This is a genomic window from Brevibacillus sp. Leaf182 (assembly GCF_001423865.2).
In the GTDB taxonomy this organism is placed as follows: Bacteria; Bacillota; Bacilli; order Brevibacillales; family Brevibacillaceae; genus Brevibacillus; species Brevibacillus brevis_C.
This window is the reverse complement of sequence record NZ_LMPN02000037.1, coordinates 115,344-346,029: the sequence shown is the minus strand read 5'-3', so window position 1 is coordinate 346,029 and position 230,686 is coordinate 115,344. Positions and strand designations below refer to the sequence as shown.

Below are 230,686 nucleotides of genomic sequence, written 5' to 3'. Positions count from 1 at the left end.
AGACAGCAATTGTTACAGGAGGCGGTACCGGGTTAGGGCGTTTCATGGCGCTGGCGTTGGCGGAAGCAGGTGCAAACATTGTAGTATGCTCGCGTCGTGTAGAGATTTGTGAGAACGTTGTAAAAGAAATCGAAGCTTTAGGAAAACAAGCATTTGCCATAGCATTAGATGTCACGGATCCTGAATCTGTCCGTAAAGGTGTGAAAAGGGCCATTGAGCATTTTGGAAAGATTGAAATTTTAACCAACAGTAGCGGGACGGTTTCAGAAGCGCCGGCGACCGAAATGACATTAAAACAATGGCAAGACATGATCAATACCAATGTTACCGGAACATTCTTGATGTGTCAGGCGGTAGGAAGCCATATGATCGACAACCAATACGGAAAAATCATTAATATTTCTTCTATTATTGGAGGTAAAGGTACGGACCCGGAAGTAGTAGACTCTGTAGGATATACAACCAGCAAGGGTGCAGTGATGACTCTAACGAAGGATCTTGCCGTCAAGTGGGGTCGCCATGGCGTAAATGTGAATTCCATTGCTCCTGGAATTTTCCAAACAGGAATGAATAATCCCGAAATTCCTGGAACACTTGTCCAAAAAGCTGGTGCTTTTCTTGCTACTCAAGTTCCAGCAAGAAGACTAGGCGAAGATAATGATTTAGTAGGAGCTGTTCTATACTTTGCTTCTGCAGCTTCTAATTATTGCACAGGACAAATACTGGCTGTTGATGGGGGACTTGGGGCTAAGTAAAAGGAAATATAAAGATAAGGAAAAGACAGTGTGAGCGATCATGTATCCTGTGATCGCTCGCTTTTCGATCAATCAGAGATCCATAACTTTTTTAATCTAGTATCTTGGGAGGAGCAAGAACGCCGTTCGGCAGCTTTGGTGGAAACTTAAAGGATGTCTCCGCTGTGGAGCTTGGATTGGCTACCTTGTGTATCGGCGGAGGTCAAGTGATTTCTATGATTATTGAATCGGTGTAACTTAGAGAACTATTACGTTCTCCTATGGTCACATGTTCTCACAATGGAAAGGAGGAGGTTGCAATGGTTTATGTTTGTAAGAAACATTTGATAGAAGGATTACGAACAATTCAAGTTCCACATGTCAACAAGGTTTCTTCCACAAAACTGTTTTGCCGATTTTGCGGCGATCCAGCGCACTATAAATTATTTACAAATAAATTTATATCCTATAAAAAACAACATATTATTTAAGTGCAGGACCATCCAAGCGATGTTTGATGTTGTCTCGTGGTAGGATGTGGTAAAACAAGAATGAACTCACCCGGAAGGATTTTGCCTGCGGTGAGTTTTTTCTTGAAAAAACTGTATCCGTTATTAGTATTTTAATGCATTGGATTGGGGAATAAGGGGCGGGCTTTTTTTGTTTGGTTAACCAGTTTTATAATCTTTTCAACGTATTGAAAAAGGAGTTCTCCTGAGTCGGTTGTAAAATTGTTGTGATTGCCATCGATAAGATGTTACAGGAGCTTTTGTCCAAACCGTTTTATGCGCATCAATTCATTGAGATATTACAGGCATAGTTTCAGTAAAGCTTCAGGTCCAATCCCATTACTGACAAAAATGCCATCTACGAATATATTAATCGACATGAGCAGCATTCCAAGTAAAGACGGCACTAAATAAGAAAAAACAATGACCTAACAGCTTTTTGTTCTAATAAAATCGACGCTTGCTCCATAAGTCGTCTCCCTCAGTGTTTATACATTGATTTTCTTCACCATGACTTTTTCACCGTTAATATCAATTTCTCCATTGAACTTGAATCCATATTTTTGATAAATACGAATGGCTTGGACATTGTCCTTAAATACACTTAAGTAAATTTTTTCACAGTTATACTGTTTGACAAGGTGTTGAATAAGGGCTTCCAATGATTGCTTACCTAAGCCATATCCTTGATAACGGTGGTCAATAAAGTAGCGATCTAACCAAACACGTTTATCTTCTATTTCATCTTCACCCGGGAATTCCCCGTACATCGCAAATCCAACTAATTCTTTGCCAGTATATAGCCCTACTGGTTGATAATAGCTACATGCTTTTGCATCTTGTAAACATTTTTGAGGTGTTTCGATAAATGAGGTTTGGTCCTTTTTGACACGTAATTGCAGGATTTCTTGAACATTTTCTGGCGTTATGTCACGAATAATGATATTCATGACTATCAAACCCTTTCGCTTAAATTTATAGTAAGAAATGTACACTATATAGTAACTATATAGTCAAGAGAGGGAGGTTTATATTGTCAGAGGCAACACACAAATATTTCACGACAGGGGAATTTGCGAGGCTATGTCGAGTCAATAAGCAAACATTGTTTTATTATGATGACATCGGGTTAATGTCACCAGATATTAAAAATGAGAAGGGCTATCGATTCTATTCGTATCGACAGTTTGAGTTATTTAACGTGATTGAACTATTAAAAGAGGTCGGGATGCCCTTAAAAGAAATAAAGCCCTTTTTGGAAAACAAAACACCTGAAAACTTTGTTAGCCTTTTAGAAGATAAAGCGTCTACAATTCAGCGCAAAATTCAAAACCTGCAGCAAATCCAACAAATGATCGAAACAAAGCTTAGCTTGACCAAGGAAGCCATCAAAACCGATTTTTCACGTATTCATATAGAAGAACTTTCGGAGGAAAAATTATTTTCCAGTGATGCCATTCTAGATTGTACGGACCGAGACTTTGTACGGGCTGTTTCTGATTTTATCGATGCGCTCCATACGCATCGGCTCGATACGGGTTATCCAATTGGAGCGATGGTTTCACGTAATCAACTATTGTCAGCAGATTACGAAAACTATTCGAATTTATATATGAAACAAACAGAAAATCATGAAGGGATAACTTACTATACAAAGCCAAAGGGGTTGTATGTGGTTGGCTATCATTTTGGAAAGAGTGAGAGGATTACTGCAACTTATGAGGAAATACTTGCATTTATAAAAGGCCACGAACTTCAAATCGGGGAATATTCGTATGAAGAATACGTACTAGATGCGGTAACCAAAAATACTAGCGAAGAGTATGTGACAAAAATAATGATAGAGGTTCGAAAATAACTTTTTTCGCGTATTGGGAAATGGTTTTGTCCCGATTGTTAAGAATCAACTCATGCGTCTGTTGAAATAGGACATAGAAGAATCAGATATTGTTGAAATGCGTCAGATCGATTAGAGTCTGGCGCTTTTTTATAGTGATGTAGCAAGATTGTTGAATTAAGTGGCAGCGTTTTGAACGAATTTCAATTATGATGTTTGTGGCAACGCTGCTGGTTGGGTTTCTTTCATATTTAACTGATAGAAATGAGGGATATAATGGACAAATGGGAGTGGATTTGGGGGAAGAATAGTATTGAAGATATCGATATACACTTACGTAATGCTGCGAGAAATTTGCACAAACTAGAAACCGTTGATGAAGCACTGCGGTTTCTATTAGAGTCATTTTGGGATGAGTTTGTCTGTGACTACGTTGCCATTATTCAAAAATCAGAGGATGTCTTGAGTATTCGAACAAGAAGAGGAGACTCACAGAGTTTTGAGAAGAAGTTTCCATTATCGTGTTCGTCTTGTTTGGAATGCTGTTTATCTAAACCACATTGTTCTATGGATGGTATCGAGGTATGGAAGAGTTGTGATCTGCTTAGAGAATTTGAGAATGAAGGTTTTGTTACCTGGTTTACCTTCCCAATTAAGGAAAGCGACTCGACCAATTTTGATGTCTGTGTTGTTGGGTATCGGGAGGCGGCTCCCTTGAATATCCAAGCGGACAAGTCCTTTGGTGAATATGGGAAAGATTTCGCAATCGTAATGGAAATGGTAAAAAACAAAGAGAAAGAAAAGCAGAAATTGAAGGCAGAACTGGAAGACAAAAATCGCTTGGAAAAACGAATGATTCATTATAAAGAATTAGTGACACAGGCTCTGGTAGGTGACGGTTACTTTGAGATTACCAAAACCTTCTCACATTTGATTGGAAAAACAGTTATTCTATTTGATCGTTTCCTGCATCCGATCTCCAGTTTTTTCATGGGAGAACGTAATGAGGAGCTAGAGGAAATCGTAAGACAACTAAATGTAAAAGCATGGGAAATTATGAATATACCTGATCGAGAGCAGTGGCTCCAATATGGGGAAGACAATCATCTTGGCATATGGAAGGTAGTTTGTGGCAGTGAGCTATTCGGGTATGTAGGTGTGAAAGCAAGTAAACAGGAATTCGATCTGGAAATGCGAATGACATTGAATTACGCTTTGGATGTATATGCGATTCAGATCAAAAAGCAAAAACTTGTGGCAGATGCAAAAGAACAGGTTAAGGACGGTTTTATCCATCAACTTTTCCTGGAAAAGATTGAAGATAAAGAAAAAATGATCGGATATGCCAATCTGTTTAATCTCAATCTGTTTGAACCTAATAGAATTGGTGTATTATCTATCGAATGTAATCATAGAGAAGCGGATTTACAATCAATTAAGCTCAAGATGACTTGGATATGGGAAAGAATCAGAACAGCATTACACCTTTTTGATCGAAATATTATCGTAACGCAAAAAGAGGAACGCTATGTTCTGATTGTTCCTGACCAAAAAGAAAAAGACAGCAACCTCTATTGGAAACTGATTCATAAACAAATTAGGGATGTTGTTTCACCAACTATACAAGGAATTGAAATTTTTTTAGGAATAAGTTCTAGGACACAGACCATAGAAGACTTCCACGTTTGTTATCGCCAAGCTCATCAAGCTTTGAAAATCGTAAGTAACTGTTTTTCAAACAAACGTATACAAAACTTTGACAATCTTGGTTCTCTTTCCATTTTATTTGATCTTAAAGAGAGTTTTGCGGCAAAATTGTTCATCAAGAAATATCTGGACCCGTTATTAAACTACGGAAATGAAAAGGGAAAAGACCTGTTTGATACATTGCGAGTATATTTAGCCATGAACGGGAATTTAAAAGAAACTGCAGAATATCTTTTTATCCATCGAAGTTCACTGAAGTATAGATTAGAAAAGATAACAGACTTATTACAGCTGGAGCTGAATGATTCGGAAGAGCGGTTTAATCTTATGTTAGCCTTTAAGCTGTACGATTTATTCGAACAAAGAAACCTCCACCATGGATGAAAAAGTATTCATTTTTCGTCTGCTATGAACATATTTCTCTACCTATTTTTTATATATCATTTTTCCTGAAGTGAATAGTAGACACGTCAGGAAAGGTGATTGTATGAAGCTAAAGAAGACGTTGAATGTTGCTCTTGCCTCTCTTTTAATGAGTACACTTTTCTCAGGATTTGCACAGGCCCAAACAAATGCAACGAACCCCATCAGTAAAAAGGCAGATGTCATATTGCAAAACGGTACCGTTTACACCGTTAATGCAAAGCGTGATTTTGCTGAAGCTATAGCGATCAGCGATGGGAAAATTGTATATGTTGGCACCAATCAAGGAGTAAAACCTTATCAAAACGCAAAGACCAAAGTGGTTGATCTTGGCGGAAAGATGGTTCTTCCTGGTTTTATTGATAGCCACTCTCATGTGACTGCAACCGTTGAAACAATCTTTTCAGTGAATCTGGTTGGAAAAAAATCGCGGAAGGATTATCTCCATACCATTAAAGAATTTGTTCAAAAGAACCCTAATCTTAAAGGTTTGAAGGGATTTGGCTGGGAAAACCCTGTCTTCCCCGGAAAGGGCCCGAAAAAAGAGGATCTTGATCAAATCGTAAAGGATATACCTGTTGTCTTAACCTCAGGAGACCATCACTCGGTGTGGGTGAACTCGAAAGCTCTTGAACTGGCGGGTATTACCAAGGATACAAAGAATCCAGAAGGGGGCGTAATTGAGCGAGACGATGTTACGGGGGAACCTACTGGTACTCTTCGTGAGACCGCTCAAAATTTGGTGATGGAGATTATTCCGGATTACTCTGAAGAAGAGTATAAGGAAGGGATTTTAGCGTATGAGCAGATGGCAGCAGAAAAAGGGATTACTTCTGTCCATCTTGCGCTAGCTGTTCCAGGTAGTAATGCCCTAAATGCATTAAAGGCTCTTGAAGCAGAAAACAAGCTTCATCTAAAATATCGTGTTTCATTGGCCACTGACCCTTCCAAGGGTCCGTCACAAGTAAAATCGTTGGTAGAAGAACGGGCGAAACTAAACGGACCCGATGTCCAGGTAAACTCGGTGAAGGTATTCATGGATGGTGTAATCGAGGGAGGGACAGCTGCGCTAATTGAACCATATATGGATAACCACAATGCCAAACCGCAATGGGACCCTCAAGTCTTTAAGGAGACAGCTGCTGCATTGGATAAAGCAGGTTTTGCCATGCACGTTCATTCTGTCGGAGATGCTGCCACAAAAGAAACCTTGGATGGTTTTGAGTACGCTGTAGAGAAGAATGGAAAAAGAGATTCCCGTCATCAGATGACTCATCTTCAAATCGTTCAGCCAAGTGATATTCTGCGCATGGAAAAATTAAATGTTGTGGCTGTTGCCAATCCATATTGGTTTATTAAATCACCAGGCTATTATGAAAACATTGAACTGCCTTATCTCGGAGAGGAACGGGCGAGTCGTGAGTATCCGATGAAGAGTCTCATTAATAACGGAGTGAAAGTGGCCTCTGCCAGTGACTATCCGATAACGTGGGAATTTGATCCATTATATGGAATACAAGTAGGTGTCACCAGAGAGGAGTTCGGAAATACCGATCCTAAGTTAGTGCTCGGACCTGAAGAAAGAGCATCGGTTGCTGATTTGATTGCTAGTTTCACGATTAACGGTGCCTATGCCAGCTTTTCAGATAAAATCACTGGTTCCATTGAACAAGGGAAGGAAGCAGACCTTGTTGTGATCGATAAGAATCTCTTTAAGATTCCTTCAACAGAAATTGGTAGTGCAAAAGTATTGTTGACGATGGAAGCAGGAGAAGAAACCTTCAGGGATGCCACGTTAAAATAATGAACTACCTGGGGCTGTCCTAAAAGGGTAACTCCGAATGACAAAATCCCAAAAACATCCCGTTTCACTTTCTAAGGTGGAACGGGATATTTATTTCCCTACCAAGCCACTGACTTAGAAATACCCCTTTTCAAGGAATTCCCCTTATAATCTACGGTTGAAACATAGTAGAAGTTGCCATTCGCTCCAATAGCGTTAATATCCACCTCGCCCTACTCGGAGCGGACGGTTTTTTACTGTATCCCTTACTGCTATTCGAAGCACATGTAATAAAAATGGCATTAGCCCGGTGTCTTTCAGTGATTCATCGAAAAACAAACTTTTTAGGGTATCTCATACGTCTTTCATTTGTAAGGCAAGCAAATGATAAATGGAGGATAAAAAAATGAAAAATCAACACGTAAAGAAACTTTCTTTTTTGGTACTCGCAGGTTTTATTTGTGCAGCAGGAGTGGGAAAACTCCAAGTTGCTTCTGCAGAACAGACAGTTCAAGCCAAAAAAGTGGAAATTGGTCAAAAATTTATAGCGCCCGAACTTAAACCAAAAGAAAATACGTATGTACTTGATTACAAAATAGCCGATGTGAACGGTGACTCTATTGAAGACAAAGTGATATTGGTTGGAACAAAAGAAATGATTGATGGAACATTAGATGCTTATGCAGACAATTTATCTATCGTAGTGCAAGATGGAAAAAACCAAGGGTACGTAAAATATGATTGGGTGTTCAAAGGGGAAGATGGATCATTACATGGGGAGTTAGGAAGAGAACCAAACCTAATTATTGGTGACTATACGGGTAACAAGGTGAACGATATTATTGTTACGGCTCCACAAGGAGGAAATGGTGGAAATGTGGATCATCTTGTCTTAGCTTTGGAAGAAAATAAACTGAAAATGGTATTTGCTGATAACCAAAGCACTGTAAAACAATAAAACAATTAGTTATATACTTTCCCAGTAAACTTACAATTATTTAACAAGAAACTCGATGTCCCTTTGAGGAAATCGAGTTTCTTATTCCATTGAAATATTTATAGTTCGTTTATCTACGTTACATTGGAGCATCATTTTTACTGTGAGGACGGTGTCAGGGACGCTGGTTTTTGCCATTATCGAAAAACAAACTTTTGGGTTAGCTCAGACGTCTTTTACATGTAAGGCAAGGAAATGATAAGCGCATATCAAGGGGAGAATCTTTGAATGGATAGAAAGTTAGAAAAATTACTTATCCGTTTTATTACGGAAAATAAACAAAATGTGTATCAATTAGCATTCAGTTATGTAAAGAATGCAGATAATGCACTGGATATTGTTCAGGACTCTATCCATAAGGCATTGTCATCTTCACAAACCTTAAAATCCGAGGGTTCGTTGAAAGCCTGGTTTTACAGAATTGTGGTGAATACATCTCTTGATTTCCTTAGAAAACAAAAGAGGATTCAACTAGTAGATGATAAGGTGTTGGAATTACACAGCCCCATAAGTGAAGATGCCTACCATGATATTGATTTAGAGAAGGCTTTGGAGGAACTACCCTGTGCCTATCGGACTGTAATTATACTTAGATATTTTGAAGATTTAAAAATTGAAGAAATTGCGGAAGTGATGAACGAAAACATTAGCACTATAAAAACTCGATTGTATCAAGCACTCCGCAAACTTCGAATTCAAATGAGCGATGAAATTTTACAGGAGGTAAAGTAATATGAGCGAACAACTGGATCAATTGAAAAAAAATTATAAGAATACGCCTATCCCCGATGAATTGGATTTCGTTGTGAAGAAAGCCCTCAAACAAAAAAAGAAAAATCAAGTAAAAATAATGAAGCCTCTCGTTGGGATTGCGGCTGCAGCTATTTTATTAATAACAGGGATTAATACTAGCCCCGCCTTTGCACATGCCCTATCGGAAGTTCCATTGGTTGGCTCGCTTGTCAAGGTGTTAACTTTTAGAGAATTTAATGTAGATGACGGACCTGCTAAAGCCGAAATAAAAGTACCAGCAATTACAAACATGAAAAATAAAACGTTAGAAGACACCCTAAATAAAAAATATTTGGAAGAAAATAAAGAGCTTTATAACGAAGTTAAGACTGAAATGGAGGAATTAAAGAAAAATGGCGGAGGTCATGTAGGTGTAAAAAGCGATTACGTAATCAAAACTGACAATGATCAAATCCTTGTCGTGGGCAGATATGTTGTAAATACGGTTGGTTCCTCCTCAACAACTTTTAAATACGACACAGTAGACAAGAAAAATCAACTTTTGATTACCTTGCCAAGTTTATTTAAAGATGATAGCTATATTAACCTAATCACTGAAAATATTAAAGAACAGATGAGACAGCAGATGAAGGCAGACCCCGAAAAGGAATATTGGGTAGAAGGTTCCATGAGTTTTGAAACGATTGCGAAAGATCAAAGCTTTTATATTAACAATGAAGGTAAACTTGTTATCTCCTTTAATAAATACGAAGCCGCACCCGGATTTATGGGCGTGTTGGAATTTGTCATACCAACCAATGTAATTGCCAATGCATTAGTAAGTAACGAATATATAAAATAAAAATCGAATTCGAGTAACAGGTGTCTGTCAAGCTTAGTGTGAAACCTATTCATTATTGTCATCGAAAGGGCAAAGTGCAGATGTATGGCATGAAACAATTCAAGCAGAACAAAATTAACAGGCTTGCGGCATCGAGCCGCATGACAAATGATCGATTTCCACCGTTCGATACACTCGTTGTAATAGAGAAGGAGGACGAACGGTATGCCTAAGCCGCTGAACGGCAATGGCCGCTATATGGCTGGACTTGACGGACTGAGGGCACTCGCTGTTTTTGCCGTCATCGTCTATCACCTCAATGTCGGCTGGGCTCCGGGAGGGTTACTAGGTGTCGGCGTGTTTTTCGTATTATCCGGGTACCTTATCACAGACATCCTCCTTGCACAATGGAAAAGAGACGGGAAGATTGATTGGAAAGACTTCTGGTTAAGACGGGGACGGCGGCTGATGCCCGCGCTGCTCGTCACAATTACGGTCGTCATGGTATGGATCACGTTACTCGATCGCTCCCAACTGACACAGCTTCGTGGTGAGGTCCTGTCGACACTGCTCTATGTCAACAACTGGTGGCGTATCTTTCAAGAGGTTTCATATTTTTCGAGCTTCGGTCCGTCTTCCCCGTTTGGTCATTTCTGGTCGCTCGCCGTGGAGGAGCAGTTCTACCTACTGTGGCCGCTGCTTCTTGTTATCAGTCTTCACTTCTCGCCGCGAAGATGGCGGCTTCTCGCGTTGACTCTCGCGCTCACGCTTGTTTCGGCGCTAGCGATGGCGTTGCTTTACGAGCCAGGCATTGACCCGAGCCGGGTTTACTACGGAACAGATACGAGAGCGTTCGCCCTGCTCATCGGCGCCGCGCTCGCCATGATATGGCCAAGCCGCAGTCTCTCCGTAAAAGCTGCGCCTCGAGCACGTTTACTTCTTGATTGCATCGGGGCGGCTGGTCTGGTCACGATTGTGGTTATGATCTGGCTAACCGATCCATACGACAGTTTTCTTTACCGAGGAGGATTTGTGCTACTGTCCGTCGCCACGGCCGCAGTGGTAGCGGTGCTCGCCCATCCGGTCAGCCGACTGGGAAAAGTGTTGGGGTGGAAACCGCTGCGGTGGCTTGGGGTTCGATCTTACGGCATTTATCTTTGGCATTATCCGGTTATCGTCCTGACAAGTCCTGTGGTTAACACTGGCGAGACCAGTATTGTACGCAGCATATTGCAGGTAATCGCGAGTGTTGTACTTGCCGCGCTATCGTGGCGGTTTATCGAGGAGCCGATTCGCAACGGCGGTTTGGTTAAACGGAAAATGCGGAAGAATCGGGTATCGATCGGTCGCAACATGGCTTCGGTGTATAAGCTACTCGTATTCATGCTTTTTCTAGTCAGTATAACTAGCTGTGCTTCTAACATGGCGACGAGCACAGTTTCACAAGGCGACGGCAACCTTCAAACGGATGGGACAGCGTCGCCGAACTCTCAGCAAGAATTCGCTGCAGCACTCGACAGCAAAGAACATTCGGGACATGATGGCTCATTGCCGCCGGACCATCCTGTCTGCCCTGACGACTATAGGAGGCCGGACCTCAAACTTATTTCGGAGCCAAACGACTCAAAACAGCCCGTTGAGACTCTGGAGCCGGATTCGGGTCAGAGAGTAACCGCGATCGGCGACTCGGTCATGCTCGACGTTGCTCCTTATCTGAAAAACCTTCTTCCTGGAATCACAATCAACGGCAAAGTGGGCCGACAGTTGTCTGAGGCGCAGGACGTAGTCGATCAACTCAAGACGAACGGCATGCTAGGCGACGTAGTCATTATCGAGCTTGGCACGAACGGACCATTCTCGGAGGAGACACTTGTTAATCTACTGAATTCGCTCAAAGACGTTCGGCAAATTGTACTTGTAAATACACGAGTGCCGCGTCCTTGGGAACAAGTCGTCAACTCAGCACTGGAGGAGGCAGCTAATCAGTTCTCTAATGTGACACTCGTCGACTGGTACGCGGCAAGCGCCAACAAGGATTCGTATTTCGCATGGGACGGCGTGCATCTTGTCGAGGAAGGCACCAAAGTATATGCTTCTCTGATCGAGGAAGCGATCAAACCGCAACAAAACGGCGATACCCAAAGCGGTACAACTGTAACCGTCCGTTAATGTGATGCCGAGACAAAAAGAAAGTCAGTTACATTTCCTATAAGCGGTACCGCTAACAAAGCGCGGATTTAGTACGCTAAGGAACTTCTTGATACGAAAATGCCGGTTTTTCCTACACTAAGGAGTCACGGGCTATTATCTTGTTAAGGGATCATCTTCCCACTCTTTTGAGTTGAAGTAGTATTAGACATTTCATACCGGCAGATGCCCCAATGCCGCGTTTTAAATGCCAACCAAAACGTTTTATTAAATAAAGTGTCACTTATCTGTAACTATCTTTATTATATCGCTTGTTTATAATACCCTCATAAACAACGACACACCTTATACGAAGAGAGAGGAAACCAACATGAATTTCAAAAAAATCATCGTCGGCACCATACTGACATCCGGCGTAGTGATCGGCATTTTACTCGCTGTTAACTATGACAAAGTAGAACACACAGAATCTCAAGAAAATGTAAGCTCTAAGCCGTCGACTTCCCCGAATGGGCATCACAAGGTGAACGAACCTACAGGTGCAGATAAAGATGAAATTCAGCCATCGGCCAAAGTAGAACACCCAGCACAGCATGTTGCACAGGAAAGCGGAAAAACTAACCTTTACGCTAACCCTCAAGCAAATTTCAGCTTTAAGCCTCCAACTTCTTGGAACGGAAATTATAAGGTTAACCAATACGCAGGTGTAGATGCAGACAAAATTCTGCCATCTGCCAAACATGTAGTGCAGTTCGATTATGCGACGAAGGATGGAAAAGGTTCTGAAACGCTTCTGATGATCTCCGTTTTTACGAAAACGGATTGGACTCGCCTCTCTAGCGAAGCAGGTCCACCTGTTGGGACATCCATTACAGAATCAAATGACATGGTGTATGTGTATACAACTCCACAGTCCAATCCGTTTGATTCCCAGTCAGAAGACGGCAAGCTGTTTGACCAACTATACGGTGATTTGAATATAAATGAATCTTTCGCACTTCTAAAATAAGACTGTTATTATTTGTTGTACTCTGAAAAGACATGAATTATAAAGAGGAACTCAAACAGGGGTAGTACCAGCGAAGCTGATACTACCCGCAAAGTAGATGTATATATATGTTATATAATCTCCGGTGTTTCCTCGTTCGAGAACATTACGAATAAAGAATGACATGCACTGCAAATATTTTCTTCTTCATTTATCGCTCCCTGACTCAAGAACGCTTTGGATGGCGTCCCGATTAGCCAACAATCACTTCAGATATTGACAGGGAAGCGTATTTCGCTAATTGAAGGATAGCGGTAAGATAGGTTGATCGTTGAAGGACAGACGAGGTATCCTCGTTTTGTCCTTTTTTAAAATATGTTTATCGTTTGTCGAATACCAAAATCGCTTGTTGAGAGGAGCGAGAAAATCTATGTCATTAGATACAAGTATGCCAAGAGCCTGTAAGGGCAAAACCGAACATCTCACATAATCGCTCGATAAAACCTTCGAAAAGCTTCCTTATATAAATTTCCTTGTGGATCGAAATCGATCAGCAGTACTTTTTTTCCTTCACTAGATAAGGCGTAAGCCAGGTGATAGGCGGTGTTTGTTTTTCCGGTTCCACGGTTCTGATTAGCGATGGTAATGACGGTTGAATTTGTCATGGTGATTACCCTCCCTGATGCCGAAGCTTCATTTCATGCCAAGGCTCAAAGCGATTCATTCCCAAAAGCTATACCGGTCCGAATCAGACATGACGAATTCCTACCTGAATTTGCAACCGGTGCTGACCCGCCCAATCAATTGGGAGTTGATTAGGCAGCAATACGATCAAATGATGAAGTATGCTACGGCATTGCGCCTTGGAACCGCTGAAACAAAGGCAATCCTGAAACGATTTACCCGCAATAATTTAAAGCATCTGACCTATCGAGCACTAGGAGAACTCGGAAAAGCAGTTTGCGATTACTTGCATTCAGAGGAGCTGCGCCGCGAGATCAATGAAGGCTTGAATGTCGTGGAAAATTGGAACTCGGCCAATAGCTTTATCTTTTACGGCAAAGGCGGAGAAATCTGCACTAACGGGCTAGAGGATCAAGAGCTGGCTGTATTGTCTCTTCACCTTCTGCAAAACTGGTTGGTGTATATCCATACCATTATGCTTCAAAGCATCCTATCCGACATGAGTGAACGCCTTCCGTTGGAAGAAGGTATTGTAGCGTAAGTGAAAGGCGAATATCCCCAAAACGTAAAGCGAAGGAGTTGGCCAAGTATCTCCGGGGAGAACGACCAGATTATGCCTATCTCAAAAGTCTGTTTCAGCATCTTCGAGCAGAACTGGAGGTGGAGGTTCCCAAAACAGCCAAGAAGCTCCCAAATGTACCTACAGAAGATGAGCTTAGGCGCTACTACGAAGTGGTTTGGCAAGCGAAGAATTTTCAAGACATGATGATCGTCAAGACTCTGCTATATACGGCGTTCGGATAAGCGAGCTGATCAATATAAAATTGTCCGATGTTGATTTCCACTACTGCCAAATCCAGATTAATAAAGGCAAGGGTAGCAAGGATCGCATTGTCCCTTTCCCCCATCTATTTAGTTACCTTATGGGTTGTAGAGGTCACTTTTTACGGACTGTCATACACCAAAATGAAGTACAAACTACATTTTCCAAGAAGTATTGAAGTGATTTATTGCAAAGGATATACTATTCTCAAAATTAAAACAAATTCGAATGATAAAGGAGCTTCAGGCATGGCACAACTCGTAAAAGAACGGATTCGGAAGCAGTATGGAAAGCTGACAGCAAGCCAAAAAATCATCTGTAAGATCGCGATAGAAAAGCCAAGCTTACTTGCGATCCATACCGCCAAAAAAATCGCGGAGTTTACGAATACCAGTGAAGCGACCGTCATTCGCTTTTGTTATGCATTGGGTTACTCCGGATACACAGAGCTTCAGGAAGAAATCAAAAAGTCTCTTTTAATAGGAGACCAAAGGAAGGGGCCGATCCAGAAATATCGAGACACCGAGGTTACGCTCGATCTGAGCAATTACGCGCATCAAGTGATGGAAAGTGATATTGCGTATCTCCAACAAGGCTTGCAGCAAATGGACTACACGTTGCTTCAAGAGGTGGTCAAAAGCATCGTGCAGGCAAATCGAATCGTAGTGGTAGGATTTCGTTGGTGCCATATTCCTGCAAAATGGCTGTTCTCAGCGTTGAATGCCATCAAAGGTAACACACATCTGTATACAGGAGCAGTGGATAACGCCGATTATTTTCTCACCGAACGAGATCAAGAATGGCTGGTCATTGCGATATCATTTCCTCGTCATCCCAGCGAAACGGTTGCAATGGTTCATTCAGCAAAAGAGCTGGGAGCGAAAATTTTGGCGATTACGGAAGGCGAGTTCTCCCCCATCAGCCAAGTCGCAGATCATCTACTGAAAATCACCACACCCCAACCCGTTGCCACTAGCGGTATGCCCACATTATTCTCCATGCTAAATGTCTTGATCAAAGGCGTCATGCTCCACGACGCGGAAAATGTCCAGAAACGATTGCAGCACTATGATGAAATCAGCTCGAAGCTATACTCGTTTGTCGGAGAGGATGAGGAAGACTTCTCGATCTTTTGAAAGCAGAAAAAAATGAGAAAAGGGAAAGGGGAATCCTACCAATGACCAAGCCGATTTGGTTCACAGCGACTGGCGACAGCTTCATTACACGCAATCTGCCATACAGGGACCAAGCTTTTCAAGAGGTATCCAGCTTGCTGCACCGTGCGGACGTACGCATTGCGAATCTGGAGACGACCGTACACGATCATGAGGGCTATCCCAGCGCGCAGAGCGGAGGCACGTGGGCGATGTCTCCACCTTCCGTTTTGCAAGTCATGAAAGATTACGGCTTTAACATGATTGGCTGGGCAAATAACCATACGCTCGATTATTTGTACGGGGGACTGGAAGCAACCGAGAGATATCTCAATGAGTATGGCTTCGTCCATGCTGGCGCAGGCAAAAATCTCGCTGAAGCGGGAGCGCCGCGTTATCTCGAATGCGAAGGGGCCAGGGTAGCCTTGATCGCTGCGACGTCGACTTTTCATCCATGGTGGGCTGCTGGTGATCAGCGTTCAGATAGTATTGGCAGACCAGGGATCAATCCGATGCGCTATGTCATGACGCACCACATTACGGAAGAAAAGCTCGCTGATTTGCAAGCCATTGCGGAGGCGACGGACATTAACGCCTTCAACAAGCTTCTCATCGAGGAAGGCTTCATGAACGATCCGGGTAAGGAGATCTTTCTTTTCGGAAATGCACGTTTCATGGTAAGCGACCATGAAGGGACGACTACTCAGCCGCATCCACGCGATCTGAACAGAATCGTCAAAACGATTGAGGAGGCAAACAGGCGGGCTGATTACGTTATCGTGAGTATTCACGCTCATGAGATGAAGGGGGAAGCGAAAGAGGTTGCGGCTGATTTTTTGCCTGTTTTTGCAAAAGCTTGCATCGATGCGGGCGCACATGCAGTCGTGGGACATGGCCCACATTTATTGCGAGGCATTGAAATCTACAACAATCGGCCGATCTTTTACAGCTTGGGGGATTTCGTTTTTCAGACAGAAGCTGTTACGAGTCAACCTGCTGATTTCTACGAGCACTACGGCCTCGACCACACTCATAATGTGGCAGATGCGCTGGAAGCGATGAGTGCCAATTACACACGCGGACTCTGTGTGCACAAAGAGGTGTGGGAGTCGGTTATTCCCTTGTGGAAAATGCAAGATGGTGAGCTGCTCGAACTGGAGCTGCATCCGATTGAATTAGGCTTTGATCTGCCAGTACATCGTATGGGGTGGCCGAAATTAAGCGGGGATACTTCGATACTGGAGGGGCTCAAGGCTTTAAGTGAACCATATGGCACAGTGATTGAGATCATGGATGGAATTGGGCGCGTGAGGCTTTCGAAATAGCGGTGAACAATGGCAGTCTATTTCCTACACAAATGGAGTGATTCACATGATGGCCAGAATCACAATGGTTATGTTATTTGTGCTATACATGATCAATTATGCGGATAAAACGATTGCGGGATATTCTGCCGTGCCGATTATGACCGAATTTTCATTGAACGAGAAGGAATGGGGACTTGTCGGAAGCAGCTTTTTCTGGCTTTTTTCCATCGCTGGGATTGTAGGCGCGGCATTATCGGACCGCATCGGGACGAAAAAAATGCTAGCGATCATGGCGCTGTCCTGGACAGTCATCCAATTTGGCGCTTATGCGATCGCGGGTTTGCCGATGCTTGTCGTTGCGCGGGTATTGCTTGGAATCGGTGAAGGGCCATTTTGGGCAACGGTTGTCAGCCATTTGAACAAATGGTTCCCTGAAGAAAAGCGTGGACTGGTTTATTCAACGGTGAACTTCGGTGCTTTCGTCGGTGCGGTTGCTTCCGCGCCGATGATTGTCGCGCTAATTGATAGCTATGGATGGCGATTTTCCTGGGCGTTTATGGGCGCACTCAGTCTGATATGGCTCTTGGTCTGGCTATGGATTGGAAAAGAAAAACCACTTGTCAGCGTCGCTCCTGCAAAAGTCGACGCTCCCACCTTGCCAAAAGCGAAATGGTCAGATATATCTAGTGTCTTGCTCTCATCCACGTTTCTATTCTGTTTTTTAATCTATTTTGCACAAATTTGGGGAACGACTTTTGCCTCCGTATGGGAGCCTGTCTATCTCGTCAAGGTTTTCCAGTTTACGAATCAGGAAATGGCCTATGCGATTGCTGGCACGGGACTTTTGGCTGGACTGATGACCATACTGATTTCTTCGATTGGTGATCGTTTCTTTAAAAAGCATCGCAGCTATCGTAAATCATATGTTCTGGTTGGCGGTGTATCAATTATTTTAGGGGGACTGTGCTTTTACGGTGTTACCCTTGTTCAATCTACGGCACTTGTCTTGATCCTCCTGTGCCTCGGAAAAGGATTTGCTTTTTCTGTAGGAACAGCCGCCTCTGTCATTGTCAGCAGCTTGTTGCCGGAACGCACGGGACTTTTGGTAGGCGTGTTGTCCAGCCTGGTTACATTGGCAGGGATCATCTCGCCGCTGGTAACGGGCTCTATCGTTCAATCAGCCGGAGATATTGGCACTGGTTTTGGCAACGCGATGATTGTCAACGGATTGCTCTTTATCATTTGCGGCGTGCTTTTCCTGCTCTTTGTGAAGCGCAATGAACAAGTCATTCAATCAGCACCGCCAATCACCCATGTTTCCTAAAAGTAATACTTTATAGGCTTGGTTATAGATGTTAAAATTTTCTGAAAAGGGGGTAGATGTGTGATGTATCATTTGAATGAAAGCCTCATGCAGAGCGCGAAACAGTTTTCGGATCGCCCAGCCTTCATCTTTATGGGAGAAACAACTACGTATGCACAATTCAATCAGCAGGTCGAACATCTCGCGGCAGGACTTGCCAGGCACGGGATTGGAAAAGGGGATGCTGTCGCCCTGCTCATGGATAATCGGCCCCATTTTGTTAGCGCTTACTATGCGATCCTCCGCGTAGGAGCAGTCGTTGTTCCTATGAACCCCATCTATACAGCGCGCGAAATTAGCTTCATTCTATCCAACAGTAAAGCAAAGGCTGCCATTGCCTTATCCGCGTTACAGCCGGTACTAACCCCGATGAAGGACCAAATAGAAGATTTACAGCTTCTCATCTACTCGGAATCCATTGAAAATGAAATAACGATCGATCAGCTTGTACAGGAAGGGCAAGAGTCAGAGACAGGGTACGCGGAGCCGGAACGAAACGAAGATGACCTCGCTGTAATCCTGTACACATCAGGTACGACTGGCCAGCCAAAAGGAGCGATGCTCTCCCACCGCAATATGGCTTCGAATGCGGAAGCGATGGGGATATTGTTCGAGCTGGTGCCAGAAGATCGCATGGTCGCGGTACTGCCGATGTTTCATGTCTTCTGCATGACGGTGTGCATGAATGGCCCGATTCGCACGGGAGCGGCCATTATTATTGTGCCGAAATTTCATCCGGCAGACGTCCTCCAAACGATTCGGGAGCAAAAGGCCACATGTTTTGCAGGTGTTCCGACTATGTACAATTATCTGCTACAGTTGCCGACTGCGACAAAAGAAGATTTCTCCTCCATCCGGATATACTGCTCGGGAGGTGCATCCATGCCCGTCGAGCTCCTGCACAAGTTCGAAGCGAAATACGATGCCAAGGTACTGGAGGGCTACGGATTGTCAGAGGCGGCTCCAGCTACAACGTTTAACCCATTGCACGGGACCAGAAAGCCAGGATCAGTTGGAGTCGATATCCCGCTCGTGAAAAACAAGGTCGTCGATCCCGAAGGAAACGAAGTCGCACGTGGAGAAGTGGGCGAGCTGGTTGTACATGGGCCAAACGTTATGATAGGGTACCTCGGGTTGCCAGATGATACGGCTGCGGCGCTTCGAGATGGTTGGCTGTATACGGGAGACATGGCTCGTATGGATGAAGAAGGATATGTGTACATCGTTGATCGGAAAAAAGACATGATTCTCGTTGATGGTTATAACGTGTACCCGCGTGAAGTAGAAGAAGTGCTTTACCAGCACCCTGCGATTATCGAGGCCGCTGTGATTGGAATTCCTGACGAGGTACATGGCGAAGCAGTCAAGGCATTTGTGGCATTGAAGGAAGTTGCGGTTTCTCAAGAGGATATCATGGCATTTTGTCGTGACAAGCTGGCGAAATACAAAGTTCCCCGTCAGGTCGAATTCGTAGCTGAGCTTCCTAAAAACAGTACGGGGAAAATCTTGCGTCGCTCATTGCGCACCTCGTAAACGATCGCATGATTAAATGAAACATGCCAACGGGTAAGGAAGCTGTACAACTTTCAGCTTGCTATGCAAACTCACTTATACAAAACAGATGCGAGAGACCAAGAATTCGCTTCGTGTCAGAACATGAAAAAGATCGCCACACACCTGGCCAAGCTGGCGTAGGGTGTGCGGAGATCTTTTTTTATTCTTTACAGACTAGTTTTCCATAGATTTATAAAACTTTCTTACAATTTTGCGATTACAATCAAACCGTTTACAGCCTCCCTTCGTTTCCTTTGATAGTACCGTGAAAAAACATGTGTGAAATGGAGGAAGAATGATGAAAAAGATCGTGTTCCTAGCAACTCTACTGCTCTTTGTCTTTACGTCTGCCGGAATGTCAGCCTATGCACAAATGGACGGTAAGTCGGCGTCCCAGGCGACATCAAATGCCAGTCAAAGTGATCAAGTCATCCGGGTATACGGACCAGGTGGACCACTTGGACCGATAAAGGAAGCTGCTGAACAATTTTCAGTTGAAACAGGAATGAAGGTAGAAGTAACAGCCGGACCAGAAGGCAATTGGATCGGCCAAGCTAAGCAAGATGCAGATATTATTTTCGGTGGCTCCGAGTATATGCTACAGGACTTCATCTTTAACCACCCCGAAATGATCGACACGAAATCACGTACGGAGCTTTACCCGCGTGCTGCAGGAATATTGGTGAGGAAAGGAAATCCTAAGAAGATTGAAAGCCTGGAGGATTTAACGAAAAAGGGAGTCAAAATAATCGATGTGAATGGGGCTGGCCAGCTTGGCCTGTGGGAAGACATGGCAGGCAGAAAAGGGCTGATCGAAGGCATTTCTCAAAATATTAACCTTTCTGTAAAGTCGAGTGCTGAAGCCATTGAACGATGGAAATCGAATTCCAGCCTGGACGCCTGGATTACCTATGAATCGTGGCATTACCGGCTCCAGGATGTGACTGACCTGGTCGAACTGCCCGAAGAAGAAAAGCTCTATCGAGGAACGCCAATCGTCCTGACGAAAATCTCTGATCAGAAAAAAGAGGCACAGCAATTTATTGATTATTTAAAAACAGAAAAATCTCACCAAATCTTTCAAAAATGGGGCTGGAAGTAAGGACGAGTCTTAATCTAAAAACGGGGAGGAACATACATGAAAAAAGCAGCTTTTATCCTTGCGATACTTTCGATTATTTTTGCTTTGGCTGCCTGCGGAAAAAGCACGGAGGTAAAAACAGAGACGGTTCAACCCGATCAAGCCTCGGCTGTCAGCCTCCAGCTTTTGCAGAATGAGAAAGCTGGAGGGTACCTGGCGGATCCACAGGGAAGGGCCCTGTATTACTTTAAAAAGGACGAAGCAGGAAAAAGCAATTGCAGCGGAGACTGCCTGGCAAACTGGCCGGCATTTACCCAGGAGGATTTCGCTGTCCCGGAAGGTTTTGACAAAAAGGATTTCGATACGATCACAAGAGAAGACAACGGGAAGAAGCAGGTTACGTACAAAGGATTTCCTCTCTATTATTTTGCAAAAGACCTGCAAAAAGGGGATGTAAACGGACAAGGAGTAAAAGATGTATGGTTTGTCATAAACAGCGAAACAGCATTTGAATAAGCCTGCCCAGGGAACGATCAATCGCGGTCGTTCTCATCTTTACTTTTAAAATAGTGTTATGGCAATATATTTTTATCCAAGAGCAGGGAGTGCCACATGAAAGAAAATTACGATGCGGAATTAATGCGATTGGTAAACGAAAAAAATGGTCACGCATTAGAGGAACTCTATGATCGATATATAAAGCTTGTTTACAGCTTTGTTATGAAGTTTTGCAATGGGAATGAGGATAAGACGAAAGAGATTATTCAGTTGGTCTTTTTGAGGCTATGGACAACAAACAGCTATTACGATCCTGCTCAAGGCAGCTTTGTAAATTGGCTTCTCACGATTACCCGCAATATTTGCATTGATTACCTCCGTAAAGAGAAGAGGCATACGCAACACCATCAAGAGGAACTTGAAGAGATCGCCGACCCTGCTAATACAGTCGAGCAACGAGTAAATACGAATGATATTGCGATGGCGAAAAACAAATTGCCAACGGCGCAAAGAAAATTAATCGATTTGCTTTATTGGAAAGGGTATTCTCTTTCAGAGATCGCCAAGCTGGAACAAGAGCCGCTCGGCACGATTAAAAGCAGACTTCACCAGGCTCTTAAAGGATTGAGGAAGCATTTGGAACTGGAGGATTTAAAATGAGAAGGGTTTGTGATCATTTAATTCCATATATAGCAAATGAGCTCAAGGAGAGCGAACACATGGCCTTTGCTGAACATTTAAAGAATTGTACAGAGTGTAAGAAAGAATATGAGGAATTATCCCAGGCCTGGCATGCTTTGTCGTTCGATTATACCGAAATCGAGGTGCCTGAATCGCTAAAAGGCGAGGTGCTGGGGTTTGTTTTTGAGCAAAAAAGGAAAAGCGGTACCGAAACATTCATGACTAAGTTGAGGAATCTTTTTATGACGCTCAAAAGCCAGTTCACTCCAGTTTCAACCGGTATCGTGTGCGTATTGTTGCTCGCGTTTATTGGCCTTGGAATCGCGAATGTACAGGTAAAAAATCGCCATGCCGAAAATATTCCCATTGAAATTTTAACGGCGATTCCCTTAAAAGCAGCCAAGCAAAGCCACCCGGGAACAAACGGCATGGCCTATATTGTCCAGCAGGGATCAGAGAAAAATTTGGTGGTGCAGGTTCACGAATTGCCCGGCGTCGAAGGTTCACAGGTTTACCAGGTTTGGCTGCTGAAAAACAGCAAGAGGGAAAATGGTGGCATATTCAAGCCCAACGAAAACGGATCTGGAATACTGACTTACCAGCTCGCCGAAGGGCAGACTTTTGATCAAATCGGCATCACTGTCGAACCGGACGCCAACAGCAGACAACCAAGGGGAGAAAAAATAGTTGGGTCATAGCTGGAACAGAAAAGGACAATATTGATCCGTTCAACCATTCCATTCAATGGTCGCGAAGGTTTATCGGTTTGAAAGTATAAGGGGAGCTGACCAAAAGTCATGTAATGATTAAGCCGGGTCGGACAATATCCCGATGGAGTGCGGTACACGTTCAAAGAGCTTGGATGGCGCTGAATTAACGGGCAGGATCATTCCATAAGACAACGGTAGTTACTGGAACTATGTGTTGGAAAACTATGGCATACATTATGAATGGATACTATCTGGTGGGGGTAGGATGGAATGGATAAAATTATGTTAACGGGTTCGTTCATTCAATAAAACAGCGGGAGTCTAGGACTTTATTTTCTGGTCCATGGCTACCGCTGTTTTGATTGAGAGGGTCAGTCTAATACTTATTTCAATCGAGCTGACCAATAATTGTCTCGCTATCTTACCATTAAAATGAAAAAGAAATATTTCTTGCACCTTCCATAATAACCCATTTGATTGTAAAATAAAGGAAAAATAAAAGGGTGATCCATTATGGGGGGACTGCTAGGGACATTGCAACAGTCGCTGCGGTCAGAAATCGAACAACATCGGCGAGCGCGCGGTTATACATTGAGCAAACTAGGGGATTTAACCGGTATTAATCCGGGGACACTGAGCGAGATTCTAAATGGGAATCCACCTCGGGCTATCACCATAAGTCAATTAGACGCGCTCGCTGTGGTGTTTGGCTACGAGCCTGGTTGGATGTATGAATTATATCCCGATGAATGTTTATATGAAGGGAAAATTTCGCGCCCCCGATTGATACCTTACTTGATTCGAAGCGCTGAGAATGGACGAAAGGATTGCATTGAAGCTGTTGCCTCCCAATTGTTGGAGAATCCCAAAAATATCTCCATCCTTTTTACTGTAGCTGAGCAATTATATGAGGATGGAAAACTGGGAAAGGCGGTGCCATTCTATGAGTACGTAATTGAGAACGAGAAAGATAGCTACTCTACCCAGTTTGTGATGAGTCACTACCGATTATTTCAGGCCATTCTCGGGACAAATGCTGATGATAATGAGAAGGCTGTTATTCGCTTTTCTCCATATCGAAAGCGATTACCAGAAACGGATCAATTAGACGCTTTATTAAATTTGGCGAAGGTTTGTTTCACTTTGCAAAAATGGAGTGAAGCAGGAACCTACGCAGATGAGCTACGAGAGCTTTCCAAAATTATCTACCAAGATATGCTGCCAAAACGCAGAAAAAATCGAGCGGCAGAGTTGATAAAAACAGAACGTCCGCTCGTCTACTACTACGGAATGGGTTATTTATATAAAGGACTAGTCCTTCAGATGCAAGGCGCTTATTCCCAATCCAAAGAATATGTACATGCATACGCCGATTTACATTGGTTTGAACTTCTTGACGATGACGGGATAGAAATCGTTGAGCGGTTTGCAGTCTTTGCGAAGGCGAATTTTTACACACTGGAAGTATTAATGGGGAATGAAGAAATCATTAAGGAATATACCGACTATCTAGCGGAGCAGCCTGTTGAAATACTTCCGGGTCTTGTTACGATTATGGAAGCTGCTAATAAATATCACTTTTGCGTGGATGAGGTTTTATTACGCCTCTCTGAAGATATTGCTAGATTCCATGAACGAACATTGTTGGTTAATATGGTTCAGCATCTCCAATATCGTTATCAGAAAGCAAAATATGATTTTACAAAGGGACGCATTGAAAGTGGACTCAATGAAACCCTGCACTGTTTCGTTCTATCGGATTTAATGAATCGACATTATGATGCTCTGCAATGTGTACAGTTGTTTGAAAAATATCGCCATCTTGCCTCGCCATCACAAATCCTCCAATATCAAGCCATTGTAATTGGAGAGAAGAAGGCTGAAGCTACATTTATAAACTAGTTGTATGACGATGTATCAACACTCACTAAAAAGATGATAAGTAGAGAGGATGAAAAAGAATGAAACATGTATTCCTAGCACTTCTTCTAACGTTTGGGTTTAGCAGTGGCATCGTTTACGAACCCCAAAAGTCTGACACATCACACGTAATTAATTATCAACATGGTGCAGATTTTTAGGAACAGTTAATAAGACACACAAAAAAACATCCTTTCGATAGGATGTTTTTTTCTATTCCATTTTTTCTTAGTTGGTAAATTCTTGCATATTCATTTATAGTTTTATTAATGTCATAATTTGTAAATGCCAGGAGGTGCTTAACATAAAAGCTCTCGCAAGTTCATTAGAAAGGGATGTCCCTGTGCACCTAGGAACATCCCCGAAAAAAGAATTAGAAGGTGCCCCGAAAAGCAAGTGCACGATCTGGGGCACGGGAATAGAAGCAAGTCGCCACCACTTGGATCTAGAAACAAGCATCGAGCAACTCCGACAACAAATGATTGAATTGGCAGGTAAACACGGTCTGACAAGTGACGTAGTTTTGGGGGTAAGCCAGCAATTGGACAAATATATTGTGATGGCGCAAAACAACCATAAAGCGGATAGCATCTGGTGAAGGATTCACTATCTGCCTACTAAAAATGACTACAAAAGAGGAACCCTTAGGAAAAATGGGTTCTTTTTTACTTTCATTTTTACCGCTGGGTGGATGCTGATTCCTGCAGAGGAACCACAGAAGGATGAAAAATCCAGTGTGGTGGTTCTTTTTTTCTCTCGTCTCTCATGCCATCATTATAGACGGGGGCGATGAAGGATGTTCCAGGATTTCAAGCTTGTTAGTGACCGTCCAGTCGCGATTCAAGTGAAAGAATACATCAAACGTTTAATAATCAAAGGCGCGCTTCAGGTAGATCAAAAGCTGCCCTCCACACGAGAAATGAGCAGTCTGCTAAAGGTGAGTCGCAATTCGGTGATTGCAGCCTATGAAGGCCTAGAGGATGACGGATTTGCGTATGCGATTCCCGGCAAAGGCAGCTATGTTACCGCTATGGTGGGCCATTTGGATGCGAATAAAGGCTCCGATTCCTGGCAGATCGACTGGAAGGCACGAATGAACGAATATGCTGTATCCGCTACAGAGCTGGATATGATGAAGCAGGGCATTCGCACCAAAAAAGGAACTATTTCGTTCACAAGCATTGCGCCGGATGAGCAGTTGTTTGATCTGGGGGATGTAAGGCGAGCCTTTATGGATCGGATGGCAATCGAAGGACAGGTACTGCTCAACTACGGTTATGCCAAAGGCTACAAGCCACTAATCGATTACTTGAAGCGTTATATGGAGAATAAGGGCGTCGATTTAAGCGGCAAGGATATGCTGATTACAAGCGGGTTTACGGAAGGTTTTGACATAGTACTGTCGGCACTGCGCCCTTCTGCTCGCCGTGGGGCAGCTATTTGTGAAAATCCGACCCATCATACAGCGATCAAGAATTTGAAGCTGCAAGGATTTGAGATTACCGGCATTCCGATGGAGAGTGATGGTATTGATGTGGAGCAGCTAGAGGCGGTATTGCAGAAGCAGACAAAGAGCTTCGATCTGGCTTATTTGACTCCTTCCTATCACAATCCGACAGGCATTGTCATGTCGCCAGCCAAGCGCAGTGCCGTTCTGAATTTACTGATGCGCTATCAGATTCCAGTGATCGAGGATGGGTTCAATGAGGAGCTACGCTACTCGGGGGCGCATGTTGCGCCATTAATCGCGACAGTAGGGCAAGGTAACGGAGTCATCTATATTGGTAGCTTCTCCAAGGTACTCTTCCCTGGATTGCGAGTGGGCTGGGTACTTGGAGACAAAGCCCTGATCGACAATCTGGAAAGCATTAAGCGTGCACGAACCATTCATACATCTACCATCGATCAATCGATACTCTATCAATATTTGCTGAATGGAAATTTTGATAAATATGTAAAAAAGGCCCGCATGGAATATAAGCGCAAATATGAACTGACGAAGGCTTGCTGTGAAGCACATCTCCCCGAGGTGCAGCTAACTGGCGACGGGGGCTTGCATTTGTTCCTTACCTTTCCGTCAGACGTAAATACACGCCAGCTACTAGAAGCTTGTACCGAACACGGAGTCATTTTTACACCGGGGGACAAATTTTTTATTCAAGAAGGAACGGGGACGAATACCTTGCGACTTGGTTTTTCACGAGTAACGGATGAAAATATCGAGCGGGGTATTCAGATCATCGGCAAACAGGCACGTCGCTTTCTTGAGACATAACGATTCCAAACTGCACAACCATTTGAAAAAAATGAGGTGTCATCATGAAGATAGGCGTCATTATGGGCGGAATTTCTTCGGAGCGTGAGGTTTCTCTGAAGACTGGTCAAGAGATGATCAATCATTTGGATCGCAGTCGCTATGAGGCAGTTCCCATTGTCGTTACGCAGCGAGCGGATTTAATCACGCAGGTTCAGCAGGCAGACATTGATTTCGCGCTGTTGGCGCTGCATGGCCAATATGGTGAGGATGGCACAGTGCAGGGAGCGCTGGAGACACTTGGTATTCCCTATACAGGAAGCGGCGTCCTAGCAAGCAGCCTATGCATGAATAAGCAACTGTCTAAGATGCTGCTGAAGACGGCGGGCATTCAAACGCCTGCAGGTCTGTACTGGAAGGACGTTTATGATCCCCAAGCGGTAGAGCAATTGGGTTACCCGGTGATCGTGAAGCCAAATTTGGGAGGTTCCAGCATCGGTGTCCAGCTCGTGCAAAATGAGAAAGAGCTGCTGACGGCTGTTCAGGAAGCCAGCCATTTGGATCAGGGGATCTTGATTGAGCCCTATTTAAAAGGGACGGAGCTAACCTGCGCGATTCTGGATGGCGAAGTACTACCGATTATCGGCATTCGCTCGGCGCATTCAGAGTGGTTCGACTACCGAGCAAAATATGAAGACGGCGGCGCGGAGGAGAATGTGATCGAGCTTCCACCGGTTATCCGGCAGCGTGTGCGCGAGGCGGCGCTCGCCAGCTACCAACTGCTACAGTGCAAGGTCTATGCAAGGGTGGATATGATTTTGTGTCAGGATATGCCTTACGTACTAGAAGTGAACACCTTACCGGGGATGACCGCCAACAGCCTGTTTCCAAAGAGTGCAGCCGCAGCAGGTATGACCTTTACACAGTTGCTGGACCGTATTATTGCGAGCTCGCTCCATGAGCGAAAACAGGAATGGGGGTAAATATGCTAGTGATCTAACGGAAGAGAAACCCTACATGTAGTGGGGTTTCTCTTTGTTTTCATTGACTCGAGTAGTGAATGACGACGGAACATTTTACGATATGATCTCCGTTGTTTCGATAAATGTGGGGCCTGTCTGCTTTAAAAATAAGAGTATCCTCAGGCTCAACGATATAAACTTGTTCATTGACAACAACCTCTAGCGTGCCTTCATTTACGAGAATGAATTCCTCAACCCCTGTTGAATGCGGTTCTGCTATATGTTCGCATCCTGGTTCAAGGGTTACCAAGAAGATCTCGAACTGTTGTTCTGGATTATAGGGAACCAGTGGATATACACGATACTGTCCGTTATTTTCAATAATCGGATTTACTTCCTTCTTTTTTACGATCGTAACATTCGGCTTGTACTGACTAACGAGTGAAGAAAAGGATAAACGCAACCCGCTCGCTATTTTCCAAAGGGTTGTGATAGTTGGAGCCGACTTGCCTCTTTCAATTTGTCCTAACATTGTTTTGCTGACTCCTGTTATTTCAGAAGTTTTATCCAAGCTCAAGTTTCTTTCTTTCCGAATACGTTTTATGTTCTCTCCAATATTTGTGTGAAATTCTTCCATAAAATGCCTCCATAGAGTTCGTGCGTTATCTTGTACGTATGTACGTTATACTTTACAATCAAGCTATATATGGTTTGAAGCAGACACTATATAGTCCAAAATATACGAAAAGAGGCGCTATGTCTATGGAGAACACGATTTTATCAGGCGTTCATCAAGCGATTGGTAACACTCCTATGGTTCATCTTTCTAGGCTAACCAAAAATCTCGATGGAAATATTTTTGCCAAACTGGAATATGTAAATCCCGGCTTTAGCAAAAAGGATAGAATCGCTTTGCAGATCATTGAAGAGGCTGAGAAGGCTGGAATACTAAAACCAAATGATACTGTGGTGGAATTAACGAGTGGCAATACAGGGACAGGGCTTGCGATTGTTTGCGGAGTCAAAGGATATCAATTCGTTGCTGTCATGTCAAAAGGAAATTCAATGGAAAGAGCGAGGATGATGAAAGCTCTCGGAGCAGAAGTTGTTTTAGTAGACCAAGCGCCTGGTTCTCCTGTCGGGCAAGTTTCTGGTGAAGACCTTGCGAAAGTGGAAGAAATGGCAAAGCAAATCACAAAAGAAAGAAATGCGTTCCGTGCAGACCAATTTCATCACATTGGCAATCTTCATGCTCATGAATTTCACACAGGGGAAGAAATTTGGAAACAAACCAATGGAAAAGTAGACGTTTTCCTTGATTTTGCCGGTTCTGGTGGCACTTTTGCAGGTTGTGCAAAAACGTTAAAAAAGTATAATCCCAACATTCGGTGTTATTTAGTTGAACCGTACACCGCACCGTTCTACTCTGGTAAAGCGGCTACTTACCTCAATCACAAAATCCAAGGTGGGGGATATTCCATGGATTTGCCTCTTTTGGATAAGAGCTTCGTTACAGACTACATCCATGTTACAGATGAAGAAGCGACACAAGTTGCTAGAGAACTAGCAAGAAAAGAGGGAATATTCGCAGGATTCTCTTCGGGAGCAAATGTTGCGGCTGCCTTACAGCTTTTGAAAGGGAAAGAAAAAGGGGCAAATATTGTGTTAACGATTAATGATTCAGGACTTAAATATCTCAGTACAGATCTCTATGAATAACTGCAATCTGTCCGATTATGTAAACGTTGTAATCTCTTTTATTCATAATGCCCCTTGAATCTCAAGCTACTTGAGGTTTTATAATTGATTAGGAGGTGTTGTAATGTGCACGGAAAGGCGAGTAACAGTTTAGACACCACACAAAAGTTCTCCATAGGACAAGTGGCGAAAATGACAGGATCTTCTGTACCCACTGTCCGTTATTATGACGAAATAGGCCTGCTTTCACCTTCTGAGATAACTCATGGAGGTCATCGTATGTATACGGCAGAGGAAATATGGCGGTTAAAACTGATCCTAACTCTTCGCTATTTAAACTTTGGAATTGATGAGATTAAAAGAATGTTAGCTGGGGATATCCCTGTTGATATGGCGATAGAATGGCAAATCGAAGCCTTGGACATCCAAATGCGTACGCTTGCCAGCATGAAGTCTATTTTGGAACAAACAAAGCAGAGTAAGGATGGCAATGATTCTCTGAGCTATATGCACGAGCTAATTGAATCAATTTCCGCAGATGCATTGGAACGAGAAAAGTTTATTTTAGAAAAAATGTTTTCGTCCGTTTTTCCTGAACAATTTCCGGTTGAATGGCGCGAAATTTTTTTACTAGGGATTAACGTATCTTCCTTGCTGGAAGGCAAGCTTTCGGCAGCGCAAACGGCTGCATTAGATGAGTTTGAGGAAATGTTTAATGATCCACAGATTGTCCGCGAGATGAAGCAGGATGTTATGTCCTTCTTGGAAGTAGTTCACCTGCCTAAAATCAGTGTGGAGATGTGGAGCGCCAGAATGCTTAAAAACCATAAACAGTTGTTGAAAGCTGCGGAGCAACATGCAACTCCAGACAGTCCTGTCGTACAGGCGAATATTCAAGAGTATGTCTTGCTGTTTGCCGATGTTGATGAACTCCCTGTCCCGCAGTCATTTTTCCGTCGATTTGCTGAAAGGTTGCTTTCAAACCAATCAGAAAATCTCGAACGCTTCAGAAGAATTTGTTCAATCCTGTACCCAGGTCTGCAAGCGTACATGAAAACAAATGAATTATTCTACCAAGGACTACAGTGGAAGCTTCAACAACTGGATAAAGAGTAAATGTACGCTTTGTTACAGCTTGCGAAGGAGGTGAAATCATCTGTCATCATCGGAAGCTCTTTCAAAAAGAAAAGGGTAGGAGGTGGTATGCTGACACATGAAGAAAAACAAGCGAAAAATGTACAGTGTCTTTTGGGCGGGATTTGTCACGCTATGTCTGCTCCTGGTGGTTGGTTGCAGCACGCAAACAACTGTGCCAGCCGAGCAACAGGAGAGTGCCAAACCAAAATCGGGCGGAACCATTACAGTAGCGTACCCTTATGAACCGGATACGTTAGATGCTCACTTGTCTGCTGGATCTGCTGGGGTCTATACCTGGTTGCTCGGTGGATCGCTGCTATATAAGGCTGCTGACTCAAACGAATACAAGCCCTCTCTGGCTAGTGACTATAAAATTTCTGAGGATGGCAAAACGTGGACCTTCACCATTCGTTCCGGGATTACCTTTCACGATGGAACACCGCTGACTGCCAAAAGTTTTAAGGAAACCTTCGATCGTGCTCTTAATCCGCAGACAAAAGCAAAAACAGCCGCTGAAGTAATGGCTCCAATAAAAAGTGTGAAAGCGTCAGACGATCAGACCCTCGTTCTGGAACTACACGAACCCAATGCTGCCTTCCTTGATTCGCTAGCGAATGATGTAACACAGCCGTTATCATTGAAAACAATTGAAAAGGCTGGGGAGGATTACGGCAGGAGTCCTGTGGGAGTAGGGCCGTGGAAGTTTGAGAGCTGGAATGCGGGCGAAGGTGTCACGTATGTTAGAAATGAAGCTTTTCAGTGGGGAGAACCATATTATGAAAATCAAGGTCCTCCAAGAGCTGACAAGCTTGTCATAAAAGCGATTGCTGACAGTCAACTCAGATTGTCAGCGCTAGAGAGTGGTGCTATCGATGTAGCAACGGAAATACCTGTGAAAGACGCGATCTATTATCGGAATAATCCGAAATATCAAGTGATAGAACGCTTACGTCCTGGATTGGGCTTATTGATGGAGATGAATTTGAAGAGACCACCGTTTCAAGATATTCAGGTGCGTAAAGCATTTCATATGCTCGTCAATAAAGAAGCTATTGTCCAGGCTGTTACGAAGGGAGAAGGCGAAGTAGCCCATACGCCATTATCTCCATCGACGCTAGGGTATGACAAATCCTTAGAAAAGTACGGGTACGCGTATAATGTGAACGAGGCCAAGAAATTGTTGGACGATGCTGGTTGGAAAGTAAATGGAAGTGGTGTGAGAGAAAAGGACGGAAAAACACTGAGTCTGAATTTACTCAGTACCGCAGATTTTGACAAAGAAGCCCAATTGCTCCAAGCCATGCTGGGAGAGGCGGGTATCAACATAATGATACAGAATCTAGAAATAGCAGGGTACATGCAGGAAGTCGTCAAAGGTAATTTTGATGTAACGTTGATATCGGGCGCCTATGATGATCCTGATATTTTATATTTTTATTTTCATTCCAGCGGTGCCTACAATCTGTCTGGTGTAAAAGATGACAAGCTGGACGCCCTCCTTTTGAAAGGGCGTACAACCATACAGACTAATGCCAGAAAGCAAGTGTATATGGATGTACAAAAGCAACTGATTGAGCAAGCGTATGTTGTCCCTCTCTATTATGAAAAGGCGTTTACTGTCATAAATTCTCGAGTAAAAGGAGTAAAGTGGACATCTGTCATGCCGACGTATAATGACAGCTGGATCGAGAACTAACTACATGTCAACAAAGGAGAGAAACGCATGCAAAATAACGAGTGGATTGATTCTTTTGAACAATATGCTCAAAACATGATAACAGAGGGTCAGGTTCCTGGTGTTTGTATGGGATTAGCAAAAGATGGTCAAATCTTCTATAGTAACGGATTTGGCTGCCGTGATGTGGAACGGCAGTTAGGAGTTACAATCGATACGGTATTTGGAATTGGCTCCATAACAAAATCCTTTACCTGTGTGGCGGTCATGCAATTACAAGAAGCGGGTAAGTTATCCGTGTATGACCCTGTTGTCAAATATTTGCCGGAATTTCGTCTGAAAAATCTTGATGTGGGGCAAATCACGATTCATCATTTTATGACGAATACGAGTGGAATTCCTCCCTTGCCAACGTTTTTTGCGAGTGTGATGCGAAGCTTGGAAGAAAATGAGGCAGAAGACCATCCATTACTGCAAAACCAGACAGATGATACGGTGCCAATCGATACGTACAAAGAGCTGATGCGTGTTATCGCTTCATTAGATGTAGAGCTTTTAGGGCCACCAGGTACAGAGTTCAGTTATTCTAATGATTGTTTTGCCTTGCTGGGAGCGATCATTGAACGCGTCAGCGGGAAGTCGTATGAGGCTTATGTCAAGGAGCATATCATAGACCCAATCGGGATGGAGCACACGAGCTTTTTTCTGGAAGAGCTGAATGGCTATGAGAATATTACAAAGCTGTATATCATGCGGGACAAAGGCGATCTCAAGGAAGTGGTCTCATCTCCGAATTGGTGGGATGCTCCCGCTTCCCGGGCGGCAGGATTTATAAAATCAACGGTGCGGGATATGTTGCGATATACGGACATGTTCTGCAAAGGTGGACTTACAGCAAGGGGAAATCGAATTCTGACACCGGAAAGTGTACAACAAATGATAACCCCTTACTTTCCGACTGACATGGCACCTGGTCAATTTTACGGGTACGGATTGGTAATCACTTCTGACTACTTTGGAAAAAAGTTAGTGGAACATAGTGGTGGGATTAAAGGGGTAACGGCTCAAATGTGCTTCTTTCCCGAAACAGGATTGGCCGGAGTGGCACTGTCCAATCTAGAAATGTCACCGGTTTTGGCTGTTATGTTGGGTGCGTTAAATAGTCTGGAAAACCGCCCTCCAAAATCCTCTCATCTGGTTAGCAAGATTGATTTCCTAGCAGAGGAAGCTATGAAACCATTCGTGGGGGATTATCACTCGAGCGAGTTTGGGACATTGCCGATCCGATTGGAAAATGGTCAACTGGTGCTCTCTTTTTTGGGAGAAAACTACGTAATGAGACCATTTGCTGAAGATCTCTTTGTAGTCCGGGCTTTTGGAACAGATTTCTCTGCACGGTTTATCAGATTGGGAAATAATGAAATTGTTCGAATGGCTTTTGCTGGAAGACAATTTACTATTCAAGATAAAAAAACGAGTGGGGGAAACGAAAAATGACCCAGCGAGCCAAGGTAAGTGATGCGAGATGCCGCCAGCTTGATGAGCTTTTTTCTACGATTGCCGAACAAAACAATTGGAGCGGCAACATCTTGATTTTGGAAGAGGGGAAACCTTTTTATCAAAATTCCTTAGGAATGGCCAATCTGGAGACGGCTGAGAGATTGTCACCGCATTCGGTATTTGAACTCGCATCGGTTTCCAAGGCGTTTACAGCAATGGGCATCATGATCTTGCAAGAGCAAGGCAAGCTCGACTATACGGATAAGGTTGACAACTTCTTTCCAGATTTCCCTTATGCTGATATTACTGTAGAAAATCTACTTGTGCACACATCCGGTTTGCCAGATTACATGGAATTGTTTTCGCAATCTTGGGACAAAAAACAAATAGCTACGAATCAAGACATACTCGAACAGCTAATCAAGCATCGACCCGACGCGTTGTTTCAACCCAATGAAAAGTATGAGTACAGTAATACTGGCTACGCTTTATTGGCTTCTATTGTAGAACACGTAGCTGATACACCATTTGCTGATTTCTTGCAGCAACACATTTTTCAACCACTAGGTATGCAGCACACGAAGGTGTACAACCGAAGATATTCTCCTGAGTTGACTCAGCATTACGCCTATGGATACGTGTATTCTCCTCAATCTGAAGCATTCGTGTTACCGGATGAATCAAGTGAGCATGATTTTGTCATTTATCTGGATGGCATTCAGGGAGACGGCGCGGTCAGTTCAACACTGGATGACTTGCGTATATGGGACAGAGCTCTTTACACGGAAAAGCTGGTCAAAAAAGAGACACTAGAGAGAGCGTTTTCCCCAGTGCAGCTCACTGACAACAGTCTATCTGATTATGGATATGGCTGGCGGCTGCGTGAAGATCAGGTGACAGGAAAAGTCGTGCATCACGGGGGAAGCTGGCCGGGGTATCGAAGCTGGATACGACGATACATTTATACCGATAAAACGATCATTTATCTCACTAACGTGGATCAGGAACGTGAGTGGACGGAAAAAGTAGTAGAGGCAGTCGAGAATATTTTATTCGAACAGCCGTATGTCATGCCGTAGCCATATAAAAAGAGGAGCCGCCATCTACGGTTCCTCTTTTTTCGTCCTACACAAGCATTTTTTTCACCAACTGTGTCCGGTTGCTGACATCCATCTTTTCAAAAATCAATGCTTTTTTACTGTGAGTTCGCTCAAATACAAGCGGGCAGCGATAGGGTGGCAAATTCGGCCATATCAAATCCCAAACTTTCATGGGCGGCTTTGAAAAAAGGAAATGGTGTGGGTGAACACAACAAAAATTGGGTTGGATGGTGGGTGCTTTGGGGAAAGTGACGGCTGTTCATTGGAAATAATAGGTAGGGGGATGAGGGGGTTGGAACAATAACCGCATTCGGTACGAAAGATCTCCTTTTGAATGGTACAATGTAAATATAAGTAGAAATGAATACTTTCGGAAGGATGATGGGCATGAGCGAATCTAATCAGGAGTATATCGTTATCTCCGGTGCGAGGGAAAACAATCTCAAGAACGTTTCCTTGCGCATTCCCAAGCGGAAGATTACGATCTTCACCGGTGTATCTGGATCGGGAAAGTCATCGATCGTCTTCGATACGATCGCCGCAGAATCCACGCGATTGCTGAATGAGAACTTTAGCATGTTCGTGCGCAATTTCCTGCCACGCTATCCGCAGCCGGATACGGACGCGATCGAGAACCTGAGCATGGCGGTTATCGTGGACCAGAAGCGGCTGGGCGGTGGTTCCCATTCCACAATGGGCACGATTACTGATATCTCTCCCATACTCCGTCTTCTCTTCTCCCGAGTGGGTCAGCCCTATGTTGGACAAGCGCATATGTTCTCATTTAACGATCCACAAGGTATGTGTCCCGAATGCAACGGGCTCGGTCGCAAATTAGGCGTCGACATCAACAAGGCTGTTGACATGTCCAAGTCGTTGAATGAAGGGGCAATCATGCTGCCGGACTATAAGGTAGAAAGCTGGGATTGGACGATCATCGTGCAGTCGGGTTCCTTCGATCCAGACAAGAAGCTGAACGATTATTCGGAAGAGGAACTGGAGCAGTTGCTCTATGGCAAGGCGAAGAAAGTGAAGATGGATTTTGCAGGGAAGGCAACGAATATTACAGTGGAAGGCGTCATTGAGAAGTTCACCAACAAATACATCAAGCAGGATGTAAAGACGAAGTCAGAACGTACACAAAAAGCTGTTGCGCCTTTCATCTCAGAGGGTCCCTGCCCAAGCTGCCGCGGAGCAAGACTTAGTCAAGCCGCACTTAACTGCAAGATCAATGGCCTCAACATTGCGGAGATGTCCTCCATGGAGGTCGGTCGGCTCATCCGCGTCATTCAGGAGATTGACGATTCGGTTGCCGCACCGATGGTCAAGTCGCTGACGGAGCGGTTACAACATCTGGTGGATATCGGACTGGACTACTTGACGCTGGACCGTGAGACGGATACCTTGTCAGGCGGTGAGTCGCAGCGCGTCAAGATGGTGAAGCACCTGAGCGGCAGTCTGGTGGATGTTACTTACATTTTTGATGAACCCAGCGTTGGCTTGCACCCCCGTGATGTACACCGGTTAAATGAATTGCTGCAGAAGCTGCGCGACAAAGGCAATACCGTCATTGTCGTTGAGCATGATCCTGATGTGATCAAGGTGGCAGATCATATCGTCGATGTCGGGCCTCACGCCGGCAGCCACGGCGGTACCATCGTGTATGAAGGCAGCTTCCAAGGCCTGCTGGAGTCTGGGACACTGACAGGCACCCACATGAAGCGGCCGGTCCAACTGAAGCAAGATTCCAGGAAGCCGTCCGGCAAACTGTCCATCGCGGATGCCACACTCCACAACCTGCGGAACGTGAGTGTAGATATTCCAACAGGAGTCCTGACCGTAGTTACGGGTGTCGCAGGCTCAGGCAAGAGTACGCTGATTAACGAAGTATTCCTCAGCAAACATCCGGATGCGATCGTCATCGACCAGTCGGCGGTAGGAGTGTCAACACGCTCGAATCCCGCGACCTACACAGGGATTATGGATGATGTGCGCAAGGCTTTTGCTTCCGTGAACAAGGTCAACCAAGGCTTGTTCAGCTTCAACTCCAAGGGGGCTTGCGAGAATTGCCAAGGTCTAGGTGTTGTGTATACAGACCTTGCATTCCTTGAAAGCGTCAAGCTGCCGTGCGAAGTTTGTGGAGGTAGACGGTTCAAGGAAGAGGTGCTCGCATACAAACTAAACGGCAAATCAATTGCAGAAGTGCTGGAGATGACTGTGGAGCACGCATTGGAATTTTTTGAGCAAAAAGAGGTTGTACGCAAGCTCCAGGCGATGAGTGATGTGGGTCTGAACTATATTACACTCGGCCAACCGCTCAGCACGCTCTCGGGCGGGGAATGCCAACGCATCAAGCTGGCAAGCGAGCTGCACAAGAAAGGGAGCATCTACGTGATGGACGAGCCGACGACTGGTCTACATATGTCAGATATCGGTCACCTTCTGGAGATCATGAACCGACTCGTGGATGCAGGCAATACAGTAATTGTCATCGAGCACAACCTCGATGTGATCAGCCAAGCGGATTGGATTATCGATATGGGACCGGATGGAGGCAGCAACGGCGGTCAGGTGGTCTTCGAGGGCACACCTCCGCAGATCATCCGTGCGGAGCAGTCGATCACGGGAAGATACTTGAAGTAAGGCAACATAACGAATTCAGATCTCCTCATGGGAAACCGGAGGAGATTTTTGTCATGTCCAAATTAATGTCAGAAAATAAAAAATAATCTTGACATTAAAACGGGTGATTAGTAAAGTGGTGATTACAAGCAACCTATCGATCGATCGATCGACAAAATCCAAAAACAGATGATGTAACCGCCACAAGTAACTGGACATGAGAGACTCTCGTTTCCTGCAATCATCAGTAGAAAGGAGCGCGCTTTTTTGACGAAAGAAAAAATATTTCAAGCAGCATTACGGCTATTCGCAAGAAAAGGTTTTGAAGCAACCAGCATACGTGATATCGCTCTAGAAGCAGAGGTAACCTCCTCCACCCTCTATCATTACATGAAAACCAAAGAGGATCTGCTCGTTGCCATCATGCAAGAAGGGTTACAGACCCTTCTTGGAAATGCAAAGGAAGTACTCGCTGAGCTTGAAGCGCCCGAACAGCAATTGGCAGTGTTTGTACAGCTTCATGTTACCAGCCATGCCATTGACAAGCTAACAGCGCTAGTAGTAGATACCGAGTTCCGTGCGCTCACAGGAAATACTCGCGTAGAAATTGCCAGGTTGCGCAGTGAATATGAGCTGCTCTTGCAGCGTATTTTAACGGGCGGATTAGAGGGGGGAGTATTTACGATAGAAAATACCAAGCTTGCCGTCCTGGCTTTACTTCAAATGTGCACGGGTGTCGCCCATTGGTACTCGCCGGATGGCCCAAATTCTTTGGAAGAAATCAGCTTGAATTTTTCCGATATGGCGCTTGCGCTCGTTCAGGCCAAGCGAAACGGTCAGCAACTGACTGTCTCTGATTTGGATCTGCCCAAACCCGCTCGTTTTTTTATGAAACCATGGCTGGGGGCTGCTGCGCATGAACATTCTTGATGCCCGTGTCCGCTTGCCACAGCAGTTCCGTGAGGCACGCATAGGTGAAATGCGAGATGAGTACGTCGCTCAATATGATGCGGTATTACAAGTAAGATCGACTATCGCGAAAACGCTCGACGATTTGATTCAAGAAATGAAAGAATCAGGAGTAGACCACGCCATTATGCATGCAGAATACGAATTCGGCGAGGATGGGGATATGCTGAATGAAGCATTGGCAAAAGTCATATCCGCTCACACCGAGCTCTTCTCAGGATTCGGTACGATTTCAATGGAGCATTTCAGACCGATGCGCGCTGTCCAACAAGTGAGCCGCATCAGAGAGTTGGGCTTTCTGGGAGTAAACATCCAGCCTGCATTTTTTGAGATGCCGATTGATGATCGCAAATTATATCCCGTCTACGCAAAGGCTGCCGAGTTAGGCTTGGCAGTTGCCATTCATACGGGAATTAATTATTCGATGATTCATCCCATCCGAAATGAACACCCACTGTTGCTGGATCAGGTCGCCTGTGATTTCCCAGAATTAACCTTGATCGCGTGTCATGGGGGGTGGCCCTGGGTGCCTGAAATGGTTGCCGTATTGCGCAAGCACCCCAATGTTCTGATGGATTTGGGAGGGCTTTCTCCAAGGTATTTGGGGGTGCAAGGAGCAGGGTGGGAGATGATGTACAGGTTAGCAAACAACCTCTTGCAAGATCAAATCCTCTTTGCAACAGACTGGCCTGTATTTCCTTTGAAACGCGCGATTGCAGAATGGAAGGAATTAAGCATAAAGCCCGAGGTGCTAGAGAAGGTGCTCGGTTCGAATGCAAAAGCATTGTTTTCCAAAATAAAGGCGGAGGTAAAAAAGAATGACAACACGTAAGGCGGTGGTAGAGTGTGAGATCCATCAAGAGATAGGCTGGATTCATCTGAATCGCCCCGAGCGGTTAAATGCAGTGATTCCACAATTGGTAGAGGAGCTGTATGGATCGCTCGATAAGCTGGAACGGGAAGGAGTAAGGGCAGCAATACTGGCTGGCCGCGGGAATGCTTTTTGTGCAGGACATGATTTGCGTCATGAAGAAAAGCCTGCAAATGAGGCTGAGCTCCGCCTTAATATACAGAAAATTCAGGATATAACACGGAAGATCCAGCGTGTTCCTTTCCCGGTGATCGCTGCGGTCCATGGCTATGCTCTAGGAGCAGGGTGTGAGTTTGCGCTCGGATGCGATTTGATCATCGCCGCTCAAGATGCCGAATTCGGCTTTCCGGAAGTGAGTGTGGGACTTAGTGTTACCGGAGGAATCTCGCATATCCTTCCCATCGCGATCGGACTGGTCAGGGCGAAAGAATTGCTGTTCTCGGGCGAAAGGTTCGGTGCATCGCAAGCACTGCAGCTAGGACTCATCAACAAGGTAGTGGATCATAAAGTGTTAGCTGAAGAAGCTGAGAAGTGGGCGAAGCGGTTAGCGGAGCTCCCGCAAGTAGCGCTTGCAAAAGCCAAATTTGCGCTAAATCGCGGGGCACAATGCGATCTGGAGGCAGCTTTTGAATTGGAGATCGAGCATGCGCTGGCAACCGTGCAAACGATCGAATCCAAGCAGGCGGCTGAAGGGTTCCGAAAAAAAGGATCGGTATAGAGAAGGAGGGCTGAAACCATTTGGACCTGCAAGAAATCAAGTCTTTGACGGCACGGGCGGCCAAACGATGGGGAGAAAAAATCGGGCTTGTTTTTGATGAATGGAATGAACAACTGTCATTTAAGCAGATAGAAGACCGTTCCAACCAGATTGCCAACATGCTCCAGGTGCTGGGCGTAGGCTATGGGGATCGGGTAGCCGTCATGCTGAGGAACCAACCGGAATTCCCGCTTACCTGGCTGGCGTTGGCAAAACTGGGCGCGACTATCGTGCCGATCAATGTAAATTACAAAGAGTACGATGCACAGTATATCCTCCACCACTCCGAAGCAATCGTTATCGTAACTTCACAGGAGTTTATATCCCTGCTACAGAAGATCAGACCTTCCTTACAAACCCTCAAAACAATCCTATCAGTAGACCAATCAGACGATCCCAATATTGTCGATTTCAGAACGATGTGTGAAACAGCGCCCACGACTCCAACAGCGCTTCCCGTTTTTCCTGAAACTTTAGTCAACATCCAATATACATCCGGCACGACAGGCTTACCCAAGGGGTGTATGCTTTCCCATGAATATTGGCTCACCATAGCCAAAAAGATGGTCGAGCAGCATCCCCATTTGACCAATTCCGATGTACTGTTAACGGCGCAGCCCTTTTACTATATGGACCCACAATGGAATTTGCTGGGTACGATCGCCGTGGGGGCAAAGCTTGTGGTTCTCGATCGATTTCATCCCTCTACATTTTGGCAGAAGGTACGGCAATATGGCGTTACCTTTTTCTACTGCCTGGGGATCATGCCCACGCTAATGGTCAAAGCACCACGCTCGCCATTAGACAGGGAAAATAACGTACGTACCATCCTTTGCTCGGCCATTCCCCCGCATCTGCACCGCGAGTTGGAAGAGCGATGGGGAGCGCCATGGTATGAGGTTTTTGGCATGACAGAGACAGGTGGAGATATTTCGGTAAAACCACACGATCATGACCGATTACTCGGAACAGGCTGCATCGGAAAACCGGATAAAGACCGGACCGTCCGCATTGTTGATATTCACAACCGCCCCGTTTCGAGAGGCGAGGTTGGCGAGCTCCTCCTGCGGGGCTTGGGGATGATGGATGGCTACTATAAAGATCCTGATGCGACTTGCACTGCCTTTCAAGGCGGCTGGTTCCACACCGGAGATTTGGTGCGAATGGATGAAGACGGATATATCTATTATGTTGGCAGAAAAAAGGAGATGATTCGCCGGAGCGGGGAAAATATTTCGGCTGCTGAGGTTGAGGAAGTCATGAAAATGCATCCGGCCGTGCAATATGCTGCCTGCCTTCCGGTGAAAGACGAAATACGCGGAGAAGAAATCAAGGCATACGTGGTAGTGAAAGCGGGCCAAACGGTGCCTCCTCAAGAATTGATCTCTTATTGCACCGAGCATCTTGCTTACTATAAGGTTCCACGATATTGGGAATACCGCAGTGAATTGCCTCGTACCCCATCTGAGCGTATAGCCAAGCATGTACTGGCGAACGAAAAAGGAGATCTTCGCATCGGTTCCTATGACCGCATTGATGATAGGTGGAGATAACATGCAAATGGAGAGGAAGATATGGATGAATAGTTGGGTAAAAGTACTGAAAGAACTGACAGAGGCTTCCGGAGTTCCCGGACAAGAACAGGAAGTGCGAGAAATAATGCACACATGCTTGGAACCGCTTACAGAAGAAGTGTTCACAGATAATCTGGGAAGCATAATCGGGCGGAAAACAGGCCTAGCCAATGGACCCAAAATCATGATGATGGGCCATATGGATGAAGTGGGGTTCATGGTAACGCGTGTCATGAAGGATGGATTCATCGCCTTCCAGCCGCTTGGTGGCTGGTGGTCGCAGGTGATGCTGGCACAGCGCGTGAAAATTAAAACAGGCAAAGGGGATATTGTCGGCGTAATCGGGTCAAAACCGCCGCATCTGCTGTCTTCGGAAGAACGAAAGAAAGTGGTTGAGATCGAGCGGATGTTCATCGATATCGGAGCATCCAGTGCAGAACAGGCAAAGGAGCTGGGAATTCGCCCAGGTGATCCGATTGTGCCGATCTGTCCTTTCACGGTGATGGCGAATGACAAGATGTATATGGCAAAAGCGCTCGATAATCGCGGTGGTTGCCTGACAGCCATTGAAGTAATGAAACAGTTGCAAGAAACGGATCACCCCAACATCGTATTCAGCGGCGCTACTGCACAGGAAGAAGTGGGATGCCGCGGCGCATTCACGAGCACGTATATGGTGCAGCCAGATCTATTCATTGCATTGGAGACGGGGATAACGTTTGACACGCCGGGAAGCGCCGAAGCTCCTAATTTGCCTGATATCAAGTGCGGTGGCGGACCTACGATTGGTCTATTCGACGGCTCACTCGTGCCCAATCGGAAATTGCGGGATCTGTTATTTGATACGGCTGAAGAGGAAGGCATCCCGTATCAATATGCTGCTATTGAGGGTGCGGGTACGGACGCAGGAGCTGCTCATATGGTTGGCAAAGGGGCTCCATCCATCGTCATTGCAATCCCTGCGCGTTACATTCACAGTCACGCTTCGATTCTCCATCATGATGATGTGGAAAATACGGTGAAATTGCTGACGGCTCTCGTCAAAAAGCTGGATCAAAAAACGGTTGATTGGCTCAGATCGTAGGAGGCAAGGAAATATCCCATACAAGGGAGAGTGGTTTCATTCATGGGGATAAGAAAGCGGGAACCCGCCACGTTTGTGAGCATTGTCCTTTTCTGTTTCGTACTTTTGGCAAGCGTGGCCGGCTGCGGGACGCTTGCTACGAAACCAGATACTGATGACGGAAAAAACGATGCCAATCTATCTGAGAAAAAGGGCGGAACGATTACCGTTGCGATCGGCAGTGAGCCAGATACACTGGATGTCCACAAATCGACAGCGTTAAGCACGGAGGGGGTCGCACTCAATCTAGGAGGGGCTCTCCTTTACAGAGATCCCCAAACAAATGAGGTCAAGCCCCATCTGGCCGAATCGTACTCCCTTTCGGAAGATGGGAAGACCTGGACATTTCGCATTCGCCAAGGCGTTACCTTTCATGATGGGACTCTGCTTACTTCCCAGGCGTACAAGCGAACGTTTGAGCGAGCCATGTCTCCGGAAATCGCTCCGAAAGGCGTGGGGATGGTTCTTGGCATCATCAAATCGATCAAAACACCAGATGATCAGACCCTTATTTTGGAATTGAATGAACCGTCTGCCACTCTCCTCACCTATTTCACTTCCGCGAGCTGGATGCAGCCGCTCTCGGTGGACGCGGTACAAAAGTTTGGGGATCAATACGGAAGGAATCCGGTCGGCGTCGGTCCATGGAAGATGGAGAGCTGGAAATCTGGAGACTCTATCACGCTGATTCAAAATGATGCGTATCGCTGGGCTACGCCCTTCTTTAAAAATCAAGGACCACCGAGGCCGGACAAATTAGTTCTGAAATTGATTCGAAACCCGCAAACGGCTGTCGCTGCTTTGGAAAGCGGAACCATCGACATCGCTGATCTGCCTGCGAAAGACGCGAAGAAATTCAAGAACAACAATCGTTTTACGGTACTTGAGCAAACAAAGCGCGGCTTGGGGCTGTTTGTCGAGCTGAACTTGAATAACGAGATTTTACAAGATAAAAACGTGCGCAAAGCGTTGCAAATGGCTATAAAGAAAGAGGCTATCGTGCAGTCGCATCTGCAAGGTGAAGGAATTGTTGCAGATGGTCCGTTACCAGCAAATTTGTTCGGATACGATCAATCCATTGCCCAATATGCATACAAATACAACCCCGACGAAGCGGTGAAGCTCCTGGAAGAAGCCGGATGGAAACTGAATGCACAAGGGATAAGGGAGAAAGCAGGAAAACCGCTTCATCTCGAATTATTGAGTATGGAAGTATGGTCTCAACCTGCCCAGTTGATGCAAGGAATGTTCAAAGCGATTGGGGTAGACGTGAAAATCATTACGTTGGAAGGTAGCGCAGTCGACGAATTAACTGCTGCTGGCACATTTGGCTTGGCGCTGGATGGATACGTCGCTGATGACCCTGATATCTTGTTTCCGTTCATGCATTCCACTCAGATCGGTGGGATGAATCGTTCAGCCATCCATGACAAAACGATCGATTCCTTGCTGGAAAAGGGACAGGTGACGATGAAGAGCGATGATCGAGCAAAAATCTATGAAGATCTTCAGAAGCGCGCTGTGGAAGAAGCGTTTTGGATTCCTATTTACACGGAAAAACGGTTTGTCGTGGTAAACAACCGTGTTCAGGGGCTGATGCTTGATCCATCCGGATTGAAATTGTATCAGGACGTGTGGGTTAAGTAAGCGTGGAAACCAAAAACAAGGAGAACAGGTCATGAACAATCAGGAATGGATCGTGAGTTATGAGGAGTTTGTCCGAGAAACAATGTTGGGAAGCGAGGTGCCTGGAGCTGCAATTGGAGTGGCCAAAGACGGACAGCTCGTTTATGCCAAAGGCTTCGGCTATCGTGATGCCGAGCAAGGTCAGGTAGTGACAGTTGATACTTTGTTCGGAATCGCTTCGATTACGAAATCGTTCACCGCTATTGCAATCATGCAGCTACAGGAAGCGGGAAAACTGACGGTTGTCGATCCTGTTTCCCGCTTTTTGCCAGAGTTTCATGTAAAAACGGGAAGTGGAACGCAAGCAATCACCATTCACAACTTTCTAACCCATTCCTCCGGTTTGCCGCCATTATCTTGCGTCGATGAAGCACTCAAGCATGGGATAAACACCTATGAGGAATTGATGACCTATATGGCACAACTGGAATTTACTTTATTGGGCGCGCCAGGTACGGAGTTCAGTTATTCCAATGATTGCTATACGCTACTGGGAGCAATCGTTGAGCGGGCAAGCGGCAAGCCATATTCGACGTATGTGAAGGAGCATATTCTCCAACCAGCGGGAATGCAGCATAGTTGCTTTTCTTTGGTGGAGTTGCAGGAGTACGAGGATAGGACACCGCTATTTGAGACACCGCCGTTTCATTCATCCGGTGGATTAAAATCAACGCTCACCGACATGATGAGATACACCGAGCTGTTTCGAACGAAAGGTTTGATTGGGAAGGAACGGATTCTTCGCACGGAAAGTGTGCAGCAGATGACCACCCCTTATTTCCGATGCGAACATAACCAATATTACGGGTATGGTATAGCGATTACACCCAATTTCTACGGTGCTGTGATGCTGGGCCATAGCGGCAGAGAGAAAGGGATCCAAGCCTACATGAGCATCATTCCCGAGAACGGATTGGCTGCTGTGGCGCTCACCAATCTCAGCGGTTCGCCGGCTACCGCATTGGCACATGGCACGTTTCACTGTATCGAGAATCGTCCTTTGAAATCAACGCATGTCACGTATAAGGAATATGACCTCCCGACAGATCGTCTGCTTGAATATGCGGGCGAGTACGGCTCTTTGGAAGGGATTCAACTTCAGGTAAGCGTGGATGCTGGCACGTTGATCGTAACGGTCGATCATTCGGACTCATTCTCTTTAAAAGCGATCGACGAAGACGTTTTTCTCGCAAATGTTGAAGGGTCGGATCAAACCGTACGTTTTATACGAGACGGAAGTCAAACGGTCATTCGCTTGATGGGCTCCTATCGCCAAATTCCCAAGCGAGTTTAGCGATACGCATTCTGGAAGAGAGGAGGGAGCGAATCATGAAACAGTATTTGTTGAATCGAATGCTATCAGGAGTGATTGTCCTCCTCGGCATTTCCATCTTTTCGTTTGCGCTCGTTCATTTTATTCCGGGAGATCCGGTACGGATCATGTTAGGGGAAAAGGCTACAAAAGTACAAGTGGAACAGTTACGTGAACAAATGGGGCTAAATCAGCCCCTACCTCATCAGTACCTGACCTACATGGAAAGAGTCATCCAAGGAGATTTCGGGACTTCCTTACAAACAGAAAGACCTGTCATCGTGGAAATCATGGAACGGTTTCCGGCAACGGCCAAGCTAGCCTTCGCTGGGATTGGCATCGCGGTCGTGATTGGCTTAACGATGGGAATTATCGCTGCGAAATACAAAAATACGCTCTTGGACTTTATGCTGATGGCGGCAGCCTCGATCGGATTATCGCTGCCGAGCTTCTGGCTGGGGTTAATCGTCATCATGTTATTTTCCGTTCAATTAGGCTGGTTTCCAATCGCGGGTGGTACAGGATGGAAGGATCTTGTTTTGCCTGCTTGTACCTTGGGCGTTTTGTCTTCCGCGATGATCAGCCGACTGACGCGTTCAGGTATGGTCGAAGTGCTTTCCCATGATTACATTCGAACGGCACGGGCCAAGGGATTGAGGGAGTCGATCATCCTATTCCGACACGCCTTGTGCAATGTCATGATTCCTGTTGTTACGGTGGTAGGCTTGCAAATCGCGACTCTGCTGGGCGGGGCGGTTATCATCGAACAAGTCTTCAACTGGCCTGGGATCGGCACATTGGCTATCCGTGCGATTTCATCCCGTGATTTTCCAATGATTCAGGGCATTGTGTTGCTTATGGGCTTCGTCTATGTCGTGGTAAATATGTTGGTCGACCTCCTCTATGGTTTGATTGATCCGCGTGTCGACCTCATTACGGAAAAGGAGGGGCGGTAACTTGAATGAGGGGAGCAAAATCGTCGCAGATGGGGCGATGCATGCCAAATTCCCGATTTTTCCTAAGCTTGCCTTTTGGGGAAAAATCAAGAAACAGCGAGCAGCAAAACTAAGCTTGATAGTGCTTTTACTCATTTCTGTGATCGGAATCGTCGGACCTTGGATTGCTCCTTATGACCCTACTGAAAGTAACTACGAAGCCTTTTTGCAAGGCCCGTCTGCCAAGCATGTTCTCGGAACGGATGCGATCGGCCGCGATTTGTTTTCCCGTATTTTATACGGAACACGCGTTACGCTTGTGGTTGCTGTCATGGCGGTCGGCATCACAGTAGCGGCAGGAACGGTGATTGGTGTTATCAGTGCGTATGTGGGAGGATTCATTGATCACCTGCTCATGCGGATGATGGATATTTTGCTCGCCTTGCCGGGGATCATTTTGGCCTTGGCCATTGTCGCGGCGCTTGGACCGAGTCAAACCAATGCGATGATCGCAATCGGCATTTCTTCGATTCCGAGCTTTGCGCGTCTGATCAGGGCAGCGACGCTCGTCATCATGTCGTCTGGATATGTGGAAGCCAGCAGATCGATCGGGACGCCGAGCTGGTGGATCATTCTCTTCCAGGTTCTCCCGAATATTACGAATGTATTGTTCGTTTACATGACATTGTTCGTCGGGGGTGCGATTCTCGATACGGCTGCATTGGGCTTTATCGGCTTGGGCGCGCAGCCGCCGACTCCCGAGTGGGGGACCATGTTGAATGAAGGAAAAGATTATTTGTCCGATGCCTGGTGGCTTGCGACATACCCGGGATTGGCCATCACCATTGTCGTGTTGGCAGTAAACCGGCTGGGAGATGCCTTGCGTGATATTTTTGATCCTCGTACGCAAAAGTAAATGGGCAATAAGAGGATTGGAGAGGGGACTCCATTTATGGACAATGTACTGGAAGTGACAAGGCTGACAACCCGGTTCTCGAAAGAGTCGGGTACGATTACCGTTGTTGATGAGCTTGATTTATATGTGAAAAAAGGGGAGACACTGGGAATTGTCGGAGAGTCGGGGTGTGGCAAGAGCGTCACTTCGCTCTCGCTCATGCGACTGTTGGACAATAATGCCACTTTGACTGGAAGCATTCGGTTCAACGGGAAAGAAGTACTTGCGCTGAGTGAAGCCGAGATGCGCAGTCTCAGAGGCAAGGAAATGGCAATGATTTTTCAGGAACCGATGCATTCGTTAAATCCGGTGTTGACGATCGGCCGACAAATCAGTGAGGTACTGCACGAGCATGAGGGTGAAAGCAAAGCGGCAGTAAAGCAACGGGTACTGGATTTGCTTTCCGTGGTGGGCATCTCCCGAGCGGAAGAGATTTACAGGGATTACCCGCACCGTTTGTCAGGAGGAATGAGGCAGCGGGTGATGATTGCCATGGCTATTGCATGCAATCCGTCATTACTGATCGCTGATGAACCAACGACCGCATTGGATGTGACCATTCAAGCGCAAATCTTGAATCTGATCAAAAAAATCAGAAGGGATATCGGCATGTCAGTGATCATGATTACGCATGATTTAGGGGTGATTGCTGAAGTGTGCGACCGCGTCATGGTGATGTATGCGGGACAAGCGATTGAAACAGCGGACGTACGGTCGTTGCTGCGCAATCCGAAGCACCCGTACACCGTAGGTTTGCTCCAATCGACACCAAGGCAACGCACAAAGAGACTACACAGTATAAAAGGCAGTGTGCCGACACCGGAAAACAAACCCAAAGGATGCCGGTTTGCTCCGCGATGCGATAGAGTGATGGCGATATGTTGGGAGCAGAATCCTGAGCTCCGTCCAGTGGATCAGTATTCTTCTTGTCGATGCTGGTTATTTACCCAAGACAAGAGGCATGTACAGGAAAGCTCGGTGGTAGGTGGATGACGACTCCTATCCTGGAAGTGAAAGGGCTCCGCAAGCTGTTTCGCATGAGAAAAGGGTGGCTTCAACAACCGCATTATGTTCATGCTCTAAACGGGATTGATGTGAGCGTCTATGAAGGAGAAACGCTGGGGATTGTCGGGGAGTCAGGCTGCGGAAAGTCTACATTGGGAAAATGTATTCTGCGTTTGCTGGAACCGGTCCAAGGCGAAATTCGTTTCCAAGGTAATAAAATAGGAAAAATGAACAAAAAAGAAATGCGTGCAGTAAGGCGAAATATGCAAATGGTTTTTCAAAATCCATTTGAAACATTAAACCCGAAACTAACGATCGGGCACATCTTGACGGAGCCGCTGATTTCGCACGGTATTCCCAGAGAGCAGCGACAAGCGCTCCTGGAAGAAACGATTGAGATTGTCGGCATGAGCAAGCAGCATCTATCTCGCTATCCTCACGAATTTTCCGGAGGGCAAAGACAACGAATTGGCATCGCCCGCGCCCTGATTCTTCGGCCAAAGCTGATTATCGCAGATGAGCCTGTCTCCGCACTGGATGTGTCGATTCAATCGCAAATCCTTAATTTGCTGCAGGATTTGCAAGAAGAATTTTCCTTGACCTATGTCTTCATTTCGCATGATTTGAGCGTAGTAGAGCACATTGCCGATAAAGTGGCGGTCATGTATTTAGGTGAAATCATCGAGTATGCTGAGAAAGAGAAGCTGTTTGGACGACCACTGCATCCCTATACACAAGCGTTGCTTTCAGCCAAGCCCATTACCGATCCTGACGATACGCGAGAGAAAATTGTGTTGTCGGGAGATCTCCCGTCTGCGTCTAATCCGCCGAAGGGATGTAAATTCCATCCTCGCTGCCGTTCCAGCATGGAAATATGCAAAGTCGAGTTGCCAAAGCTGTGTGAAATAGAAGGGCAATCGGTCGCTTGTCATCTCTATCAATCATTTCCCGCAATCGATCCTTCTTAAAGCAAGGTGACAGCTCCCCAGTCCATCCTGTGGAGCAGTCGCTTGTTTTGCACGGTACATCGGATAAAAAGGGGGAGCGAAATGTTTGATCGTGGGGTCCCGTTTAAAAAAATGAATGGCTGCGGCAACGACTTTATTGTAGTAGACAATCGCGATGGTCTGTTGAACGAGGTTACGCTTTCAGCCTTTGTCCAAAATGTATGCAGGCGAGGCACTTCAATCGGTGCGGATGGGTTCATGCTTCTGGAGAACTCCAGCATCGCCGATTTTAAGATGAGGTATTTTAACGCAGATGGCAGTGAAGGAGAAATGTGTGGAAACGGTGCAAGGTGCATGTCGCGCTTTGCTTACCACATCGGAGCAGCCAAGACGAAGATGAGTTTCGAAACGATGGCCGGCATCTATCAGGCAGAGCTCAATGAGAACGGCGTGAAAGTCAAATTCCCCGACGTTCAATTACAAGCGCTGAAGCTGAATCAACCATATGAGTGGGACGGACCGAGCGGCGTCTACCACTACGGTGTTGTCGGAGTTCCCCACACGGTCTGGTTTGTCAAAAATGTTTTCGCAATAGCGGACGACCAGCTTAGAGAATGGGGACGAATGATCAGAAATGATCAGCAGCAGTTTCCCAATGGTACGAATGTAAATTTTGTGGAACTGATTGATAGACAAACGCTTCGCATCAGAACCTATGAGCGCGGAGTAGAGGCAGAGACCTACGCGTGTGGTTCCGGATCGACTGCAGCAGCAATCATTGCCGGTATTTTAGGACATGTCGACACCTCTGTGAACCTGCTTACTCGAGGGGGACCACTTAAAATTTCTTACCATCTCACAGATGATGCTGCCGAATCCGTTTACTTGGAAGGCAACTCAAAGCTGGTAGCAGAAGGACATTTGTTGCCCGATGCATGGACATGACATCCATGCGAAACAGTCTATCATGGGAAGATACTTGAAGTAATCCATCCAATCCACTTTCGTTGCAGGGAACACAATGATGAAATAGCCTCACGTCATAAGACAGCTCGCCCATTGGTATCGATCGCCAATGAAGTGAGCTGTTTTTATACGACGAATAAGACACAAGTTGACATATTTAAAGGTCTAGAATAGTGGTAAATCAACGAAAGGAGTAACCACTCATGACACGAAAAATCATATTAGATTTAGCTGTTACGTTAGATGGGTTTATTGAAGGGAAAAATGGAGAAGTTGATTGGTGCATAATGGACGCTGAAATGGGGTTTGTTCAATTCTTACATCAAATCGACACGATTCTTTATGGAAGAAAAAGTTATGATTTATGGGGGCAGTATACGCCGGAAATTGAACATTCTGATTCGGAAAAAGAGATTTGGGGATTGGTCCATAGTAAAGAAAAATATGTGTTTTCCAAGACGAAAAAAGGGACTGACAATAAAGCAACATTCATTAACGATCATATTCTTGAAGAAGTAAATCTACTAAAGAACAAGCCTGGCAAAGACATCTGGCTATATGGTGGAGCCAGTCTTATTACAACCTTTATCAATTTAGGGCTTGTCGATGAATTTCGATTATCTGTTCACCCTGTTATTTTGGGAGAAGGAAAACCGTTGTTTATAGATATAAAACAGAGGTTGAATTTGAGTTTGGTAAATACAAAAACGTTCTCCTCTGGCGTTGTGCAACTCATCTATCATTTGAATAGGAACTCATATACTGGATAGAAATTCCAATCAAAACAGCGGTGAGTTTAAGACTGCATTTTCAGGTCTTGAGTCGCCGCTGTTTTATTTTTCAGAGTCAGTCCAAAACCAATTTTTATGAGGCTGGAGATTACATTATCCATTTCATTGCTTTACAGTTATATAACCAAATGGTAATATAATAACCAATAAAAGTAAATTTGAATACTCGGAGGGATTGTATGGACGGAAAGATTATACAGATGGATGGACGCCGTGTCGTTAGCTTCGAGCGTTATTTGAATCATCCGGTAGAAAAAGTATGGAGAGCGATCACAAGCCCAGAGCAAATTGCCAAATGGTTAACTGTGCATGCTGAGTTGGATTTGAATGTGGACGGCAAACTTGCATTTCGGTGGGAGAATGGAGATCTCGTACATGGCAATTTCACCAAAGTTGATCCCCCGTACGAGTTGGAGTACACATGGCTAGAGCAAACATCGGGACACTCCATAGTGCGATGGAGTCTAAAGGAAGAGGGGGAAGGGTGCCTTCTACATCTCACACACACATTTAACGGACCCGCTATTGTTACCGATTTTTTGGCGGGCTGGCATGTGCATCTTGATGTACTGGATATCGTCCTTCATGAACAGTTTCGTCAGTTTCCTTGGGAACGCGTAAAGGAAATACGCGAGAAATATGCTTTTAATTCTAACTAAAGTTGAAAGAGCTGCGCTGTTGGTTGGGGTGAAGCATTGACTTTACTGGAATATTACTTGGAGCATGGGCTTACTTATGGCGTTGTCCCACGGCATGATTTGGAGATACCGATGACAGAGCAGTACGCAAAACGAACGGACAACTTCACGAAATTACAACAATAAAAGCAGGGATTACAATGAAAACCATGAATATATTTGAAGTTTTGGCTGAGCCGCACAGACGGACTATGCTTGATTTACTACGTATTCGCGAGCGTTCGGTTGGGGAGCTTGTAGACAAGTGCCAATTAAGTCAACCGGGTGTTTCCAAACATCTGAGAATCATGCGGGAAGCTGGTTTGGTTACGATGCGATCGGTTGCGCAAAAAAGCATCTATTCGATACGGCCGGAACCTCTCCAAGAAGTCGATCAATGGCTGGAGTCATATCGTCACTTCTGGTCGAGCAAGCTAGATGAGCTTGAGACATTTCTTGACCACGCAGAAGAATAAATAAGCGTAGACAGTTTGAAACCTTGAATAGCCCACTCCTCCTGTTACGGAGAGCATAGTGGGCTATTTGTGCAGTCCGTCCGTTTGATCTGGAAGCCTGAAGACAACTGACTGTATAACATGTTGCTAGGTCTGGTCTGTATACCGCGGACAACCGAGTTCAACCGTTCAATATGGCGTACGGATTGAAGAATAGACGGGGATCGTGGTAGAATTTGTCACGAGATTGCCTCTTACTTGAATAAGTTTGACTAACTGTACTGGAGTTGAGATAAAACCATGAAAACGGAAATCATGAATAGATTCATCTCTTACGCGCAAGTTGATACACAATCCGATGAGAACAGCGAAACGTGCCCCTCAACACCAGGGCAGCTCGTACTTGCCCAAATGCTCGTAGACGAGCTGAAAGCGATAGGTATGCAGGAAGTTACAATGGATGCAAACGGTTATGTCATGGCAACCCTACCGTCCAATACAGACCAAGAAATTCCAACAATCGGGTTTCTTGCTCATATGGATACGGCCACCGATTTTACCGGCGCTGGCGTGAAGCCGCAAGTCATTGAAAATTATAACGGACAAGACATTGTCTTGAATGAAGCGCTGAATATTGTCCTTTCACCGCGCGAGTTTCCAGAGCTGGCTGGCTACAAAGGCCACACCTTAATCACGACAGACGGTACCACATTACTTGGCGCTGATGATAAAGCCGGTATTGCCGAAATCATGACCGCTATGTCTTATCTGATTCGCCATCCAGAACTGAAGCACGGGAAAATAAGAGTGGCTTTTACCCCGGATGAAGAAATCGGCAGAGGCCCAGAAAAGTTTGATGTGTCCGCCTTCGATGCAGTATATGCCTATACGATGGATGGTGGGCCTCTTGGCGGGATCGAGTACGAGAGCTTTAATGCTGCATCAGCCATCATTACTTGCAGAGGGAAGAACGTTCACCCTGGCTCGGCCAAAGGTAAAATGGTCAACGCTTCAAAAATTGCCATGGAGCTGCATGGAAAGCTGCCGGTTAATGAAACTCCTGAGGAGACAGAAGGCTACGAAGGCTTTTATCATCTGTCTTCCATTCATGGAGACGTCGAGCAAACGCAGCTTCGTTATTTGATCCGGGATCACGATCGTAATCGGTTCCAGGAGAGAAAGTCCGAATTGGCTCGTATCGTAGAAGAATTACAGAAAAAATACGGAGAACAGCGAATTGAGCTCGAAATCAAAGACGAATACTTCAACATGCGGGAAAAAATTGAGCCTGTAATGGAAGTAGTGGACATCGCTACACAAGCACTCGAAAACCTCGGAATCGTACCGATGATTCAACCGATTCGCGGTGGCACGGATGGCTCACAGCTATCATACATGGGGTTGCCAACACCGAATATTTTCACAGGCGGGGAAAACTACCACGGGCGGTTCGAGTATGTCTCCGTTGATAACATGCTGCACGCTGTGAACACCATTATCGAAATCGTTAAGCTGTATGAGCAAAGATCCAGATGACGGGGTATCCTTATGAAAACTTGGTTTACTATCAAAGGGCGGATGTCGAGTAGAGACGATTCGCCCTTTGTCATGAGTTATTTCAATTTCTTCACCATGTAACTCCATTTTTTCTCTTTGAATAATATATGTGAGAGGAAGCTGCTTTCTCGCAATTGCGTATGGAACGATAATCGCTGATAAAGCTGCTCTGCCCGGGGGTTTTTGCCTGCGACATACAAGCTTAACTTGTCTAGACTTGGCTGTGTTTGTGCGAAATTCTGCGCCCACTGCAATAGCAGGTTTCCAATTCCTTTGCCTTGATGATCCGGATGGACAACAACGTCTGTAATATAACATTCTCCAGCCTCTGGTTTATGGTCTAAGAAAGATAATCCGATGAACATTTTCAGGAGATTCCATTTTCCAAAACGATGGAAGTTCTTCCATGCAGGAAATGTTGGCACGCTAGTAGATTCGGTCTTCCACTTGATAGATATCGTCCCGATAACTTCTCCCTCTTGTAGCGCAACCATTCGTTGACTCGCTGGATCTGAAGGAACATGATCAAATAACTTTTCGAAAAAGAGGGCAAGATCGCCATCATTGAGCTTCGTAAGGGTTTGGAATTTCCCACGAAACCCGTGAACAAGAAGCTGACCAATCTGTTGATTATACATAGAATGCATAGGTTCTATCGTAATTGGTGAAACAGTCACGAGCGGCTTCCCCTTTCGGAATGGGTAGTCGGTTCGATCAAAGCTTGTAGTTCATAGTGCAGTTGGCCTTGACTAAATAGGGATAAGTAGGATCTTTCAATGAGGATCAAGGGTCCCTGTATAACATGAGACTGGGCTGCGGCATAGGCGTAAAACTGTTCAATCACTTGTTCAAGCTCATCCTCTTCATGGACTAGCCTTTGGGTAGACAGATAGTTGCCGCTGGGTATTGAAAAATCGCCAGGCGCTTCTGTTTCCGTGTATAACGTAAGGGTACTGGAACCATCGTCGATAAAATGAATGTCCGATTCGAACAAGTTCGGGACAGACTTGGCCTGTTCAGCCAACAGTTTGGCGTTTAGCGTCATTTGGGAACTCATTTCTATCCACCGGGACAAATAAGTGGTTTCGCGCCACTTTATTTGGTAGGGATTCGTGAGAGATTGAAAATTCTTTTGTTCATGCAAAACCTTTGTTATGAATTGCTGAAGCTCTTGAAGGCGAAGGATCTCTGCATGTATTTCTCTCAAAGAACGATTGAGTAGCTGCCCGTATTGATCAGCAGAATAGGAAGTCATGCATTCTTTAATCGACTGGACAGGCACTCCCAATTTGCGAAGCAACAGAATATGGGCTAGCTGGTAAACTTGATCCATGCTATACATTCGATACTGATTGTTATCTAAGTAAGCAGGTAGAAGAACCCCTTTCTCTTCAAAATAACGAATCTGATGAACAGACACATTCATAAGCATAGCTAATTCGCTAATGGTGATTTCACTCTTCATAAACGTTACTCCCTTGGGATGAGGTAGAATATCTTAACCATACACCTTAGGTCAGACCTAAGGTCAAGAGGTACGTTCAAAGAAAGGCTCTTTTGTTAATGCTCTCGATACCATGTGATATTGACACATCCTTGTCTTTGGAGATATTGTAGATATAATAAATCTATAATGGATTTTAATGACAGGAGGATGGTGAACATGGGGAATATTTGGAATGAGCGCTTTCATTCGGAAGAATATTATTATGGGGAAGAACCTAACGTTTTTATTCAACAACAAGCTTTTCGGTTAGAACAAGGTCAAAAAGTGATCGCGTTTGCAGAGGGTGAAGGCCGAAATGCAGTTTTTTTAGCAAAAAGAAATCTTGAAGTGACAGCCATTGACTATGCGGAGAGCGGCTTGCAAAAAACGAAAAAACTGGCTCGGAAGCATTCCGTTGACGTACAAACCCAAAAAATTGACCTTTTGGAAGAGGATGTGCCAAGCGAAGAATATGATGCCGCGATTATGGTATATGGACATTTTCATAAAAATGCTCAGACGATGGTTCTGAATAAAATGAAAAAGGCAATAAAGCCAAAAGGAATTCTCATGCTTGAGGTATTCTCGGAGGAACAATTAAAGTATGGTACGGGTGGCCCCCAGGAACTTGACATGCTTTATGATCCAAAAGAAATTCTTGCTTGGTGCAAAGGTCATGAGGTGATCCATTTCTTCTATGGTGAACAAGAGCGTGTGGCAGGAAAGGCGCACACCGGATTAGCCCATGTCATTCAACTTGTCGTAAGAAAATGATGGGTATCTGCCCCAATTGACAGCCTTCACAATCAGAGGCAGTTCAGGACTTTATTTTCTCGTCCGTACTGCCTCTGCTGAAGTGAAAAATGTACGGTTAATAATTCATCCATTAATCTTTCTATTATCTTCGATTCATCCTTATAAATGATAAACATGAAATACATCAAGCCTGTTAACGAAAACAACAGAAAATGGCGGGAAGCCTCTTCTTCCATAAAAATCGTTGCTTCAAGGGAAAGGGTATTCGGTTTAACCAGCGAAGAAGAGACGCCCTTTTTTGATACCGAGAGTAGCGCGTTCTCCGTTTTGCTCTACGACAAATGTTTTGCCAGCCTCATTTCCGGAGTTGGATGCCTTCATAACTTTCGTGATGATAGTTTGACCATTCAGGCGGCAGCAAAGATAAATTATCACCCCCTTTAAAGAGTGGATATATCTAGAATGAACTCTCTTGAAAGTCCATTCAAGGTACCATCTATTTACACGATCTGCCTTAATCATTTCATTACTTGACCTTAGGTCTGACCTAAGGTGTACAGTTGGAGATATTCACTTTGAAAACTTTTCAAGAGGAGAAGGATAGATGAAAAAGAAAATAATGATTTCCATGATGATCATCGTCCTGCTATTTGGCGGAGCAGGACTATACATATTGGAGCAAAACAGCTTTGATATGGTTGAGCAAGCTGTAGAAATCCAGACATCGGAAGGCAAATTGACCGGTACGTTCGTACTGCCTAAAAACTACACGAACAAATTGGGCTTAGTCTTGTTTATACATGGTGATGGACCTATTGATGCCACGCATGATGATGGCTATAAGCCGCTATGGGAGCGGTTAGCCTCACTTGGTTACGCCTCCTTGTCCCTAAATAAGAGAGGAATGAACGGTTCCGAGGGCAATTGGTTACACCAGAGTATAGATGACCGCGTGGAAGAAGCGCGTCAGGCTATTGCTTGGGCAAAAGAGCAGCCGATGATTGACGAGAAACAGATTGGGGTTTGGGGAGCAAGCCAGGCAGGATGGGTCATTCCAAAGCTCGCCAAGAAGGAACCGCTTGCATTCAGCCTTCTGCTATCCCCCGCCATTAATTGGGTAAGTCAAGGGCAATATCATACACGCAAAAATATGGTGATAGACGAGTATTCAGAAGCGGAAATTCAAGACAAAGAGGCGTATGACCAGCAAGTACTCACGTTATTGGAAAAACAAGCTTCCTATGAGGAGTATGTGAAAATTGCTCGCGAAAATAATTTGATGGCAAAAGACAGATGGACATTTGTGAGCAAAAATTTCTTGTCAGATGCCACTAATGACCTTCCGAATTTCAATTCGCCTGTACTTCTGATACTGGGGGAAGAAGATATACATGTCGATGTGAAGGAAACGGAGAGGGTATATCGTGACATCGTAAAACATGAGCTGCTAACCGTAGCGGTCTTTCCTGACGCTGATCACTCTATGTTAAGCAAGCAAACGGCAAATTCAAATATGCGGGCAGTACTTATTAGTCTCTTCGCTCCCAGACAGATTACGATACCGGGTTATATGGATGCGATCGAGCAATTTCTAAAGAAACTTCGGAAGCATACATAAGTCTAACGTATGAGGGAGTGAACATAATGACAAATCCAGTAAGAAGTGTGCCTGTATTTTCACAAACGATCACTGACTTTTGGCGGGAGCAATTTTTGAACGGTGACGTCCTCTATAGCGATGGAACTTTTACTGTTGCCATAAACCCTGTACTTGACGAAGATAGTCGGGTTATGGTGCTGGAAACCTCCGACGGACGCGTGATGGCGGTCTTGACACCTGCGCTGGCCGATAAGATAGGCCTCTCTTCACAACAATCCTTGTCTGAGTCGATCTTTCGCCAGAAATTGAATGAAGCGGGCGTTACGCTACATGGTGCAGACTATCTTTTTTATTTTTCAAAAGCCGAGAAGAACGTATTGCTGCAAGAAAACCTCGAAGGTGACTTGCGCCGGTTAACCGTGCAAGATGAGTCGGTTTTCTCCGCGTTTGCTTCCTCCGCATCGGAACAAGACTTGGATGACGCTTATGTAGAATTGGATCACTGGGCAGTGTTCGGCTCTTTTGAGCAAAATCGTTTAGTCAGCGTTGCCAGTATGTATCCATGGGAGGAGGAGACTGAAATTGCGGATCTTGGCGTATTGACGCTGACGTCCTTTAGAGGAAAAGGCCATGCCCGCAAAGTAGTGCGTTCCATCTGCAAATATGCCTATGGTCAGGGATACGAACCGCAGTACCGATGCCAACTCGATAACCATACGTCTACAGCCTTGGCGAAAGCAGCGGGTTTCACGCTGTTTGGAAAATGGGAGGTGATTTCTCCCGACTGCATGGAATGAGAGTCCCGCGTTGTGTCTCCTATTGATTGAATCATTCAATCAAGTAAGCCAGTTACGCACAATAAGCCCACATATTCCGTTACGGGGAGATAGTGGGCTTTTTGTGATGGATCGAGGTTCCGAATGGTGACAAGATCATAATCTACACGGTCCATGCATACGTTAGAATCAGCTATTCGGAAATGAAAGAGTTCATATATTTTATCGCTCTTCTTACGATTCCCCTGTTATTTTGACTGCCCCGCGATACGATGCCAATCGCAACTTTCCATAAATCCTTACGATGAAAAGAGCAAAAAGATGTTGATTTCTCTTGTTAACTACTATATAAATTAATTAGAAGTATTATTATCTAATACTTAATTTAAATGACGGGAGAGGGACAAATGGACTCTATGGCAACTGCTAACACTGGAAAGTGCCCGTTTTCGCACGGTAGCACTACGAATCACAACCCTAGTGCTACATCGAACAAACACTGGTGGCCCAACCAGTTGAACTTGAACATCCTGCATCAGCATGACAGGAAATCTAACCCTATGGGCGAGGACTTCGATTATGCAGAAGAGTTCAAAAAGTTGGACTACCATGCTCTCAAACAGGATCTTTATGATCTAATGACAAACAGCCAAGATTGGTGGCCTGCCGACTACGGACATTACGGGCCGTTATTTATCCGTATGGCTTGGCATTCCGCTGGTACATATCGTACAGGAGACGGACGAGGCGGGGCTGGAACGGGCACACAGCGTTTTGCACCACTTAACAGTTGGCCAGACAATGCCAACCTTGATAAAGCTCGTCGACTGCTATGGCCGATCAAGCAAAAATATGGCAACAAGATCTCTTGGGCGGACTTGTACATCCTAGCAGGCAATGCTGCTATTGAATCCATGGGCGGAAAGACAATCGGTTTTGGAGGCGGACGCGCGGACGTTTGGCATCCAGAAGAAGATATTTACTGGGGTGCTGAAAAGGAATGGCTAGGCGATAAGCGTTACAGCGGTGATCGTGAGCTCGAGAATCCGCTTGCTGCTGTTCAAATGGGTCTGATTTATGTGAACCCAGAAGGTCCGAACGGGAATCCAGATCCGCTTGCAAGTGCTCGCGACATCCGCGAAACCTTCAAACGCATGGGAATGAACGATGAAGAAACCGTTGCACTGGTGGCAGGTGGTCATACATTTGGGAAGGCTCACGGCGCAGGAGATGCTGCTCTTGTAGGCCCAGAGCCGGAAGCTGCTCCTTTGGAAGCAATGGGATTAGGGTGGCAGAGTACACACGGTTCCGGTATAGGTCGCGACGCCATCACTAGCGGTATTGAAGGTGCCTGGACCGCGAATCCGACACAATGGGATAATGGTTTTTTTGAACTACTGTTCGGATATGAATGGGAGTTGACCAAGAGTCCTGCCGGTGCACACCAATGGGTTGCTGTTAATCCTGCTGATGAGCATCTTGCACCAGATGCAGAAGATGCATCCGTGCGTGTTCCAACGATGATGACCACTGCGGATATGGCCTTGCGTATGGATCCAGCATACGAAAAAATTTCTCGTCGTTACTATGAGAATCCAGAGGAGTTTGCAGATGCATTTGCAACTGCATGGTTCAAACTTACACACCGCGACATGGGGCCTCGTTCAAGATATTTAGGCCCAGAGGTTCCAGCAGAAGATTTTATTTGGCAAGATCCTATACCCGCTGCTGATTATGAACTAACAGATGCCGATGTTGCAGAACTGAAAACACGAATCTTGGACTCGGGTCTTACCGTCAGCGAGCTGGTAACAACAGCTTGGGCTTCCGCTTGTACCTTCCGTGGTTCGGATATGCGTGGTGGCGCCAATGGTGCTCGCATCCGTCTTGCTCCGCAGAAGGAGTGGGAAGTAAATGAGCCCAAAAAACTTGAAAAAGTACTTACGATCCTGGGAGTCATTCAAGAGGACTTTGGTAAAAAAGTCAGCATGGCCGATTTGATTGTACTTGGCGGTAGTGCCGCAGTAGAAAAAGCTGCACAAGACGCTGGCTTTGATGTATCGGTTCCATTTGCTCCTGGACGTGGCGATGCAACACAAGAGCAAACCGATGCAGAAAGCTTTGACGTGCTCGAGCCAATCGCAGATGGTTTCCGGAACTATCAGAAGAAGCAGTATCGTGTAAGTCCTGCAGAGCTTCTGATAGACAAGGCACAGCTATTAAACCTTACTGCTCCAGAAATGACTGCACTCGTTGGCGGGATGCGTGTGATCGGTACAAACCACGGCGGCACACAACACGGCGTATTCACAGATCGTGTAGGCATACTCACAAACGACTTCTTTGTTAACTTGCTAGACATGGGCGTACAGTGGAAGCCTCTAGACGGCGGCGTATTTGAAGGACGTGATCGTAAAACAGGTGAAGTGTTGCGTACAGCAACTGCTGTTGACCTCGTGTTCGGTTCAAACTCTGTACTGCGTGCCATTGCAGAAGTTTATGCCCAAGACGATAACAAAGAAAAGTTTGTGCGTGACTTCATTGCTGCATGGGTGAAGGTAATGAATGCCGATCGTTTTGATCTTAAAGAAGCATAATTTGAAAATATAAAGCAAAGAACAGTATTTGTTGTTGGATACTGTTCTTTGCTTTTCTTTTCTATAGTAATATTAGTAATTGAATGGGTTACGATGTTCCCATCTCATTCAGTGGTAGGAATGCAAAACCCGCTTTTGAAAACCACCTGAAGCAAGCCTCCAGGTGGTTTTCAATCTTTCCTATAACAACGAAAGAAATGGTTTCATAGAATTTACAACTTGGAGACAACTGAAAGATACTTTTTACATATTACCGCTATATTCTATACCTGTAACAAGGGTTTCGTGCACAAACCAAAAACTAAAAATTTCAGGAGGCATTACTATGAACAAAAAAAATATTCTCGTTTTTTCAATGGCACTAACAATTGTAGGCGGTGCTACAGCAGCTGTATTTGCAAGCGAAAACGCGGTTCATTCTACTAAAAACAAGGTCGTAACAGTGGCAAGCAAAGTAGGAAATGGCACAAATCAAACCACTGTAGTCAAAGTAGCAAATGGAAAGATTAGTGATGAAGAAGCGGTAAAAATGGCAACCAAAGCGCTAAAAGACTATATGGGGCTTGACGCGAAATCTTTTGGTGAGGCGCGTGTTAATCGAACGAACGCGCAAGAAGACTTTAAGTTCTTTATGGATTTATATTCAAAAGAAGATGCAGCTGTATTAAAAGAAAACGCCAAAAAAGATACGGCAAATGTTATCGTTGTACAGTTTGTTCGTGCTGAAGACTTAAACCAGCCAATGCCCGCTTCTAATCGCATTGTCATAAATGAAGAAACAGGTGAAATTGTTTCTTTAACGGCCTTCACGAATGAAGATCGAAGCTCAGAGACAACAATCGATGATGCGAAAGTTAAATCTGCGGTTATCAACTTTTTTGATAAACAACAGAAAAATGTTAAGGAAAATACGATGAAAGTTAGTAAGAGTGCTAGTTCCGGAACCATACGTGTTCTTTGCGATCTGGAAGATGGAAGGGATGTAGATATGACAATTAGTCTGAAGAATTATTCAGTATCCAGCTATGAGATTAATTATGACAGACTAATCACTCTACCTTCCGTAGAAAAAGACTACCGTGAGAATTTCAGAGAACTGAAAGCAAATTAAAAATTGTAGGACCGATTAGATGGAGGAAGTGCCCGAAATGCTACTTACTCCATCTAATCGTTACAAAAGGAATGAGGTAAAAACAGAATGATAAAAATTTTAGTTGTTGAAGATGATATCGCAGTAGCAAATTTAATTAAATTGAATTTAAATACGGCAAATTATGAGAGTTCAATCGTTTTTAACGGAGAGGAAGCCCTAAATGTAATTGAAAAAGATCGTTTTGATCTGATACTACTGGATGTTATGCTTCCAAAAGTTGATGGATTTACTTTATTTGAAAAAATTAAACCTTTAGGGATACCTGTCATTTTTTTAACTGCGAAAAGTTCTGTCACAGATAAAGTGTATGGATTAAAAGCGGGGGTAGATGACTATATTACGAAACCCTTTGAAGGAATTGAATTGCTGGCCAGGATTGAAAATGTGTTAAGGCATTACAATAAAAAAAGCAACATCATAAATTTTAAAGACACAGAAGTATACTTGCAAGAAATGAAGGTGAAAAAGAACGGTGAAATAATTGAGCTTACCTTGAAAGAGTTCGAATTATTGGTGTTTCTAGTACAAAATAAAAACATCGTATTAACGAGAGAAAAAATCATAGAAAAAATTTGGGGATATGACTACGTTGGCGAGACTCGGACGATCGACAACCATATCCAAAAGCTAAGAAAAAAGCTGGGATGGAAAGATGAAATTAAAACAGTATTTAAGTTGGGATATAGGCTGGAGGAATAAATGAAATTTTGGCAGAGGATATTTTTATGTACATTAATCATCTTTGAAATCTTTTTTGTACCAGCATCCATATACCTTATTAATAGCAGCTTTGAGCTCAATCTCAATATGGAGATCCGTTCCGGAATAAGTGAACAGGATCGATTTGCTAATTCTTTAGAATCAAATCTATATCTGCTTAAAGTTCAAAAATCTTCAACCCCAGATGCAGAAGGAGTTGGCAAACCAAACATAGATTCCATGATTCGTACATACTTGGAAAACCTCGGGGAACAGGAGGTGTATCTAGATGTAATAGATGAAAACAATAAGGTTATTTTCAGTCATTTTAAAAACAACAAGATAACTCTTACTCATCGAGAAGAATTAAACATACCGTCAGATAAAGTAAATTACATCATACGGGATCTAGGGGAAAAGACGTACTTATTTATCGCTAAGAATATTTATTTGGAAAATAATCACTATAAGCTTTCTTACGTGAAAGATATTTCGAGTGTTTATGAAAATAGAAAAGACTTATTAAGCCTTTTAATCAAGTTAAATGCTCTTGTTTCAGCAATTTTGGTCATCGTTACCATCATCATGAGCATGTTTATCGTAAAACCGATTAATAAACTGATCCAGTCAACAAGAATAATTGCAGCCGGGAATTTCAGCGAAAGAGTAAAGGTAAAATCGAATGATGAAATCGGGTTGTTAGCGGAAAATTTCAATTTGATGGCCGTTGATGTAGAAGATAAAGTAAACCAGCTTAAAAGATCTTCAGAAGACAAGCAAAGGTTTATCGATAACCTGGTACATGAACTTCGGACTCCTTTAACTTCGATCATAGGCTATGCGGATTATTTACGCACGAATAAATATGATGAAGAGACTCATATCAACTCATTAAGCTTTATCTATGAAGAAGGAAAGCGGCTAGAGAAACTGACATTTAAGCTTATGGAGCTCATTGTTTTGCGAAAAGAAGATTTTGAGTTAAAAAAGGGAGCACTTGACGAACTTTTTGTAGAAATCAAACATTCCTTTATTCCAAAGCTGAACATAAAGAATATGGATCTGGAAATATCGACGGAGCATCTTAGTGTTTTAATGGATAAGGATTTGATGAAAATTTTACTTGCAAACCTGGTAGACAATGCAATTAAAGCATCGAAGAACAACGATAAAATACTTCTACGTTCATACAGAAATACGGAGTCAAAAATTATTCTTGAAGTGAAAGATACAGGGATCGGTATTCCTGATGAAGACATAACAAAAGTCTTTGAGCCCTTCTTTATGTCCGACAAATCGAGATCGAGAGCGAATGGAGGAGGCCTCGGGCTCGGACTTTCATTATGTAAGGAGATTGCTAACATTCATGACGCTGAAATGAGAATAGAAAGTAAGCTCGGTGAAGGTACCATTATACAATTGGTTTTTCATTGTTAACAACCGGGAGCGAGAGGATAAGGCGGATATGAAATGTCAAGGAATTTCCGGGATAAACCATGTCCAAGTTTTATACTGATGAGTACTGCTGTTGACCTCGTGTTCGGTTCAACTCTGGTCTGCGTGCCATTGCATCGTTTCGCTATTCAATAACAAAAAAATAATCAGAAAATGTTAAGTAAAAGCAAAAAGCAGTATGTACAACAAATACTGCTTTTTGCTTTATTAGGTTTCTCTTGGTAATGAATATGCCATTTTCAATTATAGTGGAAGAAACAAGCTTCTGCGTTAGGGAGCTTGGTTCACCAAAGCCAAGCAGGCAGATTACTTTTTACTAGGAGAGCTAGCTCCATCTTAACTCCTTACTTGGCCATTTCAGATCGAATTTATAGGGGAAGCATTCTGTCTTTGGGCCAGAAAGTCTTCCTTTAATTTACTGATAAAGCCCAACTGCAGCTCACATTGATCATAGATATTTTGGAATATGTACAGGACATTTTGTGGCATTTCCATAAATTTTGCCTTTTCTTCCTGATCGGCTTTCAAGTCCTCATAGACTTTCTGAATGGCCAGTTGCTGCTTTTCCAAAGCGAGGATAATGTCATCTAGCTCAGCTTCATCCATGAAAGTTAACGCCGTGTATAAATCGGTGGGAAACAAAACAGATGAGTTTTGAAAGGCGTTGACCAGCAACCGTTTTAACTCTTGCTTGCCTTCTGCTGTAATCGAATAGATTGCCTTGGAACGATTCCCAGTCTGCTCCAGCGTTTCCAAAGCTACAAATCCTTCTTGATCCAGCTTCTTTAATGCATGGTAAATCGAAGCAGGCTGGACATAAGCCCACTTGTCTGTTTTGGCCGATATCATTTTCTGCTGTATTTCATAGCCGGACATCGGTCCAGATTTTAACAAAAGTCCTAGCACCATAGCTCTCGTCATGTTTGCACCTCACCATCTTCCTAAACATTTAATATTAAATGTTTAGTATCGTTATTAATTGAATTCTAACATTTTCCATTACGGTATGTAAAGATCATAACTCTCGATAGAAAATAGAGGGTTATATGTAATTTTTTTACTGTAAAATATTTACATGCGAATAATTGCGTAGTAGAATAATCTTTGTGTTCAATACTATACGTTTAGTATTCGTGGTTTTATATTAAAATTTGAATTCTGAAGTATAGAATGGACAAAACGAATTGAAAGCAAAGGAAAGGGGGATCGCCGAGGAGCAAAATTTGCAACAGAAATAGAGACGTTTTAACGATATGGGTAACGCTATGAACAAGAGGAGAGATCCCATGTTTCATAAGTTGAGGAAGGACATTGATTTTATCAAAGCTAAGGACCCAGCAGCCAGAAACACCTTGGAGATTATTCTTTGTTACCCCGGCTTCCACGCCCTTTTGCTTCACCGTATTGCTCATGGCATTTACAAAAAAGGGTTTTTCCTGGCAGGGCGTATGATTTCTGTAGTTAACCGATTTCTAACCGGAGTTGACATTCATCCGCGAGCCAAGATCGGAGAGGCCGTCTTTATTGATCATGGTATGGGCATTGTTATTGGGGAAACGACAGAGATCGGCAATCATGTGACTCTATATCAATGTGTCACCCTTGGGGGAACTGGCAAGGATACAGGAAAACGGCATCCCACGATAGGCAACAACGTCATCATCAGTGCAGGTGCAAAAGTATTGGGACCGATTAGGGTGGGAGATAACTCCAAAATTGGAGCTGGAGCGGTCATTCTGAAGGAAGTTCCTCCTAACTGCACAGTTGTAGGCATACCTGGTGAAGTAGTACGGTACAACGGGCCTTCTGTTCCACGAGAAAGCGAAGAGCCTACCCCTGTAGCGGCGGGCCTTATGTGAAGATAAATAGATTATGAAAGAAAAGGGGATAAAGGTCATGCAACAGCAAGTAACCAAAAAAATGATGAAACCCTTCCACGAAGATTGTGAATACTTTTGGTCGCCTTCGGTCAGGTGGGAACAGCAGGGTGATGAAATCCGCATTGAATTGCTATCTTATTCAGGTACTGTATTGGGATTGTTTCCGACGTTTTATTATTTGACACAAAAAGGAATCAAGATTCCCGATCTCATCTCTCGTTTTCCACAGGCAAATCCTGATCAAGTCGCAGATTTTGTCCGCGACCTGATTGCAAATCGCATTCTGGTTCATACACTTCTAACCCCTCAAGAGATCTATTTCCCCCAAGAACATCTTATCTCTCATTCGTACTCGTCAGAAACATTTCTTGATCCGGCTCAATACGAGGCATTTAGGCTGGAAAAATTGTCCCGATCTTTACCGCAAACAACCCAAACGAACGTCCCCTTGGCAGAGAGTGAGTTTCCCGAGGTCATTACAGCTCGTAGAACCTGGCGTCAATTTGAAGAAAAGAAAAAGGTTCCATTCGATGTCTTTTCCAGTCTGATTTCGGTATTTAAACAATATCGACGCGAGGACGAAATCCGTTACAACTATGCAACGGCTGGCGGCCTTTATCCAATTGATCTGTATGTCTATATCAAAGATCATCGTGTAGAAAACGTAAAAGCGGGACTTTATTACTACAACCCGATTGAAAATGTCCTGCAAATGGTCAGCAATACTTGTGTAATTACTGAGGATGCACATTATTCCATGAATAAGGAAATCTTTCAGTCATCTGCGTTTTCTATCTATCTCATTTATAACGCTGATGTGACAATGCCGAAATACGGTGGTTTGGGGTATTTCTATGCAGGGATTGACAGTGGCATCATGGTTCAATTGTTGACCCATGTCGCTGAAATGCACAAGGCTGGCATCTGCTCCATTGGCGATATGAATTTCAGAAGAATACAGAAATACTTCAAGTTGTCCCCCCAGCAAGTACTTATTCACTCCATTGAGGTGGGCTTGCAACCACAATGAGGAAGTCGTGGATGATTTTATGTGAGCAACAAGTGAAAGGGCATTCGGACAAGCTTGCCCCGTATTTTCATGCAAATTCGAGCAATTCCCTCAGAAATACGCCATTACAGTAACGACACTGCCACCCACGTAAGTGTTTCATTTGACCCCAGTGACATTGCCTTCTCTGCTTTTGATGATTACGGCGGCTCTACAGCATCACGGGATTTAGTCAATCGATAGATAGATGCAACATGTTGCCTATGTGAATGCATACGGACCCTACATAAGCGAGCATTTGCAGTACTACTGCGAGCACATGCTCTGTCTTTTTGTGCGCCAATTATGCCTATAGAGACTCCATCCCTCATGCACGGATTACATTCTTAACGAGCAGGGTCGTCAGGTGGCGATCGGACCCCTAGAGATTTCATACAAAGGGAACTGAAGCAGGATGAAATGGAACGAATCTACGATTTCCTGCTAGAAAGCATACAGTAAGCATTTTGAGTGAGGCGGGGGAAAAACATGACGACTTTTTCCAGAGAACATGTTCAAGATATCTATTCACTCTCACCGATGCAGGAAGGGATGCTCTTTCACGCATTGGCTGATCAAGATGATACCTCTTATCAAGTGCAGATCGTGCTGCCTGTTACAGGTGATCTGCATGTGACGGTACTAGCGAAAAGCTTTGAATTACTTGTCCAACGCCACGAGGTACTACGTACTACCTTTTTGCATGAACAGGTAAAACAGCCGATGCAGGTCGTCCTCAGGGAGCGACCGCTAATGATAAAAGTGCAAAAACGCCTTATCGAATCAGTTGATTTTCCCGTGGAGGAATGGGTAGAACAGCTAATCAGGGAGGACCGGGAGCGAGGGTTTGATCTTACAAAAGACTCTTTGATCCGCTTGCAGATCATCGAGAAGGGCGAAAAGGAATGGACCCTCTTGATCAGTTTTCATCACATTCTGATGGACGGGTGGTGCGCAGATATCATTTTGGGCGATCTGGTGCAGATCTATCATTCACTATTGAATAGAACGCTAGACCAATTGCCTCCCACTCAGCCGTACAGCCACTATATGAAATGGTTGTGGAAACAAGATCGGAGCAGTGCTCTCGAATATTGGCAGAATGAATTGCATGGGTATGAGGAAATCGCCCCCTTGCCAGTAGGGAGCAAGCTACGTGATGTCTCCTCTGTTGCTGGAGAGTATGATGTGTTCCTCGATCTAGCGGTAACACAGCGGCTTACGCATATCGCCCGACAAAATCAGGTGACACTAAGTTCCGTGTTCCAAGCAATCTGGGGAATCGTATTGCAAGCCTATAACGACCGCACGGATGTTGTTTTTGGTACGGTGGTAGCTGGACGTCCAGCCGAGCTTTCTGGGGTGGAAAAGATGGTTGGGCTCTTCATAAACACCTTACCTCTGCGGGTAAAAAGGGCACAGGAGCAGACATTTCAGGAGTTGTTGCAAAGCATTCACGAACAAACCAGGCTCGCCAAGAAGCATGAATATGTGCCTTTGTCCGAGATTCAGCGTGTAACATTAGGGGCTCCCCTTTTTGATCATTTGTTGGTTTTTGACAACAGCCCTGCGAATCAAGCGTGGAGAAGGCAATGGCAAGAAGACGGTGTACATGCAGGCGAGAAGCGTGTCATTGAGCATACCCATTACCCGCTTAGCATTACGGTCATGTCAAAATCCGATCAACTAATGCTGCGCCTGATCTACCGCCAAGAGCATTTTTCGAGCGAGGATATCCAACGCATGGCAGGTCATATCCAAACTGTCATCGAGTCTGTAAGCCTAGATGTCTCGATAGGTCTCGATGAGATCGAAATGCTTACCGCTGAGGAAAAACACCACTTTCTAGCAGAAAAAAACCAGACGAAAACGAACTACCCCAGACAGAAGACGATCGCTGATCTATTTGAGCAACAGGTGAAAGCAGTGCCGAAACAGACCGCACTTGTATATGGTCAAGAGACGATAGCTTATGAGGAGCTTAACCAGCGCGCAAACCGGATTGCTCATCAGCTTCAGCAAATAGGGGTCCAACCTGACGAACTGATCGGGCTTTTTACTGAGCGTTCTCCCACTATGATTGCCGGAATTTTCGGTATTCTCAAAGCGGGCGTTGCATACGTCCCACTCGATCCGAGAAATCCTGTTGAACGGCTTGGTATGATCTTGTCTGACGCCAAACCCAAAATCGTCCTGATCCAAAGAGAAATGTGGGAGAAATGGAGAGAGGTCGAAGAAGGGATAAAGCATGGCGAGGCTTTTCAGGTGCTGGTGCTGGAGGATATGCTCGCAGCGACGAATCCTGAGTGGAATCAGGATCCCTTACGCACTTGTCAACCTGATCATCTCGCCTACGTGATGTATACCTCTGGATCGACTGGGAAGCCCAAGGGTATTTTGACCCAGCACTTCAACGTAACCAGAGTAATAAAGACCACAAATTATCTGGAAATCACGTCGGACGACACAATCTTGCAATTGTCCAACTTCGCTTTTGATGGCTCCACCTTTGATATTTTCGGTGCGTTGCTAAATGGCGCCAAGCTGGTGCTACTTGATCATGAAACACTTCTCAATATGACCGGATTGCTTTCGCAAATAAAAGAGCAGCGAGTAACCATTTTTTTCGTAACGACAGCTTTGTTCAACACACTGGTAGATCACAATATGGAAAGCTTTTCCGGCGTGCGCAAAGTCCTTTTTGGCGGAGAACGAGTCTCTCTGCGACATGTCCAAAAAGCCCTCGCTTATATGGGAAAGGGAGCAATCCTGCATGTATATGGTCCAACAGAGAGTACAGTCTATGCTACCTATCATGCGGTGGACGAGGTAGACGAGGAGCTCGGAACTGTCCCGATCGGTGTGCCACTTGCCAATACACAGGTGTTTATCCTCAACAAGAAAAATCAAATGCAACCTTATGGCGCCATTGGAGAGCTATGTATTTCCGGGGATGGTCTGGCTCGCGGTTATCTGAACAATCCGGAGCTTACCGCCAAGAAATTTGTCCCACATCCGTTTTACCCTGGGGAACGGATGTACAAGACAGGGGATTTAGCTCGTTGGCTGCCTAATGGGACCATCGAATTTATTGGGCGGGTAGATCATCAGGTGAAGCGTAGAGGCTTTCGCATCGAGCTAGGTGAGATCGAGCATAGTCTTCTGGAGCTGGAAGGAGTGAAAGAGGCTGTAGTGATTAATTGGACGTCGACTACAGGATTGGATCAACTATGCGCCTATTTTGTAGCGAATTACGAGGTAAATGTCCAAGAACTACGTGTCCAGCTAGCGAAGTCCCTTCCATACTATATGCTACCAGCTTCTTTCCACCAAATGGCCTCTCTCCCGTTAAACACAAATGGCAAGGTAGACCGTCGTGCTTTGCCGGAGCCAGACTGGGAGGACTTACAAAGCCAAGCGTACATGGCGCCACGCAATGAAACAGAGCAACAGCTTGTTCAAGTCTGGCAAGAGGTGCTAGGAATCCCGCTGGTTGGTATTATGGACAATTATTTTCATTTAGGGGGAGATTCGATTAAGGCAATCCAGATATGTGCACGCCTTCGTGAACAGGACGTCATGATTCAGGTAAAAGATTTGTTCAATCAGCCTACTATTGCAGGTCTCTCTTCTTTTTTACTAGGAAATCAGGCTCATGCCCCAGAGAGTAGCGCAAATGCCGATGGCGTTGATGAGACGCCTGTTCTACTTGATGAACTGGGTCTATCCATAGATGAAATAAAGGAATTAGAAGAGGAATTAAAGGAAACCATTCAATAATCATGGGGGTAAACATATGTCTTCTCAACAATTACTGCAAAAAGTGTATCCATTAACACCGATGCAGGAAGGAATTCTCTACCACTCCTTACTCGATCCCAATGATCAGTCGTTCTTCGTTCAGCTTTCCTTTGGAATCAAAGGAGATCTTCAGAAATCTTTATTGGAGCAAAGCCTACAGCTTTTGATTATGCGTCATGATGTTTTCCGTACGGTTTTCAATACAGAGAAAGCAAAGCAACCGATCCAAATCGTGCTAGAAAAAAGAAAAAGCAAGATCAGCTATACGGACCTCTCCTTCTATTCAGGGCAGGAGCAGGCAGACTTACTTGCCTCTTTGAAAGAGCAGGACCGGGCCAAAGGCTTTGACCTGACGCGCGACTTACTGATCCGCCTATCTGTTTTCAAAAAGGGAAAAGCCGATTTTCACCTGCTGCTCAGTTTTCACCATATCATTGTGGATGGTTGGAGCCTCGGGCCAATTATCGAGGAGCTCTTTGCGATTTATCAGGCCATGGCGGAAAACACCGATCCCCGGTTGCCGGAGCCGAAACCGTTTTCCACCTATTTGCAATGGTTGCATCAGCAGAATCAGCAAAAGGCAGGTGCATACTGGAGCGATTACATTGAGGGAGTAGACGAGCCTACCTTGTTGCCATGGGCGAAGAAGGAAAAGTCTTCTGGATACCAACAACAAAAGGTACAGCTCACGATTTCCAAAGAAGAAACAGCACGCCTGAAACGGTTGGCGAAAGAGCATCATGTAACGCTCAATACGGTTGTTCAATCCATCTGGAGTATTATTCTGAAGCGCTATAACAACGCTGACGATGTATTGTTCGGCGCGGTTGTATCTGGTCGACAAGCTCCGATTTCAGGAATTGAGCAGATGATCGGCCTGTTTATCAATACGAATCCCGTGCGTGTTCAATTTGAAGCGGGGATACGCTTTACAGAGCTAATGAAACGGATGCAGACACAGATGCTGGCTTCGGAAGAGCATAGTTATTTTCCGCTTTCCAAGATTCAGGCTGCTTCTGAGTTGTCACAAGGCCTGATTCATCACATTATCGCTTTTGAAAATGTGCCGCTTGAAGTAGATTTGCTAGGCGGCCATGATTTTCAGGGGCTAAAACTGTATGATTTTGATCTGTTTGAACAGACCAACTATGATTTTAATCTGATTGTGATCCCGACTGAGGAATTAGCCATCACACTGAAATATAACGGCCTTGTCTACGAGCAGGAGCATATGGAAAAAGTGGCTGGCCATATCCGGGAAGTGGTAAAGACAATTCTTAGTGATCCCTCAGTAGAAATAGGCAAACTATGTATACTCACAGATGCAGAGCAAAATGAGCTATCACATCATTACAACCAGACAAAGATGTCATATCCCAAAGACAAGCTGCTGCATCAGGTGTTTACAGAATCAGCGAGGAGGCATCCAGAAAAAACGGCGCTTCTTTTCCGAGATCGGTCCATGACCTACCGGGAATTGCACGAACGTTCCAATAAGTTGGCTCGGGTATTGCGTCGAGAGGGGATCGGGCCCAATCAAATAGTCGGTTTGATGGTAGAACGATCATTTGAGATGATGATTGCCATTCTGGCTATTCATAAGGCAGGCGGCGCGTATGTCCCCATCGATCCTGCCAATCCAGCCGAGCGCATTCGCTTCTTGCTCAAAGACAGCGAAGCCAAATTGCTCCTGACCCAGTCTCCGTTCATACAAGAACTGGATGTGGAGCAAATCGTCATGGATCTGGATGATAAAGCTCTTTACCAAGGAGATTCTTCTGATCTGGAATGTATTAATGTTTCGGCCGATCTGGCTTATGTCATCTATACCTCTGGCTCGACAGGGATGCCTAAAGGCGTAATGATTGAACACCATGCTGTGATCAACAATATGTGCTGGATGCAACATCAGTATCCGATCACGGAAAATGACGTGATCATGCAGAAGACAGCGTATACCTTTGATGTGTCTGTCTTTGAGCTATGCTGGTGGTTCTTCCAGGGAGCAACGCTTTGCTTTCTCGAACCGGGCGGAGAAAAAGAGCCTGAGACGATTATTCAAACTGTCGAACAACAGGGTGTGACTGTCATTCATTTTGTCCCATCCATGCTTCAAGCTTTTTTGGATTATCTCGAATACGGCGACAATCATGTGAAGCGACTCTCTACCATTCAAAAAGTATTCGCAAGCGGAGAGGCGCTTTCCGCTCAGCATGTGAATCGTTTTAATCAGCTCTGGAGAGGTAATACTTCGCTCATCCTCTCAAATCTGTATGGACCAACCGAAGCTACTATCCATGTCTCTTATTATGATTGTCCGGCTGGGACAGAGGTGTCTACCGTTCTGATCGGGAAGCCAGTGGAGAATATCCAGTTGTATATTGTGGATCGGGATCATCAGCTTCAACCGTTGGGCGTACCGGGGGAACTGTGCATTGCAGGAGCAGGCTTGGCCAGAGGGTATGTGAATCGTCCTGAGCTGACGGAAGAGGTTTTTGTCCGAAATCCGTTTACCCCCGGAGCAAAAATGTACAAAACAGGCGACTTGTGTCGATTGCTGCCTGACGGCAATATCGAATACATGGGCCGGATGGATTTCCAGCTAAAAATCAGAGGGTTCCGTATTGAAATGGGTGAGATCGAAGCGCATTTGTTTAACTATCGCTCCATCAGGCAAGCATTGGTAACGATGAATGAAGATATGCGTGGAGGGAAGTATCTGTGTGCCTATCTGATCATGTCCGAACCCCTTGATGAAGAGGATTTGCGCGCGTATTTGCTGGCGCGGTTGCCTAGTTATATGGTTCCCTCCTATTACATGCAACTGGATAGCTACCCGTTAAATCAGAGTGGCAAAATCGACCGTAAATCACTGCCGCTGCCAAACATTCAGGAGCAGGGAAATACTGAATATTTGGCACCGCGTGACGAGGCCGAGATGAACCTGGTTAAGGTGTGGCAAGATGTTCTGGGAGTTACACAGCTTGGCATTGACGATCATTTCTTTGCGCTTGGCGGTGACTCGATCAAGGCCATTCAAGTCTCTTCTCGCCTGCAAAAACATGGACTGCAAGTCGGCATCAAAGATTTGTTTGACCATCCAACGGTAGCGCAATTGGCGAAAGTAATGAAGCGTTCTACCAAAAGCTGTGACCAGGGTGTGGTAACAGGGAATGTGGAGCTTACTCCGATTCAGCATTGGTTCTTTGACCAGGAGATTCCACATCGCGGACATTGGAATCAAGCCTTCATGCTTTACAGAGAATCAGGTTTTGAGAAAGAAGCACTAGAAAAAGCGTTGACCCATTTGTTTATTCATCATGATGCACTACGAATGGTTTACCAGATAAATGGGCCACAGATTATTCAAACCAATAGAGGAGAGAAAGACCCTCTCTATGAATTGGCGTTGTTCGATCTTCGCGAGCAGACCGAGATCGAGCAAACGATGCTGGAAAAAGCAAACGAAATCCAAAGAAGCATAGATATCACCAAAGGCCCACTCGTCAAGGCAGGACTCTTCCAGACAAGTACAGGAGACCACCTCTTAATTGTCATTCACCATCTTGTCATCGATGGAGTATCTTGGCGCATTTTGCTTGAGGATTTGGCTCAGGTATATAAACAAGCGTTGGAGCAAAAAGAGCTTCAGCTTCCCAAAAAGACGTCTTCTTATCAATCGTGGGCAAAAGGGCTAGCAGCCTATGCAAATCAGCAGCCGCTATTAAAAGAGAAAGATTATTGGCAAAAGTTCGAAGCATACAGCATCTCTCCGTTGCCCAAAGACCAGCAAACGAAGAGCAATCTTGTCAAGGATACACACATATTGGAACGGGAACTAAACAAAAAGGAAACGATGCACCTCTTGCGTGTAGCTGGCAAAGCAGTGCGTGTGGAAACAAATGAAATACTTTTGGCGGCTCTTGGTCTGACTCTAAAAAAATGGACAAAAGAAGATCGCTTCTTAATCGGTATGGAAGGGCATGGACGTGAAGAAATTTTGTCTGAGATAAGCGTCAGTAGAACCATCGGATGGTTTACGTCGATGTATCCGCTTGCTCTGGAAATAATCGATACGGATGATTGCGGTGAGCAAATCAGCAAGGTTCACGAAACGCTTCAAGGTGTTCCGAATCGCGGGATCGGCTATGGAATCCTGAAATATTTGACTGCTAACGAAAATAAGCGAGAGCTGACGTTTTCTAAAGCACCGGAAATCTGCTTCAACTATTTAGGGCAATTCGATCAGGAAATGGATGAGGTATATAGCGTATCTCCTGTGGGCACAGGGCAAATGCTCGACCCTTCTTCACAAAGAGCCCACGCCATTGATATCACTTGCATGGTCATGGGGGGCCAGTTCCGCCTTGCTATCCACTATAACCAGCAGGAATATCGGGAAGAGACAATAAGCAGGGTTGCTGATGATTTTATCTTCTATCTGCAGCAGCTCATAAGCTATTGTTCCAAGCTAGAGCCTGCAAGGGAAGTAACATTAAAGGATGACCATACAGTCAAAGCTTCCGCAGAAGTCTCTCCATACCCGGAAGCGAAGGCTGATTTCGAACATCTCTATCAGCCCTTCCCATTAACGGATATACAGATGGCGTACTTTTTGGGCCGAAATGCCGAGTTTGAATTAGGCGGAGTATCTACACATGTCTATACAGAAGTGGAAACAACGATTGATATAGGGCGATTCAATGCCAGCCTAAACAAAGTAATCAGTCGTCATCCCATGTTGCGAGCGATTATTTTGCCGACCGGCGAGCAACAAATTCTGGAGCATGTCCCAGCGTATCAGATTGAGGTTGTGGATTTGGGTGAGCTTGATGAAGCGGCACAGCAGGCTTGCATTCATGCCGAGCGCAATCGTATGTCCCACTACGTGTTTCCCACGGATCAATGGCCGCTGTTTGAATTTAAGGCATATCGACTCTCTGAGAATAAGCATCTTTTATGTATGGGCCGAGACCTGTTGATTGCCGATGCGGCCAGTATGGATATCATTGGTCGGGATTTGATGAGATATTATGAGAATCCCGATGCAGAGTTGCCTGATTCGTCGTTTACCTTCCGCGATTATATGATGGCGTACAAAGCATTGAAGCAATCGGAAGTTTATGAGACTGACAAGCAATTTTGGTTGCAGAAGGTGGAAAGCTTTCCACAGGCTCCGGCATTGCCACTCAGATGTAACCCGAATGACATTCAACTACCCACTTTTCAACGTAAAGAACGAATCTATAGCAAGAAGCAATGGGAGAAGCTGAAGCGTATATCACTTGAGCATGGGGTTACACCTTCCGCTTTATTTGCCACGATCTATGCAGAGATTCTGGCACTCTGGAGCAACCAATCAGACATTGCGATCAATCTGACTGTCTTTAACCGCTATCCATTCCATCCTGATGTGGAACAAATAGTTGGTGACTTTACATCCAATTTGCTTTTGGGGATTCATTTTGCATCTCAGCCAACGATTTGGGAGAAAGCACGTTATGTACAGCAGGTACTAATTGAAGCATTAGAGCATCGACATTTTGAAGGCGTTGAACTGATCCGCGAGTTGGTCAAATATCATGATTGGATGCATGGTAAAGCAGTCATGCCTTACGTATTCACCTCTGTATTGACGGGAGAGCAGCAGGCGGGTCGTCCTGGCTTGGAGCAATTGGGCGATCTCAAGACGGGGATTACTCAGACATCACAAGTTTATATTGATTTCCAGGCAACCTTGCTAGCGGATGAGCTGTGGATATTCTGGGATTATGTGGATGAGTTGTTTGAACCAGAGTTAATGGAGACGATGTTTGGTCATTTCTCTAGCATGGTAGATAGTTTGTTACAAGGGAATACGCCTGAACCACTCCAGATTGGCGAGAAAGATAGGATACAGATTGCTGCGTTTAATCATACGCAAGCAGAAATCCCATACACGACCCTGCATGCCTTGTTTGCCGAACAGGCACAGCGGGTACCGGATGCAGCGGCTGTAATCTGCCAAGAACAACACCTCACATATCGTGAGCTTGATGCGCGTTCCAATCAAGTAGCCCGTTATTTGCAGGCACAGGGAATGGGGAGACAGGATCGAGTAGCGGTCCTAGCAAGCCGTCAGGTTGGAACCATTGTGAATCTGTTGGGTGTCCTCAAGGCAGGAGCGGCATATGTTCCCGTTGATCCTGCGTATCCAGAAGAGCGCAGAAGCTATCTCCTGGAAAACAGCGATTGCAAGCTGTTGTTGCAGCCTGACCTGTACGAACAGGAAGGCTTGGCCAGCTATGCACCCGATGAGATGACGGATAACCACAATCCTGACGATGTGGCGTATGTCATCTATACGTCTGGCAGTACGGGCAGACCAAAAGGGGTGGTTATTACCCATGGAGCCTGCGCCAATACCATTCAGGACATCAACCGAAAATACGGGGTAAATGAGACGGATCGGATTATTGGCCTGTCCTCCATGTGCTTCGATCTATCCGTCTATGATATCTTCGGGGCACTGGGAGCAGGGGCGGCTCTGGTCATGATCCAAGATCAGCGTGACGTATTCGAGGTGCGTCAGGCGTTAGAAGAGCATCGGATTACTATCTGGAACTCCGTACCGGCGATCATGGAGATGCTGCTGGATAATATAGAGTCTTCCTTTTTGCAGGAACAAGTGAAGGTAGTACTGCTCAGCGGAGACTGGATCGCTCTGCATCTGCCGCAGAAGATCAAGCGCCACTTTACGAAAGCCCAGGTCATCAGCTTGGGAGGAGCAACCGAGGCTTCCATCTGGTCGATTTATTACCCGATCCCAGAAACCTTGCCAGCAGGTATGCGCTCCATTCCCTATGGGATGCCACTCGCCAATCAGCAGTTCTATGTGTTAAATCAGCAATTGCATCATTGTCCTATCGGCGTGCAAGGAGAACTCTACATCGGGGGCATTGGTCTTGCCAAGGAATATCTGCATGATGAGGAGAAGACAAGCGCAGCTTTCATCCCCCACCCTGAACTAGGCAGACTCTATCGGACTGGCGACTATGGGGTGTTCCACCCCGAAGGCTTCATCGAGTTTTTGGGACGCAAAGATCATCAGGTCAAAATTCGTGGCTATCGCATTGAGTTGGGAGAGATCGAGGGAAGACTCTTGGCCCATGATTTCGTCCGGCAAGCTGTCGTAGTCGACCAGACAGATCATCGTGGCAAGAAATATTTGTGTGCCTATTACAGCAGGGAAGAGGAAGAAGTGACAACAGAAGAGCTGCGCATCTATCTCTTGCGCGAACTGCCGGAATACATGGTGCCAACGTACTTCATCGAGCTGGATGTAATCCCACTGACACCCAATGGGAAAGTCGATCGTAAGGCGTTGCCACAGCCAGATACGAAACAAGAGCTGGATGCCAGATATGTGGCTCCTCGTACGAACATCGAGGAAAAGCTTGCGCAAATCTGGGTTGAAGTGTTAGGGCTTGAGCGTGTCGGCGTAGAAGATCACTTCTTTGAGTTGGGTGGTAACTCCGTCCTTATGGTCCAAATCCGCACGCGTATCAGCAAAGAGCTGGGGGTCGATGTCAATCTGCGCGACTTCTTGAGTCACCAGACGATTTCCAAACTGGCTCATTTGCTTAATAGTGGAGATGTGACCCGAGCGGTCGTTTATCCAGTTCTCACACCAGATCCCGCTAACATGCATGAGCCATTTCCGCTCACAGATGTGCAAATGGCTTATCTTATGGGAAGGGAAGACCATTTTGAAATGGGCGGAGTCGCAACCCATGGTTATGCGGAGCTGGAAACACAAGCAGACATGCATGTGCTGAATGAAGCATTGAATAAAGTCATTGCCTACCAGCCCATGATGCGTGCGATTATCTTGCCAACGGGCGAACAAAAAATTTTGCACCATGTACCAGCCTACCAGATGGAGATCCTCGATTTGACGCATCTAGATGCTGATGCGCAACAGCAGTGGATTTTGCAAGAACGCGAGCGTATGTCACACTATGTATTTGCGACCGACCAGTGGCCACTCTTTGAATATAAAGCGTTCAAGCTGTCAGCCGATACCCACTATTTGTTTATCAGCTACGATATGCTGATCGCTGATGGTGCGAGTATCCAACTGATGGGCAAGCTGCTGATGAAATTTTATCAACAGCCTGACTGGCAGGCACCAGTGTTGGATAGCACCTATCGCGACTACATTTTGGCTTTGGAAGCATTTAAAAAGACGAACACGTATGAAAGAGATAAAGCCTATTGGCTGGATCAGCTATCCACGTTCCCTCTGGCACCGATCCTGCCGATGAAGCAGGAACCAAGCAGCATTGATTCGCCACACTTCAAGCGATTTGAGCAAACTTTTGCCAGAGCAGACTGGGAGCAATTGAAACGTAAGGCGAATGAGCATAATGTAACACCGTCTGCCGTACTGTGTGCGGCTTATGCCCAAGTACTTTCTTTCTGGAGTAACCAATCTCATTTTGCGATCAATCTCACTGTCTTTAACCGGTTACCATTTCATGAGGATGTAAATAGCCTGATCGGTGATTTTACCTCCGTGATCTTGTTGGAGATCGACTTGCGAGCACATCTCACTTTCTGGGAGAAGGCGGTCGCGATTCAGGAACGTTTGCTCGAGGCATTGGAGCATCGCCATTACGATGGAATCGAGATGATCCGGGAGTTGTCGAAATATCACCAGTATGGGACACGCTCTGTTATGCCGATCGTCTTTACCAGTATTCTGCTTGGAAACAAGGAAACCGGGGAAGTAAGCTGGTATGAACTAGGGGAAATTCAGATGGGTGCAGGTCAAACCTCGCAGGTTTATCTCGACCATCAAGTGTTTGAAGACAATGGTTCCCTGCGCCTTGTGTGGGACTATGTCGATGAGCTGTTTGAGCCTGCGATCATCTCCACCATGTTTGCGCAATATACAGGCATTTTGGCGGCAGAGATCGAAGGACAGCAAGAATTTATTTTTGAACTAAGTCCCTCGGAGCAAGAGAGCATTCACAGCTATAACCAGACAGCAGAAGAAATCCCGTACACGACTCTGCATGCCTTGTTTGCCGAACAGGCACAGCGGGTACCGGATGCAGCGGCTGTAATCTGCCAAGAACAACACCTCACATATCGTGAACTTGATGAGCGTTCCAATCAAGTAGCCCGTTATTTGCAGGCACAGGGAATAGGGCGGCAGGATCGAGTAGCGGTCCTAGCAAGCCGTCAGGTTGGAACCATTGTGAATCTGTTGGGTGTCCTTAAATCAGGAGCGGCATATGTTCCCGTTGATCCTGCGTATCCAGAAGAGCGCAGAAGCTATCTCCTGGAAAACAGCGATTGCAAGCTGTTGTTGCAGCCTGACCTGTACGAACAGGAAGGCTTGGCCAGCTATGCACCCGATGAGATGACGGATAACCACAATCCTGACGATGTGGCGTATGTCATCTATACGTCTGGCAGTACGGGCAGACCAAAAGGGGTGGTTATTACCCATGGAGCCTGCGCCAATACCATTCAGGACATCAACCGAAAATACGAGGTGAATGAGACGGATCGGATTATTGGCCTATCCTCCATGTGCTTCGATTTATCCGTCTATGATATCTTCGGGGCCTTGGGAGCAGGGGCGGCTCTGGTCATGATCCAAGATCAGCGTGACGTATTCGAGGTGCGTCAGGCGCTAGAAGAACATCGGATTACTATCTGGAACTCCGTACCGGCGATCATGGAGATGCTGCTGGATAATATAGAGTCTTCCTTTTTGCAGGAACAAGTGAAGGTAGTACTGCTCAGCGGAGACTGGATCGCTCTGCATCTGCCGCAGAAGATCAAGCGCCACTTTTCGAAAGCCCAAGTCATTAGCTTGGGAGGAGCAACCGAGGCTTCAATCTGGTCGATTTATTACCCGATCCCGGAAAACTTGCCAGCAGGAATGCGCTCCATTCCCTATGGGATACCACTCGCCAATCAGCAGTTCTATGTGTTAAATCAGCAATTGCAGCATTGTCCTATCGGTGTGCAAGGGGAACTCTACATCGGGGGCATTGGTCTTGCCAAGGAATATCTGCATGATGAGGAGAAGACAAGCGCAGCCTTCATCCTCCATCCTGAACGGGGCAGACTCTATCGGACTGGCGACTATGGGGTGTTCCATCCCGAAGGCTTCATCGAGTTTTTGGGACGCAAAGATCATCAGGTCAAAATCCGTGGCTATCGCATTGAATTGGGAGAGATTGAGGGAAGACTCTTGGCCCATGATTTCGTCCGGCAAGCTGTCGTAGTCGACCAGACAGATCATCGCGGCAAGAAATATTTATGTGCCTATTACAGCAGGGAAGAGGAAGAAGTGACAGCAGAGGAGCTGCGCATCTATCTCTTGCGCGAGCTGCCAGAATACATGGTGCCAACGTACTTCATCGAGCTGGATGAAATCCCACTGACACCCAATGGGAAGGTCGATCGTAAGGCGTTGCCACAGCCAGATACGAAACAAGAGATAGAATCAAGGTATGTCGCACCAAGCAACGCTTATGAAGAAAAGCTGTCCCAGATTTGGGCCGAGGTATTAGGGCTTGAGCGTGTCGGCGTAGAGGATCACTTCTTTGAGTTGGGTGGCAACTCCGTCCTTATGGTCCAAATCCGCACGCGTATCAGCAAAGAGCTGGGGATCGATGTCAATCTGCGCGACTTTTTGAGTCACCAGACGATTTCCAAACTGGCTCATTTGATTAATAGTGGAGACGTGACCCGAGCAGTCGTTTATCCAGTTCTCACACCAGATCCCGCTAACATGCATGAGCCATTTCCGCTCACAGATGTGCAAATGGCTTATCTCATGGGAAGGGAAGATCATTTTGAAATGGGCGGAGTTGCAACCCATGGTTATGCGGAGCTGGAAACACAAGCAGATATGCATACGCTAAATGAAGCATTGAATAAAGTCATTGCCTACCAGCCCATGATGCGTGCGATTATCTTGCCTACGGGCGAACAAAAAATTTTACAGCATGTACCAGCTTACCAGATAGAGATCCTCGATTTGACGCATCTAGATGCTGATGCGCAACAGCAGTGGATTTTGCAAGAACGCGAGCGCACGTCACACTATGTATTTGCGACCGACCAGTGGCCACTCTTTGAATATAAAGCGTTCAAGCTGTCAGCCGATACCCACTATTTGTTTATCAGCTACGATATGCTGATCGCTGATGGTGCGAGTACCCAACTAATGGGCAAGCTGCTGATGAAATTTTATCAACAGCCTGATTGGCAGGCACCAGTGTTGGATAGCACCTATCGCGACTACATTTTGGCTTTGGAAGCATTTAAAAAGACGAACACGTATGAAAGAGATAAAGCCTATTGGCTGGATCAGCTATCCACGTTCCCTCTGGCACCGATCTTGCCGATGAAGCAGGAACCAAGCAGCATTGATTCGCCACACTTCAAGCGATTTGAGCAAACTTTTGCCAGAGCAGACTGGGAGCAATTGAAACGCAAGGCGAATGAGCATAATGTAACACCGTCTGCTGTTCTGTGTGCGGCTTATGCGCAAGTTCTCGGGTATTGGAGTAACCAATCTCATTTTGCGATCAATCTCACGGTCTTTAACCGGTTACCATTTCATGAGGATGTAAATAGCCTGATCGGTGACTTTACCTCCGTGATCCTGTTGGAGATCGATTTGCGGGCACATCTCACTTTCTGGGAGAAGGCGGTCGCGATTCAGGAACGTTTGCTCGAGGCATTGGAGCATCGCCATTACGATGGAATCGAGATGATCCGGGAGTTGTCGAAATATCACCAATATGGGACACGCTCCGTTATGCCGATCGTCTTTACCAGTATTCTGCTTGGAAACAAGGAATCCGGGGAAGCAAGTTGGAATGAACTAGGGGAATTCCAGATGGGCGCAGGCCAAACCTCGCAGGTTTATCTCGACCATCAAGTGTTTGAAGACAATGGTTCCCTGCGCCTTGTGTGGGACTATGTCGATGAGCTGTTTGAGCCTGTGATCATCTCCACCATGTTTGCGCAATATACAGGCATTTTGGCGGCAGAGATCGAAGGACAGCAAGAATTTATTTTTGAACTAAGTCCCTCGGAGCAAGAGAGCATTCACAGCTATAACCAGACAGCAGAAGAAATCTCGTACACGACTCTGCATGCCTTGTTTGCCGAACAGGCACAGCGGGTACCGGATGCAGTGGCTGTAATCTGCCAAGAACAACACCTCACATATCATGAGCTTGATGAGCGTTCCAATCAAGTAGCCCGTTATTTGCAGGCACAAGGAGTAGGGCGACAGGATCGAGTAGCAGTCCTAGCGAGCCGTCAGGTTGGAACCATTGTGAATCTGTTGGGTGTCCTCAAGGCAGGAGCGGCATATGTTCCTGTTGATCCTGCGTATCCAGAAGAGCGCAGAAGCTATCTCCTGGAAAACAGTGATTGCAAGCTGTTGTTGCAGCCTGACCTGTACGAACAGGAAGGCTTGGTCAGCTATGCACCTGATGAGATGACGAGTAACCACAATCCTGACGATGTGGCGTATGTCATCTATACGTCTGGCAGTACGGGCAGCCCAAAAGGGGTGGTTATTACCCATGGAGCCTGCGCCAATACCATTCAGGACATCAACCGAAAATACGGGGTAAATGAGACGGATCGGATTATTGGCCTATCCTCCATGTGCTTCGATTTATCCGTCTATGATATCTTCGGGGCACTGGGGGCAGGGGCAGCTCTGGTCATGATCCAAGATCAGCGTGACGTATGGGAGGTGCGTCAGGCGCTAGAAGAACATCGGATTACTATTTGGAATTCGGTGCCTGCGATCATGGAGATGCTGATGGATAACGTCGACTCCTCCTTTTTGCAGGAACAAGTGAAGGTAGTACTGCTCAGCGGAGACTGGATCGCTCTGCATCTGCCGCAGAAGATCAAGCGCCACTTTACGAAAGCTCAGGTCATCAGCTTGGGAGGAGCAACCGAGGCTTCAATCTGGTCGATTTATTACCCGATCCCGGAAGCCTTGCCAGCAGGTATGCGCTCCATTCCCTATGGGATGCCGCTCGCCAATCAGCAGTTCTATGTGTTAAATCAGCAATTGCAGCATTGTCCTATCGGCGTGCAAGGAGAACTCTACATCGGGGGCATTGGTCTTGCCAAGGAATATCTGCATGATGAAGAGAAGACAAGCGCAGCCTTCATCCTCCATCCTGAACGGGGCAGACTCTATCGGACGGGCGACTATGGGGTGTTCCATCCCGAAGGCTTCATCGAGTTTTTGGGACGCAAAGATCATCAGGTCAAAATTCGTGGCTATCGCATTGAGTTGGGAGAGATTGAGGGAAGACTCTTGGCCCATGATTTCGTCCGGCAAGCTGTCGTAGTCGACCAGACAGATCATCGTGGCAAGAAATATTTGTGCGCCTATTACAGCAGGGAAGAGGAAGAAGTGACAGCAGAGGAGCTGCGCATCTATCTCTTGCGCGAACTGCCGGAATACATGGTGCCAACGTACTTCATCGAGCTGGATGTAATCCCACTGACACCCAATGGGAAAGTCGATCGCAAGGCGTTGCCACAGCCAGATACGAAACAAGAGATAGAATCAAGGTATGTCGCACCAAGCAATGCTTATGAAGAAAAGCTGTCCCAGATTTGGGCCGAGGTATTAGGGCTTGAGCGTGTCGGCGTAGAGGATCACTTCTTTGAGCTGGGTGGTAACTCCGTCCTTATGGTCCAAATCCGCACGCGTATCAGCAAAGAGATGGGGTTAGAGATCAATCTGCGCGACTTCTTGAGTCACCAGACGATTTCCAAGTTGACTCAGCTACTGACGGAGTCCGCTTCGACGAGCACCATTAATTATCCCGAGATAACGGCCGATACTGCAGGCTTGTATGAACCATTCCCGCTCACAGATGTACAGATGGCCTACCTCATGGGGAGACACGATCATTTTGAAATGGGAGGAGTCTCGACCCACGTCTATCTGGAGTTGGAAACCAAATTGGATATGCAGAGATTCACACAAGCTTTACAGAAAGTCATTGCTCGCCATCCAATGCTGCGCGCCGTTATTTTACCGAGTGGCGAACAACAGATCCTGCGTGATGTGCCAGCATATCAGATCTCAATTACGGATTTGACACATCTGGACAAGGACGCACAACAACACTGGATTGAGACAGAGCGGGAACGAATGTCTCATTATATCTTCCCGACTGACCAGTGGCCGCTTTTTGAATATAAGGCATATAAGCTCTCGGCCGATACCCATTATCTGTTTATCGGGTATGACATGCTAATCACAGATGGAGCTAGCTTCCAATTCATTCATAGAGAATTGCTTGAACTGTACCACCATCCAGAACGACAACTGCCGGACATCGGGATTACATTCCGAGATTATATGCTCGCCTATCAGGCGTTCAAAGAGTCTCCTACCTATCAGGACGATAAGCAGTATTGGCTTAACAAACTAGAAGATTTTCCAAGCGCTCCGGCCCTTCCGCTGAGAACAAGTCCTGAGCTGATCGTAAGCCCACGTTTCAAACGGGTAACGATGCAAGTGCAAAAAGAAAAATACGAACAATTGAAGCGCAAAGCGCGAGAGCATTCAATCACACCAACTACTGTACTGTGCACAGCATTCGCCAAGGTGTTGGCATTTTGGAGCAACCAGTCCCAGCTTGCTTTGAACTGCACCATTTTCAATCGATATCCGTTCCATGAAGATGTGATGCACTTAATTGGAGATTTTACCTCTGTCATGCTGCTGGATTTGTCACTTTCTCGGGGAGCCTCCTTCTGGGAGCAGGCCAAGGCTGTGCAGGATGTGTTGATGGAAGCGCTGGAGAGAAGACACTACGATGGTATCCAATTCATTCGCGATCTCGCCAGGTATCATGGACTGGAAGGGAACCGGGCTGTCATGCCGATAGTCTTTACCAGCATGCTGCTTGATACAGGTTATTCCGGACAACCCGAACAAGAGCAGATGGGAGAGCTAAAAATGGCCGTATCCCAAACCTCTCAGGTCTTCATTGATTATCAGGTGCTAGAGGCAGATGGGGGCCTAACCATTGCGTGGGATTACGTGGAGGAGCTTTTTGAGGACAGCATGATCTCCGCCATGTTTGCAGAGTACTTTGTCCTGCTTGATCGGGTCTTGGAAGGGGAAGACTTCTATGCGCTTAGTGGAAAGGCGGAAGATCAGCGATTCATTGCTGCCTATAATGACACGGATGAAGCGATTCCCTACACGACGCTCCACGCCCTGTTTGTTGAGCAAGCGATGCGCGTACCCGAAGCAATAGCAGTTATTTTCCAAGATGAAGCCATCACCTACAGGGAACTGAATGAGCGTTCCAATCAGGTAGCCCATTATTTACATGAGCAAGGGATTTCGCGAAATGATCGGGTTGCTTTACTGGCTAAACGCAAAATCGAGACAATTGTTAATCTGCTGGGGATTGTAAAAGCAGGGGCCGCCTATGTGCCAATTGATCCGGAGTATCCGGAAGAGCGGGTAAACTACATTCTCGATCACAGCCAATGCAGGGGGATGCTTCTCCCTGAGTTGTACGAGAAAGAAGGAATAGCAGCATATTGCACAAAAGAACTAGAAGAAAATCACAATCCGGACGATGTGGCCTATGTGATCTATACCTCGGGAAGTACGGGCAGGCCAAAAGGGGTGGTCATTACCCACGGTGCCGCAGCCAATACGATCCAAGACATCAATCGCAAGTTTACCGTCAATGAGAATGATCGAATCATCGGACTCTCCTCCATGTGCTTCGACCTGTCCGTCTACGATATTTTTGGAGCCCTAGCAGCCGGAGCGACGCTAGTTATGGTAGCAGATCAACGCGATTTGGCTGAGGTGCGCCGTACGGTAGAGGAGAAGAGTATTACCATCTGGAACTCGGTACCTGCGATCATGGATTTGCTGATGGAAGAGATTCTTGGCAGTAATGATGAGGAACAGGAGTTGAAAAACCAGCACACCAGCCCGACTCCGCACAGAAAAAACAGTTCATTGCGGCTCGCCCTGTTAAGCGGTGACTGGATTTCTGTGAAACTGCCAGAAAAAATCAACAAGCATTTCCTCGATGCTGATGTAATCAGTCTGGGTGGAGCTACAGAAGCGTCAATCTGGTCCATCTATTATCCAGTAGACGCACTGGCGGAAACCAACACCTCTATCCCTTATGGCATGCCGCTTGCAAACCAAAAGTTTTACGTACTGAACGAGCAGCTCGGCTATTGTCCGCTCGGGGTACAGGGCGAACTTTATATTGGAGGCATCGGTCTGGCGAAGGAATACTTGCAAGATAAGGTGAAGACTGAGGAAGCTTTTATACTGCATCCGCAGTTAGGCAGACTCTATCGGACAGGGGATTATGGGATTTTGCATGCAGAAGGTTTCATTGAGTTTCTAGGAAGAAAAGATGCACAGGTGAAGATTCGCGGCTATCGGGTAGAGCTTGGGGAAATTGAGAACCAGTTATTGCAGCTTCCTCCGGTAAAGGAAGCCGTTGTACTGGACCAAGTAGACAGCAAAGGGAAGAAATATCTTTGCGGCTACATCGTTTCCGAGCAATCAATCGATGCCGTGCAGATCAAGACAAAGCTTGGTGAGGTTCTGCCCAGCTACATGGTGCCCCTGCATTTTATGCAAGTAGATGTAATGCCGCTTTCACAAAATGGAAAGATAAACCGCAAAGCAATGCCAAGACCAGACGTAGACTCCTGGATTACAACTGTCTACGTCGAACCAGAGAGTGAGCTGGAAAAACAGCTTGCCACGATCTGGAGCGATTTACTGGGAATCGAACAAATTGGCGTAAACGACCATCTCTTTACGCTAGGTGCCGATTCCATGAGTATTATTAAATTCGCTGCCCGACTATCGCGAGAGCTTTTCTTCCAGATGCCGATTCATCAAGTCTTCCAAACTCCTACCATCCGTGAGATTGCTCATTTCATTGCGAATCAGAATACATCCGAGCCGGATTATTCCACAGAACGGATGCTGCTTTCTACCTCAGCTCACGGGGAGAAGATCATCTTCTGCTTCCCGCCTGTGGTGGCACTGGGCGTAGTCTATCATCGACTGGCGGAAATATTGGATAACTATTCGTTCTATAGCTTTAATTTCATCGAATCAGAGAATCGGATGGAAGCCTATCTTAGTCTGATCAAACAAATACAACCTCAAGGACCATATACATTCCTTGGTATTTCAGCGGGGGGTAATCTGGCTTTTGAAATCACAAAGCTTCTGGAGAAACAAGGAGAACGCGTGGCGGATTTGATATTGCTAGACTCGTTCTATATTCAGGAGATAAATGATGAGCGACTCACGCCAGAAGAAAGCCACAAATATGCACAGGAAACGGTTGAATACATGCTCCAAGCCTACCCGCAGTTGCAAGGGGAAGGTGAGTATTTCAAGGAACAGGTTGGGAAGAAAATCGAAAGCTACTACTCGTATCTCGACAATCTTAAAAATGAGGGACAGGTGGCTGCCAATCTGTATATGATCAAGTCACCGTCCACTCAAAGCACGCATGAGTATGTGCGGGGCGATATCAATCTGTGGGGTTCATCTACAACAGGCACATATGCAGCGTTTGACGGATATGGTGATCATGAAAAAATGCTGGATACAGGTTTTGTTGAGCAAAACGCTACGCTGATCAACAATATTTTGAAGTAAGGGATTCAAAATGGGGTAGCGCGAGTGTAGGCTTGCGCTACCCCGATATTCATACGTACAACACCAAAAGAATGGGAATTAGGAAACAGTCGGGAAGCATTGCCTCATGACAAAGGATGTTGATATGAACAGTTCTTTGATATGGAAGGGAATAAATTATGATGCCGATAAATGCTTACGGACTCGACTGAATGACATAGTTATCTTAGAAGGGAGCGACACGGAAGCTTTTGAAGAATATTGAGCGAGTATGGATAACTGGCAACCTCGTGTATTTGGATAGTCCGGTTGATTTCTCATTCCTTTAGAAAATACTCGAATTTAATATCTTGGAGAAGCCAGGCTGTTCAACTTTTTGGCGGAAATAGCTCAACATCATAAAACAGATCACTTGATAGGCATAGATACTATTCAGTGATCTGTTTTAGACTCAAAAATAAAGTGTTTCTGTAGTTCTTTATTACAAAACATAAAAACTACATGTAAATGGCATATGTACTTAAATGTCAAATTAGAGAGGCAGTCAGAAGGTCCTGACTGCCTCTTTTTACTTAGGCTATCGATTTCGTTAGCGCAATATTTCGAAAAGTAATCACAACCTCAGTGAGTTTACCACGCATTTCCTGATATAAAATAATATGGGATGCAAATTAGGAGGTGTCTATATGGCAGAGTTTTTTATTCACCCAGATCGTTCAACTCTGCACGGTTCTTTTTCAAAAGAGTTCACTCCAATAGTATCAATCAATTCGGGCGACACTGTTCGCTTTGAGACTATTGACGCCGGGTGGAATGCTGGTCCATTTCAATTCGACGGTGTAAGAGAGAAATTCTGCGAAAGAGATCATCCACAAGACAGCGGCCATGCCTTGATCGGACCTATCTATATTAATGGAGCAAGAGAAGGAAAAACCTTGGCTATTCGTATAAACGATATTAAGACCGGCAATTGGGGCTGGAGTACCGGAGGTGGATTTCCGAATACGATTAACAAAAGATTGGATCTTCACGAGGGACCAGAGTATGCTTTGATGTGGGAGTTAGATGCTTCTAACAATCTAGGGATTAGTAACAAAGGACATAAAATACGGCTCAAGCCCTTTATGGGTATTATGGGCATGCCTCCAAATGAGGAAGGGATACACTCCACTTACCCTCCAAGGTTCTGTGGAGGGAATATTGATTGTAAAGAACTTGTACCTGGCAGTATTTTATACCTACCGATAGCAGTAGAAGGTGGCCTTTTTTCTGTTGGTGACGGTCATGCTGTTCAAGGTGATGGAGAGGTATCTAGCCCAGCTCTCGAATGCCCAATGCAGTTAGTCGATCTAACCTTCACAGTCATTGATCAATGTTTATCGTTTCCAAGAGCAGAAACTCCCCTTAAGAGAATTACCTTTGGATTCCATGAAGATGTACATGAAGCAGCGATGATTGCCTTAGAGGGAATGCTTGATTGGATGCAGGAATTGTATAATTTTGAGCGAAAAGAAGCGTTAAATTTGTCAAGTCTTCTTGTTGATTTGCGTATAACGCAGCTAGTCAATGGTGTAAACGGGGTACATGCCTTATTATCCAAAGAGGCCATACTATAGAAAATAAGATAAAAGATTCTTAATTAAGCAAAACTGCCAGGTAGTTCAATAACTGGTGTCTAGAATTCTACTTTGATTTTATTCAGACTTGTACTCCAGTATTGCTGAGTATCCGTTATACTACTGAGTCTAACGTGAAAGCCAATAATTTTGGACTTCTATAAAGTGTTAGACTGTGAAAAATAGATTTAGACTAAACACAGGGAAGATTGATAGTGTATGCACAAAGCCGAATGGAAGTACTACCGGACGATACCTATGCGCATACGTAACGAGCGATTGGTGTGTCGATGGAGAGACAGGGGCGTCTACATCGTAGCCGTCTTTGTTGTCATGGCTTTGGGCTTAGGGTCCAGAGCATACGCCGATGTGTTGCCTGTCTTTGTAGCTGAGCATTTTGGCGATGCATTATGGGCGTGTATGATCTACTATGGTTTTCGCACTTGTTATGCTCATAAAAAGATTTCTTTTTCTTTGTGGTGCAGCCTCGCGTTCTGCTTTGGGATCGAGGCTAGCCAATTGTATCAGGCCGATTGGATCAATCACCTCCGGGAGACAACTCTTGGGGCGTTGGTATTAGGAAAAGGCTTTTTGACGGCGGACCTTGTACGGTACACTGCGGGAGCTTTCGTCGCTGCCCTGCTCGACCTCACTTGGTCTTGGTGTAAGCGCTCTTGATTTTTGGCACATATTTAAAATAAAAAATCTAACGTAAACGTCTAGGAGGGATCAGGTTGCAGCAGCTCTTTACCAATATGATTAAACAGGACGTAAAGCCGTTCCTTTCCAATCACGGCTTCGCAAAGAAGAGTTTGAATTTCACTAAGAGAACAGAAAACAGCCTCATCTACATGTTCAACTTCCAAAAATCTGCTGGCAATGCAGCGGATCATGTCATGTTTTATGTGAACTGTGGAATTTATTCAGCGGAGTTGGCACAAATACAATCGAGAGAGATTTTAACAGCACCTCAAGAAGCGGAGTGTCACTTCAGAGCAAGAATTGGGGAAATCGTTGAGTCTGTTCCAGATCGATTTTCAATCACTCGTGATACGAATATGGATGATGTAAGAAAAACGCTACTAAGTGGTTTAGAAGAGGTTATTCATTTCTATGATACGATGACCAGCGCCAGATCTATTGTTGATTATTACACCACTGGTCCATTTTTACATCTGAGCGAAGAGAGCTTTCATTTGCTCTTACAGTCCAATGATGTAGTAGCGGCTAAACATTATTGGAAGGCTTTGCAGGAAAAGTACGGAACAGAAAAGCGATGGACCATATTCGAGAATAAATACAAGGACATCTTCAATAAATACGGAGTGGAATTTGATAAGCGATAAATCAGCACAAAAAGGTCTACCAGAAACCAATTTCTGGTAAAATAGGCGAACGAATAGGCGGAAAATTCATAACGTAAAGTGTAGCAAAGCCAATGGAGGAGGGAATTTATGTACGGGTGGTATCCACAAGAGGGTTATTATCCAATTTCGGCGGGAGAAGGCAGACCTTACAACGATTATGAATTACTGCGACACATTGCCAGATTAGAGCGACGTCTGGCGGAAGTACAAGAAGCATTGTCAGCATGTACGAAAAAGAATGAAGCATTAAAAAAGGATTTAGAAGTTGTTAGACAGCAAAGTCCAATGCAAACGCAAAATGATCAAACCTATCAACAGGCATCAGTAGATAAAGTAAATGTCAAATGTATTGCAGCGACAGGGACATCGGTAACCTTTGAAATATCAGGAAGAAGATTAACGTTTGATAGCGATTATTATGGGAAATATGTAGGCGAGTATACTCCTGGAAAAGTGTACGTAGCCATGGCGGATTATGGAGCGGGGCAAATCTATCTAACCATTAAGGATGATAATGAAATTTGGCATACATTTAGATATTCACGTATCCAATCGTAATTGATAAGTTGTGCTCATGTGTCGAGTGATACAAACAAGCATACTGACTGCGCGTGGTAAGAAAATACTTATGTCACTCGACATTATACATACTTCGGAAAGTACCTGTAAGCAAATATTTAGCCCAAACCAAGTCATTTAGAATAGGGGACGGCTGCATATGTTCGATTTCATTGACGAATTACGTTCTTTGTGTAAATTATTGGAGGAATTTTTCATTTATGGTAGAATCAATATATAGATGGACGATCCAGTGGTGTCTTACGAGTCTGGCACAAGGTATTTCTCAACCTAATATTTAGATAAATTCCTAAGTATCTAAAGGTGCTGAATGAAAGTAGGATCGATTGATTATGTCAATGAATTACGCATTTAAGGCACTCTCTGACCCCACAAGAAGAAAGATTCTTGAGCTGTTGAGGGAGAAAGATATGACGGCTGGAGAAATAGCCGACCATTTTCAAATGACAAAGCCCAGCATCTCCCACCACCTTAGTTTGTTGAAACAGGCACAAATGGTTTACGACGAACGAAAAGGGCAAAACATCTACTACTCACTAAATACGACCGTTTTTCAAGACTTATTAAAATGGGTTCTCCAATTCTATTAGAAAGTGAGGTCATCACATAAATAAATCCAATTTGTCTATTTTATTTTTTTCATCAGTGCTATCTTGGGCCAATTCCACTGGACTGGCGGAAGGGGCTGTTATCAAAATTCCAACCCCATCTGCTCCGGAAGTACTCGCAACGGCGATTAGCAAATTCAGCATGGGCTGGTACTTTTTTGTACGATCAGAATTCTAAAGAGGAGGCGTAGAAATGGAACATTTTTGGCTGATCTGGTTGGTTAGTGTACTCTGCGCTCTATGCACTATACCTATTCAATCCAACATGATTCGCCAACATGTAAAGCTACAAGCTACCATCTACCCTAATAAAAAAGTCCCGCCTATTTCCGTCATGGTTGCGATTATGATCATTCAGAGTTGTGTATTTCTGACTGTGGCTACTGCTATAGGCTTATGGCTCATGCCTTCTACTGGTCTTCGACTCTGGATTCTCGATCACTGGGTGTCTGGAGCAGGGCTGCCGTTTTCCGTCAGGTCGTTCTGGGTGGTTTCTATTGGTTCAGGTATCGCCGTAGGCCTCTTGGTAAAATGGGTGGATCGTTTTTTCTTTCAACAACACATGACCACCATAATGGGTAAAGAACCGATTTCATCGCGATTCTTCGGCTTTCTCTCGTCTTTTTACGGAGGGGTTTGCGAAGAAGTACTCATGCGTCTAGGGGTTATGACTGTTATCGTATTTTTGGCACAGAAGATTGGATGGATGGGAATTTCCTATTGGCTGGGCATCTGTATCGCTGCCATTGTTTTCGCTGCATCCCATCTCCCAACCAATTACATGACGTACGGAAAAGGCAACGTGGTCACTGTATGGACGTTGTTGCTAAACGGTATCTTGGGCATCTTGTTTGGCTTGCTATATTGGCGGTACGGTTTGGAAGCTGCGATTATTAGTCATTTTAGCGCTGACATCGTGCTACATGTGGTCTTCAAAAATAAAAGCAGAAAGTAGGAGAAGCAAATGATCGTCGTAACAACAGAAAACATTCCAGGATATCGTGTCGTTGAAGTAAAAGGAACGACTTTCGGCTTGATCGTTCGAGCACGCGGAATTGGGGGAGACATCATGGCAGGTCTTCGCTCAGTAATTGGCGGAGAAATCAAGGAATACACGGTGCTCTTGGAGGACGCGCGCAAACAGGCGCTTGACCGCATGATTAAAAACGCAACTGCCATGGGAGCTAACGCTGTAGTAATGTGTCGTTACGACTCTGGAAATATGGGAAATATGGGGGAAGTTGTCGCATACGGTACAGCAGTTGTCGTTGAAAAGGTGTAATGAATGATTTATGTCCTTTATTACATTGTGTTTCAGATCTTACTTTTCATCACCTTGCTAATTATTTCCAAAATCAAGGACAAGCGACTGCACGCAGACCACGGAGAAATCGTTCCGCCTGGATTTGTGTCGACGAATGAAGTGATGATCGACCCGGTAACTCAGGAAAAGCGTCGTGTATACTTCAATCCGAAGACCGGGGATCGCTATTACAAAATTGAAAAATAAGATTGATAGTAAAAACGAGCCAAATCTTGTTAGATGACAGGATTTGGCTTTTGTTCTGCGTCCGGCATGGGCGATAGCTCGCACGGTCTGGAAACTTGCCTGATTAGAAAATGGGGTCCTCTACGACCTGCCATATTGTGACGACCCCAAAGTCATGATAACATTCTAAAAAATATCTTCAGAGAGATAGAGGACGAGAGGTCATTAGCATGACGAAAACGATACTGATTGTGGAAGACCAGCAGGTTTTGCGAGAGATTATGAAAGAATACTTGATGGACGAAGGATACGAAGTGTTGGAAGCGGGGGACGGGACTCAGGCGCTGACGTTATTTCAGGAGCATGAAGTGCATTTGATCATTCTGGACGTTATGCTGCCGGAATTGGACGGGTGGTCAGTATGCAGACGTATTCGCAAAGTTTCCAACGTCCCGATTCTGATGTTAACAGCTCGTTCGGATGAGGATGATACGTTGCTTGGATTCGAGCTCGGGGCGGACGATTATGTGGTGAAACCGTGCAGTCCTCCCATCCTGCTGGCACGCTCCAAACGCTTGTTGGAAAATCGGCAAATGCACGAACCAGCGGATATGTTGTCCGGCGGCGGGATCACGATTCACTTGCCGTCCCGAACCGTTTCGATTGAGGGAAAAAACTATAGCTTGACGCACACGGAATTCGAAATTTTGGCCTACTTGATGAAAAACAAAGGCATCATTCTTACCAGAGAACAGCTTATTACAAAAATCTGGGGTTACGACTTTGTCGGCGAGGATCGTACGCTCAGCAGCCATATTCGCAATTTGCGTTCCAAGCTGGGAGAGCATGCGAAGCATGTCGTCACTGTTGTTCGTTCCGGTTATAAATTCGAGGACCGGCCATGAGAAAAAGCATTGTACGCAAGCTGTTTCTGCTCACGACGGGTTTATGCCTGTTTGTGATCGGGAGCATTTTTATCGGACAAACCGTATTTTTCGAGCAGTTTTATGTGCATCAAAAGGTAGAGAAGGTGAAGGAAGCCCTTCAATTCTATCGGCAAAACGAGTTGACTCATGCAGGAGCTTCCCAGGATGAAGTCAGGAAGGAACAGGAGTTTTATCAAAAGACGAGTGCCTGGTTTGCTCGATTGGATGAAAGAGGCCATTTGAAATACACGGACGATTTCCAGATGGAGGTCCGTCTGGAGAACTCAGACGAAAACACAGCTCTTTCTGGCAAGTCGATTGTCGTTCCATTGTACACGGTCATGGATGTGGAGGATGTAAGCACTGATACCCCCTTCTTGGATACCTTTGTGAAAGTGGGTCAACAGATTGCCATGGAAGGGATCATGATCGATAATCAATTTTATCCGCAACGGATCGGGAGGAGTGTCTCCAATCTCAGAGAGGAAGATCAGCTAGAGAATCAGCAGCTCGTCAAAAAAGAGTATGAGGTCGTCCCGCGATTCAAGAATCCCACCGAATACCATGAGCGTTATCCCAGCGTTTTGGTGAGCGGAACCATCACACAGGTCCAGACACCGCAAGGCGCGGATGTATCCCGCTATACGAACCGGTTATTTCTTGAACGGGTGAAAGCTTTTCAAGCGGATCTGCTATACGGAGATGATGTGGTGCAAACAAGTACCATAACGGAATACAAAGTGAACGATATGGAATACAAAATATTCGTAGAGCGCGTGACTGATCAAATAGGGAATCCCGCCTATCTGTTCGCCATGACATCGCTACAGCCCGTAAACGAAGCAACGGGGGTTATGCGAAGTTATTATGGTTACATCATTGCGGGTACCTTGCTGCTCGTTCTGCTCGCCTCCTTCTATTACTCCCGTAGAATAGCAGCTCCTTTGCTCCGCATGGACGACATGACGCAAAAAATGGCCAAGCTGGACTTCTCTGAAAAAATTCCGATCAAGACAGAGGATGAGATCGGCAGTCTGTCACGGAATATTAATCGGCTTTCGGATATGCTGCATGCCCATATTGTCCGTCTGGAGCAGGATATTGAGAAAGAAAAGCGACTAGAGCAAACGCGCAAGGAATTTATTGCTGGCGTGTCGCATGAGCTGAAAACTCCGCTCAGCATCATGGAAAGCTGCCTATACATTTTGAAGGATAAGGCGGACAGCCCGAAGCGAGACTACTATTTTGCTGCGATGGAAGATGAAGTAAAAAAGATGAACCTGCTGGTTGCGGATATGCTGGAATTGGCAAAATATGAATCTGGTACCTATAGAATGCAGATGGATTCGTTCCGGATTGATGTGCTACTGGAGCAAATCTGCGTAAAGTTGGCACCTGACCTTGCCAGCAAGCAGTTGCAGTTACACCACCGTTTAGCCCCAGTCGAAGTCATCGCCAATCAGCATCGAATCGAGCAGGTGATCGTGAATTTCCTGACAAACGCCATACGTTACACGCCTGAACAAGAGGATATTGTCATCTCGACGATTGAAGAAGGGGATACCGTCAAGATTTGTATCGAAAACAAAGGCGTCCATATTCCGGCCGAGCAGTTGGAGAAGATATGGGATCGTTTCTACCGCGGCGAGCATTCCCGCAACCGTTCGACCGGAGGAACCGGATTGGGCCTGGCAATCTCCAAGCAGATACTAGAACTGCATGGAACGTTTTATGGGGCAATGAATACGGACGAAGGAGTCTTGTTCTATTTTGAATTGAAGAAAAAGAAAGTGTAGAACCCCGGTTCTGCACTTTTTTTATTGCATTTCTACCCAATCTGCACACGATCTGCATCTGATCTTGATCTTTGACGATTACTCTTTACCTTGTTCAAGAAGAAAGGGGAAAGATGAACGTGCAAAGGAAAATGATGAGTATTACACTGTTCGCAATGGTCGCCTTATCCGTTGCGGCATGCGGCACCAATGGACAACCACCCGCTTCCGAGATTACCAGGCAAGCCGGAGAGATCTCCAATCCGGAGCAAACCTCATATGCATCACAGTATCAAACAAGCGTTTTTCTCGGAGATTCGATTACGGAGGGGTTGTCTTACCATGATGTGCTGGAAGAGGAGAACGTGCTCGCAGGTGCAGGGAAAACGGCTGAATTCGCACTGGAAGATGTGGACGAATTAGTCAAGCGAAAACCCGAGCATATTTTTATCCAGTTGGGTTCCGACGACATTTTATGGCCGACCGACCATCCCAAGGAATATTCGTTATCACATTACACCCAATTGATCGATCGCATCAAAGAAAGGCTTCCAGAGGCGTCGATCACGATATTATCCGTTACCCCGGTGACGGCAGAGGCAGAAAAAGCGGAGCCCCGCTATCAAAATATCGGCGACTACAATAAGGGATTGAAGGAGCTCGCAAGTAAGGTACAAGTCGGATACATCGATGTGTCTTCAATTGTGGCCGATCATCCTGAAATGTACGATGCGGACGGCATTCATTTCCAAGCCAAGTTTTATCCGATTCTGCTCGATTACATAAAAGATGAGCTGGGTCGCAAGAAGAGCGCAAAATAACGGCGCGGGAGGAAACGAACGTTGGTATTCAGCAGTCTGATTTTCCTGTTTCAATTTTTGCCCGCCGTACTGCTCGTTTATTATGTGTCGCCCAATAAGCTGAGAAATGCTGTTCTGTTCGCAGCGAGCCTCATCTTTTATGCATGGGGCGAACCGGTATATATCATCATCATGATTTTTACAACGGTATTTGATTATATCAATGGGCTCGTGATCGACAAGTACAGTCACCGAAAGCCGATTGCCAGAGCAGTGTTGTTCGGCTCCATCTGTGGCAGTCTGGCGATTCTCGGTTTCTTCAAATATTCCGGGTTTGTTGTTTCGAATGTGAATGATCTATTCGGTCTGCATATTCAGGTGGCTGATCTGCCACTACCCGTCGGTATTTCCTTTTATACGTTCCAAACGATGTCCTATGTAGTGGATGTATACCTAGGAAAAGTGCCGGCACAACGAAATATTGTCGCTTTCGGCACTTACGTCACGATGTTTCCCCAACTGGTCGCAGGTCCGATCGTCAAATATGGAGATATCGCGGAGCAACTGGTCTCTCGTAAAGTAACGCTGGAGCGGTTCGGGGAAGGAGCGGAATGGTTCATCCGGGGATTGGCCAAAAAAGTGCTACTAGCCAACAATATCGGGCTGCTATGGACCAACGTGAAGACGACGCCGATGGAGGACTTGACTGTCCTTTCCGCATGGCTCGGCATCCTGGCGTTTACGTTTCAAATTTATTTCGATTTCAGTGGGTATTCGGATATGGCACGCGGACTCGGCAAAATGTTCGGTTTCGAATTCCCAGAAAACTTCAAGCATCCGTATATTTCACGAAGCGTTACGGAATTTTGGCGCAGATGGCATATTTCCCTCGGTTCCTGGTTTCGGGAGTATGTCTATATTCCGCTCGGCGGCAACCGAATGGGCTTGGGCAAGCAGTTCCGTAACCTCTTGATCGTATGGTTCTTAACCGGTCTGTGGCATGGGGCGAGCTGGAACTTTATCGTATGGGGCTTATATTTCGGCTGTTTCGTTGTGTTTGAGAAGCTGTTTTTGCTGAAATGGCTGAAGCATTGGCCGAGCTGGGCAGGACATTTCTACACGCTGCTGATTGTCGTTGTCGGGTGGGTCTTTTTTGAATTCGAACATTTGCCGTACGCATGGATGTTCATGGGTGCGATGTTTGGTTTCGGGGCGCAAGAATGGGTGGATCGCCAGGCGCTCTACGACCTGACGACGTATGGGGGATTGCTCGTTCTGTTGGCCTTGTGCGCGACACCGCTGCCAGAGAAAGTATTGGAGCAAATGAAAGCGCGATGGAATTCGGTAGGCATGATAGCTACTCTGGCATTTTCTATCATTAGCTTGGTTTTGTCGTCAGCTTATTTGGTCTTTGAGGATTACAATCCATTCTTATATTTTCGGTTTTGAGGGGAGGTAGCTGTCTTGACTAGATATGACAAACGGACGCGAGCCGTGACGGGCTTGTTATTCTTGCTGTTTATCCTCATGATGGCCGTTTTGAACATACTGACCCCTGATCAGGCATTCTCGGAATCAGAAAACAGGGTGCTCGAGAGGAGGCCCCCTTTTTCACTGCGATCACTGCTGGCGGGGAAGTTCACTTCTGATTACGAGACCTATATCACCGATCAATTTGCTTTCCGGGACGTTTGGATCGGGCTAAAAACGGATGCGGATCGAGTTATGGGCAAAAAGGACAGCAACGGTGTTTATCTGGGAAAGGATGGGTACCTGATTCAACATTTCTCATCGCCGCTGGACACCGAGGTGAATGACAGAGTTGAGGCCATCCATTCGATTCACCAGACAACGCCTGACCTTCGCAAGTATATCATGCTGGTACCGACCCCCGGCGCGTTGTTTCGGGATAAACTTCCCGCCTACGCACCAATGGGCGACGAGCATGCTGCGCTCAATCGAGTTCGGCAATCGCTTCAACCTGCTATTCGCTTCGTCGATGTCTATCCTGCGCTGTATGCCGTACGCGAAGAAGCGATTTTTTATAAAACGGATCATCATTGGACTAGCAAAGGCGCTTATCATGCTTACCGAGCGTTGTGCAAGCAGATGGGGATTGTTCCCAAAGACGAAGCAGCGTTCAACATCCGGCAGGTAACGGATGTATTCTATGGATCGCTCTATTCGAAGAGCGGCTTCCGTCATCTGCAGCCTGATCGTATCGATCTTTATCTGCCGAAAAAGGAAAGCAAAAAGAAGGTGGAGTACGTGGACGAAGGTCGTACCGCAGATTCCATGTACCAGATGGACAATTTGGATAAAAAGGATAAGTATGCAGTATTCCTAAACGGCAACCATGCATGGGTCCGAATCTCAACCGACCATCCGGAAGGGAAGAAGCTGCTGATCGTGAAAGATTCGTACGCCAATAGCCTGATTCCCTTTTTGGCCGAACACTTCGCAGAGATTGATGTCGTTGACCTTCGATATTATGAGGGTTCCGTAACAAAGCTCATACAAGATCGGCAGTTTCAGGAGATGTTATTCCTTTACAACGTCAAAACGTTTTTTGAAGACACCTCTATTCTAAACATCATGGAGTGAATGCAATGAAGCGATTTTTGTCTGTACTGCTTATGTTTGCTATCGGAATGGGAATGTTGGCCGGATGCTCCGGTGAAGGCGGAACTTCCGAAGAACTTTCGGCTGCAAAAGTGGGAGAAAGAATTCAACAAACGGTAAGTTTTCAGGATATGAAGCAAAGGGATCTGGAAAAACTGCAAAAGTTGTATCAGATCGAGGCAGAAAAGGTAGAGAATTTCATCCTGTATACGGCTTCATCCAATGTGAAAGCGGATGAACTTGCTGTTATCAAAGTTAAAGATGCGAGCGACACCGAAAATGTAAAAGAGAAAATACAACAACGGATCGAGGCACAAACAATCAAATTTAAAGACTATCGCCCAGAGGAGTATTTTCTCATCGAAAAGCATGTTTTGAAGACGAAAGGGCAGTTTGTTTTATTCGCGGTGTCAAAAGAGGTGGATCAAATAGAATCTGTGTTTGACGAAGCTCTGAAGTAAAAACACGAAGAGATTGTATTCAAAAAGGAAAAGCAACTCTTAACTATAATATAAAAGGACCTATCTTGATTCTTACAAGGTGGGTCCTTTTTCTGCCGAATGGAAGCCCTTGATAATCCAGTTGCAGCTTTTTTTAGCAGTGATGTGACACAAATAAAAAGACACTCCTTGTATAATTAAGAGTGTCCATGAATTCCAATGATCGCTCTATTTAGAGGATGGTCACATTACTGGGGGGTGGCTAGGGCAACAATAACCGCAGCCATCTTCCCAGCAACACGGGAAACAACGTCTAGCACGTGATTGATATTGCCCAGATGATTCATATGGTTGATATTGCACCAATTGACCTTTTACTTTCTTGAATTTCTTAGAAGTAGATTTCTTCTTTTTCATCAGATACTTCCTCCTTTATGACGATCTAAAATAGCTTATTAACAAAATTTACCTTTTGATTGGACGAGAGCTTGCAAGTGTCAAAAATGGACGTAAAAAAACTGCAGGCGCAGTAGGCTAGGATGTTCTTAAGTTTGCACCCATGGTTTTAACCTGGCAAGCCTATTCTTCTTCTGCATTTTTATGTTTTAATGAGAAAAGAAATGGCAGTCGAGTAGCTCTGGAAGAGGGATAACATGAAGCGTCTAACGATCGGCTTGTTTGCCCATGTGGATGCGGGCAAAACTACTTTCGCCGAACAGTTGCTATACCATACGAATAGTATCCGGTCGCGGGGCCGGGTGGATCATCAAGATTCCTTTTTGGACAGCCACGATATCGAGAGGAAAAGAGGCATTACCGTGTTCGCCGATCAGGCGGTCATGAACGATAAGGGCGACGTTTATTATTTGATCGATACACCTGGACACGTCGATTTTTCTTCCGAGATGGAGCGGGCGATCGGGGTAATGGATTACGCTATCGTGATTGTCAGTGCGGTAGAAGGTGTTCAGGGTCATACCGAGACAGTCTGGCAGTTGTTGCGCAAACATCGGATACCGACATTTTTCTTCATCAATAAAACAGATCGGATAGGCGCGGATGCCAACAGGACGGAAGAGGAGATACGCAGTCAGTTGACAAGGGATGTCTGTTCCGTCAAGGACAACTTCGCCAACAGTATCGTCGGTGAGGAGCTGCGGGAGATGATGACGGAGCGGAACGAGTCACTGCTTGAAGCGTTCATAGAGGAAAGAGTCGATCAAGCTTTTTGGCTGGGTGCCTTGCAGGAGATGATACGAGATGGGAGTCTTTTCCCCTGTGCCAGCGGCTCGGCATTGCAGGATGATGGAGTGGTAGAGTTCCTGAATCAACTGTCCTTGTTGACGACTGCGACTTATGACGAGACGGCTCCGTTCGGGGGGCGCATTTATAAGATTCGACACACAGCAAACGGGTTGAGGCTTACGTTCGTCAAAGCGCTGAGCGGCAAGCTGAAGGTACGGGAGCTGCTTAGCTATGAGAGCGGTGGACTTCGATACGAAGAGAAGATTACACAAATCTTAATGGTTAATGGTAGGAAATCACACTCAGTTGAACAAGTAGCTGCCGGCGATTTGTTCGCGGTCGTCGGCTTGTCCGAGGCCGAAGCTGGACAAGGAGTGGGGCTCTGCTCAGACAAGTTTGCTTATGAGACTGAGCCGACACTACAGTCGAAAGTACAGTTTGACAGTTCGCTTCACGTGCAGCAGGTGCTCGGTGCGTTTCGCATTTTGAATGCGGAGGATCCGTCTCTGAATGTGGTTTGGGAAGAGAGTTTGCAAGAGATTCACATTCGCGTCATGGGCCTGATCCAGTTAGAAGTGCTGGAGCAGGTTGTGAAGGAACGCTTTGGTTTCGTTGTCTCTTTCGGCCAACCGGAAATCTTGTATAAAGAAACGATACAGTCTGCTGTGACAGGATATGGACACTTCGAGCCGCTCAGGCATTATGCGGAAGTGCACCTCCTGCTTGAACCGGGAGAGCGAGGAAGCGGAATCCACTTCACTAGCCTATGTCATCCAGATGAACTGAGTTTTAACTACCAGAATCTGGTTCGGTCTCATCTCTACGAACGGGAGCATCATGGGCTATTGACAGGCATGCCGGTCACCGACATGAAAATTACGCTCTTAAGAGGCCGTGCGCATAACGAACATACGCATGGGGGCGACTTTCGTGAGGCCACCTTCCGTGCGCTGCGGCAGGGGCTGGAGAAAGCGGAGAACATACTGTTAGAACCCTATTATGACTTCAAAATAAAGGTGGGAATAAACGAGATGGGGAGGGTACTTTCGGATATTCAACGCGCCTCAGGTTCGTTCGAGCCACCGCAGATGTCAGATACGCATACGGTCATTACGGGAAGAGTACCCGTAGCAACATTCATGAATTACAGTACCGAATTCGCTTCTTTCACGCATGGTCGAGGCAGCATTCGCTGTGTATTTGGCGGATACGATCGCTGCCATAACGCGGAGGAAGTGATTGAAAGGAAAAGCTATGAAAAGGATGCAGATCCGGTTTATACATCCTCCTCGATCTTTTGCGCCAAGGGGGCTGGCTACTCGGTGCCGTGGGACGAGGCAGAAGCCAAGATGCATCTACTCTAAGCAGAACCGAACAGTGCTGTATCAAGATTTAACAAAGGTTATTTTCAATGTAGAGGGGCGAGCCGGATTGGCTTCGCCCTATTTACAGTGGATACGAGAATAGATCTCACGTAATCCCTCTATATCCACAACGCGAATGGCACTACGCTCAGATAAGTCAATCAAGCCTTGGTGTCGCCATTTCTGCAAAGTCTTGTTCACCGTAATGCGTGACGTATCAATATAGCGTGCAAAAGACTTCTGGTCGATAGGGATATGATCATTTCCGTACACAGCTATCAGTTTGAGTAAATAATTAGCCATCGCAGGCTCAATCGGACTGTCAGTGAACGCGATGATTTCAGCCAGGAGACGGAGCTTATAGATTTGTGAATTGGTGAAAATCACTGCTGACTGTGGGTGGTCTTGGCATACGCGCGATAAGTCCTCGTCGGAGAAAAAGTAAATAACGCAAGGAGAAGTAGTTATGGCTGATGTCAGGTATGAGCCGTTATAGGCCCCGTGTTCCCCGAACAACCCACCCGTGGGGATGTAATCGATAGACCGCTCATGCCCGTTTTCAGATAAGAGAGTGATCTTAACGCTCCCTTTATCTAGATAATAAAATCCCGTTCCCACATCGCCTTGATGGTAGATCGGTGTATGTTTTCCCATTTCGATCTTCTTGCCATACATGAGATACGGGGTCCACTGATAGCGGAGACAGGCCATTGTGACCACCTTTCACATTGATAGGCTTATACTGTGCGAGCAGAGTGTGCCGTAAGCTGTGGAGGCTTCAGCATATCCGGGCGTTTGACGACAAAGGATCGGTTTTTGATTTCAATGATGCCATGTTCCTTCCATGCCTTCAGGATCTTGTAGACAGTGATACGGGTAAGACCAGCACATTCAGCAAGCTCTTGTTGAGTGAGGGGAACCTCGTGGTTTTTAAAGTCTTCGCAAATGTTCAGCAGGAGACGAGCGATTTGCTCTTCTGAAGTCAGTGCCTTCATGTTGATGGCGGTTAGAAGAATCCGCATTTTTTGATTGATTGTTTGGGTGAAAAGAGACAAGAGTTCAGGGCGTGCCTTCAGCATTTCGAGGAATTGCAAACAGGAGAAATGGTAGACGACTGCATTCTTTACAGCAATAGCCGTGGTGAAATGTGGTTGTTGATCCATCGCTTGAAGTCCCATGATTTGACCAGGGACTACGATGTTCACCAGGCGATCTTTCCCCTTGAAGGTAGAGGTCACAATCTTGACCAAACCCTTATGAAGATAATAAAAACCTTCTCCCATCATCCCTTGCTTATAGATAGCTGTTTTTCCTTTCACAAATTGACGGGTGCCGTATTCTAAAAGGGTTTCCCATTTCAAATCAGTTTCAAAAGGGGATACCATCATCACCGCTCCTTTCCTCATCCATGAACTTGCCTCTTCCAATCCTCCACCCAAGATTGAGTCTTAATTTTCTGAATTTATCTCTCTAGATTATATGAAATGAAAAAGCTCCTTACCCATATTTCAACGTGAAAATGACGTGCATTCGAAAGAAAAACAGAATGGATGTTAAGTGGGCTACATTTTCCGGAAAAGACTGACATTATAATGCGGTTTAAGAACAAAAACGGCTCAACCACCAAAAATCTACAGGGAGGAATGGTAGTGGGAATCCGCACAGGTGACCAATACATTCAGGGCTTGAGATCACGGCAACCAGAGATTTGGCTGCAAGGCAGAAAGGTAACAAACGTCTGTGAGGAAGCTGTTTTTCGACAGCCGATTCATGAAATAGCCAAACTGTATGACATGCAGCATGACGAGAAGTATCAGGAGAAGATTACCCATATTTGTCAGGAGACCGGCGAGCGTGTGAACAACGCCTTTCTCGTTGCAAAGACCCCTGAGGAATTGCAGGCGAAACGAGACTTGTACGAAGCTTATGCGGAAGCCACTTTTGGCTTGATGGGAAGAACGCCGGATTTTCTCAATGTAGTCTTGACGTCGCTATACAGCAATGCGTCTTTCTTGGAAAGGTACAATCCGCAATGGGCGGAAAACGCGAAAAATTATTACAAGTATGTTCGCGATCAAGACCTGTTCTTAACGCATGCGATTATCAATCCGCAAAATGACCGCAGTAAGTCCTCGCACGAACAAAACGATGTGTACACCCATTTGGGGGCAGTAAAGGAGACGCCGGAAGGGCTGATTGTCAAAGGAGCGAAAATGCTCGCAACACTGGCGCCGATCACGGATGAAGTCATCATTTATTCGTTCCCTGGGTTCAAGCCAGGAGATGAGCGTTACGCCTTGGCATTTGCCATTCCGATAAACACGCCGGGCTTGCGCATCATTTGCAGAGAGCCCATGCAGGATGGAATTCGTTCCGTTTATGACCATCCTTTGGCATCGCGCTTCGAAGAAATGGATGCTCTTCTTGTCTTTCATGACGTACTCGTGCCATGGGAGCGTTTATTCCTGTTCAACAATGTAGAAGCAGCCAACCTGCTTTATCCAAAAACAGGCATCGGACAGCAGCCGGCACACCAGTCAGGGGTGAGAGGACTGTTGAAGCTCCAATTTGCCACGGAGGTTGCCATGCGACTGGCAGACTCCATCGGGGTAGACGTCTATCCGAATGTCCAAAACATTCTCGGGGAGCTAGCGCAATCGTTGGAATCCGTCAGAGCGCTCCTGAGGACTGCTGAGCTGGAATACGAGACATTGCCGTCGGGCGAGCTCATGCCGGGTTACGTACAGCTCGAGACCATTCGCGGACTGCTTCCGAAGCTGTACCCGCGGGCGATCGAAGTCATTCAAATTATTGGAGCAGGCGGATTGCTCATGTCCCCGACTGACTGTGATATGGAGCATCCCGAGTTGGCGGAGGATATGGAAAAGTTTTATGCCGGAAGGGAGGGTATCTCCGGTACAGAGCGGGTACGTCTGTTTAAGCTCGCTTGGGACCTTTGTGGGGAAGCCTTCGGACAGCGTTTACTACAATACGAACGATACTATACTGGTGATCCGGTACGTAAATTAGCGATTTTTTACAACAATTATAAAAAGTCTCATGCATGTACGATGGTGGATGACGCGCTCAGCATTTTCGCTGCCAAATCGTCATCGCAGACGGAGCAGATTCTTTAAACAAGTAAAAACAAGGAGGGAATCGAGCATGCGTACATTGGCACCTATCCATTTGTGGAAATTTATCGAGGATCACATCGATCAGCTCAAGCCACCGGTGAATAACAAGGTGATTTGGAAAGATGCAGAACTAATGGTCATGGTAGTGGGAGGGCCGAATAAGCGGCGGGATTTTCACGTTGATCCATCCGAGGAAGTCTTTTACCAGCTCAAGGGTGATTGCTTCGTAGAAATCATCAATCAGGATGGGAAGCGTGAGATCATTACAGTCAGAGAAGGTGAAATGTTCCTGCTTCCTGCGAATGTCCCGCATTCCCCACACCGGATCGCGGATACGATCGGACTCGTGATTGAGCGCAACAGAAATGAGGGAGAACTGGAGGACTTTGCCTGGTTCTGCGAAAACTGCGACCACGAAATGCATCGGGTACGGATTCAACTGACCAACATAGAGGTGCAGGTAAAAGAGGCGATTGAAGGATTCAACAGCAATCTGGAGCTGCGGACATGCCAAAAATGCGGTCACGTCATGCCTCCGGAAGCGAGTGAGTGGAAATGCGAGTAGACTTCCATACCCACATTATTCCAGAGGATCTTCCCAACCTGGCAGAACGATTTCATGGCGAGCGTTGGCCAGTTCTGCACCGCACTTGCACATGCGGGGCAACTATCATGGTCGGGGGAAAAGTTTTTCGCGAAGTGACTGATCAGGTGTGGGATCCCCAAAAACGGATTCATGACATGCAGCAAGAAGGCGTGGATATGCAGGTGTTGTCACCCATTCCGGTCACGTTTTCCTACTGGGCCCCGGCAGCCGAAGCGGAAGTGATGGCGCGGATTCAAAACGATTTTATCGCAGAGATGGTCAACCAGCATCCGAATCATTTCATCGGATTGGGTACAGTTCCATTGCAAGACACCGAGACAGCCATTCGGGAAATGGATCGCTGCATGCACGAGCTCGGCCTGAGAGGAATCGAAATCGGTACCAATGTTAATGGCAACAATCTGGACGACCCGGGACTGATTCCTTTTTTTGATAGGTGTCAGGCATGGGATGTGCCACTCTTCGTCCATCCATGGGAGACGCTGGGCAAAGAACGGATGCCGCGGCACAACCTGATGTACACCGTCGGAATGCCAAGCGAGACAGCGCTTGCCGCAGCAAGTCTTATCTTGGGCGGCGTGATCGAGAAGTTTCCGCGCCTGAAAATCTGCTTTGCCCATGGCGGCGGCTCTTTTCCTTATATTTTACCCAGGCTGGACCAAGGCTGGAAGGTATGGCCGCATTTGCGTCTGACCGATCAACCACCTAGTGTGTACGCAAAACAATTCTACTTTGATTCCTTGACATACGACCCGCTGAACATCCGATACATGATGAAGCGCTTTGGTGAAGATAAAATCATAATGGGATCGGATTATCCCTTCCTGCTTCGTGAAACACCTCCCGGAGAAGTCATCGATCATACCTTGGAGCTGACGGACGGACAGAAGCGGGCGTTGCTGGGTGAAAACGCGCTTCGCTTCCTGAACATAAAGGAGATGAGCAGACCGTGAAACATCAGACTGAAACGCCGGAACAACGTCTACAGGCTATGGGTCTATCCCTGCCCGAACCGAGACAGGCGGCTGGTAATTATGTCGGTTGTGTCCAAACGGGCAATCTTCTCTTTCTGGCAGGCCAAGGGACAAACGAATATCGAGGGAAGCTGGGACAGGATGTCACGATAGAGGAAGGCTACCTAGCTGCCAGGCAGTGCATGCTCAATCTACTGGCTGTTGCCAAACATGAGCTAGGGGAATTGGAGAGAGTCAAACGAGTGGTCAAAATACTCGGATTCGTTAACAGCGATCCAGCTTTTATAGATCAGCCTAAAGTCATGAATGGGGCATCCGATTTGTTGGTGGAGCTATTCGGCGAGAAAGGCAGGCATGGGCGGTCCGCAGTAGGGATGGCCCAGCTCCCGCTTAATAACGCCGTAGAAGTAGAGATGATCTTGGAAATCGAGAATTAGGAGGATTCCCATGAGTCAGACTGCCAAGGAAAACCAGGTACGAAAAGACGCCAAGCTATTCATAGACGGAGATTACGTGGACGCTGTTTCCGGTGAAACGTTCGATACGTTCAACCCAGCGACAAATCTCAAGCTGGCTTCTGTTGCCAATGCAAGTGAGCCGGATGTAAAAAGGGCGATCGACGTGGCGCAGCGTACGTTTGAGTCAGGCGTTTGGAGTGAGGTGTCTGTAGATGAACGCGCCAAGATTCTCTGCAAAATGGCTGACCTGGTGATGGAGCGTGTGGACGAACTCGCTTTGGTGGAAACGCTCGATGTCGGCAAGCCGATCAAAGAAAGCCGGGGCTTCGATATTCCGAGGGCGGCAGCCAATTTGCGCTTTTTTGCCGAAATGGCTAAGTACATGGTCCATGAGCATTATGAAATGCGCCATTTTATGTCCTACGCCAAATATGCTCCCGCAGGTGTGACCAGTTTGATCATTCCATGGAATTTGCCCTTCATGCAGATGACCTGGAAAGCATCAGCGGCTTTAGCGGCGGGAAATACCGTCGTTGTAAAGCCAGCCTCGTACACCCCTCTCTCGGCGGTGATGCTCGGAGAGATTGCCAATGAAGCAGGTCTGCCTTCTGGCGTGCTCAACATCCTCACTGGTCCAGGTGGGACTGTCGGGACGGCGATGACGACGCATCCCCATGTGCGCCGGATATCTTTTGTGGGAGAATCTAACACCGGCAAGACCGTCATGCAGAATGCCGCTTCGCATCTGATTCCAGTCTCGCTCGAATTAGGAGGCAAATCAGCGAATATCGTGTTTGAAGATGCCGATCTTGATGAAGCGGTAAAAGGGTCGGTCGAGGCGATATTCCGCAACCAGGGCGAGATTTGTCTGGCAGGATCGCGTTTGTTGGTGCAGGAAAGCGTATATGATCAGTTTCTGGACAAATTTGTGGCGGCTGTTCAAAGGATCAAGGTGGGAAATCCGCTGGAACCAGAGACGGATATGGGGGCGTTGGTGTCCCGCAGTCACTTGGAGACGGTGGAGCACTACATCCAGATCGGACTGGAAGAAGGAGCCAAGCTCGGTTTCGGCGGAAAACGGATCAGCGGGCTGGGTGACGGTAATTTCCTAGAGCCAACTGTTCTCTATGATGTAGACAACAAAATGAGGGTAGCCCAGGAAGAGATTTTCGGTCCAGTCATCGTAATCATCCCTTTTCGTTCAGAAGAGGACGCTATTCGAATCGCCAATGATTCGGCTTACGGCTTGGCAGGAGTGGTTTGGACTAACGACCTTCGGCGGGCGCATCGTGTGGCTGATCGAGTGAAGTCAGGTCTTTTATGGATCAATTGCTGGTATGTGCGTGACTTGCGAACTCCGTTTGGCGGTGCCAAGGATAGCGGGATTGGCCGCGAAGGAGGGCGTCACAGCTTCGAATTCTACTCCGAGATCAAGACAGTCACCATGAAATTATAGCGAGAAGGACTGCAAATCAGGGAGGGAGCCGTGTGGACATGGAAAAGATCACGCGATTTGCCGATCATTTAGCGGCGGCGAGTCGTGAAGGGCTGGGAGTAGCGCCACTCACTTTACTGGAACCGCAAATCAGCGAGATAGAGGCATACCACGTTCAATTGAAGACGATTGAGCGAAAAGTGAAAGAAGGCGCGAGGATTACAGGGAAGAAAATCGGCCTGACCTCTCGTGCCATGCAGACACTGCTTGGCGTGGAACAGCCAGACTATGGACATCTATTGGACGACATGGTGGTTGAAAACAACGGAGAACTGCCTTTCGAGCATGTCCTTCAGCCAAAAGTTGAAGCAGAAATTGCCTTCCTGCTGAAGCGCGATCTGGAAGGGCCACATGTAACCATCTTTGACGTCTTGATGGCAACGGAATATGTAGTGCCAGCTTTGGAAATCGTGGACAGCCGTATAGCCAACTGGCAAATCAAACTAGAAGACACAATTGCGGACAATGCATCCTCGGGCTTCTATGTGCTGGGTGGACATCCTGTGAAACCGCAAGATCTGGATCTTCCTCTGGTAGGAATGGCGTTTTATAAAAATCAGGAGATGGTCAATACCGGTGTTGGTGCCGCCGCATTGGGCAATCCCGCATTTTGTGTGGCGTGGTTAGCGAACAAGCTGTACGAATTAGGAATGACACTCAAAGCAGGAGAAATCATCTTGTCCGGTGCGTTATCGGCAGCAGTTGAAGCTAAGGCTGGCGATGTATTTCACACACGGATTGCTGGACTTGGTTCAGTAGGAGTCAGGTTTGGTAAGTAAAAAATAGGAAAGGAGTGCATGTATGAAGAAAGTAAAAGTAGCAATACTGGGCTCGGGTAACATCGGAACAGACCTGATGACCAAGCTTGGAAGGTCGCCAGTTCTTGAACTGACGTCCATGATTGGAATCGATCCTGAATCGGATGGCCTGCGGAGAGCAAAGGCAGCCGGATACTACGTATTTGACGGCGGATTAGAACACTTTTTGGAAAGCGCTACGGAACTTGGAGATATCGTCTTTGACGCTACTTCAGCCCGTGCACATATTCGGCATGCCAAGGCGCTCAGGGAGGCAGGAAAGTTCGCCATCGATCTGACGCCTGCTGCTGTGGGGCCCTATGTTGTACCATCTGTGAATCTCGGTGCGCATTTGAATGAAAAGAACATCAATCTGATCACATGCGGCGGCCAGGCTACGATTCCGATCGTTCATGCGATAGGGAGTGTGAGTCCGGTCAGCTACGCAGAGATCGTGGCCACTATTTCCAGTAAAAGCGCGGGTCCCGGCACACGTTCCAACATCGACGAATTTACGGAGACGACCGCACATGGTATCGAAGCGATTGGCGGAGCGAAGAAAGGCAAGGCGATCATCATCCTGAATCCGGCGGAGCCACCGATCCTGATGAGAGATACGATCTATGCAGTAGTGGAGGAAGGTGCGGACCGACAGGCAATCGTGAAGGCTATCCACCAGACTGTTGCCTATATTCAAGCATACGTTCCTGGTTACCGACTGCGCTCAGAACCAATCTTTGATGAAAACAAAATCACCATTTTTTTGGAGGTAGAAGGCGCGGGCGACTACCTCCCTACTTATTCTGGCAATCTGGATATCATGACGGCGACAGCGGTGAAGGTAGCAGAGGATTATGCCAAGTATACTGTCGGCACCGCAACCGGTATATAGCCACGATTGAAAGGTGGAACCGCTTATGAGTCGTGATATTGTGATCACCGAGGTAGCGCTTCGAGATGGGAGCCATGCGATCAATCACCAGTTTACTGTAGAGCAAGTAGTCGAAGTGGCGCGCGCATTGGATGAAGCAAACGTGCCGTATATTGAGGTCTCCCATGGAGATGGATTGGCCGGATCGTCCCTACAGTATGGGCTATCCAGGACCCCTGAACTGGAGCTGATCGAGGCTGCCGTTTCCGTTTGTAAACAAGCGAAAGTGGGCGTGCTCTTGCTGCCGGGAATCGGCACGATCAAAGATTTGAAAACGGCTGCAGGGCTTGGGGTAGGGATGGCACGAATCGCCACACATGCGACCGAAGCGGATGTTTCCGCTCAGCATATTTATCAGGCTAAAGAGCTTGGCTTGACAACAGTTGGCTTTTTGATGATGTCGCATATGGCTGCTCCGGAAAAACTGGCGGAGCAAGCTGGACTCATGCAAAGCTATGGAGCCGATGTCGTGTATATCGTCGATTCTGCTGGTGCTCTGCTACCTGATCAAGCAGGGGAACGAGTCCGGGCATTGAAGCAATGTCTACATATTCCCGTTGGCTTCCATGCACACAATAATTTGTCTTTAGCCATGGCCAATACGCTCGTCGCCATTCAAGAGGGCGCCACCTGGATTGACGGCAGTGTGCGGTGCTTGGGTGCAGGTGCGGGCAATACACAAACCGAGGTTCTCCTTGCTGTATTGGATCGAATGGGCATTCAGACGGGCGTCGATCTGTACAAAATGATGGATTTGGCAGAGGAAATCGTGTCGCCGATTCTTCAAGTCCCACAGGGAATTACCAGAGACGCTCTGGTTCTCGGATACGCGGGTGTCTATTCCAGCTTCCGGCTTCATGCCGAGCGTGCAGCCAGAAAATTCGGCATCGACTCCCGGGATATTTTAATCGAGCTGGGAAAACGAAAGGCCGTGGGGGGACAAGAAGACATGATCGTGGATGTCGCAGCGGAAATCGCCCAACTGAACAGCTCTACCAATCTACCAATATCAGATAGGGGGTGATCAGCGTGCAATCGGAACTATTGTACAAAAGGCTGGCTCAGAAGCTGGTGGATGCGGAGTTGAACAGGGAGGGGATCGTAAAACTGACGGCTGAATACCCCGAGCTGACAGTGGAGGATGGATATCGTATTCAAAATGAGCTGGTCTCCCTCAAGCTTGAGCAGGGACATCGCATCTTTGCCTCTAAAATGGGTTTGACCAGTCAGGCAAAGATGAAACAGATGAATGTGCACGAACCGATTCGGGGCTACATTTTTGACTATATGAATATCGAGGATGGCATTCTTCCGATCAATGAATTGATTCATCCCAAGGTGGAAGCGGAAATCGCCTTTGTATTGAGTGAGGATTTGGAAGGGCCCGGCATCACTGAGGCTCATGTCCTGGCATCCACTGGCTTTGTGGTTCCCGCACTGGAGATTATCGATAGCAGGTATGCGCAGTTCCAGTTTGCCTTGCCGGATGTTATTGCTGACAATACTTCGTCTTCCCGTGTGTTTATCGGATCGACGTGGAGAAAGCCTGATGAACTTGAACTCGATTTGGTAGGTGTGACTCTTTCGATCAATGGCGAGCTCAAAGACTTGGGGGCTGGTGCAGCAGTTCTCGGTCATCCAGCCCACTCAGTCGCAATGCTGGCGAACATGCTTGCTCGCGAAGGACGCAAGCTGCACAAGGGAGATTTGATTTTGTCCGGGGGCATGACCAGTTCCCATCAGCTACACGAAGGGGATGTCGTAAGCGCCAAATGGGGTAGCCTCGGAAGCATTGAGTTTGTAGTGAAAACGGAATAGGGAGTACGGCGAAAAGCCGAGAAGATTGCAGGGAGTTATCCCGTATTCGCTCGGCTTCTTTTTTCGTCTGGATAGCTAAATAATTTGTATACAAGCGAGTGCTTCACTAAAGAGAAGGTATCAAGACCGCAATTGTTACCGGACCTTATTCAATGTTCCCAAATTGGTCTACATGACAGCATTCAGCAGGTAGTGTCTAAGTTACTGGATGACCTGTTGTCATGTGGAAACCGGTATGTTAAAATCGTGCTGATACTTAACGATTGGAGTTGAAGAGGATAATGTAAGCATTCTTGCCACTTTTTTAATGAATAAAGCAGAATTTGTTTTATTCTTTATTGGCAAGATCGTTACCTTATTCTTTTCACTCAGAAAATATATCCTTGTTATACCCTTCATGGGTTGGATGTGCCGTATTTTTTGAGCTACAGGAAAGGTAACTTTCTTGTAGCTCTTTTTTATTCTGACAAAAGAAGTTGGAGGATGAAAGCGATGGAGATTGAGGTTGTAGATGATTATGTGAACTGGTTCCAGTTGTGTGAAGCGGTTCACAAAAAAACAAATCGGTTGCCGGAGATTTACCAATTTATCGACAGATGCACGTAGTAATCTGTCTGCAAACGTATGAGTTGAGTAATCACGTGTCATAGCGCCAATTGACGGTTGCTTTTTACGGTTTCTCCGGCAGTAAGGAGAAGACATGAAACTAACCTCGAAATATGAAACGATTCGGCGAATATTGTCCGAATTCAAGCAGCCCGAGTATCGCTATGCTCAGATTATGGACGCAATTTTCAAGCAAAACATCGACGAATACGGCCAGATGACCATGCTACCCAAATTTTTGCGCGACGAGTTGAACCGGATACTTGGCCCGAACGTTTGCAGTATCGTTCCGGTAAAGGAACTCACGTCGAAACAGGTCAGTAAGGTGCTTTTTGCTATTCCGGGCGACGAACGCGTGGAGGCCGTACGACTTACTTATGAGCGGGGGTGGAAATCGTATTGTATTTCCACACAGTGCGGCTGCGGATTCGGGTGCAAGTTTTGTGCTACCGGTACCATTGGTCTGAAACGAAATCTGACCGCCGACGAAATCACCGACCAATTGCTGTACTTTCGCTTGAACGGCCACACTTTGGACAGCATCTCATTCATGGGCATGGGGGAGGCGCTTGCCAACCCGCATATTTTTGATGCAATGACGATATTGACCGATCCGTATCTCTTTGGTTTAGGACATCGACGAATCACGATTTCCACTATCGGCCTGTTGCCGGGAATCGACAAGCTGACTCGGGAGTTTCCCCAGGTCAATTTAACCTTCTCGCTGCATTCGCCGTTCGACGATCAGCGAAGCGAGCTGATGCCGATCAACGACCGATTCCCAGTCCGCGACGTACTGATGGCATTGGATCGTCACATCCGGCAAACAGGAAGAAAGGTATATATTGCGTATATTCTACTTCGTGGAGTAAACGACTCGACGGCGCATGCCGAAGCAGTAGCCGAGTTGCTAAGGGGAAGGGGATCTTGGGAACATCTCTACCACGTTAACCTGATTCCATTCAATTCGACCGAAGTTACGCCAGACAGCTATCGGCAATCTGATCCTACTCGGATTAGAGCGTTTGCTCGGATTTTGAAGTCAAAGGGTATAAGCATCACGGTCCGAACTCAATTCGGATCGGACATTAACGCGGCATGCGGCCAGCTATACCGTTCTGAATAAAGGGACTTGTTTTATTTCAAAGAATACTATGATCAATGGCTACCAGCCACACGAATTATAATTAAGGAGAGGATCGGATGGAAAAGTTGATCGAGGAGTACAGCCGAGACTATGAGCTGTTGCGAGAAGCCATTGAAGGATTGTCTGAGGAAGAGCTGCGTTTCCAGCCTGCACCGACCAAATGGAGCATCCACCAGATTCTTATTCATGTAACAGATTCCGAGATCTTGGCGACACATCGCCTGAGAAAAGTCTTGGCGGAGGAAGAACCGCTTCTGCTATCTTTTGATCAGGAAGCCTGGTCGGATAACCTGGGATACGAACGGTTGGACCGCGAGCGGCATATGCTCCTGTTCCAAATGCTGCGGGTCAGCATGCAGCCGCTTCTGGAAAATCTGACACCCGAGCAGCTTGTTCGGGTCGGGCAATATCCCGACGGAGCAAGGTACACGTTCAAAGAATTGCTTGGATTACGCGTCCAGCATGTCCGTGACCACCTCGCCCAGATTGAGCGGGTAAAGCAGGCATTATCGAAGGATAGTTAACGATTAAAAAGCTGTCGTACCTGTTAAATAATGATTGTACAATATCTAGAGAATCTTACATGCTAATAATGCTTGGAGGTTATGAAAATGACGGAGCAATATGTATTCCGTTAAGTCCGTGGTCCCCCTTTCTATCTCTATTCTCACCTTATAAAAATATAGGAGGATGAATATGGATATTTTCATTAGAGAACTGAGGGCTGGGGACGATGATTGTGGTAGAAGCATAGATGGGAGCTTTACCGTAGACTCTACCCTTGTCTTGCAACTAATGGGACAGCGAATCGGATATACGGTGAAGGAGATACCTCTTAGGAATAAAAGCTACGATGATGAACCGCTTGTAGAAGATACTGTTGAGGATTATTCGAACTATATCGGCAATCCCCATCAAATCATTTATTTAGCGCTCGTAAATAATCAAGTTGTGGGTCAGATTGTTTTGAAAAGAAATTGGAACAAATATGCCTATGTGGAAGATATCAAAGTTGATAAGCGATATAGAGGCTACGGTGTCGGTAAAAAACTAATCGAACAGGCTAAACGCTGGACGAAGGACGGCGGTATGACGGGAATCATGCTGGAGACACAAAGTAATAATGTCCGCGCATGTAAATTCTACGAAAGTTGTGGCTTTGTCATCGGAGGTTTCGATTCCTACGTCTACAGAGGTCTAGTTAAAGATAGTGATGAGGTGGCGATTTATTGGTATCTCATGCTTGAAGAATAAAGTGATTATTTTCTTCGAACACGAGCACTAAGTCCTATCTCCTTATACGCGTAGCCCACCGGACGGTAACTGTAAATAGAGTACTATTCGATTTACAGATCACGATTTTGGAGGGACTTGTAGATGAGAAGAGAAGACAAGCATACTGAGAAGAGCTATACAGCATTCATCTGCATATTGAACGTTGAGGTAACGCAGCACCAGTTTAACTTGCTGGCCAAAGTATTGTCTTAGATTCTATTCAAAATTTAATCAAATGCAAAAGGAGCTTGTCGTGCCGCGATAGCTCCTTTTGCATTTTTCGCCGATTCCCCCGTTAAGCTAAAACTGTATCATACCTGTCTTTTTTCATGCGAAAGTTAAGCCTAATTGAGCAACATCATACAAGAAACTCCCTAATTTTTTTTCCTATAATAAATGCAACTTGAACGAAATGAGGGATAGTAGTGACTCTATCAATCGAAAAGCAATTTTCCGATTCCTTGAAATCTATTGCCCGTAATTTAAAGATGAAAGAGTACATTCAACAATCTTCGGAGCTGAATCCAATATTTCAGCGTGCAGCTAAGCGATTTGTAACAGGTGATTTAAGAGAAGATGGGGTTTCAGTTGGTAATCAACTAATACAGAAGGGATACCGTATTTCTCTGGAATTCATCGGAGAAAACACAATAAACAAAGAGGAATGCTTACAGGCAAAAGATGAATTTATAGCATTGATGAAAGAATGTGGGGATCGTAGACTAAGTGCTCGGATTTCTTTTGATTTATCTCATATTGGTTTATCGATTGAGCCTGGGCTTGCCTATCAAAACTTGATGGAAATGGCGAAAGAAGCGCAATTCCATGGCCTTTCTCTAATGATTAGTATGGAGGAATCAGCTAAAACAGATCAGATCCTTGCCATATATAAAAAAGTCGCTGTGGATTATTCCAACGTAGGGATTACGCTGCAAGCACAATTGCATCGAACATTTGAAGATATTAATGAATTAATTCATTATCCTGGGGCAATTAGGATTGTGAAAGGAGCGTATCAAGAGCCGTCAGATATTTGTACTCCTCGTTCTGAAAAGCTGGATCAACGTTATCTTGAATTGGTGGAGATATGTGTGAAAGCCGGTCACCAAGTATCCATTGCTTCTCATGATAATGCTATATATGAACAAGTCATCGAGCGTGGTTTTTTGCGAAATCCGTATGTGGAGGCGGAAATGCTTTATGGCATACGCCCCGAATTTTGCAAAAAACTTAAAGATGAAGGACTGCCTGTTCGGGTTTATCTTACCTATGGTGTAGAGTGGTACTTATACCTTTGTCATAGAATAGCTGAATACCCGCCAAACCTTTATACTGCCATTACGGATATGATTTGTGGAAAGGGAGATTCTTCCCAACTTTATTGAAACGATACTTTTCTGTAAGCAATCTCACCCACACTTTGCAAATATGGGTGGAGAATTTCAAATTTGTCTCCCGTTTGAATGAAGAGAACGAGTAGAAATGTTTTATGAACTTGAAGAAGATAAGGAGGGGGACCGAATGGCTAAAGAGGTTCGAACGGTCTGTTTTGATAAAAAATTAAAAATAGAGGCATACTGCTTTAAAGGAGTTATGCAGAAATTCCCAAATCATTTTCATGATTATTACGTTTTGGGTTTTATCGAAAAGGGGAAGCGTTTTTTATTATGCAAAAATCAGGAATATATCATAAACGCCGGCGATGTGATCATGTTTAACCCACGTGATGCTCATACTTGTGAACAAGTAGACGGGAAAACGCTGGACTATCGAAGTCTTAACATTCCTGAGAGTATTATGCGACAAGCCGTTCGGGAAATCACGGGAAGGGAATATCTTCCGCGCTTTACACAAACAGTTCTTTATCGCAGCGAACTCGCAACATCCCTGCGGGAGCTTCATCTGATGATTTCCGAGGGAGACATTGACTTCAAGAAGGAGGAGCTGTTTCTATTTCTCATCGAGCAGCTCATACAAGAATATTCCGATGCTGTACCCGAACATTGCATACAAGAGCCTGCCTCTGAAATGAGAATGATCTGTGATTACTTGGAATCCAATTACGCAAATACAATTACGCTTGACCAGTTGAGTGATTTAACGAAAGTAAGCAAATATCATCTGCTGCGTTCTTTTACCAAACAAAAAGGTATCTCCCCATATAGTTATCTGGAAACAATTCGGATCGGAAATGCCAAAAAATTGTTAGAACAAGGGATTCCACCGATGGAGGTCGCTTTTCAAACTGGTTTTAGCGACCAAAGTCACTTTTCTAATTTTTTCAAAAAACTGATCGGTTTAACACCTAAGCAATACATGAAGATATTTGAACCCATAACAGAATCGCATTTGCCGGATGGCTAGGAAAACCTACTCCATTAAGAAACTTATTTAGCTCGATAATGTTTATTATCGGGTTCTTATTATTTTTCTTTGGTTCCGTCATTCTATAAAAAAGAGTGGGGAGTGGATAATGAGCTGAGTTAGAATTGGCATTGTGCCAGTCCTCGCAATAACTTCAGTTATGCTTTAGACCGTCAGGGTTTGGGAAAGTGATAAGCCAACCTTCTATAGGAGAAGAATGAAATCATGCAGAAACTGCCAATGACATTGGAATTTATATAGAAATGTGGAAAAAGCTTGAAAAAAGTTGCCTGACCCATTAAAATGTCGTTAAAAGAAACACGGACACTTACTCGCAAAATGAGAACATAGGATGAAATGAGAGATTTATTAGCGCAGATAAGCCCTATTTCAATCTAAAAATCATAGCAACCTGAGTGAATCTATTGAAGCTTAGGCACATTAGAGGAATGAAGGGGTCATACGGGAAAGTGAGCGCGAGTGTATTGTCTGGATAATACACGAAGTGGCGAAGCTTTGCCGTTTTTTTGCTGAATCGAAAACCAAAAAGGTTTTCACGAGATGGAGGAATTGCTATACATGGATTCATTATGTTTTTACCAGTTAACCCATCCCCAGAAGAGAATTTGGTTGATCGAGCAGATTTACCCCCAAACACCCTTGCATAATATTGGTGGAACCGTAAAGATAAAAGGGCCTGTTCAATTTTCACTACTTGAAAAGGCTATACACCTCTTCATTCGAAGGCATGAAGGATTGCGTTTAAGATTTGTTAACCAAATGGGGGAGATCCAGCAATTTGTGAGTCATATTGAGGATATCCCATTAGATTTTGAAGATTTCACTGCGTACAATGAGCCGCATAAGGAATTTGATAATTGGGTGGAAACGGAAGCGAGAAAGCCATTCGTCATCGAAAACGAAAGGCTTTTTTATTTTGCCATGTTTCGAATTTCAGACAGTGAGAATGGGTATTTGGCCAAGTTTCACCATATAATCGCAGATGGATGGTCGATCAATATTATGACCGATCATATTCAAGAAATCTATAGCAAACTTTTGCGTGAAGAGGAAGTAGGGGAGCATCTAGCTCCTACTTACTTGACGTACATCGACCACGAGAGAGATTACCTTTCGTCGGACCGGTACCGGAAAAACAAAGTATTTTGGAATGAGAAGTTTCGAGTCCTACCTGATTCGTTTTTGGAAAAAAGCTCTGACGCCTTAGCGGGAAACCGTATCACATATGAATGGAACCCTAATCTTTCTGCTCAAATCAAAGCGTGGGCCAAAGCCAATAAGTGGTCGTTGAATACGGTTTTGGTAGGCTTGTATTTGCTGTATGTTCACAAGATGACTGGTCAAGACGATCTCGTGATAGGCACACCTGTACTCAATCGATCTGGTAAACAGCAAAAGAGCATGTTTGGCATGTTTACCAGTACGATGCCGTTTCGTTTTACGATTAAGGCTGGCTGGTCAGTTACGGAAATGATGGATGAGGTCAACAGCGAACTGCAGGATTGCTTTTTTCATCAACGCTATCCGTATGACCTGTTGATCCAGGACATGGAGCTGAAGAAAAAGGGCTACAACCAATTGTTTGATGTATGTGTCAATTATTACAACACGACACTCGATACCGAATGGGAAGGACATCCGGTCGAGAATGTTGAGTTCTACAGCGGGTCCCAGATTTATTCCATGCAAATGGTGATAAAGGAATGGTCGGATTCAGGCAGCATCAGCATTAGCTTTGACTACAAAATGAACGATTACACCGAAGAGCAAATCTATGATCTGTTCGATCGTCTGACTTCGCTGATCAAAAAAATCGTGTCCAATCCCAATGAAGAAATCAGGCAGCTCACGGTTTTCTACGAGGATGAGTATAAAAAACTAGTAGAAGACTATAACGATACCGCTGCACCTTATCCGAGTGACAAAACCATTTACCAGCTGTTTGAAGAACAAGTGGAAAAATCACCAGACAAGATCGCGATTCAATATGGCAAAGAGTGGCTGACTTATCGGCAACTGAACGAGAAGGCCAATCAGCTAGCCAGATATTTGAGGGAACAAGGGGTCCGTCCAGAAACAATTGTGGGCATGCTGACCACACATTCTATGGAAACCATGATTGGGATTATCGGCATTGGAAAAGCCGGCGGAGCCTTCATGCCAATTGATCCAGATAATCCAACTGAGCGGATACGGTATATTTTGCAAAACTCCAGCACAAAAATCTTGCTGACGAATGTGGCTATCATGGACGAGTTTGGTTTCGATGGACAGATTATCAGCCTAACGGACGTCAACTACGATCATTATCCATCATCCAATATGCTAGTAGAGAGTAAGCCTACAGAGTTGGCATACATGATCTATACATCTGGTTCTACCGGAAGGCCGAAGGGAACGATGGTCGAGCATCGCGGTCTTGTCAACTATATATATTGGGCGAAGAAAATGTACGTCAAACACGAGGACGAGATGTTCGCGCTCTACTCCTCTTTGGCATTCGACCTGACAATTACCTCTGTTTTTACTCCGTTGATCTGTGGAGGAACAGTTCTGGTTTATAGCCAAACAGAAGACGAGTATGTGCTGTTCCGCATTTTAAAAGAAAACAAAGCGTCGATCATCAAGCTCACGCCTTCTCATTTATCCTTGGTGTTGGATCGGGACAACAGGAATAGCTCCGTGAAAAGATTTATAGTTGGCGGCGAAAATCTGAAGGTTAGCCTTGCCAATAGCGTATATGACAGCTTTGGAGGCAATATAGAGATCTTGAATGAATATGGGCCAACCGAGACGGTGGTTGGGTGTATGATTCACTCCTATGATGTTGAGAGAGACACGAGAGTATCGGTACCAATTGGCAAACCTGCCGATAATGTCCGAATTTACGTATTGGACAAAAACATGGACCCTGTTCCGACATACGCTGTGGGTGAAATCTATATTTCAGGAGATGGAGTGGCTAGAGGGTACCATCACAATCCTGAACTTACCAAGGAGAAATTCTTGGACGATCCATTCGTAATCGGCAAGCGGATGTATAAGACAGGAGATCTCGGAAGATTCTTACCGGATGGCAAGCTGGAGTACTTGGGGAGGGACGACCAGCAAATCAAGATCAGGGGACATCGGGTTGAGCTAGGAGAAATAGAAAACCAGTTGATCCAGCACCCGCAGGTAAAAGACGCTGTTGTCTTGGATCGGGAGGACAAGAAGAATGTCATCCTATGTGCCTATTACGTTGCAAAAGGAAATATCTCCACTGATGACTTGAAGCAGCATCTTGGACAACAATTGCCAAATTATCTTATTCCACAGCATTTTATAGAAGTAGAAGAAATCCCGCTAACAGCAAATGGAAAGGTCGACACGCGTTTATTGGCAGAAATGGAACTGCCATTGGCGGAAAATACGGAATATACGACTTATTCAACCGAAAAAGAAAAGCAGTTCATCCAGACAGTAGAAGAAGTCCTAGGGGTTGAAAAGATAGGAAGGAAGCACAACTTCTATCATTTGGGCGGGGACTCTATCAAGGCCATTCAGATAGCGTCGAAACTGAATGTCAAAGGCTACCGGATAAAAGTAAAAGAGATGCTGTCAACCCCCATTTTGGAAGAAATGGCGTTGCTCGTTGACGAGGTTCCGCTGGTTGTTATTGATCAGGGATTAGCCCAGGGAAGTATAGTACCTGCGCCAATCGTATCGTGGTTTTTTTCCCAGAAACTCCCCAAGCCGCATCATTATCATCAGTGTGTCTTGGTGGAAATCAATCAAGGTATTACGGTTGAGATGCTAGAAAGAACACTCTTCAAGCTGATCGAACATCATGACGGCTTGCGAATAAACGCCAAGGCGAACCATGGCGAGTTGTTTTACAATAATCACCACCTCCTTGGTCTGCCAAGGATCAAAGAGCTCGATTTCACAGGCTTATCTCATTCCGAGCAGTCAGACAAGCTGATGGAAGTAGCCTACGAACTCGCTGATAACGCTGATATATTCCAGGATCTTTTGTTAAAAGCATGTGTAATCGATGTTGGAAGCTCGCGGAATATGCTGCTTGTGGCCCATCACTTCGTGGTAGACGGGGTATCCTGGCGAATCATTGTAGAAGATTTGAACACGTTACTAAAACAAATCAGTCTTGGACAAGATCCGTTACTCCCTCCAAAGACGCATTCCTATCAAAAATGGACGGAGTTCCTTGAGAGCTATTGGAGAGAAGAGGAAGAAAAGGAATCTGGGTATTGGCAAGCTATACTGCAAAAGTTCACTCCTTTCCCTGTTGACCATGATCTGGGTGTAGATAGTATAGCGAGCAGTTGTACGCTCTCAGCCGAGATCGGTAAGCAGGAAACGCTTTCCCTCTTGTCGGAAGCCAATGTTACCTACAATACAGAGCCGATCGATTTGTTGCTTACGTCTTTGCTGGTGACCATCAAAGAATGTACGGGAAGTACGGATATCCTGATTGAGACGGAAGGGCATGGGCGGGAGCAGATAGAGGACAAGTTGGACATTACCAGGACGGTCGGATGGTTTACCAGTCTGTATCCATTGGGCATCTCCTTAACCGATGGTAGTCTGTCCCAACAAATCAAGCACGTCAAAGAGGAACGGAGAAAGGTACCAAATAACGGAATCGGTTACGGAATATCACGCTACCTTGCGAAGTCCATCCCTTATCAGGCACCTAAGACGATTAGGTTTAATTATCTGGGGGAGTTTACGCAAGAGTTTGAGGGTGGATATGTAAAATTGTTGGGAGGTTCTGTCCAGCAAAGCACAAGTCAAGACAATCTGCTGACTTGTTTAATCGATGTGAATTGCTTTATTTTGGATAGCCGTTTGCAAATACGGCTGACCTTTAGCCGGAATAAATATAAGGATAGCAGCATGCAACAATTTTTGGCTCATTTTAAAAAGCAGCTTGATGAGATCATCCTGTACTGCAGCCAGAAAGAGTCGAAAGAGTTTACTCCTTCCGATTTTGAAACGGTAGAAATTTCGCAGGAAGAGTTAGACAATCTCTTCATTTGAGGGTGGAAAATTTGTGATGAGAGGTTAATTTTATGAGAAAAGGGATCTCGGCATGGCTTGTTTTGCTTCTGCTCACCATGATTTTTCCCCTGCAGCTACAGGCAGAAACGGCAGTAGAAGGTAGTTTGAGTAAAGAAGAAATCGCATCAATCGAATCGTGGATTGACCAAAAAATGCAGGATGGCAAGATCCCGGGAGCCTCCGTTGTCATAGTAAAAGGGGAACAAACCGTCTACAACCGAGGATTTGGTTATGCGGATATGGCAGCAAAGAGCCCGGTGACCACACAAACTTTATTCGAGCTTGGGTCCACCACCAAGGCGTTTACGGGTCTGGCGATATTGTCGCTGGAGGAACAAGGATTACTCAATCTGAAAGATCCTGTGCAAAAGTACCTCCCTTGGTTTCAGGTGAAGGATGCAGAAGGACATACGCCAGAAATCACATTGGAGCAACTGCTCCATCATACAAGCGGAATTCCTTTTCATACGATTGGTGAAATTCCAGTCGGCGAAGAGTCTGACGCGCTGGAGCGAACCGTCCGCAAAGTGGTAGGGCAGACATTGGACTTTTCCCCCGGAGACAGATTTCTTTATGCTTCTATGAACTACGATGTACTAGGTTTGGTCATTGAAAAAGTAACGGGTGCGCCTTTTGAACAGTATGTGAAAGACAACGTGTTGACGCCGATTGGACTTAAAAATTCGTATTTGTTCCGAAATGAAGCCGAACGGCATGAGATGGCAAAAGGCTATAAAATCGGTTTTTTGGGGGCGAGAGAATACCAGGCTCCTGTGTATCGCGGCAATACGCCAGCCGGATATATCATTTCCAATAGCGAGGACATGGCAATCTGGCTCAAAAGTCAGCTAGGCTCGATTACAAATAATAATGTGAGCAGCGGGTTGATTAATCGGTCCCATCAGCCGGATCGATCCGTTTTGCCGAATATAGATAGTTCCTCGTATGCGGCGGGTTGGTTCGTCTACCAAAAAGGCAGCGGCGAACTCTCTCATGGCGGAAGCAATCCGAATTACTCTTCCTCAGTAGTAATACGTCCGGGAGAGAAACTCGGAGTAGCTGTATTAACGAATATCAACTCTGCCCATACGCAGGCAATGGGTCAAGGAATCATGGAAATCCTGCGACAAAAGAAACCACCGGAAAATGTATCCGATCTCTACAGCAGTGTAGATAATGTGTCGGTTGCGATCCTGTGCATTGCGATACCGTTGATCCTGCTTACTGCATGGTTTGCCATTGTTGCGCTTGGCGAAATCGCCCGAAAAAAGAGGATGCGATCCGGGGGATTCGGGAAAAATGCGTATCGATTTGTGCTGTTGCTTCTATGTCTGGGGCTGTCTGGGTATTGCTTTTATCAAATTCCTTCGGTTTTATTTGACGGGGTCTCATGGGACTTCGTCGACGTTTGGGCACCTTCAAGTTTTGTTATCGCCATTCAAAGCTTATTTGTCGGGATTGTTTTGTTTGCGTTCTATTACTTCATAACGGTGGTCTTCCCAAAATCGCATGATCGTACCTTTTTTCCCATTATCGTCCTTAGTACGGTGAGTGGATTGGGCAATGCCTTGATCATTTTTATCATTAACGAGGCGCTTAACCATACCGACCGGTTTCAGGGCGGATTGCTATCCTTTTTTGTGATGGGAATCGTCATCTATGTTTTTGGACAAAGATTGGTACGGGCTAAACTGATTACGATTACAAATGAGATGGTTTTCCAAAAGAGAACGGAGTTGATTGATAAAATACTGAAATCTCCGTATCAAAATATTGAAACCATTGAAAAAGAACGAATTTATTCCGTGTTGAACAACGATACAGAAACGATCAGCGGTGTGTCCAACATCCTGATTTTCGGGGTCACCAGTTTGGTTACGTTGCTGTGCTGTTTCATCTATTTAGGGATGGTCAATATTTACGGATTGCTGATTTCCATTTTCGTTATTATGGTCGCTGCCGGCCTTTATTTTATGGCAGGAAGGTATGCCAATCGCGTCTGGGAAGAAACCAGGGATATTCAAAACACGTTTTTCAAGTTCATTAATCACATGATTGGCGGTTTCAAGGAGCTTAGCATCCACAAAGGTAAAAAAGGACAATTTCAGGAGGAGCTGCAGGAAAGCTGTGACACGTACCGGACTAAACGGATTCAGGGAGATTTGAGCTTCGCCAATGTATTTGTTATGGGCGAACTTCTGTTTACCTTTGTGATCGGGGTCGTCGCGTTTGTTTTTCCTGTCGTCTTTGATGATATTGCAAACAGTTCCTTAAGAGCGTATATCTTTGTGTTTTTGTATATGACAAGTCCTGTTCACGGCGTTTTGGACGCGATCCCTAATTTTATTCGGGTCAGGATTAGCTGGAACCGATTAAACGAATTGTCGAGGCAGTTGGAAACAGGTGAGACATCACAATCAGAGCGAGTCAAAGAGGTATCGCCCGCAAGCGAGATCATTCACTTAGAGGCCAAAGATGTTGAATATCATTATAAAAACCAAGCGGGAGAACAGTTTACAGTCGGGCCCGTTAATCTGAGCTTCCATTCCGGGCAAGTCACCTTCATTACAGGAGGAAACGGGAGCGGAAAATCGACTCTGGGTAAACTGTTAGTGGGATTGTACAAACCTGACCAAGGGGAAATTTTAATGAATGGTCAGCAACTTGAAGAGTTAAGTCAAAATTTTGCGGCCATCTTCAGCGATTTTCATCTCTTTGAAAAGATGTATGGCATCGACGTGAAAATGAAAGAACAAGAAATTCAAGAATATTTGCTGAAATTAGGCATGGACCATAAGTTGCAAATCCAACATGGAGGATTCAGTACCGTCAATTTGTCCACAGGACAAAGAAAAAGATTGGCCTTGCTTATCAGTTGTATGGAGGATCGACCTATCTATTTCTTTGACGAATGGGCTGCCGATCAGGACCCTGAGTTCAGAGAATATTTCTACTATAACCTCATCCCTGAGATGAAACAAAAAGGAAAATGCATCATTGCCATTACGCATGACGACAGGTATTTCCATGTAGCCGATCAACTTTTAAAAATGGAAGTTGGTCAAGTTACCCACGAACAGTTGAAACAACATGCGTAACAGAACAGAGGATCTCCTAATCTAACAAGGGAGAGGAGAGATAGAAAAAAGCCATAGGATTGAATGATTTCGTTAAGCACTCCACTACAAAAAAAGGATGATTGTTGAAGATGAAAACATTCGAATCGATTGGGATTATCGGAGCAGGGATTATGGGATCGGATTTGACCTTGGATCTGGCGAGTCATGGATACCGTGTCATTTTGAAGGACCTGCATCCCGACATTTTGGAAAAAGCAAAACAGAAGATGAGAGAAGATTTTAAGCTTGTAAAGCTGATGAAAAAAGAGATTCCAGTAAAAGACATTGAGCAAGTGCTTTCCAATGTTGTGTTTACTACATCTTACGACGATTTTTATACCGTTCCCTTCGTGATTGAAAACATCACGGAAAATTGGGAGGCAAAAAAGCAAGTCTACCTAGAATTGAAAGAACATTGCCCTCAAGACACGATATATGGAGTCAACACAAGCTGCATCTCCATCACCAAGGTTGGCTCACTGCTTCCCAAGCCGGAAAATGTTATCGGGATGCACTTCATGAATCCTGTGCCACTTAAGCAGATGGTAGAGATCATCAAAGGCTACTATACCTCCGAACAAACCATCCAAACGATCAAAAACTTTCTGGAGTCGATCGACAAAAAGCCTGTGCTGGTCAATGATTCCCCGGGTTTTGTGACGAACCGCGTGCTGATGCTGATGATCAATGAATGTATTTGGGCGATTCACGATCAAGTGGCGACGCCTCAGGACCTCGACAAAATATTCCGATTAGGATTTAGCCATAAAATGGGACCGTTAGCGACTGCTGATTTGATCGGATTGGACACTATTTTACACTCGATTGAAGTTTTGTATGAGAGCTTTAACGACCCTAAATATCGTCCATGCCCGCTGTTAGTCAAAATGGTAGATGCTGGACTACTCGGAAAGAAAAGCGGAAAAGGGTTCTTTGATTACACGGCTGCACTGGCACAAACTACCAGGTAGTTTTAAGCGGATCAAATCAAAATTCGAGTAAAGGAACATGCAGATGGATATTAAAAATGGGGTTAAATGTGTAGTCTGGGATTTAGACAATACGATTTGGAATGGCGTTTTATCGGAAGGGGACGATGTAGCCTTAAACCCTCGGATCAAAGAAATATTGGAACAACTTGATCAGAGGGGCATTTTGCAATCGATTGCGAGTAAAAACAATTACGATGACGCGATGCGCAAGTTGAAAGAGTTTGAGATTGACCGCTATTTTCTTTACCCGCAAATTCATTGGGAGCCCAAATCAAAATCCGTAGGGATTATTCAGCAGTCGATTAATATTGGGATGGACACCCTTTTGTTTATCGATGATCAGCCCTTTGAACTGGATGAAGTGAAAAGCGTACATGAATCTATCAATTGTGTCCACGTCGACCGATATACAGAGTTGTTGTCCCACCCTTCGTTGACTCCAGCTTTCATTACAGAAGATTCGAAAAAAAGGCGGGAAATGTATCTACAAGACATTCAGCGCAAGCAGGAGGAGGAATCCTTCACAGGGACAAACGAAGAATTTTTAAAAACGTTAGACATGAAGTTTATCATCAGCGAGGCGCAGGAAGATTGCTTGAAACGCGCAGAAGAGCTAACGGTTCGCACCAATCAATTGAACTCGACGGGACGGATTTACAGCTACGATGAACTCAATTATTTCCGAAATTCACCCGACCACAAATTATATGTCTGCGAGCTCACAGATAAATACGGGTCATACGGGAAAATAGGAATCGCATTGGTTGAAATAACCGAAACTCATTGGCATATCAAATTGCTTATTATGTCGTGCAGAGTGATTTCCAGAGGTGTTGGTACCGTATTGTTAACCCATATCATGCAGCAGGCGCAGCTAGCCAACAAGAGACTGCTAGCTGACTTTAAAAATACGGAGAGAAACAAGATGATGTATGTATCCTATCGTTTTTCCAATTTCAAGGAAGTCTCCAAAGAAGAAGATGGCTTTGTCATTTTGGAAAACGATTTGACCCAGATACAAAAGTTTCCCCCTTACATCAATGTTCTCGTTCAGTAATCACAATGAAAACCCCAAAAAAAGGAGCGTTTACTTATGCAACTTCATGAACAAATTCGTGAGTTTATTCTGGCTAATCTGGTCGTATTCGATGATGATGTTGATTTCACGAATGACGACAATATTTTTGAGCTAGGCTTCGTCAATTCATTGTTTGCCATGAAACTCGTCACTTTCATTGAGAGTGAGTTTCGCTTGACCATCGAAAGCGACGAAATGGAAATTTCGAATTTCAATACCATTAACAATATCGTGAACTTTATCCAGTCAAAATCGGTTTATAAATGAGTGAAGAAAATGATTTATACGACGAAAAATACAAGTGCAGATTTTGATTGGACCGAGTACTTTACCAGGTTACACAACGGGGAGATGCCAAGTCTCGATACGCATATCTATTTTCAAAACATCCGTGATTTGTTAAGTGAAAATGCTCACTTATTAGGACTGGTGCTTGGTGACGTGCTGCGAAAGCTTTTAAGAGGCGTTCATATCAAGACTGAGCCAAGAATGCTTGAGCTTGGTGCGGGTACCGGATTTTTGACGCGTCTTTTGCTTACCATGTACCAAGGAAGCGGGGTTTTGGTAGATAATTGCCAAACCTCCTTCGACGCCTATAACAAGATAGCGGATAAACACGCCGATCATATTACTTATGTACTCCAAGATCTGTTTACGTTAGAGCTGGCAGAAACGTTTGATGTTGTGTGCAGTTTTGGCTTGATTGAACATTTTAAAGAGAAGAACGAAATCTTGTCCGTACATAAACAATTTTGTAAAGAAGATGGACATATGATTTTGGTCGTTCCCATGGATAGCTTTTTGACTCGGGCCTATTACGAGGTTCACCCTGAAATCAACTTGGGATACAGAGAGCTATTGACCAAGAAGACTGCACTGGAGCAGCTCAGAGCCAGCGGTTTGGAGCCGATTCGCGCAGAAGTCAGTCAGGGCTATGTCTACGATTTTTTGGCGATTTTATGTAAATGATAGAAGGTTTTCTTTTTCGAAAGGATGCGGAAGTAGACTCAGTCATAATCACATTTTATATGATGGGGATTGAATGAAAATGAAGATAACAAGCCCGCATAGCATTCTTGAAGAAGTAAGACAATTTGCAGACGAAGAAATTAGGCCATATGCTACTGATTTTGAAAAGCAACAAGCACTCCCAAGGGAACTAATCAAAAAAATGGGGAACAAACGATATTTGGCTGCAAGCTTTTCTGAGCAATATGGGGGCTTGCAGCTGCACCCGCTTGAATATGGGAGCATGGTTGAAGAGATTGGCAAAGGCGCTTTGTCTGCTGCAATGCTCCTGACGGTTACAACCGGATTGGTAGGCGAAACACTCATTCGCTGGGGGACCGAGTACCAAAAAGAACAGTACGTTCTTCCCATTGCGAGGGGGGAGAAGATCGGTGCTTTTGCGTTGACTGAGCCGGGCGTGGGAAGCGGCGCGAAGGATGTGCAAACCTCTTACGAAAAAGTAGGCGACAAATATCGGATAACGGGGCGCAAGAAATGGATATCGTTCGGAGAGATTGCCGACTTTTTTATTGTCATAGCGTCGGACTCATCGGGGAATGGCATCAGTGCCTTTATCGTCGACCGTGAACAAGAGGGAGTTCGCGTTCAAAAGATACAGGGGCTGCTCTCTTGTGCAGCTTCACAGCTTGCGGATATTGAATTGACGAACGTAGAAGTGGGCGGCGAGAGGCTGATCGGCAAGGAAGGAATGGGCTTCACGGGTGTTGCCAACTTCGCTCTGGATCAAGGAAGATTTAATGTCGCCTGGATGGGCGTCGGGTTGGCACAGGAGGCGTTGGAAGTAATGGTTACGTACGCGAGAAAAAGAACCCAATCCGGAGAGAAAATCTTTAACTTTCAACTAATCAAAGGCATCATTGGAGACGCGACTACGAACGTTCATGCTGCCCGTTCGCTATGCAAGGAGGCTGCTCGGATGCGTGCGGATAATCACCCGGATGCGATCGTACAAACGACAATGGCGAAATACTTTTCGTCAGTGGTGGCCAACAAGGTTGCCTCCGATGCAGTTCAAGTCCTCGGCGCTAATGGTTGCTGCAACCTCTATCCGGTAGAACGGCTTTTTCGAGAGGCGAAAGTACTGGAGATCATTGAAGGGTCTTCTCAAATTCAGCAGCAAATCATTGCGATGCATGCCGCAAATAGACATTATCAGCCTAAGAGGGTTACGGGACTATGAAAAAATTAGATGCCAACCAAGTCAGCGACATCATTTCTCTTAGTCCGATGCAAGAAGGAATGCTGTTTCATTACTTAAAAGAACCAGACAGCTCGCTATATTTTGAACAAATCAGCTTGCATATTTCCTCGGCTGTAAATATTTCTGCTTTTCAACAGGCTTGGCGGCACGTCGTCTCAGTAAATGAGATGCTACGTGCCGTTTTTCGATGGGAAGGGGTAAAAGAGCCTCTTCTCATCATCGTAAAAGAGGTGCAAGACTTTCTGCGAGTCATTGATGTATCGGAACAGACGCGAGAGGACCGTAACGCATTTGTGGCAAAAATACTGGACGAGGATCGAGAAAACAAGTTTGATTTGAGGGAAGGCGCGTTTCGAATCAGCCTGTACAAATTGGGTGACGAAGACTTTCAACTGATCATGAGTCATCACCATATTCTGTTTGACGGGTGGAGTACGGGCATCCTTTTGTCTGAATTTATCGAGGCGTACCAACAACTGCTGGATCAGCGTCAGCTTTCCGTTCCCTCGAAAAGGAAAGGTAAAGACTATATCAAATGGATCCAGAAGAAAGACAAAACTGAGCAGGAAAGCTTCTGGACCACATATCTGCAAGACGTAAATCCGGTCTGGCTTCAGGAGATCATTCCTGCGAATCGCGCTAGCAGACAGGATGATGAAGGGAAAAAACAGGTCCGTCTGGAACTACCCCAGTCCCTACACGATGAAATCAAGCGCCAAGGAAAGCACTCAATCAGTTGTTATCTGTATGGGGCTTGGGCGTTGCTGCACTATTTTTATACAGACAGCAAAGACGTAGTTTTTGGAACGACCATCTCAGGGAGGGAAGAGTCTCTCGAGGGAATCGGTGAGATGGTGGGTTTATTTATCAATACGTTGCCACTTAGAATGGCGATCGATCCAGATGAATCTCTCCAAGCATTTTTGGAAAAGGTGTTTGCCTCCATGAATGCTCGAAAACACTTTGGTTCTACCCCGTTGCGGGATATAAAAAAATACAGTGCGTTGCCTTTTGAAAAAGAGTTGTTTGATGCAATTCTTGTCGTTGAAAATTATCCGCTTCAACATCATTCGAATAATCGGAATATTGTTATTGATTCCTTTTCATATAGAGAAGAAACCAATTATCCGCTCACGATCTTTATCACGCTGTGGAATTCGATTCAGTTTGTAGTCGACTATGACAATCGCATCTATAGCGAGACATTCGTAGAGGAACTATGTGCGCGCTATCAGACGATACTTACATGGCTTGTAGAACAGCCGCTTGCAAGCATTCGCGCTGTTGACTTTCTCTTTCCCGAAGAAAAACAGAAGCTGCTGTATGAGTGGAATGATACAAAAGTGTGGGTGCCATCCGAGAAAAGCATCCCACAGTTATTTGAAGAGCAGGTATGTAAAACACCGGATCGTATTGCACTTATATACCAAGACCAAAGCTTCACGTATCGGCAAATCAATGAGCAAGCGAATCAGTTAGCAATTTTATTACGGAATGTGGACATTCACTCCAACCAGTGCGTGGGTCTGTTCATGGACAGGCGGCCGGAACTGTTAATCGCCATGCTCGGAATATTAAAAGCCGGGGGCGCCTATGTGCCAATTGATCCGATGCTGCCACTCGAACGTTGCTCGACGATGCTTGACGATGGGCATGTAAAAGTAGTGATTTCCGAGCAGAAATACGGCGATATATTAGCTGCTCTTCAAGCGAAGTGTCCGGCTTTCCAAACCGTTGTGTGCATGGATCATACAGAGAGCGAAGGGTATTATGGCTTGCAAGACATGCAGCAACGCGCGCGGGAAGTGACAATTGCTCCGCCTTCGTCGGATGATCTGGCTTATGTGATTTATACATCCGGATCGACAGGGGTTCCCAAGGGTGTGATGATCACACACGAAAACGTCGTGAATTTCATCTACGGAATGGAAAAAGAGATCGGTTTTGAGCCTGATCATGCCATACTCGCTCTCACTACTTATTCTTTTGATATTTTTGTCCTGGAATCATTGGCGCCGCTATGTCTTGGAATGAAAATCGTATTGGCGAACGATATGGCGCTAAAGGACCCAGATGAAATACTGCGATTGATCGAAGCCAATTCGGTTACGATTCTCCAAGCGACTCCATCTCGGATGAAAATGCTTGTGAATTCATCACGTGCTAACAGCTTGCAGCAATTGAAAAAGATATTGATCGGCGGAGAAGGACTGCCGGAACATTTATATCAATCTTTGCGCGAAATAACTAAGCAGCCGATTTACAATGTCTATGGCCCGACTGAAACGACTGTGTGGTCTACTGTCCACCTGCTCGATGAATCGATTGCCATCGGGAAACCTATTGCCAATACGGGAATCTATCTCTTGTCGAAAGAGAGGACATTGCGCCCGCTCGGGTACCCGGGTGAACTGTGCATCTCAGGAAAAGGAGTGGCGAAGGGATACTTAAACCAGCCTCTACTCACTCAGGAAAAATTTATACCTCATCCATTTCAACCAGGTGAAAAATTATATTGTACGGGTGATTATGCCTATTGGCTGCCAGATGGAACGTTGCAGTTTGTTGGACGAAAAGACGATCAGGTCAAAATCAGGGGACATCGCATAGAAATTGCCGAGGTTGAAAGCACCCTGAAAAAATTTCCGTCAGTAAAAGATGCCGTTGTCATAGAGATAAAAGAAAAGAATGATTCGGCTCTGGCTGCGTATATGGTCATCGATGGCGATTTCAACTGGGCAGATTGTAAAGATTTTCTAAAGGACAAGCTGTCTTATTACGCCATTCCGTCTTTTTACTACCGTATACAAGCAATCCCGTACACCAGCAATTTGAAAGTGGATCGAAAAGCTTTGGTACAGCTCCAAAAAAATCCATTGAATGTTTCGGAAAAAACAGTTGAACCAAGGAGCGAGCTGGAAACAAAGATAGCTCAGATATGGAAAAAAGTACTGAAAATCGAGCGAGTGGGCATACACGACCGATTCTTTGATGTCGGAGGCGACTCGATCAAAGTCATTTATTTGTGTAATGAATTGAAAGCCGAATTCAATACGGAAGTTTCGATACAGACTATTTTCACCTATCCGACGATTTATGATTTTGCAAAATACTTCCATGCGAAAACCAAGGTTCACAGCATTACAAAAGATAAAAAGCCTAAAATTGTCCCGCTTCAAGCCATAGACATTCAAGACACGGATGTCGCCATCATTGGGATGGCTGGCCGATTTCCAGGAGCGGCTGACAAAGAGCAGTTTTGGAGTAACTTGGTGAACGGAACGGAAACAATCAAGTTTTATACGGATGAAGAAATGCAGGCATTCGGCATCGATCGCGAGTTGTTGAACAACCCTCATTTTGTTAAAGCAAAGGGGAAACTGGAGGATATCGATTGTTTTGATGCAGATTTCTTTGGATATACGGTTACAGAGGCTAAGCAGATGGACCCACAAATTCGCTTGCTTCATGAGTGTGCTTGGCATGCCTTGGAAGATGCAGGATATGAACCTGAAGCCTACCCAGGCTCCATCGGTTTGTATGTCGGCTCCTCCTACAATATATACTGGGTACCCGAAAAGTTTTCACCGTCTCTTTATGCCTCCGATCAATATCAAATTTATCATGTTAACAGCAATTCATTTGCAACACTGATTGCGTATCGCATGAATTTGAGGGGTCCAGCTATCACGGTCCAAGCAGCTTGCTCCACTTCGCTGATTGCCGTCGATCGTGCCTACAAAGATTTGCTTTTTGGAGAGTGTGACATAGCAATAGCAGGAGCGGCTACAGTTTCTTTACTGGACGATATGGGGTATATCCACCAGGAGGGAATGATTTTATCAAGGGATGGACATTGCAGAGCCTTTGATAAAAAAGCATCAGGCACGGTGACCGGAAATGGCGTGGGGCTTGTCGTATTAAAACGATTGAAGGATGCACTTGCAGATGGGGATCATATCTATTCAGTTGTGAAGTCTTCTGCGGTAAATAATGATGGAAACCGTAAAGTGGGGTACTCCGCCCCGAGTGTTGAAGGACAAGCATCTGTCATCCAGAAAGCAATCCAACGCTCCGGACTCGGGTCTACACAGCTCCATTATATTGAAGCTCATGGGACTGGAACGATTTTGGGTGATCCCGTTGAAATCGAAGGACTCAAAATGGCCTTTGATACGGATAAGAAAAACTATTGCGGAATTGGCTCCGTCAAGACGAATATCGGACATTTGGAAGCAGCGGCAGGGATTGCGGGTTTAATGAAAACATCCTTGTCGCTGAAGAATCGGATGATTCCGCCTACAATCAATTTTGATGAGGTCAATCCGCAAATCGATTTTCAGAATTCTCCTTTTTACCCGCACACGCAACTTCGTGACTTGCGAACAGAAGATTTGTTCCCTCTTCGGGCTGGTGTGAGTTCCTTTGGACAGGGCGGGAGCAACGCCCATGTGATTCTGGAAGAAGCTCCGCCCGTTATAAAGACGCCGACCAAAAGACGATTCCAAATCATAACGTTATCCGCGGAAAACGATACGGCGTTGAAGAAGATAAAAGGGCAGATTCGAGAGAATTTCCAGCGCAACCACAACATTCATTTAGCCGATGCAGCTTACACGTTGAAGGTAGGACGGAAGCGTTTTTCGCACCGCTCTGTATTCCTTTGCTCGGAAGTGAGACAGGCTATTGAAATATTAACGGAGAAGGACACACGAAAGTCATTTGATTTCGTGGCTTCCGAACAAACGCCTTCCATTGTATTTATGTTTACGGGTCAAGGCGCTGAATACGTGAATATGGCCCTGGATCTTTACAGACACGAGACGATTTTTCGAGAGAAGCTGGATGAATGCTTCACGATTTTGCAAAACATCTCGGGTGTCCGGTATCAAGACTATCTGTATCCAGAAAAGACTGACAACCAAACGGGAACGGATATTCATAGACAGAGCATTTCCCAGCCTCTTCACTTTGCCGTTGAGTATTCTATGGCTTTGATGCTGATGGAGTGGCATATTACTCCTCTGAGCATGATCGGATATAGCATAGGGGAGTATGTGGCAGCGTGCCTAGCTGGAGTTTTCTCGCTGGAAGACGCCCTGTTTTTAACCTATCACAGAGGACGGCTGATGGAGGGACTTCCTGAAGGGACTATGCTAACGGTGCCGTTGCCGGAATTGGAATTGCTGGGCATGCTTCCAAATGAGCTGTCGATTGCAGCAGTGAACGATGAGTCTTGTGTTGTCTCCGGGAGCAAGGAGGATATTGCCAAATTCGAATCTTCGCTGAAGCAAAACAAGATCATAAGCATGCGGCTTGCTATTTCCCATGCCGGCCATTCCAAGATTCTGGATTCCATGATGGCAGACCTAAGTGAATACGTTCGCAGCATTTCGTACCATCCACCTGTTATTCCGTTTTTCTCCAGTTTAACAGGTAATGCAATCACACCTGAGGAAGCTGTCGATCCCGAATATTGGCTTCGTCATTTGCGCGAGCCTGTTCGTTTTGTGGAAGGGATTAAGAAGCTGGCGATGCATGAGCATACCTTATTTATCGAGATAGGGCCGGGACGAAATCTGTGCACGCTTGCGAAGAGGTTTTTGTATCCTGAGAGCAATCAACAGATTCTCGATACGATTCGAGTTGAGCAAATGAAAGTAGCGGATGATGAATTCTTTTTAAAGACAGTTGCACAATTATGGTTATATGGAATCGACATTGACTGGAAACGGTTTTACGGCGAAGAAAAGCGTAGGAGAGTTTCTCTGCCAGGATACCCGTTTGAAAAAAAGCGTTACTGGATAAACAATTTCCGTTTCGACACAAGCAGCCACGGCAAACGGGTGAGTGCCAACGAGAAGCCGTTGCTTGGACAAGACCCCGATTCGATTCAAGCCGTGCACAAGTTTACAACGAAGGAAGGAGCTATCGTTTCTCAGGTAGTATCCGAAATCATCGGAGGACCTCATGTTGGGGAAGACGATGATCTGTTTGAATCAGGATTTGATTCGCTTAAAGTCATTTCACTTGTCTCCAAAATGACAGATACGTTTCAAGTGCATTTGACGATGCAAGAGGTGTTCGAGCATCCTACGATCCGGGAACTGGTGCCGCTTATCATGCAAAAAACGCCGCAGACGGCAGTCGTCATTCCAAAAGCACAGGAAGCGCCGCATTACCCGGTATCATCCCAGCAAAAAAGACTGTATGCTCTACAGCAATTTGATGAGAGCAGTACGGCATACAACATCCCGGGTGTGTTCCTCCTGCATGGATTGGTCGATCGGGAACGATTGCAGGCTGCATGCGATGGATTGCTGCAACGGCATGAGGCTCTGCGGACGTGTTTTGAGCTGATCGGACAAGATCTGGTGCAAAAAATCGTTCCCGAAGCCTCGTTTGCGATTGAATATGTGGAGATGCCGGGGGCAAGTGTAGAGGAGACATTGAAGGGCTTCAGTCGCCCGTTCGCACTGGACCAAGCACCGTTGCTGCGAATTCGCTTGGTCTGCGTGGAAAAACAGCGCCATGTCATGCTGATTGATATGCATCACATCATTTCTGACGGACTGTCGAGTGAACGGCTGGTGAGTGATTTTCTGGCCTATTACGATGGGCAGACCTTGGGGGACCCAAAGATTCAATACAAAGACTTCGCTGTATGGCAGCAAAGCAGGGACACAGCATTTTGGCAAAAGGAAGCAGATTTTTGGTTACAGCAATATAAGGACGGCTACGAAACACTTAATTTGCCGACGGATTACCGCCGTCCTTCGATCAAAAATTTTGCCGGGTCGATTAGTCGGTTTGTATTGGCGGATGAGAAGGCTGCTGCACTCCGAGAGTTTTGCCGCACGCAACAACTGACGCCGTATATGCTGCTGTTTGGTTGCTTCTCTATCCTGCTGGCCAAATACAGTGGTCAAAATGAAATCCTGATCGGAACCCCGGTTGCTGGTCGTTTCGGTGTGGAGACGGAGGAGACTGTCGGGGCTTTTGTTAATACACTCGCACTGAGAAGCTACCCAGAGGGGGGCAAGCGCGTCGTTGATTACTTGCAAGAGCTGAAAGCGTACTGCCTGCAAGCATTTGAGCATCAAAGCTATCCTTTTGAGGAGCTTGTGCAACAAATTGAGAAGGAACGAGATCTCAGTCGCAATCCTCTATTTGACACGATGTTTACGTGGGAACAGCGGGATCGCAGCCAATTGATTATCCATGGAGTAGATGTGCAACGTTATGACTTCCACAGCGGCATCGCCAAGTTTGACCTGATGATGCAAACATGGGAAGAGCAAGAGGAGTTGGGATTTGCCATTGAGTACGCGACCGCGCTGTTTACCGCATCCACGGTTGAGCGCATGGGCAGACATTTCCAGCAGATCGTCGACGAAATTTTGCAGTCTCCTGACCAACAAATCAGGGAGATTGGTTTGATTTCTGTGGAAGAAGAGCACCTGCTTCGAGACGGGTTCAACCAAACGCAGGTGAATGAGGACTGGAGCCAAAGCGTCATTGCTCTTATCGAGGAACAGGCCAGTGTGCGGGGCAATGAAAGTGCAGTTGTGTGGGAAGGGCAGAGCCTGACATACCGCGAGTTAAACGAACGGGCGAATCAGGTCGCTCGATTCTTACGCGAACAAGGTTGCGAGAAAAATCAGATTGTGGGCATCATGGCAGAACGCTCTTTTGCCATGATTATTGGACTGCTCGCCATTGAAAAGGCGGGATGTGCTTATCTGCCCATCGATCCCACTACCCCAGCGGAGCGAATCCAGTATATGGTCGAAGACAGTGGAATCCGCATCGTCTTGAGCCATGGGGGACTTGTTGGCAAAGCAAACGCTGCGGGCGTAGTCGTCTATGATTTGGAAGATGCCGCGCGATACGCGGGTTATGAGTGTACCAATCCAGGCATACAGCTTCATCCCGATGATTTGGCCTATGTGCTCTATACATCGGGCTCGACAGGTGATCCGAAAGGTGTCCTTTTGACCCATGGCGGTATGGCAAACCGATTGCGCTGGATGGCTGATCAATACGGGATGGACGACAAAGAGGTCGTGCTGCAAAAGACCACCTATACGTTTGATGTTTCTGTGTGGGAGCTGTTTCTCCCGCTCATGATCGGCGGGGTATTATGCTTGGCGAAGCCGGGGGGAGAAAAAGATCCCGATTATCTCTACAACCTCATCTGCGAGCAGGAGGTTACGACGCTGCATTTTGTGCCTTCCATGCTGGCAGGGTTCCTTCATTCGCTGCCGGAAGCAGCTTCCTTTTCCCGATTGAAGCGCTGCATCTGCAGTGGTGAAGAGCTGAGCATCGAAGTAAAGGATCGCTTCTTCCGAAAAATGCCGGGAGTGGAATTGCACAATCTGTACGGCCCTACCGAGGCGTCCATTGACGTCAGCTATTATGAGGTCCAAGAAGAAGACCAGATCATCCCTATCGGCAAGCCAGTGGCGAATACCCGCTTGTACATCGTCACGGAAGAGGGCGGATTCGCACCGATTGGCGTTCCGGGAGAGCTGTGCATAGCAGGTGTCCAGGTGGCGAAAGGCTATCTCAACCGTCCAGAGCTGACAGCGGAAAAATTCAAGGAGCTGCCGATTCTTCCAGGAGAGCGGCTGTACTTCACGGGAGATTTAGCTCGTTGGCTAGAAGACGGGAACATTGCCTATTTGGGCAGAAAAGATACACAAATCAAGCTGCGGGGCTTCCGGATCGAATTGGGCGAAATTGAATCGGCTGTCCAAGCTTATACCGACCAAATCGAAACGGTTGCAGTACTTAGCCAGGGGACGCAGGCTGAGAGCAAGGTCCTGTGCGCGTTTTTTAGCGCCAAGGACAAGATTGATACAGGGAAGCTGAAGACATATTTGCAACGGCATTTGCCGGCGTACATGGTTCCCGTCCATTACCAACAGCTCGATGCACTGCCTTATACCTCCAGCGGAAAGATCGATAGAAAAGCGTTGCCGCATATAACAGTTAGCGACAACATAGAAATGCCTTCTCCTGAAATCTTTAGGAGAAAAGAAGGACAGCTTCTGGTTTCCATTTTTAAAGAGACGCTAAACATTGAGAACCTTTCCTCCACAGATCATTTTTTTGAATTGGGAGGCAATTCGTTAGCAGCAATTGTATTAAAATCAAAGATTTCCGCAGCCTTCCAAGTGCAGTTGACGATGCAGGAGGTGTTCGAGCATCCTACGATCCGGGAACTGGTGCCGCTTATTCTGCAAAAAACGCCGCAGACGGCAGTCGTGATTCCAAAAGCATCGGAAGCGCCGTACTACCCGGTATCATCCCAACAAAAAAGGCTGTATGCCCTACATCAATTTGATGAGAACAGTATGGCATACAACATCCCCGGTGTGTTCGTACTGAACGGGAAGCTAGATCGGGAACGAGTGCAGGCTGCGTGCGAATTATTGCTGCAACGGCATGAAGCACTGCGGACGTATTTTGAGCTGATCGGACAAGATCTAGTGCAAAAAATCGTACCTGATGCATCTTTTGCCATTGAATATGCGGAGATGTTGGGAGCAAGTGTAGATGAAACGCTAGAAGGCTTTGTTCGTCCGTTTTCGCTAGACCAAGCACCATTGTTGCGAATTCGCCTGGTCTGCGTGGAAAAAGAACGCCATGTCATGCTGATCGATATGCATCACATCATTTCCGACGGACTGTCGATTGAACGGTTGGTGAGTGATTTTCTGGCCTATTACGATGGGCAGACCTTGGGGGAACCAAAGGTTCAGTACAAAGACTTCGCTGTATGGCAGCAAAGCAGGGACATGGCATTTTGGCAAAAGGAAGCAGATTTCTGGCTACAGCAATACAGAGACGGCTACGAAACACTTAATTTGCCGACCGATTACCGTCGTCCTTCGATCAAAAATTTTGCCGGGTCGATTAGTCGGTTTGTTTTGGCGGATGAGAAGGCTGCTGCACTCCGGGAGTTTTGCCGCACGCAGCAACTGACGCCGTTTATGTTGCTGTTTGGCTGCTTCTCCATCCTGCTGAGCAAATATAGTGGTCAAAAAGAAATCATGATCGGAACCCCGGTTGCTGGTCGTTTCGGTGTGGAGACCGAGGAGACTGTCGGGGCTTTCGTTAATACGCTCGCACTGAGAAGCTACCCAGAAGGCGATAAGCGCGTCGATGATTACCTAAAAGAGCTGAAAGCGTACTGTCTGCAAGCGTTTGAGCATCAAAGCTATCCTTTTGAGGAGCTTGTGCAACAAATCGAGAAGGAGCGAGATCTCAGTCGCAATCCTCTGTTTGACACGATGTTTACGTGGGAACAACGGGATCGCAGCCAATTGATCATCCGTGGTCTGGATGTCCAACGTTATGACTTCCACAGCGGCATCGCCAAGTTTGACCTGATGATGCAAACGTGGGAAGAGCAAGGGAAGATAGGATTTGCCATCGAGTACGCGACCGCGCTGTTTACCGCATCTACGGTTGAGCGCATGGGCAGACATTTCCAGCAGATCGTCGACGAAATTTTGCAGTCCCCTGACCAACAAATCAGGGAGATTGGTTTGATTTCTGTGGAAGAAGAGCACCTGCTTCGAGAAGGGTTCAACCAAACGCAGGTGAATGAGGACTGGAGCCAAAGCGTCATTGCTCTTATCGAGGAACAGGCCAGCGTGCGGGGCCATGAAAGTGCAGTTGTGTGGGAAGGGCAGAGCCTGACATACCGCGAGTTAAACGAACGGGCGAATCAGGTCGCTCGATTCTTGCTCGAACAAGGTTGCGAGAAAAATCAGATTGTGGGCATCATGGCAGAACGCTCTTTTGCCATGATCATTGGACTGCTCGCCATTGAAAAGGCGGGATGTGCTTATCTGCCCATCGATCCCACTACCCCAGCGGAGCGAATCCAGTATATGGTCGAAGACAGTGGAATCCGCATCGTCTTGAGCCATGGGGGACTTGTTGGCAAAGCAAACGCTGCGGGCGTAGTCGTCTATGATTTGGAAGATGCCGCGCGATACGCCAGTTATGAGTGTACCAATCCAGGCATACAGCTTCATCCCGATGATTTGGCCTATGTGCTCTATACATCTGGCTCCACAGGTAATCCGAAAGGTGTCCTTTTGACCCATGGCGGTATGGCAAACCGATTGCGCTGGATGGCCGATCAATACGGGATGGACGACAAAGAGGTCGTGCTGCAAAAGACCACCTATACATTTGATGTTTCCGTGTGGGAGCTGTTTCTCCCGCTCATGATCGGCGGGGTATTATGCTTGGCGAAGCCGGGGGGAGAAAAAGATCCTGATTATCTCTACAACCTCATCTGCGAGCAGGAGGTTACGACGCTGCATTTCGTGCCTTCCATGCTGGCAGGGTTCCTTCATTCGCTGCCGGAAGCAGCTTCTTTTTCCCGATTGAAGCGCTGCATCTGCAGTGGTGAAGAGCTGAGCATCGAAGTAAAGGATCGCTTCTTCCGAAAAATGCCGGGAGTGGAATTGCACAATCTGTACGGCCCTACCGAGGCGTCCATTGACGTCAGCTACTATGAGGTTCAAGAAGAAGACCAGCTCATCCCTATCGGCAAGCCAGTGGCGAATACCCGCTTGTACATCGTCACGGAAGAAGGAGGATTCGCACCGATTGGCGTTCCGGGAGAGTTGTGCATAGCAGGTGTCCAGGTGGCGAAAGGCTATCTCAACCGTCCAGAGCTGACAGCGGAAAAATTCAAGGAGCTGCCGATTCTTCCAGGAGAGCGGCTGTACTTCACGGGAGATTTAGCCCGTTGGCTAGAAGACGGGAGCATTGCCTATTTGGGCAGAAAAGATACACAAATCAAGCTGCGGGGCTTCCGGATCGAATTGGGCGAAATTGAATCGGCTATCCAAGCTTATACAGACCAAATCGAAACGGTTGCAGTACTTAGCCAGGGGACGCAGGCTGAGAGCAAGGTCCTGTGCGCGTTTTTTAGCGCCAAGGACAAGATTGATACAGGGAAGCTGAAGACACATTTGCAACGGCATTTGCCGGCGTACATGGTTCCCGTCCATTACCAACAGCTCGATGCGCTCCCTTATACCTCCAGCGGAAAAATTGACAGAAAATCGCTTTCACGTATCCAAGTGGGCTTGGAAAAAGAGAAAGTGGTTCTTCCCAAAACCGAGATGGAAAAACAATTGTCACTAATCTGGACAGAAGTACTGCAGATCGACAAGGTCAGCATACGTGATGACTTCTTCCAGATTGGAGGCAATTCCCTCAGTGTCATCCATTTGCATAAGCTGCTGATGGAAAAGATAGAGCGAGACATTTCGATAGCCAATCTGTACAGATATCGAACCATCGAATCTTTCCTTACTTATATAAGTCAGAAAACAAATGCAGACAGTCTGCAATCGATTCCAGAGCCAAGACGTAGAGAGTTGTTGCTTCAGGGCAATGCCAAAAGATCACAACGATTATCAAAAAGAAAAGGGATAAATAGTGATGAGTAAACAACTAAACGGACTCGAGATTGCCATTATTGGCATGGCGGGAAGATTCCCGGGAGCGCAGGACATCGAAGGCTTTTGGAGCAATCTGGTAAATGGTAAAGAAACGATCACGTTTTTTTCCCAGGAGGAACTGGCAGATAGTGAAATGGACCCGGAAATGCTTTCTCTTCCAGACTATGTTCGGGCAAAAGGCTACCTGGAGAACTGTGAACGTTTTGACGCTTCCTTTTTTAACTATTCTCCTCTTGAAGCTGAGGTAATGGACCCACAAGTTCGTATTTTTCATGAATGTGTCTGGGAAGCGCTTGAGGATGCAGGGTATTGTGCTGACACTTACTCGGGCTTGATCGGGATGTATGCGGGAGCTGCCAGTAATCTTTATTGGCAGTCCCTTTCTTTTTTATCCGACAGCTCCAAGTTGCTCGGACCATTTTCGGCTAACCAGTTAGCGAACAAAGATTTTATGTCCATGCAAATCTCGCATCGGCTGAATCTAAAAGGACCGAGTATTACCGTCAATACAGCCTGCTCCACATCGTTGGTGGCTGTCCATCTTGCCGCACAGGCATTGTTAAATGGTGAATGCGATATTGCCTTGGCAGGAGGTGTCAGCGTCTCTTTGCCATTGAAGTCGGGTTATCAGTATCAGGAGGGCATGATCTTGTCTCCGGATGGACATTGCAGGCCGTTTGACGAGGATGGCGAAGGATCAGTACCAGGCAATGGGGCGGGAGTCGTCGTTTTGAAACGATATGAGGAAGCAGTTGCCGATGGAGATCATATCTATGCGGTGATAAAGGGCTCCGCGATTAATAACGATGGAACCCGAAAAAGCGCCTATACTGCTCCGAGTGTCGAAGGGCAAGTTGAGGTGATCCAAACGGCGCAGCAACTGGCTGAGGTTGATTTTGAGAGCATTCAGTTTGTAGAGACACACGGCACAGGTACCATACTGGGGGACCCGATTGAGCTGGAAGCGTTACGTACGGCCTTTGGCAGCGGTGAAGGGGTATGCAGGATCGGTTCGGTAAAATCTAATATCGGCCATCTCGATGTTGCTGCAGGGGTAGCGGGCCTTATCAAAGCAACGCTAAGTTTGCAGCATAAATTGTTGCCTCCTACCCTGCACTTCAAAAAGCTGAATCCAAAAATCGATTTGTCCGATTCTCCCTTTGTGATTAATTCCAAGCTGATCGATTTATCCACGGTCAGCGACACACTGCGGGCAGGAGTGAGCTCGTTCGGGATAGGGGGCACCAATGCGCATGTCATTCTGGAAGAAGCACCCGCTTTAGTAAAGTCGTCAAAGGGCAGAGGATCTCAGCTCATCCTGATTTCAGCTAGAAGCGAAAGTGCTTTGGATCAGTCCAGCAAAAATCTGGCCGACTATATCCGCAAAAACCCCGATGTCTCATTGGCTGATTTGGCGTTTACCCTTCAAAACGGAAGAAAAGCCTTCGAGCACAGACGCTTTATCGTTGCCAACCATACCGATGAATTGGTTGACATTTTACAAACGATTGGAGACGAAAAAGGGAAGCGTTCACGGAAAATTTTTACCAGTGCTATCGATCAGACAGATAAGAAAATCGTCTTCATGTTTCCAGGGTTGGGCAATCAATATGTAGAGATGGGACTCGGATTATATCGTTTCGAGCCTTTATTTAAGAAAGAGCTGGATCATTGCTTTGAAATTTTGGACCGTTATCTGGATGTGTCCATAAAAGAATGGATGTTTCCGCAAACAGATTGGGAACAAGCCAGCCAAAAAATCAAGCAGATCGATATCAGCCAACTGGTTGTCTTTATTTTTGAATACGCGCTTGGAAAGTATCTAATGGAGCTTGGCGTCAAACCTGCTTATATGATCGGGTACAGCTTTGGGGAATTTGCCGCCGCCTGCCTGGCAGGTGTTTTTTCACTGGAAGACGCCATTCGCGTGATTATTAGAAGAGGGCAGCTCATAAAGCTGACGGAAGAGGGAGCCATGCTCAGTGTCCCGATGACAGAAGCAGAGCTGGTGCCATTGCTTCCCGCGAATCTCTCCTTATGTATCGTCAATGGACCATCGTGCGTAGTGGGGGGAACCAAGGAAACGGTAGAGCAGTTTGAGGAACAGCTAAAAGCGTTGCGGCAAATATGTATTCGGTTGGACACTTCCCATGCGCTTCACTCCGATTTAATGGAGCCGATCAAGCAAGCATTCGCAGAGGAGATGAAGCAGATTCCGTTACACCCGCCACTCATCTCTTTTATTTCCAACATGACCGGTGACTGGATTACTGCCGAGGAGGCAACAGACCCAGACTACTGGGCGAGACAACTGACTGATCCAATCCGATTTGCTCGTGGCTTGCAAGAAATTTTGCAAGAAGACGCGCTAACCTTTATTGAAGTGGGACCTGACCGGAACCTAAGTGCGCTTCTGCGTTATTTTATTCAACGAGATTCGTCACATACGATTCTCAATATAATTCGAAACCCACAGGAAAAAGTAGACGATTTGTATTACCTGTACATCCGTTTGGGTCAGATTTGGGGAGCAGGTCATGCCATTGATTGGATGAAGCTGTACCAATATGAGAAGCGAAATAGACTATCTTTGCCAACCTATCCTTTTGAGCGCGACTATCATTGGTTAGATGGTAATCCGTTTCACATGTTGAACGATAAGCAAATCGCCAGAAAATTGATAATGCAGAAAAAGCCGCACATCGAGGATTGGTTTTATGCCCCTCTTTGGCAGCAGAAGGTATTGCCTCCCAATGCCAAGCTGGCTGATCAGCAGACTTTTCTTGTGTTTGCCAATCGGGATTCGTTAAGCAGTGAGGTCATTTTGGAGCTGTCATCTACCGGTCAAATCCCAATCGTCATCTATGAGGGTGTTGAATTTGCAATCGACGAACGTGCTTATACGGTGAATCCGACTTCCTCTTCGGATTACGAAAAACTATTTGTCAGCCTGACAGAGAACAACATTCAAATCGATCATGTACTCCATTTGTGGAGTGCAGGGCATAAATCAAGCGCACCTTTGGATGTTTTAGCTTTTCACAAGACGCAGCAAACTGGTTTTTATAGCATCATGTATATCGTTCGTTGCATACAGCGTTATGACAGGCACAGAGTCATCCGAATGGCTGTTGTGACGAATGAAGCGATGGCCGTCACCGGGCAGGAAACGTTGTTCCCGGAGCATTCTCCGCTCATTGGGTTGGGCCATGTCATTCCGCAAGAATTGCAAAACATTCGTCATTTGACTGTCGATATTCAGTCCGCTGCGCTTGAAGCTGCGGAAGATGCAAAGCGGATGGCACAAATGGTGGTGGAAGAGTTTGCACACGAGGTTTCGGACAGATTGATTGCTTATCGCCATTTCCAGAGATGGGTTCCGAGCTATCAACCGATCAAGCTGACAGAAGCGAAGACTGATCCTTTTCGAAAAAACGGCGTGTATATCATTACTGGCGGAGCAGGCATGATCGGTTGGATCATAGGCAGTTATCTGGCCAAACAGTATCAGGCTACGATTGCAATTATCCAAAGGTCGTTCCCATTGAAACAGGAGTGGACAGAGTGGCTGAAGAACCATCCGGAAGATGACCCGCGGAGCATGAGAATTCGCGAAATGATGGAAGCAGAGCAACTGGGAGCCACCATAGAAGTTTATAGAGGGCAGGTCGATGACTACCCGCAGATGTCCCATATTATTGCTGAGATCGAAGCAACTCATGGAAGTATTCATGGCGTCTTCCATTGTGCAGCAAACATGGGGGATCAATTTTTGAATCCGATCGATCAGTTAAATGCGGACCTCTGCCAAACCATTTTTCAGCCCAAAATAGACGGATTGCTTGTACTCGACCAAGTCTTGGAACAAAAATCACTTGATTTCTGTCTGCTCATGTCTTCGACGGCTGCTGTGTTGGGCGGATATGGCTTTGCCGCGTACTCAGCAGCGAATGTCTTCATGGATTCCTATACGAATAAGAGAAATAAGCAACGCAGTGTGAAATGGAAAACCATTGATTGGGAGGCTTGGCGGAATCACGAAAAGGTCGAGATAGGGTACCAGTCATCAATCGGTGATCTGGCTATGACCCCGGAAGAGGGAATCGAAGCGCTTCGTCGGGTACTGTCAGTCGATCGCTATCACCATCTTGTCCACTCTCCCGGTGATTTGGAAATGCGGCTGGATCAATGGATTCGGTTTCAGGGGAGTCCTGAAGGAAATGCTGTAACGGTCAAAAGCGCACGGAAAAAACGGAAAAATACTTCTTCCATGGTTGATTATGAAAAGCCGTCCAATCAACTCGAGCAAAGAATAGCGGAAATTTGGGAGGAGTTTTTGGGAATCCAGGAGATCAGCACCCATGATAATTTTTTTGATTTGGGAGCCACCTCCTTAACCCTGATACGCATGAAATCTATATTGGACGAAGAATTCAATAGACAAATCCCGATTGTCGATCTTTTTGCCAATCCTACTATTTCTAGTTTGGCGAAAAGAATCCAGCAAGACGAAAACGATGCAAATGATGAATTCGAGGAAAAAAGGTTGAAAGAACGGGAAGTCGTTGGAAGAGACCTTTTAACCAAACAATTACATTTAAGGAAGAAGGAGTGAAGCGATCCATGGATAATTAAATGGCAAGACAGTTCCCCATAAACTAAAAAAGGTGATCAATTGTGAACGCAATCTTAGACCTAGACATTACCCCCCTTCATCATGAATCGAGAAATTGCAAAGAGGACACCATCGTTACAGTCGCTTCTTGGTGGAAGCGTGACTATGAACTTATGTTTTTAGAATCGTGGGGGTTTACATTCGACTTATCACAATGGAAAAATTCAGGGAAGCTATACCAGAGCATTACGTCAGGCATTGGAGACATGCTGACTTTGTTGAAGCAAGTTCATGGCATCGAAATCATTGTTATGGGGAATAAGTCCTTGCAGGATACAGTCGCTATTGTGGAAAGCGAGCTGAAAGAATCTAGGCCGGTTGCCTTTGATTTGGATTCCTATTATTGTCAGTGGAGTCATGGTTATCAGAAATACCATTCCATTCATACCGGTTTAATCGTAGGGGTGGACCCGGAGAATCATTGCTATACGCTAGTAGATTGCTTTTATGAAAAGAAAAATGTAACGATTCCGATCGAGCATTGTTTTAAGCATGAATACAGAGGGATTGCGTTATTCCGAAAACTTCCAAATCCTATCGAAGGCGTTGAATGGAAACAACTCATCATACAAGCATTGAGCCGGACACTCTTTCAGAATCAGGAAACGAATTCATTTGATATGATGAGAAGTTTTGCCGAAGTTTTGGAGCACTTGCCTACTGTCGAGGACGAGTTTAACGGATCAAAGGAGGTATGGATGTCTCCTTTGTTAACCGTATTGTACTCGATTAGTAACGGCAGAAAACATTTTTCAACCGCATTGCAATATGTGAAAACAAAGTACCAGGTAGATGACTTAGCTCCATTGATCAATGATCTAGCATATGCTGCGGCACAGTGGAGCACTATCTTATCGATGATTACCAAAGCATATTATCAATCGAGTGACAGCCAATTAATACAGCGAGCTGCTAGTAAAATACGAATGGTAGCAGAACTGGAAGAAACGATTGCCGTAAAGCTCCGATCCATTTGTGAAGAAAGACCACAGAATTATCAGGTAGATGAAAAAGCAGAGCATGGGAAAACGGCTACTGAGCACAGAAAGATGAAATACATGGATATCTCGGATTATTGCAATAATAAAGGGTTCAGTCAGTTGGTTTCCCCTGCTTGTAGAGCAGATTTGACTCTGATGGGCGAGTATTTTTTGATCGATCAACTGCCGGATCAGACGATATGGGACGTAGAAGGGATGAAATTTTCTCTTTCTGCGTTTGGCGAGAATATAAACGATAATATCTCTTGTGCTGGGCAAGACATGAAGGTTCCTGAAGGCTATTATTCGAGCATCATGCTCTTAGGATGTTCAGAGTGCGGAAGTTACGCGGAGAGAATTGAGATCTTGTATGAAGACAACGAAGTTAGCTACATTCCAATCCAATTTACCGATTGGTATTTGGAGCCGATATTCGGTGAAACAACAGCATGGGTAGGAAAAGGCGCGCAGCGTAAAGAGGGAGAGGTCAAAATTTTGGAGTTCCCCGTGAGGCTGTTGGTACAAAAATACGAACTGAATCAGCGAAAAAAAATATTGCGTATAAAGTTGCCCGATTGTCCAAATATACATATCTTTGCCATGACCATGATGGCAGAGGAATAAGCATGCCCGGAAAAGCTGCTGCTTAGATAGGAAACCAAGAGAAAAGGAGGGTAACCATGAATGAGGACACACGAACAGGGTTAGAGGTCGCCATCATTGGAATGTCGGGTGCTTTTCCGGGGGCCAAAGACCTTGAGCAGTTTTTTCAAAACGTCAAGAATGGCGTAGAGAGTATCTCTTTTTTTTCAAATAAAGAATTAGAAGAGGCCGGAGTTCTAGCAGAAGTGTACAAAAGGAAGGACTTCGTGAAAGCAAAAGGATATCTTGACGAGAGTGATTATTTCGATCATAACTTTTTCGGATATACGCCAAATGAAGCGCAATATATGGACCCACAGACCCGATTGTTGCATGAGCATACATGGAAAGCACTCGAGGATGCGGGTTATCCTCCAGGAGTGACAAATGACTCGATTGGTGTATATGTGGGGGGGCGTCCCCACTTTCGCTGGGAGGCGTTATCGATATCCGCAGGCTCTCACAACGGAGCCGAGGAGTTTGAAATCGCCCACTTGAATGACAAAGATTTAATGAGCACAAGAGTATCCTATAAACTGCATTTGACCGGACCCAGCTATACCTTGTTTACTGCGTGTTCCACGTCATTGGTTGCTGTTCATGTAGCTTGTCAAGGGGTGGTCAGTGGTGAATGCGACCTCGCAGTAGCAGGCGGAGTATCCATCACTACCCCCAGCAAATATGGATACATCTATCAGGATGGGATGATTTTGTCATCAGACGGTCATTGTCGGGCTTTTGATGCCAACTCCACGGGAACAGTAGTGGGCAATGGAATCGGATTGGTGATTTTAAAGCGCTTGGAAGATGCCTTGCGCGATAAGGACCATATTTATGCGGTCATTAAAGGGACTGCAATCAATAACGATGGCAATCGCAAAGTCGGATACACCGCTCCAAGCGTAGACGGACAAGTAGAAGTCGTTCGGGCTGCTCATCGTGTGGCCGCCGTGGATCCGACCACGATCAGTTACATCGAGGCACACGGAACCGGGACAGCGTTAGGTGATCCGATTGAAGTCAAAGCACTGACCAAAGCTTTTCAAACGGGCAGAAAAAATTACTGTGGGCTTGGCTCAGTCAAAACGAATATCGGTCACCTTGACAGCGCAGCCGGGATTGCCGGGTTGATCAAGACAGTATTGGCGATTGACAACAAGTGTTTGCTGCCTACCTTGCACTTTTCCAAGCCGAATCAAAATCTTGAGCTGGAAAATACCCCTTTTTATCTGGTAGACCAAGCAACCGAATGGGTTAATTCAACGGGACCTCTACGAGCGGGTGTCAGTTCTTTTGGAGTGGGTGGAACGAATGCCCATGTTGTGTTGGAAGAAGCACCATCCCCACGGAGCGTTCAGCAAGAAGCAGACCAGAGCAAGCTTTTGGTATTCTCCGCAAAGACAGAAGAAGAGCTGGATCACGCGATTGACGACTTTGTCAAATATGCAAAAGGAAATCCAGGTGCAGACCTTTCCGCTATCGCGTATACCTTGCAAATGGGACGGGCTCATTTTTCCTATCGCCGGCATGTGGCTTGCGCAACTATTCAAGATGCATGCGTTGCACTGCGCTCGAAAAGTATGCAAGCCATTGGCACGGAAACGAAGAAGGCAGTCCTGCAAACATATTTTGTATTTTCCGAAATAGATCCCAAAAGAGCAGCTACTCTTTATCAAGCGGGTTTACGTAACACGTATTGCCACGAAGATTTTGAAGCACTCTTGCTTCAAACATGCGAGATACTGGGAATCACAAAAACGACTCTGTTCGATGTGAATAGTCAGGTTCAACACGAGCAGATTCTGCCCTTTCTCTTCCAACTGGCATTATCCAAATGGTTGAGCCGAATCGGAGTACAACCAACAGTTGTTATGGGAGTGGGAGTCGGAGAGTATGTCGCAAGTTGTCTCGCCGATGTTTTTTCGCTAGAAGATGCATTGATGTTGGTAGAAAAAAGAGGACAGCTCCTGGAAGAACTGAGCGGGAATGAAGACGATCTGTTTTTGCTGGAGGCACTCCAGGCGGAGCTGTTTGAAGCATTTCACTTCACACACCTCTCTCAGCCTTCCATACCTGTGATGTCTTACGATACGGGGAAAACGATTTCCCACGAAGTGATCCTGCCAGACTACTGGGTGAACCGTTTAGGAGAGAGTGTTAACCGACAAGGCTCACTTGTAGCATGGCAGGAAACGGGCGCCAAAGCCCAAAAGCTTCTTTTTGGGACAGATGGGGCAGCAGTCGAAAACGAAAGCCAGTCTAATTCTCTTTCACTTTTGCAAGGAAATTCCGGGTTCGAGCAGCAGCTTCTCGAATCGATTGGTCAGTTGTGGTCAAATGGCTGCGCAATAAAATGGGAAGAGATGAACAAGCATCAAAGAAATTCTCGCATTTCTCTGCCGACCTATCCTTTTACGCGGAAAAAATATGGGGTAGAAGCCCAGCAACTCAGAAAACTGACAAATCTGTTGAAGGACCAAGACGATAGCGAGATTGTCAAGAAGAAACCCGAAGATTGGCTGTACATTCCATCATGGACACGTTCAGATTACAAGGAGACAGCAAAGGAGCTCCCTCCTTGTTTATTTGTTGTTTTCGCTACACAAGATCCCGAAGTAATCGATTGGATCGAACAAATTAAAAAATCAGGCCATACAGTCGTCAGTATCGAAATGGGAGAAGTATTTACACACCAAGGGGGAGAGACCTATACGGTAAACCCTGATAGTCAAGACGATCTGGTCAAACTCTTAAAGAAGCTGCCTATTCCAGAGGACAGGCCTCTGAAGATCGTTCATTTCTGGTGCTTCCAGCATGAGGATGACGCTCCCAATCGACAATGGGAAGCGCAAGAATGGAATCGGTTAGGCTACCACACGTTATTAAACCTAGCCCGAGCAATTGGACAGCTTCAGCTACAGCAAACGATTGCCATCGACATCGTGGCTAGCGAAGTTTTTGAAGTCATCGGAGATGAGACTGTCGTTCCAGCTAAAGCTACACTGTTAGGTCCAGTTCGCGTCATCCCCAAAGAATATGATCATATCGTTTGCAGATTGATCGATGCCGACCGCCGCAAAAATCAGCATGTAATCCGAATGTTACTGCAGCAGGTGGACAATCAAGAGAGCGGAAATGATCTGATTGCCATTCGACATGCGTACATCTGGGAGCCTGCGTACAAGCAAATTCATCTGCCGACATCTGTTACTACGACTTCTCAACGGCTCAAGCCGGGTGGAGTCTATGTTATTACCGGGGGCCTGGGAGCAATTGGACTACATGTAGCAAAATTTTTGGCCCAAAAATATCAAGCGACGCTGATTTTGATCAATCGCTCGCAATTTTTGCCTGAAACAGAGTGGGATAACTGGTATGAACTTCATGGAGAAGAGGACCCTGTAAGCAAAAAAATTTCAGTCCTGCGGGAGCTGAAGGCTTCGGCCAAGAAAGTCCACCTGTATCAAGCAGACATAACGGATGAAAGGCAAATCTCGCAGATTCTTAACCACATTCTGGAGAAAAACAAGGCGATCAACGGTATTATCCATATAGCTGGTGTTCCCGATGGAGCCGTCATTCAGAGAAGAACCAGAGAGATGTGCGAATCCGTGTTTGCGACAAAGGTTTATGGAACCGCGGTCTTGCAAAAAGTGATTGAACAGTTGACACTGCCTATCGACTTCCTTTTGCTCTTTTCTTCATTGAGCTCGGTACTCGCTCCGACAGCACAGGTCGCGTACAGTGCAGCTAATGCCTTTCTGGATGCTTTTTCCGGGGCGAATACTAAAAAGGGTTTCTTCACACAAACAATTAATTGGGATACGTGGGAAGATACCGGAATGGCGAGCCTTTCAGCATCATTTCGTCCAGACAGCTCTGTGCTTCCTGGAATTTCGTATAAGGAGATGGAGCACCCATTCTTCCAGTATTTCGTGAAAGAAAATACGGGGCGTACGACTTTCGTTTCTCATTTTCAGTCGAGCAAAGACTGGGTTTTGGATGAACATCGGGTAGGAGACAAAGCCGTGCTCCCAGGGACTTGTTATGTGGAAATGGCATGCGCCGCCTATGAAGCTTTGAACCCCAACTTAGAAACTTCCATGCACATCCAAGATGTGTATTTTTTGACGCCACTTGTATTGCAAGACGGCGCCGATATTTATGTCCGAACCGTATTGGTACGAGAAAATAACGGTTATCAGTTTACGATCGAAAGTGATTCGGGCACACAAAACGCTAACTGGATCACACATGCACGCGGTCATATTGGCGTAGGGCGCATCCATCCACGTGATTATCAACTCACGGCCATCAGCGATGCCTGCGATCAAAACAATTATGGCAAAAACGATTACAATAACCTGCGGGAAAGTAAATTGACGTACGGGCCACGCTGGAACAGCTATTGTTGGGGGAAATTCACTTCACAGCAAGGACTGTCTCTTATCGAGCTGCCACAAGAGTTTGTGGGGGATGTAGTTTCGTATCATTTCCATCCGGCTATCATCGACGTTGCTTTGGTTCATATGGATCATGCCAAAACGAGCGACGGCGAATACGTACCGTTTTCGTTCAAGAGCATCATTATCCACGGAAAAGTTCCGGAAAAAGTGTACAGTCATATTCGTTGCCAGTCAGCGACTCAGCCGACCAACAAAATCGTGGAGTTTGATCTGACGATTATGGATGAACAGGGGAGGGGTATCATTGAAATAGAGGGCTACCAGGTTGCAGCAGTCACCTCGGATCATCAGACAGACAGCCTGGGCCTGCCGATGGTTAAGGCAGTCCCTGACCGCTCGGAAGAAGAATCGCTATCAAATTCGGTCACGTCTCTGACTCCAGAAGAAGGACTCATGCTTTTTCATACTGCACTCGCTACTGGGTATCACCAACTCATCGTATCAACAGTAGATTTGCCGAAACGCCTCGAAGCATACAAACAGGAGAAAGTCACCGCATTTGATGAAAGCAGCAGCTTGTCTTCTGCGTTCGACAAGACTGTTGCCAACAAACTGAGCCTATCGCTAGAAGAAGTGGAACGGATCATCACAAGTATTTGGCAGGCTGTGTTGGGCCATGAACATATTTCCGGTGACGCTGACTTTTTTGAGCTTGGGGGAGACTCGCTAAAGGTATTGACGGTGGCCGAGCGACTGTACCAAGCAAGCAACATAAAAATCCCGATCACGGTATTTTTTCATTCAACCACAGTGGAGAAGCTGGCGCGATACATGATGGATACGTATCATATCGCACAGGAATATACGGGGATCAAGAAAACTGCTCCGCAAGCATACTATCCCTTGTCTTCTGCGCAAAAAAGGCTGTTTTTCCAGCAGCAGGTTCAACCAGATAACATCGCTTACAACATTCCGGAAATTACCTACATGGAAGGAGATTTCGATCTTGGCAAATTGCAATACGCCTTTGAGCAGGTCATTCAGAGGCACGCCATTTTACGGACAGGCTTTGACGTCATAGATGGCGAAATTGTACAGATCATTGCAGACAAGGTCGAATTGCAAGTGGAGTACGTAGTTATGGGGGAAGGGGAATTACAAAAAGCGGTTGAACAATTTATGCAGCCTTTTGACTTGCGGCACCCTCCTTTAATGCGTGTAAAAGTGATCCAGTACAAAACACAAAAATATATATGGCTATTTGATATCCACCATATTGTCGCGGATAATATCTCCGTTTCGATTTTGCAGAACGAGTTGATCCAGTTCTATAATGGTGAGTCCAAGGAGCTGCAAGGCGTCACGTTGAATTATGTCGATTTTGTTGCGTGGCAAAATGAAATGATTAGACGAGGGGAATATGACAGACAAACAGAGTACTGGCTCCAGCAATTATCTGGTAAAGCGCAGGAGGCATTGCTTCCAACCGATTTTCCACGACCGTCTGTGCTAAGCTATCGCGGCGATATTTATTCGTTCTATTTGGAAGAAGAGTTAACTGCGAAGCTGAAAGCGGGCATGAAGCGAAACACGACAACTTTGTTTATGAACATGCTGGCTATCTTCAACGTATTACTGCAGAAATATACAGGGCAAGAAGAGATGATTATTGGAGCGAGCCTCGCCGGAAGAAATCACGTTGATCTGGCACAAATGGTTGGTATGTTTGCCAATGTGCTGCCTTTCTATTCCCGGCTTGAGACAAGCGCCAGCTTTCAGGATTATCTGGTGGAAGTAAAAGAGAAAAGCCTGCAACTCTTTGAGAATCAGGATGTGCAGTTTGAAATTTTGGTGGAAAAATTGGGGCTGACTCATCAGTTAAGTACCCATCCATTGTTCACCGTCATGCTCGTGCTGCCAGATTTCAAGCCAGCCGAAATTACCATGAATCAAGTCCGACTCAAGCGTTATCCTTTCCGTAATCCTTCATCGAAATTCGATTTGACCCTTTGGGTGTACGATTATGATCATAGAATCGAATTGCGTATGGAATATTCAACAGATTTGTTTACCCGAAAAACGATAAAAACAATGACCGGCCATTTTCTGGACATTGCCAAGCAAGTGGTCGAAAATCCGGACATGTTGGTAAAAGACATCATACTGGATGCAGGTCTTGTGAAAGCAAGGGCAGAAGCACTGCTGCAAGATGGAAACGATTTCGTTTTTTAAGCAATCGAAAGCATAGGGGTGGTAGCGTATGGGAGGTAATTTCTATACGAACGTGTCATATTTAAATGACGTATATAAAAAAGAGTATGAGTATTGGCAGGAAAAGATGGCAGGCACGGTAGAGAAGAGCTGCTTTTTTGACGGCAAAAAAGACGCTCAAGGGCCAGAGTCTCGTATGGAATCGATAGACTATTCCCTCCCAGGTGATTATGCCAATCGACTGGTAAAAATAAGCAACCATTCCGATGCTAGATTGCATGTATTGCTGCTGGCGTATACAGCCATATTGCTAATGAAGCATACGGGACAAACAGATATTGTGTTGGGCACAAGCATCTACCGACAACAAGCGGAGGAGGAATTTATCAATACTATACTTCCGATTCGGATAACGGTCACCAATGAAATGAGTCTGATTGACGTGATCAGCCAAGTCAAACAAATCGTTTCAGAAGCGATCGAACATCAAAACTATCCAATCGAGTTAATCCTGAAAAACGGCAATCAAGATTTGGACTTTCTGGACGTCTCCGTTATTTTAGAAAACATTCAAGATCCGCAATATCTCGCCAGGGCGTCTTCCAATCTTGTCCTGGTGTTTGACAGGAAGCTGGAAGAACTCAGTGCTCGCATTCATTACAATGCCTCGCTCTACCATAAAGAGATGGTCGAGGTTCTGATGGAGCACTTATTAGTTTTGTTGGAAAATTCGATTAATAATCCGAGAGCACCTCTGAAAGAGCTCACCATCCTCACAAAGAGAGATTGGGAGATACTCACGCAGATCAATGAGACGGTTGCCCGTTTTCCGGAAAAGGCGACCATCCCGTCTCTTTTTGAGGAATGTGTCAGAACCTATCCGAACCATACAGCAGTTGTTTTTGAAAAAGAGCAGTTGTCTTATGAACAATTGAATCAAAAAGCGAATCAATTGGCCCATTATTTACGGGAGCGAGGAGTAACCACGGAATCGATCGTTGCTCTTCTCATGCCGCCTTCTATAGAAATGCTCATAGGCATCTTAGCCATAGGAAAAGCGGGGGGCGCGTACTTGCCGATCGACCCGGACCTTCCAGCACACAGAATGGAATATATGTTAAAAGACAGCCAGGCTGCACATATCCTCACACAAACATCACAGGAGCTCGTCAGCCATTTTAGCGGTGAAGTGATGTTTGTCGACGATAACAAGCTGCTTCTTTATCCCGATACCAATCTTGAGCCCGTTCATGATCCGAATCATCTGGCCTACATTATTTATACTTCCGGAACAACAGGTAACCCCAAAGGAGTCATGATTGAGCACAGAAATGTGGTTCGTTTGTTTTTCCATGAAAATAACAGGTTTGATTTTACCTGTCACGATACTTGGGTGCTGTTTCACTCGTTCGGCTTCGATTTTTCTGTTTGGGAGATTTTCGGGGCATTGCTTCATGGAGGCAAGTTGGTGGTGCTCCCCCATTTGCAAAAAAGAGATTACCGGCAATTGGTACAGCGATTAAGAGAAGAAAAGGTTACGATTTGGAACCAGACTCCCTCTTCCTTTTACCAGTTTATCGAGGAAGAGCTGAAAACGCCTGACAAAGGACTCTGCTTGCGGTATGTCATTTTTGGCGGGGAGGCTCTGCTGCCTGCGAAGCTTGCTGCCTGGCATGACAAATATCCCGAAACCAAACTGATCAATATGTACGGCATCACGGAAACAACCGTCCATACGACCTATAAAGAAGTGACCTCACAACAGATTCAAGAGAACAAAAAGCTGATCGGCGTCCCTTTTTCTACTGTCCAATTGTATGTATGTAACCGACAAGGCGAAACGGTGCCAATCGGAGTCGTCGGGGAAATGTGGATTGGCGGCGAAGGAGTCGCTCGTGGCTATTTAAACAAACCTGAATTGACAGATGAACGGTTTCAGCTTCGCCAGATTGGAGACCGGATGGAACGCCTCTATTGCTCCGGCGATCTGGGCAGGTATTTGCCCAATGGGGAAGTAGAATACATCGGGCGCCGTGACAAACAGGTAAAAATCCGCGGATTTCGGATTGAACTGGATGAAGTGCGTTCTCATCTTTTAACCATGGAGGCTATTCAAGAGGCAGTGGTGATGGCGCGGGAAATCGAAGAAGATATCAAAATTCTTTGTGCCTATGTGGTAATGAAAGAGAAGAAGGAAAACCGCTTCGATCCGGTGGAAATCAGACAATATCTGCAAACGCGGGTCGCCGATTATATGATTCCGTCCTTCATCCTTCAGCTCGAAAGCATACCGTTAACGATTAATGGAAAAGTGGATGATACCCAACTCCGCCAAATGGAATTCAAGCAGAGCGGAAAGCATGAATTCGTTCAACCGAACACGGATATGGAAAAAAAGATAGCCGAGGTGTGGAGCAAGGTTCTCAGAACCGATCCAATCGGCATTCATTCTACGATCTTTGATTTAGGTGGAACTTCTTTTGATGTGATTAAAATCAGCAAGGAATTGACTGATCAGTTAGGGCAAGAGATATCAGTCGTCACGCTGTTTACTTACCCCACTGTCAGCATGCTAGCAAAGGTATTGGAAGCTGAGGTCACAGTCCAGAAGTTGCAAGTCGACGCCCGACTCGATTCTATCGAAGAAGGGAAAAGAACGAGATTGCAAAAATTACGTCTGTTAAAAAAGTAGGGATGATATGGGACACCAATACAATGGTTTGGAAATTGCAGTAATCGGCCTGTCGGGTAGATTTCCAGGAGCGAACACGATTGCGGCGTACTGGGAAAACTTGAAAAATGGGGTTCATTCCATCCAAACATTTTCGGAAGCCGAGCTAATCGAGGCTGGTATAGATCCGAAAGCAATCAATAGTGAAGAATACGTCAAGGCAAAGGGGTATCTGGAGAGCGGGAATCGCTTCGATGCCCATTTTTTTGATTATACGCCACTGGAAGCGGAGCTCATGGACCCGCAAATGAAAGTCTTTCATGAGTGCATCTGGGAAGCACTGGAGGATGCCGGCTATGCTGCCGAGGTTGACCAAAAGCTGATTGGTCTATTCGCAGGAGCTTCCCCGAACCATATGTGGGAAGGACTTATGAGCCTGTCAGGAAAAAGTGAAGCTATCGGCCACTGGGCAGCCACCCAGCTCGTGGATAAAGACTATTTGAGCTTGCGGATCGCTCACAAATTAAATCTCAAAGGACCTGCCTTGACGATTTATACCGCTTGCTCGACTTCGCTAGTTGCTGTTCATATGGCGGCTCAATCACTCCTGAACGGAGAATGCGATATGGCTTTGGCTGGCGGGGTTACTGTCACTCTGCCTGGAAAAAGCGGGTATGTTTATCAGGAAGGGATGATCTTATCTCCAGACGGCAAATGCAAGGCGTTTGATGCGAACGGAAAGGGTATTGTTGGCGGAGATGGAGCAGGAGTTGTCGTATTAAAGAGATTGCAAGATGCCATAGACGATCGTGATCAGATATATGCAGTGATCAAAGGCTCCGCTATCAACAATGATGGTATGCAAAAAAGCGGGTTTACAGCGCCGAGCACCCTCGGACAAGCGGAAGTAATCCGAACCGCTCTCAAAGTTGCGGAAGTGACGCCAGAGAGCGTTGATTACATTGAATGCCATGGTACAGGGACACCGCTTGGCGATCCCATTGAGCTCGAAGCCCTGGAGCTCGCCTATCAACCTTCTCAGAAGCATTCGTGCGCACTTGGCTCGGTAAAGGCAAACATTGGACATTTGGATAGCGCAGCCGGAATCGCTTCCTTCATCAAAACAGTGCTGTCCATCAAGCATCGCATGCTTCCGCCTTCCCTGCATTTTCAAACCCCGAATCCTCATTTAAACGTGATTGAAAAGGGGTTTTACATCAACGATAAGCTGACAGAATGGAAGAAATCGCACGAGCCTATCCGGGCGGGGATCAGCGCTTTTGGAATCGGGGGGACAAATGCTCATGTGATTATCGAGGAAGCCCCAGCCTCGCCAGAATCAACTACTGGGCGAAAATGGCAACTGATTCTGCTCTCTGCAAAAACAGAACAAGCCCTGGAGCGATATAAGCAAAATGTTGAGGACTATATGCATGCAAATCCGGGTGTGCGTCTTGAAGATATTGCCTATTCGCTACAGGTGGGACGTAAGCATTTTCCGTTTCGAGATGTAGCACTTTGCAACCCGACAGTAGCGGAACCGGTCCGCTTTTCAGCGGGCAATTGTAAGGCGGGTCTAGCAAAGCAGAATCTTCCTGTCATTTTCGTGTACCCTGATTTTTCCGATGACAACTGGGGAGATAGTGAATTTGCAGAAATCATCCAATTGTATCAAGAAGAGCCTACGGTCAAACGAATCATAGAGCAAGCGCTGCTCCTCCTTAATCGGCAAGCATCAGGACGAGCGGATACGCTAACAACGGAGCACCTGCGTGAGGAAAAGTATGGCGACGTTGTGCGCTTTATTCTCTACTATGCCATTACGATGTTGTTCAGAGAATGGGGCATCAAGCCGGAGGGCACGTTTGGATACGGAAAGGGCAAACTGCTGGTCGATTGCTTGACCGGCGGTCTTTCCTTCGAAGAGGCTATCTTCGCACTGGTAGATAAACCGGCGCTTGACACCTTTGTCCACTCGGAGAACAATCGTGACATTTCCAATCCAGAAGCCATTTATATGTACTTTGGTTCAACCAAAGATGAGCAGACGAGCAGTAAGCAAATGGAAACCGATACGATACATATTTGGCTGGAGAAGATGAATTCGTATACCATCCTGAATGCCTTAGGGACCATGTGGCTGTATGGCAACGAAATAGATTGGAATGAATTTTATAAACACGAGCAGCGAAATCGCGTCTCCTTGCCCACCTATTCATTTGAACCCCAGGAATTCCCGGTAGAGAGAGACCTGTTCCAATTTGAGCAGTTCACCAGTCGTCATCTGAACAGCGAGAGCAATACGGCCAAAAGAAGGGAAGACATCCGCAAGTGGTTTTATGTACCTGCTTGGGAGAGCTCCCATCTGCCAAGCTATGCGGAGGGAACCTATTCTCATGGCGCGACCTGGCTTATTTTCAATGATAAGACAGGTTTGGGAGAAGCGTTGTCCAACGAGTTAAGAGAACATGACGTTCGGTATATCCTTGTCGATCAAGCGGAGCATTTCCAAAAAGTAGCGACGGACCATTACATGGTAAATCCGCAAAATCCGAAAGAATTAGACCGCTTGTTGGAAAATCTAGAGGTAGTACCGGAGTGCATCTGCTATCTTTGGGCGGTGACTCCTCCTATCGAGCCAGAGTTGGCAGTCGTTGACTCCAGTCAGCAGTTGTTTCTCTACAACCTCTTACAGATTGCCCAATACATAGGAAGCAAGGCCGGCAACAAAGATACTCGGTTACAAATCGTGACAAACGGGTTGTATTCCGTTACCCAAGAAGAACAGATATGCCCGATGAAGGCGGTATTGCTGGGGGCAAGTAAAATCATTCCTTACGAGTACCCTGGTAGCAAGGTTTGCACTGTCGATATCGAGCTTTCAGAAGGAAACAACTTGAAAAATAGTTACATGGCTTCAAAATTGATTCGGGAATTTCATTTTGATTTTCCGCACAAGCAAGTGGCTTATCGTGGCAAAAGCAGGTGGATTGAATCGGTTCGAGAGCCTGTCCTAGTGAAACAACCCGGAAAGCTGGCACTCCTGAAGGACAACCTTGTCTGCTTGATCACAGGCGGATTAGGAGGGATGGGCTTTGCCATGGCAGAGTATTTGGCCAGACAGTATAAGGCACGGCTGGTTTTATTGGGACGTTCCCCTTTTCCTCCTAGACAGGAATGGGAGCAATGGCTGAAGGAAAAACCTGATCATAGGCTATCAAACACCATTCGCACGATCCTGTCATTGGAACAGGCAGGGGCAATGATCAACGTATACAGCGTGGACATCTCTGATTACTCGTCCATGCAAAAAGTCATTCACGAAGCGGAAGCGCAGTTTGGGCCAATTACTGGTATCTTGCACACAGCGGGAGTCCCGGATTATGCAGGCGTCATTCAAAGAAGAACAAAAGAAATGACGGACCCAATCCTACGACCCAAGGTACAGGGAACCATCGTACTGGATACGCTTTTTATGGGGCGAACGCTCGATTTCTTTCTATTGTTCTCGTCGATCGGCAACTACATTTACGGACGCAAATTCGGCCAAGTGGGATATAACGCAGCAAATGAATTTTTGGATGCGTTCGTCGCTTATCGCTTGCAGAATCGACCTGGCTTTACGGCGTCCATCAACTGGAACGATTGGGCGCAAGTAGGGATGTCTGTCACGGCCATGGAAAAAAATCGCGGCATGAACAGACAAGTCAACGAGCAGCAGTTTGAGGAAGAAGCGATTACACCGCAAAACGGTGTAGAAGTGCTGCAATATATTCTGGAAAACCAATTCACTCGGGCCATCGTCTCTGTCCTTGATCTTCCTGCCTTGATGGAGGAAAGCAATCAGCTTCGCGAAGAATCCATCCTGGAAAAAGAAGCGGCAGTAGCTGCCCAAACAGAACTGATTCCCGCCAAAATCAGCAGTGCAATGCTGTCCGAAGCAGAGCTGGAGCAAAGCATAGCGGACATATGGCGTAGTGTATTGGGAACTACATCGATTGGCAGTGATGAAGACTTCTTTAGCCTGGGAGGGGATTCGCTTAAAGCCATTACGATTATTGCCCTTCTCTATAAAAAACTGGATGTAAAACTCCCTCTGCCGACTTTTTTCAACAAGCCTACAATTGGAGACATCGCTCGTTTTATTCGCGAGGCAGACCGAACGGATTTTTCACAGATTAAAAAGGCAGTGAAAAAACCGGGATATCCTTTGACTTCCGGGCAAAAAAGACTTTATTTTCTCAGTCAAATGGAAGTTGAGAATAAGCAGTACAACAATATTATTGCGTTGCGTGTGAAGGGGCCGCTGTCCTACGAAAAATTGGAAAAAAGCTTGAATGAGCTCATTCGTAGGCATGAAAGCTTGCGCACTTCGTTCCGACGAATCGATGGGGAACTGTTACAGGTTATCCATGAACCTTTCTTATTTACCCCTGATTACAGGGAAATCAATGAACCAATAAACGACGCACACATCGAAGCGTGGATACAATCCTTTGATTTAGAGGTTGCTCCTGCATGGAAGGTGGGGATTTTTAAAGAGAGCGAGCAAAGTCATCTTCTTGTCTTTAATATCCACCATATCATCACAGATGGCACATCCAATGCGATCCTGATCGAAGAGTTTACTGCTCTTTACCAAAATGATGTACAGTCGGCAGGATTGGCTGCCTTATCAATTCAGTACAAGGATTATGCTGAATGGCAAAAGGAAAAGACAACACTTGACAGCCATCAAGCTGACCAGAAGTATTGGACAGACATGTTTACTGGAGAAATTCCGCTGCTCGATTTACCGACAGATTTTTCTCGTCCAGCATACAAAACCTACCGCGGAAGCATGGAGATGTTTTCTATACCGCAAAATCAGGCAGAAGAAATAAAGAAAATCGCTGCCGCTCATGAAGTGACGCTTTATATGGTGTTGCTTGCTGCTTGGAAAGTTCTTTTGGCAAAGCTGAGCGATCAGGAAGATATAATCGTAGGAATTCCTACTTCGGGCAGGAACCACAGTGATATCCAAAATGTGGTGGGCATGTTTGTTCAGACGCTGCCAGTCAGAAGTTCTGTAAGCAAAGAAATGAGCTTTGCAGAACTGCTAAGTGAGCTCAAAGTGAATATGTCCCATGCGCTGGAGCATCAAGATTATCCATTCGAAGAGCTCGTCAGCCAGGTGGAGCTTTCTCGGGATTTTGGCCGAAATCCTCTGTTTGATGTGATGTTTACCTTTCAAAACGCCCGTCATCAGGCGAGCAGCGCGCATGTCCCGTTTGAGGGAGTGCAAATAGAGCCGTATTCATTTAAAGCAAACTCATCTCGGTTTGATTTGACATTGGATGGCGAGGAACGGGAGGGCGAGCTGTTTTTTACTGTAGAGTATTCTACTGATTTGTTTACAAAAGAAACTGTCTCCCGTTTTATTCGCTATTTCCAAAAGATCATGCAAGAGGTGCTCGCCCAGCCAAAGCAAAAAATTAGCCAAATTCATTTGGTAGATGCCCAAGAGCTGGAGCTATTGTTGGCTGGGTTTAATCAGACATCGGGTGAATATCCAGAGCATCTTGTGGTGCACCAGCTCTTTGAGACGATGGTTGAAAAGTATCCCGACAAGCCAGCAGTAACGTTCCAAAATCAAACGATGACGTACCGTGAGCTAAACGGAAGGGCCAATCAAGTGGCCTATACACTAAAATCGCATGGTGTCGGTCCAAATAAGTTGGTTGCCCTCATTACCACTCGTTCGTTCGATATGATGGTTGGACTCTTGGCTATTAGCAAAGCGGGTGGGGCGTATTTGCCTGTCGATCCGAGCCTGCCACATAACAGAATTGCTTACATGCTCGAAGACGGCCACGTGCAAGTTATTTTGACCAATACAACTGTGGAGACAACAGACGATCGCAAGGTTATTGACATGCGCGATCCACAAATTCATATGAACCCTCTTGATTCGCTGCCGATTGAGAATAACAGCAGGGATGTAGCGTATTGCATGTATACCTCGGGAACAACCGGCTTTCCCAAAGGGATTTTAATCGAGCATCGGGCGTTAATGAATTTCCTGTACGGAATCACGGATGTACTGACCTTGCGGGAAACTGAGAGGTTTTTATCGTTAACAACAGTTTCTTTCGATATTTTCTGGTTGGAAAGTATCCTGCCGCTATTAACCGGTCATCATGTAGTCATTGCCAATGAAGAAAGTCAGCGAGATATTCGTTCGTTAGCCAGCCTAGTCAGAAGCGAGGAAATTACGGTGATGCAAACCACACCGTCACGGTTAAAACTGTTGCTGGCTGAGCCGGATTTAGCGGAGCAGCTGAGTCGCTTGCGTTACTTGCTGATCGGGGGAGAAGCTTTGCCGCTTTCGGTGGCAAATCAAGCGCTGAGATTGTTGAGAAATGGACGCGTCTACAACCTTTATGGCCCTACAGAAACGACGATTTGGTCCACGATTGAGGAAGTGATGGAAGATCGTCCGATCACGATCGGCAGACCGCTCAAGAATACCCAAGTCTATATCCTCAACCAGGAGATGGTGCCGCAGCCAATCGGGGTTCCTGGCATGCTGTATATCGGTGGACATGGTTTAGCGCGGGGTTATCAGAACAAACCGGAGCTGTCCCATGAGAAATTTACGGAAAACCCGTTTCAGCCAGGCGAAAAAATTTATGGTACTGGTGACATGGCAAGATGGACGGCGAACGGCTTGATCGAATATTTGGGAAGAAAAGATTTTCAGGTGAAAATACGGGGCTATCGAATAGAAATGAGTGAAATTGAAAAGCTGCTTGATGCCCATCCTGCTATTGAAAAAGCAGTTGTCCATGTACAACAAGATGCTCATCACGAGCAAATGCTTATCGCCCATTTCACATCTGCTGATGCTGAATCTAGCTATGAACTCCGCGAGTATTTGCGTAAACTTGTCCCAGAATATATGATTCCTCAATCCTTCATGAGGATAGAGAAGATTCCACTTACGATCAACGGCAAGATTGACTGGAAGTCGCTGCCGTCGGTAACTGGGGTAGTGGAGGAGCAAAAGGACCTTGTCGGACCGAGTGACGAGGTGGAAGCGAAGCTATATGAAATTTGGCAGAAAGTGTTGCGAATCGAAAACTTTGGAGTTCGGGAAAGATTTTTTGAATTAGGCGGAAATTCCATCCAAATCATGCAGCTTGTGTATGAAATTAATAATGGTTTCTCTGGTTCCTTACAGTTTAAACACTTTATCGAACTACAAACCATAGAGGCGATTGCCCGTTTTATCCGAGAATCGATTCAGGAAGAGCGGGAATCAGAATTGCCGGTACTGAAACCTGACCCTAGTCAAATGCATGAACCGTTTCCTTTAACGAATGTCCAAATGGCCTATTATTTGGGTAGAAGCAGCAGGTTTGAGTTAGGCGGAATTTCTACACATGCGTATCAAGAGGTCGTAACGACGCTCGATATTCATCGACTCAATCATTGCTTGAATATTTTGATCCGCAGGCATCCCGCGCTTCGGACGATCTTTTTGGAAGACGCCCGTCAGCAGATTATGGCAGAAGTACCCGAATACCGCATTGACATACACGATCTGCAGGCTTGTGGAAATGTTGAAAAAACCGAGATGATCAAGAAAGAAAGAGAACGGATGTCCCACGCTATTTTCCGTCCGGATCAATGGCCTCTATTTGAAATCAAAGCGTTTCGCTTGTCTGAGCAAGAGAGTCTTTTATGCCTCAGTTTTGATTTACTCATCATGGATGCCTATAGTCTGGAGATCTTAGGAAAAGAAATACAAGAGCTTTATCAGGACGATGCAGCGAAGCTCGATGATTTGTCTATTTCCTTCCGGGATTATATGATCGGTTATCAACAATTAAAAAACAGCAAGTGGTACTCGCAAGACAAGGAGTACTGGATGGCCAAGCTGCCCGATTTCCCACTAGCTCCAGAAATTCCGTTACGGGTCCAACCCATGCATGTTAAAAATCCGTATTTTCAAAGAAAATCAAAACGATATGCGGAGAAGAGCTGGCAGCAGTTAAAGAAAGTGGCCCAGAAGCACAATTTGACCCCTTCGACTGTTTTGTGCACGGCGTATACCGAGGTCCTGGCGAATTGGAGCAATCAAGTGGCATTCAGCCTCAATTTGACGTTGTTTAATCGACTCCCGATGCACCCGGATGTGGACAAACTCATCGGAGATTTTACTTCCGTGATTGTAGTTGACGTGCATTTGAATCCGAACGATTCGTTCTGGGAGAAAGCAGGCAAAGTTCAGCAAACGCTGATGGAGGCGCTCGCTCATCGCCATTTTGATGGAATTGATCTGATGCGGGAAATCAGTAAGCAAAGAGAAATGAGCAACAAAGCCCTCATGCCGGTCGTTTTTACTAGTGCTTTATTTGAAAATGGAGAAAGCGGCCAGCAAGCTGATGGTCTTGTGGAGAATTCATCCGAAAGGGAGAACCAAACAAACGGAATTACACAAACATCTCAAGTCTATCTGGATAATCAGGTGGCGCTCATCAATGGAAACATGGTAATCAACTGGGACTATATCAGTGAATTGTTTGATCCTGTGGTGATCGATACCATGTTTGAACAGTATCTGGCCAGAATCGATGCCATTTTGAACGATGAAGCCGAAAAACAGTTGGCCTGGGTATCCGAGACCGACAAAGAAGCAATTTTCACATACAACGATACTGCCACTCCTATTCCGAGAAAAACGTTGCACGGGCTGTTTGAAGAAACGGTTGCACAAACTCCCTATGCGGTGGCGATAGAAGATGCACAGGAGAGCATCACTTACCTAGACCTTGACGAGCAAGCAAACAAAGTGGCTAATTACTTGCAGCAAATCGGCGTAGGCGCGGGAGACCTCATTGGCGTTATTGCCAAACGGGAAATAGTCACCTTTGCACATCTGTTAGGCGTCCTAAAAAGCGGTGCCGCCTATGTGCCTATTGACCCTGACTACCCGTTAGAGCGTGTAGATTACATTCAGAGACACAGTCAATGCAAACTCGTGTTGGAACCTGATTTTTACGTGAAGAACGAGATCGATCGCTATCCAAAGAACCATCAATCATTCGCCGAACAGCCGGAGCACCTGGCATACGTTATTTACACATCGGGAAGCACGGGGAATCCCAAAGGGGTCATGATCAGACACGAAGCTGCAGCCAATACCGTTCTGGATATCAATCAAAAGTTTGAGGTTGCGACCCACGATCGTATTCTAGGTGTGTCTTCCCTCTGCTTTGATTTGTCCGTCTATGATATTTTTGGAGCATTTGCAGCAGGAGCTACGCTCGTGCTGGTGAAAGATCAGAAGAACATCACGCAGCTTGCCGACACCCTAACAGACAAGAAAATAACGATATGGAATTCTGTCCCTGCCATTATGGATCGGGTGGTAGCGGAGAAAAAGGACCGTGGCAGCGAATATAGTGATGGACAGCTTCGTCTTGTGATGCTCAGCGGCGACTGGATTCCGCTTACATTGCCGACAACGATCAATGAAAGGTTCCCTTCCGCGAAAGTAGTCAGTCTAGGTGGAGCTACAGAGGCATCCATTTGGTCGATTTATTATCCAATCGACGAGGTAGATCCCCAGTGGAAGAGCATCTATTATGGAAAACCGTTAGCCAACCAGCAGTTCTATGTACTCAATTCGCGGATGCAGCTTTGCCCGATTGCAGTGCCGGGTGAACTTTACATTGGGGGGAAAGGGGTTGCGGACGGTTATCTTCATGATGCGGAAAAGACCAATCAATCCTTTATTCATCATCCAGAATTCGGATATGTCTATAAAACGGGGGATTATGGAGTATTGCACCGCAATGGGCTGATCGAATTTTTGGGAAGAAAGGATCAGCAGGTAAAAATTGGCGGTTATAGAATAGAATTAGGAGAAATCGAATCACGGTTGCTAAGTATAGAAGCGGTGAGAAATGCGGTTGTTTTGGTGGCGGGGGAGGCAGACAAACAGTTGTATGCGTATCTCGTGCCAGAAACAGCGCCGCAGGACCAAGAAACATTCATGAATGAGATCAGGACAAGCTTGGCTAAAGCCTTGCCGGATTACATGATACCGTATCACTTTATTATCGTGGAACAATTGCCGCTGACCGCTAATGGGAAAGTAGATATGCAAACTCTCCTGAAGCTGAAGCCAACCAGCACAAGCAACGGGACAGCATACGTAGCTCCTCGGAACCTAGCGGAAGAGAAGATTGTCAACGTGATTCAAGAGGTTTTGGAAACCGAACATGTAGGCGTGCTCGACAACTTTTTTGAGATGGGGATGAATTCCATCCAGATCGGAATGATTAACACCAAGCTGAAACAGGTATTTGAAAGGGAAATCCCAATTCTCACCATGTTTGAGTACGCGAATATTAACGCGCTTGCCTCTTATTTGACAGGAGACAGTCACGACCAACAGGATGAAGAGCAGGACGAAACCATGGTTGCCCGGAACCAAGGAAGAGAACGGATCAAACAAAGAAACGCCAAAAGAAGGAGGACGCCTGAAAGTGAATAAAGCCGAACTGCTGCAATATTATACGAAATTTACTCCTTACACGGATCCCGGCGAATACGGCTATCTCTTTCATGAGTTGCCCCGAGGCTTGCCAGAACTTTGCCACCTCATCAAATGCCAATTGATTCATCCTTCAATGATAAAAAAAGTAAGACATTCGCTTACGCATTATACAAAAAACGAAGACGAGAAGTTTTATCAGGTAACAGAAATGCTTGAGGCTCTGGTAGAACGCAACGCAGATGGCATTACGTTTGACCGATTGCCTAGTGAGCGATTACTTATTTCTTGCCGATTCCATTCTTTGCTCCTGATTTCTATGCTTCGCTCCCAAGGGATCCCGGTGCGTTGCCGCGTCGGATTTGCAAGCTACCTTTCCGAGAATCACCGAAAATATATCGATCACTGGATTTGCGAAGTGTGGGATGATACCGAGAAACGATGGATCAGAGTAGACCCCGATTTGGAACTCATCGATATTCAGGGCGATGAGTTCCTGATGGCGGGTGATGCCTGGTTGATGGCTCGTGACAAAGAAATCAATCCACAGCTATTTGGGGTCAAGAAATCTTGGGGGATGCACTATATAAGAAATAATCTCTGCTATGACCTGAATGCCATTCTCGGCAACGAATTAAGATACTGGGATTATCCTCCGCTATGCCAAAAAGAGATGGACGAGCTGGACTGGGAAGAGTTGCAATTACTCGATGAGATCGCTCTTTATTTGCAAGACCCCGATGAAAATCACGATCAACTGCAAGCATTGTTTTTGGAGCATGATTTCCTTCATTTCAAGGGATAAGGCAATGGTTCGAAAAAACTCTAAGCGGTGATAGATGATGGATAAATTGAAGAAGTATATTTACGAGCTGGTTGCAGCCAAGAAACTATCGGCCAAAGAAGCGACGGAATACATCGTGAGCCTGCAAAAAGCGAACGAAACATTGAGCGATGAGGTCGCGATTATCGGCATTTCTGGACGATTTCCTAAGGCGAATACAGTGCAGGAGTTTTGGGAAAATATTCGCGCGGGAAGAGAATGCCTGGATGACTTTCCTGTCCATCGCTTGGAAGATGGACGGGCCCTATTTTCCGATCAGCGATTTGATCACAAGCGCTTTAAAAAAGGCGGCTATTTGGATGAAATCAGTTTCTTCGATGCAGACATGTTTCGCATATCACCGAAGGAAGCTATGTCCATGGAGCCTTATCAACGAATCATGCTGGAACTTGCCTATGAGACCTTACTCGATGCCGGTTATGAGACACGGGATATCATAGGATCAAAGACAGGCGTATTTATCGGGAAAGATCATGTCACTGGGATTGAATACCGCAATTATGTGAGCCCGGATATTTTTAGCTTGACTGGCTCGTGGCCGGGGATATTAGCAAGCAGAATCTCGTATGCCTACAACCTGAAAGGACCGAGCATTGTCTTTGATACGTCGTGTTCTTCCGGGTTAGTAGGCGTTCATTTTGCTTGCGAATCTCTGCGTAGAAATGAATGTGAGATGGCATTTGTGGGCGGCATCAGCGGCCTTTTCTATTTTCCTCCAATCAAGGAGGACGGATCACTGGATCAAGTTGAATCCGCCGAAGAAATGATTCGTGCGTTTGACAAAGATGCAAAGGGCACTGTATGGGGCGAGGGTGGCGGAGGGCTGCTTCTGAAGCCATTGTCCAAGGCGCTCGCAGACAACGACATGATTTACGCGATCATAAAAGGCAGCGGGATCAACAACAACGGACTCTCCAAAGGTATTACGGCTCCAAATGGGGAGGCGCAGGAAGAGCTTCTGAAAAGCGTGTGGAAGCAAGCGCAGATCGATCCCGAGACCATTCGGTACATGGAAGCCCACGGGACAGGTACCGTGTTAGGGGATTCCATCGAATTGCAATCCATTATGAATGCCTTTCAATCCTTTACGACCAAAAAACAGTTTTGTGGTGTGGGCTCAGTCAAAACGAACATTGGGCATTTGGTTGGGGCTTCAGGGATTGTCTCTCTGATCAAAGCGGTAATGATGCTGAAACATGGCGAAATCCCGCCTTCGCTTCATTTTCAAACACCCAGTCCTTACATTGACTTGGCAAACTCAGCTTTATTCGTCAATGATGTGCGAACAAAATTGGAGCAAAAGGATTATCCAACTCGGATCGGGATTAACTCGTTTGGATTTAGTGGAACCAATTGCCATATCCTGATCGAGGAACCACAAAGACTCGTACGTCAAAGCTACCACGGGCAAGACAGCTATATGCTGGTTTTATCGGCAAGTAGTGAGCAGAAACTGCTGGAGTCGGTCAAGCAGTACCAACAGTTTGTATTGGCAGACCGTAACATAAACTTGAGCGATCTGTGCTTTACAGCGAGCACTTCCCGTAATCATTACACCCACCGAGTATCGATTATTTTCCACAGCTACCAAGATCTTTTGGTGAAATTGAACGGGATGAAAGCAGTAAACCGTGTATCCGAATGGAGTGAAAATCCTGACATTGGCTACCAGAGGCATGAGGTAGTGCCGGACAATAAGCAGGCCGTAGAGGCGTGGGAAATCCGGGAAGGTGAGAAAAAGTTTTTAGACAGACAAGCAAACGAAGCAATCAAGGAACTGATCGAGAAGAATGTGGACGAAAAGCTGATCTGGGGACAGGTTGCACAACTTTACATGAAGGGTGCTAGCATTGACTGGACAAAGCTTTATCGAGGAGGTCATAAGCTACCTCTGCCTGGAAATATACTGGAGCGGCAAAAATTTTGGCCGGTTGAAGCAAAGCCAAAGAAAATGGAAGAAGACCTCTATTATAAGTCTGTCTGGATGGAAGAAACCCTTCCTACCTCTGACCTCCATCAGGAAACGGATGACAATACGATTTTGCTGATTGTCGATGAGGCGGATACCGCCAAGTGGCACCCGCATTTATTAGAAAAACTGCAAGCAAAGCGATTGATCATGGTAGAGATAGGAACACACTCTTTGCAAGTGACCCATGATCACTTCAAAGTCGCGCGTACGTATGAGGATATAGCTGGATTCTGCTCGCAGCTCGATATTTCGTCACTGGATCAGATTCTCTTTATGGCTCCGACTACCCATGATCTGTCTGAGTCGTGGAAGGAATTTCAATCGTCCATGAATCAAACAGCCGGGTCTTTGCTACTTTTTACCAAAGCGCTGCACATGACTGGAAAGCTGACAAAAGAAATAGATGTTGCTTTAATCACGCAGAATGCACAAGCGGTGCAGATGGCCGTTGCGATCTGCAATCCTTTTCACCATATGCTCGTCGGACTGGGGAAATCCATTCGCCAGGAGAACTTCTGCCTGAATATACGCAATATTGATTGCAGCTCTGACAATTTGGAGTTGGATCTACTATTAGCCGAAATTCAGCGAAGAAGCACACGTTACTCGGTGGCGTTGCGACAAGGCCGCCGTTATATCGAGGTTATTGAAAAAGCAGATATCTCAGGCACACAAGAAGATGAAACAACAATCGGAGCAGGCGATGTCTTCTTAATCACCGGTGGGTTGGGCCAACTAGGAACAGAAGTTTGCAAGTATCTGAGCCAAAAAAATAAAGTAAAGCTGATTGTCCTAGGAAGGACAATGCTTCCGGACAAAGAGGCATGGCCAACCATTATTCGAGAACAGTCGGACAAAGATTTGGTGAATAAAATGAATGCGATACTTGCCGTTGAGGCGTTGGGGTCCGTGCTTGACTATCAATGTGTGGACATATGCGACGAATCAGAAATGAAACGTTTGGTTCAGAACATTCAGGAGACACATGGGCAGCTTAATGGAATTATTCATTGTGCGGGGGTTGGAGTTGGCGACATAGAAGATTTTGGTATGAGCGAGCAAGAATTTGAACGAAGACATGCCGTGAAAACGTATGGAAGTTGGCTGTTATACACGCTCACGAAAGAGATGAACAAAGGCTTTACCATGTTCTTTTCATCTGCTGTTTCTGTCACGGGGGGACGGGGCTCCCTTAGTTATGCCACAGGGAATGCCTTTTTGGACGGATTGGCGGAAACTATCAAGCGACAGGGGAAAAAAGTCATCTCTATCAACTGGGCTACGTGGGAAACGACTGCTTCCAAGCTCTCCATGCAAGAAGAGAGACACGTTTTCCGTTTTTTGTCTACCCATCAGGCCTTGCAAGCACTCGATCATATTCTCCACAGGCAAATGTTCCGGACAATCGTCGGCAAACTTAATCATGCCAATGAGCTGTTGGAGCTCGAACACGTATGGCCATTCCTTTTGGCAGATGAAGTGAAGCAAGAATTGTTCAAGGAGACTGCAAAACCGGGACGCGTTATCACTGCCACATCTGTGACACTCAAGGAGAAGGATGGATATACAGCGACCCAAAAAGAGTTGGCGCAATTATGGGCGGAGGTTCTTGGGCTAAACGCAATCAGCTTGTTCGACACTTTCCATCAATTGGGCGGTGATTCGATCCACGCTGCACAACTGTATAAACAGTGGAACGAGAAATACCCAGGCACGCTTCATGTAGCAGATATCTACATGTACCCAACCATTTATGAAATGGCCAATTACTTGGAAAGCAAAAAGACACCGCAGCCTGCTGAGCTAACGATTGAATCCATCCTGGAAGGGTACAAGCAGAGTAGGTACTCGAAGGATGAGACAAAGAGGTTATTGGCAGAATGGAATACGTTATCAACGGGGCAGTCTATACAGTCCGAACAAAATGACGAATACGCGATTATCGGATACGCATGTAAATTTCCGCAGGCAGAAAATGCAGAGCAATTTTGGACAAATTTAACTTCGGGTATCAATGCTGTACGACCATTTCCTGCCTCCAGAAGAAAAGATACGGATCAGTATCTAACCGAAGACCAAGCATACTGCCAAGGCGGTTATCTGGAGAATATCGATAGCTTTGATTCAAGCTTTTTCCATATTGCTCCCAAAGAGGCAGAATTGATGGACCCTGAACAACGCCTCCTTTTGGAGAATGTGTATGAAGCCATTGAGAACAGCGGTCTTGGCGGGAAAAATCTTTTTGGAACCGAAACGGGTGTTTACATCGGCAAGGATACGACCGGACGCAATGAATACAACAACATGATCGACATTCAGCATCCATTGAAAGTAACTTCTGGATCGACTGGCATTCTCGCAAGTCGGATCGCCTACTTCCTGAATTTAAATGGTCCCTGCCTGGTTGTGGATACAGCATGCTCCTCCAGTCTGGCTGCCATGTGCTTGGCCACGCAAGCGTTGAAGCAGGGACAAATTGATGTGGCTATTGTTGCGGGGGTTTCATTGGCGTATCTTCCTACACAGCACAATCCCCTGATTGATTCTGCAGACGAAACAATTCGTCCTTTTGATGCCGGAGCAAACGGAACAATGTGGGGAGAAGGAGTAGGTACCATCGTGCTGAAGCGCTTGGACCAGGCTGTAGAGGATAAGCACGTGATACATGCTGTTGTCAAAGGCTCCGCCATGAATAATAACGGAGCATCAAACGGAATCACTGCACCAAATGCGGACGCGCAGGAAAAAGCATTGGTAGAGGCATGGAGGACAGCCAATATCGATCCCGAAACGATTTCGTATATCGAAGCGCATGCCACTGGAACCAAATTGGGTGACCCGATTGAAATGAAGGGTATTTCCAATGCCTTCCGTAGATTTACGAATAAAAAGCAATTTTGCGGTGTGGGCACGGTAAAAGCCAACATCGGTCACTTGGTGGGGGCCTCGGGGATGGCTTCCGTCATAAAGATGATTCTGGCATTTAAATATAAGCAATTGCCCCCGGTAGCACACTTTAAGCATCCGAATCCGTTTATCGAATTTGCGGATTCTCCTATTTTTGTTAATGACAAGCTACAGGAGTGGAACGTATCAGGCACACCGCGCAGATGCGGAATCAGTTCCTTTGGGTTCAGTGGGACGAATTGCCATATTCTGTTGGAAGAACCCCCTCCCTCTGCTGTGGAGAACGTAGGCGATCAAGGCTGGAACCTTCTGACTTTGTCGGCGAAAACGAAATCAGCTTTACGTGCACTGATCAGCCGCTACACCAAATATCTCAACACAACGAAGGCCGTCGATTCTCAAAATCTATGCTATACAGCCAACACAACTCGTGGACACTATGAGCACCGGGTGGCCATCCTCTTTAAGCACCAGGCCGAACTCCGGGAAAAATGCAGATCCTTGGATGGAAAAGGGCTTGAAAATACGAACGGAGCAGAGGAAGGAATCTATTACAAGGTGAGCCAAGTCATCCTAGACCAAAATGACCAGTGTGAAAACGGGTTGCTAGAGGAAGAAAAATTAAAACGGAACGCGATTGCGGAAAGAACCATTCAGCAGTATATAGCAAATGACTCTGCTTTCACACTTCAAAGCCTGCAAAACATCGCCGTGATGTACACAGATGGGGCAGATATCAACTGGCATAACCTTTATCCGAGAGAGCAGCATCAAATCATCGAATTGCCAGCTTATTCGTATGATTCGGTGCGTCATTGGATTGGGACACAGAAACAAGAAAGCTCTAAGCAAAAGGACACCTATTATCACTTGCGGTGGATACGCGACGACAAAGAGCCATTGAAGCAAGTAGGCAAAAGCAACGGAACCTGGCTGTTTTTGGGAGGAACTGGGCAATGGAGTCAGTCAATGCTCCAAGAGATAAGAGAGCATAAAATCGATCTTATCGAGGTTAGTTCTGGTCCAGCCTTTCAAAAATTCAGTGATCATCACTACCAGATCGGCTCGAAAGAAGATTATCCAGTCTTGCTGAAGGAGCTGATGAACCGAAACATCCGAAACATTATCCACTGCATGAGCGTGGTAGATGAGGAGATTGAGTGTGCAGAAGACTTACATGCACTAGAGAACAAGGGGGTTTACAGCTTCTATCATCTTGTGTGTGAAATGCTGAACCAGTCGTACAATCAGCAAATCAATCTTTATGTCATTGGCGACCATACTTTCTCGCTGACCAAGCATGAATCGATCCTGAAGCCCCATCACGCTGTACTGTTTGGAATGGCGAAAGTAATACCGCAGGAGTATTCACAGTTGAAATGCCGATGCATCGATAGCGATAGCGATACTTCCCCAGCGACTATCTGGAAAGAAATTTGTGCAGACAAAGAAGACTTCCAGGTGGCGTATCGGCATAATGTCCGGTACATCGAACATTTGGAAGAACAGATGCTGGGCAATTCAGAGCTCCAGGACGTAGCGATCAAGGAAAACGGCGTCTATCTGGTTACGGGTGGACTCGGCGATATTGGACTGAAGGTTGCTCAATATCTCAGTACGAAAAAATCGGTTTACTTATGCTTGCTCGGAAGAAATGTATTGCCTCCGCGAGAGCAATGGACTGACATTGTCCGAGATCAGTCCGATTCCAAAGTGGCTAGCCAAATAGATATCATCCGCAGAATAGAGAAAAATGGGTCCAGTGTAGATGTATATGCGGTTGATATTGCCAATGAGAGCAAGTTGGCAGATGTTTTGGAAACCATCCGCCATCAGCACGGAGCTATCCATGGTCTATTCCACTGCGCCGGGGTGGCAGGCGAAGGTTTACTGATCAACAAAGAACATGCACAGATGAAGCAAGTGCTAGATCCAAAAGTCATCGGTACCTGGTTGCTGGACCGTTACACCGAGAGAGATCAGCTCGACTTTTTCGTTATGTTTTCATCTGTCACTAGTCTGTTGGGCGGGATTGGACAGGCTGATTATACGGCTGCCAATGCCTATTTGGACGTTTTTAGTGAGTACAGGCAAGCCAAAGGTCAAAGAAGCGTAACCATCAATTGGCCTGCATGGAACGATACTGGCATGGCGGCGAAATATCGTATCAAGAAAGAGGCTTCTCCGTTTCATGGCATCCATCCGGATCAAGCAATCGACATTTTGGATTCGATTTTAGCGCGAAAGGTCCCTCGCGTCATCGTCGGTGAAATGAACGAAGCGCATTTCCGCACGCACAGCTATCACTTGCCTTTTACCATCTCACCAGCAATCAGGAGAATGGTCACACAGCCTGTTGCATTCGAGACAATTGAAGACCAGCAGATTGTACCCATTCTGAAAGGTAGAAATAATCACAGATACAGCGATATCGAGACCCAACTAGCCTCTATTTGGCAAAAAGTATTGGGAATACCGGAAGCGAATGTGTACCAGTCTTTTCAAGAGGCAGGAGGAAACTCCATTCTGGCGACAAGTCTCGTAAAAGAAATCGATCAGTTGTACCCTGGCCGCATCAACATTGCAACGTTGTTTGCCTATCCTTCCATTGCGAAGATGGCTGAATATCTCGAGAACAAACCGAGTCAATACGAACCGTCTCAGAAAAATGGCGAGGTCCAGAGCGAGAACATCCTCTTGCAGGACAAGCTGGCGGACTTTATCAAGGGTGATATTTCAATGGAGAATATATTGGACTACTTAGACAAGAAAGAGTGGGGAGAAGAAGATGAGTAGCCGAAAAGAGATGAATGACAGCATTTTGCAGCTACTGAAATCTGGACATCTCAATCAGGATATGGCACTTTCCATTCTGGAAAAGCTGAATCGCAATCCAGAGCGAAAGTATCAGCAGGATATTGCTGTGATTGGAATGGCCTGCCGCTTCCCCGGAGCAAACAACCCCCAGCAGTTTTGGGACAATCTAGTCCAAGGGGTTAACAGCATAGGGTATTTTCCAGAAGAACGATTGCAGGATTTGTCTGGCTTTATTCCAGAATTGGAAGAGTTGCTAGCGAGCTCCAATCATCAAGCTGGCTACCTCGATCAAATTTCCCGATTCGATCACCCTTTCTTCCATATCGCACATAAAGAAGCGATGGCAATGGAACCGTATCAGCGACTTTTTCTGGAGACCGCCTATCATGCAATCGAGGACGCAGGATACGGGGGAGCCAAACTCAAACATTCCAACACGGGAGTATTTGTGGGACTGGAGACCGCCTATCAATCCCATTATCGTTCCCTGTTGCAAAACGAGGATATTTCTTCCCTCGTCGGTTCCTTGGTAGGACTTTTGTCCAATCGAATCTCTTATTTTCTAGACTTACGCGGGCCTGCTTTCGTTCTCAATACGGCATGCTCATCGGGCCTTGTGGCCTTACACCAGGCATGCACGGCATTGGCGAATAAGGAATGCGAAATGGCGCTGGTCGGTGGCGTGAATATGATGGTGATTCCACAGGTTACCGGGAAGCTGAATGATTTGGAGACTTCTGATGGTAGAGTGAAGGCGTTTGACAAAAATGCGGACGGAACGATTTGGAGTGAGGGAATGACGGCTCTGATGCTCAAACCGTTAGGGAGGGCAAGGGAGGATCGTGACCCGATCTATGCGGTGATCAAGGGAAGCGGCGTCAATGCAGATGGCGCTTCCAACGGATTAACGGCCCCCAATCCAGAAGCCGAGACCCAATTGTTTATCCGTACGTGGGAAAAAGCAAAAATTGATCCGTTGTCCATCTCCTATGTTGAAGCGCATGGTACAGGTACTTTATTGGGGGATTCCATTGAATTGCAGGCGATCAACGATGCTTTTCGAAAATATACGTCGGAAACGCATGTTTGCGGGATTGGGTCTGTCAAGACAAACATTGGACATACCGTTGCGGCCTCAGGGTTAGCATCGCTGATAAAGGTCGTGCTTGCTCTCAAACATAAGAAAATCCCTGCTACCCTGCATTATCAGTCTCCGAATCCTTTTGTCGATCCCGAAAACTCGGCAGTCGAGATCGTTACCGAGCTGAGAGAATGGAAGCGGGAAGATAGCTTGCTGCGAGCAGGTGTCAACTCTTTTGGTTTCAGTGGTACCAATTGCCACGTCATTCTAGAAGAGGCTCCCGAACTAGACCGGCCAGAGTCGGAGATTTTGCCGCCTTTTCATCTCTTAACGATTTCAGCCAATAGCCTGAACTCTCTCGATGCGTTGATGAAAGCCTACAATTCCTATTTGCAAGCAGATGAGTCCATTGATCTCGAAGACCTTTGCTACACAGCGAACACTGGCAGAGGCCAATATGAGAACAGAGTCGCGCTGGTGTTCAGTTCAAGAGACGAACTGATGCAGCAATTGCTACAAGTAGATTTATCGGGACAAGACTTGGCGAAGGGAAAAGGAATCTATATCCACGTAGGCACTGAAGTCAACCGTGACGTCAGCTCTCGTACAAACCTTTCTGCTATTGGAGACTTAACAGAGATTGGAAGAGAGAATTTCCAGACAAGAGCATCGCTTGAAAGGCTAGCAGAGCAATACGTTCACGGAATGTCGATCCCTTGGGAGACCCTGTACCGTGAGCAGCGGCAAAAGCTGAACTTGCCTGTTTATCCATTTGATCCAATCAAAGTCTGGCCGGTAGTGGACAAGAAAGCGAGTGTCGGCTTACCGTTAGAATCAGGCAAAGCGGATACGAACGAAGCGTTATCGGCAGGAGATCATGCCCTCTATCACAGCATTCAGTGGGTGCCACTGGCCCCATTGTCCTCACAAGCGGAAAAGAAGGAAAATGTGCTAGTCATTACGGATTCTACCGATTGGGGTAACGATTTAGCCGAGATCATCGCTTCGCGGAGTATGCATATGGTGCATGCCCGATTGACGACAGCCTACAGCAGGGTGAACGCTTCGCAGTATGGTCTTACCGTTTCCGAAGCGGATTTTGACCAGCTTATCCGTGATACAGGCCAGCTAGCACTGAGCAAAGTCATCTTTGCCGCCGGGAATGCATCCGTCTCCGAAAGTGCTGGGGACAGCCTGCATGCGTTGTTTTATCTGACAAAGGCACTGGTGAAAAATCAATTTAACCCCCTTGAGATTGTACTGGTAGGAAAAAACGCCCAGCGGGTCCTCCCCGTCGATCAAGTAGTTCATCCGAACTTTGCAGCCCTATTCGGATTGGGAAAAGTCATTCGGGAAGAGTATAGCGGGCTTCAATGCAAGTGTATCGACTTTGATGAGGGAACACTTGTCAGTGATGTCGTGTCAGAAGCACTAGGAAAAGCCGAGCATTATCAAATCGCGCTTCGTTCGGGAGACAGATACCATCCCCAACTCACACCGTTGGACTTGCCGGCAGTTGATGAGGGTGGCATTCGCTTCAAGGATCAAGGGGTGTATGTCATTACAGGTGGCACCGGGGGAATTGGTCTGGAGCTTGCAAAGAATATTGCTCTGCAATACAAAGTAAAGTTGATCCTACTCAGCCGTACAAAATTACCCCAGCGGGCATCGTGGGACGAGTTCAGCCAGCAAGATCAAGTAGGAAGTCTACTTCACCATCTGAAAAGCTTGGAGAGCAATGGTTCTGAGGTATATACATACAGCGCTGATGTAGCTAACCTGGACGAAATTGCCCCGGTCATCCGCGACATTTATCGTATCCATGGCAAAATTGACGGCATCATCCATGCAGCAGGCTTACCGGGAAGCGGCATGCTGATTGAAAAGGATGGAACATCTTTTTCTGCTGGGGTCTCGGCCAAAATCAGCGGTACTCAAAATCTCTATATGCTAACCCTCGAGAATCCGCCCGATTTTCTCGTTTTGTTCTCTTCGATCGCATCTGTGGTCGGAGGAATTTACTTAGGGGATTATGTGGCGGCTAATTCCTACTTGGATGCTTTTTCAGGGATATCGAGCTCGCCTACACGGATCATGACCATCAATTGGACAACCTGGATGAATACTGGTATGGCGAAAAATGCAGGTACCAACCTCGATGTTGCTTTTCGCTCCCTCACATCTCGTCGAGCGATCAAGGCATTCGAGCAGGTCATCCAAAAAAATCTGTCCAACGTCGTGGTTGGGGAAATCAACACGGACAATGACATGTTCTGGAACAATTCGTTGCCGATAGCATTAGCGCCTTCGATTCGAGAGAGAATCAAGTCGCCAGAAGTTGAAATAAAAGTACAGCTGACGGGAAGAATGAATGACGCTTATACCGATATCGAAAATCAGATTGCGCATATTTGGGGAAACATCTTCCGGCTGCCAACCATTGATATTCACGATCAGTTCTATGATTTAGGTGGCACCTCTATCATGGGCATCAAGATCGCCAACCGGATCAATGAAGAGTGCCAAGTAACCTTGACGGTTCAGGATGTGTTTACGTATTTGACCATTCCGGCATTGGCCGAGTTTGTGCAACAAAAGCAACAGGAAAAGAGCGGTGGGGGAACTCAGCTTAGAAGGGAGGCCTCCATAGAAAAAAGCGTCATGCCGCTGTCGCATGCCCAAAGGCGAATATGGTTTTTGCAAAAGATGAATCCCGATCTCGTTGCCTACAACTTACCCTTTATCCGTACCTACGACATGGCGATTGACGTTGCGCTTTTAGAGCGGGCTGTCTCGTACCTGGCTGCAAGGCATCTGTTATTGCGCACAAAATTTACACTCCAAGACGGAATTCCGGTTCAGGTAGCGCTACCTGAGTATCACCCTACTATCCAGGTTATTGACTTATCGGAACAATCGGATCAAGAGCTTTTACTGGAAAAAAACATCTATACCCAAAAAATGAAGCCGTTCGATTTAGAATCTCCTCCTTACCGCATCTATCTCTACCAGCTTGGCAAGGAGAGGTTTTGCCTCTACGTCAATTTCCACCATATTTTAACAGACGGCTGGAGCATAGATATTTTTTACCGGGAACTATTCGGCATTTACCAATCGTTCTTGCATCAGCAACCCCCAAGACTGGCCGAAGCGAAGCACGATTACTTTGATTGGATCATGGAACAAAAAGAATGGGAGAACAGCAAGGAGTTTGTCGAGCACGAAAATTACTGGCTAAACGAGCTGGCCAAGCCATTGCCGACTTTGCATTTGCCCACTGACAAAAAACGACCGTCCGTCCAAACATACAACGGCAGCTATCATAAATTCGAGATTAGCGGGGAGCTTTATGAAAAGCTCAAAAAACACGTCGAGAATCAGCAGATTACGTATAACAATTTCTTGCTAAGCGCCTACTTCCTGTTGTTGCACAAGCTGTCTCAGGATCAGGACATTATAGTCGGTGTGCCTACTGCTGGAAGAAATCAAAAGAAATGGGAAGAGGTAGTAGGGATTTTTATCAACACCTTGTGTATTCGTGTTCCGTTTCATGAGATCTCCAGTTTTTCTCAGTTACAAAATACCGTGAAGCAAAAAATTTGGTCAGCGATCGACAAAGCACAATACCCATTTGATTTGCTGGTTGAAAAGGTAAATCCGGAGCGGGATTTATCCAGAAATCCCATCTACAATGTGCTGTTCCAATTCTTTGATAAATTGCATTTGGAAAATGACGGGATCAGTCAATTTGAGTTGAGCTGCCTCGCAAAAGAAACCGATCAACGTATCGAGATTTCGTTTGAGTACAATTCGGACTTGTATTCTGAAAGCACGATCCGGCAGTTTGCACACTTTTTCCTACATATTCTCGCACAAGTAGTGGAACGGCCTGAAATATCAATTAAAGAGATTACTTTGCTGACAGATCCCGAGCAAGTCGAGCTGCTACACCATTTCCACGGTGGTCAAGTAGACTGGCAAGATCAACTGCCGATTCACAAGCAATTTGAGGTCCAGGCGCAAAAAACACCGAATGCCATCGCATTAGTATTCGAAGACCGGCAAATGACGTATAAAACGTTAAACGAAAAGGCCAACCAGCTCGCTTGGCTGCTGATGAACAAGGGTGTCGGTACCAATGTGCCAGTTGGTATTTTCGTGGACAGAGGCTTCCAAACAGTGGTTGGCATCTTGGCGATTTTGAAAGCCGGAGGCGCTTATGTGCCACTCGACCCGAGTTATCCTGAAGAGAGAATCAGTTATATTCTCGCAAACAGTGGAGCCAAGTTGTTGTTGTCAGAAAACAGCTTGATGGAGAAGGTAGGTCGGATCGAACTGGACCAACAGATTGATATCATCAATCTGAGCACGACCATAGAGCGAAGTGCTGTGAACCAGACTTATCTTGTAGATTGGGAGCAGGAACTGTCCATCCTAAATCCACCGACTGAAAGCCATGAATTTGATTGGATGTATATCATGTACACCTCTGGCTCAACCGGCAAGCCAAAAGGCGTACTGGTTACCCATTCCAACGTTCATAATTTTCTGGCCTGGAGCATCGAGCAATTCCAATTGAGAACAGATGATGTCTTCATGCTGGTCACTTCCATCAGTTTTGATATATCCGTCTTTGAAATATTCGGGGCATTACTGAGTGGGGGTCGACTTTGCATCGTTTCCCAAGACAGTATGAAGGATATGGACCGATTACTTGCGTATATGGAGGCCAACCAGGTTTCAATCTGGCATTCTGTTCCGAGCTTAATGGTGCAGCTTTCCACTTTTCTGACATACAACAAAGAGCAGTACGATCATCTTTCCGTTTTTCATCAACTCAGATACTTGATGCTGGGTGGAGAAGCGTGGAGCTCTACATTGGCTAAACAGGTACAGGAACTTTTTCCGCGTGCTGAAATCCACAACATGTATGGACCGACAGAGACGACGATCTGGATTTCCAGTTACAAGGTGGAGCCAGGAACGGACTCTCCATATGGTGCCGTACTTATTGGCAAACCGATCGCCAATAATCAAATCTTCATCTTGGATCCATATGACAATCTTTGCCCACCTGGTGTGATCGGCGAAATCTACATAGCTGGTCTAAATGTGACAAAGGGCTACTTCCGGGATGAAGAAAAAACAAGACAAGCATTTATCCCGCAAGCCAACGGCCAACTTTGCTACAAGACTGGCGATCTGGGTAGATACTTGCCAGATGGCAACATCGAATTTATTGGCAGAAGAGATCAGTTAGTAAAAGTAAGGGGTTATCGAATTGAGCTCGGTGAGATCGAGCTTGCACTCAAGGACATAGCGGCTCTCCAACAAATCGCCGTGACGACCGTAAAAGACGGCGAAACGAGCAAAATGGTTTGCTACTATACGGCGGAGAAGCCTTTACCGATGGGGCAATTAAAGGAATACGCGAGAAAGAAACTGCCTGAATACATGATTCCCGCACAATTTTTCCATGTGGATCATTTTTTATTAACCCCGAACGGCAAGATGGACTGGAAATCAATGGCGCTGTATTGCCAAAATACAGATGTCAGCCCAGCTCCTTCGGAAGTTCGAGATGAAGTCGATAAAAAGCTGGTGGAGATATGGAGACAACTGCTTGGTTCCCCAAAAATCGGGATTCATGAAAACTTCTTTGATATTGGCGGAAATTCTTTACTAATCGTTCAATTACAAGAGATGATCAAAGCGGAACTGTCACATGAGATGTCGATTGTGGACCTTTTCCAATATACGACGATTGAAAAGCTGGCGAATCACATCAACGAAAATACTGTAAACAGATCAAGCGTTGAAACTGGACAAAAAAGAGCAGAACTACGGAAAAGACTAAGAACCATGCGAAGCTAACGATCATCTTTTGTGAAAGGAAAATCGGAATGGAAAATGATCATGTTCTGAGTTCGAAAATTGCCATCATCGGAATGGCCGGAAAATTTCCACGAGCGGAAAATATTCAGCAATACTGGAACAACTTGATCGACGGCGTGGAAGGGATTCAATTTTTCACAAAAGAGGAATTGCTGGAGTCGGGAGTAGACGCGGCTCTGATCGATAGGCCAGATTATGTACGAGCTAGTGGCCGATTACAAGATATTGAATGGTTTGACGCAACCTTTTTCCAATATACGCCGAGAGAAACCGAAATTATTGATCCTCAGCAACGCTTGTTCCTGGAATACGCATGGAATGCTATGGAAGATGCTGGGCATAGCCTATCACAATTCGATGGAGCGGTTGGCGTTTTCGCTGGGATCGGGGCCAATAAATATTTGACCCATGTAGTGAGTCGTACCGACTTGCTCCGCATTTTAGACCATCGACAAATCGAAGTGGCAAATGATAAGGATTTCTTGACTACACGGGTCTCTTACAAATTGAATTTGACGGGACCCAGTCTTTCCATTCAGACGGCTTGCTCTTCTTCGTTGGTAAGTGTGCACTTGGCCTGCCAAAGCTTGCTGAACGGGGAGTGCGATATGGCTTTGGCAGGAGGCGTATCCATTCAGTTTCTGAGCAAGCATGGCTACCTGTACAAGCAGGGAGGCATCGAGTCTCCGGATGGACACTGCCGCTGTTTCGATGAAAAAGCAGAAGGAACGGTATTCGGTGATGGCGTTGGTGTGATTGTGCTCAAAAGGCTGGAAGAAGCGATTCAAGACAAGGATCATATCTACGCAGTCATTAGCGGATCAGCGATTAACAATGACGGGGCAGGTAAAGTGGGATTTACCGCTCCTGGATTTGAAGGGCAAATTCAAGTGATTTCCGAAGCGATGGAAGTTGCGGGCGTGACGCCCCACGATATCGGTTATGTGGAAGCGCATGGCACGGGGACGAAGTTGGGGGATCGGGTAGAGATTGCTGCACTCAAGGAAGTTTTCAAAGATCGAGACCTGGACGATCCATGCTATATAGGGTCTGTCAAAGCGAATATTGGACATTTGAACACGGCTTCCGGCATCGCAGGCTTAATCAAGGCAGTTCTCGCTATCAAACACGAGACGATCCCGCCATTGCTTCATCTTCAAAATCCTAATCCGCAGCTCGAATTGGAAAGAAGTCCATTTCAGTTGAATAAGAGCCCGGTGAAATGGAACGCAGTTATCAGGAAAAGAGTGGCAGGTGTCAGTTCTTTTGGGATCGGAGGGACAAATGCTCATGTGATTGTCGAAGAAGCTCCTGAGACTCGGTCCCAAGAAGAGAAGAAAGAGTGGAATTTACTTACGATTTCGGGGAAAACGAGTCAAGCCAGACAGCGAAACTACGAGAATATTTTGGCTTATCTCAAAGAAAATCCGGAAGCGGACGTATCTCAAGTAGCTTATACACTTCAAGCAGGCAGAGAGCACTTCGAGTTTCGCGGGATTGTGCTTTGCAATCATCACGTGCAGAGGCCCAATACGATTGAGCTTCCGCTAGTTCTAACGAAGAAGGAAGAAGAACAGGAAGAAAAATCGGTTGTCTTCGTATTTTCCGCTCAAGGGACCGAGTATGTAAATATGGCTCGTGACTTGTATCAACTGATCCCATTCTTTCGGGAAACGATGGATCGAGGCTTTCGACTGGTCGAGCGACTGTTTCATCTGGATATAAAAAAGAAGATGTACCCGGATCATCATGATCGGGATCAAGCGGAAATGATTCTGCATGATCCACTCCATGGAACAATTGCGCTATTCCTTCTTGAATACGCATTAGCGCAATTATGGCGGCATTGGGGAGTGGCACCAAAAGCAATGGCAGGGGATTGGCTAGGAGAATACGTCAGTGCGTGTCTCGCAAACGTCTTTGCTTGGGAAGAAGCTTTGAAGCTGCTATTTTTCCGAGGGGATATTCACGAAGGCATGGTCCTACGCAAACCGACCATCCCGTTTCTGTCGAATAGAAGCAACACGTGGATAACCGAGGAACAAGCGACATCTCTCGAATATTGGCGAGAGCTGATCAACTTCCCTGATCAATTGTCCGCAGGTTTGCCCACGTTAGCCAAAGTGAGAAAGCCTGTCTTTCTAGAAATTGGTCCAGGGAAAAAACGCTGTGAATGGCTGGCGGAGCATGAACACTTCCAATCAGAGCCGTTACTGCATTCCTTTCTTGCTGAAAAAGATAGCGAAAGCGCCTATAAAACGATGCTTAACTCATTAGGGCGGCTGTGGCTGTATAAAACAAACGTCAACTGGAAAAATTTACATACGTCACAGCACCCAAGACGGCTCTCTTTGCCAACCTACTCCTTTGAGAAACAATACTATTGGATTGACAGCGCCTTCGATTCCCATGTGGATACGCTTCATCAGGAAAAGCACCGTCCCCCATCCACGCTCTTGATAAAACAAGGGGACCAATTCGACCAGCATGACGATGCCAGTTATACGCTGAATACTTTCCAAATGCAACAACTGGAAAACCTATTGGCTAGCTTTTCTCCTGACCCTTCACTCGTGAAATTGGCACCACCCGCAACTGATTATCGAAAAGAGCAGCAGCCGCGCGAACAAAAGTATGAAGACATTACCTCTGTGTTGTGCAAAATTTTGGAGGAGCTACTAGGGAAAAGTCCGATAGGCATCCAAGATGACTTTTTTGATCTGGGTGGTGATTCGGTGACAGCCATCCAATTTGCTTCCCGTGTCAAAGAACTTCAAATTGAGATTTCCTCTGAATTGCTCTTTGATTATCCGACCATGGAGGAATTGGCGAAACAGATTCGCATGGAACACGATAACCCTTCGTCCCCGCAAGTGATGCCGACAGAAGTCCCGGGCATTCAGTATTACTATGTGGACAAAGCTGATCAGGAAATTTTGATGAACGTAGTAGAGGCGACAGAAGTTGAAAGCGTCTATCCGCTTTCCTTCATGCAACTATTGGTCTTAAACCACAATATTATTCATGCACGACAAGGCACCGTCAATTTGCTGTCCTTTCCGATCGCAGAAGAGCTTCGTCTTGATCTTTTCGAGATGGCATGGCAAAAAGTAATCAACCGTCATTCTTTGTTGCGAACAGGTTTTATATGGAGAAGGATTTCGCATCCAGTTCAATTTGTCAAAAGGCATGTAGACGTATCGATAGACGTGCTGGATTGGACGGAGCTTTCCGAGGAGGACCAAAAGCTTGCTTTGACGGAATTCATTGCGATGGAACGACAAAAGAGCTTTAGCGTGGATGCGGTCCCGCAAATGCGTTTTCATCTCATCCAATACGGCAAGGCCGCCTATCAATTTGTATGGTCCTACCAAAATTCGCTTTTTGATGGATGGAGCATGAATATCATTCTGCAAGAAGTATGGGGAAACTATCATCTAGGCGAATCTCTTATCAGCCAACCAGATAGGCCCGCGACTCCGTTCCTGGAATATGTCAAATGGCAAAAAACAAAAGATGATCATGAAGCCAAACAATTTTGGACAGAGGAGCTACAACAGTTCCGTTATCAGGATCAACTTGTGCAAGCTCCCACGAGCAGTCAGAGTACCTTTGTCAGTGCTGTGAAAAGTGTTGATCTTGCACAGGACGAGGTCTATACTGTAAGAGAATTTACCAGAAAAAACCAAATAACGATAAATACGGTAGTCCTAGGAGCTTGGGGTTTGGCGCAAGCGCGGCTGTTGGAAAAGCATGATGTGATGATCGGAATGATTACATCGGGAAGAGTACCGGAAATCGATCAAATGGACAAAATGGTCGGATTGTTTACAAATAGCTTGCCAGTCCGGTTGATCTACGACGAGGCAGACCACATCAGAGAGTGGTTTGTGGCATTGCAAAAAAAGCTGGTGAAAATCAGACGTTACGAGCACATTACTTTGCAGCAAATCACCTATTGGTCGCAGATTCCGCTTGATTTTTTACAGACGGTGATCAATACACGAAGCTTGGTTTATACCCAATCTCCTTTTCAGACGAACCAGGCTTCCGAACTTGGGGAGCAAAAGCATTTGCAGGGTGACAGTGTCGGTCAGCTTCATCTTCCGCTGCGTATTTTTGTTAACCCGGGAGAGGAACGCTTAACGATACGAGCGGAATACGACAGTAACCAATTTGCCCACGATGTTATCACGCAACTCCTGCAGGAGGTAAAGCGTCTGGTAGTTACCATCCCAAAAGCTGATGCGATGCAAGATTTGTGGATACCGTCAAAAAATCAATTTTATTAGGGCACATGCCTGGCGGGAGACTGATCAACGATATGAAGATTGCCATTGTAAATGGACCGAATATGAATCTGATCGGGATGCGGGAAACCCAATTTTATGGGGCAGTCACGTGGAAGCAAATCGAAGACAGGCTACGTGAGTTGGCTGCCGAATTGCAAGTCGATGTCCTCTTTTTTCAATCCAACCATGAAGGTGAAATTACAGACTTTATTCAGCAGCACCTACACGACCTTGATGGCGTGGTCTTGAATCCAGCGGGCTATTCTAAAACCGGATACTCCATACTGGATGCTTTGACCTCCATCGGTATTCCCTATATCGAGGTGCATATGTCCAACATTTTTGAAAGAGGCGGTTGGCATGCGGAATCGATTTTTTTCGAAAACGCCATCGGACATGTGATCGGCTTGAAAGCCAACGTTTATGAGTTGGGCTTGCGAGGCATCAGTCAGTACGTACAGGAAAAACAAACATAGGACAGCAGGAAGGAATGGGGAACTGGTGCAAATTGAAGTCTACAACGCTAAGCTTCACAACTTAAAAAACATTACAACAACGATTCCCAAACATCAGTTCATCGTAGTCACAGGAGTTAGCGGCTCGGGAAAATCAAGTTTTATTTTCGACACCTTGCATCATGAAGGGCAGCGAATTTATTTGGAGGCGCTGGGTATTGCGCATGATGTCCTGCACTATGATTCGTTTGACATGATTCAAGGGCTAAGTCCGACGATTGCCGTGCAACAGAGGACCGTGAGCAATCTGAATCCGCGATCGGTTGTAGGCTCAGTCACGCGTATTCTTAACTTGCTGGCTATCATTTATGCCCAAGAGGGACAACGAGCAGGCGAAGTCGCCGATCCGCAAAAACCAAGTGAATATGTACCAGGCATCTTTATGTTTAACTCCCCCCATGGTTCCTGCCCAACATGCGGGGGGAGAGGATACGTTTCGGAGGTAAACATCGAAAAAATTTTGCCGCCTGCCAATGAAACGATTGAACGCTGGCATCAGTTCGCCTACCAATTTCCCCAACCAAAAAAAGAGGAAAAGGAGTACGTTTCCAAAAGGCTGGAAAATTTCACGAAACACTTTGGGTTAAGCCCGGATACTCTTTTTATAGAATTATCGCGTGAAGCCAAGGAAACGTTCTTGCATTATCGACCAAAGCGGACGCAAAGCAAGGGTCACCTGATCTTTTATGGGGTCAGTGTAGTCATTGAGGAAAAGTTGAAAAAGATCAACACGCAGCAAATAGCAGACCTCCAGACAACACGACCGTGCACCCGGTGCGCGGGGTTTCGGTTAGGAAAGCAAGCACTCTCGATCACCATCGATAACAAGCATATCGGCCAGCTTTGCCAAATGAATGTTGGGGAGTTGACGACATTTTTCCAGCATTATCTGGCAGCGAGGCCACATACCCCCTTTATTACCCATTTGATCAATGAGATCCTCCGTAAACTGAATTGTCTCGAGACAGTAGGCTTGTCCTATTTGAACCTGTACCGAGAAATCCCGACACTGAGCGGAGGGGAGACCCAGAGACTGCACATTATGTCTCATTTATCAGCAAAGGTCGATTCAATCATCTATATTTTTGATGAGCCGACCGCTGGCTTGCACGAAAAGGAAAAAGAAAAGATTATCGAAAGCTTTCATCGATTAAAGCAACAGGGAAATACGGTTATTGTCGTTGAGCATGACGAAAGCGTGATCAAGCATGCCGACTACATTATCGACTTTGGTCCTTTGGCCGGACAACTAGGCGGATCGATTGTTTATCAAGGAAACTACTCCGACTTTCTTGATTCGACTAATTCGATAACGGCTCAGTATTTGCGCGAGAAAAAGCATCCTCGTAAAGAATATACTAGCCGTGTGGATACGCCCGCCTCTACATTGTCGATCAAGAATGCGCGCACGAATAATCTGAAAAACATCGACGTCTCTATTCCGTTGCATGCCATCGTAGGTGTCAGTGGCTTATCAGGTAGTGGCAAAAGCTCCTTGGTAATTGATACGCTCATTCCCAAACTTCAGGCCTCCTTGAAAGCAAAAGCGACCAAACAAAAGACAGTAATGGAAGATGAAGCGGAGCACGAAACCGATTTCGTCCATACGCATGCTGATGCCAAATTGGAAGGCGCCGAAAATATTGATGGATGCATTGTGGTCACACAAAAGCTGGCACGACGTCATGAGAATTCTTGTGTAGCAACGTTCTTAGGCGTGTGGGATCATATTCGTCATATTTTTTCCACACAAGAGGAGGCAATCGCCCTTCAGTTCACGCGCAGCTCTTTTTCATTTAACTCGACAGGCTCATGCACAGTTTGCAATGGTCACGGCTACATAAAAAGATGGCTGGGTCAACTTGTGTTTAGCGACCAATGTCCAGCTTGCCAAGGGAAAAGATTCAAGCCTGAAGTGATGAAGGTACGGTACAAAGAACGCACGATTTCCGACATATTAGAGATGTCTATCTCTGAAGCGCACGAATTTTTCCGCGATCACGTTAAAATTAGCAAGATGCTAGGCACGATTGAAGAGCTGGGTATGGGATATATCCTCATTGGGCAGAGCCTCACTACGTTAAGCGGGGGAGAAGCACAGCGATTAAAATTGGCCAGAGAGTTGGGAAAAGGCAGCAAGGGAAGCTACCTGTACATTTTGGATGAACCGACTGTTGGACTCAGCTATTATGACACCGAAAAGTTACTGGTACTTCTGGGCAAATTGGTAGAGAACGGGCATTCAGTCTTGCTCATTGAGCACGATCCTTACGTGCTTGCTTATTGCGACTATCTGATAGAGCTTGGCCCCGGTGCAGGAAACAAAGGGGGAGAGGTGATCGCGAAAGGATCGCCTGAGGAGATCAAACAGCTAACTTGCTCCATGATCGGTCCTTTTTTGGAATAGAAGGAAGAGTTTATTCGTGTAGGTTTGATTTGATCCTAATTCGATACGAAAAGAGGAGATGCTTGTGGAGAGTGTAATGCTGCCAGTTGTGCAACCGCCCATTTTCGGCTATCAATTTTTTGCCTTTCCTCTGTGTATTGTATTAAAGGACGAAAGAAGCCTGCCTTGGTTATACAGCAATTTCATCCAGGTCTGCTTCGACAAGCGCCCGAACCCACCTGTCCCGTTTACTTTTTACATCCATGACTACAAGTTGAATCCTTGGCTTCACGTTGAACATTTTGAGAGAGGTACGATGAGCATCGTCCAAAGGAATATCGTAGATTTTGTTCGCGATTGTCTTTTGGACGGCTACTATGTTTATCTCAATGTGGATGAGTATTACATCCCAGAGCGTAAAGTCTATCAAAAAAGTAATCTCTCTCACGATGTACTCATACATGGGGTCGATCTTCAGGAGAATACCTTTCAGTTGCTTGGCTTTACGGATAAGGAGACGTTTGCTTCGACGAGTGTGTCCTTCCGAAACTTTGAACTGGCTTACGACAGCATAGACCAGATTGATCACCAGGCGGTTTGCAATCGCATTTATTTGTATAAATACAAGGAATCGGGAGAGTATGATTTTGATTTGACATTGGTTCAGGAAACGCTAGAAGAGTATCTGTATTCAAAAAATACCTCAACACGATTTCGCATGGTTTCCAAGCCTTGGAACCATTGTGCCTACGGCTTGGAAACATATCAGTGCCTGCAAGACTATTGCCAGCACCTGCTCGAGGGAAAGACTCATTTTGATGTTCGTCACGTTCACACCTTGTGGGAGCACAAAAGATTGATGGTATCCCGCATCAAATATATGCAGGAAAACACTAGCTACCTGAATTCGTCTCATCAGATTTATGAGGGTTATTCAGAAATAGAGCGTAAAGCGCGAAATACGCGCAATCTTATGCTGAAATTTTATATGCAGCAGGAAGAAGAAACCCTTCATAAAATCATGAGATACCTTGATGAAATAGCCGCTCAGGAAGCAATGGTGATGGAAAAGCTTTTGACGTTGTTGCGCAGACACGAACCGAAGTTGCTTTAAACCTTCGTGTTTCTTCAATCTTTATATAAAGGAGGATACTTGTATGATAACCAAAAACGAAATCGAAGAAAAATTGGTGAGCATCTACATGAAACAGATGCAAGAGCTTCAAATTAGTCCGGATAACTTGCAACAAAGCGGGATTGATTTCTCGTCCCAGGAAATCCGCTTACAAGATGTCGGAATTAACTCGCTTGGATTTATTCGACTGGTGGTTGCGGTTGAAAATGAATTTGGATTTCAGTTTGAAGATGACATGCTGAATGTCGAACTTTTTCAAACCATCCAAGAATTGATTATGTATATAGAGGGGAAAGTAAAGCAGGAGTCTATTTAATTTGGAAGGTGGGAATGTATATGAAGTTTTATGCAGATTTACCGATGTGGCTTCATTATAATGACAAGAATCAACTCCACCTCATTCACGAATCCGCAAAATTATTAGAGGAAAATGGGTTTGCAGGGTCCCTGCTTTTTTATCAGCATACTACGCTTGATCCATGGATCGTTGCCACTGGCACCTTACAAGCTACAAACAATCATCTGCCGATCATCGCATTGCAGCCAAATACAATTCCTCCGTTCACCGCTGCCAAAATGATACATTCACTAGTCCACTTGTACGGGCGCAAAGTAGCGCTAAATTTAATACCTGGTCAATCGCCATCCGAGCTTAGCCAAGTCAATGATACTGTACCGGCCGAGGAACGCTTCGATCGCTTAGTGGAATACATAGAAATATTGCGGTCATTACTTCAGTCAAATGACCCTTTAACATACAGAGGCAAATACTATACGTACAATGAGTTGCAAGTCTTTGCGCAAGTGGATGAGGATTTGAGACCGATTATTTTTATGCCAGGGGCCTCCTCCTTATTTCAAAAAGCTGCCCTACAGTCGGTTGATGTAGCGATTCAATTAGCAAGTCCCATCTCTCAGCTTGTCAAAAGCTTTGACATTCTTTATGACTCGCATGTGGAATTATGTTGTCGACTTGGCATTATCGCACGCCCAACGTCTCAGGAAGCCATCGAAGTGGCAAAAGAGGAAGTCCCCATGCGATTTATGCAGATTGTGAAGAAGCAGGGAAGAGCGGCAGGATTTTATACAGAAGAAGAAGAGCGTATTTATTTTCCTACCGAACAAGGCAAGGCTTTTCGCGGGCCATTATTGGTTGGCTCCTACGATGAGGTAGCAAGTTATTTTCGGAGGTACAAGGACCTCGGGATTAAACATATCATTTTTAGTTGCATTCGTTCGGTTGAAGATTTGCAGCACGTGAAAGAGGTATTAAATCGAGCAGAGATGGTCGGGATGACCTAGCCTACAAAACGGCAATAGAAACGGGAACATGGTAAAGGAGCCAGAAAGACATGGCGATTTATATTTGGTGCTCTTCAATTGATAGAGAGATAGGCGGTATAAAGCAAGGCTATCAACATGTGAACGTTTTAAATAAAAACGGGATTCCCTCGTATATATACCATGAAGAAGAGGGATTTCGTTGCTCATGGTTTAGGAACGATACGCCTATCTGCTATCACAAAGAAGATATAAGTGAAAATGACATCGTGGTATTCCCCGAGTTCAGCGTTCCATTCGTACCACAAAAATTTCAAGTCAGAAATAAAGTGATTTTTAATCAAGGTTGTTACCACACGTTCAATAATCTTCCGCTTCCAGCCGTTTTATTAAGAAATAAACTATCATCCTATTATCACAAAGAAGAAGTAAAAGCCGTATTGGTTGTTTCTGAAAATGATAGAAGCTACTTAAAACATTGTTTTCCTGACAAAAACATCTATCGAATCAAACACGGCATTGATTCAACCATGTTTTATTTTGATAAAGCTGCGAAAAAGAAACAAATTGCTTTTATGTGCACTAAAAACCCTCACGACATTCGTCAGATTATCTATATGCTGAAAATCAGAGATGCTTTAAAAGGGTGGGAACTTACCCCTATTTACGAAAAGCCTCATAAAGAAGTAGCGAGAATCCTCAGAGAAGCATCCATTTTCTTAAGCTTCGGAACGCAAGAAGGATTTTACTTGCCCGCGGCTGAAGCGATGGCGTGTGGTTGTATCGTGATTGGGTACAATGGCTTGGCTGGTAGAGAGTATTTTCAACCAGATTTTAGTTACACCATATCGAATGGGGATGTTTTACAGTTCGCACTTGTAGTCGAACGGGCTATCGAGCAGTTTAATAAATCCAACGATATTTTTATGGAAAAGTCAATCAAAGCTAGCAACTATATTCAAAAGAACTACTCACTCGATAAAGAAGAAAAGAGTATAGTAGAAGCTTGGAATCAGATTCTTTCATTAATTAATGTACGTGATTCGTATGCACATTCGTACTCACATCCTTCATCCCCATTTCAATGAAGTTGTATTGTGTGAGAAATAGAAACAGTCCGTCAATTGCATTGACAAGGGTGAAAGCGTGGGGTAGTATATTTGTAAGCTTTCCAGATAAAAGAAATTTTGTTATTTTGAGATAGATAAGATGCACGGAGATTTTAGAAAGATAATTTTATTCGGAAAAAGTCATCTTTCTAAAATTTGTTTGTCATGAAACCTTTCCTGCCAGAAGGAAATGAATGCATGGGAAGGATTTTTTATCCTCTTTTATAACAACCTGATGCATTTTATTGAAGCTTAGGCACATTAGAATAAGTCAGGGGTCATACGACATGGAGTAGTGTATACGCCTTCGATACACGAGATGGCGAAGCTATGCCCTTCAAGACGTTTTATTACTACGAGTGGTTTGAATAAAGGGGAAAACGCTGTGGAAAACAATAACAGCTCTGATTACATGAAGTTATTTTGCTTGCCCTATGCAGGTGGTTCGGCCACTGTTTTTAGTAAGTGGAGACGAGAGCTGGACCCAAGAATTGAGCTGCTTCCGGTAGAGTTGGCGGGGAGAGGAAGGCGTTTTAAAGAACCGTGTTACCCATCCTTGGCCGACGGTGTAAAAGACGTTTCCTCCTACATAATGGAGCAGATTGGAGACAGCGAGTATTCGTTGTTTGGGCACAGTATGGGGTCTCTTTATATCTGTGAGCTTATGAAACAAATCCGAAAAAATGGCTGGAGAAAGCCGCGGCATCTATTTTTATCTGGCATGCATCCTCCACATATTCGGGACAAAAAAAAGATCCATCATTTGCCGGATGAAGAATTCATCCAGGAAATCATACAGCTTGGCGGTACCCCCAAAGAAGTAGCAGAGAACAAAGAGCTTATGGAAATTTTCACTCCTGTCCTGAGGGGTGATTATAAAAATGTAGAAGAGTATTTTTTGGTGGCAGATCAAGAAACGTGGGATATCGATATGACTGTCCTGACGGGAGATGATGATAACCTCGTAACATTGGATGATATTAACCAGTGGAGAAAATATACGAGCCAATCATGTACGATCGTAACTCTCCAGGGTGGACACTTCTTTATCAATGAGGAAGAAGAAAAGGTTATCGATATTATTAATAAAACGCTAACTGCATAAGACGTGCGCTGTAAGTAGCTAACCCTTGCCAATAATTGGTCGAGAGTTAGCTTTTTTCTGCTGTATACAAATTTGAAAAGGGAAATGGGAGTTTATCATGGGGTATAAATATGACGATCAGACGTATACAGGCTTAGAGATTGCTGTCATTGGCATGGATTGTAAATTTCCAAAAGCCGAGGATGTCCACCAATTTTGGGACAATCTCAAGAATGGAGTCGAAGGGGTATCTTTCTTTTCGGATGAGGAAATGATTCAATCCGGAATCGATCCAGCTCTATGCAACGATCCGAATTATGTGAAAGCAAAAGGGTATCTGGAAGGGATAGACTATTTTGATTCTACCTTCTTTGATTATACTCCCCGTGAAGCAACCGTACTGGACCCGCAAATTAGAGTTTTTCACGAAGTGGTAATGAACGCCTTGGAAAATGCGGGCTATAATCCTGAAACGTACAAGGGACAAATCGGTTTGTACGCAGGAAGTACCGAAAATGTGAATTGGCTGCTGAGACAGTTGCTGGTTGATGAGAACCCCACTTTCAATTTAAGCTTTCGCGAGTATTTATGTACGTCCATTTCCTACAAATTAAAGTTGAAGGGTCCAAGCGTCTCCGTACTAAGCGCATGCTCAACGTCATTGGTTGCGGTTCATCTCGCCAGCCAGGCATTATTAAACGGCGAATGCAGCATAGCGATTGCGGGCGGCGTACACATTTCCCTTCCGTCCAAAAAAGGCTATTACTATTCCGATGATCTCATTTACTCGCCCGATGGTCATTGTCGCGCGTTTGATGTCTCTTCGACAGGAACGCTCGTTAGTGACGGAGCAGGAGTCGTCGTCTTGAAAACATTGCAGGACGCGATAAAAGACCAGGACCATATTTATGCCATTATAAAAGGATCGGCGATCAATAACGACGGGCATCGGAAAGCGGGTTTTTCCGCGCCTAGTATTCAGGGACAAAAAGAAGTCATCGAGGCAGCTCTCCATATGGCGGAGGTAGATGCGGAATCAATCACGATGCTGGAAGCCCACGGGACAGGGACCAAAATCGGTGATGCCATCGAAGTGGAAGCTCTCAAAAGGGCGTATCAAACGAATAAAAGAGCATACTGCGCCATCGGTTCGGTTAAATCAAGTATTGGGCATCTGAATGAAGCGGCTGGTATTGCAGGCTTGATCAAAACGATTCTTTCGTTGGCAAACAGGCAAATTCCGCCGTCTCTTCACGTTTTGAACCCGAATCCCAAAATAGAGTTTGAGAATACTCCTTTTTTTGTTAATCACTCTTTGAAGGATTGGCATACGACAGATCAGCCACGACGAGCAGCAGTCAGCTCCTTTGGAATTGGCGGAACAAATGCACATGTAATCCTTGAGGAAGCGCCAATGCTTGAAAAGCAAGCGGCTACGGATGAACCTCAATTGTTTGTCTTTTCTGCCAAAACAGAAACCGCTTTGCAGCAGCAGATCAACCGCTTCAAAAATCACTTGAAACAACAGCCTGATATTGACCTGCGCGATGCGGCTTATACGCTTCAGGTAGGGAGAATGGCTTTGTCAAATCGTTTTTATTTGATAGCCGAAAGCTTCCAGGAGCTTTTCCATCAGTTAGATAGGAAAAATCTTTGGGTCAGAACACCGGAAAAAGGGGAAAAATCTATCCTCTACCTCATTCCGGAAATTTCCGGAGATCTACAAAGCGTTCAATTGGCCCTCTCGTTATACCAAAAGCATCGGCTGTTTCGAGAGGAAGTCACGCAATGCCTCAGCAAAATAGGTTCGAACAGTAAGGTCGATTTACGCCAATTGTTCGATCCAGGTGAAAAAGGGAGTCTGCAACTTCAAGCGATTCATTTTCTTTTTGCTTATGCTTTTGCAAAAGTAATGTTTACTTACCATGAGCAACCCTTTGGCATACTTGGCTTCAAGAGTGGAAATTTGGTAGCCGCCACTCTAGCCGAAGCCGTGGCGATCGAGCATTCGTTTGCGGCATTCATGGATAATGAGATCACAGCGATTACGGAAAACCAGATTCGCCAGCCTCGGATTCCCATGTTTTCTCCTGTAAATGGCGAAAAGCTTTCCAGAGAACAATTGAAGGACCGAGCTTTTTGGAGTACAGTACTGAATGCTTCGCTTTCCATACCAAAAGGGGTTTCCACTCTCTGCCAAACTCCGAAGATGGTGGTGGCTTTCCTAGGAAATAAGGAAAATGGAATTGGTGATCACACAGATTTGTCCATCCACGAGTGGATTTCTTTATGTACGAGCAGCATGGAAGACAGGCCCTCGGAAGCCTTTGTTTTGAAATGGATCGGGGAATTATGGAGTTCAGGAGTAAGCATCCATTGGGAAGCTTTACATAAAAAGGGTGCTAAAGGACGCATCCCTTTACCTACTTATCCTTTTGAGCGGAATCGCTACTTTTTGGATGATGACCCGGTACAGATCGGGAAAACCTTCCTGCAACAGGTCAAGGAACAATCATTGGTCCAAAAGGGCGTATCCGATTGGTATTACGTGCCGACGTGGAAAAGAGGTGCTCTTTCCAGTTTGCCTACTGGGAAAACGAAACAGCGAGCAGCTATCATTTTCCATGATGTAGAGCTGAATGCGACGATTTTGGAAGCGTGCAAACGGCATTATAAAGAGCCGTTTTTTGTAGCACGCGGGTGTCCTCCTGTCTCTGAGGCGGATAACGGTTATCTGTTAAGGGAAACGAGTAAAAGAGGCTTCAGCGATATTTTACAAGCATACTATCAGAAAACCAAAAACGAACCGGATGCGATCCTCTACTTTTCCCTTTTCCAGGATGATTTCATTGAAGAGGATCAGATGCAGGCCGAACGTATACTGGAAGAAACTTATTATGGCTTTCTGCATCTCGTCCAGGCACTAGATGAAATCAAAGGATCTACGGCGATTCAACTCTCTGTCGTTGCGAATCGTCTTTTTGACGTGCTTGGCGATGAAGAGATTAACCCTTGGAAAGCAACATTGCTGGGTTTAGTCCGTGGCATTCCATTGGAATTTCCTGATAGGAACTGCCATTTGATTGATATTTCTGGCCAGGAGCAGCTAGTCGCCTCTGGAATGGTCGAGACGCTTTTGTGCGAAATGGAAGGAAGTCAAGAGGACCTGTTTGCTTTGCGAGGAAAATCAAAATGGCTTCCTCTCTATGAGCGTACATCTTTGGAAACCCATTCAACCCTGAAGCTTATAGACGGGGGCACTTACCTGATTTCTGGGGGTACAGGTGGAATTGGATTGGAGTTGGCCGCTTATATCGCCAGTCACTGTAAGGCCAGTATTATTCTGCTTGGGCGATCATTCTTTCCTGCGAAGGATGAGTGGGGGAAATGGCTCCGAGACCACGGAAAGCAAGACCCCATCTCAGCCAAGATCAAACGGATTCAGGAGATCGAACAAAGCGGCGCACAAATTTACGTCTACCAGACGGATGTTTCTGATTTCTCTGCTCTTGCCTCGACTCTGTATCGTGCTCAGGAGGAAGTTGGCCCCGTTCAAGGTGTGATTCATGCGGCAGGACTTCCGGGCAGCGGCCTTATCCAGCAGATAAGCAAGGAGACGATGCACCAGGTCATCATGTCTAAGACAATGGGATGCATCAACTTAAATCGACTTCTGCGGGAAAACAATTTGGACTTTTTCGTGCTGTGCTCGTCTATCAGTACGATTTCCCCGATTATCGGGCAGTCTGATTATAATGCCGCCAATGCCTTTTTAGATGCGTATGCCGAGTATTGTAACCGGGAAGGGAAGCAGGCAATCACCAATGTGAAATGGGATGTTTGGAAAAATGTAGGGATGGCGGTACAGTCTGGGTTGTCAACCGCTCCTAGAAAAGAGCTTGATCATCCGCTCTTTGAATACCGTTTTCAGGCGGGTGACAAAGAACTGTTCTATTCAAAACTAAGCCTGCATCGTCATTGGGTCTTGCAGGATCATCGTACCAATGAACATGGAGTGCTATCAGGAACGACATTGCTTGAAATGGTTCGGGAAGCCGCTGATAACAGTATGCTGAAAAAGCCTTATCTCCTCCGACAAGTGCATTTCCACACGCCGATAACCGTGCGCGAGGAAGAGGAAAAAGAAGTCTTGCTCCTTTTCACTAAAAACAAGGAAAGCTATGACTTTATCATATACAGTCGTTTTCAGCATGACGAGCATACGTGGATTCCTCATGTTACCGGCACAATTGAAGCTACCCAGCACTCTGCAAGCACGATGGATCTGGAAGCTTTGAAGGAAAGCTGCGGAGACAAGCATGTACTGTTTACCGAAGAGGATCATCAAAAGCACGGAGGATATCTGAATTTCGGGAAGAGATGGCGCAATATTCGCGAAGTCATGGCGGGGTCAGATGAAGGGGTAGCCATCATTGAGTTGCCTGAAACGTATCAAGCCGATCTGGACGATTATCATCTGCATCCCGGTATGCTGGATACAGCGACAAGCTTTTTGCTCGGCTTTCTCAATAAACAGAAGATGTTTATTCCCTTGTCCTACGAATCAATTGCCGTCTATGGCAAAATGCCGCGCTGCATATACAGCTACAGCAAATATTTGGACAGCCGTTTTCCGCAGGAGGACTTGGCAAGTTTCGATATTCAGATCATGGATGAGTTCGGAAATATGATCATTGATATCCGCAACTATACCGTAATCGCGATATCCGAATCTGTTGCAGACCGGATAAGTGACGGAAAGAAGCAAAGCATACAGATTAATCTAGATAAATGGATGAACGCTGATGCTCACGGGGACGATTCCAGCCCGCTCGGAATCTTGCCGGAAGAGGGGCGTGAAATATTTGGAAAAATACTGACGTCTGGTGTTTCCAACCTGATCATTTCTACGATCGACATTGAAACCCGTTTACGCAAAAGCCATCACAGCACGGCTAATGGATGGAACGGATATGAACAGTCAGCAAGCAAAAAGATTCAGGCAAAACGGCCACCATTGTCTGTAGAGTATGTTCCTCCCCAAACGGATATCGAAAAAGCGCTGTGTGCCATTTATGAAAACTATTTAGGAATGGCTCCTATTGGTATCGCAGATGACTTTTTTGAGCTGGGTGGAGATTCTCTCAAGGCGATACATGTTAGCACGAACATCAGAAAACAGTTTGATAGCAATATCACGTTGACGGATTTATTCCAGTATAAAACGATCAAAAACGTAGCTGAATTCATCAAAACTAATAACCAAGTCGGACAATATCAAATAGCACCCGTCGAGGTTCAACCACACTACAAGACATCGCTTGCACAAAGACGCATCTTTTTCTTACAGGGCCTGATGCCAGATACGGTGGGGTACAATGAATCGACTGCCGTTTTGCTGGAAGGGCCGATTCATCTCAGAAAAATTGAAGAGATATTTGCCAAAATGATTGAGCGGCACGAAAGCTTACGCACTTCGTTTCAGGTACTGGAAGGTGAGATTGTCCAAATTGTACACCCCCGTATTGACTTCGAAGTGATTTGCTTGGAGTCCGATGAGCTTTCGGTTGAGCAAGATCTCGAGAAGTTTATTCAACCGTTCGATCTGGCGAGGGCGCCTCTTTTCCGAGTGGGATTAATCAAAATTGGAGAACAAAAGAGTATTCTGGCAGTGGACATCCATCATATTATTTCGGATGGAACATCCATTAGCTTATTGGTGAAAGATTTTTCTGAATTGTATAGGAACGTTTCGCTTCCTCCATTGAACGTCCAGTATAAGGATTACGCGGAGTGGCAGCACGACTTTTCACGGTCAACCGCTTATCGGGCACAAGAGGCCTATTGGTTGAATAAGTTGGGGGGAGCATTGCCTGTCCTGCAGTTGCCGACGGACTTCCCTCGCCCAGCATCCCTTAGCTTCCATGGTGATCGGATTAGTCTGGAGCTTGATCAACAATTGAGTGAGGGAATCAAGAAGTTTTCTCAGGAGAATCAGGTCACCTGGTTTATGACGATGTTGGCTGCCTATTATGCATGGCTGGCGAGACTCAGTGGGGATTCGGATATCCTGGTAGGAATTCCGCAAGCAGGCCGAAACCATGATGAGCTGAAAGAGATCGTAGGCATGTTTGTCAACTCCCTTGTTCTGCGTAATAAGCCAGAGAGGGAGAAAAGCTTCCTTGAATTGCTTCACGAAGTAAAAGCGAGTTTATTGGAAGCGCTGGAAAATCAGGATTTTCAAATCGAACAGATATTGGATCAACTAGATTTTAAGCGTGACCCAAGCCGTACATTCTTATATGATACGATCTTCAATTACCAGAGTATGAAGAATCAGACGGAAAGGGAAGGAACGTATTACGAGGACATAAAGTTATCGGCCTACCCGGTCACGGTAAAAACAACAAAAGCGGATCTGAATATTCATTTATACGAAACTGCCGCAGGGATTTATCTGGAATGTTACTACAGGACGGACTTGTTCAAGCAGGAGACAGTCCAATACATGTTTACCGAGTACCGCAAATTGCTTGAGTGCATCATCCAAAAACCCAACCTGCAGATTGGCGAATTGCCAATATTGAAACAGAGCGAGGGCTTGCACAGGGAGAATGGTGTTGTGCCGCTTTGCAAGTACCAGCCCTTTTCTTTCAAGGAGTCTACTGCCGCTCTTGTAAAACGGTTTGAAGAGCAGGTTGCCACCTATCCGAATCATGTCGCTGTCAAACATAACTTCGATACTTTGGAATATGGACAGCTGAATGCAAAAGTAAATCAGATTGCCCGAAAAATTTTAGAGCACTGCTCTCCAGAAAGCGTACAAACACCAGTTGCCCTTTTATTTGGGAACACACTCGAAATGGTAGTTGCCTTGATGGGTGCGTTGAAGGCAGGGGTTCCGTTCGTGCCGCTGGATCGAAGTGCTCCAATTGAGCGGTTGGCTTATATGATCGACGATGCGCAATCGAGCATTCTTTTGACCGATTCGGAAAACATAATCTTGGCTGGTGAAGTGGTAAGGAAGATTAACCAGGAAATCCAAACGATCAATTTGACGGACGGAACCAGTAACATTTCAGAAGAGAATTTGGATTTAAGCATAAAAGGTGAAGAAATTGCATTTATCCTCTATACTTCCGGCTCGACAGGAAGACCGAAGGGGGTCATGCAGAACTATCAAAACGTCTACTACTATCTCTCGCAGTTCACCCAGGTATTGAAAGTCCATCAGCGTGATCATATCGCATTGTTGACATCGTACAGTCATGCGATCGGCATCTTGGATATATTGGGAAGCTTGTTAAATGGGGCTACTTTGCATCTCTATGACATTAAGCTGGACGGTAGTATGACGCGATTCGCCAATTGGTTAAATCAGGAACGAATCACATTGTTCCACTCCGTTCCATCCGTGTTCCGCTTTTTTATGAAGAACCTGGATGACGGCATACGGCTTCCTCATATTCGCATGGTTTTATTAGGAGGAGAGGTCGTGTCCGGCACGGATTTTGAGTTGTACAAACAAAAACACGCGGATGACTGCTTGTTTGTCAATTTCCTGGGTTGTTCGGAATTGATGGTCATTTCGTTTTTCATCATGAACAAGGATACGGCAGTCCATCCTGCAAAAATTCCAGCCGGGTATGTCGTCGATGGCATAAATTTGCGCATTCTTAACGAAAACAACCAGGAAGTGAGTATTTACGAAGCCGGGCAACTCTACTATCAAAGCGAGTACCTCTCTCCTGGGTACTGGAACCGCCCAGAAGAAACAGAGAAGGCTTTTGCATACGATTTGCAAACAGGTAAAGGTCGATTGTACCGAAGCGGAGACTACGGCAGATTATTGCCAGATGGTTGCTTGGAATACAACGGCAGAAACGATTCCCAGTTGAAAATCAGAGGCTACAGGGTTGATTTGAATGAAGTAGAAAGTGTCATCGACGGATTGGATTGTATGGTAAAGAGTGTTGTTAAATCAACCGAGGATGCGAACAACGAACCGGTCATCGTTTCTTACTACGTATTGAAGGAACACGTATCAGAGAAAGAGATCATCGGCATGGTGAAGGAATTATTACCGAGCTACCTTGTTCCGCAATATTGGATGGAAATGAAATCGTTTGCCATGGTCGGACCGAATAAAATCGACCGCAGTGCTTTGCCAGCCTTGAATGTCAACATGCCAAAGAGCTCGCGTACGGCTCCACCGCAAAATCGCATGGAAGAACTGCTCCTAAAAATATGGCAAGAAACATTAGGAAAAGAGCAGATCGGAGTAGACGATGGATTTTTTGAGGTTGGTGGTCACTCGTTGATGTTGATGCAAGTTCAAAACAATCTGGAGAACGAACTGCAAACAACGATTGAGATGGCTGATTTGTTCAAATATCCAACCATACGTTCGTTGGCTTTGTTTTTACAAGACAAGCAGCAGAACAAAAATGATTATTTGCAGCAAAGCATGCAGCGGGGCGAGCTTAGAAAAAGCCTGCGCCAGCAACGGGGAAAACGGTAAAAGGCCATCGGGGAGACAGGAAATCGGGGCGCCTCGCGCTCCGGGTGACTCCTCCTGCTTTGGACATTTGAAGGGTAAAGGAGAAGGGTATGCAAAAAAGTGTCGTGTTTGACTTCGATGGAGTGATTATTGATTCGCTAGAAGTACAGCGTAAGGCATTCTTTGATAGCTTTCAGCTCGTTTCCAATGGTCCGCTTCCCTCTTTTGAGGAGTTTCTGGGGCACAGTGGGGATTCCATTCCCAACATTTTCAGTAAAATGAACCTGCCACTTAGCATGGTTGAACATTATCGGAGAATAGCCAGCTCCAATATCCACCTGATTGAGATTGTAGAGGGGATGGAGGAGATTTTGCGCTTCATCCAAAACGAAGGATGGAAATGCGGATTATGTACGGGAAAAGATCGCAAGCGAACCATCCACATCCTGAAAGAATTCGAGCTGATTGATTATTTTGACACAGTAGTCTGTTCGGATGATGTAACCCATCCGAAGCCGCATCCGGAAAGCCTTCTGCTCGCCATCGAACAACTGCACTCCAATGTTGATCACTCTGTATTTGTTGGAGACGGAAAAAACGATCTCATCTGTGCCAGAGAGGCGGAGGTCAAAAGCATTGCGGTCGCATGGGGCCATAATTCAGTAGAAGTGCTCCAGCAAGAATCGCCTAGCTATTTTGCCTATAGCGTCGATGAACTCAGACATGCGTTGCAAACCCTTTTTCATCATCCAAGAGTTTCATTATGAAAAGCGGGAGTGATGTGAGTGATGGATGAAGATGTAATCCATTCAAAAATTGCCATCATTGGCATGGCCTGCCGTGTTCCCGATGCCGACACCCCTTTGGCTTTTTGGCGAAATATCGTCAACGGTGTGGAATCCATCAAGACGTTTACAAATGAGGAGTTAAGGGATGCAGGTATTCCGGTCAATCTCCTCAACGACCCTCAATATGTAAAGAGAGGAGCTATCCTCAAAGATACAGAGTATTTCGATGCAGGCTTTTTCCGTTATTCCGAAAAGGATGCAGAGATTACCGACCCGCAGCACCGTGTCTTTCTCGAATGTGCCTGGGAGGCGCTAGAAGATGCTAGTTGTGTGCAGGACATAGAGCAGCAAGTGGTAGGAGTTTACGCCAGCTCTTGTATCAGCAGCTATTTTTTGCGTCTTTATTCAGATCCGGAACTTGTGCAAAGACTGGGGCACGTGCAAATCGGCATTGGCAATGAAAAAGATTTTTTGGCATCGAAGGTTTCGTTTAAATTGGGTTTGCGTGGGCCTTCCGTCAATGTGCAAACGGCATGCTCCTCCTCCTTGGTCGCAGTCCATTTAGCTAGTCAAAGTCTATTGAATGGCGAGTGTGACATTGCATTAGCAGGGGGCGTGACGATCCGAAGTGAGCAAACAGGAGGGTATGTCTTCCAAAAAGAAGGCATGGTCTCCCCAGATGGTCATTGTCGTGTCTTTGATACAGATTCCGCAGGTACTGTTTTTGGAAATGGGATCGGGATTGTTGTTTTGAAGCGCTTGGCGGATGCCATTCGTGATCGCGACAACATACAGGCTGTCATCTGCGGTACTGCCGTCAATAATGACGGAGATGAAAAGATTGGGTATACGGCGCCGAGTCCAATCGGACAAGCGCAAGTCATTCATGAGGCGCTGACGGTTGCCAACGTCTCTCCACGAGAAATCAGTTACATTGAAACGCATGGAACCGGGACTGAACTGGGTGACGCAGTTGAAATAAAGGCGCTTAAAGAAGTATTTCAAGCAGAAGCAACCCAGCCCCAATTTTGCGCCATCGGGTCTGTCAAACCCAATATCGGCCACCTGGATACCGCAGCAGGCATCATTGGCTTGATCAAAACGACTCTTGCCTTGAAGCATCAAGTGATTCCTCCTTGCATTAACCATGAGCAGCCGAATCCCAAGCTGTCATTCGAGCAAAGCCCGTTTTATGTGAACACAAAGCCTCGTTTATGGAAAGAAGTGAGCCATTCCCCAAAGGGAGGCGTTAGTTCTTTTGGAATAGGAGGGACTAATGCCCACGTAATTTTGGAAGAGGCTCCTTCCTTTCCTTCAGATGCTTCTTTTAGACAGCAGCATCTCTTATTGTTTTCAGCTAAAACGGAGAAGGCATTAGAGAATACTTGCAAGAAAATGGCGCAATTTTTCCGTGAGCATCCCCGACTTCCCCTTGCGGATGTGTCCTATTCATTGCAAACTGGGCGTGTTCATTTTCCTTATCGAAAAATGGTGGTTTGCTCTTCAGTCGCAGAAGCTGTTCACTTGCTTGAAACAGGAAGGGGCGACGTATCCAAAAGGGAAAAAGAAGAGCTGCGTACTGGGCTTCTGTTTTCGCCGCAAAGTCAAGCGATTCTCAAAATTGGGTACGAGCTGTACCGGACTGAAAAGGGCTTTGCCCGTATCATTGACGGCTATCTCCATGCCTGGACAACATCAGGAACAGTTGATGTACCTAGCATCGAGAGCATCTTGAAGGGTAGTAGGCTTGATCATCATGAGGACAAGCTGGACTCTATGTATGTGGAAATGAGTCAGTTCATTTACCAAAGTGCATTGGCTGACTTTATGGTTTCTCTCGGAATCAAACCCCATGTGGCGATTGCAGAGGGGACAGGCATATTCTCCGCTGTCTATCATGCGAAGTTATTATCTATGAATGATCTGGTTAGAATCATTGTTCTAAAACACAAGTGGCTTCATTCTGCAAAGGAACAACAAAGCCGGATGGAAGAAGAACTCGCTTTTGTATTACGGACGATGAGAGTAGGGAGGAATGATCTGGAGGTTATATTCAGCGGCTCTCCCATCACGAGCGAGCTGATTCGTGACACAGATTTTTGGTTGCACAACATGCAAAAACTCTCTGTTACATCCTCAACGGAGAACTACCTCATGGAGAGGGACATTCACCTTCTAATTGAGATGGGGATGAAGCATCGGGATTGGTCTGAATGCGAACCTCTACCTGTCATCCAACTGTTGCGTTCGCAAGAAATGACGGAATCGACAGAATGGTATTTTTATAACAGTCTAGGGGAGATATGGAAGCAAGGGGGCTCAATTCATTGGAAAGAACTGTATTCTGGCGAGAACAGAAACCGCCTGTCCCTCCCCACCTATGCCTTTGACAGAGACAAGTATTGGTTTGAGAAGAAAGATCGAGCGACACAACAACATGCCATTCGTAAAAATGAGCTGGAGAATTGGTTGTATCGTCCCGTATGGAAACAGCACAACGGATTGGGCCGTACACGTATGGACGACCAGTCTGATTCCTATTTAATCTTTACTGATACTAGCGGAATAGGAGAAGGAGTTAAACAAGCCCTGTTAGCAAAAGGAAAACGGGTGTGTACCGTAAAAGCTGGCCGTACATTTTCCAAGCTGGCCCCACATGAGTACGAGATTCATCCGGAAGAGACCGAGCAGTATCTCACGTTGTTACGAGAAGTTTTTCAACCGGGACAGGTCTGGAAAGTCGTTCACATGTGGAGTCTTTTAGATGAGCCCTCGTTCTTTGAAAAGGATGTCTCCCAGCATGTACAGACGCCCACTTTTTACAGCTTATTGCACATGGGCAAATCTTTTGGGATGCTTGATCCCCAGCAGCCGATTCAGTTATTTGTTATCGCATCTGCGTCTCAGTCCATTATTGGGAACGAAGCTTTGTCGCCGTATTATGCTACTGCCTTCGGAGCTGTCCAGGTTATTCCACAAGAATTTGGAAATGTCCATTCCGCATATTTGGAAATTTCGGCGGAAGAGTTCCAGAAGCAGAAACAGATCGGCATGAAATTGCTCGTTGAGGAGTTGGTCAAACAAGATCCGGAAAAAATGATGGCCATCCGCTACCGTCACAAATGGGTGCGAACGTACGAACCCATTCTCTTTGATCTGCCCGTTGCTTCCGATCGTAAAGCTAGAGGGGTTCATCTGGTTTTAGGAGGTTTGGGCGGGATTGGCTTGACAGCAGCAAGCGCGCTGGCTCATCAGGGCCCAGCTACAATTATTTTGACTGGACGCTCACAGTTCCCTCGGGAAGATCACTGGCAGGAGTATCTGGCCAACTCTCCTGACAGCGATCCTACCCATCAGAAAATTCGCGAAATCATGCAACTGAAAGCACTGGGCGCACAGGTTCATCTGTATCAGGTAGATGTAAGCGATGAAGCACAAATGAAGGCCCTATTGGAAGAGATCGACGAGAGGTTTGAGCGGATTGACGGTGTTATCTTCTCGGCGGGCAGAGTCGTAAGCGATTTCTTCCAGCACTCGATTGCCCATATCAATCGGAACATGTGTGAAGCAGAGTTTTCTGTGAAAATAAGAGGTATCCTCATTCTTGAAAAGCTCATTAGAGATAGAGAGATTGCGTATTGCATGGTGAACTCTTCCCTTTCTTCGATTCTCGGTGGGATTGGACTGGTTGCCTATACGGCGGCCAACCAATTCATGGATAGTTTTGTCCAAAAGATAAATCAAGAGCAGAGTCAAACCAGATGGATGTCCGTCGGCTGGGATGCTTGGAACTTCTCGGTTTCTGATTCAGGCAACCGTACAGCTGCGAGTGAACGTATGGAACAACTGATCACTCCCGCAGAAGGTAGACAAATTTTTGCTTATTTGTACTCTCTCATCCATCAAGAAGAGCATGTTATTGTTTCCACAACAGACCTGGAGCCAAGGCTCGCCCTTTGGGTCAACCGGCCCCGATACAAAGGGGAAGGGCTTAAGAGCCAAGGGCGGAAAGAGTTGTCCATGGAGATGTTGCTGCAAGAAACGATTCAAGATTACATTGGGAATACGAAAATGGGCTTGGACGACAATTTCTTTGATGCAGGAATCACTTCGATGGATATTGTAGGGATCAATGATATCCTTCAGAAGAATATGGATAAGCCCGTTCTGATTTCTTCATGGTTTGAATATCCGACCATTCGCAAGCTGGCAGGGTATTTGAAAGGGCAAGACAAGGGAATGGAAGCAAACGATCACGGCTTTGATCGCTCCGAGATAGTCCATAAAGGGATCGATAAATTAAAAATGCTGCGAAAAAAGGGGAAGGAGGTTCGAAATGGCTGAGACTCGAAACTTCAACGGCTTGGAAATCGCCGTGATCGGCTTATCCTGCCGCTTTCCGGGAGCAAACAATCGCCAGCAATTCTGGAATAACATCAAGGATGGATTGGACTCTGTTACGTTTTTTACCGATGAGGAGCTCAAAGCAGAAGGAGTACCGCCTGAACTCATTCAGAATAAAAACTATGTAAAAGCCGGCGCGATCATCAATCAGTTTGAATATTTCGACGAGCGTTTTTTTGGATATAGCCCAAAAGATGCCCTGGTCATGGACCCGCAGGTTCGGCTGTTTCACGAGGTTGCCTGGGAAGCCATGGAAGACGCCGGATATATTCCTGACAGTTATTCCGGATTAATCGGCGTTTTTGCAGGGGCATCGAGCAATTATAACTGGAATGCTAGAGTTTATTCCTATGAAGGAGAGCATCGCGATCTCTTCTCCGAAATCCAATTGAGCAACAAAGATTTTCTAGCCTCACGAATTTCCTACAAATTCAATTTAAAAGGACCCAGCTTGACACTAACGACCGCTTGCTCCACGTCGTTAACTGCCATTCATACTGCCTGCCGCAGTTTACTTAGTGGTGAATGTGACATGGCGCTCGCTGGGGGCATTTCCATTTTGATTCCGAATAAAAGCGGATATCTGTATGAAGAAGGGCTCTTTCTATCGAAAGACGGACGAATTCGTGCCTTTGACGAAAAAGCATCAGGCATCTTGTTTGGAAACGGGATCGGGGTGGTCGTATTAAAGCCGCTAGAAAATGCACTGGCGGATAAAGACCATATTTGGGCCATTATCAAGGGAAGCGCCATCAACAACGATGGAAACCGTAAAGCGGGATATATGGCGCCAAGTGTTGAGGGACAGAGAGAAGTCATTCAAAGCGCATTGCAACTCTCCGATGTAGAGCCGGAGAGCATCTCGTACATTGAAACCCATGGGACTGGGACACAACTGGGTGATTCCATCGAGTTTACAGCGCTAAAACAAGTTTTTCATGATCGGCAAACCAAATGTGTCTTGGGCTCGGTCAAAAACAATATTGGCCATCTGGATGCAGCATCGGGTGTGGCGGGCTTCATGAAGACCGTACTCGCTCTGAAACACCGCCAGATCCCTCCCATGATCCATTTTTCTAAGAGCAATCCGATTTTGGAAATGGAGAAAAGTCCGTTCACAATCAACACAAAGTTGAGTGAGTGGAGCGATGGGCCATTTCCGTTACGGGCAGGGATTAGCTCGTTTGGCGTTGGGGGGCAAAATGCGCATTTGGTTTTGGAGGAAGCCCCTGAGGTCGACGAGTCGGTGAAGGATGAGGAGCAGCCTCACCTTATTTTACTGTCCGCCCAAAACAGCGAATCGCTGGAAAAGATGGCCGAAAACCTGGCGAAGCATGTGGAGGAACATCCCCAGACCAGGTTGCGTGATATTGCTTATACATTGCAAATGGGGCGAAAATCCTTTGAATATCGCAAGCCAATTGTTTGCCAAAGCAGCGCGGAGCTGATCCGTGCCTTGAAAGATAAAAATCCCCGTCAATCACAGACTTACCGGGCAGATGGACAGTCTGAACAAATCGTGTTTATGTTCTCCGGTCAAGGATCCCAATACGTCAGCATGGGACGAGAACTCTATGCAAAAGAGGAGATTTTCCGGAAGCACCTCGATCATTGTTTCGCTATCCTACAACGATACTCGGAGGTCGATTATCGATCCATTCTGTTTCCAAAAGATAATGATCGGGATCAAGCCAGGGAAGCGATAGCGAGTTTGGATCATGGACAAGTCATTCTGTTTGCTTTCGAATACGCATTAGCCCGGTTATTGATGGAATGGGGAATACAACCAGATGTTGTGATCGGGTACAGTCTGGGCGAATATATCGCGGCGACGATTGCGGGGCTGTTTACCCTAGAACAGGCGATTCAACTGGTTGTCAAACGTGGGGAGTTATTTCAGCTACTGCCGGATGGATTGATGCTCAGTATTCCGCTTTCGGTAGAGGAAGTGACTCCTTTCTTGTCTGAATCGCTGGAAATTGCCATTGATAACCAAGTGTCTTGCGTAGTTGGCGGACCCAAACATTTGGTATTGAACCTAGAAGAGAAGCTGAAACAAAACAAATGGATCTGCACACCTCTTCCTTTTCCGAAAGTGATTCATACGTCACGGGTCGAATCGATATTGGATGATTACCAGACGGCCTTTCAACCAGTTGCGTATCAGCCGATGCAGATTCCGTTTATCTCCAGTGTAACAGGAGACTGGGCAGGGCAAGAAGATCTGGGCACCAGCGAATATTGGATCAATCAGCTAAAAGATACGGTGCGGTTTACGAAGGCAATCCAGCTACTAGCGGATCAACGCGCTATTTTTATCGAAATCGGGCCCGGGCATGATTTGAGTGCTTTGGCAAAACGTACGTTGGGCTCAGATCCCTCTCAAAAAATACTAAACCTCATCCCGTTTGCAAACAGCAATGTCTCGGAGCACCACCATTTATACAAGCGGCTCGGCAAGCTGTGGCAATACGGGGTGACCATAGATTGGAACCAATTGAATCCACAGGGAACACGAATCCCATTGCCTACTTATCCATTTATGCGAAAGAAATTCTGGTTGGAAGACACGGCACTTCAAGCCAATGCTACAAATCAATCGAAACAGTTGGTAAGGAAAAACATCGAGGATTGGTATTACGTTCCGTCATGGAAGCGGCACACACCTATCCTTTCTTCCAAAAACAATGTTCACAAAGAAAAGCGGCGATTGATTTTTGCCGAACAGTCCCTGATCAGTGAGCTTCTGACGCAAAAAATAAAACAGTTGAGCAAACAATGTATCGTTGTTTATAAAAGCGAGCATCGACAGAAAATAAATGACAACGAATTTGCGATCAATCCGAGCAAAGACGAGGATTATGGCTGGCTCTTTCAAGAATTGAAAGCGAGTTCGTTCACGCCAGATGAGACCATTCATATGTGGAGCTTGCTGCTTGAACAGGAAGAGGGCTTCACGTTATCCGATTTAGATACATCTCTCGATAACGGGTATTATAGTTTGCTAGCCATTGCCAAGGAATTCGGCTTGCATTTCTATGAGCAATCGATGGAGTTGAAAGTCATATCAAATGGGGTCTGTGAGGTTACTGGCTTTGACCGGAATGAACCGCAAAAGTCTATCATACTGGGACCAATCAAAGTAATTCCGCTTGAATACCCGGCGATTCGATGCAGCTTCTTTGATATGGACATCACACCGAGGTCCATGGATATGGACAAAGCTCTCGATTCTTTCCTCCTGCCATTTCTCTCGCAAGATTGGAACGGTGTGGTTGCCTATCAAAACAAGTATTTTTGGCTGCCAGCATATGATGCCATCTCCACTCATGCCCAGGACGGCATAGAGCTGAAGCAAGGCGGCAAGTATTTAATAACAGGCGGTTTGGGCGGGATTGGCCTCGCCGTTGCCAAATTTTTGGCGCAAAAAGCGCAGGCGACCCTGATACTGGTGGGAAGATCTGCATTTCCTCCGAAGGAAACATGGCAGGAGTGGCTTTCGGAACACCAGCCCGATGATGGGGTGAGCCGAACAATTCGCCAGTTATTGGAGATCGAGCGAGTTGGTGGGAACATTCACATCATGAATGCTGATATCAGCGACAAGAGCCAAGTGCAAGAACTAATGAAAAAAGTTGATAGTCTACCTGGAGAACTGACAGGAGTGATCCATGCAGCAGGTGTGCCTGATGGGGAAATGATACAACGCTGCACACGAGAAAACGCTAAGAAGATGTTAGCAGCAAAGGTAGAAGGTACTTACTTTCTTTATGAGATTCTTCGCGAAAGGCCACTGGATTTTTATATCCTGTTTTCATCACTGAGTGCATACATTCCCGCAATCGGGCAGGCGGGTTACTGCGCAGCAAACTCTTTCCTGGACTCATTTGCAATTTATTGCCATGGAAATAAAAGTAATTTCCCTGTTCTATCAATCAATTGGGAGAGATGGAGAGGGACAGGGATGGCCCGGCAAATTGAAGAGAAGCATAGGCAATTGACTGGTGAGGAGCTAGAGAATGCCATAACAGAAGAAGAAGGCCTGCACATCTTTTCCCGGATAGGCACGATTCAGATTCCGCAGGTTGTCATTTCTGCCTATGACCTGAATGAGCTCACGACCCGGTATCATGATGCGAAAATTCACCTTATTTCAGAGGAAATCGCCTTTGATTACCCTCAGCCTTGTAACACGGAGACGTATGAACGGCCTGATTTGACAACTGAATATACCGCTCCGCAAAACGAGCGGGAACGAAAGATCACAGAGGTATGGGAAGCACAGTTTGGCGTGAGACCAATCGGGGTTCACGACAGCTTGTTTGAATTGGGTGGAGACTCCATTATGGCTCTCTCCATTCTGGGAAAAATCCAAAAGCTGTTCAACGAGCGCATTCCCATGGCGCATTTTCTTAACCATCCTACTGTTGGCGGCATTTCCGCCTATCTGCAACAAACCAATCCAAGTAGGGAGGGCGGGATACACCCTGTAGCGCGAAAGGACTACTATCCGCTGACATCGGTTCAAAAGCGAGTCTATTTCTTGCAAAAGATGCATCCTTTCACGACGGTATACAACAATCCCGGCGTGTATCAATTAGAGGGGGACATCGATCCGAAAAGTATTGAGCAAATCTTTCAAAAGCTCATCGAACGTCATGAAATTTTCCGGACCTCCTTTGGCTTCGTAGGGCAAGAGGTAGTTCAGACTGTTCATGAAACCATTCCATTCACCATCGAGGAGCTGGTCCTGACCGAGGAAGGAATGGATGCGGCAATCTCTGGGTTTATTCGGCCGTTTGAACCGGAAAAAGCTCCCCTTATTCGGATTGGCTATGAGCGAAATCAAAAGATGCTGCTCATAGATATGCATCATTTGATTTCAGACGAAATGTCCTATCAATTGTTGATCAGAGATTTCCTGTCTTTCTTTAAAGGTGAAGAATTGCCAGTTCTACCTGTGCAGTACAAGGATTACGCTGAATGGCAATCTTCGATGAAAGTCAGCCCTGCATTCGAAAGACAGAAACAGTATTGGCTGGATCAATTCGCGAATGGTGAGCATGAGAATAAGCTCCAATTGCCGACGGATTTCAAGCCGCCTCTCATTCAAAGTTTTGACGGGGACTTCATTCAGTTTCACATCGATGAACATACAACAGAACGCTTCAAGCGTATGGTGAAAAAGGAAGCCGTTACAGTAAATATGGGTCTGCTGGCTCTTTATGCTGCTCTCCTATCCAAACTGTGCCAGCAAGAAACAGTAATCGTCGGAACACCTGTGTCTGGAAGGAAACAGACGGAGCTAGAGAACCTCATCGGACCCTTTGTTGATACAGTTGCCCTAAAACTATGTGTCGATGCAGCTACCTCCTTTTCAAAATTGCTGCAAGTCGTCAAGCAAACCATCTCTTCTGCATTGGATCATCAGGATTATCCATTTGAAGAGCTGATTAACAGCTTGGACATTCAGCGAGATTTGAGTAGGAACCCTTTATTTGAAACCATGTTCAGTTTTCGAGATGTCTACGACAAGACAGATCAGATCGGTGGAGTGAAGGAAATCACTTCGCTTTACAAGCACAAAACAGCCATGTTCAGCATTCGCTTTACCGCTTGGGAGGAAGGTTCACAAATAGGTTGTGAGATTGAATATTCCACGAACCTGTTTGCAAGAAAAACGATGGAGCGTATGGCTCGTTATTTTGAAGATTTGATGAAACATGTTATAGACGAGCCATCAATAGCTTTGTCAGAAGTACAGATGGTACCCGAAAACGAAAAACAGCAAGTGCTCGTAGGTTTTAACCAAACTCGACGTCAAGTAGACCTTAGTCAAAACGTCGTGTCGTTGTTTGAGAGCCAAGTGGAAAAAAATCCAGAAAAAATAGCGATAACCATTGGTACATCATCTTTGAGTTACCGAGAATTGCAACATGCGGCAAATAGGTTAGCTCGTTATTTGCAAAAAAAGGGGGGAATGCAGGAAAAACCAGTGGGAATATACATCGAGCGCTCATTGGAGATGGCCATCGCTATGATGGCTGTGTTAGTAGCGGGAGGCTCGTATGTTCCGATCGATGCCAGCATTCCTCTCCAGCGTCTGCAACAAATCAAAGAGGAAGCTGGATTAGACGTGATCATTTCCACCAGCGATTTGTTGGCAGACACCAAGCTCTATTTCCAAAGCACGGTGCTTCTGGATCAGGAGTGGGACGAAGTTTTGCAAGAGTCGTCTACTCCATTGAACGTTACTGTCGAACCGTCACAGACGGCTTATATCATCTTTACATCCGGTTCCACAGGCAAGCCAAAAGGGGTCATGGTTCCGCATCGTGCATTGAGCAATTTTCTGCTATCCATGTCGAGAGAACCAGGCATGACAGCGGAGGATAAGCTTCTATCGGTGACAACCTTCTCCTTTGATATTTTTGGGCTGGAACTGTTCTTACCGCTCATTACCGGAGCGACGGTAATACTCGCAACCAAAACGGAAATGGGCGACGGCAACCAGTTAAGGTTATTGCTCGAAACACACGGAATCACAGTAATGCAGGCGACACCAGCCACGTGGAAAATGATGATCATGTCGGGATGGTCAATCAGTCCGCAATTGAAGGCTCTATGCGGCGGAGAAAGCCTGCCAACAGATTTGGCCCGGGAAATGCTCGAGAGGGTTGGATCTTTCTGGAATATGTATGGACCAACGGAAACCACAATATGGTCGACTGTTTCCGAGATTACAGATGCGGAACAGCAGACGATTGGCAAGCCCATTGACAATACGCAAATCTATATTTTAGACAGTTTTAATAAACCCGTTCCATTGGGAGTATACGGGGAAATGTATATAGGCGGCATGGGTGTGGCCTCCGGGTATGTGAACAATCCGACGCTAACGGCTGAGAGGTTTGTAGCCAATCCATTCGATAGCGACCTGCACCCTAAGATGTACAGAACGGGAGACATCGCTCGGTTTTTGGCGGATGGCACTATTCAATGTGCGGGCAGAGTCGACGATCAGGTGAAGATCCGAGGTTTTCGCGTTGAGCTGTCCGAGATAAAAGCAATTATTTCCTCGTATCCAGGGATTCAGGACAATGTCGTAGTGCTAGATACGATAGTGGAAAGTGCCGGGAAATCCGGCGGGGTTGATGACAGGTGCTTAACAAGCTACCTGGTACTAGGGACAGATAAGGCTGTCAGTTTTGGTGAGCTGAAAGGGTTCTTGCTGGAGCGTTTGCCAGCTTATATGGTCCCGCAGCAATTTTTCGTCATTGAGAAAATCCCGTTGAACAGCAACCAAAAAATAGACAGGAAAAAGCTGAAATCCCTGCAACAAATCCAACTCGTCAGTTCCAATCCATTTAAACAGCCGACTACCGAAGTGGAAGAACAGCTTACTTCCATTTGGAAAGAGCTATTGCACTTGGAGAGAATCAGCACCGCAGATTCCTACTTCGATTTAGGTGGGACATCACTTAGCGTTGTACTGATGCAGGAAAAAGTAAGAGAAGTTTTCGAGCTGCAAATCCATGTGGCGGATATTTTTACACATCCGACTATTGAAAAATTGGCTGCCTATATCGAGATGAGCATCTCAGCATCGCAAGGTGAGGAAATGCGTGGGGTGAAACTGCCCGTCAATTACTTCTTGTCAACAAATGATCGAGGTGAAAACCTTCCGTTGGCGTTGGAATTGGCCTCAACCACCGCACAGGGCTTATTCCAAATCTCCCGGTTCCATGAGATGCGGGTCGAGGAAGTCATGCTCTCTCTGCTTTTTTATTTGTTGAAACAAGTGTCAAATGAAGATTGCATTTCTATTCATCTGTTGAACAAGCAAGAGCAGGTCCAGACAGTGACAATTGATTTTTCCAACATGACCGATTTTGACTCACTTTTCCTGACGGTCAAGGAAAGCATCAAAAACGATAATCGTCTGAATGTACTTGCAGATCCTTACCACATGGGACGGAAACAGGATAAAACCTTGTATTTCCTGTATCCGTTGACCCCTTCTGTTCCTAGCAGAGCTTTGTCTTCATTTAATGCGATATGGAGATGGGAAGTGGACAACCAGGAAAGGATCAAGGTTTATCTGGACTACGACAGCTTGCTATTTAAAGCCACAGAATTGAAAAAATTGGTGCAAGGCTTTGCCCATTTGGCGAAGCAATTGGTTTCAAATGTTGTTAATACGTAACAGTGTTAGCCAAGTTGGGCACGTTCTCTTAAAAGCGTGCCCAGTATAACGTAACCATAAAGGGAGGAAACAGTTATGATTAAGATCGCCTTATTATTTCCAGGTCAAGGAAGTCAGTACAATATGATGGGGAAAGCTCTTTATGAAAGTTCTCCCGAGGTTAGGGAAATTTTTCATCGAACCAACGAAATTCTCGGATACGATTTGTTAGGCATTATCAACGAAGGGAATTTGGAAAAATTAACGCAGACTGAATATGCGCAGCCTGCGATTTTTGCATACAGCTATGCCATTTTCCAATCCATTTGCAAGGAGAAACAGTTTTTCCCTTCTTTTATGGCTGGTCACAGTCTTGGGGAATTTACGGCTCTTACGTGCGCGGAAGTATTCCGCTATGAGGATGCATTGCGATTGGTCATGGAAAGAGCAACGATCATGCAGCAAGCTACATCGGACGGGTTTGGCGGCATGGCTGCCATTAATGGCTTGCACCCACTTCTGGTCGAAGAGGAATGTGAGCGTGTATCGAACGGTGAGGATAAAATTGTTGTGGCCAATTACAATTCATCCAACCAGGTTGTGATTTCAGGCGCCAACTCTTTGGTGAAAGTCGCCACGGAAAATCTGGCAAAAATCGGTGCCATTACGATTCCTTTGAAGGTCTCTGCTCCTTTCCACACACCGTATCTGGAGCTTAGCAATCAAATGTTCCAGAGGGCTATCGCTCAAACGCAAATGGCTGGGCTAAAATGGCCAGTTATCTCTAATGTGGACGCAAAGCCATACTACCATCCAGCAGAAATCCGGGATAGGCTGAATGTACAAATGACCAGTGCAGTCAGATGGAAAGAGACCATCGATTATATGCTGAGACAAGGAGTGAACACCTTTATTGAGCTGGGGCCAAAAACAGCCTTGACTAATTTGATCAAACGCGACTTCTCGCATGTGCGTGCTTATTCCTATGAAGATAACTATGAGCAAATTATGTCTATTATCGATGAACAGGTGGCGGAAAAACGTCCATCCGTGGTTTCCCGTTCTTTAGGGATCGCTGTGTGCATGAGAAACGAAAACTGGGACGACGCAGAGTATCAAAAAGGCGTAATCGAACCGTACAGAAAAATACAGGCTTTGGGCAACAAACTAGAGGAAGAAGGAAGAGAAGAGTCCTTTGAGGATATAAAGCAAGCGATCGAGATGCTTCGTTCTGTGTTTGTGACGAAAAAAGTGCCGCTGGAAGAGCAAAAAGAGCGTTTCACTCAAATTTTTGACGAGACGAAGAAGAGACATCTGTTTGATGACTTTGCCCCTATCATGTTTGCCGAAAAGGAGGTTGTCAATGAAAAGTAAGCCTCTATTTGACGATATCCACCTCAACTTTGAAGAGGATATCGCAGGTACTTGGGGGGAATTGGGGAAGTCGGCAGATGCTCCGAAAAAAGACGTAGCGATCATTGGGATAGCGGGAAAGCTGGCTGATGCACGCAATGTCAGGGAGTTCTGGAGTAATCTTGTGCTTGGCAAGGATTCTATCCAACGAATCCCTTTGTCGCGTAAACAAGACTACGAAGAACTTCTGTCTTATTTTTTGCAGAAAGATGTTCGGAAAGAACAAAGTGAATATGCGGAAAGCGGATATTTGGATCAAATTGATCTGTTTGATTGTGAGTACTTTTCTATCTCGCGAAAAGAAGCCAAGCTGATGGACCCGAATCAGCGGCTTTTTTTGCAAAGTTGTGTGGAAGCGATGGAAGATGCGGGGTATGGAAAAACTCGATTGCGCGGAAGTCAGACGGGTGTTTTTTTAGGATACAGCAGTGATTTTGGGGGAGAATACAAGCATTTTCTTGCTGTAGACAACGCAGAAATAGCAGACTTGGCGATGACTGGGAATATCAAATCGATCATGGCTGCCAGATTGGCTTATTTGCTCGATCTGCATGGTCCCAGCATGCTGATCGATACGGCATGCTCCTCCTCACTGGTTGCCGTTCATCTTGCGTGCCAATCGATTCGCCGTGATGAGTGCGAGATGGCCTTTGCCGGAGGAGTAAAAATTCAGTTTCAACCCTTTGAAAAGGCCAATACGGGGATCGGCATCGTATCCCCAACCTTCAGAGCGCGTAGCTTTGATCGCGAGGCCGATGGTACCGGCTTGGGTGAAGGTGTGGGAGTAATCTTGCTGAAAGACGCGGAAAAGGCAATCCGAGATGGAGATCATATTTATGCCCTGATCAAGGGAAGTGCCATCAACCAGGATGGGCAATCCATTGGTATAACTGCGCCCAACTCTAAGGCCCAGGAAGACTTGATTATTAGGGCGTGGCAGGATGCAGGCATTCATCCAGAGACCATCTCACTGATCGAGGCTCACGGCACGGCAACCCGCTTGGGCGATCCGGTAGAGATAGAGGGCATCAAAAGAGCTTTTGACAGGTACACCACGAAAAAACAGTTTTGTGCGATTGGGTCGGTCAAAACCAACATCGGCCATTTGGATCATGCAGCCGGAATATCTGGCCTGTTGAAATGTATCCTCGCGTTGCAGCACGAGATTGTGCCGCCAACGTTGCACTTTCAAAGCCCAAACCAAGAAATCGATTTTGTGAATTCGCCTGTTTATGTGAACGACGAAGCTCGGTTGTGGAAAAAGGGGGAGCACCCCCGGAGATGCGGGATCAATTCTTTCGGGTTGAGCGGAACCAACTGCCATCTCATTCTGGAACAATATCACCAATCCGAAGAAGTGTCCTCACAAAAAAACAAAGAAGAACAATGGTACATGCTCGGGTTGTCAGCGAAAAACTCCACTGTACTAGATAAGCTAGTCAGCGATTATGATCAGTGGGTCAAGCAGGCAGGAGTCATCGATCTGGAGAGATTATGCTACACAGCGAATGTTGGTCGGGATCACTTTGCCCATAAACTGGCGATCGTGTTTCAAGACCAAACCGATTTACTGGAAAAGTTGCATTCTGTTCGCAAATCCGGCGTCGAAAAGATTGTCAATGAGCATGTGTTTTATCGGGGGCTTTCGAGCCAGGAAGTAAGAGATGTCAACCTGGGTGGTAAAGAGAATTCCATTTTCGGTGAGATGATCCATTGGGCATTGAAGTATATCGAAGGCGAGCCAATTCCTTGGAACGACTTTTACGCTGGTCAACGGCATCCGTTGATCAGCTTGCCTACGTATCCGTTTCAGGATATTCGCTGCTGGATCGAGCCGAAAGATTTGGAGAAAAAACTCGCACCTCTTGTCGACCAATGCCTTGTAAGCAGTAATGGCGTTGATATTTATGAAACGAAGTATTCGGTCGACACGCATTGGGTACTGGCGGAACATAAAATTGCTGAGCATTACGTTTTGCCTGGAACCGCTTACCTGGAAATGATGAGCCAGATTGTTCGAAAAACGATACCTCATCAGGACGTGTTGGCACTAGAAAACGTTATGTTTTTACAGCCACTTCAAGTTAAAGAAGGGGAAAAAAAGAGCGTCCACATTGTCCTGCAAAAACAAAAGTCATCGTATGACGTCATGGTCACTTCGATGTTGGAACATTCGGACGAGTGGGTCGTTCACTGCCGAGCAAAAGTGCTTGTTCAGTCTGAACAGCAGCATCAGCAAAAGCAACTGTCTCTTCCCGAATTGCTGAGGGGGGCAAACAAGCAGTCGGTATCCGGGTATAAACCGGAGGCTGATGCCCCTGTTCAAACAGGCCCGCATTGGGAGTGCATGAAAGAGATTTATATGGAAGCGGATAGAATTGTCGCCTTTTTTGAACTGCCTGTTCAATTTGCTCATGAGTTGCACACTTTTGTTCTCCATCCTTCTTTGTTGGATTGCGCGGTTAATATCCCGATCAGTCAAATTCGCGATGGATTGTTTTTGCCTTTTCGGTATAAAAAACTCATTTTTTCTGGGGCCATGCCGAGCAGATTTTACAGTTTGCTGCAAATGAAAGAGAAAGATGCGACGACCATGCAGGAAGCAATCTCCTTTGATATCATGCTCCTCAACGAAAAAGGAGAGGTTTTCGCTGAAATACAAGAATACACCTTGAAAAGAGTGAATATGGCAGAAGCAGCTTCCGCCGCGCTCTCTTCCAAAGGGCTGTTTCATCAAATTGTTTGGGAAGCCAGGCCATTGCGTGAAGAAAATAAAAATCAGGACACAACGCCGCACACGCTTGTTTTTAGTGGCCATGACCCTTTCTCTCAACAACTGATGGAGAAACTCAAAAGGAACGGAACCCCTACCATTCTCGTTACGGTTGGTGATCATTTTGCCAAGCTCGATGACTTCCATTATGAGGTTACTGTCAATCAACAAGATTTCGATGCGCTATGGAAGGAAATCGGTAACAAGGCTGTGCAGCGCATCATCCACTGCTTTTCTCTGTCAAAGATCAACGGTGACCAGATTGGAGACGAAGGTTTGTTCAGTCTCTTCTATCTGGCGAAGAGTTTGATTGCCTTAAACGTACGACACAAAATTGATCTGGTCCTGATTGGCGATCAGGCGTTTCCTGTTACAGATACGGAGCCTGCGCTAAATCCGATTCACAATGCTTTCTATCATCTCGGAAAAGTAGTCAGCAGTGAATGGTCTCACTTGCGCTGCCGTTCTATCGATCTGGATACAAATACAGATATCTCTGCGATTATTGCCGAACTGGAGCATCAGCCAGATAGTTACATTGCAGCGTACAGGCGCGGTCAGCGCTTCGTGCAAAAAATGAAGGAGCTGGATCACCAGTCATCCCTACCACAAGAGCTCAGCCTGACTCAATCGGGCTGTTATTTAATCACAGGTGGAACGGGTGGGTTAGGCTTGACCATTGCCTTGCACCTAGCAGGGAAGAAGCCGATCCATTTAGTGTTGATAAGCAGATCAGGCTTTCCGGCAGAAGGCGATTGGGAAGAGATTGTACAAAAAGGAGAGCAACAAGAAGTAATACGAAGGATCAAGATGCTGCAAAAAATTACAGAGTCAGGCAGTACATATACGATCTACAGAGCGGATGTTGCGTGCAAAGAACAGCTAGCGGCCTTGCTCGAAGAAGTCAGAGAAACATTCGGCAGCATCAACGGAGTGATTCATGCAGCTGGAGTAGCCGGGGATCAATTTTTATTCAATAGGGAAGAGGAACGTTTTCGTGAGGTGATTCAAGCCAAAATAGCGGGGAGTTTGAATTTGGCCCAATTAATCACCGAGCCGTTGAAATTTTTCGTCTGCTTTTCATCTGTCTCTACGCTGGAAGGTACGCCAGGACAAGGTGATTATGTGGCGGCAAACGGCTTTTTGGACAGCTTCGTCCACAGCCTACCTGTCTATCAAAACGGAATTACGCTAAATTGGGCGCCGTGGGAAGAGATCGGTATGGCCTATGATTATGGAACCTTCCAAAAAGAGCTGATCTTCCACCTGCTGTCATCGAATACTGCTGTTACTGCATTTGATGCTGCACTTGCCCTTGGCGAGAAACAAATAGTGATAGGTAGAATCAATAAAGAGGTGGCTATAAAGAATTTCCAAAGCAACTTCTTTTACGAGGGAAACAGACTGTTGATCGATTATGTGGAACAGGCGAAGGGGCCTCGAGAAAACCATATTGCGCAGACGTCCCCAAGCGTGTTTCATGGGAATCCAAGGCACGCTTCCCTGCACGAAATCAAAGAGTTGATTCGCCAGTTATGGATCACACTGTTGGAATCTGATTCCATTCAAATGGATGATAATTTTACGTCCCTTGGAGGGAATTCCATTTTTGCTGTATATCTGCTCCAGGAATTGGAAAAGTTCTTTCCAGATCAACTGGGCATCTCGGATATTTTTACTTATCCCACGATTAATAAGATGGCCGAATATCTGTATTCCAGAATAGGAAGTGAGCAACCACTATCATCCGGCAGTATGGATCAGGAGGATGAAGATCAAAATCTCGATCAAATCTTGCATCGCTTAGCCAACGGTGAGCTCGATGTGGAAGAGATCGATCGATTGCTGGGAGAAGAGGAATGAAAGAAACGAGAAAATACATTTATCAGCAGATAAAGGATCAGCAATTAAGCGTCGAGAAGTCCAAGGTCATTCTGAAAGAGATTAAAAATGCAGGCTTGAAAAAAAACAAGGATATCGCGATTATCGGGATGGCTGGCCGCTTCCCGGGTGCTAGCAATCTGGATGAATACTGGCACAATTTGATCGCCGAGGTCGACTGCATCACGGATTTTCCGAAGAGCAGGCAAACGGGTGTCGAAGGATTTATCAGCAAGATGTATCAGGGAGCTTCAGCAGACGTTGTCTATGAAAAGGGCGGGTATTTGGATCATATTGATCATTTTGACGCGGAATATTTCAAGATTTCCAATAAGGAATCCGTCATGATGGACCCCATGCAACGTCTTCTCTTGACTACCGTTATGGAAACCGTGGAGGATGCTGGGTACGGCGGAAATCGAATCGTTTCATCCAAAACCGGCGTTTTTATTGGAAGAGACCACACTGTAGGGAACATGTACACGCACTTGTTGGACCAAACGGACGAGCTGGCGCTTACTGGTTCCTATACCGGCATTTTGGCCAGCCGGATTTCCTATTTTCTCGATTTAAAGGGACCTAGCGTGGTCGTGGATTCCGCTTGTTCATCAGGATTGTTAGCCATTCACAATGCGTGTCAAGCAATCAGGAACAACGAATGCGATATGGCGATTGCAGGCGGCGTTTCCCTGATTTTCTTCCCGGTTAAAAACCCTGCGTTTGGCTTGGTGGAATCCAAACTACATCTAGTTAAGCCTTTTGACAAAAACGCAGATGGAACGCTATGGGGAGAAGGGTTTGGGGCATTATTACTGAAGCCACTGGATAAAGCCATCCAGGATCGGGATCATATTCATGCCGTGGTCAAAGGAAGTGCGGCCAATAACGATGGGAAATCGAATGGAATCACAGCACCCAATGCGATCGCTCAAGAAGAAGTGTTCACAAAAGCCTGGATGAATGCCGAGATTCCCCCCGAGACGATCCGATTTATTGAAGCACATGGTACAGGCACAGTTCTTGGCGATCCAATCGAAGTACAAGCACTAAGCAATGCTTTTAAAAAATATACGTCGAAGAAACAGTTTTGCGGAATCGGTTCGGTGAAATCAAATATCGGTCATCTTGCGGCCGCTTCAGGGATCGCTTCTGTCTTTAAAGTAATTATGTCCCTCAAACATAAGAAGATGGTCAGCACCCTTCATTTTGACGATCCGAATCCTTTCATCGACTTTATGGGCTCTCCGCTCTATATGGTGGACAAGCTCCAGGAATGGCAGCGGGATCAACAGGATATTCCACTCCGCGCAGGTGTGAGTTCATTTGGTTTTAGCGGCACGAATTGCCATCTCGTACTGGAGGAAGCGCCGGTTGAAAAAGCGGATGCCCCGTCAGTCCGTCCTTTTCAGATTTTTACCGCTTCGGCTAAAGATAAAGAGACCTTGTTCGAATTGATATCTCGCTATCGCCATTTTGTCAATCATCAGGAGAACTTGTCTTTGGAGGAGCTTTGTTTTACTTCGGTAATGGGTAGAGGGCATTATACATGCCGTCTTGCCCTAATCGTTCGCAGTTTGCAAGAATTAAAAGAAAAGCTGAATCAGGTCTTTTTGGAGCGTCTTCCCTACAGTCGAGAGGTCGAAGGAATCTATTACAACGAGTTCAAGGTCGTTCCAGAAAGCAAATTGGATAAAGCAAATGGTGAGATTACCGAATTGGGCTTGCATCAGTTGCTGGATAAAGCTCGGCAAGTGATTACCAGCGTTTCCTCTGATGATTTTCAGGGGATGTCTGACATCTGCCAGCTCTATGTGCGGGGAGCGGAAATAGATTGGCGGTATTTCTATCAGTCCGGGGAGTACCATCGATTGTCGTTACCTCCTTATCCTTTTAAAAAGACCGTTTTTTGGCCGCAGGTGGATGTGGGTCAGGGAGGAGAGACTCGAACGCTGATCCCGCAAAATAAGGAAGTCATTCCTGGCCCTAAAGTATTGGAATCCTATCGGCAGAGCATCTATGAAATGCCATTACGGATGGAAAATCAGTGGATTTTGCAAGAGCATCTCATGATGGGGTACCATATCGTGCCTGCGACCGCTTTCATAGAATGGGCGAGAAAAGCTGGATACAGTCATTATGGAAACGACGCTTTTGAGTTGCGGGATTTTCGGTTGATCAGTCCGTTGATAATCTCGGAGAAACAAGAGCATTTGGTCCATACGATTTTAGAAAGTCAAGATGATCAAATTCACTTGCGTATAGTGAACCGTAATTCTTCCCATCACGCGGGAGTCAATCACGAGTGGCAACTGAATGTGGAAGGAAAAATCATTCCTGTCGAAGCTGCAAAGGCTCCTTGGATGGATCTTCAGCGGATCAGGGAAGAAGGCGCTTGGGAGCAGGTAGAAGCGAAAATTGAAACCATACGTGGGCGTACCAAATTTGGTCCGCGATGGAACAATATTCATTCTCTGGCGAAATGCGAAGATCGTGTGCTGGTCCAGGTGAAATTGCCAGAAAATTACCTAGATGACTTTTCGGTGTACGGCTTTCATCCAGCTTTACTAGATACCGGGCTAAATGCTGTAACCATGTTTATCTTGGAAAATCTCTACCTCCCTTTTTCCTTTAAGCGCATGAGCATCTACGGAAAAATGCCTTCGTCGTTTTACAGCTACCTGCGCAAGAGGGAAGCTCAGGGGGATAACCGAGAGACGGTTTCCTACGATATCAGCCTGATCGACGAGCAAGGAAATGTATTTGCGGAAGTAGAGAACTATACGTTGAAACGTGTCTCTTCTGCCATGGTCGCCCAAGATTTGTTTTATCAGATTCGTTGGGTACAATCACCGTTTAAAGGAAACGGGAATATCACAACGGATGGCAGCGTGCTGTTGTTCGGCAACGAAAACAGGATAACTCGAGAGTTGATGCAACGCTGGGAAGCGAGTGGAGTCGAGCTGATTCAGGTCGCTCACGGCGCTGGCTATCGAAAAGAGCAAGAAACGAAGTATGTGGTAGGCCACGAGGAAACCGATTATGAGCAACTCTTTTCCGATTTGAAAGAGCGGAAGATAAGCCGGATTGTTCATGCCTATGCCCTCGACGAAAACAGTCCAGCCCCTAGCCTTTCCAGACTGAAAACGATTCAGGCACACAGTATCCAAAGCTTGTTTTATTTGGTGAAATCACTCGTTCAGGCAAAATACAAGCAAGAGCTGGAACTCGTCGTGCTGGGTCAAAACGGCTGGGAAGTGACAGGCAGTGAAGAAGAGATTGAGCCATGTCATACGGCACTGTTCCAATTAGGAAAAGTAGTGAATGCCGAGTATCCTCAAGTGAAGTGCCGCAGTATCGATCTCGACACGGGCACCGATTGCGAAAATATTTTGGCAGAAATATACACGGAAACAGACGCTTACCAGGTTGCCTATCGTGGAAATGAACGGTATGTGGAGGAATTCGGCCGATGTGCAGTTGAGGAGCCTGTTGAGCCATTGGAGCTGCAAGAAGACGGGTTGTATCTTATTACTGGCGGAACTGGCGGGATTGGACTGGAGATTGCCAAACATCTGGCATCCCGTAGCAAAATCCGCCTGGGCTTAATCAGTAGAAGCGGACTTCCCCCTCGTGAAGTCTGGGAGCAACTCAAGCAAAGCGACATGGATGCCAAGACGCGGCGAATCATTGAGAGTGTAGAAGAAATTGAGCAATCAGGCAGCAAAATCATGGTCTGCTCGTGCGATATAGCCGACGAGCAGCAGGTAGCAGCTACTTTGAAAAAGCTACGTGAGGGATTCGGCGAGGTCAAAGGAATCATTCATGCGGCAGGGGTAGCAGGCAGCGGTTTTCTGTTTACGAAAACATGGTCCGACTTTACGAAGGTGACCAAGCCGAAAATCGAGGGCAGCTATTTGCTGTACAACTTGCTGGAAGAGCGCCCTGACTTCTTCGTTCTGTTTTCCTCCGTGGCAACCGTGGAGGGCAGCCCGGGACAGAGCGATTACATTGCCGGGAATGGGTATCTGGACGGCTTTGCCTCTTACTTGCGCAAGCGAGGCATTCGTGCCACGACGATCAATTGGACCGCGTGGGAAGAAACAGGCATGGCGGCGGACTATGGCGTGGCAAATAGCAATGGACTGTTCAAGCCGTTGAAAACAAATGAAGCCACTGCCGCTTTTGAACAGGTACTGGCGATGAATCTTAGTCAGGTGGTAATCGCATCGGTCAACAGAGAATGGTTACGGGATAGACATGAAGGTCTATTTTTGAAACTAGAGGCTGGTCTGATAGAGAAGGTTGTTGGCTCCGGTGCTCCTTCTACTTCGCACAGTGTGAAGCGTACCTTTACGATCATTGGCCGAAAAGAGGAGACGTATGACGAAATCGAGCAAAAGGTCTCCGGAATCTGGGCTGAGACCATGCACTTATCAACTATCAACATCTATGATAGTTTTCTGGATGTGGGAGGGGATTCACTCATAGCAACCCAGTTGCTGAAAAAACTGGATAACGAGTTTCCGGGTGTTCTCGACTTGCCCGATTTATTTACCTATTCTTCGGTAGCGGTACTAGCTGATTATATCAAGCAGGAGCAAGGCAGGCAGCAAAGGAAGAAAGCCGAGGTGACAGAAAAAGTGGAAGAACGAAACGCAACCTCCATCGAATCGTTTGACCAACAGCTAGAATCCATCTTGGACAGCCTTTCATCCGGTGATCAATCTGTAGAAGATATGGTCGATCTTTTGTCGCAGCGGAGGAATCGGATAGATGAATAACATTGATCAAATCAATACACTTATCCTGGAAAGCGTAAAATCCAATCGCCTAGACAAAGAGCTTGCACGTAAGTTGCTGCATCAATTGAATACAGGTCAGAC

The 230,686-nt window shown here is 45.8% G+C and carries 126 protein-coding genes and 1 pseudogene (2 of these 127 only partly in view); 119 read left to right on the top strand and 8 right to left on the bottom strand.

Features of this window, described 5'->3' with window-relative positions:
* Positions 1–755, top strand: the 3' portion of a protein-coding gene (locus tag ASG16_RS28635; protein WP_056487766.1) for an SDR family NAD(P)-dependent oxidoreductase. It extends 34 nt beyond the left edge of the window; only the last 755 of its 789 coding nucleotides appear in the window; its start codon lies beyond the left edge, outside the window; its stop codon occupies positions 753–755.
* Positions 756–1,731: 976 nt separating this feature from the next.
* Here the strand turns inward: ASG16_RS28635 and ASG16_RS28630 are convergent.
* On the bottom strand, positions 1,732–2,193 hold the full coding sequence (locus ASG16_RS28630) for a GNAT family N-acetyltransferase (protein ID WP_056487763.1): 462 nt from the start codon (positions 2,191–2,193) through the stop codon (positions 1,732–1,734).
* An 83-nt stretch (positions 2,194–2,276) separates the two neighbouring features.
* Between ASG16_RS28630 and ASG16_RS28625 the strand changes: the two genes are divergently transcribed.
* From ASG16_RS28625 to ASG16_RS28590, 8 genes are all read left to right on the top strand, one after another.
* A complete protein-coding gene (locus ASG16_RS28625) occupies positions 2,277–3,101 on the top strand; it encodes a MerR family transcriptional regulator (protein ID WP_056487761.1) in 825 nt (274 codons plus the stop codon).
* A 255-nt stretch (positions 3,102–3,356) separates the two neighbouring features.
* Positions 3,357–5,171 carry a PucR family transcriptional regulator gene (locus ASG16_RS28620; protein ID WP_056487759.1) on the top strand — a complete coding sequence of 605 codons (1,815 nt, stop codon included), beginning with the start codon at positions 3,357–3,359 and terminating at the stop codon, positions 5,169–5,171.
* A 103-nt stretch (positions 5,172–5,274) separates the two neighbouring features.
* Positions 5,275–7,014: an amidohydrolase gene (locus tag ASG16_RS28615; RefSeq protein WP_056487757.1), complete on the top strand. Its 1,740-nt coding sequence runs from the start codon at positions 5,275–5,277 to the stop codon at positions 7,012–7,014.
* A gap of 385 nt (positions 7,015–7,399) precedes the next feature.
* On the top strand, positions 7,400–7,951 hold the full coding sequence (locus ASG16_RS28610; protein ID WP_056487753.1) for a hypothetical protein: 552 nt from the start codon (positions 7,400–7,402) through the stop codon (positions 7,949–7,951).
* 267 nt (positions 7,952–8,218) lie between these two features.
* Positions 8,219–8,722 (top strand): RNA polymerase sigma factor SigV, encoded by a 504-nt coding sequence (sigV, locus tag ASG16_RS28605; RefSeq protein ID WP_056487750.1) that lies wholly within the window; start codon positions 8,219–8,221, stop codon positions 8,720–8,722.
* 1 nt (position 8,723) lies between these two features.
* The gene (rsiV, locus tag ASG16_RS28600) at positions 8,724–9,584 is read left to right on the top strand and encodes an anti-sigma-V factor RsiV (protein ID WP_056487748.1); all 861 of its coding nucleotides are present in this window, start codon (positions 8,724–8,726) and stop codon (positions 9,582–9,584) included.
* 204 nt (positions 9,585–9,788) lie between these two features.
* Positions 9,789–11,732 (top strand): acyltransferase family protein, encoded by a 1,944-nt coding sequence (locus tag ASG16_RS28595; RefSeq protein WP_056487745.1) that lies wholly within the window; start codon positions 9,789–9,791, stop codon positions 11,730–11,732.
* A gap of 349 nt (positions 11,733–12,081) precedes the next feature.
* Positions 12,082–12,720 (top strand): hypothetical protein, encoded by a 639-nt coding sequence (locus ASG16_RS28590; RefSeq protein ID WP_056487742.1) that lies wholly within the window; start codon positions 12,082–12,084, stop codon positions 12,718–12,720.
* Between the two features lie 461 nt (positions 12,721–13,181).
* Here ASG16_RS28590 and ASG16_RS28585 read toward each other — a convergent pair whose 3' ends face one another.
* The gene (locus tag ASG16_RS28585; RefSeq protein WP_056487739.1) at positions 13,182–13,364 is read right to left on the bottom strand and encodes a ParA family protein; all 183 of its coding nucleotides are present in this window, start codon (positions 13,362–13,364) and stop codon (positions 13,182–13,184) included.
* A 35-nt stretch (positions 13,365–13,399) separates the two neighbouring features.
* On the opposite strand from ASG16_RS28585, the pseudogene ASG16_RS28580 reads away from it, so the two are divergent.
* The 14 genes and pseudogenes from ASG16_RS28580 to ASG16_RS28515 all read left to right on the top strand — a co-directional run.
* Positions 13,400–13,882: pseudogene (locus ASG16_RS28580) on the top strand (Tn3 family transposase); the annotation flags it as partial.
* A gap of 238 nt (positions 13,883–14,120) precedes the next feature.
* Complete coding sequence (locus tag ASG16_RS31430) at positions 14,121–14,384, top strand: tyrosine-type recombinase/integrase (protein WP_370444422.1); 264 nt, start codon at positions 14,121–14,123, stop codon at positions 14,382–14,384.
* Positions 14,385–14,454: 70 nt separating this feature from the next.
* Positions 14,455–15,342 (top strand): MurR/RpiR family transcriptional regulator, encoded by an 888-nt coding sequence (locus ASG16_RS28570; RefSeq protein ID WP_056487733.1) that lies wholly within the window; start codon positions 14,455–14,457, stop codon positions 15,340–15,342.
* Between the two features lie 41 nt (positions 15,343–15,383).
* Positions 15,384–16,685, top strand: a complete 1,302-nt coding sequence (locus tag ASG16_RS28565; RefSeq protein WP_056487730.1) for a CapA family protein — start codon at positions 15,384–15,386, stop codon at positions 16,683–16,685.
* A gap of 46 nt (positions 16,686–16,731) precedes the next feature.
* Positions 16,732–17,991 carry an MFS transporter gene (locus ASG16_RS28560; RefSeq protein ID WP_056487727.1) on the top strand — a complete coding sequence of 420 codons (1,260 nt, stop codon included), beginning with the start codon at positions 16,732–16,734 and terminating at the stop codon, positions 17,989–17,991.
* A 63-nt stretch (positions 17,992–18,054) separates the two neighbouring features.
* Positions 18,055–19,563: a fatty acid--CoA ligase family protein gene (locus ASG16_RS28555; protein WP_056487724.1), complete on the top strand. Its 1,509-nt coding sequence runs from the start codon at positions 18,055–18,057 to the stop codon at positions 19,561–19,563.
* Between the two features lie 319 nt (positions 19,564–19,882).
* Positions 19,883–20,686 (top strand): substrate-binding domain-containing protein, encoded by an 804-nt coding sequence (locus ASG16_RS28550; RefSeq protein ID WP_056487722.1) that lies wholly within the window; start codon positions 19,883–19,885, stop codon positions 20,684–20,686.
* A 36-nt stretch (positions 20,687–20,722) separates the two neighbouring features.
* Positions 20,723–21,181, top strand: coding sequence for a COG4315 family predicted lipoprotein (locus tag ASG16_RS28545; RefSeq protein ID WP_056487720.1), 459 nt, complete (start codon positions 20,723–20,725; stop codon positions 21,179–21,181).
* 96 nt (positions 21,182–21,277) lie between these two features.
* Entirely contained in the window at positions 21,278–21,823 is a 546-nt protein-coding gene (locus ASG16_RS28540; protein WP_048033184.1) for an RNA polymerase sigma factor, read from the top strand.
* Positions 21,824–21,882: 59 nt separating this feature from the next.
* On the top strand, positions 21,883–22,542 hold the full coding sequence (locus tag ASG16_RS28535; RefSeq protein ID WP_241970851.1) for an anti-sigma factor: 660 nt from the start codon (positions 21,883–21,885) through the stop codon (positions 22,540–22,542).
* A gap of 525 nt (positions 22,543–23,067) precedes the next feature.
* On the top strand, positions 23,068–24,456 hold the full coding sequence (locus ASG16_RS28530) for a helix-turn-helix domain-containing protein (protein ID WP_056487713.1): 1,389 nt from the start codon (positions 23,068–23,070) through the stop codon (positions 24,454–24,456).
* 361 nt (positions 24,457–24,817) lie between these two features.
* A complete protein-coding gene (locus tag ASG16_RS28525) occupies positions 24,818–25,072 on the top strand; it encodes an aspartyl-phosphate phosphatase Spo0E family protein (protein WP_082195945.1) in 255 nt (84 codons plus the stop codon).
* A 198-nt stretch (positions 25,073–25,270) separates the two neighbouring features.
* Positions 25,271–26,749: an aminotransferase-like domain-containing protein gene (locus ASG16_RS28520; protein ID WP_056487711.1), complete on the top strand. Its 1,479-nt coding sequence runs from the start codon at positions 25,271–25,273 to the stop codon at positions 26,747–26,749.
* Between the two features lie 44 nt (positions 26,750–26,793).
* Entirely contained in the window at positions 26,794–27,711 is a 918-nt protein-coding gene (locus tag ASG16_RS28515; protein ID WP_056487707.1) for a D-alanine--D-alanine ligase, read from the top strand.
* Between the two features lie 58 nt (positions 27,712–27,769).
* On the opposite strand, the gene ASG16_RS28510 is transcribed toward ASG16_RS28515, so the two are convergent.
* The gene (locus tag ASG16_RS28510) at positions 27,770–28,327 is read right to left on the bottom strand and encodes a helix-turn-helix domain-containing protein (RefSeq protein WP_056487704.1); all 558 of its coding nucleotides are present in this window, start codon (positions 28,325–28,327) and stop codon (positions 27,770–27,772) included.
* A 125-nt stretch (positions 28,328–28,452) separates the two neighbouring features.
* Here ASG16_RS28510 and ASG16_RS28505 point away from each other — a divergent pair, with 125 nt between their 5' ends.
* The 23 genes from ASG16_RS28505 to pepT all read left to right on the top strand — a co-directional run bounded on the left by ASG16_RS28505 (position 28,453) and on the right by pepT (position 53,981).
* Entirely contained in the window at positions 28,453–29,409 is a 957-nt protein-coding gene (locus ASG16_RS28505) for a PLP-dependent cysteine synthase family protein (protein WP_056487701.1), read from the top strand.
* Positions 29,410–29,514: 105 nt separating this feature from the next.
* Complete coding sequence (locus ASG16_RS28500; protein ID WP_056487698.1) at positions 29,515–30,504, top strand: MerR family transcriptional regulator; 990 nt, start codon at positions 29,515–29,517, stop codon at positions 30,502–30,504.
* Between the two features lie 97 nt (positions 30,505–30,601).
* Entirely contained in the window at positions 30,602–32,221 is a 1,620-nt protein-coding gene (locus ASG16_RS28495; RefSeq protein WP_056487695.1) for an ABC transporter substrate-binding protein, read from the top strand.
* A 27-nt stretch (positions 32,222–32,248) separates the two neighbouring features.
* On the top strand, positions 32,249–33,697 hold the full coding sequence (locus ASG16_RS28490; protein WP_056487692.1) for a serine hydrolase domain-containing protein: 1,449 nt from the start codon (positions 32,249–32,251) through the stop codon (positions 33,695–33,697).
* Positions 33,694–34,779: a serine hydrolase domain-containing protein gene (locus tag ASG16_RS28485; RefSeq protein WP_056487689.1), complete on the top strand. Its 1,086-nt coding sequence runs from the start codon at positions 33,694–33,696 to the stop codon at positions 34,777–34,779. Before ASG16_RS28490 ends, ASG16_RS28485 begins: the two co-directional genes overlap by 4 nt.
* Before the next feature lie 408 nt (positions 34,780–35,187).
* Positions 35,188–37,443: an ATP-binding cassette domain-containing protein gene (locus ASG16_RS28480; protein ID WP_056487685.1), complete on the top strand. Its 2,256-nt coding sequence runs from the start codon at positions 35,188–35,190 to the stop codon at positions 37,441–37,443.
* Positions 37,444–37,689: 246 nt separating this feature from the next.
* The gene (locus ASG16_RS28475) at positions 37,690–38,352 is read left to right on the top strand and encodes a TetR/AcrR family transcriptional regulator (RefSeq protein WP_056487683.1); all 663 of its coding nucleotides are present in this window, start codon (positions 37,690–37,692) and stop codon (positions 38,350–38,352) included.
* Positions 38,339–39,223, top strand: coding sequence for an amidohydrolase family protein (locus tag ASG16_RS28470; protein WP_056487681.1), 885 nt, complete (start codon positions 38,339–38,341; stop codon positions 39,221–39,223). Before ASG16_RS28475 ends, ASG16_RS28470 begins: the two co-directional genes overlap by 14 nt.
* The gene (locus tag ASG16_RS28465; protein ID WP_056487678.1) at positions 39,210–39,980 is read left to right on the top strand and encodes an enoyl-CoA hydratase/isomerase family protein; all 771 of its coding nucleotides are present in this window, start codon (positions 39,210–39,212) and stop codon (positions 39,978–39,980) included. Before ASG16_RS28470 ends, ASG16_RS28465 begins: the two co-directional genes overlap by 14 nt.
* A gap of 20 nt (positions 39,981–40,000) precedes the next feature.
* Entirely contained in the window at positions 40,001–41,572 is a 1,572-nt protein-coding gene (locus ASG16_RS28460; RefSeq protein ID WP_056487674.1) for an AMP-binding protein, read from the top strand.
* A gap of 25 nt (positions 41,573–41,597) precedes the next feature.
* Positions 41,598–42,677 (top strand): M42 family metallopeptidase, encoded by a 1,080-nt coding sequence (locus ASG16_RS28455; protein ID WP_056488507.1) that lies wholly within the window; start codon positions 41,598–41,600, stop codon positions 42,675–42,677.
* A gap of 42 nt (positions 42,678–42,719) precedes the next feature.
* Positions 42,720–44,363, top strand: a complete 1,644-nt coding sequence (locus ASG16_RS28450; protein ID WP_056487671.1) for an ABC transporter substrate-binding protein — start codon at positions 42,720–42,722, stop codon at positions 44,361–44,363.
* A 31-nt stretch (positions 44,364–44,394) separates the two neighbouring features.
* Positions 44,395–45,696, top strand: a complete 1,302-nt coding sequence (locus ASG16_RS28445) for a serine hydrolase domain-containing protein (RefSeq protein ID WP_056487668.1) — start codon at positions 44,395–44,397, stop codon at positions 45,694–45,696.
* A 35-nt stretch (positions 45,697–45,731) separates the two neighbouring features.
* Positions 45,732–46,670: a nickel ABC transporter permease gene (gene nikB, locus ASG16_RS28440; protein WP_056487665.1), complete on the top strand. Its 939-nt coding sequence runs from the start codon at positions 45,732–45,734 to the stop codon at positions 46,668–46,670.
* A gap of 1 nt (position 46,671) precedes the next feature.
* On the top strand, positions 46,672–47,565 hold the full coding sequence (locus tag ASG16_RS28435; protein ID WP_056487662.1) for an ABC transporter permease: 894 nt from the start codon (positions 46,672–46,674) through the stop codon (positions 47,563–47,565).
* 36 nt (positions 47,566–47,601) lie between these two features.
* Complete coding sequence (locus tag ASG16_RS28430) at positions 47,602–48,597, top strand: ABC transporter ATP-binding protein (RefSeq protein WP_056487660.1); 996 nt, start codon at positions 47,602–47,604, stop codon at positions 48,595–48,597.
* On the top strand, positions 48,594–49,577 hold the full coding sequence (locus ASG16_RS28425) for an ABC transporter ATP-binding protein (RefSeq protein WP_056487656.1): 984 nt from the start codon (positions 48,594–48,596) through the stop codon (positions 49,575–49,577). Before ASG16_RS28430 ends, ASG16_RS28425 begins: the two co-directional genes overlap by 4 nt.
* Positions 49,578–49,658: 81 nt before the next feature.
* On the top strand, positions 49,659–50,501 hold the full coding sequence (gene dapF / locus ASG16_RS28420) for a diaminopimelate epimerase (protein WP_056487653.1): 843 nt from the start codon (positions 49,659–49,661) through the stop codon (positions 50,499–50,501).
* Positions 50,502–50,725: 224 nt separating this feature from the next.
* Positions 50,726–51,292: a dihydrofolate reductase family protein gene (locus tag ASG16_RS28415; protein WP_056487651.1), complete on the top strand. Its 567-nt coding sequence runs from the start codon at positions 50,726–50,728 to the stop codon at positions 51,290–51,292.
* A gap of 200 nt (positions 51,293–51,492) precedes the next feature.
* Positions 51,493–51,972 (top strand): SRPBCC family protein, encoded by a 480-nt coding sequence (locus ASG16_RS28410; RefSeq protein WP_056487648.1) that lies wholly within the window; start codon positions 51,493–51,495, stop codon positions 51,970–51,972.
* A gap of 36 nt (positions 51,973–52,008) precedes the next feature.
* A complete protein-coding gene (locus tag ASG16_RS31575) occupies positions 52,009–52,137 on the top strand; it encodes a hypothetical protein (RefSeq protein ID WP_255344525.1) in 129 nt (42 codons plus the stop codon).
* Positions 52,138–52,151: 14 nt separating this feature from the next.
* Positions 52,152–52,466 (top strand): ArsR/SmtB family transcription factor, encoded by a 315-nt coding sequence (locus ASG16_RS28405; protein WP_056487645.1) that lies wholly within the window; start codon positions 52,152–52,154, stop codon positions 52,464–52,466.
* A 279-nt stretch (positions 52,467–52,745) separates the two neighbouring features.
* Entirely contained in the window at positions 52,746–53,981 is a 1,236-nt protein-coding gene (pepT, locus tag ASG16_RS28400; protein ID WP_056487640.1) for a peptidase T, read from the top strand.
* 77 nt (positions 53,982–54,058) lie between these two features.
* Here pepT and ASG16_RS28395 read toward each other — a convergent pair whose 3' ends face one another.
* Both ASG16_RS28395 and ASG16_RS28390 read right to left on the bottom strand, forming a co-directional pair.
* On the bottom strand, positions 54,059–54,679 hold the full coding sequence (locus ASG16_RS28395; protein WP_056487637.1) for a GNAT family N-acetyltransferase: 621 nt from the start codon (positions 54,677–54,679) through the stop codon (positions 54,059–54,061).
* Positions 54,676–55,467 carry a MerR family transcriptional regulator gene (locus ASG16_RS28390; RefSeq protein WP_056487634.1) on the bottom strand — a complete coding sequence of 264 codons (792 nt, stop codon included), beginning with the start codon at positions 55,465–55,467 and terminating at the stop codon, positions 54,676–54,678. Before ASG16_RS28390 ends, ASG16_RS28395 begins: the two co-directional genes overlap by 4 nt.
* Before the next feature lie 198 nt (positions 55,468–55,665).
* Here ASG16_RS28390 and ASG16_RS28385 point away from each other — a divergent pair, with 198 nt between their 5' ends.
* The 8 genes from ASG16_RS28385 (at position 55,666) to ASG16_RS28355 (ending at position 64,506) form a co-directional block, all read left to right on the top strand.
* Complete coding sequence (locus ASG16_RS28385; protein WP_056487631.1) at positions 55,666–56,262, top strand: class I SAM-dependent methyltransferase; 597 nt, start codon at positions 55,666–55,668, stop codon at positions 56,260–56,262.
* Positions 56,263–56,418: 156 nt separating this feature from the next.
* Positions 56,419–56,688: a hypothetical protein gene (locus ASG16_RS30615; RefSeq protein ID WP_133257457.1), complete on the top strand. Its 270-nt coding sequence runs from the start codon at positions 56,419–56,421 to the stop codon at positions 56,686–56,688.
* 160 nt (positions 56,689–56,848) lie between these two features.
* A complete protein-coding gene (locus tag ASG16_RS28380; RefSeq protein ID WP_056487628.1) occupies positions 56,849–57,862 on the top strand; it encodes an alpha/beta hydrolase family protein in 1,014 nt (337 codons plus the stop codon).
* Positions 57,863–57,888: 26 nt separating this feature from the next.
* Positions 57,889–58,641, top strand: a complete 753-nt coding sequence (locus ASG16_RS28375) for a GNAT family N-acetyltransferase (protein WP_056487626.1) — start codon at positions 57,889–57,891, stop codon at positions 58,639–58,641.
* A gap of 386 nt (positions 58,642–59,027) precedes the next feature.
* Positions 59,028–61,217, top strand: coding sequence for a catalase/peroxidase HPI (gene katG, locus ASG16_RS28370; protein ID WP_056487624.1), 2,190 nt, complete (start codon positions 59,028–59,030; stop codon positions 61,215–61,217).
* Between the two features lie 325 nt (positions 61,218–61,542).
* Positions 61,543–62,328: a hypothetical protein gene (locus tag ASG16_RS28365; protein WP_056487622.1), complete on the top strand. Its 786-nt coding sequence runs from the start codon at positions 61,543–61,545 to the stop codon at positions 62,326–62,328.
* An 87-nt stretch (positions 62,329–62,415) separates the two neighbouring features.
* The gene (locus tag ASG16_RS28360; protein WP_056487617.1) at positions 62,416–63,069 is read left to right on the top strand and encodes a response regulator transcription factor; all 654 of its coding nucleotides are present in this window, start codon (positions 62,416–62,418) and stop codon (positions 63,067–63,069) included.
* Positions 63,070–64,506, top strand: a complete 1,437-nt coding sequence (locus ASG16_RS28355; RefSeq protein WP_056487614.1) for a sensor histidine kinase — start codon at positions 63,070–63,072, stop codon at positions 64,504–64,506. It begins immediately after the preceding gene.
* Positions 64,507–64,881: 375 nt separating this feature from the next.
* On the opposite strand, the gene ASG16_RS28350 is transcribed toward ASG16_RS28355, so the two are convergent.
* Positions 64,882–65,445 (bottom strand): PadR family transcriptional regulator, encoded by a 564-nt coding sequence (locus ASG16_RS28350; RefSeq protein ID WP_056487611.1) that lies wholly within the window; start codon positions 65,443–65,445, stop codon positions 64,882–64,884.
* A 344-nt stretch (positions 65,446–65,789) separates the two neighbouring features.
* Here ASG16_RS28350 and epsC point away from each other — a divergent pair, with 344 nt between their 5' ends.
* The 19 genes from epsC to ASG16_RS28250 all read left to right on the top strand — a co-directional run bounded on the left by epsC (position 65,790) and on the right by ASG16_RS28250 (position 103,800).
* Positions 65,790–66,383: a serine O-acetyltransferase EpsC gene (gene epsC / locus ASG16_RS28345; RefSeq protein ID WP_111914544.1), complete on the top strand. Its 594-nt coding sequence runs from the start codon at positions 65,790–65,792 to the stop codon at positions 66,381–66,383.
* A gap of 37 nt (positions 66,384–66,420) precedes the next feature.
* Positions 66,421–67,434: a SagB/ThcOx family dehydrogenase gene (locus tag ASG16_RS28340; RefSeq protein WP_056487605.1), complete on the top strand. Its 1,014-nt coding sequence runs from the start codon at positions 66,421–66,423 to the stop codon at positions 67,432–67,434.
* A 507-nt stretch (positions 67,435–67,941) separates the two neighbouring features.
* Positions 67,942–71,232, top strand: a complete 3,291-nt coding sequence (locus ASG16_RS28335) for a non-ribosomal peptide synthetase (RefSeq protein ID WP_056487603.1) — start codon at positions 67,942–67,944, stop codon at positions 71,230–71,232.
* 16 nt (positions 71,233–71,248) lie between these two features.
* Positions 71,249–88,990, top strand: coding sequence for a non-ribosomal peptide synthetase (locus ASG16_RS28330; RefSeq protein ID WP_111914535.1), 17,742 nt, complete (start codon positions 71,249–71,251; stop codon positions 88,988–88,990).
* 665 nt (positions 88,991–89,655) lie between these two features.
* Positions 89,656–90,585 carry an acetamidase/formamidase family protein gene (locus ASG16_RS28320; RefSeq protein WP_056487600.1) on the top strand — a complete coding sequence of 310 codons (930 nt, stop codon included), beginning with the start codon at positions 89,656–89,658 and terminating at the stop codon, positions 90,583–90,585.
* Positions 90,586–90,804: 219 nt separating this feature from the next.
* Positions 90,805–91,263 carry a ribosomal maturation YjgA family protein gene (locus ASG16_RS28315; RefSeq protein ID WP_056487597.1) on the top strand — a complete coding sequence of 153 codons (459 nt, stop codon included), beginning with the start codon at positions 90,805–90,807 and terminating at the stop codon, positions 91,261–91,263.
* Between the two features lie 56 nt (positions 91,264–91,319).
* On the top strand, positions 91,320–91,931 hold the full coding sequence (locus ASG16_RS28310) for a DUF4304 domain-containing protein (RefSeq protein WP_056487594.1): 612 nt from the start codon (positions 91,320–91,322) through the stop codon (positions 91,929–91,931).
* A 108-nt stretch (positions 91,932–92,039) separates the two neighbouring features.
* Positions 92,040–92,510, top strand: coding sequence for a hypothetical protein (locus ASG16_RS28305; protein WP_056487590.1), 471 nt, complete (start codon positions 92,040–92,042; stop codon positions 92,508–92,510).
* Positions 92,511–92,863: 353 nt separating this feature from the next.
* Positions 92,864–93,121 (top strand): autorepressor SdpR family transcription factor, encoded by a 258-nt coding sequence (locus tag ASG16_RS28300; protein WP_056487587.1) that lies wholly within the window; start codon positions 92,864–92,866, stop codon positions 93,119–93,121.
* Positions 93,122–93,332: 211 nt separating this feature from the next.
* The gene (locus ASG16_RS28295; RefSeq protein WP_111914533.1) at positions 93,333–94,094 is read left to right on the top strand and encodes a CPBP family glutamic-type intramembrane protease; all 762 of its coding nucleotides are present in this window, start codon (positions 93,333–93,335) and stop codon (positions 94,092–94,094) included.
* Positions 94,095–94,103: 9 nt separating this feature from the next.
* Positions 94,104–94,421: a heavy metal-binding domain-containing protein gene (locus ASG16_RS28290; RefSeq protein ID WP_056487584.1), complete on the top strand. Its 318-nt coding sequence runs from the start codon at positions 94,104–94,106 to the stop codon at positions 94,419–94,421.
* 3 nt (positions 94,422–94,424) lie between these two features.
* Positions 94,425–94,649 carry a hypothetical protein gene (locus ASG16_RS28285; RefSeq protein WP_048033140.1) on the top strand — a complete coding sequence of 75 codons (225 nt, stop codon included), beginning with the start codon at positions 94,425–94,427 and terminating at the stop codon, positions 94,647–94,649.
* A 209-nt stretch (positions 94,650–94,858) separates the two neighbouring features.
* Positions 94,859–95,533 carry a response regulator transcription factor gene (locus ASG16_RS28280; protein WP_056487581.1) on the top strand — a complete coding sequence of 225 codons (675 nt, stop codon included), beginning with the start codon at positions 94,859–94,861 and terminating at the stop codon, positions 95,531–95,533.
* Positions 95,530–97,350: a sensor histidine kinase gene (locus tag ASG16_RS28275; RefSeq protein ID WP_056487578.1), complete on the top strand. Its 1,821-nt coding sequence runs from the start codon at positions 95,530–95,532 to the stop codon at positions 97,348–97,350. The genes ASG16_RS28280 and ASG16_RS28275 overlap by 4 nt, the downstream gene beginning before the upstream one ends.
* Before the next feature lie 113 nt (positions 97,351–97,463).
* A complete protein-coding gene (locus ASG16_RS28270; RefSeq protein WP_056487574.1) occupies positions 97,464–98,150 on the top strand; it encodes a GDSL-type esterase/lipase family protein in 687 nt (228 codons plus the stop codon).
* Between the two features lie 21 nt (positions 98,151–98,171).
* Positions 98,172–99,578 carry an MBOAT family O-acyltransferase gene (locus tag ASG16_RS28265; protein WP_056487570.1) on the top strand — a complete coding sequence of 469 codons (1,407 nt, stop codon included), beginning with the start codon at positions 98,172–98,174 and terminating at the stop codon, positions 99,576–99,578.
* Between the two features lie 15 nt (positions 99,579–99,593).
* Complete coding sequence (locus ASG16_RS28260; RefSeq protein WP_056487566.1) at positions 99,594–100,733, top strand: DHHW family protein; 1,140 nt, start codon at positions 99,594–99,596, stop codon at positions 100,731–100,733.
* Between the two features lie 5 nt (positions 100,734–100,738).
* Positions 100,739–101,212 (top strand): DUF4358 domain-containing protein, encoded by a 474-nt coding sequence (locus tag ASG16_RS28255; RefSeq protein WP_056487564.1) that lies wholly within the window; start codon positions 100,739–100,741, stop codon positions 101,210–101,212.
* A 632-nt stretch (positions 101,213–101,844) separates the two neighbouring features.
* Positions 101,845–103,800, top strand: coding sequence for a GTP-binding protein (locus ASG16_RS28250; protein WP_056487561.1), 1,956 nt, complete (start codon positions 101,845–101,847; stop codon positions 103,798–103,800).
* Between the two features lie 78 nt (positions 103,801–103,878).
* On the opposite strand, the gene ASG16_RS28245 is transcribed toward ASG16_RS28250, so the two are convergent.
* Both ASG16_RS28245 and ASG16_RS28240 read right to left on the bottom strand, forming a co-directional pair.
* The gene (locus tag ASG16_RS28245) at positions 103,879–104,511 is read right to left on the bottom strand and encodes a Crp/Fnr family transcriptional regulator (RefSeq protein ID WP_056487558.1); all 633 of its coding nucleotides are present in this window, start codon (positions 104,509–104,511) and stop codon (positions 103,879–103,881) included.
* Between the two features lie 26 nt (positions 104,512–104,537).
* Positions 104,538–105,185, bottom strand: a complete 648-nt coding sequence (locus ASG16_RS28240) for a Crp/Fnr family transcriptional regulator (RefSeq protein WP_056488504.1) — start codon at positions 105,183–105,185, stop codon at positions 104,538–104,540.
* Between the two features lie 264 nt (positions 105,186–105,449).
* Here ASG16_RS28240 and ASG16_RS28235 point away from each other — a divergent pair, with 264 nt between their 5' ends.
* The 46 genes from ASG16_RS28235 to ASG16_RS28010 form a co-directional block, all read left to right on the top strand.
* On the top strand, positions 105,450–106,937 hold the full coding sequence (locus ASG16_RS28235; RefSeq protein WP_056487555.1) for a 4-hydroxyphenylacetate 3-hydroxylase family protein: 1,488 nt from the start codon (positions 105,450–105,452) through the stop codon (positions 106,935–106,937).
* A gap of 28 nt (positions 106,938–106,965) precedes the next feature.
* Positions 106,966–107,502 carry a 3-hydroxyanthranilate 3,4-dioxygenase gene (locus ASG16_RS28230; protein WP_056487553.1) on the top strand — a complete coding sequence of 179 codons (537 nt, stop codon included), beginning with the start codon at positions 106,966–106,968 and terminating at the stop codon, positions 107,500–107,502.
* On the top strand, positions 107,493–108,497 hold the full coding sequence (locus ASG16_RS28225; RefSeq protein WP_056488501.1) for an amidohydrolase family protein: 1,005 nt from the start codon (positions 107,493–107,495) through the stop codon (positions 108,495–108,497). The genes ASG16_RS28230 and ASG16_RS28225 overlap by 10 nt, the downstream gene beginning before the upstream one ends.
* Complete coding sequence (locus ASG16_RS28220) at positions 108,494–108,955, top strand: RidA family protein (RefSeq protein WP_056487551.1); 462 nt, start codon at positions 108,494–108,496, stop codon at positions 108,953–108,955. The genes ASG16_RS28225 and ASG16_RS28220 overlap by 4 nt, the downstream gene beginning before the upstream one ends.
* A gap of 10 nt (positions 108,956–108,965) precedes the next feature.
* Complete coding sequence (locus ASG16_RS28215) at positions 108,966–110,432, top strand: aldehyde dehydrogenase (protein ID WP_056487548.1); 1,467 nt, start codon at positions 108,966–108,968, stop codon at positions 110,430–110,432.
* Positions 110,433–110,464: 32 nt separating this feature from the next.
* A complete protein-coding gene (locus ASG16_RS28210; protein WP_056487545.1) occupies positions 110,465–111,250 on the top strand; it encodes a 2-keto-4-pentenoate hydratase in 786 nt (261 codons plus the stop codon).
* Between the two features lie 22 nt (positions 111,251–111,272).
* A complete protein-coding gene (locus tag ASG16_RS28205) occupies positions 111,273–112,160 on the top strand; it encodes an acetaldehyde dehydrogenase (acetylating) (RefSeq protein ID WP_056487541.1) in 888 nt (295 codons plus the stop codon).
* A gap of 25 nt (positions 112,161–112,185) precedes the next feature.
* Positions 112,186–113,223: a 4-hydroxy-2-oxovalerate aldolase gene (gene dmpG / locus ASG16_RS28200; protein ID WP_056487538.1), complete on the top strand. Its 1,038-nt coding sequence runs from the start codon at positions 112,186–112,188 to the stop codon at positions 113,221–113,223.
* Between the two features lie 5 nt (positions 113,224–113,228).
* On the top strand, positions 113,229–114,017 hold the full coding sequence (locus tag ASG16_RS28195; RefSeq protein ID WP_056487535.1) for a 2-keto-4-pentenoate hydratase: 789 nt from the start codon (positions 113,229–113,231) through the stop codon (positions 114,015–114,017).
* 700 nt (positions 114,018–114,717) lie between these two features.
* Positions 114,718–115,749 (top strand): Cfr family 23S rRNA (adenine(2503)-C(8))-methyltransferase, encoded by a 1,032-nt coding sequence (locus ASG16_RS28190; RefSeq protein WP_056487532.1) that lies wholly within the window; start codon positions 114,718–114,720, stop codon positions 115,747–115,749.
* A gap of 77 nt (positions 115,750–115,826) precedes the next feature.
* Positions 115,827–116,294: a DinB family protein gene (locus tag ASG16_RS28185; RefSeq protein ID WP_056487529.1), complete on the top strand. Its 468-nt coding sequence runs from the start codon at positions 115,827–115,829 to the stop codon at positions 116,292–116,294.
* A gap of 172 nt (positions 116,295–116,466) precedes the next feature.
* Positions 116,467–117,024 carry a GNAT family N-acetyltransferase gene (locus ASG16_RS28180; protein WP_056487527.1) on the top strand — a complete coding sequence of 186 codons (558 nt, stop codon included), beginning with the start codon at positions 116,467–116,469 and terminating at the stop codon, positions 117,022–117,024.
* Positions 117,025–117,533: 509 nt separating this feature from the next.
* The gene (locus ASG16_RS28175) at positions 117,534–118,430 is read left to right on the top strand and encodes a proline dehydrogenase family protein (protein ID WP_082517186.1); all 897 of its coding nucleotides are present in this window, start codon (positions 117,534–117,536) and stop codon (positions 118,428–118,430) included.
* A 136-nt stretch (positions 118,431–118,566) separates the two neighbouring features.
* Entirely contained in the window at positions 118,567–119,409 is an 843-nt protein-coding gene (locus tag ASG16_RS28170) for a helix-turn-helix domain-containing protein (RefSeq protein ID WP_056487522.1), read from the top strand.
* A gap of 561 nt (positions 119,410–119,970) precedes the next feature.
* Complete coding sequence (locus ASG16_RS28165; protein WP_056487519.1) at positions 119,971–124,473, top strand: non-ribosomal peptide synthetase; 4,503 nt, start codon at positions 119,971–119,973, stop codon at positions 124,471–124,473.
* Positions 124,474–124,505: 32 nt separating this feature from the next.
* On the top strand, positions 124,506–127,592 hold the full coding sequence (locus tag ASG16_RS28160) for a cyclic peptide export ABC transporter (protein ID WP_056487516.1): 3,087 nt from the start codon (positions 124,506–124,508) through the stop codon (positions 127,590–127,592).
* A gap of 110 nt (positions 127,593–127,702) precedes the next feature.
* Positions 127,703–128,584: a 3-hydroxyacyl-CoA dehydrogenase family protein gene (locus tag ASG16_RS28155; RefSeq protein WP_056487513.1), complete on the top strand. Its 882-nt coding sequence runs from the start codon at positions 127,703–127,705 to the stop codon at positions 128,582–128,584.
* Between the two features lie 43 nt (positions 128,585–128,627).
* Complete coding sequence (locus ASG16_RS28150; RefSeq protein WP_056487510.1) at positions 128,628–129,662, top strand: HAD-IIIC family phosphatase; 1,035 nt, start codon at positions 128,628–128,630, stop codon at positions 129,660–129,662.
* A 36-nt stretch (positions 129,663–129,698) separates the two neighbouring features.
* Positions 129,699–129,950 (top strand): phosphopantetheine-binding protein, encoded by a 252-nt coding sequence (locus ASG16_RS28145; protein WP_047069454.1) that lies wholly within the window; start codon positions 129,699–129,701, stop codon positions 129,948–129,950.
* Positions 129,951–129,959: 9 nt separating this feature from the next.
* Positions 129,960–130,652 (top strand): SAM-dependent methyltransferase, encoded by a 693-nt coding sequence (locus tag ASG16_RS28140; protein WP_056487507.1) that lies wholly within the window; start codon positions 129,960–129,962, stop codon positions 130,650–130,652.
* 79 nt (positions 130,653–130,731) lie between these two features.
* Positions 130,732–131,892, top strand: coding sequence for an acyl-CoA dehydrogenase family protein (locus ASG16_RS28135; RefSeq protein WP_056487505.1), 1,161 nt, complete (start codon positions 130,732–130,734; stop codon positions 131,890–131,892).
* Positions 131,889–144,398, top strand: a complete 12,510-nt coding sequence (locus ASG16_RS28130; RefSeq protein ID WP_111914531.1) for a non-ribosomal peptide synthetase/type I polyketide synthase — start codon at positions 131,889–131,891, stop codon at positions 144,396–144,398. Before ASG16_RS28135 ends, ASG16_RS28130 begins: the two co-directional genes overlap by 4 nt.
* On the top strand, positions 144,391–149,025 hold the full coding sequence (locus ASG16_RS28125; protein WP_056487499.1) for a type I polyketide synthase: 4,635 nt from the start codon (positions 144,391–144,393) through the stop codon (positions 149,023–149,025). Before ASG16_RS28130 ends, ASG16_RS28125 begins: the two co-directional genes overlap by 8 nt.
* 62 nt (positions 149,026–149,087) lie before the next feature.
* Positions 149,088–150,689, top strand: a complete 1,602-nt coding sequence (locus ASG16_RS28120; protein ID WP_056487496.1) for a beta-sandwich domain-containing protein — start codon at positions 149,088–149,090, stop codon at positions 150,687–150,689.
* 56 nt (positions 150,690–150,745) lie between these two features.
* On the top strand, positions 150,746–157,345 hold the full coding sequence (locus ASG16_RS28115; RefSeq protein WP_056487493.1) for a type I polyketide synthase: 6,600 nt from the start codon (positions 150,746–150,748) through the stop codon (positions 157,343–157,345).
* Between the two features lie 28 nt (positions 157,346–157,373).
* Positions 157,374–160,016, top strand: coding sequence for a non-ribosomal peptide synthetase (locus ASG16_RS28110; RefSeq protein WP_056487491.1), 2,643 nt, complete (start codon positions 157,374–157,376; stop codon positions 160,014–160,016).
* A 7-nt stretch (positions 160,017–160,023) separates the two neighbouring features.
* A complete protein-coding gene (locus ASG16_RS28105) occupies positions 160,024–170,541 on the top strand; it encodes a non-ribosomal peptide synthetase (protein ID WP_056487489.1) in 10,518 nt (3,505 codons plus the stop codon).
* Positions 170,534–171,346 (top strand): transglutaminase-like domain-containing protein, encoded by an 813-nt coding sequence (locus tag ASG16_RS28100; RefSeq protein WP_056487486.1) that lies wholly within the window; start codon positions 170,534–170,536, stop codon positions 171,344–171,346. Before ASG16_RS28105 ends, ASG16_RS28100 begins: the two co-directional genes overlap by 8 nt.
* 34 nt (positions 171,347–171,380) lie before the next feature.
* Positions 171,381–179,060, top strand: coding sequence for an SDR family NAD(P)-dependent oxidoreductase (locus ASG16_RS28095; RefSeq protein WP_241970849.1), 7,680 nt, complete (start codon positions 171,381–171,383; stop codon positions 179,058–179,060).
* On the top strand, positions 179,053–186,036 hold the full coding sequence (locus ASG16_RS28090) for a non-ribosomal peptide synthetase (protein WP_056487480.1): 6,984 nt from the start codon (positions 179,053–179,055) through the stop codon (positions 186,034–186,036). The genes ASG16_RS28095 and ASG16_RS28090 overlap by 8 nt, the downstream gene beginning before the upstream one ends.
* Positions 186,037–186,065: 29 nt before the next feature.
* Positions 186,066–190,349, top strand: coding sequence for a type I polyketide synthase (locus tag ASG16_RS28085; RefSeq protein ID WP_056487477.1), 4,284 nt, complete (start codon positions 186,066–186,068; stop codon positions 190,347–190,349).
* A gap of 32 nt (positions 190,350–190,381) precedes the next feature.
* Positions 190,382–190,825, top strand: coding sequence for a type II 3-dehydroquinate dehydratase (locus tag ASG16_RS28080; protein WP_056487474.1), 444 nt, complete (start codon positions 190,382–190,384; stop codon positions 190,823–190,825).
* A gap of 25 nt (positions 190,826–190,850) precedes the next feature.
* The gene (locus ASG16_RS28075) at positions 190,851–193,271 is read left to right on the top strand and encodes an excinuclease ABC subunit UvrA (protein ID WP_056487471.1); all 2,421 of its coding nucleotides are present in this window, start codon (positions 190,851–190,853) and stop codon (positions 193,269–193,271) included.
* 58 nt (positions 193,272–193,329) lie between these two features.
* Positions 193,330–194,364, top strand: coding sequence for a hypothetical protein (locus ASG16_RS28070; RefSeq protein WP_241970848.1), 1,035 nt, complete (start codon positions 193,330–193,332; stop codon positions 194,362–194,364).
* Between the two features lie 43 nt (positions 194,365–194,407).
* The gene (locus ASG16_RS28065; RefSeq protein WP_056487465.1) at positions 194,408–194,701 is read left to right on the top strand and encodes an acyl carrier protein; all 294 of its coding nucleotides are present in this window, start codon (positions 194,408–194,410) and stop codon (positions 194,699–194,701) included.
* A 20-nt stretch (positions 194,702–194,721) separates the two neighbouring features.
* The gene (locus ASG16_RS28060; protein WP_056487463.1) at positions 194,722–195,687 is read left to right on the top strand and encodes an LLM class flavin-dependent oxidoreductase; all 966 of its coding nucleotides are present in this window, start codon (positions 194,722–194,724) and stop codon (positions 195,685–195,687) included.
* A gap of 50 nt (positions 195,688–195,737) precedes the next feature.
* Positions 195,738–196,754, top strand: coding sequence for a glycosyltransferase (locus ASG16_RS28055; RefSeq protein ID WP_056487461.1), 1,017 nt, complete (start codon positions 195,738–195,740; stop codon positions 196,752–196,754).
* A gap of 406 nt (positions 196,755–197,160) precedes the next feature.
* On the top strand, positions 197,161–197,880 hold the full coding sequence (locus ASG16_RS28050; protein WP_241970847.1) for a thioesterase II family protein: 720 nt from the start codon (positions 197,161–197,163) through the stop codon (positions 197,878–197,880).
* A 97-nt stretch (positions 197,881–197,977) separates the two neighbouring features.
* Positions 197,978–206,380, top strand: a complete 8,403-nt coding sequence (locus ASG16_RS28045) for a type I polyketide synthase (protein WP_056487459.1) — start codon at positions 197,978–197,980, stop codon at positions 206,378–206,380.
* 89 nt (positions 206,381–206,469) lie between these two features.
* Positions 206,470–207,126, top strand: a complete 657-nt coding sequence (locus tag ASG16_RS28040) for an HAD family hydrolase (RefSeq protein WP_056487456.1) — start codon at positions 206,470–206,472, stop codon at positions 207,124–207,126.
* A 21-nt stretch (positions 207,127–207,147) separates the two neighbouring features.
* Positions 207,148–211,491 (top strand): type I polyketide synthase, encoded by a 4,344-nt coding sequence (locus tag ASG16_RS28035; protein ID WP_056487453.1) that lies wholly within the window; start codon positions 207,148–207,150, stop codon positions 211,489–211,491.
* A complete protein-coding gene (locus ASG16_RS28030; protein ID WP_056487450.1) occupies positions 211,484–219,757 on the top strand; it encodes a hybrid non-ribosomal peptide synthetase/type I polyketide synthase in 8,274 nt (2,757 codons plus the stop codon). Before ASG16_RS28035 ends, ASG16_RS28030 begins: the two co-directional genes overlap by 8 nt.
* Positions 219,758–219,832: 75 nt before the next feature.
* On the top strand, positions 219,833–221,110 hold the full coding sequence (gene fabD / locus ASG16_RS28025) for an ACP S-malonyltransferase (protein ID WP_056487447.1): 1,278 nt from the start codon (positions 219,833–219,835) through the stop codon (positions 221,108–221,110).
* Positions 221,100–225,785 (top strand): type I polyketide synthase, encoded by a 4,686-nt coding sequence (locus ASG16_RS28020; RefSeq protein ID WP_056487441.1) that lies wholly within the window; start codon positions 221,100–221,102, stop codon positions 225,783–225,785. The genes fabD and ASG16_RS28020 overlap by 11 nt, the downstream gene beginning before the upstream one ends.
* Positions 225,782–230,584 (top strand): SDR family NAD(P)-dependent oxidoreductase, encoded by a 4,803-nt coding sequence (locus ASG16_RS28015; RefSeq protein ID WP_111914529.1) that lies wholly within the window; start codon positions 225,782–225,784, stop codon positions 230,582–230,584. The genes ASG16_RS28020 and ASG16_RS28015 overlap by 4 nt, the downstream gene beginning before the upstream one ends.
* On the top strand, positions 230,577–230,686 hold the 5' end (the start) of the coding sequence (locus ASG16_RS28010) for a non-ribosomal peptide synthetase (RefSeq protein WP_111914527.1). It continues 7,840 nt past the right edge of the window; only the first 110 of its 7,950 coding nucleotides appear in the window; it begins with the start codon at positions 230,577–230,579; its stop codon lies beyond the right edge, outside the window. Before ASG16_RS28015 ends, ASG16_RS28010 begins: the two co-directional genes overlap by 8 nt.

What these genes read in the sequence shown, in the direction of transcription:
- ASG16_RS28630 (WP_056487763.1), bottom strand. Translation starts at nt 2,193, where the DNA reads ATGAATATCATTATTCGTGACATAACGCCAGAAAATGTTCAAGAAATC.
- ASG16_RS28620 (WP_056487759.1), top strand. Translation starts at nt 3,357, where the DNA reads ATGGACAAATGGGAGTGGATTTGGGGGAAGAATAGTATTGAAGATATC.
- ASG16_RS28615 (WP_056487757.1), top strand. Translation starts at nt 5,275, where the DNA reads ATGAAGCTAAAGAAGACGTTGAATGTTGCTCTTGCCTCTCTTTTAATG.
- ASG16_RS28610 (WP_056487753.1), top strand. Translation starts at nt 7,400, where the DNA reads ATGAAAAATCAACACGTAAAGAAACTTTCTTTTTTGGTACTCGCAGGT.
- sigV (WP_056487750.1), top strand. Translation starts at nt 8,219, where the DNA reads ATGGATAGAAAGTTAGAAAAATTACTTATCCGTTTTATTACGGAAAAT.
- rsiV (WP_056487748.1), top strand. Translation starts at nt 8,724, where the DNA reads ATGAGCGAACAACTGGATCAATTGAAAAAAAATTATAAGAATACGCCT.
- ASG16_RS28595 (WP_056487745.1), top strand. Translation starts at nt 9,789, where the DNA reads ATGCCTAAGCCGCTGAACGGCAATGGCCGCTATATGGCTGGACTTGAC.
- ASG16_RS28590 (WP_056487742.1), top strand. Translation starts at nt 12,082, where the DNA reads ATGAATTTCAAAAAAATCATCGTCGGCACCATACTGACATCCGGCGTA.
- ASG16_RS28585 (WP_056487739.1), bottom strand. Translation starts at nt 13,364, where the DNA reads ATGACAAATTCAACCGTCATTACCATCGCTAATCAGAACCGTGGAACC.
- ASG16_RS28570 (WP_056487733.1), top strand. Translation starts at nt 14,455, where the DNA reads ATGGCACAACTCGTAAAAGAACGGATTCGGAAGCAGTATGGAAAGCTG.
- ASG16_RS28565 (WP_056487730.1), top strand. Translation starts at nt 15,384, where the DNA reads ATGACCAAGCCGATTTGGTTCACAGCGACTGGCGACAGCTTCATTACA.
- ASG16_RS28560 (WP_056487727.1), top strand. Translation starts at nt 16,732, where the DNA reads ATGATGGCCAGAATCACAATGGTTATGTTATTTGTGCTATACATGATC.
- ASG16_RS28555 (WP_056487724.1), top strand. Translation starts at nt 18,055, where the DNA reads ATGTATCATTTGAATGAAAGCCTCATGCAGAGCGCGAAACAGTTTTCG.
- ASG16_RS28550 (WP_056487722.1), top strand. Translation starts at nt 19,883, where the DNA reads ATGAAAAAGATCGTGTTCCTAGCAACTCTACTGCTCTTTGTCTTTACG.
- ASG16_RS28545 (WP_056487720.1), top strand. Translation starts at nt 20,723, where the DNA reads ATGAAAAAAGCAGCTTTTATCCTTGCGATACTTTCGATTATTTTTGCT.
- ASG16_RS28540 (WP_048033184.1), top strand. Translation starts at nt 21,278, where the DNA reads ATGAAAGAAAATTACGATGCGGAATTAATGCGATTGGTAAACGAAAAA.
- ASG16_RS28535 (WP_241970851.1), top strand. Translation starts at nt 21,883, where the DNA reads ATGGCCTTTGCTGAACATTTAAAGAATTGTACAGAGTGTAAGAAAGAA.
- ASG16_RS28530 (WP_056487713.1), top strand. Translation starts at nt 23,068, where the DNA reads ATGGGGGGACTGCTAGGGACATTGCAACAGTCGCTGCGGTCAGAAATC.
- ASG16_RS28520 (WP_056487711.1), top strand. Translation starts at nt 25,271, where the DNA reads ATGTTCCAGGATTTCAAGCTTGTTAGTGACCGTCCAGTCGCGATTCAA.
- ASG16_RS28515 (WP_056487707.1), top strand. Translation starts at nt 26,794, where the DNA reads ATGAAGATAGGCGTCATTATGGGCGGAATTTCTTCGGAGCGTGAGGTT.
- ASG16_RS28510 (WP_056487704.1), bottom strand. Translation starts at nt 28,327, where the DNA reads ATGGAAGAATTTCACACAAATATTGGAGAGAACATAAAACGTATTCGG.
- ASG16_RS28505 (WP_056487701.1), top strand. Translation starts at nt 28,453, where the DNA reads ATGGAGAACACGATTTTATCAGGCGTTCATCAAGCGATTGGTAACACT.
- ASG16_RS28495 (WP_056487695.1), top strand. Translation starts at nt 30,602, where the DNA reads ATGAAGAAAAACAAGCGAAAAATGTACAGTGTCTTTTGGGCGGGATTT.
- ASG16_RS28490 (WP_056487692.1), top strand. Translation starts at nt 32,249, where the DNA reads ATGCAAAATAACGAGTGGATTGATTCTTTTGAACAATATGCTCAAAAC.
- ASG16_RS28485 (WP_056487689.1), top strand. Translation starts at nt 33,694, where the DNA reads ATGACCCAGCGAGCCAAGGTAAGTGATGCGAGATGCCGCCAGCTTGAT.
- ASG16_RS28480 (WP_056487685.1), top strand. Translation starts at nt 35,188, where the DNA reads ATGAGCGAATCTAATCAGGAGTATATCGTTATCTCCGGTGCGAGGGAA.
- ASG16_RS28470 (WP_056487681.1), top strand. Translation starts at nt 38,339, where the DNA reads ATGAACATTCTTGATGCCCGTGTCCGCTTGCCACAGCAGTTCCGTGAG.
- ASG16_RS28465 (WP_056487678.1), top strand. Translation starts at nt 39,210, where the DNA reads ATGACAACACGTAAGGCGGTGGTAGAGTGTGAGATCCATCAAGAGATA.
- ASG16_RS28455 (WP_056488507.1), top strand. Translation starts at nt 41,598, where the DNA reads ATGAATAGTTGGGTAAAAGTACTGAAAGAACTGACAGAGGCTTCCGGA.
- ASG16_RS28450 (WP_056487671.1), top strand. Translation starts at nt 42,720, where the DNA reads ATGGGGATAAGAAAGCGGGAACCCGCCACGTTTGTGAGCATTGTCCTT.
- ASG16_RS28445 (WP_056487668.1), top strand. Translation starts at nt 44,395, where the DNA reads ATGAACAATCAGGAATGGATCGTGAGTTATGAGGAGTTTGTCCGAGAA.
- nikB (WP_056487665.1), top strand. Translation starts at nt 45,732, where the DNA reads ATGAAACAGTATTTGTTGAATCGAATGCTATCAGGAGTGATTGTCCTC.
- ASG16_RS28430 (WP_056487660.1), top strand. Translation starts at nt 47,602, where the DNA reads ATGGACAATGTACTGGAAGTGACAAGGCTGACAACCCGGTTCTCGAAA.
- ASG16_RS28425 (WP_056487656.1), top strand. Translation starts at nt 48,594, where the DNA reads ATGACGACTCCTATCCTGGAAGTGAAAGGGCTCCGCAAGCTGTTTCGC.
- dapF (WP_056487653.1), top strand. Translation starts at nt 49,659, where the DNA reads ATGTTTGATCGTGGGGTCCCGTTTAAAAAAATGAATGGCTGCGGCAAC.
- ASG16_RS28415 (WP_056487651.1), top strand. Translation starts at nt 50,726, where the DNA reads ATGACACGAAAAATCATATTAGATTTAGCTGTTACGTTAGATGGGTTT.
- ASG16_RS28410 (WP_056487648.1), top strand. Translation starts at nt 51,493, where the DNA reads ATGGACGGAAAGATTATACAGATGGATGGACGCCGTGTCGTTAGCTTC.
- ASG16_RS28405 (WP_056487645.1), top strand. Translation starts at nt 52,152, where the DNA reads ATGAAAACCATGAATATATTTGAAGTTTTGGCTGAGCCGCACAGACGG.
- pepT (WP_056487640.1), top strand. Translation starts at nt 52,746, where the DNA reads ATGAAAACGGAAATCATGAATAGATTCATCTCTTACGCGCAAGTTGAT.
- ASG16_RS28390 (WP_056487634.1), bottom strand. Translation starts at nt 55,467, where the DNA reads ATGAAGAGTGAAATCACCATTAGCGAATTAGCTATGCTTATGAATGTG.
- ASG16_RS28385 (WP_056487631.1), top strand. Translation starts at nt 55,666, where the DNA reads ATGGGGAATATTTGGAATGAGCGCTTTCATTCGGAAGAATATTATTAT.
- ASG16_RS30615 (WP_133257457.1), top strand. Translation starts at nt 56,419, where the DNA reads ATGAAATACATCAAGCCTGTTAACGAAAACAACAGAAAATGGCGGGAA.
- ASG16_RS28380 (WP_056487628.1), top strand. Translation starts at nt 56,849, where the DNA reads ATGAAAAAGAAAATAATGATTTCCATGATGATCATCGTCCTGCTATTT.
- ASG16_RS28375 (WP_056487626.1), top strand. Translation starts at nt 57,889, where the DNA reads ATGACAAATCCAGTAAGAAGTGTGCCTGTATTTTCACAAACGATCACT.
- katG (WP_056487624.1), top strand. Translation starts at nt 59,028, where the DNA reads ATGGACTCTATGGCAACTGCTAACACTGGAAAGTGCCCGTTTTCGCAC.
- ASG16_RS28365 (WP_056487622.1), top strand. Translation starts at nt 61,543, where the DNA reads ATGAACAAAAAAAATATTCTCGTTTTTTCAATGGCACTAACAATTGTA.
- ASG16_RS28360 (WP_056487617.1), top strand. Translation starts at nt 62,416, where the DNA reads ATGATAAAAATTTTAGTTGTTGAAGATGATATCGCAGTAGCAAATTTA.
- ASG16_RS28355 (WP_056487614.1), top strand. Translation starts at nt 63,070, where the DNA reads ATGAAATTTTGGCAGAGGATATTTTTATGTACATTAATCATCTTTGAA.
- ASG16_RS28350 (WP_056487611.1), bottom strand. Translation starts at nt 65,445, where the DNA reads ATGACGAGAGCTATGGTGCTAGGACTTTTGTTAAAATCTGGACCGATG.
- epsC (WP_111914544.1), top strand. Translation starts at nt 65,790, where the DNA reads ATGAACAAGAGGAGAGATCCCATGTTTCATAAGTTGAGGAAGGACATT.
- ASG16_RS28340 (WP_056487605.1), top strand. Translation starts at nt 66,421, where the DNA reads ATGCAACAGCAAGTAACCAAAAAAATGATGAAACCCTTCCACGAAGAT.
- ASG16_RS28335 (WP_056487603.1), top strand. Translation starts at nt 67,942, where the DNA reads ATGACGACTTTTTCCAGAGAACATGTTCAAGATATCTATTCACTCTCA.
- ASG16_RS28330 (WP_111914535.1), top strand. Translation starts at nt 71,249, where the DNA reads ATGTCTTCTCAACAATTACTGCAAAAAGTGTATCCATTAACACCGATG.
- ASG16_RS28320 (WP_056487600.1), top strand. Translation starts at nt 89,656, where the DNA reads ATGGCAGAGTTTTTTATTCACCCAGATCGTTCAACTCTGCACGGTTCT.
- ASG16_RS28315 (WP_056487597.1), top strand. Translation starts at nt 90,805, where the DNA reads ATGCACAAAGCCGAATGGAAGTACTACCGGACGATACCTATGCGCATA.
- ASG16_RS28305 (WP_056487590.1), top strand. Translation starts at nt 92,040, where the DNA reads ATGTACGGGTGGTATCCACAAGAGGGTTATTATCCAATTTCGGCGGGA.
- ASG16_RS28300 (WP_056487587.1), top strand. Translation starts at nt 92,864, where the DNA reads ATGTCAATGAATTACGCATTTAAGGCACTCTCTGACCCCACAAGAAGA.
- ASG16_RS28295 (WP_111914533.1), top strand. Translation starts at nt 93,333, where the DNA reads ATGGAACATTTTTGGCTGATCTGGTTGGTTAGTGTACTCTGCGCTCTA.
- ASG16_RS28290 (WP_056487584.1), top strand. Translation starts at nt 94,104, where the DNA reads ATGATCGTCGTAACAACAGAAAACATTCCAGGATATCGTGTCGTTGAA.
- ASG16_RS28285 (WP_048033140.1), top strand. Translation starts at nt 94,425, where the DNA reads ATGATTTATGTCCTTTATTACATTGTGTTTCAGATCTTACTTTTCATC.
- ASG16_RS28280 (WP_056487581.1), top strand. Translation starts at nt 94,859, where the DNA reads ATGACGAAAACGATACTGATTGTGGAAGACCAGCAGGTTTTGCGAGAG.
- ASG16_RS28275 (WP_056487578.1), top strand. Translation starts at nt 95,530, where the DNA reads ATGAGAAAAAGCATTGTACGCAAGCTGTTTCTGCTCACGACGGGTTTA.
- ASG16_RS28270 (WP_056487574.1), top strand. Translation starts at nt 97,464, where the DNA reads ATGAACGTGCAAAGGAAAATGATGAGTATTACACTGTTCGCAATGGTC.
- ASG16_RS28255 (WP_056487564.1), top strand. Translation starts at nt 100,739, where the DNA reads ATGAAGCGATTTTTGTCTGTACTGCTTATGTTTGCTATCGGAATGGGA.
- ASG16_RS28250 (WP_056487561.1), top strand. Translation starts at nt 101,845, where the DNA reads ATGAAGCGTCTAACGATCGGCTTGTTTGCCCATGTGGATGCGGGCAAA.
- ASG16_RS28245 (WP_056487558.1), bottom strand. Translation starts at nt 104,511, where the DNA reads ATGGCCTGTCTCCGCTATCAGTGGACCCCGTATCTCATGTATGGCAAG.
- ASG16_RS28240 (WP_056488504.1), bottom strand. Translation starts at nt 105,185, where the DNA reads ATGGTATCCCCTTTTGAAACTGATTTGAAATGGGAAACCCTTTTAGAA.
- ASG16_RS28230 (WP_056487553.1), top strand. Translation starts at nt 106,966, where the DNA reads ATGCGTACATTGGCACCTATCCATTTGTGGAAATTTATCGAGGATCAC.
- ASG16_RS28225 (WP_056488501.1), top strand. Translation starts at nt 107,493, where the DNA reads ATGCGAGTAGACTTCCATACCCACATTATTCCAGAGGATCTTCCCAAC.
- ASG16_RS28215 (WP_056487548.1), top strand. Translation starts at nt 108,966, where the DNA reads ATGAGTCAGACTGCCAAGGAAAACCAGGTACGAAAAGACGCCAAGCTA.
- ASG16_RS28205 (WP_056487541.1), top strand. Translation starts at nt 111,273, where the DNA reads ATGAAGAAAGTAAAAGTAGCAATACTGGGCTCGGGTAACATCGGAACA.
- dmpG (WP_056487538.1), top strand. Translation starts at nt 112,186, where the DNA reads ATGAGTCGTGATATTGTGATCACCGAGGTAGCGCTTCGAGATGGGAGC.
- ASG16_RS28190 (WP_056487532.1), top strand. Translation starts at nt 114,718, where the DNA reads ATGAAACTAACCTCGAAATATGAAACGATTCGGCGAATATTGTCCGAA.
- ASG16_RS28185 (WP_056487529.1), top strand. Translation starts at nt 115,827, where the DNA reads ATGGAAAAGTTGATCGAGGAGTACAGCCGAGACTATGAGCTGTTGCGA.
- ASG16_RS28180 (WP_056487527.1), top strand. Translation starts at nt 116,467, where the DNA reads ATGGATATTTTCATTAGAGAACTGAGGGCTGGGGACGATGATTGTGGT.
- ASG16_RS28175 (WP_082517186.1), top strand. Translation starts at nt 117,534, where the DNA reads ATGAAAGAGTACATTCAACAATCTTCGGAGCTGAATCCAATATTTCAG.
- ASG16_RS28170 (WP_056487522.1), top strand. Translation starts at nt 118,567, where the DNA reads ATGGCTAAAGAGGTTCGAACGGTCTGTTTTGATAAAAAATTAAAAATA.
- ASG16_RS28165 (WP_056487519.1), top strand. Translation starts at nt 119,971, where the DNA reads ATGGAGGAATTGCTATACATGGATTCATTATGTTTTTACCAGTTAACC.
- ASG16_RS28160 (WP_056487516.1), top strand. Translation starts at nt 124,506, where the DNA reads ATGAGAAAAGGGATCTCGGCATGGCTTGTTTTGCTTCTGCTCACCATG.
- ASG16_RS28155 (WP_056487513.1), top strand. Translation starts at nt 127,703, where the DNA reads ATGAAAACATTCGAATCGATTGGGATTATCGGAGCAGGGATTATGGGA.
- ASG16_RS28150 (WP_056487510.1), top strand. Translation starts at nt 128,628, where the DNA reads ATGGATATTAAAAATGGGGTTAAATGTGTAGTCTGGGATTTAGACAAT.
- ASG16_RS28145 (WP_047069454.1), top strand. Translation starts at nt 129,699, where the DNA reads ATGCAACTTCATGAACAAATTCGTGAGTTTATTCTGGCTAATCTGGTC.
- ASG16_RS28140 (WP_056487507.1), top strand. Translation starts at nt 129,960, where the DNA reads ATGATTTATACGACGAAAAATACAAGTGCAGATTTTGATTGGACCGAG.
- ASG16_RS28135 (WP_056487505.1), top strand. Translation starts at nt 130,732, where the DNA reads ATGAAGATAACAAGCCCGCATAGCATTCTTGAAGAAGTAAGACAATTT.
- ASG16_RS28130 (WP_111914531.1), top strand. Translation starts at nt 131,889, where the DNA reads ATGAAAAAATTAGATGCCAACCAAGTCAGCGACATCATTTCTCTTAGT.
- ASG16_RS28125 (WP_056487499.1), top strand. Translation starts at nt 144,391, where the DNA reads ATGAGTAAACAACTAAACGGACTCGAGATTGCCATTATTGGCATGGCG.
- ASG16_RS28115 (WP_056487493.1), top strand. Translation starts at nt 150,746, where the DNA reads ATGAATGAGGACACACGAACAGGGTTAGAGGTCGCCATCATTGGAATG.
- ASG16_RS28110 (WP_056487491.1), top strand. Translation starts at nt 157,374, where the DNA reads ATGGGAGGTAATTTCTATACGAACGTGTCATATTTAAATGACGTATAT.
- ASG16_RS28105 (WP_056487489.1), top strand. Translation starts at nt 160,024, where the DNA reads ATGGGACACCAATACAATGGTTTGGAAATTGCAGTAATCGGCCTGTCG.
- ASG16_RS28095 (WP_241970849.1), top strand. Translation starts at nt 171,381, where the DNA reads ATGATGGATAAATTGAAGAAGTATATTTACGAGCTGGTTGCAGCCAAG.
- ASG16_RS28090 (WP_056487480.1), top strand. Translation starts at nt 179,053, where the DNA reads ATGAGTAGCCGAAAAGAGATGAATGACAGCATTTTGCAGCTACTGAAA.
- ASG16_RS28085 (WP_056487477.1), top strand. Translation starts at nt 186,066, where the DNA reads ATGGAAAATGATCATGTTCTGAGTTCGAAAATTGCCATCATCGGAATG.
- ASG16_RS28080 (WP_056487474.1), top strand. Translation starts at nt 190,382, where the DNA reads ATGAAGATTGCCATTGTAAATGGACCGAATATGAATCTGATCGGGATG.
- ASG16_RS28070 (WP_241970848.1), top strand. Translation starts at nt 193,330, where the DNA reads ATGCTTGTGGAGAGTGTAATGCTGCCAGTTGTGCAACCGCCCATTTTC.
- ASG16_RS28065 (WP_056487465.1), top strand. Translation starts at nt 194,408, where the DNA reads ATGATAACCAAAAACGAAATCGAAGAAAAATTGGTGAGCATCTACATG.
- ASG16_RS28060 (WP_056487463.1), top strand. Translation starts at nt 194,722, where the DNA reads ATGAAGTTTTATGCAGATTTACCGATGTGGCTTCATTATAATGACAAG.
- ASG16_RS28055 (WP_056487461.1), top strand. Translation starts at nt 195,738, where the DNA reads ATGGCGATTTATATTTGGTGCTCTTCAATTGATAGAGAGATAGGCGGT.
- ASG16_RS28045 (WP_056487459.1), top strand. Translation starts at nt 197,978, where the DNA reads ATGGGGTATAAATATGACGATCAGACGTATACAGGCTTAGAGATTGCT.
- ASG16_RS28040 (WP_056487456.1), top strand. Translation starts at nt 206,470, where the DNA reads ATGCAAAAAAGTGTCGTGTTTGACTTCGATGGAGTGATTATTGATTCG.
- ASG16_RS28035 (WP_056487453.1), top strand. Translation starts at nt 207,148, where the DNA reads ATGGATGAAGATGTAATCCATTCAAAAATTGCCATCATTGGCATGGCC.
- ASG16_RS28030 (WP_056487450.1), top strand. Translation starts at nt 211,484, where the DNA reads ATGGCTGAGACTCGAAACTTCAACGGCTTGGAAATCGCCGTGATCGGC.
- fabD (WP_056487447.1), top strand. Translation starts at nt 219,833, where the DNA reads ATGATTAAGATCGCCTTATTATTTCCAGGTCAAGGAAGTCAGTACAAT.
- ASG16_RS28020 (WP_056487441.1), top strand. Translation starts at nt 221,100, where the DNA reads ATGAAAAGTAAGCCTCTATTTGACGATATCCACCTCAACTTTGAAGAG.
- ASG16_RS28015 (WP_111914529.1), top strand. Translation starts at nt 225,782, where the DNA reads ATGAAAGAAACGAGAAAATACATTTATCAGCAGATAAAGGATCAGCAA.